Origin of the sequence: Aeromonas sp. s9 (assembly GCF_040907765.1) — a bacterium.
Classification (GTDB): Bacteria; Pseudomonadota; Gammaproteobacteria; order Enterobacterales; family Aeromonadaceae; genus Aeromonas; species Aeromonas caviae.
The window spans coordinates 54,618-216,168 of record NZ_JBFOCK010000072.1 but is presented as its reverse complement, the minus strand read 5'-3'; the positions used below and the strand labels follow the sequence as shown (position 1 = coordinate 216,168).

Annotated in this window: 183 protein-coding genes and 1 pseudogene; 85 read left to right on the top strand and 99 right to left on the bottom strand. The window is 60.5% G+C overall.

Going from position 1 to position 161,551, the window contains the following annotated elements; translation table 11 throughout:
* Positions 1-139: 139 nt before the first annotated feature.
* The 3 genes from AB5Y54_RS15790 (at position 140) to rluA (ending at position 4,267) form a co-directional block, all read left to right on the top strand.
* A complete protein-coding gene (locus tag AB5Y54_RS15790) occupies positions 140-538 on the top strand; it encodes a hypothetical protein (protein ID WP_368154003.1) in 399 nt (132 codons plus the stop codon).
* A gap of 73 nt (positions 539-611) precedes the next feature.
* Positions 612-3,479 (top strand): RNA polymerase-associated protein RapA, encoded by a 2,868-nt coding sequence (gene rapA / locus AB5Y54_RS15785; RefSeq protein WP_119196996.1) that lies wholly within the window; start codon positions 612-614, stop codon positions 3,477-3,479.
* Between the two features lie 131 nt (positions 3,480-3,610).
* Positions 3,611-4,267: a bifunctional tRNA pseudouridine(32) synthase/23S rRNA pseudouridine(746) synthase RluA gene (gene rluA, locus AB5Y54_RS15780; RefSeq protein WP_109112877.1), complete on the top strand. Its 657-nt coding sequence runs from the start codon at positions 3,611-3,613 to the stop codon at positions 4,265-4,267.
* 64 nt (positions 4,268-4,331) lie between these two features.
* On the opposite strand, the gene AB5Y54_RS15775 is transcribed toward rluA, so the two are convergent.
* The 5 genes from AB5Y54_RS15775 to AB5Y54_RS15755 form a co-directional block, all read right to left on the bottom strand.
* Positions 4,332-4,520, bottom strand: coding sequence for a hypothetical protein (locus AB5Y54_RS15775; RefSeq protein ID WP_010673139.1), 189 nt, complete (start codon positions 4,518-4,520; stop codon positions 4,332-4,334).
* 58 nt (positions 4,521-4,578) lie between these two features.
* Complete coding sequence (locus AB5Y54_RS15770) at positions 4,579-6,510, bottom strand: bifunctional diguanylate cyclase/phosphodiesterase (protein ID WP_029313817.1); 1,932 nt, start codon at positions 6,508-6,510, stop codon at positions 4,579-4,581.
* Positions 6,511-6,535: 25 nt separating this feature from the next.
* A complete protein-coding gene (locus AB5Y54_RS15765; protein ID WP_162726575.1) occupies positions 6,536-7,033 on the bottom strand; it encodes a molybdopterin-binding oxidoreductase in 498 nt (165 codons plus the stop codon).
* Positions 7,034-7,127: 94 nt separating this feature from the next.
* Positions 7,128-8,762 carry a chaperonin GroEL gene (gene groL / locus AB5Y54_RS15760; protein ID WP_010673136.1) on the bottom strand — a complete coding sequence of 545 codons (1,635 nt, stop codon included), beginning with the start codon at positions 8,760-8,762 and terminating at the stop codon, positions 7,128-7,130.
* Positions 8,763-8,805: 43 nt separating this feature from the next.
* On the bottom strand, positions 8,806-9,099 hold the full coding sequence (locus tag AB5Y54_RS15755; RefSeq protein ID WP_005309514.1) for a co-chaperone GroES: 294 nt from the start codon (positions 9,097-9,099) through the stop codon (positions 8,806-8,808).
* Positions 9,100-9,341: 242 nt separating this feature from the next.
* Here AB5Y54_RS15755 and AB5Y54_RS15750 point away from each other — a divergent pair, with 242 nt between their 5' ends.
* Positions 9,342-10,676, top strand: a complete 1,335-nt coding sequence (locus tag AB5Y54_RS15750; protein WP_232091065.1) for an MATE family efflux transporter — start codon at positions 9,342-9,344, stop codon at positions 10,674-10,676.
* Positions 10,677-10,698: 22 nt separating this feature from the next.
* Here the strand turns inward: AB5Y54_RS15750 and AB5Y54_RS15745 are convergent, their stop codons facing one another.
* Positions 10,699-11,178 (bottom strand): FxsA family protein, encoded by a 480-nt coding sequence (locus tag AB5Y54_RS15745; RefSeq protein ID WP_039040009.1) that lies wholly within the window; start codon positions 11,176-11,178, stop codon positions 10,699-10,701.
* A gap of 449 nt (positions 11,179-11,627) precedes the next feature.
* On the opposite strand from AB5Y54_RS15745, the gene aspA reads away from it, so the two are divergent.
* Together aspA and AB5Y54_RS15735 are read left to right on the top strand one after the other, a co-directional pair.
* Entirely contained in the window at positions 11,628-13,070 is a 1,443-nt protein-coding gene (aspA, locus tag AB5Y54_RS15740; protein WP_010673133.1) for an aspartate ammonia-lyase, read from the top strand.
* 130 nt (positions 13,071-13,200) lie between these two features.
* On the top strand, positions 13,201-14,520 hold the full coding sequence (locus AB5Y54_RS15735) for an anaerobic C4-dicarboxylate transporter (RefSeq protein WP_114522723.1): 1,320 nt from the start codon (positions 13,201-13,203) through the stop codon (positions 14,518-14,520).
* 118 nt (positions 14,521-14,638) lie between these two features.
* Here AB5Y54_RS15735 and gshA read toward each other — a convergent pair whose 3' ends face one another.
* From gshA to AB5Y54_RS15715, 4 genes are read right to left on the bottom strand one after another with little or no spacing between them, the layout of a single operon-like run.
* Positions 14,639-16,237 (bottom strand): glutamate--cysteine ligase, encoded by a 1,599-nt coding sequence (gene gshA / locus AB5Y54_RS15730; protein ID WP_041210977.1) that lies wholly within the window; start codon positions 16,235-16,237, stop codon positions 14,639-14,641.
* Positions 16,238-16,295: 58 nt separating this feature from the next.
* Complete coding sequence (locus AB5Y54_RS15725; protein WP_368154002.1) at positions 16,296-19,109, bottom strand: M16 family metallopeptidase; 2,814 nt, start codon at positions 19,107-19,109, stop codon at positions 16,296-16,298.
* Positions 19,110-19,134: 25 nt separating this feature from the next.
* Positions 19,135-19,572 carry a YqaA family protein gene (locus tag AB5Y54_RS15720; RefSeq protein ID WP_029313803.1) on the bottom strand — a complete coding sequence of 146 codons (438 nt, stop codon included), beginning with the start codon at positions 19,570-19,572 and terminating at the stop codon, positions 19,135-19,137.
* Entirely contained in the window at positions 19,569-20,543 is a 975-nt protein-coding gene (locus AB5Y54_RS15715; protein ID WP_181824806.1) for an NADP-dependent oxidoreductase, read from the bottom strand. Before AB5Y54_RS15715 ends, AB5Y54_RS15720 begins: the two co-directional genes overlap by 4 nt.
* A 56-nt stretch (positions 20,544-20,599) precedes the next feature.
* Here AB5Y54_RS15715 and AB5Y54_RS15710 point away from each other — a divergent pair, with 56 nt between their 5' ends.
* Positions 20,600-20,767, top strand: a complete 168-nt coding sequence (locus tag AB5Y54_RS15710; RefSeq protein ID WP_005308905.1) for a hypothetical protein — start codon at positions 20,600-20,602, stop codon at positions 20,765-20,767.
* Positions 20,768-20,796: 29 nt separating this feature from the next.
* Entirely contained in the window at positions 20,797-21,198 is a 402-nt protein-coding gene (gene fos, locus AB5Y54_RS15705; protein ID WP_039040005.1) for a fosfomycin resistance glutathione transferase, read from the top strand.
* A gap of 7 nt (positions 21,199-21,205) precedes the next feature.
* Here the strand turns inward: fos and AB5Y54_RS15700 are convergent, their stop codons facing one another.
* Complete coding sequence (locus AB5Y54_RS15700) at positions 21,206-22,201, bottom strand: Preprotein translocase subunit SecY (protein WP_114522720.1); 996 nt, start codon at positions 22,199-22,201, stop codon at positions 21,206-21,208.
* Between the two features lie 246 nt (positions 22,202-22,447).
* Here AB5Y54_RS15700 and AB5Y54_RS15695 point away from each other — a divergent pair, with 246 nt between their 5' ends.
* Positions 22,448-22,726: a hypothetical protein gene (locus AB5Y54_RS15695; protein WP_050485177.1), complete on the top strand. Its 279-nt coding sequence runs from the start codon at positions 22,448-22,450 to the stop codon at positions 22,724-22,726.
* 25 nt (positions 22,727-22,751) lie between these two features.
* On the top strand, positions 22,752-23,096 hold the full coding sequence (locus AB5Y54_RS15690; RefSeq protein WP_010673122.1) for a hypothetical protein: 345 nt from the start codon (positions 22,752-22,754) through the stop codon (positions 23,094-23,096).
* Positions 23,097-23,150: 54 nt separating this feature from the next.
* On the opposite strand, the gene AB5Y54_RS15685 is transcribed toward AB5Y54_RS15690, so the two are convergent.
* The 4 genes from AB5Y54_RS15685 to rpsF form a co-directional block, all read right to left on the bottom strand.
* Positions 23,151-23,894 carry a ferredoxin--NADP reductase gene (locus AB5Y54_RS15685; RefSeq protein ID WP_052814586.1) on the bottom strand — a complete coding sequence of 248 codons (744 nt, stop codon included), beginning with the start codon at positions 23,892-23,894 and terminating at the stop codon, positions 23,151-23,153.
* Positions 23,895-23,995: 101 nt separating this feature from the next.
* Positions 23,996-24,442: a 50S ribosomal protein L9 gene (gene rplI / locus AB5Y54_RS15680; protein ID WP_010673120.1), complete on the bottom strand. Its 447-nt coding sequence runs from the start codon at positions 24,440-24,442 to the stop codon at positions 23,996-23,998.
* Between the two features lie 52 nt (positions 24,443-24,494).
* Positions 24,495-24,725 (bottom strand): 30S ribosomal protein S18, encoded by a 231-nt coding sequence (rpsR, locus tag AB5Y54_RS15675; RefSeq protein ID WP_005313392.1) that lies wholly within the window; start codon positions 24,723-24,725, stop codon positions 24,495-24,497.
* Positions 24,726-24,757: 32 nt separating this feature from the next.
* Entirely contained in the window at positions 24,758-25,144 is a 387-nt protein-coding gene (gene rpsF / locus AB5Y54_RS15670) for a 30S ribosomal protein S6 (RefSeq protein ID WP_005331771.1), read from the bottom strand.
* Between the two features lie 236 nt (positions 25,145-25,380).
* On the opposite strand from rpsF, the gene AB5Y54_RS15665 reads away from it, so the two are divergent.
* Both AB5Y54_RS15665 and AB5Y54_RS15660 read left to right on the top strand, forming a co-directional pair.
* Positions 25,381-26,604, top strand: coding sequence for an Nramp family divalent metal transporter (locus AB5Y54_RS15665; RefSeq protein WP_119196997.1), 1,224 nt, complete (start codon positions 25,381-25,383; stop codon positions 26,602-26,604).
* 100 nt (positions 26,605-26,704) lie between these two features.
* Complete coding sequence (locus AB5Y54_RS15660) at positions 26,705-27,553, top strand: hypothetical protein (protein WP_102983751.1); 849 nt, start codon at positions 26,705-26,707, stop codon at positions 27,551-27,553.
* A 188-nt stretch (positions 27,554-27,741) separates the two neighbouring features.
* On the opposite strand, the gene AB5Y54_RS15655 is transcribed toward AB5Y54_RS15660, so the two are convergent.
* From AB5Y54_RS15655 to rnr, 4 genes and pseudogenes are all read right to left on the bottom strand, one after another.
* Positions 27,742-28,197 (bottom strand): GNAT family N-acetyltransferase, encoded by a 456-nt coding sequence (locus AB5Y54_RS15655; protein WP_049636452.1) that lies wholly within the window; start codon positions 28,195-28,197, stop codon positions 27,742-27,744.
* Positions 28,198-28,348: 151 nt separating this feature from the next.
* A pseudogene (locus AB5Y54_RS15650) lies at positions 28,349-28,915 on the bottom strand (Crp/Fnr family transcriptional regulator); the annotation flags it as partial.
* A gap of 9 nt (positions 28,916-28,924) precedes the next feature.
* Positions 28,925-29,674 (bottom strand): 23S rRNA (guanosine(2251)-2'-O)-methyltransferase RlmB, encoded by a 750-nt coding sequence (gene rlmB, locus AB5Y54_RS15645; RefSeq protein ID WP_010673115.1) that lies wholly within the window; start codon positions 29,672-29,674, stop codon positions 28,925-28,927.
* Positions 29,671-32,064 (bottom strand): ribonuclease R, encoded by a 2,394-nt coding sequence (rnr, locus tag AB5Y54_RS15640; RefSeq protein ID WP_010673114.1) that lies wholly within the window; start codon positions 32,062-32,064, stop codon positions 29,671-29,673. The genes rlmB and rnr overlap by 4 nt, the downstream gene beginning before the upstream one ends.
* Before the next feature lie 133 nt (positions 32,065-32,197).
* On the opposite strand from rnr, the gene AB5Y54_RS15635 reads away from it, so the two are divergent.
* Positions 32,198-33,220 (top strand): GGDEF domain-containing protein, encoded by a 1,023-nt coding sequence (locus tag AB5Y54_RS15635; RefSeq protein ID WP_041214487.1) that lies wholly within the window; start codon positions 32,198-32,200, stop codon positions 33,218-33,220.
* Between the two features lie 61 nt (positions 33,221-33,281).
* Here AB5Y54_RS15635 and luxS read toward each other — a convergent pair whose 3' ends face one another.
* Genes luxS through AB5Y54_RS15615 form a run of 4 tightly spaced genes read right to left on the bottom strand, consistent with a single transcriptional unit; the run spans position 33,282 to position 36,429 of the window.
* On the bottom strand, positions 33,282-33,791 hold the full coding sequence (luxS, locus tag AB5Y54_RS15630; protein ID WP_010673112.1) for an S-ribosylhomocysteine lyase: 510 nt from the start codon (positions 33,789-33,791) through the stop codon (positions 33,282-33,284).
* Between the two features lie 18 nt (positions 33,792-33,809).
* Complete coding sequence (locus tag AB5Y54_RS15625) at positions 33,810-34,412, bottom strand: transglycosylase SLT domain-containing protein (RefSeq protein WP_368154000.1); 603 nt, start codon at positions 34,410-34,412, stop codon at positions 33,810-33,812.
* Between the two features lie 46 nt (positions 34,413-34,458).
* On the bottom strand, positions 34,459-34,797 hold the full coding sequence (glnB, locus tag AB5Y54_RS15620; protein WP_005308848.1) for a nitrogen regulatory protein P-II: 339 nt from the start codon (positions 34,795-34,797) through the stop codon (positions 34,459-34,461).
* A gap of 9 nt (positions 34,798-34,806) precedes the next feature.
* Complete coding sequence (locus AB5Y54_RS15615) at positions 34,807-36,429, bottom strand: NAD+ synthase (protein WP_324034273.1); 1,623 nt, start codon at positions 36,427-36,429, stop codon at positions 34,807-34,809.
* Positions 36,430-36,566: 137 nt separating this feature from the next.
* Between AB5Y54_RS15615 and AB5Y54_RS15610 the strand changes: the two genes are divergently transcribed.
* Positions 36,567-37,070: a GspH/FimT family pseudopilin gene (locus AB5Y54_RS15610; RefSeq protein ID WP_010673109.1), complete on the top strand. Its 504-nt coding sequence runs from the start codon at positions 36,567-36,569 to the stop codon at positions 37,068-37,070.
* A gap of 13 nt (positions 37,071-37,083) precedes the next feature.
* Here AB5Y54_RS15610 and AB5Y54_RS15605 read toward each other — a convergent pair whose 3' ends face one another.
* The 12 genes from AB5Y54_RS15605 to murJ all read right to left on the bottom strand — a co-directional run bounded on the left by AB5Y54_RS15605 (position 37,084) and on the right by murJ (position 51,021).
* Positions 37,084-37,368 (bottom strand): TapY2 family type IVa secretion system protein, encoded by a 285-nt coding sequence (locus tag AB5Y54_RS15605; protein WP_041210962.1) that lies wholly within the window; start codon positions 37,366-37,368, stop codon positions 37,084-37,086.
* Positions 37,365-40,937 (bottom strand): PilC/PilY family type IV pilus protein, encoded by a 3,573-nt coding sequence (locus tag AB5Y54_RS15600; protein ID WP_324034279.1) that lies wholly within the window; start codon positions 40,935-40,937, stop codon positions 37,365-37,367. Before AB5Y54_RS15600 ends, AB5Y54_RS15605 begins: the two co-directional genes overlap by 4 nt.
* Before the next feature lie 65 nt (positions 40,938-41,002).
* Positions 41,003-41,446, bottom strand: a complete 444-nt coding sequence (gene tppD / locus AB5Y54_RS15595; protein ID WP_049636457.1) for a type IVa pilus pseudopilin TppD — start codon at positions 41,444-41,446, stop codon at positions 41,003-41,005.
* Positions 41,443-42,444 carry a PilW family protein gene (locus AB5Y54_RS15590; RefSeq protein ID WP_284488399.1) on the bottom strand — a complete coding sequence of 334 codons (1,002 nt, stop codon included), beginning with the start codon at positions 42,442-42,444 and terminating at the stop codon, positions 41,443-41,445. The genes tppD and AB5Y54_RS15590 overlap by 4 nt, the downstream gene beginning before the upstream one ends.
* On the bottom strand, positions 42,441-43,004 hold the full coding sequence (gene pilV, locus AB5Y54_RS15585; RefSeq protein ID WP_039039992.1) for a type IV pilus modification protein PilV: 564 nt from the start codon (positions 43,002-43,004) through the stop codon (positions 42,441-42,443). Before pilV ends, AB5Y54_RS15590 begins: the two co-directional genes overlap by 4 nt.
* Positions 43,005-43,007: 3 nt before the next feature.
* The gene (tppA, locus tag AB5Y54_RS15580; protein ID WP_039039991.1) at positions 43,008-43,415 is read right to left on the bottom strand and encodes a type IVa pilus pseudopilin TppA; all 408 of its coding nucleotides are present in this window, start codon (positions 43,413-43,415) and stop codon (positions 43,008-43,010) included.
* 110 nt (positions 43,416-43,525) lie between these two features.
* A complete protein-coding gene (ispH, locus tag AB5Y54_RS15575; RefSeq protein WP_042878840.1) occupies positions 43,526-44,461 on the bottom strand; it encodes a 4-hydroxy-3-methylbut-2-enyl diphosphate reductase in 936 nt (311 codons plus the stop codon).
* Positions 44,461-44,913: an FKBP-type peptidyl-prolyl cis-trans isomerase gene (fkpB, locus tag AB5Y54_RS15570; RefSeq protein ID WP_113979005.1), complete on the bottom strand. Its 453-nt coding sequence runs from the start codon at positions 44,911-44,913 to the stop codon at positions 44,461-44,463. Before fkpB ends, ispH begins: the two co-directional genes overlap by 1 nt.
* Positions 44,910-45,413 carry a signal peptidase II gene (gene lspA / locus AB5Y54_RS15565; protein ID WP_039039988.1) on the bottom strand — a complete coding sequence of 168 codons (504 nt, stop codon included), beginning with the start codon at positions 45,411-45,413 and terminating at the stop codon, positions 44,910-44,912. The genes fkpB and lspA overlap by 4 nt, the downstream gene beginning before the upstream one ends.
* Positions 45,413-48,274 carry an isoleucine--tRNA ligase gene (gene ileS / locus AB5Y54_RS15560; RefSeq protein WP_324034274.1) on the bottom strand — a complete coding sequence of 954 codons (2,862 nt, stop codon included), beginning with the start codon at positions 48,272-48,274 and terminating at the stop codon, positions 45,413-45,415. Before ileS ends, lspA begins: the two co-directional genes overlap by 1 nt.
* Positions 48,274-49,248, bottom strand: a complete 975-nt coding sequence (gene ribF / locus AB5Y54_RS15555; protein WP_010673098.1) for a bifunctional riboflavin kinase/FAD synthetase — start codon at positions 49,246-49,248, stop codon at positions 48,274-48,276. The genes ileS and ribF overlap by 1 nt, the downstream gene beginning before the upstream one ends.
* Before the next feature lie 210 nt (positions 49,249-49,458).
* A complete protein-coding gene (murJ, locus tag AB5Y54_RS15550) occupies positions 49,459-51,021 on the bottom strand; it encodes a murein biosynthesis integral membrane protein MurJ (RefSeq protein WP_368153999.1) in 1,563 nt (520 codons plus the stop codon).
* A gap of 191 nt (positions 51,022-51,212) precedes the next feature.
* On the opposite strand from murJ, the gene rpsT reads away from it, so the two are divergent.
* Positions 51,213-51,476, top strand: coding sequence for a 30S ribosomal protein S20 (gene rpsT, locus AB5Y54_RS15545; RefSeq protein ID WP_005308808.1), 264 nt, complete (start codon positions 51,213-51,215; stop codon positions 51,474-51,476).
* A gap of 48 nt (positions 51,477-51,524) precedes the next feature.
* Here rpsT and AB5Y54_RS15540 read toward each other — a convergent pair whose 3' ends face one another.
* The 5 genes from AB5Y54_RS15540 to AB5Y54_RS15520 are packed head-to-tail and all read right to left on the bottom strand — an operon-like array spanning position 51,525 to position 55,094.
* A complete protein-coding gene (locus tag AB5Y54_RS15540) occupies positions 51,525-51,827 on the bottom strand; it encodes a metalloregulator ArsR/SmtB family transcription factor (protein ID WP_042878863.1) in 303 nt (100 codons plus the stop codon).
* A gap of 48 nt (positions 51,828-51,875) precedes the next feature.
* Positions 51,876-52,808: a transcriptional activator NhaR gene (gene nhaR / locus AB5Y54_RS15535; protein ID WP_010673095.1), complete on the bottom strand. Its 933-nt coding sequence runs from the start codon at positions 52,806-52,808 to the stop codon at positions 51,876-51,878.
* A gap of 51 nt (positions 52,809-52,859) precedes the next feature.
* Positions 52,860-53,930, bottom strand: a complete 1,071-nt coding sequence (locus tag AB5Y54_RS15530; protein WP_368153997.1) for a tyrosine-type recombinase/integrase — start codon at positions 53,928-53,930, stop codon at positions 52,860-52,862.
* On the bottom strand, positions 53,930-54,298 hold the full coding sequence (locus AB5Y54_RS15525) for a hypothetical protein (RefSeq protein WP_368153996.1): 369 nt from the start codon (positions 54,296-54,298) through the stop codon (positions 53,930-53,932). The genes AB5Y54_RS15530 and AB5Y54_RS15525 overlap by 1 nt, the downstream gene beginning before the upstream one ends.
* Before the next feature lie 16 nt (positions 54,299-54,314).
* The gene (locus tag AB5Y54_RS15520) at positions 54,315-55,094 is read right to left on the bottom strand and encodes an XRE family transcriptional regulator (RefSeq protein WP_368153994.1); all 780 of its coding nucleotides are present in this window, start codon (positions 55,092-55,094) and stop codon (positions 54,315-54,317) included.
* Between the two features lie 182 nt (positions 55,095-55,276).
* Here AB5Y54_RS15520 and AB5Y54_RS15515 point away from each other — a divergent pair, with 182 nt between their 5' ends.
* The 16 genes from AB5Y54_RS15515 (at position 55,277) to AB5Y54_RS15440 (ending at position 63,953) form a co-directional block, all read left to right on the top strand.
* Positions 55,277-55,486: a regulator for prophage gene (locus AB5Y54_RS15515; RefSeq protein ID WP_048209136.1), complete on the top strand. Its 210-nt coding sequence runs from the start codon at positions 55,277-55,279 to the stop codon at positions 55,484-55,486.
* A gap of 27 nt (positions 55,487-55,513) precedes the next feature.
* Entirely contained in the window at positions 55,514-56,026 is a 513-nt protein-coding gene (locus tag AB5Y54_RS15510) for a phage regulatory CII family protein (protein ID WP_368153993.1), read from the top strand.
* Positions 56,027-56,037: 11 nt separating this feature from the next.
* The gene (locus AB5Y54_RS15505; protein ID WP_139738068.1) at positions 56,038-56,295 is read left to right on the top strand and encodes an ogr/Delta-like zinc finger family protein; all 258 of its coding nucleotides are present in this window, start codon (positions 56,038-56,040) and stop codon (positions 56,293-56,295) included.
* A complete protein-coding gene (locus AB5Y54_RS15500) occupies positions 56,292-56,510 on the top strand; it encodes a hypothetical protein (RefSeq protein ID WP_139744007.1) in 219 nt (72 codons plus the stop codon). Before AB5Y54_RS15505 ends, AB5Y54_RS15500 begins: the two co-directional genes overlap by 4 nt.
* Before the next feature lie 15 nt (positions 56,511-56,525).
* Positions 56,526-56,969: a hypothetical protein gene (locus tag AB5Y54_RS15495; protein ID WP_268453387.1), complete on the top strand. Its 444-nt coding sequence runs from the start codon at positions 56,526-56,528 to the stop codon at positions 56,967-56,969.
* Between the two features lie 63 nt (positions 56,970-57,032).
* Entirely contained in the window at positions 57,033-57,566 is a 534-nt protein-coding gene (locus AB5Y54_RS15490; RefSeq protein WP_336575577.1) for a hypothetical protein, read from the top strand.
* On the top strand, positions 57,563-57,739 hold the full coding sequence (locus AB5Y54_RS15485; protein ID WP_368153992.1) for a hypothetical protein: 177 nt from the start codon (positions 57,563-57,565) through the stop codon (positions 57,737-57,739). Before AB5Y54_RS15490 ends, AB5Y54_RS15485 begins: the two co-directional genes overlap by 4 nt.
* The gene (locus tag AB5Y54_RS15480) at positions 57,736-58,164 is read left to right on the top strand and encodes a hypothetical protein (protein ID WP_342018497.1); all 429 of its coding nucleotides are present in this window, start codon (positions 57,736-57,738) and stop codon (positions 58,162-58,164) included. Before AB5Y54_RS15485 ends, AB5Y54_RS15480 begins: the two co-directional genes overlap by 4 nt.
* On the top strand, positions 58,161-58,451 hold the full coding sequence (locus tag AB5Y54_RS15475; protein WP_368153991.1) for a hypothetical protein: 291 nt from the start codon (positions 58,161-58,163) through the stop codon (positions 58,449-58,451). Before AB5Y54_RS15480 ends, AB5Y54_RS15475 begins: the two co-directional genes overlap by 4 nt.
* Positions 58,448-58,984, top strand: a complete 537-nt coding sequence (locus AB5Y54_RS15470) for a DNA methyltransferase (protein WP_279981120.1) — start codon at positions 58,448-58,450, stop codon at positions 58,982-58,984. Before AB5Y54_RS15475 ends, AB5Y54_RS15470 begins: the two co-directional genes overlap by 4 nt.
* Positions 58,981-59,187 carry a hypothetical protein gene (locus tag AB5Y54_RS15465; RefSeq protein ID WP_139736260.1) on the top strand — a complete coding sequence of 69 codons (207 nt, stop codon included), beginning with the start codon at positions 58,981-58,983 and terminating at the stop codon, positions 59,185-59,187. The genes AB5Y54_RS15470 and AB5Y54_RS15465 overlap by 4 nt, the downstream gene beginning before the upstream one ends.
* A gap of 89 nt (positions 59,188-59,276) precedes the next feature.
* The gene (locus AB5Y54_RS15460; protein WP_368153990.1) at positions 59,277-59,765 is read left to right on the top strand and encodes a hypothetical protein; all 489 of its coding nucleotides are present in this window, start codon (positions 59,277-59,279) and stop codon (positions 59,763-59,765) included.
* Positions 59,762-62,149 (top strand): replication endonuclease, encoded by a 2,388-nt coding sequence (locus tag AB5Y54_RS15455; RefSeq protein ID WP_368153989.1) that lies wholly within the window; start codon positions 59,762-59,764, stop codon positions 62,147-62,149. Before AB5Y54_RS15460 ends, AB5Y54_RS15455 begins: the two co-directional genes overlap by 4 nt.
* 12 nt (positions 62,150-62,161) lie before the next feature.
* Positions 62,162-62,512 (top strand): hypothetical protein, encoded by a 351-nt coding sequence (locus AB5Y54_RS15450; RefSeq protein WP_368153988.1) that lies wholly within the window; start codon positions 62,162-62,164, stop codon positions 62,510-62,512.
* Positions 62,513-62,979: 467 nt separating this feature from the next.
* Positions 62,980-63,171, top strand: coding sequence for a DUF3283 family protein (locus tag AB5Y54_RS15445; RefSeq protein WP_048209119.1), 192 nt, complete (start codon positions 62,980-62,982; stop codon positions 63,169-63,171).
* Between the two features lie 608 nt (positions 63,172-63,779).
* A complete protein-coding gene (locus AB5Y54_RS15440; protein ID WP_223956206.1) occupies positions 63,780-63,953 on the top strand; it encodes a hypothetical protein in 174 nt (57 codons plus the stop codon).
* A gap of 10 nt (positions 63,954-63,963) precedes the next feature.
* Here AB5Y54_RS15440 and umuC read toward each other — a convergent pair whose 3' ends face one another.
* Complete coding sequence (umuC, locus tag AB5Y54_RS15435; protein WP_368153987.1) at positions 63,964-65,244, bottom strand: translesion error-prone DNA polymerase V subunit UmuC; 1,281 nt, start codon at positions 65,242-65,244, stop codon at positions 63,964-63,966.
* Positions 65,241-65,663 (bottom strand): translesion error-prone DNA polymerase V autoproteolytic subunit, encoded by a 423-nt coding sequence (umuD, locus tag AB5Y54_RS15430; RefSeq protein WP_368153986.1) that lies wholly within the window; start codon positions 65,661-65,663, stop codon positions 65,241-65,243. The genes umuC and umuD overlap by 4 nt, the downstream gene beginning before the upstream one ends.
* A 329-nt stretch (positions 65,664-65,992) precedes the next feature.
* Here umuD and AB5Y54_RS15425 point away from each other — a divergent pair, with 329 nt between their 5' ends.
* Positions 65,993-66,889, top strand: coding sequence for a hypothetical protein (locus AB5Y54_RS15425; RefSeq protein WP_368153985.1), 897 nt, complete (start codon positions 65,993-65,995; stop codon positions 66,887-66,889).
* A gap of 366 nt (positions 66,890-67,255) precedes the next feature.
* Here the strand turns inward: AB5Y54_RS15425 and AB5Y54_RS15420 are convergent, their stop codons facing one another.
* Positions 67,256-68,317: a phage portal protein gene (locus tag AB5Y54_RS15420; RefSeq protein ID WP_323957467.1), complete on the bottom strand. Its 1,062-nt coding sequence runs from the start codon at positions 68,315-68,317 to the stop codon at positions 67,256-67,258.
* A complete protein-coding gene (locus tag AB5Y54_RS15415; protein WP_368153984.1) occupies positions 68,314-70,080 on the bottom strand; it encodes a terminase ATPase subunit family protein in 1,767 nt (588 codons plus the stop codon). The genes AB5Y54_RS15420 and AB5Y54_RS15415 overlap by 4 nt, the downstream gene beginning before the upstream one ends.
* Positions 70,081-70,229: 149 nt before the next feature.
* Between AB5Y54_RS15415 and AB5Y54_RS15410 the strand changes: the two genes are divergently transcribed.
* From AB5Y54_RS15410 to AB5Y54_RS15270, 29 genes are all read left to right on the top strand, one after another.
* On the top strand, positions 70,230-71,051 hold the full coding sequence (locus tag AB5Y54_RS15410) for a GPO family capsid scaffolding protein (protein WP_368153983.1): 822 nt from the start codon (positions 70,230-70,232) through the stop codon (positions 71,049-71,051).
* Positions 71,052-71,063: 12 nt separating this feature from the next.
* The gene (locus tag AB5Y54_RS15405) at positions 71,064-72,116 is read left to right on the top strand and encodes a phage major capsid protein, P2 family (RefSeq protein WP_161646715.1); all 1,053 of its coding nucleotides are present in this window, start codon (positions 71,064-71,066) and stop codon (positions 72,114-72,116) included.
* A gap of 9 nt (positions 72,117-72,125) precedes the next feature.
* A complete protein-coding gene (gene gpM, locus AB5Y54_RS15400; protein WP_258118641.1) occupies positions 72,126-72,806 on the top strand; it encodes a phage terminase small subunit in 681 nt (226 codons plus the stop codon).
* Between the two features lie 97 nt (positions 72,807-72,903).
* Positions 72,904-73,374 carry a head completion/stabilization protein gene (locus AB5Y54_RS15395; protein WP_128313119.1) on the top strand — a complete coding sequence of 157 codons (471 nt, stop codon included), beginning with the start codon at positions 72,904-72,906 and terminating at the stop codon, positions 73,372-73,374.
* Entirely contained in the window at positions 73,374-73,577 is a 204-nt protein-coding gene (locus AB5Y54_RS15390) for a tail protein X (protein ID WP_025327452.1), read from the top strand. The genes AB5Y54_RS15395 and AB5Y54_RS15390 overlap by 1 nt, the downstream gene beginning before the upstream one ends.
* A 2-nt stretch (positions 73,578-73,579) precedes the next feature.
* The gene (locus AB5Y54_RS15385) at positions 73,580-73,810 is read left to right on the top strand and encodes a TraR/DksA C4-type zinc finger protein (RefSeq protein ID WP_319858997.1); all 231 of its coding nucleotides are present in this window, start codon (positions 73,580-73,582) and stop codon (positions 73,808-73,810) included.
* Between the two features lie 9 nt (positions 73,811-73,819).
* Positions 73,820-74,182, top strand: coding sequence for a putative holin (locus tag AB5Y54_RS15380; RefSeq protein ID WP_041214915.1), 363 nt, complete (start codon positions 73,820-73,822; stop codon positions 74,180-74,182).
* A 1-nt stretch (position 74,183) separates the two neighbouring features.
* The gene (locus tag AB5Y54_RS15375) at positions 74,184-74,492 is read left to right on the top strand and encodes a phage holin family protein (protein WP_368153982.1); all 309 of its coding nucleotides are present in this window, start codon (positions 74,184-74,186) and stop codon (positions 74,490-74,492) included.
* On the top strand, positions 74,489-75,313 hold the full coding sequence (locus tag AB5Y54_RS15370) for an N-acetylmuramidase domain-containing protein (RefSeq protein WP_368153980.1): 825 nt from the start codon (positions 74,489-74,491) through the stop codon (positions 75,311-75,313). The genes AB5Y54_RS15375 and AB5Y54_RS15370 overlap by 4 nt, the downstream gene beginning before the upstream one ends.
* A 144-nt stretch (positions 75,314-75,457) precedes the next feature.
* Positions 75,458-75,925 (top strand): Rz-like lysis system protein LysB, encoded by a 468-nt coding sequence (lysB, locus tag AB5Y54_RS15365; protein ID WP_368153978.1) that lies wholly within the window; start codon positions 75,458-75,460, stop codon positions 75,923-75,925.
* A complete protein-coding gene (lysC, locus tag AB5Y54_RS15360) occupies positions 75,819-76,061 on the top strand; it encodes an Rz1-like lysis system protein LysC (RefSeq protein ID WP_368153977.1) in 243 nt (80 codons plus the stop codon). Before lysB ends, lysC begins: the two co-directional genes overlap by 107 nt.
* Positions 76,036-76,506, top strand: coding sequence for a phage tail protein (locus AB5Y54_RS15355; protein WP_319887655.1), 471 nt, complete (start codon positions 76,036-76,038; stop codon positions 76,504-76,506). The genes lysC and AB5Y54_RS15355 overlap by 26 nt, the downstream gene beginning before the upstream one ends.
* On the top strand, positions 76,488-76,946 hold the full coding sequence (locus tag AB5Y54_RS15350) for a phage virion morphogenesis protein (protein ID WP_336592263.1): 459 nt from the start codon (positions 76,488-76,490) through the stop codon (positions 76,944-76,946). Before AB5Y54_RS15355 ends, AB5Y54_RS15350 begins: the two co-directional genes overlap by 19 nt.
* 78 nt (positions 76,947-77,024) lie before the next feature.
* On the top strand, positions 77,025-77,597 hold the full coding sequence (locus tag AB5Y54_RS15345) for a phage baseplate assembly protein V (protein ID WP_368153976.1): 573 nt from the start codon (positions 77,025-77,027) through the stop codon (positions 77,595-77,597).
* Complete coding sequence (locus AB5Y54_RS15340; protein ID WP_368153975.1) at positions 77,594-77,953, top strand: GPW/gp25 family protein; 360 nt, start codon at positions 77,594-77,596, stop codon at positions 77,951-77,953. Before AB5Y54_RS15345 ends, AB5Y54_RS15340 begins: the two co-directional genes overlap by 4 nt.
* Positions 77,950-78,792 carry a baseplate J/gp47 family protein gene (locus tag AB5Y54_RS15335; RefSeq protein WP_368153974.1) on the top strand — a complete coding sequence of 281 codons (843 nt, stop codon included), beginning with the start codon at positions 77,950-77,952 and terminating at the stop codon, positions 78,790-78,792. The genes AB5Y54_RS15340 and AB5Y54_RS15335 overlap by 4 nt, the downstream gene beginning before the upstream one ends.
* Entirely contained in the window at positions 78,785-79,789 is a 1,005-nt protein-coding gene (locus AB5Y54_RS15330; protein WP_368153973.1) for a phage tail protein I, read from the top strand. The genes AB5Y54_RS15335 and AB5Y54_RS15330 overlap by 8 nt, the downstream gene beginning before the upstream one ends.
* A complete protein-coding gene (locus AB5Y54_RS15325; protein ID WP_368153972.1) occupies positions 79,786-80,223 on the top strand; it encodes a hypothetical protein in 438 nt (145 codons plus the stop codon). The genes AB5Y54_RS15330 and AB5Y54_RS15325 overlap by 4 nt, the downstream gene beginning before the upstream one ends.
* A 9-nt stretch (positions 80,224-80,232) precedes the next feature.
* A complete protein-coding gene (locus AB5Y54_RS15320) occupies positions 80,233-81,126 on the top strand; it encodes a hypothetical protein (protein WP_368153971.1) in 894 nt (297 codons plus the stop codon).
* 2 nt (positions 81,127-81,128) lie between these two features.
* Positions 81,129-81,434 carry a hypothetical protein gene (locus tag AB5Y54_RS15315; protein WP_182787818.1) on the top strand — a complete coding sequence of 102 codons (306 nt, stop codon included), beginning with the start codon at positions 81,129-81,131 and terminating at the stop codon, positions 81,432-81,434.
* Between the two features lie 10 nt (positions 81,435-81,444).
* Entirely contained in the window at positions 81,445-82,548 is a 1,104-nt protein-coding gene (locus AB5Y54_RS15310) for a hypothetical protein (protein WP_368153969.1), read from the top strand.
* Positions 82,549-82,600: 52 nt separating this feature from the next.
* Positions 82,601-83,074, top strand: coding sequence for a hypothetical protein (locus AB5Y54_RS15305; RefSeq protein WP_368153968.1), 474 nt, complete (start codon positions 82,601-82,603; stop codon positions 83,072-83,074).
* A gap of 79 nt (positions 83,075-83,153) precedes the next feature.
* Positions 83,154-84,326: a phage tail sheath protein gene (locus AB5Y54_RS15300; RefSeq protein ID WP_368154004.1), complete on the top strand. Its 1,173-nt coding sequence runs from the start codon at positions 83,154-83,156 to the stop codon at positions 84,324-84,326.
* A 9-nt stretch (positions 84,327-84,335) separates the two neighbouring features.
* Positions 84,336-84,851, top strand: a complete 516-nt coding sequence (locus AB5Y54_RS15295) for a phage major tail tube protein (protein WP_128313105.1) — start codon at positions 84,336-84,338, stop codon at positions 84,849-84,851.
* Between the two features lie 77 nt (positions 84,852-84,928).
* Entirely contained in the window at positions 84,929-85,213 is a 285-nt protein-coding gene (locus AB5Y54_RS15290; RefSeq protein WP_368153967.1) for a phage tail assembly protein, read from the top strand.
* 8 nt (positions 85,214-85,221) lie between these two features.
* Entirely contained in the window at positions 85,222-85,353 is a 132-nt protein-coding gene (locus AB5Y54_RS15285) for a GpE family phage tail protein (protein WP_368153965.1), read from the top strand.
* A complete protein-coding gene (locus tag AB5Y54_RS15280) occupies positions 85,350-88,358 on the top strand; it encodes a phage tail tape measure protein (protein ID WP_368153964.1) in 3,009 nt (1,002 codons plus the stop codon). Before AB5Y54_RS15285 ends, AB5Y54_RS15280 begins: the two co-directional genes overlap by 4 nt.
* A gap of 12 nt (positions 88,359-88,370) precedes the next feature.
* Positions 88,371-88,862 (top strand): phage tail protein, encoded by a 492-nt coding sequence (locus tag AB5Y54_RS15275; RefSeq protein ID WP_104452358.1) that lies wholly within the window; start codon positions 88,371-88,373, stop codon positions 88,860-88,862.
* Entirely contained in the window at positions 88,862-90,022 is a 1,161-nt protein-coding gene (locus AB5Y54_RS15270; RefSeq protein ID WP_368153963.1) for a phage late control D family protein, read from the top strand. The genes AB5Y54_RS15275 and AB5Y54_RS15270 overlap by 1 nt, the downstream gene beginning before the upstream one ends.
* A 48-nt stretch (positions 90,023-90,070) precedes the next feature.
* Here AB5Y54_RS15270 and AB5Y54_RS15265 read toward each other — a convergent pair whose 3' ends face one another.
* From AB5Y54_RS15265 to rppH, 8 genes are all read right to left on the bottom strand, one after another.
* On the bottom strand, positions 90,071-90,421 hold the full coding sequence (locus AB5Y54_RS15265) for a hypothetical protein (RefSeq protein ID WP_210538223.1): 351 nt from the start codon (positions 90,419-90,421) through the stop codon (positions 90,071-90,073).
* Between the two features lie 83 nt (positions 90,422-90,504).
* On the bottom strand, positions 90,505-90,789 hold the full coding sequence (locus AB5Y54_RS15260; RefSeq protein ID WP_246876652.1) for a hypothetical protein: 285 nt from the start codon (positions 90,787-90,789) through the stop codon (positions 90,505-90,507).
* A 196-nt stretch (positions 90,790-90,985) separates the two neighbouring features.
* The gene (locus AB5Y54_RS15255) at positions 90,986-91,366 is read right to left on the bottom strand and encodes a hypothetical protein (protein ID WP_175429470.1); all 381 of its coding nucleotides are present in this window, start codon (positions 91,364-91,366) and stop codon (positions 90,986-90,988) included.
* A gap of 20 nt (positions 91,367-91,386) precedes the next feature.
* Complete coding sequence (nhaA, locus tag AB5Y54_RS15250) at positions 91,387-92,577, bottom strand: Na+/H+ antiporter NhaA (RefSeq protein WP_223933441.1); 1,191 nt, start codon at positions 92,575-92,577, stop codon at positions 91,387-91,389.
* A 277-nt stretch (positions 92,578-92,854) separates the two neighbouring features.
* Positions 92,855-93,649 (bottom strand): thymidylate synthase, encoded by a 795-nt coding sequence (gene thyA, locus AB5Y54_RS15245; protein WP_201890516.1) that lies wholly within the window; start codon positions 93,647-93,649, stop codon positions 92,855-92,857.
* Positions 93,649-94,473, bottom strand: a complete 825-nt coding sequence (lgt, locus tag AB5Y54_RS15240; RefSeq protein ID WP_043757665.1) for a prolipoprotein diacylglyceryl transferase — start codon at positions 94,471-94,473, stop codon at positions 93,649-93,651. The genes thyA and lgt overlap by 1 nt, the downstream gene beginning before the upstream one ends.
* 66 nt (positions 94,474-94,539) lie before the next feature.
* Positions 94,540-96,819, bottom strand: a complete 2,280-nt coding sequence (gene ptsP, locus AB5Y54_RS15235) for a phosphoenolpyruvate--protein phosphotransferase (protein WP_010673090.1) — start codon at positions 96,817-96,819, stop codon at positions 94,540-94,542.
* A gap of 13 nt (positions 96,820-96,832) precedes the next feature.
* Complete coding sequence (gene rppH, locus AB5Y54_RS15230) at positions 96,833-97,360, bottom strand: RNA pyrophosphohydrolase (RefSeq protein WP_010673089.1); 528 nt, start codon at positions 97,358-97,360, stop codon at positions 96,833-96,835.
* Between the two features lie 731 nt (positions 97,361-98,091).
* On the opposite strand from rppH, the gene mutH reads away from it, so the two are divergent.
* Positions 98,092-98,766 carry a DNA mismatch repair endonuclease MutH gene (mutH, locus tag AB5Y54_RS15225; protein ID WP_201985215.1) on the top strand — a complete coding sequence of 225 codons (675 nt, stop codon included), beginning with the start codon at positions 98,092-98,094 and terminating at the stop codon, positions 98,764-98,766.
* 83 nt (positions 98,767-98,849) lie between these two features.
* Positions 98,850-99,179 (top strand): isoamylase early set domain-containing protein, encoded by a 330-nt coding sequence (locus AB5Y54_RS15220; RefSeq protein WP_109111807.1) that lies wholly within the window; start codon positions 98,850-98,852, stop codon positions 99,177-99,179.
* 103 nt (positions 99,180-99,282) lie between these two features.
* On the opposite strand, the gene rplS is transcribed toward AB5Y54_RS15220, so the two are convergent.
* The 5 genes from rplS to ffh form a co-directional block, all read right to left on the bottom strand.
* Positions 99,283-99,630 carry a 50S ribosomal protein L19 gene (gene rplS / locus AB5Y54_RS15215; RefSeq protein ID WP_005313505.1) on the bottom strand — a complete coding sequence of 116 codons (348 nt, stop codon included), beginning with the start codon at positions 99,628-99,630 and terminating at the stop codon, positions 99,283-99,285.
* 32 nt (positions 99,631-99,662) lie between these two features.
* The gene (trmD, locus tag AB5Y54_RS15210) at positions 99,663-100,412 is read right to left on the bottom strand and encodes a tRNA (guanosine(37)-N1)-methyltransferase TrmD (protein ID WP_010673086.1); all 750 of its coding nucleotides are present in this window, start codon (positions 100,410-100,412) and stop codon (positions 99,663-99,665) included.
* Between the two features lie 34 nt (positions 100,413-100,446).
* A complete protein-coding gene (gene rimM, locus AB5Y54_RS15205) occupies positions 100,447-100,968 on the bottom strand; it encodes a ribosome maturation factor RimM (protein WP_039039979.1) in 522 nt (173 codons plus the stop codon).
* 24 nt (positions 100,969-100,992) lie between these two features.
* A complete protein-coding gene (gene rpsP, locus AB5Y54_RS15200) occupies positions 100,993-101,241 on the bottom strand; it encodes a 30S ribosomal protein S16 (RefSeq protein WP_010673084.1) in 249 nt (82 codons plus the stop codon).
* Between the two features lie 179 nt (positions 101,242-101,420).
* Complete coding sequence (gene ffh / locus AB5Y54_RS15195) at positions 101,421-102,800, bottom strand: signal recognition particle protein (RefSeq protein ID WP_104455239.1); 1,380 nt, start codon at positions 102,798-102,800, stop codon at positions 101,421-101,423.
* A gap of 285 nt (positions 102,801-103,085) precedes the next feature.
* On the opposite strand from ffh, the gene ccsA reads away from it, so the two are divergent.
* Both ccsA and AB5Y54_RS15185 read left to right on the top strand, forming a co-directional pair.
* Complete coding sequence (gene ccsA / locus AB5Y54_RS15190; protein WP_039040017.1) at positions 103,086-103,877, top strand: inner membrane protein YpjD; 792 nt, start codon at positions 103,086-103,088, stop codon at positions 103,875-103,877.
* Positions 103,878-103,916: 39 nt separating this feature from the next.
* The gene (locus tag AB5Y54_RS15185) at positions 103,917-105,197 is read left to right on the top strand and encodes an HlyC/CorC family transporter (protein ID WP_109111808.1); all 1,281 of its coding nucleotides are present in this window, start codon (positions 103,917-103,919) and stop codon (positions 105,195-105,197) included.
* Positions 105,198-105,227: 30 nt separating this feature from the next.
* Here the strand turns inward: AB5Y54_RS15185 and AB5Y54_RS15180 are convergent, their stop codons facing one another.
* Positions 105,228-105,695 (bottom strand): Rrf2 family transcriptional regulator, encoded by a 468-nt coding sequence (locus AB5Y54_RS15180; protein WP_039039978.1) that lies wholly within the window; start codon positions 105,693-105,695, stop codon positions 105,228-105,230.
* A 111-nt stretch (positions 105,696-105,806) separates the two neighbouring features.
* Between AB5Y54_RS15180 and hmpA the strand changes: the two genes are divergently transcribed.
* Entirely contained in the window at positions 105,807-107,000 is a 1,194-nt protein-coding gene (gene hmpA, locus AB5Y54_RS15175; RefSeq protein ID WP_010673079.1) for an NO-inducible flavohemoprotein, read from the top strand.
* A gap of 82 nt (positions 107,001-107,082) precedes the next feature.
* On the opposite strand, the gene AB5Y54_RS15170 is transcribed toward hmpA, so the two are convergent.
* From AB5Y54_RS15170 to AB5Y54_RS15145, 6 genes are all read right to left on the bottom strand, one after another.
* Entirely contained in the window at positions 107,083-107,736 is a 654-nt protein-coding gene (locus tag AB5Y54_RS15170; RefSeq protein ID WP_368153962.1) for a tetratricopeptide repeat protein, read from the bottom strand.
* A 402-nt stretch (positions 107,737-108,138) separates the two neighbouring features.
* Complete coding sequence (mdh, locus tag AB5Y54_RS15165) at positions 108,139-109,074, bottom strand: malate dehydrogenase (protein ID WP_010673076.1); 936 nt, start codon at positions 109,072-109,074, stop codon at positions 108,139-108,141.
* A gap of 242 nt (positions 109,075-109,316) precedes the next feature.
* A complete protein-coding gene (artM, locus tag AB5Y54_RS15160; RefSeq protein WP_010673075.1) occupies positions 109,317-109,979 on the bottom strand; it encodes an arginine ABC transporter permease ArtM in 663 nt (220 codons plus the stop codon).
* Positions 109,980-109,981: 2 nt separating this feature from the next.
* A complete protein-coding gene (gene artQ / locus AB5Y54_RS15155; protein WP_010673074.1) occupies positions 109,982-110,632 on the bottom strand; it encodes an arginine ABC transporter permease ArtQ in 651 nt (216 codons plus the stop codon).
* Between the two features lie 3 nt (positions 110,633-110,635).
* Positions 110,636-111,373 carry an arginine ABC transporter substrate-binding protein gene (locus AB5Y54_RS15150; RefSeq protein WP_010673073.1) on the bottom strand — a complete coding sequence of 246 codons (738 nt, stop codon included), beginning with the start codon at positions 111,371-111,373 and terminating at the stop codon, positions 110,636-110,638.
* Between the two features lie 24 nt (positions 111,374-111,397).
* Positions 111,398-112,138, bottom strand: a complete 741-nt coding sequence (locus AB5Y54_RS15145; protein ID WP_041210949.1) for an ATP-binding cassette domain-containing protein — start codon at positions 112,136-112,138, stop codon at positions 111,398-111,400.
* 200 nt (positions 112,139-112,338) lie between these two features.
* Between AB5Y54_RS15145 and argR the strand changes: the two genes are divergently transcribed.
* The gene (gene argR / locus AB5Y54_RS15140; protein ID WP_005308670.1) at positions 112,339-112,809 is read left to right on the top strand and encodes a transcriptional regulator ArgR; all 471 of its coding nucleotides are present in this window, start codon (positions 112,339-112,341) and stop codon (positions 112,807-112,809) included.
* A 79-nt stretch (positions 112,810-112,888) separates the two neighbouring features.
* Here argR and AB5Y54_RS15135 read toward each other — a convergent pair whose 3' ends face one another.
* The 5 genes from AB5Y54_RS15135 to glnK form a co-directional block, all read right to left on the bottom strand.
* Positions 112,889-113,794 carry a Dyp-type peroxidase gene (locus AB5Y54_RS15135; protein ID WP_039039974.1) on the bottom strand — a complete coding sequence of 302 codons (906 nt, stop codon included), beginning with the start codon at positions 113,792-113,794 and terminating at the stop codon, positions 112,889-112,891.
* A gap of 89 nt (positions 113,795-113,883) precedes the next feature.
* On the bottom strand, positions 113,884-114,918 hold the full coding sequence (locus AB5Y54_RS15130; protein ID WP_368153961.1) for an ABC transporter ATP-binding protein: 1,035 nt from the start codon (positions 114,916-114,918) through the stop codon (positions 113,884-113,886).
* A 40-nt stretch (positions 114,919-114,958) separates the two neighbouring features.
* Positions 114,959-116,584, bottom strand: coding sequence for an ABC transporter permease (locus tag AB5Y54_RS15125; RefSeq protein ID WP_368153960.1), 1,626 nt, complete (start codon positions 116,582-116,584; stop codon positions 114,959-114,961).
* A 39-nt stretch (positions 116,585-116,623) separates the two neighbouring features.
* Complete coding sequence (locus AB5Y54_RS15120; protein ID WP_010673068.1) at positions 116,624-117,631, bottom strand: Fe(3+) ABC transporter substrate-binding protein; 1,008 nt, start codon at positions 117,629-117,631, stop codon at positions 116,624-116,626.
* Between the two features lie 228 nt (positions 117,632-117,859).
* A complete protein-coding gene (glnK, locus tag AB5Y54_RS15115; RefSeq protein ID WP_005332325.1) occupies positions 117,860-118,198 on the bottom strand; it encodes a P-II family nitrogen regulator in 339 nt (112 codons plus the stop codon).
* A gap of 201 nt (positions 118,199-118,399) precedes the next feature.
* On the opposite strand from glnK, the gene arfB reads away from it, so the two are divergent.
* On the top strand, positions 118,400-118,816 hold the full coding sequence (arfB, locus tag AB5Y54_RS15110) for an alternative ribosome rescue aminoacyl-tRNA hydrolase ArfB (protein WP_368153958.1): 417 nt from the start codon (positions 118,400-118,402) through the stop codon (positions 118,814-118,816).
* A gap of 26 nt (positions 118,817-118,842) precedes the next feature.
* Positions 118,843-119,337: a methylated-DNA--[protein]-cysteine S-methyltransferase gene (locus AB5Y54_RS15105; RefSeq protein ID WP_103857996.1), complete on the top strand. Its 495-nt coding sequence runs from the start codon at positions 118,843-118,845 to the stop codon at positions 119,335-119,337.
* 600 nt (positions 119,338-119,937) lie between these two features.
* Here AB5Y54_RS15105 and AB5Y54_RS15100 read toward each other — a convergent pair.
* The 7 genes from AB5Y54_RS15100 to AB5Y54_RS15070 form a co-directional block, all read right to left on the bottom strand.
* Positions 119,938-121,134 (bottom strand): NupC/NupG family nucleoside CNT transporter, encoded by a 1,197-nt coding sequence (locus tag AB5Y54_RS15100; protein WP_219596194.1) that lies wholly within the window; start codon positions 121,132-121,134, stop codon positions 119,938-119,940.
* Between the two features lie 182 nt (positions 121,135-121,316).
* Positions 121,317-122,252, bottom strand: coding sequence for a LysR family transcriptional regulator (locus AB5Y54_RS15095; protein WP_039039969.1), 936 nt, complete (start codon positions 122,250-122,252; stop codon positions 121,317-121,319).
* Positions 122,253-122,334: 82 nt separating this feature from the next.
* Complete coding sequence (locus AB5Y54_RS15090) at positions 122,335-122,871, bottom strand: glutathione peroxidase (RefSeq protein WP_010673063.1); 537 nt, start codon at positions 122,869-122,871, stop codon at positions 122,335-122,337.
* 59 nt (positions 122,872-122,930) lie between these two features.
* On the bottom strand, positions 122,931-123,494 hold the full coding sequence (locus tag AB5Y54_RS15085) for an NnrU family protein (RefSeq protein ID WP_219596195.1): 564 nt from the start codon (positions 123,492-123,494) through the stop codon (positions 122,931-122,933).
* A 262-nt stretch (positions 123,495-123,756) separates the two neighbouring features.
* On the bottom strand, positions 123,757-124,890 hold the full coding sequence (locus AB5Y54_RS15080) for a glycerate kinase (protein WP_219596196.1): 1,134 nt from the start codon (positions 124,888-124,890) through the stop codon (positions 123,757-123,759).
* Between the two features lie 9 nt (positions 124,891-124,899).
* Complete coding sequence (locus AB5Y54_RS15075) at positions 124,900-126,162, bottom strand: GntP family permease (protein ID WP_039039966.1); 1,263 nt, start codon at positions 126,160-126,162, stop codon at positions 124,900-124,902.
* Between the two features lie 119 nt (positions 126,163-126,281).
* Positions 126,282-127,397 carry a sugar diacid recognition domain-containing protein gene (locus tag AB5Y54_RS15070; protein ID WP_183149277.1) on the bottom strand — a complete coding sequence of 372 codons (1,116 nt, stop codon included), beginning with the start codon at positions 127,395-127,397 and terminating at the stop codon, positions 126,282-126,284.
* Positions 127,398-127,603: 206 nt separating this feature from the next.
* Here AB5Y54_RS15070 and AB5Y54_RS15065 point away from each other — a divergent pair, with 206 nt between their 5' ends.
* The 3 genes from AB5Y54_RS15065 (at position 127,604) to AB5Y54_RS15055 (ending at position 129,320) form a co-directional block, all read left to right on the top strand.
* On the top strand, positions 127,604-127,978 hold the full coding sequence (locus AB5Y54_RS15065) for a YacL family protein (protein WP_039039964.1): 375 nt from the start codon (positions 127,604-127,606) through the stop codon (positions 127,976-127,978).
* A 49-nt stretch (positions 127,979-128,027) separates the two neighbouring features.
* Positions 128,028-128,318, top strand: coding sequence for a hypothetical protein (locus AB5Y54_RS15060; RefSeq protein WP_039039963.1), 291 nt, complete (start codon positions 128,028-128,030; stop codon positions 128,316-128,318).
* Positions 128,319-128,489: 171 nt separating this feature from the next.
* Positions 128,490-129,320: a lysostaphin resistance A-like protein gene (locus AB5Y54_RS15055; RefSeq protein WP_368153956.1), complete on the top strand. Its 831-nt coding sequence runs from the start codon at positions 128,490-128,492 to the stop codon at positions 129,318-129,320.
* A gap of 75 nt (positions 129,321-129,395) precedes the next feature.
* Here the strand turns inward: AB5Y54_RS15055 and AB5Y54_RS15050 are convergent, their stop codons facing one another.
* The 5 genes from AB5Y54_RS15050 to AB5Y54_RS15030 form a co-directional block, all read right to left on the bottom strand.
* The gene (locus AB5Y54_RS15050; protein WP_029313762.1) at positions 129,396-129,815 is read right to left on the bottom strand and encodes a DUF4426 domain-containing protein; all 420 of its coding nucleotides are present in this window, start codon (positions 129,813-129,815) and stop codon (positions 129,396-129,398) included.
* An 18-nt stretch (positions 129,816-129,833) separates the two neighbouring features.
* The gene (yggU, locus tag AB5Y54_RS15045; RefSeq protein WP_010673054.1) at positions 129,834-130,133 is read right to left on the bottom strand and encodes a DUF167 family protein YggU; all 300 of its coding nucleotides are present in this window, start codon (positions 130,131-130,133) and stop codon (positions 129,834-129,836) included.
* On the bottom strand, positions 130,133-130,684 hold the full coding sequence (locus AB5Y54_RS15040; RefSeq protein ID WP_010673053.1) for a YggT family protein: 552 nt from the start codon (positions 130,682-130,684) through the stop codon (positions 130,133-130,135). The genes yggU and AB5Y54_RS15040 overlap by 1 nt, the downstream gene beginning before the upstream one ends.
* Before the next feature lie 23 nt (positions 130,685-130,707).
* The gene (gene proC / locus AB5Y54_RS15035; RefSeq protein WP_104455227.1) at positions 130,708-131,532 is read right to left on the bottom strand and encodes a pyrroline-5-carboxylate reductase; all 825 of its coding nucleotides are present in this window, start codon (positions 131,530-131,532) and stop codon (positions 130,708-130,710) included.
* Positions 131,533-131,654: 122 nt separating this feature from the next.
* The gene (locus tag AB5Y54_RS15030) at positions 131,655-132,356 is read right to left on the bottom strand and encodes a YggS family pyridoxal phosphate-dependent enzyme (RefSeq protein ID WP_039039960.1); all 702 of its coding nucleotides are present in this window, start codon (positions 132,354-132,356) and stop codon (positions 131,655-131,657) included.
* Between the two features lie 39 nt (positions 132,357-132,395).
* Here AB5Y54_RS15030 and tapT point away from each other — a divergent pair, with 39 nt between their 5' ends.
* Genes tapT through yaaA form a run of 3 tightly spaced genes read left to right on the top strand, consistent with a single transcriptional unit; the run spans position 132,396 to position 135,369 of the window.
* On the top strand, positions 132,396-133,430 hold the full coding sequence (gene tapT / locus AB5Y54_RS15025) for a type IVa pilus ATPase TapT (protein WP_010673050.1): 1,035 nt from the start codon (positions 132,396-132,398) through the stop codon (positions 133,428-133,430).
* A 23-nt stretch (positions 133,431-133,453) separates the two neighbouring features.
* Positions 133,454-134,563, top strand: coding sequence for a PilT/PilU family type 4a pilus ATPase (locus AB5Y54_RS15020; RefSeq protein WP_104455226.1), 1,110 nt, complete (start codon positions 133,454-133,456; stop codon positions 134,561-134,563).
* Between the two features lie 32 nt (positions 134,564-134,595).
* Positions 134,596-135,369, top strand: coding sequence for a peroxide stress protein YaaA (yaaA, locus tag AB5Y54_RS15015; protein WP_104455225.1), 774 nt, complete (start codon positions 134,596-134,598; stop codon positions 135,367-135,369).
* Positions 135,370-135,556: 187 nt separating this feature from the next.
* Here yaaA and srmB read toward each other — a convergent pair whose 3' ends face one another.
* Positions 135,557-136,777 (bottom strand): ATP-dependent RNA helicase SrmB, encoded by a 1,221-nt coding sequence (gene srmB / locus AB5Y54_RS15010; RefSeq protein WP_041210934.1) that lies wholly within the window; start codon positions 136,775-136,777, stop codon positions 135,557-135,559.
* A 127-nt stretch (positions 136,778-136,904) separates the two neighbouring features.
* On the opposite strand from srmB, the gene AB5Y54_RS15005 reads away from it, so the two are divergent.
* Positions 136,905-137,615, top strand: coding sequence for a tRNA1(Val) (adenine(37)-N6)-methyltransferase (locus tag AB5Y54_RS15005; RefSeq protein WP_201972383.1), 711 nt, complete (start codon positions 136,905-136,907; stop codon positions 137,613-137,615).
* A gap of 190 nt (positions 137,616-137,805) precedes the next feature.
* Positions 137,806-139,113: a branched-chain amino acid transport system II carrier protein gene (brnQ, locus tag AB5Y54_RS15000; RefSeq protein ID WP_223933202.1), complete on the top strand. Its 1,308-nt coding sequence runs from the start codon at positions 137,806-137,808 to the stop codon at positions 139,111-139,113.
* 89 nt (positions 139,114-139,202) lie between these two features.
* Here the strand turns inward: brnQ and AB5Y54_RS14995 are convergent, their stop codons facing one another.
* From AB5Y54_RS14995 to zur, 3 genes are read right to left on the bottom strand one after another with little or no spacing between them, the layout of a single operon-like run.
* Positions 139,203-139,430, bottom strand: a complete 228-nt coding sequence (locus tag AB5Y54_RS14995; RefSeq protein ID WP_109112049.1) for a hypothetical protein — start codon at positions 139,428-139,430, stop codon at positions 139,203-139,205.
* A 5-nt stretch (positions 139,431-139,435) separates the two neighbouring features.
* Complete coding sequence (locus AB5Y54_RS14990) at positions 139,436-139,897, bottom strand: chemotaxis protein CheX (protein WP_010673043.1); 462 nt, start codon at positions 139,895-139,897, stop codon at positions 139,436-139,438.
* The gene (gene zur / locus AB5Y54_RS14985) at positions 139,887-140,345 is read right to left on the bottom strand and encodes a zinc uptake transcriptional repressor Zur (RefSeq protein ID WP_042882157.1); all 459 of its coding nucleotides are present in this window, start codon (positions 140,343-140,345) and stop codon (positions 139,887-139,889) included. Before zur ends, AB5Y54_RS14990 begins: the two co-directional genes overlap by 11 nt.
* A 136-nt stretch (positions 140,346-140,481) precedes the next feature.
* On the opposite strand from zur, the gene dusA reads away from it, so the two are divergent.
* Positions 140,482-141,468, top strand: a complete 987-nt coding sequence (dusA, locus tag AB5Y54_RS14980) for a tRNA dihydrouridine(20/20a) synthase DusA (RefSeq protein ID WP_368153955.1) — start codon at positions 140,482-140,484, stop codon at positions 141,466-141,468.
* Positions 141,469-141,470: 2 nt separating this feature from the next.
* Complete coding sequence (locus AB5Y54_RS14975) at positions 141,471-141,620, top strand: hypothetical protein (protein WP_080769988.1); 150 nt, start codon at positions 141,471-141,473, stop codon at positions 141,618-141,620.
* A gap of 82 nt (positions 141,621-141,702) precedes the next feature.
* Here the strand turns inward: AB5Y54_RS14975 and AB5Y54_RS14970 are convergent, their stop codons facing one another.
* Both AB5Y54_RS14970 and hupA read right to left on the bottom strand, forming a co-directional pair.
* A complete protein-coding gene (locus tag AB5Y54_RS14970) occupies positions 141,703-142,128 on the bottom strand; it encodes a hypothetical protein (RefSeq protein ID WP_029313758.1) in 426 nt (141 codons plus the stop codon).
* Positions 142,129-142,241: 113 nt separating this feature from the next.
* Positions 142,242-142,514, bottom strand: a complete 273-nt coding sequence (gene hupA / locus AB5Y54_RS14965) for a nucleoid-associated protein HU-alpha (RefSeq protein WP_005305063.1) — start codon at positions 142,512-142,514, stop codon at positions 142,242-142,244.
* Positions 142,515-142,852: 338 nt separating this feature from the next.
* Here hupA and AB5Y54_RS14960 point away from each other — a divergent pair, with 338 nt between their 5' ends.
* Together AB5Y54_RS14960 and AB5Y54_RS14955 are read left to right on the top strand one after the other, a co-directional pair.
* Positions 142,853-143,335, top strand: a complete 483-nt coding sequence (locus AB5Y54_RS14960; protein WP_029313757.1) for an Rsd/AlgQ family anti-sigma factor — start codon at positions 142,853-142,855, stop codon at positions 143,333-143,335.
* A gap of 102 nt (positions 143,336-143,437) precedes the next feature.
* Positions 143,438-143,824 carry a PilZ domain-containing protein gene (locus AB5Y54_RS14955; protein ID WP_029313755.1) on the top strand — a complete coding sequence of 129 codons (387 nt, stop codon included), beginning with the start codon at positions 143,438-143,440 and terminating at the stop codon, positions 143,822-143,824.
* Positions 143,825-143,877: 53 nt separating this feature from the next.
* Here AB5Y54_RS14955 and radA read toward each other — a convergent pair whose 3' ends face one another.
* On the bottom strand, positions 143,878-145,242 hold the full coding sequence (radA, locus tag AB5Y54_RS14950; protein ID WP_010673036.1) for a DNA repair protein RadA: 1,365 nt from the start codon (positions 145,240-145,242) through the stop codon (positions 143,878-143,880).
* A 100-nt stretch (positions 145,243-145,342) separates the two neighbouring features.
* On the opposite strand from radA, the gene AB5Y54_RS14945 reads away from it, so the two are divergent.
* Entirely contained in the window at positions 145,343-147,718 is a 2,376-nt protein-coding gene (locus AB5Y54_RS14945) for a PilZ domain-containing protein (protein WP_202043097.1), read from the top strand.
* Between the two features lie 56 nt (positions 147,719-147,774).
* Here AB5Y54_RS14945 and AB5Y54_RS14940 read toward each other — a convergent pair whose 3' ends face one another.
* Complete coding sequence (locus AB5Y54_RS14940) at positions 147,775-148,680, bottom strand: alpha/beta fold hydrolase (RefSeq protein ID WP_103857989.1); 906 nt, start codon at positions 148,678-148,680, stop codon at positions 147,775-147,777.
* Between the two features lie 28 nt (positions 148,681-148,708).
* Positions 148,709-149,713: a phosphoserine phosphatase SerB gene (serB, locus tag AB5Y54_RS14935; protein WP_042864465.1), complete on the bottom strand. Its 1,005-nt coding sequence runs from the start codon at positions 149,711-149,713 to the stop codon at positions 148,709-148,711.
* 193 nt (positions 149,714-149,906) lie between these two features.
* On the opposite strand from serB, the gene AB5Y54_RS14930 reads away from it, so the two are divergent.
* Both AB5Y54_RS14930 and AB5Y54_RS14925 read left to right on the top strand, forming a co-directional pair.
* Complete coding sequence (locus AB5Y54_RS14930; protein ID WP_010673032.1) at positions 149,907-150,515, top strand: AhpA/YtjB family protein; 609 nt, start codon at positions 149,907-149,909, stop codon at positions 150,513-150,515.
* 70 nt (positions 150,516-150,585) lie between these two features.
* A complete protein-coding gene (locus AB5Y54_RS14925) occupies positions 150,586-152,829 on the top strand; it encodes a PAS domain S-box protein (protein ID WP_368153954.1) in 2,244 nt (747 codons plus the stop codon).
* A 64-nt stretch (positions 152,830-152,893) separates the two neighbouring features.
* On the opposite strand, the gene deoD is transcribed toward AB5Y54_RS14925, so the two are convergent.
* The 7 genes from deoD to AB5Y54_RS14890 all read right to left on the bottom strand — a co-directional run bounded on the left by deoD (position 152,894) and on the right by AB5Y54_RS14890 (position 160,112).
* Entirely contained in the window at positions 152,894-153,610 is a 717-nt protein-coding gene (gene deoD, locus AB5Y54_RS14920; RefSeq protein ID WP_005341325.1) for a purine-nucleoside phosphorylase, read from the bottom strand.
* 133 nt (positions 153,611-153,743) lie between these two features.
* The gene (locus tag AB5Y54_RS14915; protein ID WP_201985205.1) at positions 153,744-154,952 is read right to left on the bottom strand and encodes a phosphopentomutase; all 1,209 of its coding nucleotides are present in this window, start codon (positions 154,950-154,952) and stop codon (positions 153,744-153,746) included.
* A gap of 14 nt (positions 154,953-154,966) precedes the next feature.
* Complete coding sequence (deoA, locus tag AB5Y54_RS14910) at positions 154,967-156,298, bottom strand: thymidine phosphorylase (protein ID WP_039039947.1); 1,332 nt, start codon at positions 156,296-156,298, stop codon at positions 154,967-154,969.
* An 82-nt stretch (positions 156,299-156,380) separates the two neighbouring features.
* Positions 156,381-157,154, bottom strand: coding sequence for a deoxyribose-phosphate aldolase (deoC, locus tag AB5Y54_RS14905; protein WP_039039946.1), 774 nt, complete (start codon positions 157,152-157,154; stop codon positions 156,381-156,383).
* Between the two features lie 387 nt (positions 157,155-157,541).
* A complete protein-coding gene (locus AB5Y54_RS14900; protein ID WP_010673027.1) occupies positions 157,542-157,712 on the bottom strand; it encodes a XapX domain-containing protein in 171 nt (56 codons plus the stop codon).
* Positions 157,713-157,835: 123 nt separating this feature from the next.
* The gene (locus tag AB5Y54_RS14895) at positions 157,836-159,110 is read right to left on the bottom strand and encodes a NupC/NupG family nucleoside CNT transporter (RefSeq protein WP_010673026.1); all 1,275 of its coding nucleotides are present in this window, start codon (positions 159,108-159,110) and stop codon (positions 157,836-157,838) included.
* 213 nt (positions 159,111-159,323) lie between these two features.
* Positions 159,324-160,112, bottom strand: coding sequence for a TatD family hydrolase (locus AB5Y54_RS14890; RefSeq protein ID WP_113978584.1), 789 nt, complete (start codon positions 160,110-160,112; stop codon positions 159,324-159,326).
* A 40-nt stretch (positions 160,113-160,152) separates the two neighbouring features.
* Here AB5Y54_RS14890 and tppF point away from each other — a divergent pair, with 40 nt between their 5' ends.
* The gene (gene tppF / locus AB5Y54_RS14885) at positions 160,153-160,767 is read left to right on the top strand and encodes a type IVa pilus pseudopilin TppF (protein ID WP_029313748.1); all 615 of its coding nucleotides are present in this window, start codon (positions 160,153-160,155) and stop codon (positions 160,765-160,767) included.
* Here the strand turns inward: tppF and AB5Y54_RS14880 are convergent.
* A complete protein-coding gene (locus tag AB5Y54_RS14880) occupies positions 160,736-160,906 on the bottom strand; it encodes a hypothetical protein (RefSeq protein ID WP_202043092.1) in 171 nt (56 codons plus the stop codon). The genes tppF and AB5Y54_RS14880 overlap by 32 nt on opposite strands.
* Before the next feature lie 81 nt (positions 160,907-160,987).
* Complete coding sequence (locus AB5Y54_RS14875) at positions 160,988-161,497, bottom strand: GNAT family N-acetyltransferase (RefSeq protein WP_180321021.1); 510 nt, start codon at positions 161,495-161,497, stop codon at positions 160,988-160,990.
* Positions 161,498-161,551: the final 54 nt, after the last annotated feature.

Sequence of the window (161,551 nt, the reverse complement as noted above, 5' to 3'; positions counted from 1 at the left end):
CCAGCGTTCAATCTGAGCCATGATCAAACTCTTCAATTTAAGTTTGGTTGCTTCGAAAAGCGGCTCAATGAATTGCTGAATTAACTGCTGCAACTTAAAAGTTGCTTTGGTCACTTCATCAGACATTGAAAATCAAAAATTGTTTTTGATGCTCGATGCTGTGAGTGCCCACACAGATTGCTTGATTCAAATTGTTAAAGAGCGACGCAGCTTTTGGCTACTGCGGGAGTGGCATTCTACTCAACCGCCTTCTCGAGTCAAGCCTTATTTTTACAGGCTTTTCGAGGCTATCGACTCAGGCTTTGTGTTGCCGCTTGCCCTGTCGATGGAGGCGCATTATAGGGAGCGAATTCGTTCTGGCAAGAGGATAATTGCAAAAAGATGGCTTTCATCGCCCAACCGCTTACAAAGCGACCAACATGATGAATTAATGCACGAGAAGGGTCTGCAGATTGGTATTCCGGATGCTGTATTGAGGCTTGCAGGTTGGCAGATCAAGCTTGTGTCGATTTGGCTTTCCCCTGCTGCACAACCATGATGATCGGCTTTCCGCCTTCGGGTAACATAGCGCCCCTTTGCGATTCTCACACTCTTGGGCTTTGGAGAGTTTAATGCCTTTTGCACTTGGCCAGCGTTGGATTAGTGATACAGAGACGGATCTGGGTTTGGGGACTGTCGTTGCTGTTGAAGGACGCATGGTTACCCTGTTGTTTCCGGCTACCGGTGAAAACCGCATGTATGCCAAAGAAGAGGCGCCGGTGACCCGGGTCAGCTTCAATGTGGGCGATCAAATAGCCAGTCACGAAGACTGGACCATGACGGTCGAAGAAGTGCAGGAGAAAGACGGCCTGCTTATATATGTGGGTGTGCGCACCGACAATGATGAGCCCGTTGCTCTCAAGGAAGTGTTTCTCAACAACTTCATCAAGTTCAACAAGCCGCAGGATCGCCTGTTCGCCGGCCAGATTGACCGGATGTCCCGCTTTACCCTGCGCTACGAGGCGTTGATCAACCAGCACCAGCGTCGTCGCAACCCGACTCGCGGTCTGGCCGGTGGCCGGGTCAGCCTGATCCCGCACCAGCTCTATATCGCCCATGAAGTGGGTCACCGCTACGCCCCGCGTGTATTGCTGGCGGACGAGGTGGGTCTGGGCAAAACCATCGAAGCGGGCATGATCATTCATCAGCAGCTGCTCTCCGGCCGCGCCCATCGGGTGCTGATCCTGCTGCCCGAAACGCTCCAGCACCAGTGGCTGGTCGAGATGTTGCGCCGCTTCAACCTGCACTTCTCCCTGTTTGACGAGGAGCGCTGCATCGAGGCGTTCGCCGATGCAGAGAACCCCTTCGAGACCGAACAGCTGGTGATCTGCAGCCTCGATTTCCTGCGCAAGAAGCGTCGTCGCTTCGAGCAGGTGCTGGAAGCCGAGTGGGATCTGCTGGTTGTCGACGAAGCTCACCATCTGGAGTGGAGTGAAGAGGCGCCGAGCCGTGCCTATGAAATGGTGGAAGCACTGGCCGAACAGGTGCCGGGCGTGCTGCTGCTGACCGCCACCCCGGATCAGCTGGGCCACCAGAGCCACTTTGCCCGTCTGCGCCTGCTCGACCCCGAGCGTTTCTACGACTACGACGCCTTCCTCGCCGAGGAGCAGGCCTACGGTCAGGTTGCCAGCGCCGCGCAAGAGCTGCTGGATGGCGAGACCCTGAGCGAAAACGCCAAAGCCATCCTGGCCGATCAACTGACCGGTCTGGATCTCGGCGATGCCGCCGCCCGTCAACAGGCGGTCGCCAAGCTGCTGGATCAACACGGCACCGGCCGCGTCCTGTTCCGCAACAGCCGCGCCAATATTCAAGGCTTCCCCGAGCGTCATCTCAACGTCTACCCCATGCCGCTGCCGGAGCAGTACAAGACCGCCATCAAGGTGATGGGTATGATGGGTGGCAATGGCGGCGATCTGCAGACCCGTGCCCTGCGCTACCTCTATCCCGAGAAGATCTTCCAGCAGTTCGAAGGCGACAACGCTACCTGGACCCAGTTCGACCCGCGCGTCGAATGGTTGCTGGAACTGCTCCTCTCAGCCCGTCAGCAGAAGGTGCTGGTGATCTGCTCCGAAGCAGCCACCGCCATCGCGCTGGAGGAGGCGCTGCGCACCCGTGAAGGGATCCGTGGCGCCGTGTTCCACGAAGGGATGTCGATCCTCGAGCGGGACAAGGCCTCCGCCTATTTCGCCCAGCAAGAGGGGGGAGCTCAGGTGCTGCTCTGCTCCGAGATCGGCTCAGAAGGTCGCAACTTCCAGTTTGCCAGCCATCTGGTGCTGTTCGATCTGCCACTCAACCCGGATTTGCTGGAACAGCGTATCGGCCGACTGGACCGTATCGGTCAGCAGAATACCGTCGAGATCCACGTCCCCTATCTGGAAGGGACTGCCCAGCGCGCCCTGCAGCTCTGGTATCACGATGGTCTGGATGCATTCGAGCAGACCTGCCCGACGGCCCGCCCGGTGTTCGAAGCGGTGCGTGACGAGCTGTTCGAGCTGCTGGCCGCCAACACCGGCGAGCAGGGCACCCTCGACGCCCTGCTGGTCAAGACCCGCGAACTGCACGAACCGCTCAAGGCCCGGCTGGAACAGGGTCGCGATCGCCTGCTGGAGATCCACTCCAGCGGTAGCACAGCCGCCCAGCAACTGGTCGACAAGCTCGCCGCCGAAGATGACGACACCGGCATGATCTCCTTCGCCCTCAAGATGTTCGACGAGATCGGCGTCAACCAGGATGATCGTGGTGAAAATGCGCTGGTGCTGACTCCCGGGGATCACATGCTGGTGCCGAGCTTCCCGGGCCTGCCGCAAGACGGCATGACCATCACCTTCGATCGCAACACCGCCCTGTCGCGGGATGACATGGCGCTGCTCTCCTGGGATCACCCCATGATGCGCGGCGGTATCGACCTGATCCTGGGTTCCGAGATCGGTGCCACCTCGGTCGCACTGCTCAAGAACAAGGCGCTGCCGGTCGGCTCCATCCTGCTTGAGCTGATCTTCGTTGCCGAGTCCGCGGCTCATCCCCAGCTCTACCGCTTCATGCCGCCGACGCCGATCCGTCTGCTGATGGACAAGAACGGCCAGAATCTGGGCGAGAAAGTGGCGTTTGATGCCTTCAACCGCCAGCTGACACCGGTCAACCGCCACCTTGGCAGCAAGCTGGTGACTGCATCCCAGCCGGTGATCCACGGCCTGATTGGCAAGGGCGAGGTCATTGCCAACGAACTGAAAGCCGGGATTGTCGACAAGGCCCGTGCCCAGATGGCGCAGACCCTGCAACAGGATCTGGACAGGCTGGAGGCACTCAAGGCGGTCAACCCGAATGTGCGCGACAGCGAACTGGATTATCTGCGCAATTTGCAGGCAGAATTGCACCACCTGATCGACCAGACCCAACTCAAGCTGGATGCCATCCGCTTTATTGTGGTTACCCATAACTGATAAAACGGTGCAGGCATCATCTGGTTGCTAACGACCAGACCCAACTCAGGCTGGATGCCATGCACTTTTTATCGTGGTTACCCATAACTGATGGGGGCTTGCCCCCGCTTTGACCCAAGATGCGAGACGCTATGTTTGTATACTCCCCGCCCCTGGAACCCTGGCTCGATATCCTGTTCAAGGACAAGGACATCATGGTAGTCAACAAGCCCACTGGCCTGCTGAGCGTCCCCGGGCGCGGCCCCGAGAATGAAGACAGCGTGCTCCATCGGGTCAAGCAGCAGCACCCCAAAGCGGCGGCTGCCCATCGCCTCGACATGGCGACTACCGGCGTGCTGGTGATCCCGCTCACCCCCAACTCCCACCGGGAGCTGAGCCGGCAATTCCGAGAGCGTGAGACCGAGAAGCACTACCTCGCCTGGGTGTGGGGTGAACCGGTGCTGGATGCGGGTGAAGTGGATCTGCCGCTCTGCGTCGACTGGCCCAACCGGCCGAAGCAGAAGGTGGATTTTGAGGAGGGGCGTCATGCCCTCACCCTGTGGCAGAAACTGAAGGTGGAGAACGGCAACAGCCTGATCAAGCTGACCCCGATTACCGGTCGCTCCCATCAGTTGCGGGTACACATGCTGGAGCTGGGTCACCCCATCCTCGGCGACAACCTCTACGCCAACCCGGATGCGCTGGCGGCTGCACCGCACCTTTATCTTCATGCGGCCAGCCTGACCATCAGCCACCCCCGCAGCGGCGAGCGGATGACCTTCGAGGCACCGGCCCCTTTCCCGGTCTGAGCCTGACAGGTAACAGCCCAATAAAAAGAAAGCCCCCATCGAGAGATGGGGGCTTTTTTATCGCTCAGACGCGGATATCGATCTTGCTTCCGAGGGAAGCGCTGGCCGATGTCGGCGCAGCCGGAGCGGATTGCGCTGCTGTTTCCAGCAGTTTCAGTGCGGATTCGCCTTCCTGGGTCTGCTGCTTTTTGGCCAGGCTGGCCACCATCAGTGCAGAACCGAACGACGCATTTGCAGAACTAGAAATATCCATTGTGTACCTCCTGCCAAGAGACTATCGGCCGGGCCCGGTGAGACATGAGCCATATCGTTCAACGCAGATATGCCTTGTCCGGCGAGCGCCGGGCCAACCAGCGCTCTTCCATCTCCAGCAATGTCTGATAGGCCTTTTCAGCATGCTCCGGGCGACTGAACAGATATCCCTGCCCATACAGATGTATGTCGGTCAATGAGCGCAGCACATCGAGCTGCCCCTGGGTCTCGATCCCTTCACATACCAGTTTCTTGCCAAGCATGGAGCCCATACGGCAGATGTTGGCGACCAGTTCGGCCGCCTCGATAGAGGTGTCGATACCCTGAATGAAGGACCTGTCTATCTTCACCTTGCTCACCGGCAGCTTCTGCAGATAGCTGAGGGAGGAGTAGCCGGTGCCGAAGTCGTCAAGGGCCAGATGTACCCCCTGCTGGCTGAGATCCTGCATCAACTGCAGCGAGTTCTTGACCTCGCGCATGGTGGTGTCTTCCGTCACCTCCAGCACCAGGCTGGACGCGGGAATATGGTGCTCCATCAGCGCTCTGGCCACCAGCTTCAGCAGGTTGCGCTGGTACATGCCCGGGGAGATGTTCACGCACATCTGCAAGTCCACCAAACCCAGGTGCTGCCACTGATGCAGTTGCTCACATGCGGTATTCAATACCCAACCACCCAGTTTCTCAGCCAGCTGAAACTCTTCCGCCACCTGGATCACCTCGTTGGGCGGGATAAAGCCAAGCTCGGGATGGCGCCAGCGCAGCAGCGCCTCCACGGCTTCACAGCGGCCACTTTCCAGATTGACGATGGGCTGGTAATAGAGCTCGAGCGCATTGTGCTCCAGTGCCATCACCATGTCGGAAGCAAGATGCTTGCGCCTGGCCGTCTCGTTGAGCAGGGAACTGTCATAGATGACATAGGGAACATGGGTCTTGCGGCTGTGAGAGAGGGCCTGCTCCGCCCGGCTGAGCAACTCCTGGGTCTGGTTGCTGTCGGTCGGGAAGAAGGCGATACCGATACCAACCTCAAGCCGAAAAGGGTAGTTGTCGATGATGATGTCTTGCTTGATGGAGTGGAGTACTCTGGCCACGAGCTCCCTGACCTGGCGAAGATCGCTCCCCTCCCGTTGCAGCATGGCAAGCTGATCTCCCCCCAAACGCGCCACCCACTCCCCGTTTTCGCACAGGGCGCGCAACCGCTTTGCCACCTCTTGCAACAGGAGGTCCCCTGTGTTGTAGCCAAACTTGCTGTTGATATCACGAAAGTCGTTGATGTCGACCAGCACCAGTCCGAAGGAGGTGTCACGGGTGACATAGGCATCCATCTTTTCCAGCAGCGCCAGCCGGTTGGCGAGCCCGGTGAGGGGATCGATCCTAGCGGTCCTGAAATGGCGCCTGGCTTCTCGCACCAGCAGGCCGCTGAGCAGAATGACGGACACCACCAGCCCCGACACCATGAACAGCAGGGCATTGCGCAACTGGCCAAAACGCGCGTCGTTGCCCGTATAGACGTTGATATTGTTCTGCATGACGGAAGCAAGAGAGTAAGAGAGGGGTTCCTGCAAGGGCGCCAGTGTCATCATGACTTGCTGGTAATCCGGCGTCCCCGGTTTGAGCCTGACCAAATCAGGCTCCAGCTTGCGGATACTGCTTTCGGTCAGTTTCACCAGCCGCAGCGTCTTCGGATTGTCCGCGAGGCTTTTTCTCAATTGGCCGCTCAGGAGGATGGGGGTACGACTCCAGAGAATGTCATAGCGGAGCAGCAGGGCTTCCTGGTCTATGCCGCCATAGTGGTAAATCTCGACGGCATTGAGAAAGCGGCCCAGCTCGAGCTGCAACTGCATCAATGCCCAGGAGACGTCATAGGTGTACTTCTCCATCACCCGGGTCGCATTTTGTATCTGCACCAGGCAATAGAGGGTGCTACCCGTGAACAACAGAATGGATAGATAAAGAACGCCGAGTAAGGGCCAGGCCCTGGTCTTCGCTTTCACCCAGTACTCCCGTAAACCACCGTTTTTACTGCTGAATGTCGATCGCACTCAGTTGCCAGATCATCATGTCGGTGAACTCGGAACGCCTGAGTTCGGGATGCTGATCCAGTGGCAGGATAAACCAGAGCGGCCCCTTGTCACGTACCCGCATGGTCATCCCGTCATCCTGCCAGGCCAGGATAGGATCGTATTGCTTGACCTTATCCCAGTTGATCCGGATCTGGAAACTGTTCAGGGCGGTGAGCGTGATGCTCTTGCCGTTGGCCTTTACCTCAGTCAGCACGTCCGCCAGTTTCGGCCCCACGTATTTGTGCGGTTTGTCCACCCAGGGATTGCTCGTCACCACCTCATGCTGCGGCAGCGCCTGGATCATGGCCATATCGAACAGCACCTCTCCATCTGCCGGATCGGCAGGGTCCAGATTCCCCGTCACCCTGAGAATGACCGGCCCCTGCGGTGTCGCCAGCGCCATGCCCGGCAAGGCCAGGAAAAGGAGTAACGGGAGAAGCCCTAAGTATCGCATGTTCACCTCAGATCATTTCACTATCAACAACTTCAGCTTAGTAGCACTAAAAAAAACGGCCCGCAAAAGCGAGCCGTTTGATGACTTGACGGGATTACATCATACCCATACCGCCCATGCCACCCATATCAGGCATGGCAGGTGCATCTTTCTTCGGCAGCTCGGAGATCATGCACTCTGTGGTGATCATCAGGCCGGCGACGGACGAGGCGAACTGCAGGGCAGAACGGGTTACCTTGGTCGGATCCAGGATACCCATGGCCAGCATGTCGCCGTACTGTTCGGTGTAGGCGTTGTAACCGTAGTTGCCTTCACCGTTCTTCACGGCATTGGCGATGACGGAGGCTTCTTCGCCGGCGTTGATGACGATTTGACGCAGCGGGGCTTCCATGGCGCGCAGGGCAACCTTGATACCGACGTTCTGGTCTTCGTTGTCACCACGCAGGGAGGCCAGCTTGGCAGCAACGCGCACCAGCGCTACACCACCACCGGCAACCACGCCTTCTTCCACGGCTGCGCGAGTGGCGTGCAGGGCATCGTCAACACGGGCTTTCTTCTCTTTCATTTCAACTTCAGTGGCAGCACCCACCTTGATCACGGCAACACCGCCGGCCAGCTTGGCCACGCGCTCTTGCAGCTTCTCACGGTCGTAATCGGAAGAGGTCTCTTCGATCTGCTGACGGATCTGGGCCACGCGGCTTTCGATCAGGGCAGCATCACCCACGCCATCGATGATGGTGGTGTTCTCTTTGGTGATGACGATGCGCTTGGCACGGCCCAGATCTTCCAGGGTCGCTTTTTCCAGCTCCATGCCCACTTCTTCGGAGATCACGGTACCACCGGTCAGGATGGCGATATCCTGCAGCATGGCCTTGCGGCGATCACCGAAGCCCGGCGCCTTGACGGCGGCCACTTTCACGATGCCACGCATGGTGTTGACCACCAGAGTCGCCAGCGCTTCGCCTTCCACGTCTTCGGCCACGATGATCAGCGGTTTGCCCGCCTTGGCCACACCTTCCAGCACCGGCAGCATTTCGCGGATGTTGGAGACTTTCTTGTCCACCAGCAGGATGAAGGGGTCATCCAGTTCGACGGAGCCGGTTTCCGGTTTGTTCACGAAGTAAGGGGAGAGGTAGCCGCGGTCGAACTGCATGCCTTCTACCACCGCCAGCTCGTCGTCCAGGCCCTGACCGTCTTCCACGGTGATGACGCCGTCACGACCGACCTTGTCCATGGCTTCGGCAATCAGCTTGCCGACCTTCTCGTCGGAGTTGGCGGAGATGGTGCCTACCTGGGCGATGGCATTGTTGTCGGCACAAGGGGTGGACAGAGCTTGCAGCTCGGCAACGGCAGCCACAACGGCCTTGTCGATACCACGCTTCAGATCCATGGGATTCATGCCGGCGGCAACGGCCTTCAGGCCTTCGTTGACGATGGCTTGAGCCAGTACGGTGGCAGTGGTGGTACCGTCACCGGCGGCATCATTGGCCTTGGAAGCGACTTCCTTGACCATCTGGGCACCCATGTTCTGGAACTTGTCTTCCAGTTCGATTTCACGGGCAACGGAGACGCCATCCTTGGTGATGGTCGGGGCGCCGAAGGACTTGTCCAGCACCACGTTGCGGCCTTTCGGGCCCAGGGTCACCTTGACGGCATCGGCCAGGATGTTGACGCCTTCCAGCATTTTGATGCGAGCTTCGTTGCCAAACTTAACTTCTTTAGCTGCCATGTTCTTCAATCCTTAAATCAATTCGGGAAAAGAGGGAGGGTGATTACTCTTCGACAATCGCCAGGATGTCGGTCTCGGACAGGATCAGTACGTCCTGGCCATCCAGCTTTTCGGTCTTCACGCCGTAGCCTTCGTTGAAGATCACCTTGTCACCCACCTTGACGGCCAGTGCTTTGACATCCCCATTGTCCAGAATTCGACCAGTCCCCACGGCAAGAACTTCACCACGGGTGGACTTCTGGGCCGCAGTGCCAGTCAAGACGATGCCGCCAGCGGATTTGGCTTCAGCTTCGATGCGCTTGATGATGACGCGGTCGTGCAGTGGACGAATTTTCATCGATAACTCTCCCAAAATGAGTCTCTGTGTTGCTTGAGGAATGGCCGCAATCGGCCAAATTTGTCATGTCCCTGATCTGGGGCAACAGGGCTAGCCCTTCAAGGGCAAATACAAAAAAAATATTTTCACGTACTATGAATACCTTCGATGGATCACCCATCCCCAATCAGGAAGGCGGATGGAGACGGCCAGCATTCAGGCCCAAAGCACCTAGAGACTCTGCCTTGAGCCGACCCAATCCCATGCTGACCGCCCCCATGACACCCATGCTGCTGCGCATGACGGGCCCCATGATCCTGGGCATCATCGCCATCCTGGCCTTCAACCTGGTCGATACCTTCTTTATCGGCATGCTGGGTACCCAGGCGCTGGCCGCCATCAGTTTCACCTTCCCGGTCACCTTTGTCGTCACCTCCCTGACCATGGGGCTGGGGGCGGGCCTGTGCGCCCTGCTCGGTCATGCCCTGGGGCAGGGTCGCCATGACGAGGCAGCCCGCATCACCACAGACTGTCTGTTCCTTGCCGTCATCCTGGTGAGTCTGCTCGCCGGGCTGGGGGCATTGACCATTACCCCTCTGTTCACCCTGCTGGGGGCCAGCGCCGAGCTCATCTCCCTCATCCACGACTACATGCTCATCTGGTATCTGACCGTCCCCATGCTGGTCGTGCCCATGGTCGGCAATGCGGCCATCCGGACGACGGGGGATACCAAGACCCCCAGTCTGGTGATGGGGGTCGCCGGTCTGGTCAACGGCGTGCTGGATCCTCTGCTCATCTTCGGGCCGGGCCCCTTCCCCGAGTGGGGCATTCGGGGAGCCGCCATCGCCACTTCCCTCTCCTGGCTGATGGCCATGCTGGTCAGCCTCTATATATTGCGCCACCGCGAGGGCCTGCTGCGCTGGCGCCTCTCCCCGCGCCCGCAGTTGCTGGCCCACTGGCGCGCCCTGCTCCATGTGGCGGTGCCCGCATCGTTTACCAACATGCTCAACCCACTGGCCAACGCCGTGTTGATGATCATTTTCGCCGGGCTGGGAACCGAGGTGGTCGCCGCCTACGGCGCGGCATCCCGGGTCGAGGCCTTGCTGCTCATCGTGATGATGGCGCTCTCCTCCGTGCTGGCTCCCTTCATCTCGCAGAACTGCGGCGCCGGGAATCCGGCCCGAGCCAAGGCCGCCCTGCTGCTCTGCATGCGCTTCGCCCTGCTGTTTCAGCTTGGGGTCTACGCGCTGACCTGGCTTCTCGCCCCCTTCATCGCCGATCTGTTCAGCGATCATCCGCAAGTGGTGCGACTCATCGTGCTCTATCTGCATCTGGTCCCCATTGGCTACGGTTTTCAGGGCATGGTGATGCTGCTGGCATCGGCGCTCAACGGCGTCAGGGCATCGGCGGTGTCACTGCTGATAAACGGCATCAGACTGTTTGTCTTCTTGCTGCCGGGGGCCTGGCTGGGGGCAAAACTGGGGGGAGAACAGGGGATCTATCTGGGGATGCTGCTGGCGAACCTGGCCGCCGGATTGCTGGCATGGGGGTATGCCCGCCACAGATTCGAGCGGCTGTGCCATCAGGGGAGATCCTGACGGCACAGCCCGAGGCTCGCGATTACTCTTTGCGTTCGAACTCCCCTTCGATGGTGTTGCCACCCCCTCGCGGGGATTGTCCGGGCCTGTCATCGCCGGGACCCGGCTCGAACGGCTGCTGGCGAGCCTGGAAGCCCCCCATCTGCATCCTGAACTGATTGCTGCCAATCAGCTTGTCGGCCAGCATGTTGCGCAGCCAGGGCTGCAGCAGCAGGATGCCGACAATATCGCTCACAAATCCCGGGATAATCAGCAGCAAGCCCGCCAGCGCCAGCATCATGCCCCCCATCACCTCGCGGCCGGGCATCTCCCCCAGCTGCATCTTCTGCTGGGCAGTGAGCAGGGTCTTGATCCCCTCGCTGCGCACCAGCGACGATCCCAGCACGGCGGTCAGCACCAGCAAGCCAACGGTCGGCAAGGCCCCGATCACGGAGCCCACCTTGATCATGACGGTGAGCTCCAGCAATACCAGCCCGACCAACAACAGTAACAACTTGCCCATAGCAACCTCGGAGCGATGAATGAATGGACCCGGGGTGTCCGGTCGGCAGCCGCACATCGCTGATGCTGGCGCGCCGGGTTCAGGTCTTCTGACATTAACATGGGGCTGGTTGATCATTTTTCAAGCCTCTCCTGCCGCAGGCCCCGGAATACGGATAAATATTTGTCCGCCCAACTGGGATTGAGGTGGTTGTTCTGTCAAAGTTAATCGCCCGATTGCAATATCTGTTTAATGACCACAAGAAATTTGAGGTTGCCTCAAATTTAGTGATCCAGGTCTAATACCGGATACCTCAATTGGGGTAACATCAACACCAGTCATTGCACAGGGAGCAACTGGCTCCCAACTGCCCCACCCGATGTGTGGTGCTTCAGGATGAAATGTGCGTAGGGAAATCGCGACCACTCGGTGAGGATCGTTTCCATTTATTTGATTTCTGAGGCATAACAATGAGCGACATCAAGAACGTCCGCATTGAAGAAGACCTGCTGGGCACCAAAGAAGTTTCCAACGACCTCTACTACGGCGTGCACACCCTGCGCGCTGTTGAAAACTTCAAGATCAGCACTCAGAAGATTTCTGACGTTCCCGAGTTTGTTCGTGGCATGGTCCTGACCAAGAAGGCGGCTGCACTGGCCAACGGTGAGCTGGGCACCATCCGTCCCGAGATCGCAGACAAGATTGTCGAAGCCTGCGACCTGATGCTGAACACCGGCAAGTGCTTCGACCAGTTCCCGGTCGATGTCTATCAGGGCGGCGCCGGTACCTCCGTCAACATGAACACCAACGAAGTGCTGGCCAACATCGCCCTCGAGCTGATGGGACTTGAAAAGGGTCGCTACGACGTCATCAACCCCAACGATCACGTCAACAAGTGCCAGTCCACCAACGATGCCTACCCCACCGGTTTCCGCGTGGCCGTGGTCAACAGCACCGACACCACCCTGCACGCTCTGGAAGCCCTCATCGCGGCCTTCGATGTCAAAGCCAAGGAATTCAAACATATCCTGAAAATGGGCCGTACCCAGTTGCAGGACGCCGTGCCCATGACCCTGGGTCAGGAGTTCCACGCCTTCGCCGTCACCCTGCGTGAAGAGATCAAATCCATCAAGCGTTGCCAGGAGCTGCTGCTGGAAGTGAACCTGGGCGCCACCGCCATCGGTACCGGTCTGAACACCCCGCCCGAGTACTCCGGTCTTGCCATCAAGCGTCTGGCCGAGATCACCGGTCGTGCCTACGTGCCGGCAGAGGACCTCATCGAAGCGACCTCCGACTGCGGCGCCTATGTGATGCTGCACGGTGCGGTCAAGCGTCTGGCCATGAAGCTCTCCAAGATCTGTAATGACCTGCGTCTGCTCTCCTCCGGCCCGCGCACCGCGCTCAAAGAGATCAACCTGCCGGAAATGCAGGCTGGCTCCTCCATCATGCCGGCCAAGGTCAACCCGGTCATTCCGGAAGTGGTCAACCAGTCCTGCTTCAAGGTATTCGGCAACGACGTCACCATCACCTTCGCCGCCGAGGCCGGTCAGCTGCAGCTGAACGTCATGGAGCCGGTGATTGGTCAGGCCATGTTCGAATCCCTGAGCCTGATGGAAAAAGCCTGCATCTCCCTGCGCGAGAAGTGCGTGGAAGGCATCACCGCCAACCCGGACATCTGCATGAACCACGTGCTGAACTCCATCGGCATCGTGACCTACCTGAACCCCTTCATCGGTCACCATGAAGGCGACATCGTCGGCAAGATCTGTGCCCAAACCGGCAAGAACGTCCGCGAAGTCGTGCTGGAACGCGGCCTGCTGACCGCCGAACAGCTGGACGAGATCCTCTCCATCGAGAACCTGATGAACCCGCAATACAAAGCCAAGCGTTACACCCGCGAAGCCACCGTATAAGCGAGCAGATGGGCCGGGGTGATCCCGGCCCATTTAAAGTCAATTCCCGAGCGGTCTCCCCACAGCCCCATCGGGAATTGGCTTTTCAGCCTAATAAAACCTAAAAAAACTGGAAAATGGAGTGTTCGCTATGATTGGAATCGAGTTACTTGTGGTGCTCGCCGCTATCTATCTGGGGGCCCGGATAGGCAGCATAGGTATCGGCTTTGCCGGTGGTCTGGGGGTACTGGTGCTGACCTGGGGGCTGGGCATGCCCATCCCGAGCGATCAGCTGGTGACCTATCTCCCGTGGGACGTGATCATGATCATCGCGTCCGTCATCTGCGCCATCGCCTGTATGCAGCTGGCCGGCGGGATGGATTATCTGGTGCACCTGGCAGAAAAAGCCCTGCGCAAGAATCCCAAGCACATCACCTTCGCCGCGCCGGTCGTCACCTACCTGATGACCATGCTGGCCGGTACCGGTCACACCGCCTTCTCCACCCTGCCGGTGATCGCCGAAGTGGCCAAGGAGCAGGGCATTCGCCCCTCTCGTCCGCTCTCCATCGCGGTCGTTGCCTCCCAGATTGCCATCACCGCCTCCCCCATCTCGGCAGCCGTGGTCGCTTTCTCCGGCATGCTGGAGCCGCTTGGCGTCGACTACCTGACCCTGCTGGCCATCTGCATCCCGTCCAGCTTCATCGCCTGTCTGCTGGGGGCCTTCATCGCCAACCTGCTGGGCAAGCCGCTGGATCAGGACGAAGTCTATCTGGAGCGCAAAGCCAAGGGACTCATCAAGCTGCGCGGTACCAGCCAGGTTGAGATCAAGCCTTATGCCAAGCTCTCCGTCGGCATCTTCGTCGCTTCCATCGTGGCCGTGATGGCCTATGCCACCGCCATCTCCGGCAACGTCGGCCTCATCAGCAGCCCGCCGATCCCCCGCGATGGCGCCATCATGGGCATCATGCTCTCCGCCGCTACCCTGATGGTACTGTTCTGCAAACTGGACGCGGCCCAGATCACCAACATGCCGACCTTCAAGTCCGGTATGTCCGCCTGTATCTGCGTGCTGGGCGTAGCCTGGCTGGGCAACGTCTTCGTGAAGGGCAACATGGTCGAGATCCAGGCGTTCGCCGGCGATCTGCTGAGCCAATACAGCTGGCTGCTGGCCGTGGTGCTGTTCTTCTCCTCCATGCTGCTCTACTCGCAAGGTGCCACCACCAAGGCCCTGATGCCTGCCGCCCTGGCACTGGGTGTCAGCCCGCTGGCGGCCATCGCCTCCTTCGCCGCCGTGAGCGCCCTGTTCGTACTGCCGACCTACCCGACCCTGCTGGCCGCGGTCGAGATGGACGACACCGGCTCCACCCGCATCGGCAAGGCCGTGTTCAACCACCCCTTCTTCATCCCGGGTGTGGCCACCATCGCCATAGCAGTGGCGCTCGGCTTCTTCTTCGGTGGTCTCATCCTCTGACCGATGAACCACCCCATGCAAAACGGCCCGAACGGGCCGTTTTTTTATGCCCGGCCACCGCCGGGCTCCCATGAAAAAGCCGCTCCTGGGAGCGGCTTTCGTCATCCTGGCGGCATCCTCAGGCCGTGGTCTGGCGGGTACCGAAATAGTCAGCCAGGAAGTCGTCGAACGACAGGCTGTCACTGCGTTCCCGCTCCCGCTGCTTGGCCAGGGAATCCCGTGCCTCGCCGGCAAAGTAGGCCTCGTCCCAGTACTGCAGATCGCCGGCCAGCATCTCTTCCCGGTAGCGGTTCGCCAGCGCATCACCGAAGCAGCCGTTGTCCTGGCCGCTTGAAAGCAACTGCTTGAGCAGGCGGGCGGAGTAGGTCTGCTCGGGGTCGAGCAGCTTCTCACGGTGCATCGCCAGCGTCTCGCGATAGCGGTTGCGACCACAGCAGCGATCCAGCAGCGCTGCGACCTCGGCCAACTCGTCGAACAGCTTGAGGCCGTACTCCTTGAGGCCGATGGCATTGCCCTGCTCATCTTCAAGCGTCAGGCCGGGGCGGCGCCCCTCCAGCACCACCTTGTTCTGGTTGCGGCGGTTGCGGGCAACCTCGTCATCCGAGAGCACGGGGGACGGGCGCAACAGGCACCAGACCAGGAAGAGATCGAAGAAGCGGATCTGATCCACCTCGATACCGAACGGGGTGAAAGGATTGACGTCCACCGTGCGCAGTTCGATGTATTCGATACCGCGCTGCTCCAGCGCATCCGAGGGCTTCTCGCCGCTGCGGGGGGTGCGCTTGGGGCGGATCGGCGCGTAGAGCTCGTTCTCCAGCTGCAGCACGTTGTCGTTGAGCTGGCGGTACTCGCCGTTCACCTTGACCCCTATCCTGGCGAAGTCGGGATCATGGGTGTTGATGGCCCGGCGCAGACTGCTCACATAGGCGGGCAGGCTGTCATGACTGATCTTGAGCCCCGCCTGGGCGCTGTTGGTGTAACCGAGATCGGACAGGCGCAGAGCCGTGGCATAGGGCAGGTAAAGAGTGCCCTTGCCGGTCTTCTGGAACGGCAGGCTGCTCTTGCGCCCCTTGAGGAAGGAGTCGCAGATGGCAGGAGACGCGCCGAACAGATAGGGCACCAGCCAGCCGAAGCGGTAGACGTTGCGAATAAGCCCCATGTACTTGTCGGAGATGAAGCGCTGGCTGCAGCAGCCCTCTCCCACCAGATCCTGCCACTCGCACCAGAAGCTGTCCGGCATGGAGAAGTTGAAGTGCACCCCGGCGATCACCTGCATCAGGCTGCCGTAGCGGTTCTTCAGCCCCTGGCGATAGAGGGTCTTCATCCGCCCGATGTTGGAGCTGCCGTACTGGGCCAGGCGGATGCTCTCCTCGTCACCGACGAAGCAGGGCATGGAGAGGGGCCAGATCCGTTCCTCTCCCAGATGATGAATGGTGTGGCGGTGAATGTCGCCGAGCTGCTCGATCAGGCTCTCGATGGAGTCGGTGGCCGGCGTGATGAACTCCAGCAGGCTCTCGGAGTAATCGGTGGTGATGTTGGCATGGGTCAGGGCCGACCCCAGGCTTCTGGGGTGATCGGTCTGGGCCAGGGTCCCTTCGGGGGTGATGCGCAGACATTCGCGCTCGATCCCGCGCCGGATCCCCTTGAGGGCGGTCACCCGTTCCGGGGTGCCCAGCGCAGCCAGCAACTCGGTGAGCGACAAGCTAGTAGTAGTCATATTCACGGCTCATGTGTGGCCGCCCCACCCGGGGCGGCACTTATTGTTGCAACGCCCCTCAGGGCAGTTGCAGTGGATAGATGGGAAGATGAAGCTCGCTCAGGGGTTTTTCAAGCTTTTGCTTGTCTCCCACCACCACAATCACCATCTCGGCCGGATCCAGCCAGCGGGCTGCACTGGCCTTCAGCGTCTCGGGTGACACCGTTTTGATCAGGTTGTTCTGGGCCTGCACATAGTCCGGCTTCAGGTCGTACATGATCATCTGCAGCAGGAAGCCAGCCTTCTGCCCCAGGGTCTCGTAGGAGAGCGCATCCTGCTGGGAGACGGCGCTGCGCATATAGGCCAGCTCCACCGGGGTCGGCCCGCTCTTGCGGTAGCCGTCCATCTCCTTGAGGAACTGGCGGATGGCATCCACGGTCGCATCGGTGCGCACATTGGCGCCGGTCGCGAAGACACCCGCCTCGCGGTTGGCCTGGAAGCCCGAGCTGGCACCATAGGTGTAGCCCTTGTCTTCCCGCAGGTTGAGGTTGATGCGGCTGTTGAAGTTGCCACCCAGGTTGAAGTTCATCAGGTTGGCGATGAAATAGTCTCCCGTGGTGTCAAACGGCATGGCGCGACGGCCGATACGGATCACCGACTGGGGGGCCCCCGGCTTGTCCACCAGATAGATGCCTGGCTTGGCCTGCTCTCCCCCGGGCTTGAGATCCCCCAGGGTCGGGGCGGCTCCCTGCCACTGGGTCAGGAAGGCGAGACCGGATTCCACCTGCTGGGCGGTCACATCACCTGTCACCACCACCTTGGCATTGGTCGGATTGTAATAGGCCTCATAGAAGCGCTTCACATCCGCCAGGGTCAGCTTCTCCACGTCCGCCAGCACCCCGTCAGAGGGTTGGCCGAGGCGATTCTGCTTGCCATAGACCAGTTCGCGGAACGCCTGACCCGCCAGCCACTCCGGCTGCTGCTCGCTCTGTTTCATGCCTTGCAGCATCTGGGTCTTGAGCCGCTCGAAGTCCGCTTCCCGCAGGCCGGGTTGCAGCAGCACTTCCCGCACCAGCGCCAGGGTTTCGGGCAGCTTGTCCGCCAGACTGCTGATGGTGATGAGGTTGTTGTACTGGGCGCTGGAGACGCTGATGCTGGCGCCGAGTTTTTGCAGCTCGTCGCTCAGCTCGGCCTCGGAGAGGCGCGTCGTCCCCTGCTCCAGCATGGCGGCGGTGAGGCTGGCCAGCCCCAGTTCTCCCTTGCCTTCGGCCCGGATGCCACCCGGCAGGGCGATCATGATGGAGACGGCCGGGATCTCGTCGCTGTGGGTGCCGATGATCTCGATCCCCTTGTCGAGCTTGCCACGCCAGATGGCGGGCACCTTGACGCTCACCGCATCGGCCGCCTTGGGCTGCACGCTGCGATCGAAGTCATCTTTCACCGGCCGCTCGGCCAGCACCTTGTCATGCTTGCTGTAATCCGGCAGCTCCCGCTTGGCGGGAGTGAAATTGGGCTTGGCGGCCTGCCAGTCGCTCTTGCCCTTGGGCACCACGCTCAGCACCACGGCAGGCTTGTTCTGGATGAACTTGTCGTAGGCAGCCTTGACGTCAGACCCCTTGACCCGGGCGATGGCATCCAGATTCTTGAACACGTAGTCGGGATCCCGGGCCAGCACCTGCCCCATGGCAAGCTGGCTGACCTTGCCCTCGATGCTGTCGAGTCCCCAGATGGCGGACGCGCGATAGCTGCTGATGGCCTTCTCCAGATCCGCGGGCTTGATGCCGCGCTGGGCGAACTCGCCGATCACCTTGTCCACCTCGCCCTTGAGGGTCTTGAGGCTGCCATCCGCCGCCGGATTGGGGTAGGCATAGACCGTCAGGGTGCAGGCCAGCTCTTCGCAGGCGTGGGAGGCACCCGCCTCGATGGCCTTGCCGGTTTTCACCAGGGACTGGTAGAGCATGGAGCTGGCAGAGCCCCCCAGCACATCGGCAAAGATGTCCAGCGCCGGCTCCTGCGGATCACCCAGGGAGACGGTCGGGTAGCTGATATACAGGAGCGGCAGATGCACCTTGTCTTCCAGCGTCACGTAGCGGGTTGCCGGCAGGGTGGCAGGCTGGGGCGTCGGTTCGGCCACGTCCGGACCGCGCGGGATGGAACCAAAGTACTGCTCAATCCAGGCCAGCGCCTGCTTGGTATCAAAGTCGCCGCCCAGGGTCAGAGTCGCATTGTTGGGGCCGTACCAGCGCAGGAAGAACTGCTTGAGGTCGTTGACGTCGACCCGGTCGAGATCCTCCACATAACCGATGGGTTGCCAGGAGTAGGGGTGGGTGCGCGGATAGAGTGCCTCCCCCACCCGCTCGCCCACCAGGCCATAAGGCTGGTTGTCGATGCGCTGGGCCCGTTCGTTCTTGACGGTGGCGCGCTGGATCTCGAACTTCTTCTGGCTCACCGCATCGAGCAGGAAGCCCATGCGATCCGCCTCCAGCCAGAGCACCTTCTCCAGCTGATTGGCCGGCACGGTTTCGTAGTAGTTGGTGCGGTCCTTGTTGGTGGTGCCGTTCATGTCACCGCCCGCCTCGTTGATGATCCGCATGTGCTCCTGATCCCCCACATGCTTGGAGCCCTGGAACATCATGTGCTCGAAGAAGTGGGCGAAACCGGACTTGCCTACCTGCTCGCGGGCCGAGCCCACGTGATAGGTGACGTCCAGATGCACCAGGGGATCGGAGTGGTCGGGGGCCAGGATCACGGTCAAACCGTTGTCCAGCTTGTACATCTGGTAGGGGATGCCGAGCTTGCCCTCTTGTTTGACCTGCTCGGACACCAGGGTCGGGGCCGCCAGCGCGGGAAGGGAGAAGCCCAGCAGCATGCTTAATGGAATGAGTTTGTTCACGGGTACCTCGTGAGTGACAAAAGGGCTAGAAGATCTGACTGGCCAGCAGAAACACCAGGGCATAACGAAGCAATTTGCCGAGCCCGATCAAGATGAGGGAGCGCCAGAAGGAGAGGCGCAGCCAACCAGCCAGCAGACAGAGACCATCGCCGACCACAGGCGTCCAGGCAAGCAGCAGACACCAGTGGCCATGACGTTTGAGCCAACCAAGGGCTTTTTGTTCCCCACGGCCTTGAAAATCTTCCGGTTTTTTCTTGTGGGTGGCGAGCCAGCCGAGCCACCAGGTGGTCATGGAGCCGAGGGTATTGCCCAACGTCGCCCAGAAAAGCAGGCTGGTCATGCTCCACTCCCCCTTGACCGCCATGGCACCCAGCAGCACTTCCGAGCTGCCGGGCAACAGGGTGGCGGAGGTGAAGGCGCTCAGAAACAGCCCTCCCAGCCCCATCCCGGTGAAGTCTATCATCCGGGCTGGCCGTCTGCGGCGGACATGCGCAGCAACAGCTTGCCGCGCACATGGCCCTGCTCGATGGCCTGATGGGCCAGCGCCCCTTCTGCCAGCGTGTATTCACCGGAGACGGTGATCTTCACCTCCCCCTGGCGAAGCAGCGTCAGCATCTGGGTCAGCTGCGTTCGATCGGGATGGACCAGCATGCCGACAACCTCGACGCCGAGCTCGGCCCCCGCGTCCTTGATCTGCTGGGCCGTGATGGTGGGGACCGTCACCAGACGGCCGCCCGGCTTGACGCAGGCCAGCACCGCCTTGCCGCTCTCGCCCCCCACCAGATCCAGCACCAGATCGAACGGACCATCGGTGATCGCTTCGGTGCACCACCCGGCCTGGTGGTAATCCACCATCCGGCTCGCCCCGAGACTATGAAGGAAGCTGTGATTGTCACCGCTTGCCGTGGCAACCACGTGGGCACCATAGGCGGCGGCAAACTGCACCGCCAGGTGGCCGACGCCACCGGCACCGGCCAGGATCAGTACCCGTTGCCCCGACTGCAGGCCACCGTGCTCCAGCAGCCCCTGCCAGGCCGTGAGACCCGCCAGCGGTAGGGCCGCTCCCTGCCTGAGGCTCACCCCATCGAGCTTGACCAGCTCCTCCTCGCGGGCCACCACGGATTCGGCATATGCACCGGCGGCGAGGGGGAAACCCACCATGCCGCACACCTGATCCCCCTCGGCCAGGGAGGTCACGCCGGACCCCACCTTTTCCACCACGCCGGAGACGTCATAACCCGGCGTCCAGGGCAGGTTGTCCTTGTTCTGGGCGGCCGCCCAGCCGAGACCGGCCCGGGTCTTGGCATCGATGGGGTTGACCCCCGCAAAGCAGATGCGCACCCGGACCTCTCCCTCCGCGGGCACCTTGTCCAGGGAAGGGTTGAGCCTGAGTACCGAGGGGTCGCCGAATGCGGTAATCTGTAGCTGCGTCATTGCACAATCCATCCTGTTGATTGATCAAGGGTCAACAGAATAACAGCGAGGACACCATGGCTCGAATGTTTCTTATTCCTCTGTTGCTGGCCCTGGGGTGGTGGGCGTTTCTGCTCTACTTCCGCATTCCGCTCAAACAGGGGGCCAAGGGCTTTTACTGGATCATCGGCATCGGCGGCGGGCTTGCCGCCTTCCTCAGCCTGATGATGGTGCTCACTCACTAGGGTTCGGGGACAAGGGGGAAGAAGAGAAGATGCTGCATGGACTGAACCATCTCACGCTGGCAACCGGCGATCTCGACAGCAGCGTTGCCTTTTATGTCGACTTGCTGGGATGTCGCCCCAGGGTGAGATGGGCACGGGGAGCCTATCTCACCCTCGGCGATCTCTGGCTCTGTCTCTCCTGCGATCCTCCCCAACCGGCCAGAGATTACAGCCATGTCGCGTTTGGCATCTCGCCTGAACAGTTTCCAGCCTTCTGCGCCCGTCTGCGCGCGGCGGGCGTCGTGGAGTGGAAGAAGAACAGCAGCGAAGGGGATTCACTCTATCTGCTGGATCCCGACGGGCACCGACTGGAAATCCATGCAGGCAACCTGGATAGCCGCCTCGCCTCTCTCAGACAGCAACCCTATGAGGGTCTTATCTGGTTCGACTGAGCCGGATTCACCCCTGCTCGGCACGAAGATGGTAGTGACGATTGCTGCCCTGCCCCAGCACGCCCAGCGCCAGCAGATGCTGGAACACCCGGTCCACCTCCTCCAGAGACAGTGACAATGCCTCTGCCACCTTGCGTTTGCTGCATTTGAGCTCGCCGCTCTCCAGCGCGCCGCGCACCTGGGCGACCACGGCTGGCTCGGGCATGGGTCTGCTGATGGCTGGCGGCTCCGGGGTCGGCGCTGCGACCCGGGCCTCGGCTTGCGCCTTCTCCCGTTGCCACATCCATTGACGGCGGAAGCGGTTCTCCTCACCGATCAGGCTGACGAAAAAGGCACCAAATGCATCGAGCAGGATAGACAGGAAGCAGACCAGCAGGAACTGCACCTGACCGATGCTCATGCCGACCCCGTCCGCCAGACTGCTCATCAGTCCCAGCATGGAGGACTGCTCCCCCAGCGGCTTGGCGTCCCGCTCCTGGCGCAGCTCGTCCTGACGCAGCCTGAGCTTGGTGTTGGCCTGCTGCAGACCGCTGACGCCGCTCGAGATACGCGCCATCTCGATGTATTTGCGGGCCGCCTCTTCGTTGAGCTGGATCTGCCGCTCTATGCTGGCTATCTGTTCGTCGAAACGGGCTATCTCCCGCTCGTGACGCGCCTGCTGGCTCAGGATGGTGTTGGTGGCGCTGTTGATGCCGCCGATACTGCCCCCGATGGAGATGGCGGCCAGCACGCTGTAGAACAGCAGCGACCAGAAGGCGCCGCCCAGATCCCGCCTCGCCTTGCACTCGCCGTACTCGTACCAGACGTAGAACTTGCCCAGCTCGAAGATGATGGCCAGCCCGCCGAACAGCCACTTCATCAGGGGGTTTTCGTCGATGGAGAGAAACAGCAGCAGGGAGAAGACGATGGAAGCCAGAATGGCCAGCCCGGTAAAACTGTAGACAGTCGTGAGGGCGAACCATCCCTTGGGGTAACGCAATGCGGCGCAAGCCTGAGTAGTCATGATGAAACGGGAAACATCTGCAGGAAAAGTTGGCTGCCGATTATAGTCGCCACTCCCCCGGAGAGAAGGGCAAATCCCCGAATTCCCGCCGATGGACGATCAGCTGCCCAGAGTGCGACCAAAACGTGCAAATCCGCAGCAGAAAAACACTACAATCGACCCCGTACCTGAAGAACATCTGCGGTTATGCTCGGGTTAAGCCCGCCGCATTACACTCATTTCCACCGAACACGACTCGAGGACATCATGAACAGAACGACGGCTTTGTTGCTCTCTCTTTTTCTGATCACTGGTAGCGCCCTGGCACAGGACGAAGGGAGCCAGACCTTCTCCGTGGATGCGCTGACCTTCAATCTGGACTGGAATGACACGCAGTTTGACTGGTCCCAGAGCAACTGCTTCGATCTCGGGAGCGGTGACACGGCCGCCGCCGACTGCAAGAGGATCAACCTCAATCTGGAGGATGAGACGCAGCGCAACCAGCCCCCCAGCACCAATCAGATCAGCACGCAACCGGATCAATGATCCCCCTGACAGGAGCCTTGATGCGATGACCCACATGACCATGACTTCCCGCGGCGCACTGCTGCTCTCCCTGCTTCTGGTTCAGGGAATGGCCTTTGCTGCCCCCCCTTCCAAACACGATGACGACATCCGGATCTCCACCGACCAGGGCCGGGTAAGCCTGGATTGGGACGACAAGGAGTACGAGTGGTGGCAGCACAACTGCCTGGATGTCAGCACCCGGACCAGCCGCATCCAGCTCAACTGCGACAACATGGATGGCAAATACCGCGACCATTACAACCGCAGCATTCACAGTGGCAACAACCCGGGTCAGGGCCATGACAAGCCCAGGAACAAGCACGGCGGCAACGGCCACCAAAAACACTGACCAGCATGCCCATGGACATGGTTGAGGGGCCTGTGGCCCCTGGAGTCATGTCCCCTACCAGTAGTTTTCCATGCTGATATTGCCGGGAGCGCGACGCAGGTTCTTGGCAAGCCCCAGCCCGAGCAGGGTCTGCTGAGTCTCTTTCACCATGGCGGGGTTGCCGCAGATCATCACTTGGCTCAACTCGGGGGAGAAGTTCAGCCCCACCCTCGCCTGCAAGCTGCCATCGACGATGGCTGCCGGGATGCGCCCTGCCATCGCCTCCGGCCAGGTCTCACGACTGACGAAGGGAACATAGCGAAAACGCTCGCCATGCTGCTCGGCAAAACTGGCGATAAGCGGCTGATAGCTGAGCTCTTCCCCTTTTCTAACCCCATGTACCAGCACCAGATGCTCGAATCGGTCGAAGACCTGTCCTTCTGCCAGCATGGCGAGGAAGGGGCCGATGGCGGTGCCGGTTGAGAGCAGCCAGAGATCCCGTCCCGGGGGAATCTCATCCAAGGTCAGAAAACCGGTGGCCTGGGACTGCACCAGCAGGCCGTCGCCCACCTGCAGGGAACCGAGAGAGGGGCTCAGTTCACCGCCGGGGATCTCCACCAGATAGAATTCGTGATAGGGCGTGCCGGGAGGATTGACGAAGGAATAGGCACGCTGGACTCGACGCTCGCCCTGCTCCAGGGCCAGCTTGGTGAATTGACCCGCCTTGTAGGGGGCAAGTTCCGCCTCCACACGCAGGGAGAGCAGGGTGGGTGTCCACTCGATGCGCTCGATGACCCGACCTTCAACCCAGGCAGCCATAAAGGTTCTCCTCCAGAGGAACAGACCTTCACTTTACCCCTTGATCTGAAAATAAAAAACCCGCGCATGTGCGCGGGTTTTTCTGCAAGAGCGGAACGCTATTACAGAGCAACAACCTGGATTTGTACGGTTGCTTTGACGTCAGCGTGCAGCTGAACAACAACTTCGTACTCACCGGTGTTACGCAGAACGTTGCCCATGCGGACTTCGCTCTTGGCAACGGCTACGCCGGCAGCAGTGATGGCTTCAGCCACGTCACGGGTACCGATGGAACCGAACAGCTTGCCTTCGTCGCCAGACTTGGAGGCGATGACAACGGCAGCCAGCTCACCCAGCTTGGCAGCGCGCTCTTCGGCAGCAGCCTTGTTGGCAGCCAGTTTGGCTTCCAGCTCAGCGCGACGAGCACCGAAGGCTTCGATGTTGGCCTTGGTGGCCATAACAGCTTTGCCTTGCGGGATCAGGTAGTTACGGGCATAACCAGCTTTTACGGAAACTTGGTCACCCAGACCGCCCAGTTTGGCGATCTTATCGAGCAGGATAACTTGCATTACCTTTCCTCTATAAATTTCGTTGAGTTAGGCGTAAGCGCCGGGCCGATTCTTACTTGTTGTGCAGATCGGTGTACGGCAGCAGAGCCAGGTAACGAGCACGCTTGATGGCGCGTGCCAGCTGACGCTGATACTTGGCGCGGGTACCGGTGATACGGCTCGGTACGATCTTGCCAGATTCAGTGACGTAGTTTTTCAGAGTAACGATATCTTTGTAGTCGATCTCGGTAACGTTCTCGGCGGTGAAGCGGCAGAACTTACGACGACGGAAATAACGTGCCATGGCCTTTATCCTCTAATGCGGTGATCTAAGAATTACTCTTCAGAAGACGCTTCAACAGCATCTTCGCGACGCTCGTCGTCACGACGGGTGAAGCGCTCTTCCTTGGCCTTGGCCATCGGAGAAACTTCAGTCACGGCGTGCTTGGTGCGCATGATCATGTTGCGGATAACGGCATCGTTGAAGCGGAAGTTGGTTTCCAGCTCATCGATAACGGCCTGTTCAGCTTCTACGTTCATCAGAACGTAGTGAGCCTTGTGCAGCTTGTCGATCGGGTAAGCCAGTTGACGACGGCCCCAATCTTCCAGGCGATGAATGGTACCACCAGCGGTGGTGATAGCGCCGGTGTAACGCTCGATCATGCCAGGTACTTGCTCGCTCTGGTCCGGATGAACCATGAAGACGATTTCGTAATGACGCATTTTAGCTCCTTACGGATTAATTCAGCCTCCGCCCAGGTGCAGCCAGACCTCGGAGGCAAGGAACATAGTGATGTTTAGACGCTGCTTTCTAGGGCGGCGTATTGTACGAAATCACCTCTCCCACTGCAACTGGCGAAGCAAGATGTTTTTCTCGATGAGCCCGATACAAAACTTTAATTGATAACAATTATCATTTAGATCCATACTCTCCTCATATCCCCACGGAGGATGACAGTATGCAACCTGCGCTCACCACGGCCATCCCGGCCCGCAAATTCAAGCTGACCCTGCTCGGCCCCGCCTTCATCGCCGCCATCGGTTATATCGACCCGGGCAATTTTGCGACCAACATCCAGGCCGGCTCCACCTTCGGCTATCAACTGCTGTGGGTAGTGGTGTGGGCCAATCTGATGGCCATGCTGGTGCAGACCCTCTCGGCCAAGCTCGGTATCGTCACTGGCAAGAACCTGGCGGAACACATTCGTGATCGTCTGCCCAGGCCCGCAGTCTGGGCCTATTGGGTGCAGGCCGAGATCATCGCCATGGCCACCGATCTCGCCGAGTTCATCGGCGCTGCGGTCGGCTTCAAACTGCTGCTCGGCATCACCCTGTTGGAAGGGGCCTGCATCACCGCCGTGGTCACCTGGGGGATCCTGATGCTTCAATCCCGCGGCCAGAAGCCGCTGGAGTTCGTGGTGGGGGGCCTGCTGCTGTTCGTGGCCGCCGCCTACATCGTCGAGCTGATCTTCTCGCGCCCCCACCTGCCGAGTCTGCTGGAAGGGGCACTCTTCCCCGGCCTCCCCAATGGTGATGCTATCTATCTTGCCGCCGGCGTGCTTGGTGCCACCGTGATGCCCCATGTCATCTATCTCCACTCGGCCCTGACCCAGCACACCCAGGAGCAGGGCACGGTGACCCAGCGACTGCACAGCACCCGGGTCGACGTGGCCATCGCCATGACCATCGCCGGCTTCGTCAACCTGGCCATGATGGCCATGGCGGCTGCCGCCTTCCACAGCTCCGGCAATCAGCAGGTGGCCGAGCTGGAAACGGCCTACCAGACCCTCACGCCCCTGCTGGGCCCGGCAGCCGCCACCCTGTTCGGCCTCTCCCTGGTCGCCTCCGGCATCTCCTCCACCGTGGTGGGAACGCTGGCGGGGCAAGTGGTGATGCAGGGCTTCGTGCGCTTCACCATTTCGCTCTGGCTGCGCCGAGCCATCACCATGGCTCCCGCCTTCGTGGTGATCGCCATGGGCCTCAACACCACGGAAATTCTGGTACTGAGCCAGGTAGTGCTGAGCTTCGGCATCGCCCTCGCTCTTATTCCGCTGCTGATCCTGACCGGTGATCGCGCCCTGATGGGGGCACATCGCAATCACCCCGTCACCCAAGCCGTGGGGCGCCTCATCGTCGCCCTGGTGATCGGCCTCAATGCCTATCTGCTGGTCACCACCCTCTAACGCCATCTTGAGGCTCATTGACCCGGGTTGATGAGCCTCTTCGCACTTTCGCGTATGCTGCCCCTTTCCCTTCTCATCATCTCGTTGCGGGAGCCCTGCCATGGAACATACCCGAGCCAGCTTCGTTCTGGGCCACCATCAGGAACAGGCCAGCGTCGTCTGTTGCAAACAGGGGGATCCGACCCTGCTGGTCACCGACCTCACCCCCTTTCATCCCCAGAGCCACCTCTGGCCCGATCAACCCGGTGACGTGGGCACAGTGCGCTGGGAAGGGGGGGAAGCGGCCGTGGGCCCCTGCCGCATGGGCGCCATCAGTCCCGAGGGCGAGCTGTTCGTGGATACGGAGATTCCGGTCAAGCGGGGGGCGGATGGGTGGGCTTTCGTGGTGGTGCATCCCCTCGCCGGTTCCCATCACCTTGCCATTGGCTCGCCTGTGGAACTGACAGTGGATGCCGAGGCTCGCCATGCCCTGAGCCTGGGCCACAGCGCCTGCCACCTGGTGGCACTGGCCCTCAATCGGGCGCTCACGCCCTATTGGCGAAAGGAGACAAGCGAGCTGGACGCTCTCGGGCAGCCGGATTTCGACCGCCTCGCCATCCAGCACTCCCGGGTCGAGCCCAGAGGATCAAAGGAGCAGTACCGGATCGGCAAGAGCCTTCGAAAAAAGGGAATCAACAGCGAGGCACTGCTGGCCGACCTCGACAGGATAGCGCTCCAGGTCAACGAGCAGCTGATGCGCTGGCTCAAAGAGGGAGGCGAGATCCGCCGCAGCCGGGCCGGTGAGGCCATCATCGATTCCCGCTACTGGCATGGCATGCTGGAGGGTCGGGAGATCACCATTCCCTGTGGCGGCACCCATGTGGGCAGTCTGACCGAGTTGGGCCAGGTTCAGGTGACGCTGGCCTCCAGTGAAGAGGGATTTACCCTCACCACCCGGGTCACTCCCTGAACCACCCCAGCCCTCCTGATGCCGCACCGCCCTGACCGGGGCGGTGCCCCGACAGAGAGGCCCGCAGGCAGATCAGCGCGGCGGTATCTCACCCCGGACTGACGACCACATGACCACGGGGTAGCAAAAAACCATGAGATGCACCACGGATGAGGGGCCACTTGCCCCTTTCCTGGCGCCTGACGATGTCAGGCAGGCTCCCTTCGCATCCCCATGTGAGGGATGTCATCTTCCAGATACCCTTCCCCTTCGGCCACGAAACCATGCTGGCCGTAAAAACCTTGCAGGTGGGCCTGTGCACCGAGCCAGATGCTGTGTGCAGGCCAGCGTGCCTCGCACTCTCTGACCGCTTGCGCCAGCAGGCGGTGACCCAGTCCGCCCCCCCGCGACGTGGGAGAGGTGACCACGCGGCCGATGGCGGCGCCGCTGTCATCACCAATGCCGGGTGCCATGATGCGGGCATAGGCCGCCAGGTGATCCCCCTCACGACCGAGCAGATGCAGCACACCGTCACGGCGATCCAGCCCGTCCAGATCCTGGAAGGGACAGGTCTGCTCCACCACGAACACCTCGGCGCGCAGGGCAAGCAGCTCATACAATTCATCCGTGGTCAGCTCGGACCAGGATTTCATACTCCAGTTCATGAATGACTCCTGTTTAATGGGGTCTGACAGCATAATCTTGCTCCCGACGAGGGGCATTAACCTTGGTTAAGTTGCCCCCCTTCTCATCCAATGCGGACATGGCCGGCAAAGAGCCGATCTCTGCCCAGGTTCATCGGCAACCCCTTCTGGCTCAACCCTGATCGCGCGTTTTCAGCCGCCTGCGGATGCGGCTCAGGCTGATGGGGGTGATCCCCAGATAGGCGGCAATCTGGTGATCCGGAACCCTGGCATCCAGCGCGGGGAAGCTTCGCAGAAAATGCTGATAGCACGCCTCTGGGCCCCCGGTCAGCAGCAACAGCTCTTTCTCCTCCTTGATGCGCAGTTGCACTTCAAGGAGATGGTGATACCAGGCGGGCCAGCAAGGGAGTCGGCGCAGATCCGCCAGCGGAAGAAGCTGCAGCCGGCAAGGCTCCAGCGCCTCCACGCTGTAGCGTGCGGGCTCACCACTGAGCAGGTGGTGGAAGTCGATAAACTCGTCCCCCTCCCAATAGAACTCCTTGATGTACTCGCGGCCATCCGCCAGCACCACCTTGGCCCGCAGCAACCCCTCCTCCACCCTGACCAGCAGCGCCGGACTGTCACCGGCATGCCAGAGGCAGGTGCGAGGGGGCAAGGTCAGGGAGCGGACAAAAGAGAGGAGGCGCTCGGCCTCCTGCTCATCTGCAACCCGTTCCCAGACAAAGGGGGTCTGTCGGTCATCGTCTTGTCAGACGCGGCGCTGGCGCACGGCTTCGAACAGGCAGACACCGCTCGCCACCGAGACGTTGAGGCTGGATACCGCCCCCGCCATGGGGATGCTCACCAGCTCGTCGCAGTGCTCGCGGGTCAGACGGCGCATCCCCTTGCCTTCGGCCCCCATCACCAGCGCCATGGGGCCGGTGAGTTTGGCCTGATAAAGATCGTGATCCGCCTCGCCGGCGGTGCCGACGATCCAGACGCCGCGCTCCTGCAGCTCGCGCAGGCTGCGGGCCAGGTTGGTGACCTGGATGAGCGGCACCACTTCGGCGGCGCCACAGGCGACCTTGCGCACCACGGACGTGAGGCCTGTGGCCTTGTCCCGCGGCACGATCACCGCATGCACCCCGGCCGCATCGGCACTGCGCAGACAGGCGCCGAGATTGTGCGGATCGGTCACCCCGTCCAGTACCAGCAGGAAAGGCGCTGTCTCTTGCGCCGCCAGATCGTCCAGCAGGCTGGCCAGGTCGTGCTCGGCCAGCTTGGGCGCTTCAATCACCTTGGCCATGATGCCCTGGTGATTGTTGCCTTCCGCCTTGTCATCCAGCGTCTTGCGGTTCACGCTCTGCACCCTGATACCGAGGGACTCCAGCTCGGCCAGCAGGGGATGCAGCCGCTCGTCATCGCGGCCCTTGAGAGCCCACACCTCGATGAAGCGCTCGGGGGTGCGCTCCAGCAGCGCGGAGACGGCGTGAATGCCGTAGATCAGTTCAGTACTCATTTAGTGCTCTTGGCCTTGTCGCGAGCCTTTTTGCTCGGTCGTCTGTTGCTGGGCTTGGCACGGCCACCCTTGTCGGATTTACCGCTCTCCTTGCCCTCTTTGCGTTTCTCGTGGCGCTGGGCGCTCTTGGCCTTCTCTTTCTTGATCTCGGCCTGCTTGCGCGCCATCTCCTTGGCGTTCTTGCCGGTGGCCTTGAGGGGCTCTTCCACCATCACGAAGTCGATCTTGCGATCGTCCAGGTTCACGCCCATCACCTTGACCCGCACCTTGTCACCTAAACGGTAGCGACGGCGGAAGTTCTCGCCGATCAGCTGCTGGTGCAGGGGGTCGAACTGGTAGTAGTCGTTGGTGAGGGTGCTGACGTGCACCAGACCGTCGATGTGGATCTCCGCCAGACGCACGAAGAAGCCAAAACCGGTGACGCTGGCGATGACGCCGTCAAACTCGTCACCCACGTGATCCAGCATGTACTCGCACTTGAGCCAGTCTGCCACGTCGCGGGTGGCGTCATCGGCACGGCGCTCCGTCATGGAGCAGTGCTCGCCCATGGGGTCCACTTCTTCCAGCTGGTAGTGGTAGCCACCGCTCGGGGTCCACTTGTGGCGCAGGTTGCCCTGCTGCTCCTTGGCGGTCTGGTACTTGATCGCCCGGTGCAGGATGAGATCCGGGTAGCGACGGATCGGCGAGGTGAAGTGCGCGTAGGACTTCAGGGCCAAGCCGAAGTGACCGATGTTGTCGGCCTGATAGATGGCCTGACGCATGGAGCGCAGCAGCATGGTGGAGAGCAATTCCGCATCCGGGCGCCCTTCGAATTTGGCGGCCAGGTCGGCAAAGTCCTTCGGCTCGGGCTCCAGGCCCCCCTTGAGCTCCAGACCCAGTTCGGCCAGGAAGTCACGGAAACCGGTGAGACGCTCCTCGCCCGGGCGGTCGTGCACCCGGAACAGGGCGGCGGCCTCGTTCTTCTCGATGTAGCGGGCGGCCGCCACGTTCGCCTGGATCATGCACTCTTCGATGATCTTGTGGGCGTCATTGCGCACCAGCGGTACGATACGGTCGATCTTGCGCTGGGCGTTGAAGATGAAGCGGGTCTCCTCGCTCTCGAACTCCACCGCACCGCGTTGATGACGGGCATGCTTGAGCGCCTTGTAGAGGTTGCTCAGCTCCTCGATGTGGCCCACCAGCGGATCATACTGCTGACGCAGCTTGGGATCCCCGTCCAGGATCGCCGCTACCTTGGTGTAGGTCAGGCGAGCGTGGGAGTTCATTACCGCTTCGTAGAACTTGTAGCCGGACATGCGGCCGGCGGCGGAGATGGTCATCTCGCACACCATGCAGAGCCGGTCGACCTGCGGGTTCAGGGAACACAGACCGTTGGAGAGCACCTCCGGCAGCATGGGCACCACGAACTCGGGGAAGTAGACCGAGTTGCCGCGCTGATAGGCTTCGGTGTCGAGGGCCGTGCCCGGTTTCACATAAGCCGAAACGTCCGCGATGGCGACCCACAGGCGCCAGCCACCACCGCGCTTGGCTTCACAGAAGACGGCGTCATCAAAGTCGCGGGCGTCTTCCCCGTCGATGGTCACCAGCGGCAGGGCGCGCAGATCGATGCGACCCTCTTTGGCCTTCTCAGGCACCTGCTCACCGAGACCGGCGACCTCCTTGGTCACCTCTTCCGGCCAGGTGTGCGGAATGCCGTGGGTACGCAGGGCGATCTCGATCTCCATGCCGGGAGCCATGTTCTCACCCAGGACTTCCAAGACGGTACCGACCGCATTGAAGCGGGCAGTGGCGCGCTGGTTGATGCGCACGACTACGACCTGGCTCTGGCGAGCCCCCTTGTTCTCCCCTTCCGGGATGATGATGTCCTGGCCGATGCGGCTGTCATCGGGTACCACGAAACCGACGCCGTTCTCGACGAAGTAACGACCGACGATGTCCGCCTCGCGGGATTTGAGCAGGCGCACCAGACGCGCTTCTTGACGACCCTTGCGATCGATCTCGGTCGGCTGCACCAGGGCATAGTCGCCATGCATCAGACGCTGCATCTCACGGTTGTTCAGGAAGAGATCCGCTCCACCACCCTCGGGGCGCAGAAAACCGAATCCATCTTTGTGGCCAAGCACATAGCCTTTGACCAGATTCAGGCGATCCGGCAGGGCGTAACATTGGTTGCGGGTGAACACGAGCTGCCCGTCGCGCTCCATGGCGCGCAGGCGACGTCGCAAGGCTTCCAACGGCTCTTCATCGGTCAGCTTGAGGACCTTGGCCAGCTCTTCCCGGGACATGGGTTTCTCATGGCCCTTGATGAGCTCCAGCAGCATCTCGCGACTGGCGATGGGGTTTTCGTATTTTTCGGCCTCGCGTTGGAGGAAAGGATCTTTTTGAGACATAAGCAGGCCTTAGGGTAGGTAATAACGCAGACATTATATCGGAGGGGGGAGCTAATGGCATCCATCGACTGCCTTTTGGCCATTCTCTCTGTCATACTGGACACAGTTTGCAGGTATGTGAGACTCGGAACTCATGAGCAAGGACTCGTTCGCCCAATCTGCCGCCTATTTGAAACAGGCGGTTCCCCTGATGATCAAGTATCAAATTCCCACCACGCCGAACAACTATCACCTTTGGTACAGCTACGTCTCCGGCGACATGCCCGAACTCAACCATGCCGTCGATCAGGCGATAAAGCAGCAGGGAACCTTCTCCCTGACCACCTGCGAGCGTCTCTACCACCAGCACCTTGCGGCCCAGGACGAGCAGCAGATGGAGGCGATGAAACTCAACCTGGCGGCCATGGCCAGCGAGCTGAGTCACTCGATGCAGGATGCCATCTCCGATACCGGGCTGTTTCAGGAGATGCTCGACAAGAGTTTCGACAAGCTGAGCAAGATAGACGACGAGGGGCTCAGCCTGGAAGACACCATGGGGATCCTGCGGGATCTCGTGCGCGAGTCACGTGACGTACGCATGTCCACCCTCCACTTTCGCAACCAGCTCAGCAGCGCCGAGAAAGAGATAAAGGAGCTGAAACAGGCCCTGAACGAGACGAGAAAGCTGGCCACCGAGGACCCGCTCACGTCTCTGCTCAATCGACGCGCCTTCGATCTCGAGATGGACAGCCTCATTCGCAGCAAGCAGCCCTTCTCGCTGATCCTGACCGATATCGATCGCTTCAAGAACTTCAACGACGAATACGGACATCTGCTGGGGGACCAGGTGCTGCGCATCGTCGGCAAGCGGCTGCGAGAGGCCAGCAAGGAGGGCATAACCGCCTATCGCCTGGGGGGTGAGGAGTTTGCCCTCTTGGTGCCAAACCGCGCCCTGGCGCTGACCCGCCAGATGGCCGAGAGCCTGCGTCGCGTCATCGAGCGGATGTCGATTCTGGATCGCAAATCCGGGCGACGCATCGATCACATCACCGCCTCGTTCGGCGTGGGGGAATACATCCCCCAGGAGACGGCAGACACCCTGATCGAGCGTACCGACAAGCTGCTCTACAAGGCCAAGGAGCTGGGACGCAATCGGGTGATGCCACTGCCCTCATGATCCCACCAGATGCAAAAAGGCCGGTCATTGACCGGCCTTTTTCATGCTTCCCTTCTCGGGATCAGAGGCTTTTCAGCTTCTCTTCCGGCAGGGCCAGCTCGTCATTGTGGTTGACACCGATACCGCGCTCCAGCACATGTCGGGCGATGGCATGGGCCTCTTCCAGCGAATGCATGCTGTAAGTACCGCACTGGTATTCGTTCAGCTCGGGGATCTTGCCCTGATCCTGCACGGTCAGCACGTCGCTCATGGCGGCCTGCCAGGCAGCGCCAACACGGGCTTCATCCGGCGCACCGATCAGGCTCATGTAGAAGCCGGTGCGGCAACCCATGGGAGAGATGTCGATGATCTCCACCCCATTCCCATTGAGATGGTCACGCATGAAGCCGGCAAACAGATGCTCCAGGGTATGGATGCCGCGCTCGGAGAGGATCTCCTCGTTCGGCACGCAGAAACGCAGGTCGAACACGGTGATGGTGTCCTTGTTCGGGGTCTGCATGGTCTTCGCCACTCGCACTGCCGGGGCGGCCATGCGGGTATGGTCGACGGTAAAACTGTCCAATAACGGCATTTCTGACTCCTGATTTGGTTACCAGAACCAGCCCCCGCTGGAGAGCTGATCCTTGCATTGTCGATACTGGGCACCGTAGCGCTGGGCACGGGCCTCCACCTTGCGGGAGACCTTCAGCAGCCATCCCTTGCTGCGGTAGCTGCCACGTCGGTAGCCCCCCCAGCCTTCGTGATAATTGAGATACTGGCCATAGGCATCCCACTTGGATGTGCCGTTGAGCCGCTGTGCCTTGTGAGTGTACCAGCCCATGAAATCGATGGCGTCGGCAAAGTCGTCGCGATCGCTCCAGCCGTTGCCGGTTTCCCGCTGATAGTCGGCCCAGGTTTCGTCTTTCACCTGGGCATAGCCGTAGGCTGAACTGGCCCGCCCGGTGGGGATGAAGAGGAAATACTGCATCGGCGGCTGGGCATCATGCACGAAGGAGGACTCCTGGTACATCATGGCCATCACTACCTGGACAGGTGTCCCCCACTTCTCGTTCATCTTGAGCGCCGCCTCGTGCCACTCGGGTTTCTCCCGAAAGATCTGGCACAGGTTTTCCGGCTGGGCCGGCGGCCGGGTACTGCACGCGGTGAGCGCCATCAGGCACGCCGCCACGACCCCGATACGGTACAACGACATCAGAACGACAGACTCTTGCTGTTCATCACAGGGCACATCCACCACATCAGATCGCGTCTTCGTTCTCTTCACCAGTACGAATACGAATGACGCGCTCCACCTCGCAGACGAAGATCTTGCCATCACCGATCTTGCCGGTACGCGCTGTGTTCTGGATGGCTTCCAGGCAGGCATCGAGATCCTCGTCCTGCACAACCAGCTCCACCTTGACCTTGGGCAGGAAGTCGACCATGTACTCGGCACCGCGATAGAGCTCGGTATGGCCCTTCTGGCGGCCGAACCCCTTGACCTCGGACACTGTCATGCCGTTGATGCCGATCTCGGCCAGGGCCTCGCGTACATCGTCCAGCTTGAACGGTTTGATGATGGCTTCAATCTTCTTCATGGTGACTCCTTACCAGTTCTGTTTGCCGAACCCGGACGTGATGGGATAGCGGCGGTCCTTACCAAAGTTGCGAGCCGTGATGCGGGGGCCGACGGCGGCCTGACGGCGCTTGTATTCGTTGAGATCCACCAGGCGGATCACCTTGCGTACCACCGCCTCTTCGAAACCTTCCGCCACCATGTCGGCGACAGACGCATCCTCTTCCACGTAGCGCTTGAGGATGGCATCCAGGATGTCATAGGGGGGCAGGCTGTCCTGGTCCACCTGATCCGGTGCCAGCTCTGCCGACGGGGGACGATCGATGACCCGCTGCGGGATCACGTACTCCACGCTGTTGCGATATTCGCACAGCTTGAAGACCAGGGTCTTGGGGACATCCTTGAGCACATCAAAGCCACCCGCCATGTCGCCATACAGCGTGGCGTATCCCACAGCCATCTCGCTCTTGTTGCCAGTGGTCAGCACGATACGGCGGCGCTTGTTGGACAGCGCCATCAAGAGCACACCGCGGCAGCGGGCCTGCAGGTTCTCTTCGGTGGTGTCGCGGGCGGTGCCTTCAAACAGAGGTGCCAGCTGGGTCATGAAGCCTTCGAACATGGGTTCGATGGAGATGATGTTGAACTCCACCCCCATCCGCTCGGCCTGCTCCTTGGCATCCTCCACGCTCATCTGGGCGGTGTAGCGGAACGGCATCATCACCGCCTGCACCTTGTCCGCCCCGATGGCGTCGGCCGCAATGGCCAGGGTCAGCGCCGAGTCGATACCGCCGGAGAGGCCCAGCACGGCGCCCTGAAAACCGTTCTTGGTGACATAGTCGCGCACCGCCAGCACCAGGGCCTGATAGGTCTCGGCCAACGGCTCCAGCGGCGCGGCGGGTTCCCGCTCCTTCACCGGCTGACCATCGGCAAAGCGCACCAGCGCCAGCTCTTCGGCAAAGGGGGCAAGCTTGTGGGTCAGCTCGCCCTGGCTGTTGAACACTTTGGAGCAGCCGTCGAAGATCAGCTCGTCCTGGCCGCATACCTGGTTGAGGTAGATGAGCGGTAGGCCGGTCTGATCGCAGCGTTCCGCCATCAGTTCGCGGCGGATCCAGGGTTTTTCCTGATCATAAGGAGAGGCATTGATGGTGAGCAGCAGCTCGGCCCCCGCCGCCTTGGCGGCCAGCGCCGGACCCGGCTGCCAGAGATCTTCGCAGATGAGCAAACCCAGCTGATGGCCACGGAACGGCACCACACAGGTATCGGTCGCCGCAGTGAAGTAGCGCTTCTCGTCGAACACCCCGTAGTTGGGCAAGTCCTGTTTGAAATAACGTGCCCGCAGTTGACCGCGCTCATAGAGAGAGGCCGTATTGTAAAGCGCCCCCTCTTCGCGCCAGGGATGGCCCACCAGAATGGCACATTGTCCCTGCCATGCCGCGATGCGGGACAGAGCGGCCTCGACCCGGATCATCAGGTCGGCGCGCAACAGCAGATCCTCAGGCGGGTATCCTGTCAAGGCCAGCTCGGAGCAAACCAGCAGATCGGCCCCTTGCTGATCGGCCAGGGCTGCTGCTGCCAGTAACTTGTCACAGTTATCTTCGATGGCGCCTACCGTCAGATTTAACTGGGCAAGCATCAGATAGAGGGCTTTTGCCATGGCGATGCATCTTGAATTCGAAAATGATGGGGAATGATAAAGAAAAGGCGCTGGCTGTGCCAGCTCAACACTTGGGCTTTGCGCTGGTGTTCTGGCTGTCTGGAGATAAGATGTAACTAATCGAGGGAGATATTGCCATGATCAAGGACGAGAAAGGATTCACCCTGCTGGAACTGATGATCGCCGTCAGTCTGGGGGTCATCTTGCTTGGTATTGGTGCACCGGCCATGTCGAGCCTGCTCAATGAGAATGCCTTGAAATTTGAATCTCGCACACTCTTGAAATATCTGCGTTTTGCTCGTAGCCAAGCCATCGACAACCAGCAATCTGTCACTGTGTGCCTTGCCAATGCCAGTGACAATTGTGTCACCGCCAATCCGACCCAATTCCTCGTGTTCGTCGACGGTAATGGCAATGACATTTTCAATAACGGTGAGCAGATTCTGGCAAGAAGCCCTCAGCTATCTGACTCGCTGACTGCTGCAAACAATCGAACTTCCACTACCTTCAGCCCTGATGGCACCAGCTTGGGTACCAATGCCACCATCACGCTGTGTCGTTCAGGAAATGCCCAGATAAATCTGGTCATCTCTCCCTCCGGCCGCACCACCCAATCTACCCAGGCAAATATCTGCCTCTGAATGAAGTCCTTCGCTATCGCAGTTGACGGGCATCCTGTTGCTGACCCTCTTTTGACTGGAAATTTTCCTCCGCAGTGCGGCATTCCAGGATTTTCTTCACAGGCTGTACCGCACCATCCACCTCGTATCCTCTTTGTTTGAATTTATCCTGCACCGCCTTTGGCGTGTTGTCTGCCACAGTACCGTGCAGGACAACCTTCTGGCCGTTAACCAGCTCGACGTAACATTTTATGTCATCTGCCAAGACGGACCCGGATAACAAGAGGCACAAACCCAACACCCCGCTACGTGTTTTCATTGTGCCTCTCCTTCGTAGAGGTAAATTTTCTTGGGCGACATATCCATCTCAGCCTCCTCTGCCCCCTGGTTGCACTCTCCCGCTCCGGTACAACGCTCAGGCTCACCATCCCCTTCATCTTTCAGGATGACCTCTTCCCCGACACCGCCTCCAATAATGCGGATCTTGGCATCGTCTCCTGCATGCACCACCAAATCGTCGGCAACCTTGTTCTGTACTTCGACATAACGCTCAGGTGTCTGGTTGCCTTCAAGATCAACCACATAACGGAAGGAACTGCCATAATGCATGTCTACCATGTATTGGCGTGCAGCCCCGATGGATTGAATGGTGCATTGCTGGAACGACTGCACTTGCGGCAGGAACGAGGTGAAGTAAAGCTTGCCCTGAAGTACGACCCCGGCCCCCATGGATTTCTCACCCGGTTCGTTCAACCAATTGACCCACCCTTTGGCAGTGGTAATTCCCGCCTTGGTCGCCAATATTCCATCCGTGTTTGTCTGGGCAGACAAAGGATCAGAGGTCACATCATAAAGATCAGTAATCAAGATGGGGCTTCTCGCCTGCGCATTGGCGGCACGCGGCACGACATCATAATCACGCAACATGAAATAGCCATTGCGGACGGTCGCTTCCGATGAGGGGCGATTGCGGTCTCCACTCCCAATCAGCACTGCATCAAAGGGACGATCCTGATAGGAATAGACCACATTCCCTCCCACAACGGTGCGGGTGACCTGCTTGTTGATGGTACGCACCACGATAGGCTGGGTGAAGAAACGGCGATCGGCGGTCTCACTCACATCAGAACCAAGACTTGCCAACTTAAACACGCTTATTCTGGAAAGAGACAATGGCTCATTAGCATTCTCCGGATCCGTATAAATGTCCATACGCCAGATATTGCCACCGGTATCCCCCGCATAGATTCGATCAACCTTGTTATCCCCATCACTATCCAATGTAGCTACCGACCCGGGCATACTGTCGGCCATCCCCGTCACCTCGAGATTGGTGATTGAGGTGGCAGATGGGGTCGCACTGAACAGCAGGGCGCCAGTCTCTGCGTCGACGATATAGATTCCCCGCCCAGAACTGTCCCCACTTCCTAATCCTTGCCCGCTTTTATTGGTGTCATAACCGCCAGCAAATATTAGAACAGGAAGCGGGATCTGCTTGTCATTAACAATTTTGAAATAGCCAGGAATAAAGGCAAGCTCAGGCACCGACCAGGTCAACCCCAGTTCACCAAAACCAGTCGTCTGATTGTTCAGACGCCACTTCAGTGACGGCGTATCCGGGCTGGAAACGTTGAAGGCATAATAGGCTTTACCGCCCCCCCGCAAGCCGGTGAATACCCAGACAAAATCGCTCTCGGAGGATTTCAGCACCCCGTTGCTATTGGCATCCTTGATAAGGGCAACCGGAGAAGAGTCAACACCGTAGATATGTTCGGCTGATTCCGCATTGAGACGCAGCGCCTTCTGATTGACCATGAACTCATAAGGTATCGCCGCCCAGCTTTCGTCTATGGTGCTCCCCATGTCCTTGAACATATGCAGAAAACCAGCGTTGGTCCCAAACAGAATGCGCAAGTCCGGCGCATCCGTCGGGCTGCCGGATTGTGGGCCATAGTTCAGCACCAACGGACGGGAGTGCAGGGGATCCCCCATGATATGGCGGCGGATCAGGGTTGATGTATCAAAGTCCTCGTCGTCGACATCCAACCCCTTGGTCCAGTTGATCAGGGAATCGAGTTCGGTCGTCGTATCTGCCTGCATGAAGGTCATGAGCGCGGCTTCACTGCCAGCCTGCGTCACCAGATTAGCCTTGGTCAGCTGATCGAGACGATTCTGAGCATTGTTGATGACATAGAGGCTGCGATTGCTTTTCCCCGCCAGCATCTCTTGCGCCCCACCTTCAGCCACCTTGTTGCCATCACGGCCGGATGACCAGAACGTCTGGGCACTGTCAATGATGGTGCCATCAAACTTGATAGCAGGCAGCCCCCGGCTGTCAGCCACATAACCGTCAGGAGAAAAGATCAGTTTTTTCAGATTACCTCGCCATCTGGGACCATCATCCGGCTCAAACATGGCGTAATAGATGTTGTTGAGACTGCGAGTCCGGTCAAAGTTGTTGCTGGCAATGGCGGGGGACACCAGCGAGGTATTGATTCGCAGGATCGCCAGCAGCGATGCCTTCAACGCATCACTCAAGGCAGAGGCGTTGGTTGCCGGATAATAAACGCCGCCACCACGACGGGCTGTTTCAGCAAGCAAATTACCGGCCCCGCTGATCGCCTCGTCACCAAACCCGACGGTAAAGGTCGTGACTGTCTGGGTACCAGGGGAAACGGCATTCACATCCTTGTGTTTCATATAACCCGCCAATGCGGCCAAATAGCTGCTGGACCTGTTCCCCGAACCATAAGAAACGGTAGTGCCATAAGCAGCTTTTTCATCGCTGGACAATGTATTTATCAATCCCTGGACAAAGGTATTGGCATCACCGTCCTGAGTCGGCTCTCCATCAGTGATGTATATGACGTAACCGTTGTTTGAGCAGTTGTCATAGGGGGCTTGATAGGTACCTGTCGGGCTTTCGGCGGTCGTGTCTCTCGTGCCTCCTTGCAAGCCATAAACAACGCTTCGTCCCCCAAAGAAGCGATACGCCTCACTCAACGTCTCGCATAATGGTGTGTTGGTACTGGCTGTCAAGGCTTCGACCCGCTCCAACAGATCCTGCTCTCCCGTCTTGCCATTTGCCAGTGTGATCTCACTGCCTAATATGTCTCTGACAATACGTCCGCCATTATTATCAGTGTCATCATTTCTATTAAATACTGCTAGGCCAAAGTCCACCCCAGGCGTGGATGAAATCAGGCCTTTCACCGCATCCTTGGCAATACGAAGTCTAGACTCCACTGAATATCCTGTTGGACCATAATACCAACGTATATAGTTGGCAGAATAAATGGTCACAGCCGTATTACTGGCATTGACGGCATTATTTTTGTTTGCCGTATAAAACCACTCGCCGTTTCTAGTACTGTCTTTATCTACTGGATAACCAGCCCCGACCGTCCAGCTGCCACTGTAGGGGTTAGCCGGGTTACTTGACGTAATATCCTGCTTGCAATCTACCAGATGGATATCGCTCTCTTGATCACCACTAAGTGAATTCCATTCCCCCCGACCACGATTTGGTGGGCTACCATTCGTAACTTCATAGCTCCACATTTGTGACTGAAAATAGCCAATGTTCGACAATGGTGCTTTTGAAGTCGCACAGGCATTCAGCCTATCAGAAAATCGCCTGCTGGTGTTGATCGCAGGAACGCTTCCATCTGTTGAAAAATAGATATAATTTTTGCTATTACCGGAATCCGGGTCATTACTCAGAGCGGTATATACCGTGGCAGGATTATAAGCCTCTTTGATCTGCTCCATGGTATCTCTCATACTGCCGGAATTATCAAATACCAGCAGCACTTTAGGTCTGAAATCACCAGCCTTATTAAAGTCGTATATAAAAAGCTCGGTGTCATCGGCTCGTGTTGACGTCATGCCAAAAACAAGACTGCACCAGCATAAAATTGAACCGAATCGTTGTAACCACATATCCTTCGCTCCTATTTTGTGAGCAGTGGCTGTTCCACACCCGCAGTCCAGGTCAGCGGGCGAGAATATTTTCCATAATTGACACCGGCCTGTAGCTCGACATATTTGCATACAGGAATCACATTGCTGCTGCTGGCATCCACCTTGCGTTTGCAGACAGTTTCCGTGCGATTGGTGAGGGCCACACTGGCTGAATTATTGCTGCTATTGACACTGATGGCAGCACTCGCCCCCAGCGCAGACCCCATGCCTGCAATCACCGTCGATATGTTATTGCTCTGTACCGCCGCTTCGATGATGCCTTCCAGTCTGTGTTCTGCCTGCCTGAAATTGGCCGCAGAGCCTGCCATCTTGAGATCCTGCCCGGAGGACTGCATCACCACCACGGCGATCAGCGTCAGAGGTACCAGGATGATCAGAGCGACGATCAGGGCAACGCCATGCTGAGACCTCATGAACCACCTCCAGTCATGACCACCGGGTTGCGCAGCGACACGCTGCTCTCCAGCAGCAAACGACGAAATCCATCCCCATTGCCTGATACGCTAGTACTGCCTACCTGATAGATGTTGTTGTTCACATAGCTGCTGGATGCTTGCGACGACCGCACCAGAATAAAAACACGGGCAGCAACGACACGCCCTTCGCTCCATTCCTGCTCGGTCACGTTTGTAGACGCGACATAGCGATCAATGACCCCATCGGCAACAGGAGTGTCGTCAACACCAAACAACACCGTCATGCGCTCAATCCCTTCCGCCATGGGGCCTCCGATCAGAACCGAGCCCCCATTGGAAGTCAGGTAACGCTTTCTCAGCTCCGGGTTGCCTGCGGCATTGGGAGCGAGATAATAGATAAAGTGCTGATATTCCCAGAGCTGACGAGCCGGCATATCTGTCATCGTGGGCACTGTTTCTCCCCCTTTGAACATCAGCGCCGCTTGCGTCGTAGTAGCAAGATAGAAGCGGTTGCCAGTAGCTGCGGCATCGGCCAGGGGCTGCCCAATCAATCGCTTGATGCTGATGACATCCGTATTGGGAATACGTGACGTCACGGGAATACAGGCAAAAGCCCCCCCGTTAATCGCCCTGTTGTTGTCCACCCGCGCGACCCAGACCCCCCGATTTGTTCCCACGCTGGGCGGCAAGCTGCCACGCCCCAAATTGTCCAGACAATCGTTCGCCGAAAGCACCGTAGACCCGATGCTGAGAGTCACGCCTTGCCCCGTTGCCATGGGGGAACCGGTGTAGTCCCCCCAGAAGCCCGCCCATTTCAGGTCCTGGGTCACCAGGCGCATCGCGATACGACCGTTCTCCTGCAACTCGCTCTGATCGAAAGCATCTTCCGTTGTGGCACGGGAAGCCACGAAGATGCTCAAGCCGCCACCGACCAGAAATACGCCGATCAACATGGCAATCAGCCATTCAATCAGGGTGAAGCCACGGGCATTCATAGTGTGGTCGTCAGTACGAACTGACGCCTCTGTCTGTCTGCCGCATTGCCCAACCCACAACTGTTGCGCACCGCGGCCACTGCAACGGCACCATCGGACAAAGACTCCCGCCCCTGCCAGAAGATCCCTATGGTCAAACTGTTGTTGGCGCCACGAATCACGCAGCCGACCGGAGATTGCAGAGGTGACGCGGCACCGGATACTGCGGTTCCCAGCAGGGACTGCTGCCAGTAGAAGAGGTCCAGTGCCTGCCGCTCAGTCCTGCTGCAATCCGACATGGTGCCATTGTTGTTGGCACAGCTCGGCATATCCAGGATCGCGTTGCCGGATACCACTGTCGTTCCCTGACCAGCCCAGCTGTCTTTGTTGATCCTGGCGCGTTCGACCAGATCATTGGCCAGCCAGTTGGCGATGGTGCGCTGACGCGCTTCGTAGCTGGAAAACTTGGCGGTGACCTGCATGGCAACCAATCCCAGCAAGCCGAAGGAGAGCACCACGGCCGCAATCATCACCTCCAGCAGGCTGAATCCCCTCGTGTGTCGATGGTGCAGTGGTTTCATCGCCTAGTCCCAGCAAGCATTGTTGACGGTATCCCCGAGCCGGGTGGCACTCCGGGTGCCATCCTGGTCGATGGAGAAAATGATGCAGTCGCTGTCTGACCCCTGCGCACCAGAGGCTGTGGCAAACAGGATGTATGTATTGACCCCGGCTGAGATGACCAGGTGATAGAAGCCGGATTCGGAGTTCTCCGAGATATTCAAATCGGCTGCGGATGAGGTATACCGATTGAAGTCCATAAAATAGGTTTCTTGTCTGTTGGCGGCGTCCAACAGCATTTTTTTGGCATCAATTCGGTGGCTGGACAGCAGGTAACGCTGATAGGAGGGATAGGCAATAGTGCCAAGAATCGCCACGATTGCGACGACAATCATCAATTCAATGAGAGAAAAGCCTCGATAGAACCCAATCATAACCCATCCTTGGTGACTGGCGGTTCATATAGTCTAATGCCGGATAGGTCGCAACGACAAATCCGGCATCAGGAACATAACTCTTTATTCTCAGGCCATCCTGGCCACATTCAAATAATTCTAAGCTCGGGCGGCACTTCAAACACCACATTCTCTTCTCGGCCAGGATGCTCGGTCACTATCTTGCCTCCCAGCTCGCGCAGACGAGCAATGACATTCTGAACCAGCACATCGGGGGCTGACGCACCCGCCGTGACCCCGATACGGACAACCCCGTCCAGCCATTGCGGCTCAATCATGGAGGCATCGTCGATGAGGTAGGCCTTGGCACCCACCTTCTCGGCCAGCTCCCGCAGTCGGTTGGAGTTGGAAGAGTTGCGCGATCCCACCACCAGCATGGCGTCCACCAGTCCGGCCATCTCCCGCACCGCATCCTGGCGGTTCTGGGTGGCGTAGCAGATGTCATCCTTGCGCGGCCCCTGGATCTTGGGGAAGTGCGCACGCAAGGCATCGATGACATCTGACGTCTCATCCACGCTGAGTGTCGTCTGGGTGACGAAACAGAGATCGTCCGGGTTCTTCACTTTGAGTTTGGCCACATCTTCCGGCGTCTCCACCAGATACATGCCACCCTCACTGTTCTCGTACTGTCCCATGGTGCCGATCACCTCGGGGTGGCCGGCATGGCCGATGAGCACGGCTTCGGAACCCTTGCGGCTGGCGCGATGGACCTCCATGTGCACCTTGGTCACCAGCGGACAGGTGGCATCGAACACCTTGAGGGCGCGGGATTTGGCCATCTCGCGCACGACCTTGGCGACACCGTGAGCGGAGAAGATGACGATGCTGTCATCCGGCACCTCGTCCAGCTCTTCGACGAAAACGGCACCCGCCTCCTTGAGCTTGTTCACCACGTAGCGGTTGTGCACCACTTCGTGACGGACATAGATCGGGGCACCGAACTTCTCCAGCGCGCTCTCGACGATGCTGATGGCCCGGTCGACACCGGCACAGAAGCCACGGGGGTTAGCCAGCAGAATATCCATCAGTGCACCTTCTCCTCGTCATCAATCCCCAGGATCTCCACCTCGAAGGTGACGGTGTGACCGGCCAGGGGGTGGTTGAAATCGACCGTGACCGACATCCCTTCCACCGCCCGGATGATCCCGGGCAGTTCGCTGCCGTTGGGCTGGTCGAACAGAATGATGGTACCCACCTTGGGCTCAACTTCGTTACCGAACTTGGCGCGATCGAGATGGTAGATGTTGTCGGGATTGGAAAGGCCAAACGCCTCTTCCGGCGCCAGGGTAAAGCTCTTGCTCTCCCCTTCGCGCAGCCCCAGCAGGCATTGCTCGAAGCTCGGCGTCAGACTGCCGTCTCCCATCCGCAGACGGGCAGGCTTGCCGTGCAGCGCCGTGCTGTCCGCCACCGAGCCATCTTCCAGTTTGATAGAGAAATGGAACAGCACGCTGCTGTCCGCAGCAATCAGCTGGCTCATAAGGTCGCGTCCTGTTTTTTCTCACCACGGAAGCCATCCAGCACGATCATGGCGGCACCGATGAAGATGAAGCTGTCAGCCAGATTGAACGCCGGCCAGTGGGCGCGCTGCCAGTAAAAGTCGAGGAAGTCGACCACATGGCCCAGCACCAGCCGGTCAAACACGTTGCCGAGCGCCCCGCCGATGATCAGGCTGTAGGCGATACCGCTCCAGCGCTGGGTGACCGACTGCTTGCGCAGCCAGTGGATCAGCAGGCCACAGATGGCGAACGCCAGCACAGCGAAGAACCAGCGCTGCCAGCCTCCCTGATCTGCCAGGAAGCTGAAAGCAGCGCCCTTGTTGTAGACATGGACCAGGTTGAAGAAGGGGGTGATCTCCACCCCCGGGTAGCCAAACGGCAGCAGCTTGACCACGGCGAGCTTGCTCGCCTGGTCCAGTACGAAGGCCAGCACCGCCAGCCACAGCCAACGCAGGCCGCTTTTATGTTGAGTCATGTTCATCAGGCAAATTGACGCGTTTCGCCGTCACCCTCGACGTTGGTGACGCAGCGGCCACAGATCTCTTCGTGCCCCGCGATGGTGCCCACGTCTTCCACATGGTGCCAGCAGCGATCGCACTTGGCGGCGGCAGACTGGGCCACGCAGAGCCACAGGTCATCGCGCTCGGTTGCCACGGCCTCTGCCGGTGCGGCATCGACGCTGACTACCTTGGCCTTGGAGGTGAGCAGCACGAAGCGCAGCTCATCGGCCAATGCGTTCAGACGCGCGGCCAGCTCAGGCTTGGCGAACAGGGTCAGTTCGGCCTGCAGAGAACCGCCGATGCGCTTCTCGCCACGGGCCACTTCCAGCGCCTTGTTCACTTCACCGCGCACGGTGAGGATCTCGGCCCAGAACTCGTCGTTCAGCACTTCGCCCGCTTCCAGCCCGAACAGGCCGTCGTACCACTCCTCGGTGAACACGAACTCGCCGCGCTCGCCCGGCAGCAGGGCCCAGATCTCGTCGGCAGTGAAGCTCATGATCGGCGCCATCCAACGCACCATGGCTTCGGCGATGTGATAGAGGGCGGTCTGGCAGGAGCGACGGGCCAGGCTGTCAGCCTTGGCTGTGTACTGACGATCCTTGATGACGTCCAGATAGAAGGAACCCATCTCGATGGAACAGAACTGCATCAGCTTCTGGGTCACGCCGTGGAAGTTGTACTCGTCGAACGCGGCCACGATCTCGGCCTGTACCGCTTTGGCACGGCCCACTGCCCAGCGATCCACCACCACCATGTCGGCAGGCGCCACCATGTCGGTCGCCGGATTGAAGCCGTTCAGGTTGGCCAAGAGGAAACGGGCAGTGTTGCGGATACGACGATAGGCGTCGGCGGAGCGCTTGAGGATCTCGTCGGAGACGGTCATCTCACCGGTGTAGTCAGTGCTCGCTACCCACAGACGCAGGATGTCGGCACCCAGCTTGTTCATTACATCTTGCGGGCTCACCACGTTGCCGATGGACTTGGACATCTTGCGGCCCTGACCATCCACGGTGAAGCCGTGAGTCAGCACCTGGTTGTAGGGAGCCTTGTCTTTCATCGCCACGCCGATCATGAGCGATGACATGAACCAGCCACGGTGCTGGTCAGAGCCTTCCAGATACATGTCGGCCGGCTTGCCGTTGAACTCGGGACGGGCGTCGACCACGGAGGCGTGGGTAGAACCGGAGTCAAACCAGACGTCCAGGGTGTCGGGCACCTTCTCGTAGTTGTCGGCATCGGCGCCCAGCAGTTCGGCCTTGTCCAGATCCCACCAGGCCTGGATGCCGGACTGCTCGACCCGCTTGGCCACCTCTTCCATCAGGCGCACGGATTCCGGGTGCAGCGCCTGGGTATCCTTGTGAACGAACAGGGAGATGGGCACGCCCCAGGTACGCTGACGGGAGATACACCAGTCGGGACGGTTCTCGACCATCGCCTGGATGCGATTCTTGCCCCAGGCCGGGACCCAGCCGCTCTGGCCGTGTTCGGCAATGCCCTGAGTCTCGATACGCTCGATCTCTTCCAGGGCACGCTTGCGCAGACCCTTCTGCTCCATGCTGATGAACCACTGGGGGGTGGCACGGAAGATGATCGGGGTCTTGTGACGCCAGCAGTGCGGGTAGGAGTGGTTGAATACCTTGTGATGCAGCAGGGCACCGCGCTCGGTCAGCACCTCGACCACGGAGGCGTTGGCCTTGAACACGTGCTGGCCGGCAAACAGTTCGGTATCCGGCAGATAGACGCCGTTGCTGCCAACCGGGTTGGCCACTTCCAGACCGTACTTCTGACCGACCACGAAGTCTTCCTGACCGTGACCAGGGGCGGTGTGCACCGCGCCGGTACCGGCGTCCAGGGTAACGTGGTCACCCAGCACCACAGGTACGTCGAAGCTGTAGAAGGGGTGGTTGAAGCGCAGCAGCTCGAGTGCGGCACCCTTGGCGTAACCCAGGTTGTGGAAGTGCTCGATGCCTGCGCGATCCATCACGTCCTTGACCAGCTCGGCGGCCAGGATCAGACGCTCGGGATTGTCGCCCTCAACCTGCACCAGTGCGTAGTCGAGATCGGCGTGCATGGCGATGGCGCGGTTGGCCGGCAGGGTCCACGGGGTAGTGGTCCAGATCACGGCAGAGAGCGCGCCCTTGCCGGTGTGGCCTTCGGCGCAATCAAACTTGGCGGCAACGGCAGCCTCGTCGACGGCCTTGAAGCGCACGTCGATGGAGGGGGAGTTCTTGTCGTAGTACTCCACTTCCGCTTCAGCCAGCGCGGAGCCGCAATCGGTACACCAGTGCACCGGCTTGGAGCCTTTGTGCAGGTGGCCGTTTTCAACGATCTTGGCCATGGAACGGATGATGTTGGCTTCGGTCCCAAAATCCATGGTCAGGTAGGGGTGTTCCCAGTCACCCAGCACGCCCAGACGGATGAAGTCGGTCTTCTGCGCTTCGATCTGGGTTTTGGCGTATTTGCGGCACTCGGCGCGGAACTCGGCGGCGGAAACCTTCTCGCCCGGCTTGCCGACCATGCCTTCCACTTTCAGCTCGATGGGCAGACCGTGGCAATCCCAGCCCGGCACATAGGGGGAATCGAAGCCAGAGAGGCCCTTGGACTTGATGATGATGTCTTTGAGGATCTTGTTGACCGAATGACCGATGTGAATGCTGCCGTTCGCATAGGGGGGGCCATCGTGCAGAATGAAAGAAGGCTTACCCGCTTTGGCGCGGCGAATGGCGCCGTAAAGATCCTGATCGTACCAACGTTTCAACATGTTGGGTTCGCGTTTGGCCAGATCGCCACGCATCGGAAACTCGGTTTCCGGCAGATTCAGGGTGTGTTTATAGTCGCTCATCAGTCCTGGGTTCCCTTCTTTTCTAAAAGAGTGCTGGGTAAATGAAATTGTGGCAGCCCGAACCAGGCTCGGGCCGCCAGGGCATCTCGTTCGATCTGCTCTTTCAAGGCGGTGAAAGAGTCAAATTTCTGCTCTTCGCGCAGCTTGTGGCGAAGCAGCACCTTGACCTGCTGACCATATAGATCACCAGAAAAATCAAATAGATGTACTTCCAATCTGGCTTGTGTACCGCTCAAGGTCGGACGTACACCCACATTGGCGACACCGGGGAAAGTCTTGCCGGAACATATCACTTCCACCGCAAACACGCCACCGACCGGGACAACCTGGCGTTTGAGGGCCAGATTCGCGGTGGGAAAACCTATGGTGCGCCCCAGCTTGTCACCATGGGCCACCCGGCCGCTGATGGCATAGGGGCGACCGAGCATCAGCTCCACCTCCGCCATGCGACCCGCTTTCAGGGCCTCGCGCACCAGGGTGCTGCTGACCCGCTGGCGGGAAAGCTGGAAACTCTGGGTGCTGATCACCTCGAACCCGAAGCGCCGACCGGCCTCCTCCAGCAGGTGGAAGTCCCCTTCCCGCCCCTTGCCGAAGCGAAAATCGTCGCCGACCACCAGATAGTGCACGCCGAGTTTCTCCACCAGCAGTTGCTCGATGAAGGTGCTGGCCGCCTGCTCGGCAAAACGATGGGTGAAACGCACGCAGAGCATGCGATCGATCTGCATTCCCTTGAGGGCTTCGTACTTCTCCCGCCAGCGGCTGAGGCGGGCGGGCGCGGCACTGCCCGCAAACAGCTCCAGCGGCTGGGGTTCGAACAACATGACGCAGGCCGGCAGGCCAAGTTGGGCGGCCTTCTCCTGCAAACGGGCCAACACCGCGTGATGCCCCTGATGAACCCCATCGAAGTTGCCTATGGTCAATACACAGCCCCGGTGACGGGGCTTGATATTGTGAATGCCGCGAATAAGCTCCATCAGTGCCTTGTGCGTTGCTGCCATGGAAATCGGCGGATTATATATCAGGCAGCAGGCAGGGTCAGCCCTGCCGTTGACCCGATTTAGCCATCCCGCTCGCTTCTCGGACTCGGCCAGGAGCATCGCACCTCGTTGGCGGGCCAACTCGACAGCCCCTGAGACCGCTCCCCCATCTCCCCTGTACTGTCCCCCTCCCTTGCAGCTGGCTCCTTATTGCTGACCGGCTCTCAGGTGCCGTGGCCGGATCCCCAATGCCAAGAGGACAATGCCATACAACGCTCCGCCCAGGCAGAGCAGCAGGGTCAACTCCAGGCTGGCCTTGCCCATGCTCCAGGCACCCCATTGGGCGAGATCCGGTGACAGATAGGCCAGAAGCCCCCCCATCAAGACCGTTGCCGCCAAGAGCTTGAGGCAGAACAGCCCGGTGTTGCGGGAAGGGCGATAGACATCCTGCTGATAGAGCCCCTTGAACAGCAGTACGGCGTTCAGCGTGCCGGAGCAGGCGGTCGCCAGCGCCAGCCCGACGTAGCCGAGCGGATAGATGAAAATAAGGTTGCACACCATGTTGGCTACCATGGCCATGATGCCGATACGCACCGGCGTCCTGGTGTCCTGGCGGGCGTAATAACCGGGGGCCAGCACCTTGATGAGCATCAAGGAGAGCAGCCCCGTGGTGGAGGCCAGCAGGCTGGCACTGGACATGCTCACCTCGTGCAGACCGAACTCACCGCGCATGAAAAGCACCCGCAGTATGGGCTCGCGCAGCACGGCGATACCGACCATGGCTGGCAAGCCGAGCAGCATCACCATGCGCACCCCCCAATCCATGGTGCGAGAGAAATCCGCCGGATCCGCATCCACGTGTTTTCTGGCCAGGGCAGGCAGGATCACCGTGCTGATGGCCACCGCAAAGAGACCGAGGGGAAACTCCAGCAACCTGTCCGAGTAATAGAGATAGCTGATGGCACCGGTAGCCAGGAACGACGCCAGCATGGTGTTGATCAGCAGGTTGATCTGGCTGACCGACACGCCGAACAGGGCCGGGATCATCAGGGTACGGATCTTCACGACCCCGGGATGGTGCCAACCCCACTTGGGCCAGACCAGCATGTTGAGCTGGCGCAGAAAAGGATACTGGAACAAAAACTGGACCAGACCGCCGAGGAAGACACCGATCGCCAGGGAGAGCTCGGGGCGCTCCATCAAGGGCGCTATCCACCAGGCCGCCGCAATCATGGTGATGTTGAGGAACACCGGCGTGAAGGAGGACACGGCAAAACGGCCAAAGGTATTGAGAATGGCCCCCGCCATGGCGGTGAAGGTGATGAACCAGAGATAGGGGAAGGTGATCTTGAGCATCAGACTGGCCAACTCGAACTTCTCCGCCGCCGGTCCGCCATGCAGCCAATCCCAGAACCAGCCCCAGCCAAAGAGAGCCGTCAGGACACCGGAACCCAGCACCCCGAGCAAGGTGACCACGGTGACGATACCACCCAGGGTGCCCGCCACCGCCGCCAGCAACTCGCGAACCGCCTGCTCGTCACCGTTTTTCTTGTACTCCGTCATCACGGGCACGAAGGCCTGGTTGAATGCCCCTTCGGCAAAGAGACGGCGCAAGAAGTTGGGAATGCGATTGGCGAAGAAGAAGACGTCTGCGGCCACCCCGGCACCGAGCAAATTGGCGATGACCACATCGCGCACCAAGCCCATCACACGGGATGCCAGCGTCATTCCGGACACTATCATGCCGGATTTGATCAATTTCTTACTCAAGACGAGGCCTCTGGAACTGTCGGAAAGAAAAGAATGCTGTTAGAATCGGCCGACAGTTTAACCGTCTCCCATCTGACACACCACCGGGGGGCGGTGTTTATTTGCACAAATCATTTGACAATATGTGGTTGGGAAGGCATATTTCCGGGCCTTTTCAATACACTCGCTAAGACAGTTTTAGGAGTTTTACCTTGGCTAACATCAAATCTGCTAAGAAGCGTGCTCTTCAGTCAGAGAAACGTCGTCAGCACAACGCCAGCCGTCGTTCCATGACCCGTACCTACCTGAAGAAAGTGATCGCTGCCATCGCCTCTGGTGACAAGGCTGCTGCCACTGCCGCTTTCGCTGTTGCTCAGCCGATCATGGATCGTATGGCGACCAAAGGCCTGATCCACAAGAACAAAGCTGCTCGTCACAAGAGCCGCCTGTCTGCCCAGATCAAAGCCATGGCTTAATCAGCATCCGCTGATGAAAGCTGAAAAAACCGGCCTAGTGCCGGTTTTTTATTTGGGGTCGCTACAGTACAGTCTGTGCAACAGTCCGATCATCTCACGCACTTCATGGCTGCGCAGGGAATAATAGACCGTCTGGGCTTCCTTCCTCGTCGCCACCAGCTCATCCCGGCGCAACACCGCCAGATGCTGCGACATGGCTGACTGGCTCAATCCCAAGACTTCGTTCAGCTCGCCGACCGACAGCTCCCTATCCAGCAACTGGCACAAGATAAACAGCCGCCGTTCATTGGCCAATGCCTTGAGCAGGGTAACGGCACGCCCGGCATTCGCTTCCATCTCTTCCAATCGCATCTCACCCTCCTCTTCCAAGACTGGCATCATAGCGCCGTCACCCTCGATTTAAAACGAGAGGCTTGCCGGCTGAATGGCCGTGAAATCCTCCTGCCCCGCAAAGAGGAAGGAGAAATCACTCTCGCATACCCGCTTGACCGCAGGATGCTGGATCATCCGCTCGGCAAAGATGACGTAATACTCCTCCATCAGATCTTGGGTTTCACCCAGCAGCATCACCTCCTCCCCCTCCAGGATCTCCTCCCGATAAATGGTCGGTGCCATGAAGATGCCCTGGTTGAAGAAGCCGAACGCCTTCATCAGCGCCGCATCGTCGAATTCTCCCAGAATGCTGGGGGAAATTCCCTGCTGCTCGAACCACTGGGTCAGTTGACGACCCATGGCGGTGCGACGGCCCGGGATGAGCAGCTTGCGCTCTTCCAGGCAGGCAGGGAAAGGCTGGGAGGGCAGAGGCGCCTTGCAGAAGAAACTGACGCCGCATCCCCCCAGACGCTTGGACAGCAACCCGGCATGCTGGCTGGAGTCCACCGGGCAATCAGAGAGGATCATGTCGAGCTTGTGCTCGCTCAACTGCTCCAGGAGCAGTTCATGGGTCGACTCGAAGCAGCGCAGGTGAATGGAACCATCATTGGGGATCACGGAGAGCAGCACCCGGCTGGCAAGACGCTTGGAGAGTGCATCGGCGATGCCGACGTCGAACAGGATCTGGCTCTCCTTGCGGTAATTGACGATATCCAGCATCTCGTAGGAGAGGCTGAACATCTTGTCCGCATAGCGAAACACCAGTTGGCCAAGCTCGGTGGCCTCAAGGGAGCGCCCCTTTCTGATCAGCAACTTGCCGCCAAGACGCTGCTCAAGCAGTTTGATCTGACCGGTCACGGTCTGTGGAGTCAAAAAGAGGGCTTCCGCCGCCTGCGTGACGGAGCCCTTCTTCTGAGTCATCCAAAAATAGTAGAGATGGTTGTAGTTAAGGTGTGACATAGCACCGCAATCCCATGATATTCAATGAATCGTAAGGGTTATAAAGTGGCACTAGAGGCCATAATCAGATGTTGCGCCGCCATTTTGCCGCCATTGCTCCAGCGGATTAAGCCGGGCAGCCTCTTCCAGATGGTCGGGGGCGAAGTGGGCATAGCGCATCGTGTCACGGATGTTCGCATGACCCAGGATTTTCTGGAGAACCAGAATGTTGCCGCCGTTCATCATGAAGTGACTGGCAAAGGTATGCCGCAAAACATGGGTGAGCTGCCCATCCGGTAACTCGATCCCGGTCGTCTTCAACGCCCGCCCAAAATCCAGATAGCAGGGAGTAAACAAGCACCCACCTTTCACGCCAGCCATCAATTCATCGTAAAGCACCGGGCTGATCGGCACCGTCCGGTTTTTATTGCCCTTGGTGTTGGTATAGGTGATCCGGTACGGGGTCACCTGCGAGGTGGTCAGCGCCTCCGCCTCTCGCCAACGTGCGCCAGTCGCCAAGCAGATCTTGATGATGAGAGCCAAGTCTGGGTTGGGGTACTGCTGGGCAGCATGGAGGAGTTCAGCAATCTGCCCCGGCAGTAAGAAGGTCATCTCAGAGTCGGGCGTCTTGATGCTTGTCGTCATTTGCAACGGGTGGGCATGTTGCCACTCCCCCAACCGGATTAGCTCACCAAACACGGCTTTGAGAAATGCCAGCTCCTGATTGACCGTTCGGGCGGTGATCGCCTTTTTGGCTCCCACATTCCAGCCGTTATCTATCTCGCCAGCCATTCGCTTGGCCCGATAGTGCGCCCACATCGAGGGAGTAATGTCGATCGCCTTGGGGTTGCCCATGCCATTACAGATGATCTGCAGCTTGGCCAAGCGAACCTCACTGCGTTTTAGGGTCTGGCCGTGCAACTTATACCAGAGATCGATTAGCTCCTGCAGGGTACGATGCTCCTTCGCATCCTTCCCTAGCCAGGGCTTGGCCTGATGCTCATCCAGAATGAATCGTTCCCACGCCAACGCCTCGCCCTTGGTGACAAAGCGCTTGCGCTTGCGGGGGCCGGTGCGCCCCTGAGGGTAGATTTCAGCCAACCAAGGATTGGTTGAACCGTCAGTGAGTTTGCGGACGGTCATCAGTACAAACGAGTTTTACCGAGCAAGTGGGTGTCACTTTCTGCACCGGTGAGTTTCCCCATTTCGGTACAAGTCGAGGCAACCTCCTCAACCACATAGCCCTGCTTGCCAAATTGGTTGAGCAAAGCCACCTCGGCAACGCCTTTCAGATCATCTGCTTTCCCTTCCCACACGACTGGGCAGAGCCCCATTTTTACGACTGACTTGTAAATGACATCAGTAACCTTGGCTTGTGGCAGTACGATGCGCAGCACATCACCATTACGCTCAATTTGTGTTGGGGACCAGAGCTTCAATGCTGAGTCCAGTGCAGTGCCTGCATGACTAAAGAACGATACGAAAAGCAGGCTCATCAGATACTTCTTCATGATTGCTCCTAATGTTTTAAAACTTCTTCCCAGCCCAGACCACCCGACCAACCACATGCAGGTCTGCCCGTTGCTCTTTGGTGAAATCCCATGACTGATAGGTAGGGTTATCGCTGACCACCTTCACGTCACCCAGGGGGGAGAACTGCAGGCGTTTCACGAACAACCCGCCCTCCATCCGAATTACATGTAAGCCATCCCTCGGCGCATCGCCGTTGGCCAGGTGCAGCAGGATGATGTCGTTATCAGAGATGGTGGGCTCCATGCTGTCGCCCTTCGCCCGGATCACCGCCAGTCGGTCCGCCTTCAACCCTTCCTTTTTCAGCCACTCGGTACGGAACGCCATCGGCTCAGACTTCTGCTCGTCGCTGACAAACTGGCCATGGCCGGCCGATGCAAACACCTGGTAACTGTCGATAAAGGTGAAATCGTCATTGGCCCCCATCAATGGGCTTGGGGCCACTTCCACTTTCGGGGTATGAGCCAGGTAGTCTGCCGCCGCTTCTTTGGCTTCTTTGGCTGATTCGCCGGATGAGGGGATAGCCGTCGCGCCAGCCAAAATTCGCTCCCAGTCATCACCGCAGGCCAACCACCGGAGATCCACTCCAGAAGCCACTGCCATGGCGATAAATCGCTCTACGTTGGGTAAAGCCTCCAGCCGCTCGTACTTCAAAATCGAAGTGTCAGACATCCCTGACCTGATTGCGAATGAGCGTCGGGACTCACTGCCACGAATCTGGACGAGCCTTTCTGCAAACGCCTTTGCATCAAATGAATGCTGGTTAAGCTCTTCCATTCGTTACCACCTCTTTGGGTAATGATGGGAAATAACCCATATTCATTGTTGACATACGATAGCGCTCCGTTCATAGTCCACCTACAAATGTTGGCATCAGTCGAAGATCTCCAACCATTGTTAGCAAGGACAAGGGCTAATTAGGGCCAATAATCATCAATAGTAAGCGATGAGGCGTCATCATGACACAAATGCAACCAGCATTCACCTTTCCGGTCTGCTCCAAGGAGAAGTTCGCCGAGATGACCGGTTTCACCGAGGACTACGTCCAATCCATGATCGAGGCGGGGCGCCTTCCTATCCTGCCGAAAACCGGTCTGCGGCAAAAAGTGGTCATCAACCTCGAAGCGCTTCGGATGGAATGCCATCAAGCAGCACTTGTCTCTCGTTGAGTCTCTGTCATTCAAGGAAAGGCAACCATGTTTGAACAGACTGCATCCAAACAGCATAGCTATGAGGCTGCGTGCGCACTTTTCGCAGCAAGGTACAACCTAGCCGAGGTGGCCAGGTCAGCAGAGATTGGGGAGCAGATGCTGCGCAACAAGCTGAACCCTGACCAGCCGCATCAGCTGACGGCAAGGGATCTGGTTGCCCTCTACCACGCCACCGGCGACGACACCCTGTTTGATGGCCTGCTGTTTGACTGCGGCCTGACCGCCGTTCGTCTGCCGGATGCCGCCCAGGTTGCCCCAGATGCCCGCGCCCAGCAGGCGCTTAATGCGGGGGCCCAGATCCTGGGCGTCACGGCCCAGGCGACCACCCTCCTCGCCGGTGACCGCGTCACCAAATCACACCGAAACACCGTCGTCACCGGCATCTGGGCAGGCATCGAGCACCTTGTGCTGCTGGCTACCGAGGTCGAGGACCGCTTTCACGCCATCCCCAGCCTCGCGTGCGCCGCCGATATGGCCCGCGCCGCCATCGGCGCATAGGAGACCAGACCATGAGATTGATTTGCCCCCACTGCGGTTACCACGCGAATACCCGAAACTCCACCAAAATGAGCCCGCTGACAGGCCACGCCTATTACGCCTGTAGCAATGTCGACTGCGGCCACACCTTCAAGGCGGCATTTGAAATCGTCGGCACCATCAGCCCATCCGCCATGCCCAATCCGGCCATCGTGCTGCCGACCTGCAAGGGCGTGGGCAAAAACTGCAAAACCATGTCGAAGAGCGTCCCGCTCAAGGAGCCAGCATGAAACTTCGCGCCGAGCAGCCGGGGCTGATCCCGCTGCCGTTTTTGCTGTTCAACCGCGCCACCGTCGTCACCAGCGGCGACGAGCCGGTGATGCGCAACACCACCCGTTTCGACGGCAGTTATCTGGAAGACAGCGAGGGCCGCCGTGGCGCGCTTCGCTTCCAGCCGTGCCATCAACCTCGCCCGCACTGGCTGACCAAGCTGCTGCAGGCATAACCGGAGGGCCACCCCATGAACACCGCACAGATTTTTGAGCTCGTTCAACAACCCAGCGCCGCAGAAGTGGCGCTGGCAGAGATGCGCGCCCAGTTCGGCCGCAATGGGGCGTCCAGCCGCTGGTCACGCCTGCCGACCCGGGCCCGCGCCGTCATCTGTTACGCCGCCGGGGTGTCGACCACCCAAGCCGGGCGCGAGCTGGACCAGTTCGACTTTGACCAACAAGAGGCGATCCGCCTCGCCCTGGGTGAGCTGATGGCAACCCTGCATGAGTTTGATGGCGGCGTGCTGCACCGCCGCGAGTGGCACCGCACCACCCGCCGTATTGAGGGGCCGACCCGCAGCGAGCAGGAACAGGCAGAACACGAGAACAAGCGCCGGGCCGAGCTCAACAAGCAGGCCGGCATGTTGGAAAGCCGCAGAGCGGTTTTGCAGAAGGTGGCCGGAAGCGGCCAATAAAAAACCCCGCTATCGGTGTTGGCGCACCAGCGGGGCTTTCAATCAATCAGCGAGGTAAACCTCATGAACAATCTTACAGCAGAACAGGCGATCCGCAAAGTCGCGAACAGCCTCATTAATACCCATCGCCCACAGCTCGGGGCATGTCACAGCCTCGCCATCGAGGCGAGCCTTGAGGCGCTGGCCGAACTGGCCGACGAGCTGGCCCTGCTCGACATCTACGCCGAGCTGACCAAGCGCCTCGAGATCCTGCAGGGTGGCCAGCGGCCGCCGGTGATGTCCCTGTATTCCTCCATCACCAAATACGTCGGCGGAATGCCGTTCCTTCGAATGTTCATTACCTATGCCGAGGCCAATCCGCAGGAAGCGGAAGAATGGCTGGTCACCGATGCCAAGGCTTGCTTTAGGTGGCAGGACGATGAGCAGGGACTGGTATTCATGCCGCCAGAGGTTGAAGTCGAGCAGTTGGCTGATGGTGACCTGCCATTTATGGACGGCCCGCACATCATCGGCGTGGACATGGCGGCCCCAGTCCATGACGTCACCGTGATATTCCAGCCGCCTTTTGCCCATGAGCTGCAAGGGGGTGCCCAATGATCGCCATCACCGCCAAGCACATCGCCCCCTCTCCCGCCGATGCCGTCGCCTACCTGGTGCGCCACGGCTACATCAAGGTGCGCGGCCACTGGCTCAGAGGCCAGTGCCACGCCGCCCGTATCGAAACCCTGGCCTCTGGCCGCGCCTGTGTACTGGAAGGAGTAGCAGCATGAGCAAGGTCTATGTGAACCCCATGGCAATGCGGGCCCGTCTGGGTGCCGAGTTGGCGGTGCTGGATTTGTCAGGGGTGGCCACTGACACAGCCTGCGGTTTGGGAAATTGGTTCGACGATCTCGGCGAAGCGCTTTCTGGCGAGTTCGTCGGTGAAGTGAATACCAGCATGGTCGCCATGTCGCTTGCAGTTGGACGCATGAACGAAATGTCAGCAGTCGAGCTGAGCCAGCGTATGGATGCCTTCGAAGACACCGGAGAGCTGGTCGCGCAGTTACTGGCGGAGGTGAATAAGGTTGTTGGCCTGCGCCGAGAGGATTTGGCTGTCACTCGGTCAGCGGTGTTGCTGCTGGCGATGTATGGGGCGCTGGCATTGGCTAGCCGAGAAGCCAATGCAGACAGCGAAGATGAGGAGTATCAGGCATGAGCAACATGAAATGTGAACAGTGCGGGCGCTACCGCCTGCCGGATCCGGCCGCCTTTGGCTGCGGTGACAAGGTGACCTTCAAGCGGGTGATCCAGCGCGCCAGAACCACCCAGCTCAAAGCGGTCGATGGCGTCATCGTCGAGGCTGGCGTGGCCACTGTGACAATCCGGGTTCGGGGTGGTGACAGGGTTCAAGTCGCGCGCACCGGCATCACCATGCAGGGCGCGCCGGGTCCGCTGACCTATGAACTGTTTGGCGTCTGCCACTGTGAAGGAGGCCAATCATGAGCAGCACCACCGGCAATGTCATCGAGCGCGAGCTCTACCCTACGCCCGCCAGCGCAGTGGCTGCCCTGATGCGCTGCATCAGCTTCCGTCCAGGTGATCACTTCATGGAACCATGCCGCGCAGAAGGGAACATCTTCGATCCAGTTCCGCTGCCGGCCGAGCAAAAGGAGTGGGCCGAGATCCGCCATGGTCGCGACTACCTGACATGGGACTTTGGCCGCCAGTTCGACGTCATCATCACCAACCCGCCGTTCTCGCTGACGGAGGAGTTTCTGAGAAAGAGCCTGTACGAGCTCGAACCAGATGGCACCCTGATTTACCTGCAGCGGGTGAACTTCTTGGGCAGCAAAAAGCGCGTGCCGTTCTGGGCAGAGGTCGGCTTTCCGAACAAGACCCCGATCCTGGTTCCACGCCCACGCTTTGTGAATGGCGGGTCTGACTCCTGCGAATACAGCTGGTTTATCTGGGACAACGGCAATCGCGTGAACCTGCCGAACGGCCTGAGTCATCTGATTGCGGAGGATGCAGCATGATCCACGACTTCTGGCTCGATGCCATGTTGAGCGACGCCGCGCGCCGCCGGGAATACCAACTCGAGTTACTGGATGCCCGTCGTCGTCCCTGCCGCCCCCACCGATACATCAAAACCCTGCTGGTCATGGTGCGCGCGGCCCGCCGCTGCGAGCACCAATCTGCCGCCCGTCTGCGCCAGTCATACAACGGAGGCGCCATCTAATGACTCACCAAAAACCAGCCGGGCTTGCCCCGGCTTTAGGCGTCGTGCGCCCTGCAAACAGCCAAGCAGCATCGCAACAAGTCTACGACTTGGCGAATGTGGACCAGCAGAGCCTTGAAAAACTGGAATGGATGGCCGACGAGTGGGTAAACCGGCTGCAGGACGTCAAGGTGCGCCCTGCATTCCGAATCAACACCGCCGCCCAAGTCACGCTTGAACCCTGCACCAAGTGCCGCCAGATGGCGGTTTGCCTGCCGGTTGCGGGCCGACACGGTCGCCGCTCTTACCCCTACTGCGTCGAAACCTGCTGGCCGCTGGCCCGCGCCGCCAGTGAAACCGTGGTGAAAACCGTCCCGGCCAATGCCCGCCCCTCGATGCGCTGCAGTTGCTGCGGCGAGTTCGGCCATGTGCGTCCGGTCATCCTGGTCGGCAACCGGCTCACCAGCCTGTTTTTCTGCGAGGCCACCTGCTGGTCTGATCGGCTCGCCACCCTGGACATGGTACCGACCTGCAGCGACTGCGGCCGGTACCTGCAACCCAACGAGTATGTGAACGAAAAGTGCGGGGTGTGCCAATGATGGACTCCATCACCAACCTGCACGGGATACAGCTGCCCCAGCACTACCTGGTCGGGCACCACGCCATCAACATGGCCGGGGCGGCCGAGCAACTTGCCCGCATTGAGTGGCACGTTGCCAAGCCGCTGGCCGCGACCTTCCTGCGCCGCTACCCGGCCAATCCCAAGACCGCCAACATCTGGCTGCGCCGCATGGTCGATGCCTGCGCCGCCGCACAGAGCCGGTTCCCGGTACCGGTGATCGACCTGCGCAACGATGTGCGCCGCGAGCTGGTCGCCGCCGAGTGGGCCCGTCGCTGCCAGCAACTGCTGGCGGCGGCGGGCCATGAGCGCACCGCCACGGAGCTGTTGGCCGATATCGGGGCCCAGGCCAAGGCGTGGCACTTCTGCCCCACCCTGCCGGTTCACCCACGCACCAAGGTAGAACGCCTGCTGGGCCGCCCCCTAAGCCAGGAAGAGCGGGATGATCTGGCTGACGAGGTGGACAAGTTCGAGGGAGCCGCCGCCAGCCTGCTGGTGCGCCTGCTCGACGAGTCGTGGTGGCTGCGCAAGATCAACCGCGCCTGGGCCATCTACTGCGAGCTGATTGCCATCCTCACCGGCCAGGTGCGCAAGGGGGTCAGCCCCTACGCCAGTGCGCACGCAGTGCGTGAGTTCACCCAACGCAAGGCGGCTCAGCAGGCGTGGATGGCAGGCATGAGCGCCGTCAACGAAGAGCTGGGGCAAGAGATTGACCTGGTCGATGCGGTGATGGGCTCGGTCGCCAACCCCGAGATCCGCCGTCATGAGCTCATGGTGCGCATGCGGGGCTTTGAAGACATGGCACAGGAGCAGGGCAAACTGGGCCTGTTCCTCACACTGACCGCCCCCTCCAGCTATCACGCCTGGCGCCAGGGCAGCAAAGACAAGGCGAAGACCTACCAGAACGAGAAGTTCAACGGCGCCTGCCCGACCGAGACCAACCGCTTGCTGTGCAAGCAGTGGGCCCGCTTTCGGGCGGCACTGGCCCGCGAGGGGATCATGGCCTTCGGTTTTCGGGTGGTGGAGCCGCACCACGACGGTACCCCGCACTGGCATTGCCTGCTGTTTATCAACCCCGAGCACCAACGCGACTTTCTGACCCTGCTTGCCTACCACTTCACCGCCGCCGAACGGGCCGAGCTCAAAATGCCCAACGGCGACCAGCTCGATGCGCTGGCCGAACTGAAAATTCGCAACAAGATGCCGCGCATCAAGTGGCTGCTCGATGTGAGCAGCCCGGCGGTGGTCAAGGCCATCAACCCACGGGTGAATTGGAAGGAGATCGACCCAACCCAAGGCAGTGCCACCGGTTATATCGCCAAGTACATCGCCAAGAACATCGACGGCCACAAAGTCGGGATGGACTACGAAGCAGAGGCCCCGGTCGACCACACCACCATCGCGGTCGCGGCCTGGGCGAGCTGCTGGCGTATACGCCAGTTTCAGCAGATAGGCGGCCCGGCCGTGAGCGTATGGCGCGAACTGCGCCGCCTGGGTGACGAGGTAATCGAGTGGGATTGCATCCTGGAAGCCGCTCGCACCGCCGCCGACAACAACCGCTGGGGCGACTTTATCGACGCCATGGGCGGCATTGACCTGCCCCGCAAAGAGCACCTGATCCGCCTCTCCAAGCGCCTTGATGAAGCCGCCAACAAGTATGGCGAGGATGTGCTGCGCCTGATGGGGGTGATCACCGACATCGGCATGACCACCGCCATCACCCGCACCGAGGGCTGGCAGATAGTGCGCAAGGGGGTCAACGGGTCGGGTTTGGGCGAGCAGCGCGAGCCTGCAGTGAGCGAGCGCAGCGAGTTGCCCTCAGGCGGCGGCAGCCGCCCCCCTCGGAGTTCTGTCAATAACTGTACGGAAGGATCCAAATCAGGGGTGAAAGGATCCGCTCTGGCTAAAGAGCTGGGCCGAATGGGTCTTGATGAAAGCAACGCCGCCCTGCTGCTGCACGGCAGCATCATCCACGCCGACGGCCAATATGTGCGACTGGTCGGCGATCGACTGATTGTGACCCGCAACTGGCCGGGTGCTGGCGATGCGGTGGCCGACCAGCTGACCGCCGAGGTCGAGGCAGAGCAGGCCAGCAACCGTGCCGCCAGCAGCGACACGCTGAAACAGCAGGCCCGCGAGCTGATGCACTCCGGCGGCAACGTCACGGAATGGCTGGCAGCTCTGCCGCTGGCGCAGGCCGAAGAGGCGATCGCCATCTTCACCCGTCTGCTGGATGACGAAGAGGACCGGGCCAGTTACCAGCCCACCGAACAGGAGCAGGCCCGCGTCGCGAGCATGCAAGCCGACAACGACCGCCATCAGGCGGATATTGCCAAGGCGCGGGCGCGCCTGGGCGTGGACTAAGGAGCAGCAGTCATGACTAACACCATCACTCGCGCCGACGTGGATCGCCTGCTGCCGCTCTGCCAGCGGCTCTGGCCCATCCTCCAGCAACACCCGCCGGGATCGGCGGGTGTTGCCGCCATCACCAGCACGCTCGACAGCATGCCGGCCACTGACCGCCATCTCTGCGATCTGCTGCTCGACCGCATGGAGCGGGTCATCCGGTTCAAGGATGCCTGGTTCCCCTTCTACCAGGGCGAGCTGGACACCATCACCCCACCCAAGAAGGCAAAGCGGGTGCTGCCTGTCGGCCCAGCTCCCAAGCAAGTATGGAAGGCCACCCGGGCGCGACAGGGAGCGTTTGCCAGAAGGAGGGCTGTATGAGCAAACCAAAGGAGGCGAGGGAGCGAAAGCAGGCCCAGCGTGCGAGACAGTCAGCCCTAGACATCACTCGCGTTGAGGTTAGGATGTCAGAACGGGAGCGCCAACAACTCAACCACCTACGCATAGTTCGGGCTGGTAGCGGTCAGCCTTATTCTGCCGACGAGTACATCAGTACCCTGATCCGGCGGGACTGGGAAAGGTGGGTGTCGCAGGCGGACAATCTGAAAATGCAGGTATGTAAGCATTGCAACCACCCTTTACCTGTCGGGTGCAATGGGGCGTTTAAAGGGGAAAGCGCATGCTGGAAGACAGCAGGAGATAAAACCCTTGCACTGTAGCCAACGGGTTTTAAGAAAGGCACCAATGTGACCGGTCTTAAAATCCTTGGTGGGCCCCCCTTAAAACCAAAATCGTGACCGGACACGTTTCAACGATTACCATAACTGTCCAACGAAGAGAGGTGCCAAGTGAGTTTTAACCTATGTGACCTCCCCCGGGAGGAAAAGGCCCTGATCGAGGTCGACAAAGCGGCTGCCTATGCGGTGTGGAAGGAACGCAACGGCAAGCTGGCCACGGCAGAGCTGGACAGTTCAGCCTTCACCGGCCATCAGCTTGAGGTCTTCACCAAGGCCTTGGCAAAGTACCGGACCAGACCATAACACCATCTACCAATCAGTTTAAAAGCTCCCTCATGCAGGGGGCTTTTTAATATATTCGATGTTGTGTACCTATTATGTACATAGGAGGTACACAATAGGTATATAACTGGGGAAAAACATATGAAATACGTATGCGACACATATACAAAAGATGTGCTTTTAATATGAAATACATATCCTTTTAATATTAAGATAATATCATTTTGGTGATGGTGAATTGCTTACATGCCACCATTTAAACATTGCCCACCACACCATTGGATGGGTTATTAAAATCCAAACCGCCACTTCCATCTCATCTGGGGTGAATGTCCACGCAAGACACGGTTTCACTGACTTGTTAGGATGTTGTCCAGCTCGGACACTGAGGCATAACTATGGTTTGCCTATGGCGATGATGTTTAGGCGACCCAAGGGATTATTTAATATTTTATTTCACTAAGGCCATTGACCAATAATATTTTTGGCGCATAAGATTCGGTCCAAGCAACCAAGAAACCGCGCTCCCTTCGCTGAGGGTGGCATCGTTTTATCTGCGTGAAAATTCTTTCGATGGTCACTATCCAGTGGTCAGCGATTTTTAATGAACCTCTGTCGGGAGTACATGAATGCAAGAGCCATCCATCGAAGCTATTTTGGAAGACCTGTATTTTATCGCTGGGAAAATCACTGACGATCACCGCCCAATGCCGCTTGGGAGAGTCGAGTCAAGCATACGACACCTGGTGGTGCTTGCCATGAAGGCCCTGGATGCCCAGCGCAAGTCCCACACCATTCACTGAGTGAGGCTGGCTATGCCTTCACCACCGGCAGCTCGCCGATCGCGGTGGTATAGCGGGGGCTTAACTGCTCCCGCTTCATCATCCACTCCCGGGTGTCGCGGCCGCGGGCTGCGAAGTAGACCTTCCCCAACCGCCCCTGATTGATCTTGTCGATGACCTGCATCAGCGCCTCGCTGCGCGGGGATTGCTGCTGTGCGGCGAACAGGTCGCCCTGCTGCATGCTGGCGGGGGTGAAGTCGGCCAGCATGACGCCCCCTTTCTGGTATCGTTGCTCATCGCGCCAGATGCGGGGGAGGAGTTCCGGGATCAGGGCCAGCAGCGCCCGGGTGTCATGGGTGGGCATCGCCAGCTTGGTGCTCACCTGGTTGCCATAATAGGGCTCCCGGTCGCTGAACGGGCTGGTGCGAATGAACAGGGTCACGTGCCGGCAGCACATCCCCTCCACCCGCAGCTTCTCGGCGGCCCGCTCCATGTAACCGGCCAGCGCCTGGTGCATGGGGCCGATCTGGGTGATACGCTCCCCAAACGAGCGCGAGCAGATGATCTGCTGTTTGGCCTGGGCCTCTTGCTCCAGCTCGGCGCAGGGGATCCCTCGCAGTTCCTGCACCGTGCGCTCGACCACCACGCCATAGCGGCGCCGCAGCGCCTTGGGATCAGCGGCGACCAGGTCGGCCACGGTCTTGATGCCCTGGGCCTCCAGCTTGGCGGTGAGCCGCCGGCCAATGCCCCATATCTCGTCCACCGAGGTGATCGCCATCAGCCGGGCGCGCCGCCCTTCATCCCGCAGATCCACCACGCCGCCGGTGGCGGGCCACTTCTTGGCGGCGTAGTTGGCGAGCTTGGCGAGCGTCTTGGTGGGGCCGATCCCGACCCCAACCACAAGCCCCGTCCACTGCTGCACTCGCTCGCGAATCTGGCGGCCATAGGCCACCAGGTCGCCCGCCCAGGACTCGCTCAGTTCGATAAAGGCCTCGTCGATGCTGTAGACCTCCACTGCCGGGGCCATCCCCTCCAGAATGGTCATCACTCGGTTCGACATGTCGCCATAGAGGGCGTAGTTGCTGGAGAACCAGACCCCGCCCATGGCCTCGAAGAATTGACGGATCTGGAAATACGGCACCCCCATCTTGATGCCGAGGGCCTTGGCCTCTGCCGAACGGGCCACCACGCAGCCATCGTTGTTGGAGAGCACCACGATGGGCCGCCCCTTCAAGTCTGGGCGAAACAGCCGCTCGCAACTGGCGTAGAAGTTGTTCACATCGACCAGGGCAACAGCACAACGCTTGTTCATGGGCTGTCCACCTGGTGCACGACAAAGGCCACCACTCCGAAGATTTCCAGCTCCTGCCCATCGTTGAAATGAATGGGGCGATAGGCCCGGTTGCCAGGGAGCAAGGCGACGGTGGGCTCAAGCTGCAGTTTCTTCACCGTGAACTCGCCATCCACCGCAGCGACCACCACGCTGCCGTGACGCGCCTTGCGACTACGGTCGACGACCAGCAGGTCGCCATCGCGGATCCCGTGGTCGACCATGCTGTCACCGGCTGCCCGCACAAAGTAGGTGGCCGCCGGGTGCACCACGCACAGCTGATTGAGGTCGATGGTCTGCTCGGTGTAGTCCTGCGCCGGCGACGGAAAGCCGCAGGCCACCGGGGAGAGGAACAGGGGGAGTTCCAACAGGGGAGCATCTGGGGTGGGTTGAGCAAACATGCGAGGTATCTCGATTGGCTGTATAAAAATACAGTATAGCAAGCAGCCCAGAGAGGATCACCGTTAGACGTTTGGGTCCAGTCATTCTGAATACATGCAGCAGTGTGCTGGAGATCAAAATCGAAGCTAAATGTCGTGGAAGAAAGACTCATAAGAGAGCACTGTTGATACTTGTCGCAACAATGCCCGCAATATAACTGGAGCAAAAACTGATGATAATTGCCAGGGTGACATATTTTGTACATTGCACTAATGCTGATGATTAAGGCTGTTCGTAGCTACTTCAATGTTTTCCAATAAACCGGAAGGTTTCATCAAAGGAGGTATTAATGGCCGTAGTTGTTTTGTTAGGAGCTGGAGCTAGCTTCGGCAGTATCGGTGTAGACCCATATCCACCACCATTGGGTAAACAACTGTTCTCTGATTTGGTAGAAAAAAATGGTGCAGCAGCAGCCTTGCCAGACTACATCAAAGAAATATTCAACAATAATTTTGAAGAGGGCATGGCTGAATATTACAAACATTCAAATGGAAATATAATGTCATTTCAACGTGAATTGGCAGAGTATTTAGCCTCTTTTATTCCTACGGAATCAAATGTATATGTTAACCTAATTAATAGCTTAGGCCGTAATCGGGTAATCTATAGCAGTCTTAATTATGACTTGCTTTTTGAGATGTCAGCAGCAAGCCTAGGTTTACATACATATTATTCATCAACATGCCAAAGAGATGGTGTTAGGCTGTTAAAAATTCATGGTTCAAGTAACTTTTGGCCAGACATCCCGACAGGAATGTTTAGAAATTGCCAAATATATGGAAGTGGACGTGCTGATATACAAGCCCCTATAAAGCCTTTAGGTAGATTGGATACACTCAAAAAATGTGCGCTAGAGGATAGTGTGGCACCTGCTATCGCTATGTTTGCTGTTGGTAAGAAAGTAACTATTAGCCCTGACTACGTTGATAATCAGTACAACATGTGGAAGCAGCAGGTGCTCGGTTCTTCAAAGATATTTATTATCGGTGTTCGGGTACACGAAGTGGATGAGCATATATGGTCATTGCTAGGTAAGATGAAAGGCAGTGTTACCTACTTTGGTTTAGATGGAGATAAACCGGAGTTTGAAACATGGAAAAAAAGATGGAATAAGAAAAATGCATATTTCTATAAAAGCAACTTTGAACAATCAGTGCAGATTATCAAGCGAATACACCGAACTTAAATGCAAGAATGCATTTGCATTGACAAGAGTGAAAGGATCTGACGGAAAGTGAAGGATCGTAAAAAGGATCTAATGGGACGTGCGCGCCCAGTGCTGGCGCAGGGAGTAGCCACCCGGCCACAGTCTTTCACCCGCATGATTTCCCACACATGAAGCGCGCAGGCGAGGCGGGGTCCCGATTGCGCGCCAGCGGTGCTGGCAGGGGGCAGCAGGCTGCGCCAGCCGCTCAGGATGCGCGTGAAAGGATCTGCGAGGGTGCAAGGATAGCCAGCATCGGTGATGCAGCAGCGGGCCGCTGATGCGGCCATGTGAGGGGCAAAAGAAAACCCCGCCAGGTGGCGGGGTGGTCGGGATGCACAGGCCGGGTCAGCGCAGCATGTCGCCTTGGCTGGCCTGCTCGATGCCGGCGGCCAGCTTGTAGGGGTTGAACCGGATCACCTCCTCCCCTGCCCAGTCATTGAGCGCCAGCAGGCTGGCCTTGATGCTGTCGATCTCGTTGATGTCGAACACCTGGGCGGCCTTGGTCACATCGCCGAACCCGCCCGTGCTGTTCGGCATCACTCCCATCAGCTGGGGCGGTACCCGGTGGGTGGCCAACTGGTCGTCGCGGCTGACGTTCTTGATGGAGAGAAAATCATCCTTGGCCGCCACCTCGGCCACCGGGATCAGCTTCACCCCGTCCTTGCTGCCGTTCGGGGTGTAGAGCAAGAGGTTGCGGAAGTTGCCGGGCCCCTTGCTCTGGCGCAGCGCCTCACGCAGGGCCGCAATGTCGCCCTCGTTCTGCACTGCGTCGGTGATGTGCATGATGAACCCAGCGTGGGATCCATTCTCGTAATACTTGCGGCGGAACAGGGTGGCCGACTCGTTGAGCAGGGTAGAGTTTAGCCCGCCGACATAGTCGGGGATGCCGTAGATCTCCTGGTTGATGTCGCTCTCCATCACATGGCCCACCCGCCCGGCCGGCAGCGCCTGCTCCTGCCCGGGCTGGGCAATCCACCAATAGGTGTCCAAGTCCAGAGCCCGCCGGGTGTATTTAGCCCGCAGGTGGTCATAGCGCAGCACCCCGCCGAGCCGGTTCTGCACAGCCTGCAGATAGCCGTTGCCGAAGATCAGATAGTCCAGCGCCAACCCGGTGAAGGCGGCCAAACTCAGTTTCGGATGCGGGATGAAACAGGAACGCAGGATGTTGCGCTTCACCTGGATGGCCGAGGCGTGATGCACCCCGGCCCGATAGACCCGAGACAGCCCATTGAGGGAGAGGGGCGGCTCGTACCAGCGGCCGTTGTGCATGGCCTCCAGGTAGTCGAACACCTCCCGTTGCGATAAGACGGGCACCGGCTCGCCAAAGCTGAACGCCTCGATGGCCGCGCCGGGTTTCTGGGTCGCCGTCATCGGCGAGGTATGGCGCTGTGGGCGGCGCTTTCTCATGCGAAAATCTCCATCATGCTGGTATTGGCACCGGTGGCACCTGCCAGCGGTTCGTGTAACAGGGCCTGCATCGTGGCCCAGGCAATATCGGCGTGGCTGGTTTCCTCTGACCGGCTGGCCTCAAAGGTCGGCAGCTTGCCGCCCGCGGTCACGGCGCGGCGGATGCTCATGAACGCCTGGGCGAGGTCGGTCCAACCGCTGTCAAACTCCAGCCGCCCCTTGTTCATCACATCCTGCGCCTTCATCACCATCTGGATTTTCACGCTCGGGTTGTACTGGATAGGGGTCGCCGCCGGGTAGAACTGCTTCACCAACTGGTAGACCCCCTCCCCGATCCCGGTCGTATCGATGCCGATGTAGCACACGTTGTAGCGCTCGCACATGGCCTTGATGGCTCGCGCCTGGGCGTCGAAGTCCATCCCGCTCCAGCGGTGGCGCTCCAGCACCCGGAACTTGCCGCCGGGCACCGCCGGCGGAGCCAGCACGGCGCAACCTGCGCTATCCCCCTGCCCACCCTTGGCCGGGTCATAGCCGATCCACACCGGCCGGCTACCCAGCGGACGCAGGGCAAAGGGCTTGTAGTCGTCCCACAGTTCCCAGCTGTCGACCATGCAGCGCTGCAGGGTGACGAGCGGGAACACGCTCGAGGTGTCATCCATGAAGATGCACATCAGCAGGTTGAGGTATTCCTCCTCGGAGTACTCGCTGCGCAGCTGATCCAGGTCGAACAGGTCGCAGCCACCGCGCACCGCATCTTCGACCGTGACAATCTGCCGCCACTGACCATCGGCGCACAGCTTACCGCTGGCAAGATTGGCGTGGCTCAGGTCAATCTCGACCCGGTCTGCCTTCGCCTTGCCACGGTTGAAGTTGGCGCCGGACCAGAACGCATAGGCGGGATGGGAAAGGCTGGATGGGGTGGAAATGTAGGTCTGGCGCCACTTCTTGTGCATCGCCATGCCGGAAGCCACCTTGCGGAACTCCAGGAAGCCATGGATCCAGAAGTACTCATCCATGTAGATGTTGCCGTGGTAGCTCTGGGCGGTGCGGGCGTTGGTGCCGAGGAAGTAGAGGTGCGCTCCGTTCGGTAGCACCATGGGGTCGCCCTTGAGCTCCACCCCCTCCTCCTTGGCAAACTGGATGATGTACTGCTTGAACACATGAGCCTGCGCCTTGCTGGCCGACAGGAAAATCTGGTTGCGCCCGGTGACCAGGGCATCGATGAAGGCCTCGAAGGCAAAGAAGTAGGTCGCCCCAATCTGGCGAGACTTGAGCAGGTTGCGGATCCTGTGCTGGTTGCCAGCCTCGTACCAGGTGCGCTGGTAGCCAAACATGGTGGACTCGAAGCGCTCGATCAGCCGCTCTTGCTGTTCGGGCTCCACCACATTGCGCTCGGGTGCCTTCTTCGGCCCCTTGTTGCGGTTCGCCACCTTGGGGTTGAGGTCGGCCTCGTTGCCGCCCTTGCTGTATTTGTTGACCCGGGCGATGCGCTCCAACTGCCTGCCCAGCAGGTCAATCTCCTTGAAATCGCCGCCGGTTTTCACCTCCTTGGCGATTAGCTGGCACATCCGCGCCTCGATGGCGAAGTCGACCCGGTCAATGGGTTTGATGTCATCCCAACCATCGCGGGATTTCCAGGTGCCGACCGTCCCCTCGGGGGTCGCCAGCAGCTCCGCAATGGCTCGGATCTTGTACCCCTGAAAGTACAGGTGCATGGCCTGCCTGCGGGGTTCGATATGGGGGAAGAGTAAGGGTGCTGTCATGGCGCCAGTCTACCCAGCCACAACCCATCCAAACGCCACCCCGCCAGTGTGCCAGCGCCGTACACACTGGCCGCCGATTGCACGAGCCAGCCTGTCACCCAGACCATAACCGCGACAACACCACCCAATCACCAAAGGGATCCCAGCTCATGCCTAAGTCCAAATTTTTCCGCGTCGCCGTCGAGGGGGGCACGACCGACGGGCGCACCATCACCCGCGAGTGGATTGAACAGATGGCCAAGCGCTACAACCAGTCCACCTACGGCGCGCGGGTCAATATGGAGCACATCCGGGGCTATGACCCGAACGGTCAGTTCAAGATGTACGGCGACATCACCGCAGCCAAGACCGAAGAGGTCGACATGGAAGGTGAAAAGCGCCTGGCCCTGTACGTGCAGATCGACCCCACCCCCGAGCTGGTCGAACTGAACAAGAAACGCCAGAAGGTTTACACCTCCGTCGAAATCCACCCCAACCTGAACGAAAAGGGCGCCTACCTGATGGGGCTGGCCGTCACCGACAGCCCGGCCAGCCTTGGCACTGAAATGTTGGAGTTCTGCAGCAAGGCGAAGGTCAACCCGCTGGCCGAGCGCAAGTATCACCATGACTGCCTGTTCACAGAAGCGCTGGAAACCGTCATCGAATTTGAAGACGACAGCGACAAAGGTCCCGGCCTGCTGGAGCGGGTTACCGCCCTGTTTTCCACCCACAAGAAACAATCCACCGCCGATTTCAGCGACGTGCACCAGGCCGTCGAAACGGTGGCAAAAGAGGTCACCAGCCTCGATGCCGGCATGCAGAAGAAGTTCACCGAGCAGGCCCAGACCATCACCAAGCTGACCGGCAAGCTGGACGCCACCGCCAAGGCACTGGCCGATCTCACCGCCACCCTGGAAGACCAGGAAGATTTCAGCCACAAGCGCCAGCCGGCCACCGGTAGCGATGGCGCCACCATTCAAACCGACTGCTAAGGACCATGCCCAATGCGTAACGAAACCCGCCAGAAGTTCAACGAGTTCACCGGCCAGGTGGCCAAACTCAACGCCATCTCCAACGCCATGGTGCAGTTCAACGTGCAGCCCAGCGTCCAGCAGACCCTGGAAACCAAGATGCAGGAGTCGGTCGAATTCCTGCAAATGATCAACGTCATCCCGGTACCGGATATGAAGGGGCAAAAGGTGGGTATCGGTATCGGCAGCACCATCGCAGGCCGCACCAATACCAGCGACAAAGACCGCGAGCCCAATGACCCGAGCGCCCTCTATCCGCATGACTACGAGTGCGCAAAGACCAACTACGACACAAGCCTGGGTTACAACAAGTTGGATATCTGGGCCAAGTTCCCCGACTTCCAGACCCGTATCCGCGACGCCATCCTCAAACGCCAGGGGCTGGACCGCATCATGATCGGCTGGCACGGCACCAGCGTGGCGCCGGACACCAACCGCACCAACCACCCCATGCTGGAAGACGTCAACATCGGCTGGCTGCAGCACATCCGTGTGGATGCACCGGCCAAAGTGATGGATGAAGGTACCGCAGGCTCCGGCAAGATCTACATCTACCAACCGAAGAACGACGCAGACACCAAAGAAGGCGACTATCACAACCTCGACGCCCTGGTGTTCGATGCCGTCAACGAGGCAATCGCCCCATGGTATCAGGACGATACCGACTTGGTGGTCATCTGCGGTCGCAAGCTGTTGGCCGACAAATACTTCCCCATCATCAACAACGCTGACAACAACCAGGACAAGCTGGCCGGTCAGGTGCTGGTGAGCCAGAAGCAGATCGGCGGCCTCAAAGCCGTGCGCGTCCCCTTCTTCCCGGATGATGCCATGCTCATCACCACGCTGGAAAACCTGTCCATCTACTGGCAGGAAGGCGCCCGCCGCCGTCACATTGAGGAAGAGCCAAAGCGCGACCGCATCGTCAACTACGAAAGCTCCAACGATGCCTACGTGGTCGAGGATTACGACTGCGTCGCCCTGATCGAAAACATCGTCATCGGGCCGAAACCGGCCGCCGGCGGTTAAGGGGGCGATATGACACCTGCCCGTCGCAACCGCGAACGCAAACTGGCCGCCCTGCAAGGGGCGGCCAATCCTCAGTTCGACCAACAACGCGCCAACGCCTACGAGCTGCAGCTGATGCAGCTGGCCGAACACCGCCGCACCCTCAAAGGCATCCAGAGCATCGAACGCAAGATCGACGCAAAGCGCCCCATGCTGGCCGTCTATCAGCCGTGGATTGATGGCGTGCTGGCCGCCGACCGGGGCGGACAAGATGACGTCCTGGTCACCGTCATGCTCTGGCACCTCGACACCGGCGATCTCGAAGGGGCCCTACCCATGGCCTCCTACGTGATCCGCCATGGCCTGAGCACCCCCGATCGCTACGAGCGCACCGCCGCCACCATGATTGCCGAAGAGGTCGCCGACACCGCCATCAAGCAGCAAGAAGCCAGCGCGGGCCCATCCCTGCCACTGCTCAATCGCTATCTGGCCCTGTTGGCCGACTGCGACATCTTCGACCAGGTGCGCGCCAAGCTGCACAAGGCGGTGGGCCGTGCCTGCCTCGCCGATGGGCTCAAACAGCAGGCCGCCGAGCACTACCGGCGCGCCATCGAGCTGCATGACAAGGTCGGCATCAAAAAAGAGCTCGAAGTGCTCGAGCGCGAACTGAAAAAAGAACAGCAGCCCGACGCCACTGGCGGCGGCAGCTAACCGAGCGAACCCCGCACCCTGGGCGGCTCGGGCCTGACGAATGCGTTTCGCATACCAGACGGCCCGACCACCGCCCAACAAGCGGAAAAGGAACACCATGAGCACCGGATTCATTGCCAATGCAACCACGTCGCCAGCCGAAGGGGAGATAGACTCCATCCCCTTCTGGCCGGCGATCTCGCTGCCTGACCTGCGCGACACCGTCCGGCTCGATGGCACCGTCACCACGGCCCGCCTCAAGCATGCCGTGATCGACGCCATCACCAGCGTCAACCGGGATCTGGCTGACTGGCGCCGCGCCCGTGAGGCAGAAGGGGTCGCCACCCTGGCCGCCGTACCGGGCGAGGTCATCAATGGCGAATCGGCGTACCTGCACAGCTACCGGCGCGCCGTCTATGCCATGACCCGCGCCAACCTGCTGGAGCGTTACACCGACTACAGCGCCACCGGTGATGGCGTCAAAGGGGCCGATGCCAAAATCATCAGCTCTGACGACCTCTACCGCGACGCCCGCTTTGCCATTCGCGACATCCTCGGTACCACCCACATCACAGTGGCTCTCATCTGATGGAGCTGCGCAGCCAACAGGGTGACACCCTCGACCTCATCCTGTTCCGGCACTACGGCTACACCGCAGGCATCACCGAGCAGGTGCTCGCACTCAACCCCGGTTTGGCCGCGCTCGGCCCCATCCTCCCGACCGGAACCCTCATCACAATGCCAGCGGCCCCCACCCAGGCCGAGCAGCCGCTGATCCAGCTATGGGACTGACCATGAGCCGCCTCGACGACGAACTCGAACGATTGGCCGACATCAGCGAGCAGCAACTCGCTGCCCGCATCCACGCCGCCCGCATCAGTGGCACCGGCCCGCACTACTGCATCGACTGCGAAAACACTATCCCGCAGGCGCGCCGTGAAGCGATCCGGGGCTGCGAACGCTGCGCCGAGTGCCAGACCATCCACGAATTTCAAACCGCTCGCCACTACGGCGGCAAACGATAGGAGAGCACGATGCCAGAACCCATTTCATCCAGTGCAGCAACCAGCACCCTGAGCGCCTTGGCGTTGCTGTCCCTCTTCCCGGGCGTTGACCCCGGCGTCCTGCTCGGTGCATTCGCCGGGGCGCTGGTGTTCATCGCCACCACCGCCGAGCTGGGCAACCTGCGCAAGGCGGGCCTGTTCGTTGCCGCCTTCGTGGCGGGGGCACTGGCGGCGCCGCTGGTTGCCGCCATGTTGGCCAGCGTGCTGCCACTCAGTGTCGAAGTCCCCAGGGCTGTAGGCGCAATGCTGGCCTCGGCGCTGGCCGTCCACCTGTTGCAGTGGATCCTGCGCAAAACGCCGGAAGACCTACTCAAACTCCGCAAAGGGGGCTGACATGCTGACCATCCTCTACGCCATGATCTGCGCCGCCATCGCCCTGCGACTGGCTACCTTCAACCGCAACGGGGGCGACTACCGCCCCCTGCCTGCCCTGCTGGCTTGGGTCATCACCGTCGCCGCCGGGTCCGTGCCGCTGCGCGCCCTGCTCGGTGTAATGCCAGCACCAGATCCAGCCGCCGTGCTGCTGGCCGTCGTACTGCTCACCGCCCTGATCGGCTCTCGCGGATCCGTCATGCGCCTGCTGCCACGCCGTCGCCAGCAACCGACCACCGCCAGCCACCTGAACGGGAGGTTTCAACCATGAGCCTGAAAAAAGGGGATACCGGCGCCGCCGTCGCCGACCTGCAGCGTCGCCTGGCCAAAGCCGGTTATCCGCTCGATCCGGATGGCTGGTTTGGCGATGCCACCGAGCGCGCCCTGCTCGCCTTTCAGCGGGACCATATGATCACCGCCATCGGCCAGGCTGGACCCCGCACCATGGCCGCCCTGCTCGGCAGAGAGCGGGGCAACCAGTTACGCATCGGCGACATGCAGGCTGGCGCTGACCTGCTGGGCATGCCGCTGGCCACCATGGCCACCGTCGCCCAGGTCGAGAGCATCGGCGAGGGGTTCACCACCGACATGCGCCCGGTGGTGCTGTTCGAGCGGCATGTGTTCTACAAGCAGCTCACCCAGCACCTGGGCAAGGCCGCCGCCGACCAGATGGCCGCCCATTACCCCAACCTGGTCAACCCCAAGCGCGGCGGCTATGCGGGCGGGGCGGCCGAGTGGGAGCGGCTGCAACTCGCCATCAGCCTGCACCGGGATGCCGCCATCGAGTCGGCCAGTTGGGGGATGTTCCAGATCATGGGCTTTCACTGGCAGGCGCTGGGCTTTGCCTCGGCCAGCGACTGGCAGACCGCCATGCAGCGCAGCGAGGTGGACCACCTCACCGCCCTGTGCCGCTTCATCCAGCAAGATCCCGCCATGCACAAGGCCCTGCAGGGCCGCAAGTGGGCCGACTTCGCCCGCCGCTACAACGGCCCGGCCTACAAGGACAATGACTACGACACCAAGCTGGCCAAGGCATACGACCATTTTGCCAAGGTCTATCCGGTGAAGGAGGTGGCAGATGCCTCGGCCTAAGTGCGGTCACTTGGTAGGGAAAACCTGCACCAAGCTGGATGCGAAGTGTCTGGAATTGCGCTGGCTTGGTGGCTGCGTGGTCTGCCCGTTCAGAGGATGTAACCAGAATAATCCGCAGCCCACCCCACCACCGAGGAAACCGTAATGGCATTAGTACGCTCCCCCCTTACCTGGTTGCTGCTGGCACTAGCCATCGCCTTGGCTGGCTGGGGCTGGTCGGCCCGTTCTGCCGCCAAGGCTGAGGGCCAAGTCTCCACCCTGCAAAGCGACCTCAAGGCCGCCAACGACAAGGCCAAAGAGGCCGAGCAGCGGGAGAAACTCAAAGACGGGGTCATCGATACCCTCACCGGCGAGCTGGACGCCCAGGCAAACGCCGCCGCCACGCTGCAACGCCAGCTTGGCGATCTGACCATCACGGCCGCCACCCGGGCCGACACCATCAAGAGGCTCAAACGTGAAAATGCTGAACTCAAGGAGTGGGCTGATCGCCCTCTGCCTGATCCTGTTGTCAGGCTGCTCCAGCGCCCCACCCTCACCGGCGCCGCAGATTATCAGGCTCACCTGTCCAGCCCCGGCGCCCTGCCAACTGCCGGCAGCCAGCCCGGTCAATAACGGCGACCTGCTCGACCAACTGACCCAGACCGAGGCCGCCTGGGCCGCCTGCGCCGCCCAAGTAGACAGCCTCATCGCCTGCCAGCAACGCCACCAGTACAGGAGGGAAAATGGAAAAGCCAAAACAGATCCGTGAGGTACTGACCCGCTGCGTGCCCCACCTCAAGACCAACCCCGACAAGCTGCACATCTTCATCGCCCCGGGCAATGTCGAAAGCACCGGCGCCCGCTCGCTCTCGTTCGAGTGGCAATACCCCCTCACCATCGGCATCGAGGACTTTGCCGGCCACCCGGACCAGATCATGGTGCCGCTGCTGGCCTGGCTGCGCCAACACCAGCCCGAGCTGATGACCAACGACGAGCAGCGCAAAGAGGGCATCACCTTCGAGGCGGAATACCTCGCCAATGACCTGATGGACCTCATCATCACCGTCAAGCTGACCGAGCGGGTCAAGGTGTGGCAGAACGAACAGGGGATTGGCTGGGAGCATCTGCCAGAGCCGCCAGAAGACCCCTATGACGGCATCACTTGGGAACTCTTTATCAACGGGGAGCATCAGCCATGGCCGCCGACGACCTGAACCGCCTGACCCATTGGGCCGATGGCCTGCTTGCCAGCATGGAACCCGCCGCCCGCCGTCAGTTGGCGGGCGAGATAGCCCGCACCTTGCGCGCCAGCCAGGCCCAGCGGATCCGCGCCAACCGCCAGCCAGATGGCAGCCCCATGGCCCCGCGCAAGCCTCAGCCCAAGCTGAAAAAAAATCGGGGGCGCCTGCGCCGCAAGATGTTCTTCAAGATAAGCAACCCCGCCTGGCTCAAGGCCCGCGCCAATGAACATCAAGCCGTGGTCGAGTTTGTCGGCACCGCCAACCGGCTCGCCACCATTCACCAACATGGCCTCAAAGACCGCATCAAGGGCCGCGAGATCTCATACCCGGCGCGGGAACTGATCGGCATCACAGAACAAGAGCGGGACCAGCTAGAAACCACCCTGCTCGCCCACCTCACCAAAGGGCTGTAACCAACGCCGCCAGTGTGCCAGCGTCGTACACACTGGCCGCCCCTCGCCTTACTCGCCATTGCCCAAAACAATGGCCCCATGCAACCGACCCCGACCGAACTCCAACGCCTGATCGACAACCTGATCCGCATCGGCACCGTCACCGCCGTGCGATCAGGGGAATGTCGCGTCAAAACCGGCGACCTCATCACCAACTGGCGGCCCTACGCAGCAGCGCGGGCCGGGAAGAACCGCACCCGCCATCGCCTCTCCATCGGCGAACAGGTGCTGATGCTCTCGGTCAGCGGCGATTTGCGCAATGCCTACATCGTCGGCCCCATCAATTGCGCTGCCTTCCCAGAACCCTTGGCAGGCGATGACAATCCGGATCTCGACCGCACTGAATACGCTGATGGCGCCGTCATCGAGTACAACCCGGCCACCGGGGCGCTCAATGCGATCGGCATCAAGCGCGCCACCCTCTCGGCCTCGGTGACCGTCAAGCTCATTACCCCCATGGTGGAATGCACCCAGGCGCTCAAGGTCGGTTCAACCATCGAGGCGGGCGGCAAGATCACCGCCCCCAGTGCCAAGATTGGCGGCATCGAGGTGACCACCCACAATCACGGCAACGTCAGCACCGGCAGCGGCACTTCCGGGGGCCCGCAATGAACTGGCTCGGCATGAACGCCGCGAGCGGGCGCGCCATCAGCGCCACCGACCACATCATCCAGTCGGTGCGCGACATCCTGATCACCCCGGTGGGATCCCGCGTCATGCGCCGCGACTACGGCAGCGAGCTGTTTTACCTCATCGACCAGCCACAGCATCAGGCCACCCGCCTGCGCCTGATGGCCGCCACCGTGCAGGCCCTCATCAACTGGGAACCCCGCATCACCATCACCCGGGTCGATGTGCTGGGCGGCGGCATGGATGGCGCCCTCACCGTCGAGCTCACCTGGCAGCGCAAGGACGGCGGCACCCCTGAATCAGCCAGCATCCCAATCACCACAGGCACCCCATCATGACCATCAATATGTCAGCCCTGCCGGCGCCGCAAGCGGTGGAAGAACTCGACTTCGAAACCATCTTTGCCGAGCAAAAAGCGTGGGTGATTAACCAGTGGCCGCACCTCGCCCCTGCGCTCGAACTCGAATCCGAACCGCTGACAGTACTGCTGCAAGCCTGGTCATATCGCGAACTGATATGGCGCGCCCGCCTCAACGACGCCCTGAAAGCCAGCATGCTGGCATGGGCACAAGGGGATGATCTCCTTAACCTCGCCGCCTTCTTTGACCTTGAAAAAGCAGAAGGTGAAACGGATGACCAGTTGCGTGCACGTTGCACCCTCTCTCTGCGTGCACTATCCACAGCGGGGCCTGAGGATTCATACCGCTATCACGCCATCGCCACCGATCCGGCTGCCATCAAAGATGCCGACGCCCACAACGGTGGGGCGGGAGTCGTGAATGTCGCCGTGCTGGCCCGTGCCGGTAATGGCACCCCATCGGCAGCGCTGTTGGCCAAAGTGCGGACCAGACTCAACCACAAAACAATCCGCCCGCTAAACGACACCGTCAGCGTTATCCCGGCGCACATTGTGCCAGTGGTTATCGACTATCAAATCATCCTGCCGGGTCTACCTGACGACGAACACAGCCTGAACGTCGCCCGCCAGCGGCTGGCAGACTACTGCACAACCACCAATATCATTGGCGGCACCATCACCATCGCAGACATCTACGCCAGCCTGAAAAACGCCGGGATCAGCAACGTCATCCTGCGCAGCCCGACCGCCGACATCACCACCAACCGCGAATCGGCCCCCTATGTCAGCAACATCCGCGAAGAGGTGACCTATGCCTAACCTGCTGCCACCCTCTGCGACCGCGCTATCGCGCACCCTCGACCAACTGGCAGAGCTGCGACTGGATCAGCCGCTGCCGCATCGCCATAGCTGGAACCCGTGGCACTGCCGTGCCGATCTGCTCGGCCCGCTGGCATGGGGATTGGGTGTCGATAACTGGGACAACCTGATGACCGAGCAGGCGCGCCGCCAAGCCTGCGCTGATGCCATCCATATCCATCGCCTGCGCGGTACCGTTGACAGCGTCGAGCGCGCCATTCGCACCGCTGGCTATGAAAATATCGAGCTCGAAGAGGGGCTGCCGCCGGTCACGCACAACGGCCAGCAGTTGCGCAACGGCCACGAACTCTATGGCTCTGGCGGTCGCTGGGCCATGTACCGCGCCAACGTCAACGTGGGCGACCACGGCACCATCAGCGCGGCAGGCAACCGCCGCTTGCGCCGCATCCTGGAAAAAACCGCCCCCGCCCGCTGCCAACTGGTCGGCCTGCGCTTTAGCGATGACACCAGCGATCGTATCACCACCGTAGAACGGGTCACCGAACAGGCCGCCATCACCAGCGGCGAAGTGCTGCCGTGGGGTCGCCGCCGTGACGGCGCCATCAATCGCGATCAAGCCATCGTATTGCGCCATCAGGGTTCTATCACCCGCGCTGGCGCCCAGCGCCGCAATGGTGGCCTCATCACCGGTGAAACCCGCGCCAACCAGTGGGATTCCCTCAGCCTGACCATGGACGTCAGCCATCAAGACACCTGCCGGGTCTCCCCGCTGCGCACCGGCACCCATCACCGCTACGGCCTGCACCGTGGCGCAGGGAGCCAAGTGGCTGATGATGGCCTGCTGGCACTCACCTTTACCCGCACCTTGCGCCGTAATGGCAGGGCGCACCACCGCTGCACTACCCACAGTGGCCAACTGCTGCGCGCTGGCGCTCATCGCCATCACCCGGGCATCACCCGCAGCGGCCCATCCATCACCACCGAGGTCACACCATGAATATCGCCGAACAGATCGCCCTGCGTGGTGAACTGTCCATCACCTTGCACCGTACCGGGCAGCCGCCGCAAACCATCACCGATCACAACATGATCATGACTGCCGCCAAAAGCGCGCTGGCGCGCCTGATTGCGGGCCAGGGCAGCGGCAAAAACATCAACCGCATTGCCTTTGGCACCAATGGCGTGAGCCCAACGCCCAACGACCAAACCATCAGCGGTGCATACACCAAAGCAGTCACCGCCATCACCTTTCCGGCAGAGGGGCAAGTGCGCTTCGCCTTCACCCTGGGCGAGAGCGAAGCCAACGGCCTCAATATCCGTGAGCTGGGGCTGCTCTGCGCGGACGAAACCCTATTCGCCCGCAAAGTGCGCGGGCTGATTGAAAAAACCAGTGATCTATCCATCACCGGGTCGTGGACCATCATTTTTTAAGGAGCCACCATGGCAAATCTGCAAGAGAGCGAAGTGTGGGTAGAGGGCATCTACCAACTCGAAACCACCGACCCCGTGATGGGCGGCCCTGACGGCGTCGACAACGTCCAGGCCAAACAGCTGGGCAGCCGCACCAAGTTTCTGAAAAAGCGCCAGGATTCTCTGATCCAGCGCGTCGATGATCTGGAAGAGACCACCGATCAAGAGCTGATGGCCACGATGGGGCAAGAGATTGTGCGCGGCATGGAACAAGCTGCACTTGCCTTCTCGGAAATTGAGAAAACCAAGAAGTTTCGCAACCAGACCGGTAAGGTTCGCTTCGTCAACCGTGGCACCCGCCGTGGCTGCACCGTCACCAAATCGACCACCGCCACCCGCAACCTCACCTTTGAAGAAGGTGAACTGTTCGCCAACGGTCGGGTTTACTTCCTGCCGCTGCGCATCAACGGCGCCGCTGTGCCCAGCAACAACACCGCAGCACCAGCCACCTGCGTCGCCTTTGCTCGCATCACCGCCAACGGCATAGAGCTGGATGTGTCCAACCTCGGCGCCGATGCCCCGGCAGATGCAATTCCGCTATATCGCATCAGCGTACCAGCGGGCAACAACTCGGGCAGCGATCAGTACCTCGCCAACGTCACCCTCACCGACGTGCGCCGTATCGAACCAGATTACCCGCTGATACTGGCAAGCCCACCCGCTGCCTTGGTGCTCTGGCCATTCCCGTTCCCGGTCGGTGATCTGGGCTGGCAGCTCGCCATCGACATGGTCAGTAGCTCAGGCGATGCCGCCGCGCACCATGTGCTGGTCAGCGAGCGGGCCAGCAATGGCGCCCGCCTGACGCTGGCCCACTACGCCGACGATGTCATCGTCAAATACAGCCTCACCAATAACGGAGTATGACCATGCAAATTCTTCTGCTGGGCGCTGGCCCGCACCACGATATCGCCGTCAGCGGCAACCTCATTACCATCGGCGGGCTGACGGTCGACTGTCAGGCGCAGCAACGCCAGGAACAGACCACCATCAGCCTCTATCAAACCGACAGCGGCATCAGCACATCAGGCCCGGGCGCCTTCGTGGCAACCGTGGTGATCCCACCGCAGCAGTGGCCTGCCGCCAATGAACAACCGAACGAAGACCAGCCAGCCGCCAGCCAGCCGCTCCCTCTCAACCCTGACACCGTCACCCTGACCCTCTGGCCAAAATAAGGAGCCAACCATGATTTTTGTAAAAGACAGCCTGCGCGCCGCAGTAGAAGCCGCCAGCGGCGGCACCGTCACAGTGCTTTACACCGCCAAGGGCCAACCGACCTACATGCACATCATCCCGCGCTTTAATTTGCAGGATATCGATCCCAGCTTGGGCACAGGCACACACCCCGCCTTTATCGTCAACGGTGTTGAAAAATCCGAACTGTTTATCGGCCAGCATGCCGGCAGCCTACGCGATGGCGAATTGCTGTCACTGCCGGGGGTAGACTGCGCGACCGGCATCGACTTCGATCAGTCGCTGAACTATGCCGCCGCATGCGGCCAGGGTCACCATCTGATGACCCACGCGGAACAGGCCGCCGTCAGTCTCTGGTGCTGGAAGAACGGATTTGTGCCGCGCGGCAATACCGCCTACGGCCGCAGCTCTGATGCCACCTTCGAAACGGGTCGGCGCGCAGATAAGAAAAGCCCTGGCGATGCATCAGGATCGGCCCGGACCCTTACAGGCTCGGGTCCGGTCAGTTGGCGTCATAACAACAACCCCAACGGTATCGCCGACCTGTGCGGCAACGTGTGGGAATGGCGCGGTGGCCTGCGCTTGATGGACGGCGAAATCCAGGTGCTGGCTAACAACAACGCAGCAGATAGCAAGAACAGCCAGGCAAAAGCATCATCCGCGTGGCGAGCCATCTCTGCCGCCACCGGTGAACTGGTGGCACCGGGTACTGCGGGCACCTTGAAATACGACGCCAGCGCAGCAGGCACCACCGGAGCTCACGGCTCCCCGGTCCTCTCTAATGAAGTCAGTAACCGCAACGGCGAAGCCGGCAGTGATGAGAACGCCCCAGGCAACACATCAGGACCGCTTGAGGCAATCACCACCAAAGCAGGCTTGGTGGTGCCCTCTATCGCAAAAGCGCTTTCTCTTTTCCCGCTGGCCGCAAACTTGGGTGGCGACCTGATCTACCTGCGCAACTACGGTGAGCGCCTCGCCGTCTCCGGCGGCAGCTGGAGCTACGGCGCCAGTGCTGGCGTGTTCGCGCTCAACCTGAGCGACGCTCGGTCGACTCGGGGCACGAGCCTTGGGGCTCGCCCGGCCTTTGTGCTGTAAGCACCGTGACTTTGCAACGCCCCGCGAGAGCGGGGCACATAAGGAGGCGCAATTGGCGAACCCGCTAAAAGTTCGCCAATATTGCCGCTACGTGGATGACTTCATTCTGTTCGACCTGAGCCGTGAGCAAGCTGTAAGCCACAAAGCAGCCATCGAGGAGTTTATTGCCAGAGAGCTGGGCATGACCTATTCAAAGTGGACCATCGCGCCCGTTCGTCGTGGCGTGAACTTCGTTGGCTATCGCACTTGGCGTGGCAGGCGATTTATCCGCAAGCACTCAATGATCAAATTCAATCGCGCCATCCGCCGAGCCAACTGGCCTGCAGCAATATCGATACTGGCCCACGCCCGCAGAACGTCTTCATGCGCAAGGATGCAGGGCGCTATAAAACAGCGCCGCCAGGAGAGGGAGGTGGCCATCGTGCCGAGCGTCGCGATTAGCGAGCCTTGTCACCGCTTCGCCAGTGTGTACGGCCCTCACACACTGGCCGCCGCTCGCCTGTCATCCCCCGCCCCTGCATCCTGACCCTGCTCACATCACATGCATTACCCATGCGAAAAATTGCAAAGAATGCTCCGTCCGGACAACAGGAGAACCTATGGCACTGGACCAATTTCACCACGGCGTGCGCGTCGTGGAAGTCAACGAGGGCACTCGCTCTATCAGCACCGTCGCCACGGCGGTGATCGGCATCATCTGCACCGGCAGCGATGCGGATGCCGCTTACTTCCCCCTCAACAAACCCGTGCTGATTGCCAACCTGCCGGCGGCCATCGCCAAGGCGGGCAGCACCGGCAACCTCAAGCGCTCGCTGCAAACCATCTATGACACCGTCAACACCATCGTCATCGCCGTGCGCGTGGCCGATGGCGCCGACGCCGCCGAGCTGACCAGCAACATCATCGGCACCATCCTGCCGGATGGCAGCTATACCGGCCTCAAGGCGCTGGAGCGGGCCGCCCCGGTCACGGGCGTCAAGCCGCGCATCCTCTGCGTGCCGGACAACTGCACCTTAGCCGTAGCCACCGCCCTGGCGGGCGCAGCCAAGAAGCTGCGCGCCTTCGCCTATGTGCCGACCATTGCCGACACCGTCGAGGCGGCGCTCGCCTACCGCGAGAACTTCTCCAGCCGCGAACTGATGCCGATCCACGGCGACTGGACCGCCTGGGACACCGCCGCCAATGCCAGCATCAAGCTCGATGCCTGCCTCAAGGCTGCCGCTATGCGGGCATTCATCGACAAGGAAATTGGCTGGCACAAGACCCTGTCGAACGTCGGCGTGACCGGGGTCGACGGCATGACCAAGACCCTGTTCTGGGATCTGCAAGACCCCGACACCGAGGTCGGCCTGCTCAACGCCAACGAAATCACTGCCCTCATCCGGGCGGACGGCTTCCGCTACTGGGGCAATCGCACCTGTTCCGATGACCCGCTGTTCGCCTTCGAGAACTACACCCGCACCGCCCAGATCCTGGCCGACACCATGGCAGAGGCGCACATGTGGGCCAACGACAAGCCGCTCACCCCAACTCTGGTAAAGGACATCGTCGAGGGCATCAAGGCCAAGGGCCGCGAACTGGTGGCGGGCGGTTACCTGCTCGGCTTTGACTGTTGGTACAACGAGGAGCTCAACGACAAAGACACCCTCAAGGCCGGCAAGCTGCGCATCGATTACAACTACACCCCGGTGCCGCCGCTCGAAGACCTCGGCTTCATCCAGCGCATCACCGACACCTACCTCATCGACTTCGGCGCCCGCGTCGCGGCCGCCGCATAAGGAGCCACCATGGCACTGCCACGCAAACTCAAACACCTCAACATTTTTCAAGATGGTGAGAACTGGATCGGCGTCGCTGAAGACTACACCCCGGCCAAGCTGAGTCAGAAATTCGAAGCCTATCGCGGCGGCGGCATGATGGGCGCCGCCAACATCCACATGGGGCTGGAGGATGGTGCCCTCGACACCTCCTTCACCTTTGGCGGACTGGAGGCCGATCTGCTCAAGCGTATGGGGCTCGCCAAAATTGACGGCGTCGCCCTACGCTTTGCCGGCTCCCTCCAGCGTGACGACACCGGCGAAGTGGTCGCCGTCGAAATCGTGCAGCGCGGCCGCTTCAAAGAGCTGGACCGGGGCACCCTCAAGACCGGCGACAACTCCCAGAGCAAAATCAGCATGGTCAACACCTACTACAAGGAGACCATGAACGGCGTCGAGCTGTGCGAAATCGACCTGCTCAACATGATCTGGAAGGTCGACGGCGTAGACCTGATGGCCGAACACCGCAAAGCCATCGGCCTCTAATCCACCCAACAACCCAACGGGCGGCCCTTATCCCAACAGAAAGTGCCGCCCTCACCACATCACCAGGACGCAACACCATGGAACACAAGACAGTGACTCTCGACCAAGCCATCCAACGCGGCGACACCACCATCATCGAGGTCCAACTGCGCAAGCCCAAGGCGGGCGAAATGCGCGGACTCAACATGGCCGATGTGCTGCAGATGGACGTCAACGCCCTCACCAAACTGCTGCCCCGCATCACCACCCCGATCCTGACCGAGCTCGAAATTGGCAACATGGACCCGGCTGACCTGCTGCAACTGGGTAGCGAGGTGGCCAGTTTTTTGATGCCGAAGAAAATGAGCTACCTGGCTGCGTAGATGACCTGATGGCCGACATCGCCATCATCGCCCACTGGCCGCCCTCCGAGATGGCGGCCATGGACATCAGCGAGCTGATGGGCTGGCACCAACGCCTCGTTGAAACCCACAACCGCATCAACGGGGCAGACGAACAATGAACCCTCTCAAACTGCAAATCCTCCTCGGGGCGGTCGACAAGCTCACCGCCCCCCTCAAGGCCGCCAGCGGCCAGAGCAGAACCACGGCCAAAGACCTCGCCGAGACGAAAAAGCGCATCAAGGAGCTCGAGACCCAGAGTGGCCAGATTGACGGCTATCGCACCCTGGGAAGCCAAATTGGCGCTACCCGCGCCCAGCTCACAGCAGCCCAACGCGATGCCCAGCAGATGGCCCAGCAACTTGCCAAGGTCGAGCAACCAACCAAGGCCATGACCCGCGCCATGGAGCAGGCCAAACAGAAGGTGCGCGACCTCTCCCAACAGGAGCGGGAAATGGTCGCCCGTCACGGCAGCCTGAAACGGGCCCTGGGCGAGGCAGGCATCAACACCAAGCAGCTCGGCGAACACCAGCGCCGCCTCAAGACCGATCTGGCTTCCGCTAATACCCAGCTCGACCAGCAGCGCGCCAAGCTGGGCCAACTGGCCGACCAGCAAAAGCGCCTCAACCAGGTCAAGGCGAACTATGACAAGACCATGTCCATGCGCGGCACCATGGCGGGCTATGGCGCCGCAGGCATGGCAACCGGTGCTGCGGCCATCTACAAGGGCACCAACATCGCCAGCAAGGCCATGGGCTTTGATGTCGACATGTCCAAGGTGCAGGCGATCACCAGGCTGGACAAAGGCAGCAGCGAACTGGCCGCCTTGCGGGCTCAGGCCCGGGAGCTCGGCGCCAATACCGCCTTCACGGCGGGCGAAGCGGCGCAGGGCCAGGGCTTCCTCGCCATGGCTGGCTTTACACCCAAGGCGATCCGTGACGCCATGCCTGGGGTGCTCGACATCGCCAAGGCCGGGGGCGTCGAAATTGCCGCCGCAGCGGATATCGGCTCCAACATCCTGACCGGCTTCAAGCTGCCGGCAAACCAGATGACCCGACTCGGGGATGTGATGGTCGGCACCTTCACCCGCGCCAACGTCGACTTGCAGATGCTGGGGGAAACCATGAAGTACGTGGGCCCGGTAGCGGCGGGCCTTGGCGTGGATCTTGAAACTGCCTCCGCCATGGCGGGCAAGCTGGGGGATGCCGGTATCCAGGGCAGCATGGGCGGTACCGCCATGCGCGCAATTCTAGGCCGCCTCGCGGCGCCCCCCAAGGCCGCACACGACGCGCTCGCCGATCTGAACGTGAAGACCGCCGATGCCGCCGGTAACCTGCGTGCCCTACCCGATATTCTCGACGAGCTCTACAAGAAGACCAGCAAGATGGGGGACACCACCCGCTCGGGCTACTTCAAGGCCATCGCCGGTGAGGAAGCCTTCGCCGCCCTGGCCGTACTGACCGAACAGGCGGGATCCGGCAAGCTGCAGGAGCTCATCGCCACCTTGAAGCAATCCCAGGGCGAGGCGGGCAAGGTCGCCAAGGTCATGGCTGATAACGCCATCGGTGATCTGGATAACCTCACCTCCGCGTGGGATGACGTGGGCATCCAGATGATGGAGACCGAGAACGGCCCGATGCGCGGGATCATCCAGCGCATCACCGAGATTATCCAGGTCACCGGCAACTGGATGCGGGCCAACCCTGAACTCACGTCCACCCTGACCCGCATCGCGGCCGTGACAGCCGTGGCCGCCGCCGCTGGCGGTTCACTGCTACTTGTCGTGGCTGGCCTGCTGGGCCCGCTGGCGGCCATCAAGATGGGGATGTCGATGCTGCTGGTCTATGGAAGCCCGCTGCTGACCTTCATCAAGGCACTGACCATGGGCATGGTCAGGCTCGGCATTACCATGCTCACCACCCCGATCGGCTGGATTATCGGGCTGCTGGCAGCCCTCGCCTATGCGGTTTACTACGTCTACAAAAACTGGGATGAGCTGGGGCCGAAATTTAAAGCCGTCTGGGAAACCTGCAAGACTGCCACCATGGAATTCTGGGACTATATCGGCACATTACCAGCCAAGGCGCTGGAGATGGGGAAGGCGCTAATCAGTTCACTGGTTGATGGCATCAGCGCCAAGTGGGAGAGCCTGAAAGCCAAGATAAAAGGCATCACAGACCTGCTACCGGACTGGATGAAAGGCGGTTCGTCAATGGAGGTTGCCGTTCAGCATGCGTCAACTGCCCCGGCAGCACTGGATAAAAAAGAGGGAAGATTCGCAGGCTTCTACGATAAAGGCGGCCTGATACCGGCAGGTAAATGGGGCATTGCGGGGGAGAACGGGCCAGAAGTGGTTGAAGGGCCCGCCAGGGTCATCAGCCGTCGTCATACCGCAGCCATGGCGTCAGCGGCCATGCTGGCAAGCATGCCACTGGCTGCTATGCAGCCGCAACTGGACACCGTCCGCACCATCCGAGAGCAGGTCATGCCTGCCGCGCTGCGCCAGCCGGCCGACACCGCCAGAACCATCCGTGAGCAGGTCATGCCTGCCGCGCTACGCCAGCCAGCCGAGGTCGCCCGCACCATCCGCGAGCAGGTCGTGCCTGCCGCGCTGCGCCAGCCAGCCGACACCGCCCGCACCATCCGCGAGCAGGTCATGCCTGCCGCGCTGCGCCAGCCGGCCGACACCGCCAGTACCATCCGCGAGCAGGTCGTGCCTGCCGCGCTGCGCCAGCCAGCCGAGGTCGCCCGCACCATCCGCGAGCAGGTCGTGCCTGCCGCGCTGCGCCAGCCAGCCGAGGTCGCCCGCACCATCCGCGAGCAGGTCATGCCTGCCGCGCTGCGCCAGCCAGCCGACACCGCCCGCACCATCCGCGAGCAGATTGTGCCTGCCGCGCTACGCCAGTCAGCAGATGCATTCAACAGGTCTGGCCCGCGCATAGTAGAGACGCCAAAGCTGGCACCGACAAGAGGCAACAGCACCACCCAGATCCACGCCCCTATCCACATCGTCCAGCAACCGGGGCAATCCGGCGCGGATGTGGCGCAAGAGGTGCGCCGCGAACTGGACAGACGCGAACGGCAGGCCGCTGCCAATGGCCGCGCCTCCCTGACCGACCGCAACTAAGGAGCAACAGCCATGATGATGACCCTGGGCTGGTTCGTGTTTATGCGCTCGACCCTCGCCCCCCTCTCTCAACAAGACGAACGGGCATGGCGCCATCCGGGCAATAACCGGATCGGTGCTCGTCCTGCCTATCAGTTCCTCGGCCCAGATGATGAAACCACCACCCTGAGCGGGGTGCTGCTGCCCGAAGTGACCGGCGGCCCCGTCTCCCTCGACTTGCTCAACAATATGGCTGACAGTGGTCAGGCTTTCCCCCTGATCCAGGGGGATGGCGTCATGCGTGGGTCATTCGTGATCGAGGGCATCAGCACCACCCGCAGCGAGTTTTTCAGCGATGGCACCGCCCGTAAAATCGAGTTCACCATCAAGCTCAAGCGGGTCGATGACAACGACAGATCCCTTGTCCAAACCCTGCTGGGCCGCACTGCGGGCAACCTCTTTGGCCGCCTGGGCTTGGGCAAGCTGGTCGGCAGTATCGGCAACAAGCTCGGGGGGCTTCTCTGATGGGGGCATTCGACCAGTTCGGCACGCGATTGGCCGAAAACTTGGGGCTGACCAATCCGCTCGACGCCTTGCGCCAAGGCCACCCGGTACCGGCTTACCAGGTACTGGTCGACGGCAAAGACATCTCTGCCGCCATCAGGCCGCGCCTGATGTCGATGACCATCACCGACAACCGGGGCTTCACCGCCGACACCATCGAGATCACCCTCGATGACAGCGACGGCCAGCTCGATATGCCACGCCGGGGCGCTACCCTGCGCGCCCTCATTGGCTGGCAAGGCCAGGCCTTAGTCGACAAGGGCACCTACAAAATCGACGAGGTGGAGCACGGCGGGGCCCCGGATGTGCTCACCATACGGGGCAAGTCAGCCGACCTGCGCGGCGGCATGAACAAGCTGCGTGAGCAAAGTTGGCACCAGACAACCGTCAGCGGCATCGTCAGCCAGGTCGCCGCCCGCTACCAGCTCACTCCCTGCGTGGGTGACTCACTCAAGGGCCAGCTGATCGACCACATCGACCAGGCCAACGAGAGCGATCTCGCCTTCCTCACCCGCCTGGCTGGTCAGTGCGATGGCATTGCCACCGTCAAGAATGGCCGCCTGCTGTTTATCAAAGCAGGCCAGGGAACCACCGTCAGCGGTCAGCCTCTGCCGGCCATCACCATCACCCGTCGGGATGGCGATCAACACCGCTTCTCGGTTGCCGACCGGGATGCCTACACCGGCGTGACCGCCTACTGGCAAGACAACAAGGAGGCGGAAAAGAAGAAAGTCGAGGTGAAGCGCAAGAAGAAGACCAAGCCGAAACAGGAACGGCCCTTGCCTCCGGGTGTCATGGTCAACAAGCAAGAGAACGAACTGCTGGTCGGTAGCAGCGAGAACGTCAAAGAGCTACGGCATGTCTATGCCAGCCAGGCTAATGCCATGCGGGCCGCCCGGGCTGAATGGGAGAAGCTGCAACGCGGCGTGGCCGACTTCCAGATCACCCTGGCGATGGGTCGCCCTGAACTCTACCCGGAGCAACCCACCACCGTCAGAGGGTTCAAGCCCCAGATTGACGAGGCCGACTGGCTGCTCACCCAGGTAGTGCACGACCTCACCAATCAGGGATACACCAACCGCCTGCAGCTCGAGGTGAAACTCGACGAGCTGCCAGAATGAAAAATGGGGGCAACTTGCTGCCCCCATTTACTTGTATTACCTGTGCAATCAAGCCGTTTTCAGCTGATTGGCAGATTCACTTTCCTTTGCCCACTGCTCTTCTTTGCGTTTCATAGCCAATGCTTCCGTTGCAATTCTCTTCATCTCACAGTCAACAAACCGTGTGAGAGCTTGCCGAACCAGTGGCTGATAGCCAATACCATTCAACTCCGCAATGGTTTTCAGATTATCGATAAGCCCTTTCTGCAATCTGATCGAAATCGGCTGTAAAGAGAGGGCTTCGTTTATCAAATCATCTGTGGAATGGTGGGATACTGCTACATAACTCTCATCGGTGCCCAGAACCCCAGAATCCCACGCATCTTCAGTGCCAAGGATTGCTTTTTCATGGGTGCTCATTGAATTAATCCCTCGATGGTTGAGCGGAACGTCTATGACGATCACGTGATAATTAACGGCTTGCTAAAAAGGTACAAGCCAAATCAGACGGCGAATTTATTATATATTTCAATCTCTTTTTGATTTGCCGCGTATGCGGTTTTTATGTATATGTCACCGTCACGGAGCATAAAACAGACCTTCAGCTTTCTGCCTCGGTCTGTTTCTGCAATAAACCATTCTGTAGGGGGGTTAGTCTGGTGGTCTTCTCTAGTGTCGGTCAGGAAGCCCTTGCTCCTGTTAGCAAACGCCTCTATGACCTCATCAACTTCGACACCGTGCTTGACCTTCAGTTTGGCCCTAACTGCCGGCGATATGTTTAGTGCCAACTCGACCCCCTGCATTTACGTTGTATATACATCGTATATCGTATGGGATCGATGGTCAATTATCGATGAGAGATTTAAATAGTAGCGGCGAGGTAAAACCTCGCCGCCACCTTATCGCCACCACCATCACGAAACGAAAATATGTGATTGTTTTAAATAGATAAAATTCAATTCAAAGTATATGAGATGGTTGTAGTTAAGGTGTGACATCCGATGGGGTTCCCGCGCCAGGCGGGCTCCGGTAGCAGCTGAGTTCAACCGCCAGAATGTCATACATGTCGCTGATCGAGTCAACCTTGTTCGCGTCGAACTGTGCCTGCAGATGGGCCTTGAGACGACCGGCATCCGGCATTCGCTCGGTGCAATAGCGCTTGTTGGACAGCTTGACTCGCTCGCCGGCACGACTGCTCAGTGCCCGTTCGGCGAAGGTCTCTCCGAACCGGGCTTTTACCTGAGAGTCCCCCAGCATGAGTGCGCTGTCGACCACCCCGTTGAGATAGGCAGAACAACTTGCCGAGGTGGCATCCCGCTGACAATCGGCCAGACTATCTGCCCAGAGTGCAGGGCTCGCCAGCATGACTAACCATCCTAGTTTTCTCATAACCCCTCCGTACTTTGATTCGCCTCCCGATTGGGCAGCGATATCCGCAGGGCGATGTAACCGATCACGGCCGCGAGTGTGGAACCTGCCAGGATCCCGAGGCGCGAGTAGCTGCCGTAGTCCAGTCCGCCATGCTCGAATGCCAGCGATGCGATAAACATCGACATGGTAAAGCCGATGCCACACAGAATGCTGACGGCAAAGATCTGTCTGAAGTTCACTCCTTGCGGCAGTTGGGCAATGCCTGATTTCACTGCCAGCCAGCTGATGGTGAAAATCCCGAGCGGCTTGCCGACGAAGAGCCCCAGGATGATCCCCATGGGGAGCGGATTGAGCAGAGCCGAGAAGTAGACCCCCTCCAGCGATACCCCGGCGTTGGCGAAAGCGAACAGTGGCAGGATCAGGAAGGCGCTCCAGGGGTGCAGCACATGCTCCAGATGCTTGAGTGGCGATGCGTAACGCTTGCCGTTGAGGGGGATCATGAAGCCCACGATGACCCCCGCCAGGGTCGCATGGACACCGGACTTGAGCACGGCAACCCAGAGCACCAGGCCGACCAGCATATAGAGTCCAATCCTGTCCTCACCACGGCGATTCATCCAGAGCAAGGCCAGGGTGGCCACCACACCTATCGCCAGCGCAGTCAGCGACAGTTGCTGGGTGTAGAAGAGGGCAATGATGATGATGACCCCCAGATCGTCCATGATAGCCAGCGCCAGCAAGAAGACCTTGAGGCTGGTCGGTACCCGCTTGCCCAGCAGCGCCATGACTCCGAGAGCGAAGGCGATGTCGGTGGCGGCCGGAATCGCCCAGCCAGCACGGGTAGCCTCGTCTCCGTAGTTGAAGAAGCTATAGATGAGGGCCGGTGCCAACATACCCCCCACGGCAGCAATGGCCGGGAAGGTTGCCTGCACCCGGGAGGAAAGCGCCCCCTCCAGCATCTCTCGCTTCACCTCGAGACCCACCAGAAGGAAGAAGATCGCCATGAAGCCATCGTTGATCCAGAGCAGCAGCGGCTTGTTGATGTCGAGGGCCGCGATGCGAACCTGCACCTCGGTATTGAGGAAGCTCTGATAGTGTTGCGCCAGGGCGGAGTTGGCCAGACCGATGGCCACGAGGGCGGCCAGGATCAGAATTATTCCGGAAGCCGACTCCAGTTTGAGAAAACGCTTGAATACATCGCTCATATCTAACTACCCATAAGATTCCATTTTTTCAGTCTAGGGCCCGAGTAGCTCAATGAAAAATCGTTTCTTACGGCTAATAACAACGAAAAAACCGAAAGCAAAACGGATATTGCCTGCTATAAGCAGGTTTTTTCCCCTTTTCAAGAGCCGTCTCCCAGCCAGAAAATTGCATATTAATTCACAAAAATGCAAAAAGGCGCCCGCAGGCGCCTCTAATAGCTGAGTGTAGATTCATCGTCACCTGAGAGACGGGGCTCGCCCCGTACTCATAACCTACTCAAATGGCGACAGGCGCCTTGATCCCTGGATGGGGATCATAGCCCTGGATTTCGAAATCGTCGAACTGGTAGTCGAAGATGGAGTCAGGCTTGCGCTTGATCACCAGTCGCGGCAGCGGTCGTGGCTCGCGAGAAAGCTGCAGCGCCGTCTGCTCCATGTGGTTAGAGTAGAGGTGTACGTCACCACCGGTCCAGACGAAGTCCCCCACTTCGAGATCGCTCTGCTGGGCCATCATGTGGGTCAGCAGGGCGTAGCTCGCGATGTTGAACGGCAGTCCCAGGAATACGTCGCAACTGCGCTGGTAGAGCTGGCAGGAGAGCTTGCCGTCCGCCACATAGAACTGGAAGAAGGCGTGACAGGGGGCAAGCGCCATCTTGTCCAGCTCACCCACGTTCCAGGCGGAGACGATGATGCGGCGGGAATCCGGATTGTGCTTGATGTCGTCCACCGCCTTCTGGATCTGATCCACTACGCCACCATCAGCAGTCGGCCAGGAGCGCCACTGGGCGCCGTAGACCGGGCCCAGATCGCCGTTCTCGTCGGCCCACTCGTCCCAGATGCTGACGCCGTTCTCTTTGAGGTAGGCGATGTTGGTATCGCCGTCGAGGAACCAGAGCAGCTCGTGAATGATGGAGCGCAGGTGACACTTCTTGGTGGTCACCAGCGGAAATCCTTCTGCCAGATTGAAGCGCATCTGATGACCGAACAGGGAGACGGTCCCGGTCCCGGTACGATCGGATTTGACTGTCCCCTCGTCCAGGATCTTCTGCATCAGGTCGAGATAGGCGCGCATTACTTGGCCTCCTTGGTGGCATTGCCGAACAGACGCGGCTGCTTGTAGGCGGCCCAGATCATGAGTGCCCCGGCTACTATCATCGGGGTAGAGAGGATCTGGCCCATGCTGATCTCGTTGAAATAGAGGCCCAGCTGGCTGTCAGGCTGACGAACAAACTCCACCAGGAAGCGGAACAGGCCGTAGAACAGCAGGAACATGCCGGAGATGGCACCGCGGGGCGGGTGCTTGCGCCAGAACAGGTTCAGGATGATGAAGAGCACCACCCCTTCCAGGGCGAACTGGTAGAGCTGGGAGGGGTGACGCGGCTCTGGGCCCGCCTCGGGGAAGATGATGGCCCAGGGCACATCGGTGACCCGGCCCCACAGCTCGCCGTTCATGAAGTTGCCGATACGGCCGACGCCAAGGCCAAACGGAATGAGTGGCGCCACGAAATCAGCCACGGTGAAGAAGTGGCGCTGGGTCTTGTGGGCGAACCAGATCATGGCGGTGATGACCCCGATCAGGCCACCGTGGAACGACATGCCCCCGGTCCAGATCTTGAACAGGTAGGTCGGGTCGGCGAGGAAGAGATCGAAGTTATAGAACAGCACGTAACCGATGCGCCCTCCCAGGATCACCCCGAGGAAGCCATAAAACAGCAGGTCGGATACCTCGTTGCGGGTCCAGCCGCTGTTGGGTGCATCGGCACGGCGACCTGCCAGCCACATGGCGAAGGCAAAACCGAACAGGTACATGAGACCATACCAGCGTACCGATAATGGTCCCAAACTGAATGCTACGGGATCAATCTGCGAGAAAACCCAATATCCGTCGTGCTGCATAGGCGGCCCCAATCATAAGAAAAGCCGCATTCTCCGATCATTCTTACGCAGTAACAAGACGGAATATCAATCGGGCAGCCTGACCTTGTGCCCAGCCCGCAGTAAGCCTCCCAGACCGTGCTCTTCCAGATAGCGGGCAAACAGGCCGCGCAGAACGTGAGGATTGTCATGCTTGAGACCATCCGCCATCAGCGCCTTCAACTCACCAAGGTCGGATTGCCGCAGCACGTATTTGATACGGGAGATGTTGTGGGTATTCATGCTGAAACGACGATAGCCCATGGCCAGCAGCAGCAGCACTCCGACCGGATCGCCAGCCAGCTCGCCACAAACAGAGACCGGCTTGTGATAGCGCTGAGAGGCATCGACCAACAGTTGCAAAGCACGGATCACCGCGGGATGGAAGGCATCGTAGATGCTGGCGACACGGGCATTGTTGCGATCCACCGCCAGCAGGTACTGAGTCAGGTCGTTGCTGCCCACCGACCAGAAGTCGATGAGCGGCGCCATCTCCGGCAGGATGTACAGCGCGGAGGGGACTTCGATCATCACTCCGAGACTGGGGTAGCGGATCACCGCATCGCGGCTGGCCGCTTCTTCCGACACCTCGCGCCACGCCTGATCCAGCAGACGACGGGAGGCCTTGATTTCACTGACGCTGCTGATCATCGGCAGCATGATGGCCAGATTGTCCAGCCCTTCGCTGGCCCGCAACATGGCCTTGAGCTGAACCAGGAAGAGCTCGGGGTGATCCAGGGTGAGCCGGATCCCCCGCCAACCAAGGAAGGGATTTTCCTCCACGATGGGGAAATAGGGCAGTTGCTTGTCCCCCCCCACATCCAGAGTCCGCATGCAAACCGGGCGATCCCGATAGGTTTCCAGGATCCCGCGATAGCGGGCAGTCTGCTCCCACTCCGAAGGGAAGCTGTCCTGCAGCATGAAGGGGATCTCGGTGCGATAGAGCCCGACCCCGTCCGCCAGATGATTGAGGGAGATCTCGGTATCCGCACTCAGCCCTGCGTTGAGCAGCAGGGAGACCTTGGTGCCGTCGGCAGTCTCGGAGGGCTGGTTGTCGACGCTGCGCACCAGGGTGTCGAGTGCCCGCTCCTCGCTCAGCAGTTGCCGGTACTCGGTCAGGATCACCTGGTTGGGTTCGATGAAGAGATCGCCGCTGTAGCCATCGATGACCAGAGTGCGCCCGCCGATGTCACCGAGGGGCAAATCCACCCCCATGATGGCCGCCACCCCCATGGCACGGGCCAGGATGGCGGCATGGGAGTTGGTCCCGCCCTTGAGCGACACCACACCGCTCAGAAATTCCCTCGGGATCTCCGCAAGGATGGTGGCTGTCACTTCATCGGCGACCAGCACCACGGGTTCGCCGATGGTGAGCTGCTCGGGTTCGTCCTGCACCAGCCGGCTGATGAGCCGCTGGGCGATGTCTTTCACATCGGTGGAGCGCTCCCGCAGATAGGGATCTTTCATCCCCTTGAACTGCTCTATCAGCCGATCGCTGATGAGTTTGACCGCCGAGATCGCCGTCCAGTGTTCCTTGCTGACCTTGTTGCGGATGGGCTTGATGTAGCCGGGATCGTTCAACAGGTGCAGATAGATGTCGAAGATGGCGACCGAGTCCTGGCTGTAGCTCTCGCGAAAACGCAGTGCCAGGCTCTCCAGATCGTGGCGCACTTCCTCCACCGCCAGCTCGAGACGGGCAAGCTGCTTGGCATGATCCTCGTCCTTGCGCGGCGTGATGGTATTGAGCGCCTTGCGCGGACGCCACACCCAGGCCTTGGCAATGGCGATGCCACTCGCCCCGGCAATACCGCGCAGCGGCTTGCTCCAGTCGGTCTTCTGCAGCCACCCCTTGGCCTGGGCCTGGGCGATGCGGGCAGCCAGCTGAGCCGCCAGGGTGACCATGAAGGATTCCTCCCCCTCATCGAAGAGGCGGCTCTCCTTCTGCTGCACGACCAGAATCCCCACCACCTGACGCTGATGCATGATGGGAGCGCCGAGGAAGGAGCGAAACGCCTCTTCCGCCACATCGGGCAGGAACTTGAAACTGGGGTGAGAGGGGGCATCGGCCAGGTTGATCAGCTCTTCACGCTGACCCACCAAACCGACGATACCCTGCTCGAACGGCAGGGTGGCCTTGCCCACGGCCGATTCGGCCAGACCATCGGTCGCAGCCAGTCGATAGCGGCGCATGTCCGGCTCGGCCACATAGACGGAGCAGCAGTCCACCGTCATGGCGAGCCGGGTCTGGCTCACCAATGCTTGCAAGGCCTGTTCGAGGGTGTTGGCCTCGGCCATGCTTTCCACGATGCGTCTGAGTTCCGTCAGCAACTAGTTGTGCTCCTTAACGCGAGCGGTTGCGCCGCCCATCTTTTCGGTTAGCCTGCACCACGGGGACTGGCATGGCCAGCGGGGCAAACTCCTTCATCACCCGGCGGTAAACCTCCCGCTTGAAGGAGACGACCTGACGAACCGGGTACCAGAAGCTGACCCAACGCCAATCATCAAATTCCGGGTGACCATGACAGCCAAACTGGATCCTGGACTCTTTGCCAGGATCGAGCTGCAACAAAAACCATTTCTGCTTCTGGCCAATACAGACCGGTGAACTGTCCCAGCGGACGAGTCGTTTGGGTAAGCGATACTTCAGCCAGTTGCGACTGGTCGCCAGTATGGTCACATCGTCCTGCTTGAGGCCTATCTCCTCATACAGCTCACGATACATGGCCTGTTCCGGCGATTCACCATCATCAACCCCCCCCTGCGGAAACTGCCAGGAGTGCTGCCCATAGCGCTTAGCCCACAATACTTGTCCGTCACGGTTACAGATCACGATGCCGACATTGGGACGAAATCCGTCACCATCTATCACGTGATCACCTTATAAAGGCTGAATCTATAACGAGATTGTTCCACATTCACCCCGTGGCGGCAAACAGGGACTGTCATCTTCCATTCATGAATAACTTGGCATTTCAAGCAAAGTTATAAACAAATTGAAGGTTCATGCTAGGCAAGTTGCCCACCCAGACTGTGCATAAACCTGTGATCAAGCAGGTATATACAGTAGTTTTATACTGTGGCATTGCACGGAAGCATATCATATCCGATTCACTTAAAAACAAAATATACATTTAAATACATAAGGTTATATTTTGATTGCTGGATCAAGATCCATGTCTTTTGCCTAAGAGGATCCAGCCTGTCAATTGTGAACAAGTTCGACTGCTCAAAGATCCACCAAGACGGATTTATCCACAGATATGGCGCATTATCTGCACCGAAATGGCGCTGAAAATCGGCGTACTCTCACATTTATTTCTGGTGCCACGCTTCCTTTCACCACTTTACGCCAGTTATCCAAGATTTCTGTGGATAACTGTGTGCAACAGCTCGCACAAACCCTTGGACAACTCGTTTTTGCGGGGATCCGGCGTGCCGATATACTGGATAAAGAAAGTAAATCCCTTTAAAATCATTTGGATATGTTGAATTTGGCCATCCATGTCTCCCTGTGTATAGTCGGGCGAGGATCGGTTATAAAATCAGCGACACCATGCAAGGATCCGTATTGCGATGTCTATTATCTCCAGAGGAGCCCTCATGCCTGCCAATCCCCAGTCAGAACAAGAGCTGCTAAGTCGAGCCTACGCCATGGCTGGCTTCACTCTGGCCCAGCTTGCCGCAACGGCAGGCATCCCCGTACCGCGGGATCTCAGACGTGACAAGGGCTGGACAGGGCAGTTGATCGAGTGGCAGCTGGGGGCCAGCGCGGGCAGCCGACCGGAGCAGGATTTTCCGGATCTCGGTATCGAGCTCAAGACGATCCCCGTCGATCCTCAAGGGCGCCCGCTGGAAACCACCTTTGTCTGCGTGGCCCCCCTCATCGGGGTCAGCGGCCAGCGCTGGGAGGAGTCGAACGTGCGCAACAAGCTGTCGCGGGTGCTCTGGATCCCGGTGGAAGGCAGCCGCGACATCCCTGTCGGCGACCGTCGCGTCGGCATGCCGCTGCTATGGAGCCCGCATGAAGAGGAAGAAGGACTGCTGCGCCAGGACTGGGAAGAGCTGATGGACATGATAGTGCTGGGGGAAGTGGAGCAGATCAGCGCCCGCCACGGCCAGGTATTGCAGCTGCGCCCCAAGGCGGCCAACAGCAAGGCGCTGACCCGCGCCATCGGCCGCAATGGCCAACCCATCATGACGCTACCACGGGGCTTCTACCTCAAGATCGAGTTCACCCATCAGCTCCTGCAGCGCCATTTTGCCCTCCCCCTTTGATCCTGCTTATCAACATCCTTGTCATAAAGTGACATAAAAATAACCAGCGCTACTTTCTTCGCAACCAGTGACAAGGAGTCCATATGCCGATCAACAAGCAATTCCTCAAATCGCGTCCCGAGGTCAAGGTGACCTTTGCCGTCGAAAAGGAGGCCGCCGGTGATGCCGAGCAGGTCTTGCTGCTGGGTGAATTCAGCCAGTGGCAGCCCATTGAACTGAAGAGGATGAAAAACGGGGAGTTCAAGGCGACACTCAACCTGCCGACCGATGGCCCCAGCCATTTCGAGTATTGCTATCAGCTAGTGCAACCCGATGGTAAAACCCTTTATGACAACGACTGGGAGGCGGACGACTACGTGCCTGGCCCCTTCGGGCGTGACAACTCGGTGGTGCGGGTCAGCCAGCCAGGTTGAGCTGGAACACCCGAAAGCGGATACAAAAAAGGCTCGCCAATGGCGAGCCTTTTCACTACCTGTCGAGCTTTTCGCCGACATACCGACACCAATTCGAATCGAATTAGTTGAGCTTCTCTTTGATACGAGCAGCTTTGCCGGACAGGTTGCGCAGGTAGTACAGTTTGGCGCGGCGAACATCACCACGACGCTTCAGTTCTACACTGTGGATCAGCGGAGAGTGAGTCTGGAATACACGCTCAACACCTTCGCCGTTGGAGATCTTGCGAACGGTGAAAGCAGAGTGCAGACCGCGGTTACGCTTGGCAATCACGATGCCTTCGAAAGCCTGCAGACGCTCTTTACCACCTTCTTTAACACGAACTTGAACACGTACGGTGTCGCCCTGGGCAAAAGCCGGGATGTCGGTACGCAGTTGCTCTTGTTCAAGCTGCTGAATAATCTTGCTCATTGTCTTTCCTTACCTAGGATAAACTGAAAACTCTACTTAACGCTGTCACGCACTTCGCGGACATACTCGGCAAGAAGTGATTCTTGCTCGTCAGTCAGAGCTAGGTTGTTAATAAGTTCCGGCCTTCTCTGCCAGGTTCGTCCGAGCGATTGCTTGAGTCGCCAGCGCCGAATCACTTCGTGATTGCCGCTTGTCAGCGCCTCGGGCACCGTCAGCCCATCCAACACCTCCGGCCGAGTATAGTGGGGATGATCCAGCAGCCCATCCGTGAAGGAGTCCTGCTCGGCACTGGCCTGATCACCCAAGACCCCCGGGACCAGACGCGAAACCGCATCGATCAGGGTCATGGCAGGCAACTCGCCACCACTTAACACGTAATCTCCGATAGACCACTCTTCGTCGACTTCGGTTTGTATCACGCGCTCATCGATACCTTCGTATCGACCGGCGACCAGAATCAGTTTCTGATTCGTCGCCAACTCGGTCACGCCCGCTTGAGTCAGCTTGCGTCCCTGAGGAGAGAGATAGATGACTTTCGCCCCGTCTCCCGCCGCTTGCTTGGCTGCATGAATGGCATCACGCAGCGGCTGAACCATCATCAACATGCCGGGCCCACCACCATAAGGACGATCATCGACCGTACGGTGTTTGTCGTGGGTGAAGTCCCGAGGGTTCCAGCACTCAATCTGCAGCAGGCCACTCTTGACGGCCCGACCCGTTACCCCGTGCTCGGTAATGGCTCGGAACATTTCCGGGAAGAGGCTAATGACCCCAATCCACATAAGAAACCTCCGGCACCCGTGTTAGCGCGGGAAACTAGAAACCAGGATCCCAATCAACTTCGATTGTTCGAGCAGTCAGATCAATATTCTTGATCACCTGCTCTTCCAGGAACGGTATCAACCGCTCCTTTGCACCAAAGGCATCTTTTACATTGGCCTCAACCACCAACACATCGTTGGAGCCGGTTTCCATCAATTCGGTCACCTTGCCCAGGTCGTATCCCTTGGTGGTTACCACGGTGCAACCAATGAGGTCACGCCAGTAGAACTCCCCTTCGGGCAACGCAGGCAACAGATCGGCGGGGACGCCAATCTCGACGTTGGTCAATGCCAGGGCATCCTCACGCACATCGATACCATCGAGTTTGCAGATCAGACCCTTGTTGTGACGCTTCCAGGATGACACCCGGATTTCACGCCACGCCCCGTTCTGATTGATCAGCCAGGGGTTGTAATCGAAAATCGCTTCGGCAACATCGGTGAAGGAGTTCACTTTAAGCCAGCCCTTGATTCCGTAAACGGTCCCCAGGGTGCCCAGAACTACAGGTTTTTCCACCTTAACTCCCTACCGTTTGGCTGATTAAGCAGCTTTGGCAGCGTCTTTGATCAGCTTGGCAACGCGGTCAGAAACAGCGGCACCAGTAGCAACCCAATGCTCGATACGAGCCAGGTCCAGGTTCAGCTTTTCAGCGTTACCAGCAGCAACCGGGTTGAAGAAACCGACGCGCTCGATGAAACGACCGTCACGGGCGTTACGGCTGTCAGCAACTACTACCTGGTAGAACGGACGCTTTTTCGCGCCACCACGTTGTAAACGAATGGTTACCATATCGTCCTCATAAACATCTAATGAACAAGGCCTGCAAATACGCAGACCCTAGCTTAAAATAAGCCGCATAATTCTACTTGGATTCGTAATAATTGCAACCAAGCCAGCTATTTTTTGCGCAGGGATTGGCATGAAAAAGGCTCACCAGGGTGAGCCTTTCTGCCTGACCAGCAGGAAAATCAGAACGGACCGCGACTGCCACCACCGAATCCGGGGGGCAGCATGTTCTTCATCTGGCCCATCATCTTGCGCATGCCGCCCTTGCCGGACATCTTCTTCATCATGCGCTGCATCTCGGTGAACTGCTTGAGCAGCTTGTTCACATCCTGGACCTGCATGCCGGAGCCCGCAGCGATGCGGCGCTTGCGGGAGCCCTTGATGAGATCGGGATGGGCACGCTCTTTCGGCGTCATGGAGCTGATAATGGCCTCCATCCGCACGGTGAGCTTGTCATCCATCTGATCCTTGATGTTGTCCGGCAGGCCGGACATGCCGGGCAGCTTGTCGAGCATCCCCATCATGCCACCCATGTTGCGCATCTGGGCCAGCTGCTCACGGAAGTCTTCCAGGTCGAAGCCCTTGCCGCTCTTGACCTTGCTGGCCAGCTTGGCCGCCTTCTCTTTATCGACGTTGCGCTCCACCTCTTCGATGAGAGAGAGCACATCCCCCATGCCGAGGATGCGGGAGGCGAGACGATCCGGGTGGAACGGCTCCAGCGCGTCGGTCTTCTCGCCCATACCGATGAACTTGACCGGTTTACCGGTGATGTGACGCACCGACAGTGCGGCACCACCGCGGGCATCACCGTCTGCCTTGGTAAGGATCACACCGGTGAGCGGCAGCGCTTCGTTGAAGGCCTTGGCGGTATTGGCAGCATCCTGGCCTGTCATGGCATCCACCACGAACAGGGTTTCGACCGGCTTGATGGTGGCGTGCAGATCCTGGATCTCCGCCATCATTTCGCCATCGACGTGCAGACGACCGGCAGTATCGACGATCACCACGTCATAGAACTTCTTGCGCGCTTGATCGATGGCGGCAGTGGCAATGGCGATCGGTTTCTGGCTGGCATCACTCGGGAAGAAGTCGACACCGATGTCGCCCGCAAGGGTCTCAAGCTGCTTGATCGCCGCCGGACGGTAGACGTCCGCACTGACCACCAGCACCTTTTTCTTGCTGCGCTCCTTGAGCAGTTTGGCCAGTTTGCCGACCGTAGTGGTCTTACCGGCCCCCTGAAGACCTGCCATCAGGATGATGGCCGGCGGCTGGGCAGCCAGGTTGAGCTGTTCGTTGGCCTCCCCCATCACGGTGACCAGTTCGCCATGGACTATCTTGATGAAGGCCTGGCCCGGACTCAGGGATTTGGCCACTTCCTGGCCCACGGCACGTTCCTTGACGCGCGCCACGAAATCGCGCACCACCGGCAGGGCGACGTCCGCCTCGAGCAACGCCATGCGGACTTCGCGCAGGGTATCCTTGATGTTCTCTTCGGTCAGACGGCCGCGGCCGCTGACGTTGCGCAGGGTGCGCGAGAGTCGTTCAGTCAAATTCTCAAACATGACGCTTTCCGGTTTTTGGCGTGACACTGGGGGCATTATACCCCGGTCAGCACTCTAGGGACGATTACTCGCCGCTTGCCGCGGCGGCCTGCCATCGAACGGGCAGGTCAACAAATGGAGGGCAGTATACCCCAGTCAACGCCGGAGGACGATTATTCGCCGCACGGTGACCATCAACGCCTACTTATATGTGGGCAGTTAGCCTCTGGCACAACTGGCGAGCATATCTTGTGCAAGGTATACTGCCCCTCTTATCCATAAAGCTTGTTTGACAACGACCTGGTTATGATCGTGATCTCTGTTCTGGCCCTGGCGTTTTACCTGCTGGCCATCATCGCCTCACTGCACCTGCTGCTCAGCGCCAAGCCCGTCGGGCAAGTATCGCTGTTCGCCTGTGTCGGCCTGGCCCTGACCGCCCATGGCATGGCGGTGGGCAGCGAAGTGCTGGCCACCCATTCCGGCCAGAATCTCAGCATGTTGAACGTGGCGTCCCTGGTCAGCCTTATCATCAGTTGCTTCATGACCTGCGTCACCCGACGCTTCAACGGCTGGATCCTGCTGCCCGTCGTCTATAGTTTTTCAGCCCTGCTGCTGGCAGCCAGCGCGCTCATTCCCGGGCGCTACATCACCCATCTGGAAGCGCACCCCCAGTTACTGCTGCACATAGGCCTCGCGCTGATGGCCTATTCGGTACTGATGATCGCCTGCTTGTTTGCCCTCCAGCTTGCCTGCCTGGACAGGCAACTGAAATCCAGAAAGATCAGCCACCTGCCAGCCATGCCACCCCTGATGACGGTGGAGAAACGCCTGTTTCAGCTCATTTCCGCAGGTCTGCTGCTGCTGACTCTCTCCATCGCATCCGGCCTGTTCTTCCTGGAAGACATGTTTGCCCAGGGCAAGTCCCACAAGGCCATCCTCTCTATCCTGGCCTGGTGCGTCTACGCTCTGCTGCTCTGGGGTCACCATACCCGTGGCTGGCGCGGCCGCAAGGTCATCATGCTGAGCCTCATCGGCAGCTTCATCCTGACACTGGCCTATTTTGGCAGCCGCTTCGTCAAGGAAGTGCTGCTTAGCTGACGCACGAACATTCCCCAACCATCCTTACAGGAGCCCTTCTTGGACAGTATCTCAACGAGTACATTGCTGATTGTTCTCGTTATCTTGATCCTTTTGTCAGCCTTCTTCTCCAGTTCCGAAACCGGTCTGATGTCGCTCAACCGCTACAAGCTGCGGCATCTGGCCCAGACCAAGCACAAAGCTGCCCGCCGGGTCGAGAAGCTGCTGGCTAGGCCGGACCGCCTGCTTGGCCTCATTCTCATCGGCAACAATCTGGTCAACATCCTGGCCTCCGCCATCGCGACCATCGTCTGCATCCGGCTGTTCGGGGATCTCGGCGTCGCCATTGCCACCTTCGGGCTGACCCTGGTGGTACTGGTATTCGGGGAAGTCACCCCCAAGACACTGGCGGCCATGTTCCCCGAGCGGATAGCCTACCCTGCCTCCTGGATCCTCAAGGGGCTGATGGTGCCGTTCGCCCCCCTTGTCTGGCTCATCAACAGCATCACGAACCTGCTGCTGAAACTCTTGCGTCTCGAGCACAACAAGGATGATTCCCTCAATTCCGAAGAGCTGCGCACCATAGTCAACGAGGCGGGCAATCTCATTCCCAAGCACCACCAGGAGATGCTGATAAGCATCCTGGATCTCGACAAGATGACGGTGGAGAACATCATGGTCCCGCGCAGCGAGATCTCCGCCATCGACATCAATGACGACTGGAAGATCATACTGCGCCAGCTGGCCCACTGCGCCCACACCAAGATCCTGCTCTATCGCGACAACATCGATGACGTCGTCGGCTTCCTGCACTCACGGGACGCCCTGAGACTGGTCGCCCGGGATCAGTTCAGCAAGTCCAGCCTGCTGCGGGAAGTCGACCCCATCTATTTCATCCCCCAAGGGACCCCCCTCAACGTGCAGTTGGCCAAGTTCCAGCGCAACAAGGAGCGAATTGGCCTTATCGTCGACGAATATGGCGATATTCAGGGGCTGATCACCCTGGACGACATCCTGGAAGAGATTGTCGGTGACTTCACCACCTCCATGACACCGACCCCGAGTGACGAGATCCATCCCCAGCCGGACGGCTCCTTCCTGGTCGAAGGCTCCGCCAGCATCCGCGAGCTGAACAAGGAGATGGACTGGCACCTGCCCATGGACGGCCCACGGACCCTCAATGGCGCCATCCTGGAGTACCTTGAGGAGATCCCCCAACCCAACATCAGTGTCAGGCTGGCGGGCTACCCTATCGAGATTCTCGAAGTGGAGAACAACATGGTGAAGATGGCGAGGATCATGCCGCACCTGTACCGGGACGATTCAGAGTACGAGGATTGAAAAAAGGCTGCCGATGGCAGCCTTTTTGTTTCACTCGCTCTCGTCATCCGGCTCCAGCACCAGAGTGGGGATGAGCTCACCGAACACCTGCTGCAACTCGTCACGGTTTGCCAGCAAATCCTGCAGCGTATAGCCATCCATCACCGCGAGGAAGGCGTTCATCGCCTCCTTCAAGGCACTCTTGAGCAGACAGACGGAGACGATATGGCAGACCGGGGAGCTGCAGTCGATCCCGTCCAGATTGCCTTCCAATGCCCGGATCACTTGCCCGATATTGATCTCGTCGGGGGAGCGCGCCATGCGGATGCCACCATTCTTGCCACGCTGGGACTGCAGATAGCCCAGTTTTACCAACTGGTTCACCACCTTCACCATGTGGTTGCGGGATACGTCGTACAAGGCGGATACCTTGGCCACGCTCGACAGTTCCCCCTCCGGCAGGGTGGCCAGATAGAGCAGGGCTCTCAATCCAAAATCGGTATAGCTCGTTAGTCTCATAGTGCCTGTAGCGCCTAGCGCGAAGAATTGATGATTGATCCAGATCAATTAAACATTTAGGATGCAACTTAATAAGTGACATTCCAGATGTTCAATTAGAAAGGACCTCCTATGTTAGACCAAGCCACCATCGCCGTCATCAAGAGCACCATTCCTTTGCTCGAATCGGCGGGCCCTGACCTCACACGGCACTTTTATCAGCGCATGTTCAGCCACAATCCCGAGTTGAAAGATCTCTTCAACCTGGCTCACCAGCGTAGCGGGGGACAGCCCTTGGCACTGTTCAGTGCGGTGGCGGCCTATGCCAGGAACATCGACAATCTGGGGGCCCTGGCCGGAGCCGTTGAACGCATCGCCCACAAACACACGGGTTTCCTGATCCAGCCGGAACAATATCACATTGTGGGTAGTCATCTCTTGGCCACGCTCAAAGAAATGGGTGGCAACGCTGTCACGGAGGAGGTACTTACCGCCTGGGGCAAGGCGTACGGTGTGCTGGCCGACATCTTTATCGGCCGGGAGAGCGAGCTCTATCGGGAGAAGGCAAGCCAGGACGGTGGTTGGCAGGGAACCCGTCCTTTCATCATCAAGGAGAAGCGTCAGGAGAGTGAACTCATCACCTCTTTCGTCCTGGCCCCCCTCGATGGCAACCCCGTGTTGCGTTTCAAGCCGGGGCAATATCTCAGTATCAAGCTGGTTCATCCCGCCCTCGAGCATCAGGAGATCCGCCAGTATTCCCTCTCGGACGCCCCCAATGGCCGCGACTACCGCATCAGCGTCAAGCGCGAACCCAGGGGTCAGGCCTCCAACCTGTTGCATGATCATCTTCACATCGGTGACACGGTCGACATCATGCCGCCGGCCGGCGACTTCTTCCTGCAAGAGGAGACAGACACGCCTGTGGTGCTGATCTCCGCCGGGGTCGGCCTCACCCCCATGCTGAGCATGCTCAACCACTTGCTGGCCGAGGGCCCGGATGTGGATATTCGCTGGCTTCACGCCTGCGAACACGGCGCCCACCACGCGTTCAGGGACGAGATCCGGGCAAAGAGCAGGCAACACGGGAAACTGGAGAGCCGGATCTGGTATCGGGAGCCGGGGGAGCAGGATGTCAAAGGAGAGGATTACGACTTCAGCGGCACTCTGGCACTGGAGCAGGTCACCGACCTCATTCCGGCCGACGCCCACTACTATTTCTGCGGCCCTGTCCCGTTCATGAAGGCAGTCAAAGCTCAGTTGGAGAATGTGGGCGTGCCTGCCGAGCGGATGCACTACGAGGTCTTCGGCCCCCATCAGGGCCTCTGATCCCTCCCCTGACCGGGAAAATGCACAAGGCCCACAAGCACAGCTTCGTGGGCCTTGTAATATCAAAGCGGGCTACCAGAACTCAGTGCATCGCCTTGGCTCGGGCGATGGCATTGGCGGGCATCCGGTTGCCGAGCCGGCTGAGCAGGCTCGCCGCCTTCTGGTGCATGGCCTTGTCGCCGATGACGGCGCCGTGCAGCCAGTGATACGCCTCCTCATAATCCAGGGGACTCCCCATGTCCTGCAGCAACATCTCCACCCACTCCATCTGTGCCCGCAAGAAGCCGAGGCTCGCGGCTTCCCGCATCAGGGTCTCGGCCCGCACCAGATCCTTCTGGACCAGGATCCCCTTCCAGTAATAGCGGCCAAGCTGTTCCAGCGCCGGCGCCAGCCCCTGGTTGGCGGCCTCCCACATGTACTGCACCCCGATCTGGGCATCCGGCTTGGTGCAAACTCCCCAGGCCAGCATGTCTCCCCAGAGGAACTGATAGGCAGGGATCTTCATCACCGAGGCCCTCGCCTCGATATCTTGGGTGAGCTGGCACCTGTCCTGCTTCACCCGGGCCAGATGGCGCCCCTGCTCTATCCAGTTGAGCAGTTCGTCCTGGCGATAGAGCGGCACGGCCTGCAACTCTCCCGCAGCAGCGGATGCCTGCGTCGTCGCCCTGGGCAGCGGCGCCGGGGCCGGGGCAGATGCCACGGGGGCGGCAGCGGCCGGCATCGCGGTTGACGGCATGGGAGCTGTGGCCACACTGGCCGAGGACTCCGCAACCGGTGCTGGGACCGGGGCGGTCGATGGCAAGGCCGCCGAGGGCGTCGGTGCTGTGGCCGGACTGGCCGAGGGCTCCGCAACCGGTGTTGGGACCGGGGCGGTCGATGGCAAGGCCGCCGAGGGCGTCGGGACGGGAGCGGCCGTGACCGCCGCCGACTGGGGTTGCGCAGCGGCCGAGGTGGGCTCCGCACCCTGCAAAGGGAAGCTGCACACACCGATAATGGCGATGAGGGTTCTTGGTTTTATCATAGGGATCTCCTGCTGCCTTCTGTTATCGGCAGCCAGGGCCATCTCCTTAGCCCGCTACACCCAACCCCGAAAATGACAAAGGGGAGCCTGGGCTCCCCTTGCGGTCGACGTATAGACTTACTTGACGAAGTCGACGCCCAGCTGGATGTCAGCCTTCAGGGTGGCCAGCATGCTGTCCATCGCTTCCTGCTCGAAGGCGCTCAGCTTGCCGTAGTCCAGCACGGTTTCGACACCGTTCTTGCCGAGCAGCACCGGCTGCGCGAAGAAGGTGGCGTGCTCACCGTTGCCTTCCACATAGGCACACTCGATGACGTTGGCTTCCCCTTGCAGACCCTTGATGAGCGACAGACCGAAACGGCAGGCTGCCTGACCCATGGAGAGAGTGGCGGAACCGCCACCGGCCTTGGCTTCCACCACTTCGGTACCGGCATTCTGAATGCGCTTGGTCATGGCAGCCACTTCCTCAGCGGTGAAGCTGGCGCCTTCAACCTGGGAGAGCAGCGGCAGAATGGTCACGCCACTGTGACCGCCGATGACGTTGACACGTACCTTGTCAACGTTCAGGCCCTTGGCTTCGGCCACGAAGGTCTCGCCACGGATCACATCCAGGGTGGTCACGCCGAACAGGCGACGCTTGTCATAGACACCGGCTTTCTTCAGCACTTCGGCGGCGATGGCGACCGTGGTGTTGACCGGGTTGGTGATGATGCCGATCAGTGCTTTCGGGCAGGAAGCAGCACACTTTTCCACCAGGTTCTTGACGATACCGGCGTTGATGTTAAACAGGTCGGAACGGTCCATGCCGGGCTTGCGCGCCACGCCGGCAGAGATCAGCACGACATCGGCGCCGACCAGAGCCGGGCTCGGATCTTCACCGCAGAAACCTTTTACTTTCACGTCAGTCGGGATGTGGCTCAGGTCCGCCGCCACGCCCGGAGTGACCGGGGCAATGTCATACAGGCTCAGTTCGGAACCGGCAGGCAGGCGGTTTTTCAACAGCAGAGCGAGGGCTTGGCCGATGCCACCGGCGGCACCCAGAACGGCAACTTTCATGATCAACTCCATGTCTAAGCGTAGGTTTAAGGTTGTTTCTAGTTGGGTTAACGCTGATTCTTATTGTGCGCCTCACCTTAAAGGATCCCCTCCTAAAAAACAATCTGATAACAGTTGTAATCACGGGTTCTGTGAGCCAGGGAACAAGCGGCGATGAAAGCGGAGAGGAATATGCGATAAATGGGAGGAAAGACACAGATTTCCTGTGCTTCCCTAATCATTAAGAGGTAAATGTGACTGCTTCAGGACTGGAAAGCCAGTGCCCGACGCTCACACCAGCGGAAACCAATTGTTAACAATCCATTCATGGTCAGATAGAGCGCTCCGGCCACGGTGAACACCGCCAGGGTGTCATAGGTCTGGGCGTTGAGACGCTGGGCCAGCCCCATGATGTCCATGATGGTGATGGTACTGGCGAGCGAACTCCCCTTGAGCACCAGGATCACCTCGTTGGAATAGGCGGGGACCAGCCGACGGGCGGCATGGCGGGTCTTCATCCACAGGGTCTGTCCGGCCGAGAAGCCGAGCGCACGGCAGGCCTCCACTTCACCGGCGGGGATGGCGTCGAGCGCCCCTTTGAACAGCCGGGTGGAGTAGGCTGCGGTATTGAAACCGAGCGCCAGCACGGCGCAGAACCAGGGTTGCTTGAGCAGCGGCCAGAGCGGCCCCGCCTTGAGCCATTCAAACTGGCCAGGCCCGTAGTAGATGAGGAAGATCTGGATGAGCAGCGGCGTACCGGTAAAGACCAGTACCCAGAGCTGCACCAGCTGGGTCGCCACCGGAATGCGACGCTCCAGCACCCAGGTCATGCCGGCCGCCATCAGCACGCCCAGCAACAAGCTGAACGCGGTGAGCTGCAGGGTGATCGCCAGCCCTCCCAGCAGGGTCATCAGGTAATCCTGCATGGTCAGCCTCCGTAACGGCGGGTATAGCGGGACGCCTGCTTCAAACCGAATTCACTCACCAGACTAATAGCCAGATAGATGAGGGCGGCAGCGGCGTACCAGGTGAAGGGTTGATAGGTGCTGGCCGAAGCCATCTGTGCCTGACGCATCATCTCGTTCACCCCGATGAGGGAGACCAGAGCGGTGTCTTTCAGCAGCACCAGCCACTGGTTGCCGAGCCCGGGCAGGGCGTGACGCCAGGCCTGGGGCAGCACGATGCGAAAGAAGGTGTGCCCCTTGCCCAGGCCGAGCGCCTGCGCCGCCAGCCGCTGCCCAGGGGGCACCGCATTGAGGGCGGCACGCAGGGTCTGGGTGGCGTAGCTCGCAAACAGCAGGGAGAGCGCCAGCACACCGCAGGCGAACGGGCTGAACTCCACGTACTCCCCGGTGATGAGGAACAGCACCTGGGTCGAGCCGAAGTAGATGAAGAGCACCACCAGCAACTCGGGCAGACCACGAATCAAGGTGGTCAGGGTGGCCACGGGCCACACCAGCCAACGCTGCTTGCTCAACTCAGCCGCACTGAATGCCAGTGCCAGCACCATGCCACCGACCAGGGATGCCAGGGCCAGCCCGAGGGTCATCCAGGCTGCATCCAACAACAGGCTCAACATGGCTTACTGCGCGAAGTACTTGTCATAGATCTTCTGATAGGTGCCGTTGGCCTTGATCTCGGCCAGCCCCTTGTTCAGCTGGGTCAGCAGTTCCTGGTTGCCCTTGGCCACCGCGATGCCAAAACCGGTACCGAAGTACTTGGCGTCGGTCACCGGGGTACCGACCACGGCGTATTCCTTGTGCTGCTTGAGCCAGTCGGCGGCCACCGCCGTATCGGCAAACACGCCGTCAGTACGGCCATTCATCATGTCCAGGAAGGCGCTCTGGTAGCTGGCGTAGGGCACGGTCAGCAGACCCTTGCTCACCCAGTTGTCCACCAGATAGGACTGGTGAGAAGTGCCGTTCTGCACGCCGACTGTCTTGTCCACCAGATCGTCCGGCCCCTTGAAGGTCTCTTTCTTGGCGACGAACACCGCGGAGTTCTCGTAATAGATGTCGGAGAAGTCGACCTGGGCGGCCCGCTCCGGCGTCACGTCCATGGCGGCGATGACGGCATCATAGCGACGGAACTTGAGGCTGGGGATCAGGCTGTCGAAGGCCTGGTTGTGGAAGCTGCACTCCAGCTTGGCCTGCTCGCAGACAGCGCGGGCCAGATCGATGTCAAAGCCCTGGAACTCGTTCTTGTCATCCAGGTATTCGAACGGCGCATAGGTTGCCTCGGTGGCGAACTTGATCTCTTTGGCCAGCACAGAAGTGCTCAGCAGACCCATGGCGGCGATCAGCAACAGACTCTTTTTCATGACAGCTTCCTTATCGACTCAATATCAATGCATCAAGAATTCGGCAAACCGGCTGGTTTGCGGGGACTGGAAGATGGCGGCGGTGCCGGATTCGATGATCCGCCCCTTCTCCAGATAGATCACCTGACTGGCCACCTTGCGGGCGAACTCCACCTCGTGGGTCACCACCACCTGGGTGATGCCGGTCTGGCTCAGAGTGCGGATGATCTCCGCCACCTCTTTGGTAATTTCGGGATCCAGGGCAGCCGTCGGTTCGTCAAACAGCAGCACCTGGGGATCCATCATCAGGGTCCGGGCAATGGCGACCCGCTGCTGCTGGCCACCGGAAAGCCGTGCGGGCCAGGCGTCCCGTTTGTCGGCCAGTTGCAGCTGGGCCAGCAAATAGGCCCCTTTCTCGATGGCCGCGTCGCGGCTCATGCCGAGCACCTTGACGGGCGCTTCAATCAGATTCTCCATCACGGTGAGGTGCGGCCACAGATTGTACTGCTGGAACACCATGCCCACCTTGCGGCGCAGCGCCTGTGCCTGACGGTTGAATTCGGCAGTTGAGAGGCTGGACGGGAAAGAAAATTCACAGTCTGCGATGCGCAACACACCGGCATCCGGCGTGTCCAGCAAGTTCATCATGCGCAGCAGAGAGCTCTTGCCTGCCCCGCTCGGGCCCAGCAATACCAAGGTCTCGCCGGGAGCAGTCCGAAAGCTCACCTGCTGCAGTACCGGCACCTTGTGCCAGGATTTTTCGATGCCGATTAATTCGATACCCATACAGCCCAATTGAATAAGTTTTCAAAATTTCGTCCTGATTCTAGCGCCAGCATAAGTTGATGCAAGCTATATTTGAATCAATATGCAGAACAAGCGCCGCTTCCTTGCCAAAACAGGCATATGAATGCAAAATAGCAGCGCTGTTCGTATCTGCCGCCTGAGCGTGACAGGCGGTCACTCCCCTCATTCGTGAGTCCAAGATGAAACATAACGACAAGCAAGAAAAACTGGCCAAGGCCTTTAAAGCCTTGCTGAAAGAGGAGCGTTTCGGCTCCCAGGCAGAGATAGTGACTGCCCTGCAAGAGATGGGCTTCGAGAACATCAACCAATCCAAGGTCTCGCGCATGCTGAGCCGCTTCGGCGCCGTTCGCACCCGCAATGCCAAGATGGAGATGGTCTACTGTCTGCCGGTGGAGCTGGGCGTGCCCACCACCTCCAGCCCCCTCAAGAACCTGGTGCTGGATGTCGACCACAACGGCGCTCTGGTGGTGATCCACACCAGCCCCGGCGCAGCCCAGCTGATCGCCCGCCTGCTTGACTCCCTCGGCAAGGCCGAAGGGATCCTCGGCACCATCGCCGGTGATGACACCATCTTCATCACCCCGACCAGCGATACCGACATCGAGGAGCTCTACCTCTCCGCCCTCGAGCTGTTCGAGCAGACGCCCTGATCCGGTCGCCTTGGGCGATCCGCACAAAAATCCCGGCCTTGGCCGGGATTTTTTGTTTTGAGCGGTCGGCAGGCCGGGCTTATTTGCCCTCGGCCACCAGAAAATCGACGGAAGGGGCGAAGAAGGCCGCGCCGGTCACCGCCCGGGTGAAGCGCAGCAGGTGATCGAAGTGGCTGCCTTCCCCTTTGTACATGCTGGCCAGCATGGCGTTGAAGTGCAGCGGCGTGCGGCAGCAGGAGATGAAGTAGAGCCCCTGCTCGCTCATGGTGCCCCAGGGCATGCTCTGGCGCAGGATCTCCATGGACTCCCCCTTCGGGGTCTTGAGGTTGACCCGCTTGATGTGGGAAGTGAGCGGCTTGTCGGCGGACTCGTATTCGATGTTGTCGACTTTGGTGCGGCCTATGATGTCTTCCTGCTCCTTCAGGGCCAGCTTCTCCCAGTCGCTCATGGCGTGGACCCAGCGCTGCACGTGGATGTAGGAGCCACCGGCGAACTCGCCGCCGTCCAGCAACGCCACCACGGCGCGGTGCTCATCCTGCGGGTTCTCGGTGCCGTCGACGAAACCGGTCAGATCCCGGCAATCCTGGTTGCGAAAACCGCGGACTTCCTCGGCCAATTCAACAAGCCCGGCCAGCAGGGCCATGACGCGATGACCGGCATGATGCAGCACGTCCACCCGATCAGCACGCAACTGCACGAACAGATCGAACGGGGTATTGGGGGCCTCCTGACCGTTGGCGGATTGCGCCATGAAACCGCGGAACTGGGGCGGCCGGGCGGCAGGATAGAGATCATCCCAGGCGTCGGCCCCGACGGCGACCAGACCGCTGAAGGCCGCATCGGGGAAGTCGGCGCTCACCGCCTCCCAGAGTGCTGGCAGGCTGGCCAGGCGGGAGGTCAGGGCAGCGGCGTCACCGGTGCGATTGAACATCAGATAGAGGGCGTGCAGATTCGGCTCTGCGCAGATCCCGGCTTGGGCTTTCATGTCTCTCTCCAAGTGCGTTGGCTATGGGCGTGGCGCGATTATAAACCAGCGCGCTTCCAGTTCATTGATTTCACGACAATACCACGCACTCATGGCAAGGGGTCAAACAACACCAGGGCATGAGGAGCCACGGTCACCCGCGCGCGCTCCCCTTCCAGGGGCTCACCGATGCTGGCTTCCAGTTGCTGGCCGCCACACTCCACCAGTACCCGGCAGTGATGGCCCAGGAACTGTTGCTCACGCACCCGGATCTCACCGTCATCCGCCGCCGTCAGCGCCAACTGCTGGGGTCTGAGCATGAGCTGCAACCGCTCCCCCACCGCGCGGCCATGGGGCTCCTGACCGCAGATGGTTCCAAGGAGGGTCTGCACGCAGTGGCTGTCCACCACCTCGGCCGCCAGATAGTTGACCCCGCCGAGAAACTCCGCCACGAAGCGGTTCCCGGGGCGGCGATAGAGCTGCTCCGGCTCCCCCACCTGTTCGATGCGACCGGCGCGAAACAGAGCCAGCCGGTCGGCGAAGGCGAAGGCCTCTTCCTTGCTGTGGCTGACGAAGATGGCACCAATGCCTTGCTGTTTGAGCAGGGCGCGGATCTCGAGGATCAGTTTCATCCGCACCTGGGTGTCGATGTTGGAGAAGGGCTCGTCCAGCAGTATCAGGCGCGGCTTGCACACCAGGGCGCGGGCGATGGCCACCCGCTGCTGCTGGCCGCCGGAGAGCTGGTGGGGATAGCGCTCCCCCAATCCCTGCAGGTTGACCAGCGCCAGCGCCTCTTCCACCTGCTGCTGGCGGCTGCCGCGATCCTGCCCGGTCAGGCCGAAGCCGACGTTCTCGGCCACCGTCAGGTGAGGAAAGAGAGCGTAATCCTGGAAGATCATGCCGATATGGCGGGCCTCCGGCGGCACACTCACTCCGGGGGCATCGAGCAGGGTCTCTCCCAGCCGGATCTCCCCCTGGGCCAGGGGCAGCAGACCGGCCACCGCCTTGAGCAGCGTGGTCTTGCCACAGCCGCTGGCCCCCAGCAGACAGACGATCTCGTTGTCGGCCACCTGCAGGGAGAGCTGCTCCAGCACGGGGCGGCCATTGTAGTGACAGCTGACCTTCTCGATATTCAGGCAGGACAAGGTTCTTTTCCTCTCGCGTAGTGATGCCGGACGGGGCCGCTCAATGGCCTGGACCATCCAGGGTACGGTTGATCCACAGCAGGGGAATCAGCCCCACCAGCACGATGACGATGGCACCGAGCGCCCCCCGCTCCAGCATCTCGTCCGAGACGAACTGATAGACGTGGGTCGCCAGGGTTTCGAAGTTGAACGGCCGCAGCAGCAGGGCGGCGGGCAGCTCCTTCATGGATTCGATGAACACCAGCATGGCGCCGGCAAAGAGGCCGCGCCGTACCAGCGGCAGGTGAATGCGACGCAGCATGCCGCCCGCCCCCTGCCCCAGAGAGCGGGCCGCCATGTCGAGGCTGGGGGAGATCTTGCTCATGCTGCTCTCCACCGACCCGATGGCGATGGCCACGAAGCGCACCAGATAACCGAACACGATGGCGGTGAGGGTGCCGGTCAGGAGCAGACCGGGGCCCGGCATCCCGAGCCACTCGGCCAGATCGTTGATGCCAAAATCAAGGGCCGTGAGCGGCACCAGCACGCCGATGGCCAGCACGGTCCCCGGCATGGCATAGCCCATGGCGGCGAGGCGCAGGGGCAGCAGGCTGCGAGTCCCCCCATCGAGGCGACGGAAGAAGCCGAGCAGCAGGGCAATGGCCATGGCCAGCAGGGCGGTCAGGGCCGAGATGGCAAGGCTGTTGCCCGCAAAGCGCACGAATTCGGGCGTCCACGACAGCGCGAAGTAACGCACCCCGTAATCGAACAGGATGACGAACGGCAGGGCGAACCCCGCCAGCACCAGGCCCCAGCACCAGAGCCCGGCCAGCACGCCCCTCAGGCCCCCGAGGGGGTAACGCAGGGGCTGCTCGAAGCCCATGGACTTCTGGAACACCTGCTGGCGCTGGCGGGAGCGGCGCTCCAGCGCGATGAGCAGCACCACCGCCAGCAGCATCAGACAGGAGAGCTTGGCGGCGGTCGCCAGGCTGCCGTAGCCTAGCCAGGTGTCGTAGATGGCGGTGGTCAGGGTGTTGATGGCAAAGAAGTGGACGGTGGCAAAGTCCGCCAGAGTTTCCATCGCGACCAGAGATGCCCCCACCATGATGGCCGGGCGGGCCAGGGGGAGGCTCAGGCGGCGAAAGCTCTGCCAGGGGGTGCAGCCGAGCAGACGGCTGGAGTGAATGAGGCTGACCGACTGCTCCAGGAAGGAGGCCCGTGCCAGCAGATAGACATAGGGGAAGAGCACCAGCGCCAGCACCCAGGCGGCGCCCCCGAGGGAGCGAATGCCCGGGAACCAGTAGTCGGTCGGTCCCTGCCAGCCAAACAGGGCACGCAGCCCCGCCTGCAGCGGGCCCGAGTAGTCGAGCAGGTCGGTATAGACGTAGGCAACGATATAGGAGGGCATCGCCATGGGCAGCATCAGCGCCCATTGCAGGGCGCGGCGCCCCGGCACCTCGCACATGGCCACCAGCCAGGCGGTGGGCACTCCGAACAGCAGGCTGAAGCAGACCACCCCCAGCACCAGGCCGGACGTGTTTCGCAGATAGTCCGGCAGTACGGTATCGGCGAGGTGGGCAAACAGTTCCCCATCAGCCGAGAAGGCGGAGAAGACCAGGGCGAGTACCGGCAAACCCAGCAGCAGGGCGGTGGCCCAGCTGCCGGCAATCCATCCAAAATGTTTCATGAGTCCACAGAAGTTGATGGGGCCGTTGGCCCCATCTGATTACAAGTCGAATTTCACTTCATCCAGCAGTTGCAAGGCGTCCTTGCGGTGCTTGGCATAATCGCTGACCGGCATGGGGTCAGACTTGAACGTGCCCCAGGACTTGACCATGGCAGAAGGCTCGACCCCCGCCTTGACCGGGTACTCGGCATTCACATCCGCATACATGTGCTGGGCGGTATCCCCGGAGAGGAACTCCATCAGCTTCTGTGCTGCGTCCTTGTTCTTGGCATACTTGGTCATGGCCACGCCGCTCACGTTGACGTGGGCACCGCGATCACCCTGGTTCGGGAAGTTGATTTCCACCGCGTCGGCCCAGGACTTCTGCGCCGGGTCCTTCAACATGGCACCCAGGTAGTAGCTGTTGCCCAGGGAGACATCACAGATGCCGTCCTTGATCGCCTTGACCTGATCACGGTCGTTGCCCTGGGGCTTGCGCGCCAGGTTGGCCTTGACCCCTTCCAGCCAGGTCTTGGTGTCCGCCATGCCGTGATGGGCAATCATGGACGAAACCAGCGCCACATTGTACTCGTGCTTGCCGCTACGGGTACAAATTTTTCCTTTGAATTCAGGCTTGACCAGATCTTCGTAGCGGATGGTGTCGAGCTTGCCAAGACGCTCCTTGCTGGAGTAGATGGCACGCACCCGGGTGGTCAAGGCGAACCAGCGGTTGTCCGGATCGCGATAGATGGCGGGGATGTTCTCCTGCAGCGTCTTGCTGTCCACCGGCTGCACCAGGTCCTTGTCCACCAGCTCGGTCAGACGGCTGATGTCCACGGTCAGCATCAGATCGGCCGGAGAGAGCTTGCCTTCCCGTTCCAGACGCTCGTTCAGCCCCTCTTTGGCAAACACCACATTGACCTTGATCCCAGTCTCCTTCTCGAACTGCTGGATGATGGGCTTGATCAGCTCATCCTGACGGTTCGAATAGACGTTTACCTCCTGGGCGGCGAACGCCGACTGGGCGACAAGCGTGGAGAAAGCCAGTGCCAACATCTTCATTTTCATCATCCGTTCCTTGTCTGCGTAAAGAGTGATAACCATTTTCGTTTGCATTCTGCATGAATCGGGAGGAGAGGATCAAGGCTGTTTGCTGGGTTGGAACGATCTATTTAATCAGCGGCCAAACAAAAAGACCGGATGGAATCCCATCCGGTCTTTCGACGACCACCCCTTCACACTGTCGGCAGAACCTGCCCGGACCTTTGCCCGACCCGGCCGGGCAAAGGAGCGTATTCAGAGCGCCTCGTCGTCGCTCTCACCAGTACGAATACGCACCGCTTGCAGCAGGTCATAGACGAAAATCTTGCCGTCACCGATTTTGCCGGTATAGGCAGCCTTGCAGATGGCCTCGATCACCCCTTCGACGTTCTCGTCTGCGGTGGCGATCTCCAGCTTTACCTTCGGCAGAAAGTCGACCTGGTACTCGGCCCCCCGGTATAATTCGGTGTGCCCCTTCTGGCGACCAAAACCCTTCACTTCGGAGACGGTCAGGCCTTCCACCCCCAGGTTGGCGATGGCCTCGCGCACGTCGTCCAACTTGAAAGGTTTGATAATCGCAGTAATCAGCTTCATCTGGTTGCTCCCAATCCATGGTATGTCACGAATGGGTCATCAATTCTTGTGCCAAGTATTTTTATCGTTTATTTTCATATAGATAGATATGACACTCTGAGCCAGAAAGGCTCAGGATCACCAAGGAAGCGCATCTCGCCCCATAATGAGGCACCAAGCTGCACCAGACTCCCTTGATGCACCAAATGAGAGCATCACCCCATGTTAGTCATCTCCAACAGCGTGATCATCCCCTGGCATGAACTGCAATTCCAGACCATGCGGGCCCAGGGCAATGGCGGGCAGCACGTCAACAAGACCGACTCCGCCGTCTGGCTGCGCTTCGATTATCGCGACTCCCCCAGCCTGCCGCCGCTCTACAAGGAGGGACTGGAGCGGCTCAGCGACAGCCGGGTTCACGACGGCTTCATCCAGATCAGGGCCGAGACCCATCGCAGCCAGGACATGAATCGCAAGGAGGCCATGAGCCGCCTGGCCGAGCTGCTGAAAAAAGCCGCCTGGCGCCCCAAGGCCCGCCACGCCACCAAGCCGACCCGCAGCTCCCAACGCAAGCGGGTCGATGCCAAGAAACGCAAGGGAGAGATCAAATCCACCCGCGGCAAGCCCGTGCTGGAGTGACCTGCCACAAGCCCGAGGACAAGAGAATGCAGTACAGCTTTTGTGAGTGCGCCAAGGGGCCCCTGCTCATCGCCATCGATGGGGCCGGGCTGCGCCACGTGGAATTCATGCAAGGGGAGCGCCCCGTCCTGCCGCAACCGGAGTGGCAGCGGGATGATGCCGCCCTGGCCCCCTTTGTCGAGCAGTTTTCCGCCTACTTTGCCGGCCGCCTGCGGCGCTTCGATCTCCCCCTGGCCGCCACGGGCACACCATTCCAGCAGGCCGTGTGGCAGGCGTTGTGCGACATTCCCTACGGCGAGACCGTCAGCTACCTCCAGATTGCAGAGGCCATCGGCAACCCCAGGGCGGTGCGGGCGGTGGGCGCCGCCAACGGCCGCAATCCCCTCAGCATCATAGTGCCCTGCCACAGGGTCATAGGGCGCAGCGGTGAACTGACCGGCTACGGGGGAGGCATCCCCATCAAGCGCTGGTTGCTGGCACTGGAGCAAGAGACCGCAGACCACTTCGCGCTGACCCCATGAAAGGGCGCGCCTCCCTGTCAAATGCGGGTTGCGGGTGCTGGCACCACAGACCGCAGGCCACTCGCGCGGATCCTCTGACGAGCGGCATCTCCATCACATGCGAGTTGCTGGTCCCAACAGCATACCGCGTTGCACTGCTCATGACGGACAGCATCCCCATCACATGCTGGTTTCTTGCCATCTTGCAGCATGGTTGCGTGATGCGTTGAGCAGGCATCGGGATAATATTCCGACGAAACCGCCCCATGGCAGGAGCGTGCCCACCGCCCCGATTCATCTTTCCTTTGAGCAGCACAACAAAATAAATCGCTGATTATTTATTTTATTTCAGCATCAAACATTTAAAAATCACATTACGGCAGCATTTTGAAAATGAACACAGTATGAAGAATCGCCTCAGAAGCGCTTCAGAGAGTATCAGGCATCATGGCTTCACACTTGGATGGGACGGCTCATCCCTCATTCAGGTGGCACCCATGTGACGCTTCCAATCTGTCTTTTCCCCGCGCCTCCCCAGAGGCGCTTTTTTTGCCTGCAAGCGGGTGCAAAAAAGCCCGCCGAAGCGGGCAATGACCGGAAGGTGCTGACTTCCAGGGTCTATCAGAGGGCGAGGAACAAGCCTGCCAGGGAGGCGCTCATCAGGTTTGCCAGCCCCCCCGCCAGGATGGCGCGCATGCCGTAGCGGGCAATGAAGGACTTTCGCTCCGGCACCATGGCCCCCAGGCCGCCGATGAGGATCGCCATGGAAGAGATGTTGGCGAAACCACACAGGGCGAAGGTGACGATGGCCTTGCTCGACTCGTTCAGGGTCTGATCCTGCACCAGGGCAATGAAGGCGACGAACTCGTTGATGACGATCTTGGTGCCGATCAGGGCACCGGCCGCCTGGGCCTGATCCCAGGGGACGCCGATGAGCCAGGAGACGGGGGCAAACAGCCAGCCCAGGATGATCTGGAAGCTCAGCTCCAGCCCCACCAGGTCGCCGGCCCAGCCCAGCAGGCCGTTGAGCAGGGCGATCACACCGACGAAGGCCAGCAGGGTCGCCCCCACGGCGACGGCGATGTTGAGACCCGCCATGGCGCCATCGGCGGCCGCTTCAATGACGTTGGTGGCGCGGGGGATCTCCACGTCTTCGTGGTGATCTTCCTCTTGCGCGGCGGGCGGCACCAGGATCTTGGCCATGGCAAGCCCGGCAGGGGCGGACATGAAAGCCGCCGCAATCAGGTATTTCAGCTCGACCCCGATGCTGGCGTAGCCCACCAGGGTGCCGCCGGCTACCGAGGCCAGCCCGCAGCTCATCACCGCAAAGAACTGGGAATCGGACATCCTGGAGAGATAGGGTTTGACCACCAGCGGCGCTTCCACCATGCCGACGAAGATGTTGGCGGTGGCAGAGAGGCTCTCGGCGCGGCCGGTGCCCAGCAATTTCTGCAGGCCGCCGCCGAGCAGGGCGATCACTTTGGGCATCAGGCCGATGTGATAGAGGATGGCGATCAGCGCGGAGAAGAAGATGATCACCGGCAGCACGTTGAAGGCGAAGATGAAACCGAGTTTGAACTTGGCCAGATCCCCGAACAGGAAGGCAATCCCCTCCTGGCCGTAGCCGATGACGCTGCTGACGCTCTCGCTGACACCGTTCAAGACCTGCTGACCGGCGGGCAGCCAGAGCACCAGGGCGGCGAAGAGCACTTGCAGGCAGAGGGCAAAGCCCACTGTTCGCAACGGGATACGACGACGATTATCAGAGCAGAGTGCGGCCAGGGCCAGGATGCTCAGGATACCAAGCAGGGCAATCATGGGGATTCCATCCAGTGAGGCTGAAGATGGGCGCGGATTCTGCTCCCCTCCCCTCACCGCCGCAACCCTGCCGGGTTACAACCCTGTTAGCAAAAACGTTTGCACGATATCGGTTGCGCCAACTGACTGATTTGACACAACTTTGAAACCGCACTCACGCCAGTGTTCTTGTATGGAAACGATTATTCCTCGGTGCCGGACAATTTCCCCCCGAGCCAGGGTGCGAGTCGCTGCGCCCAGTAGGGCCCGGGTCCGAAGCTCTCCTTGAGGAAGTCGATGAAGAGGCGGATCTTGGGATCCAGATGCTCTCGCCTGGCATAGACGGCGTGCACCGCCATCTTCTGGTTCGGTTGCCACTGGGGCAGCAGAGGGATGAGCTGACCAGATTGCAGCTCCTTGTCCAGCAGGTAGTTGGCCACATAGGCGATGCCAAGCCCGGCCAGGGCGGCGTCACGCACCGCTTCCGCCAGATCCACCCGATAGTTGCCCGCCACCTGCACCGTCTGGCGCTCCTTGCCCTGGCGAAATGACCACTCGTGGTAGCGCCGCTCCCGGCTCTGGTAGGTGATGCAATTGTGATGGGCCAGATCCCTGGGGTGCAGTGGCGTGCCGTGACTCAGCAGATAATCCGGCGAGGCCACCAGCACGAAACCGATGTCTGCCAGTCGCTGCCCTACCAGGGACTCGGGTTTGTCCTCGTAGGTGGTGATCCAGAGATCCAGCCCCTCATCCACCAGATTGGTGCGGTGATCGAACAGGGACACCTCCAGCTCCAGATCCGGATAACGTGCCTGAAACGCCTTGAGGCGCGGGATCACGTGCAACCGCCCGAAGGATTGACCAACCCCCAGATGGAGCACGCCGCTCACCTTGCCACGGCGCTCCGCCACCATGGATTCCGCCTCCAACGCCACCGCCACCAGAGCGCGGCAGTGGCGGGCATACTCCAGACCCAGTTCGGTGAGCCCGAAACGGCGGGTAGTGCGCTGTACCAGCTGGGCGCCGAGCGCGGTTTCCAGCAGGGCGAGCTGCTTGCTGATGTGGGATTTGGAGACCCCGAGGCGGCGCGCAGCCGCCGAGATGCCCTGTTCACGAACCAGGGCATCGAAGATCACCATTTGGGGAAGACGTTGCAGCACGGAGTCACCGGAGTGGATGGCGGGGCCGCATTTTTCCAGAGCGGCCCGCCATGGGGTAGGGTCAGTGCCCCAGGGCATCGATGATCTGCTGTTTGAGAGGATCATCCGACGGATTCTGGTTGGCGCCATAGCTCGCAATCAGCTTGCCGTCCCGCCCGACCAGGTACTTGTGGAAGTTCCAGTTGGGCGCATCACCGTCGGCAGCCGCGGCCAGCCCCTTGAACAGCGGCACCGCATCCGAACCCCGCACCGCCACCCGGTTGAACATGGGGAAGGTCACCCCGTAGTCCCGGCGGCATACCTCGGCGGTTTTGTTCTCGTTGCCCGCCTCCTGCCAGAAATCGTTGGAGGGGAAGCCCAGCACCATCAGTCCCTTCTCCTTGTAGCCCTGATAGAGGGCTTCCAGATCCCGGAACTGACCGCTGTAACCGCAGTAGGAGGCGGTGTTGACCACCAGCACCACCTTGCCTTCGGTCAACTGGCAGAGGTTGTGGCGCTGGGTGCTGTTGAGCTCCCGCATCTCCACGTTGAAGTAATCGGGGCAGGCGGCAGAGACCGCGCCCGAGCCGAGCATCAGCAGCAGGGTGAACCATTTCATCGACATGACTCCCATTGTTTTGTCCATCATACGCAAGACCCCGGAATCTGGTTCAGGGATCAGTGCAGGGGGATCCCGGTCAGCCAGCCGTGTCCCCAGAAGATAAGCAGAGCCGCGAGGGCCAGCCCCGCCCCCAGACTGATCCCCGTCCCCTGCCAGGTGGCGGCGGCACGAGGGTGACGACCCCACTCCCGCATCGAAATCCAGACGATGCTGATGAGAGCCCAGAGACCGAGCCCGCCAAACAGCACCAGAGAACGCGCCTCGCTGTTCACCGCCAGATGGGCCCCCGACCAGAGCAGCACCCCGAGCAGCTGGGGATGCACCAGCCAACGGCGGAAATGGTTGGCCCCCTGCCCCGCGCACAGCAGGACGAGGGCGATCGGCATGACCCCCATCACCAGGGTGGGCCCCCAGACAGGCAGAAAATAGAGGGGCATGGGGCTGGCACTGCGCCAGCCTGCGAGGATGCAGCCGATGGCGACGAACACCAGCAGCGAGAAGAGCCCCTTGTAGCGGTTCTCCCCCAGCCGCTCCCGCAGACGGGCGCGGTGTTGTGCCGCGAAACAGGGGTAAAGATGAGTCAGGGTGAACAACACCACCCCCAGGGTCAGCAGGATCATGGCTCGCTCCTCGCATATTGCCCCCCGGAATGGGAAGCCCTTCCTCAGGCGGGCCTTGTTTCTCGTGGCTCCCTCACTGTCGGGAGATCACTATGCCGCAAAGCCCCTTGTCAGAATACAAAAACCATATGAAAGACAGCAGGATAATAAAAAAAAGCCGACCCAAGGATCGGCAAGTGCGTCAGAGGTGCCACGCCGGGCCGCTCACTCTGCTGCACGGGGCAAGGTCAGGCCGATGCACCGCATCGGCCAGGAGAGAGGGTCATTTGCGCAGCAGGTAGAGAGCCGCCACGTTGCGGGCCGTGAGCTGCAGGTTGGTGGTGGCGGTGGCCAGCGCCTCCGGCAGGGACATGGCCCGATTGACCACGGCGAACACCGCATCCAGTCCGTGCTCGTGCACCACGCCGCAGTCATCGGTGAGGCATCCGGCGATGCCGATCACCGGCTTGCCGAACTGCTTGGCACAACGAGCTACCCCGATGGGCGTCTTGCCATGGATGGTCTGGCTGTCGATGCGGCCCTCGCCGGTGATGACCAGATCCGCATCGGTCACCGCCTCGGCCAGGTTCAGCGCCTCGATGACAATCCGGATGCCGGGTTTGAGCTCGGCGCCGAGCAGCCCCACCAGGGCTGCCCCCATGCCGCCTGCGGCCCCCGTTCCCGGGATCTCCTTCACCTGCTTGCCAAGCGCCTGCTCGATGCAGTCCGCGTAACGGGCCAGATTGGCATCCAGCTCGGCCACCATCTCGGGAGTTGCCCCCTTCTGCGGACCGAACACGGCGGACGCCCCTTTCGGGCCGCACAGCGGATTGTCCACGTCGCAGGCCACCTCGATGGTGAGTCCGGTCAGACGGGGATCCAGCCCGCTCAGGTCGATGGTGGCCAGCTCGGCCAGACCGGCACCGCCCGGCGCGATAGGGGTACCATCTGCTTTCAGGAGCTTGCCGCCGAGTGCCTGGATCATGCCGGCACCGCCGTCATTGGTGGCGCTGCCCCCGATGCCGAGGATGAGGTGGTCCACCCCCATCTCCAGCGCGGCCAGGATCAGCTCCCCGGTGCCGACACTGGAGGTGAACCGCGGATTGCGCAGCTCGGGCGCCACCAGATGAAGGCCGGAGGCCGCCGCCATCTCGATGACGGCGCGCTTGCCATCCCCCAGCAGGCCCACGAAGCCCTGTACCCTGTTGCCAAGGGGAGCGGTCACCTCGACCGGCAGGATGCGACCACCGGTGGCATCCACCAGAGACTGCACCGTCCCCTCGCCGCCATCGGCCATGGGCAGCTTGACGTAGGTGGCATCCGGCAGCACCTGCTTGAAACCGGCCTCGATGGCATCGGCCACCGCCATGGCGCTCAGGCTCTCCTTGAATGAATCGGGGGCGATCACAATTTTCATATCAGTTCCTTAGGCGAGGCCAAACACGCCAAACATCAGGGTGGAGACAACGGCGATGGTCAGACCGACCGCAGTTTCGTAGGGGATGAGCTTGAGTCGCTCGCCGACGCCCATGTGGACGCTGCCGCCGGTGGCATGGAAGAAGGAGCCGTGGGGCATGTGGTCAAACACGGTGGCGCCGGCGTGGATCATGGCGGCCCCTGCCAGGCTGCTGATCCCCAGTTCAATCAGAGTGGCGCTGAACACGTTGGAGGCCACCACGGTCCCGGCCGTAGTCGAGGCGGTCGCCAGCGACATCAGGGCACCGGAAATGGGGGCCAGCAGATAGGAGGGCAGACCGGAAGCTGTCAGGCCGCTGATGAGCACATCTTTCAGGCCGGAGTTGGCGATGATGCCCGCCAGGGTCCCCGTCCCCAGCAGCATGATGGCCACCGGCGCCATGCGGGCCAGGCCCGAGACGGCAAACTGGTTCACCTTGGTGAACTTGCCCATCATCAGAGCCCCCACCAGGCCGCCGAGGGGCAGCGCAATGAGCGGGTCCACCACGATGCCGGCGATGGGACGCAGGGCCAGCAGCAGGATGGCGACCAGGGGCGCACTGATGGCGGCGGCAAAGCCGGGCAACTTGGCACCGTCAAAGCTCACCACCTCGTCGGCGGCCACCTTGCTGCCCCGGTTGTTGAGGCGCTTGGCGAGCCAGTAGGCCATCACCAGACCGAACAGGCCGGGAATGATGCCAGCCGCCATCACCGAGGTGAGAGGCAGGTGGAAGGCATCGGCTGCCGCGATGGCGTTGGGATTGGGAGACATGACGTTGCCCGCCTTGCCACCGCCTATCATCGCCAGCAGGATGGCCGCCTTGGAGAGATCGGCGCGGCGGGCGATGGCCAGCGCAATGGGGGCGACCGTGATGACGGCCACGTCCACGAAGACGCCGACCGCGGTCAGGATCAGGGTGGCCAGCGCCAGGGCCAGCAGGGCGCGGGTTTCGCCGAGTTTCTTGACGATGGTCTCGGCGATGGTGGTGGCGGCGCCCGATTCGATGAGCACCCCGGCCAGCACACCCGCCGCCAGGATCCGCATCACTGCCGTGGTGATCCCCTGGGCGCCGCCGATCATCAGGGCGACGGTCTGGGTCAGGTCGGCGCCACCGATCAGGCCACCGGCCAGGGCACCGACAATCATGCCGTAAGCGGGCGGCACCTTCTTCAGGATGAGGAAGATGGCGATGGAAAGCGCGGCGAGCGCGCCGAGCGCGGAGACTGGGATCATGACGGGCACCTTGTTGTTGTAATGAGTGGCGCCATTATGGGGATCCCCGCCTGGAATGCTTTGGCCATAAAACCAAAAAAAGCATTTACCGGCCTTGTATTTTTGTTGGAAAAGACAAATCAACTATCGAGACTGAGCCCGAGATAGAGCAGAAATTTGTCATCTAACTTATTGAAATTCAAGCCGGTTATCTGCTCTATCCGGGTCAGTCGATAACGCAGGGTGTTGGGGTGAATGAACAGGGCTTCGGCACAGGGATGCAGATCACAATCCTGCAAGAAATATTGGCGCAGCGTCTTTTGCAGCGTTCCCTTTGTGTCCTCCTGCGCCAGCTTTTGCAGCGGAGCCCGCAGCTGATCCGCCTGCCAGGAGTCCGCCAGGGTGCCGAGCAGCACTGAGAGCCGGTAATCCTCGAAGAAATAGACCTGCTTGCGGGGCGATTGGCGCATGCCACGGCGCAAGGTGTCTCGCGCCGTCTGGTAGGAGAGCGCCAGCCCGGGGATGCCGGCGAAGTAATCACCCACCCCGATACGAACCTTGAAATGGGGAATACGGGAGAGCAGTTGCCGGATCCGACTGCGCTCCTGCGTCGACTGCCAGACGCCGTCGCTGAGCTGGGCGGGTTTGAGCACCACTATCTCGTCCAGGCCGTTGATGGCCACCAGGTTGTCCCGCTCCGGGTTTTCCAGCAGGTGAACCAGCTCCCTCACCTGGGCGGGCTCGGCCTCCTCCAGCGCCAGCACGGCCACCACCCGGGGCTGGGCGAGATCCAGCTCGAGGAAGCGGGCCACCTGTTGCAGTTGATCGGCCCGCCCTTCGCCGCGAATGAGCTGCAACACCAGCTCCTCCTTGTGGCGCTTGTCCCACTGCAACTGCTCGGTGAGTGCCGCCTGTTCCAGGATGAGCTCGGCGGTCATGCGCACCAGCTCGGCGTAAGCACGCACGATGTCCGGATCCCCCGAGATGCCGATGACGCCGAGCAGCTCCCCCTGATAGGCGATGGGCAGGTTGATGCCGGGCCTCACCCCCTTGAGCTCCCGGGCGGTGGCCTCGCTTATCTCCACCACCCGGTTCTCGGTCAGGGCCAGCACGGCCCCCTCGTGGCGCTGGTGCAGCCGCTCCGGATTGCCGGACGCAATGATGAGTCCCCGTTCATCCATGACGTTGACCGAGAACGAGAGGATCTTCATCGCCCGGCTGACTATCTGATGCGCGAGCGCGTCGTTGAGCTGCATTGCCTCTCCATACCATTCGTTGACAGGGTCCCCGGCGTGCGCCATCACCGGGATCACCCGTTAAAGATCCCACATCATCAAGACAAGCGCGGGGGGGATCGCTAGAATAGGCCACTTTACGCTATCAGTGCCCCACCATGGATCAAGGATCCGGCATCATGCCGCTTTGCGCCGTGGTGGTTTCACCCTCCGATATGGACTCCGCTATGGATTATGAATTTCGCCGCGACCCGTTCGGTGGCTATCGCGCCCGGTTCTCCATGGGCCATGAAGCCATCGGCCAGTGGTTGATCGACGAGGTGGGCAAGGACGAGGAGAAGCTCGACGAGCTGTTCGCCATCATCGACCAGCTCTCCAGCCGGGCCCGCACCGAATACCGGCTGCTGGGGGGCGACTACTCCCTGCTGCTGACCCACGAGGAAGCCGAGGTGAAGGCCAATGTCCTCAATATCGAGCAGGACGAGGATCTCGACGATCTCGCCTACTACGATGATGAACAGCTGGCCATGTGCGGGCTGGAAGATTTTGCCCAGGTACTCGGCTCCTGGCGCGCCTTTATCCGCAACGAGGATATGGGCTGATTACCCCCATTCGGGCGAGCATGCCCCTTGCAACCCAACAGGATTGACTATGTCCATTTACGATTTTGATGACGAACTGCCGGAAGACGAGCTGGATCAACCGAAGAAACCCGCCCAGCCCAAGAAGAAGGGCAAGCAGGTGCTGAACACCCAGGTCAACCTGAGCCCGCGCGATGCCAGCCGCCTGAACGGCATGCACGTCGAGGCCATCACCACTCTGGATGACGTCAGTCTGCCGAAGAACGTCATCTTCAAGGCCGGTCTCATCGCCCTGGGCGAGCTGGAAGCCAGCAAACGCGCCGACATCATCGCCCGGGTCATCGCCGAGTCCGGTCGCTGATACGGGAAGGCCATCGCCTCTCTCGGTGGCATCTTGCCGCCGTCCAAGCCGGAGCCCAGCTCCGGCTTTTCATTGCGCGTCTTCTGCCGGCCAGTCTCGGCCACCCCCTTTTCCTTGAACCAGACCATGGGGATCGTTAAGGTGCGCCCTTCATTCATACAAGGAGACTCGATGTTACCACTCCCCGATATCCTCATCTGGCTCGTCCTGGGGCTGGCCGTACTCTGCTGCCTCGCCCGCCGGACCAGGCCCGGCATGCTCCTGTTGGGACTTGCCCTGCTTACCGCCCTCTGGCTTGAGCGACTCGCGCCCCTCGCCGCTCTTGTCAGCCTCGCCGGTCTGCTGCTGGCCTGGCGCACTCCCACCCTGCCCCCACCCTGGCGCGGCGTCGCACTGACGCTGGTCCTACTGTGGTCCCTCGCCCTGACGCTGCATCTGGTGCCCGGCTTTGACAATCTCAGGGTGCTCGACAAGGTACAGGCGGGCCCGGCCAGCGTGCCCTTCACCCTTTACCTCAATCTGGACAAGCCGCTCATTTTCTTCGCCCTGCTGCTGGGCATCCCCGGCCTGCTCGGCCCGGGTGGAACGATGCGCTGGCGGCCGCTGGCCCTGCTCATCCTGCCGCTCACGGCCCTGCTCATCACCGCCTGGCAACTGGGCGCCCTCAAACCCGAAGCGGGACTGCCCCACTGGTGGTGGCTGTTCGCGTTCAACAACCTGCTGTTCACCTGTGTGGCGGAAGAAGCGCTGTTCCGGGGATGCATCCAGCAAGGGGTGGCAAGCCGAAGCACGCCCTGGGCAGGCCTCCTGGTCGCCAGCCTGCTGTTCGGCGCAGCCCATCTTGCCGGTGGCCCGTTGCTGGTGTTGTTCGCCGCGCTGGCGGGGGCCTGCTATGGCCTGGCGTTCCAGCTGAGCGGGCGCCTCAGTATCGCCATCCTGCTCCACTTCCTGTTCAACTTCGCCCACCTGGCCCTGTTTACCTATCCCCTGGCCAGCCACTGACGTCGAGCACAGGTTCACCGGGCAAAAAAATGCCCCGCCCCCGTGGGGGCAGGGCATCTGCATTCACCCTGCAATCTAGTCGACGTAGAAGGTCTGCTGGAAGGTCAGCGTCTGCTGCTGCCCCTCCCCCATGATCTTCAGGGTGAACTGGTAGGTGTCCTCATTGCGATAGGGCAGCACTGCCAGGTAATAGATGGCATTCCCCTCTTTCACCTCCTGAAAATTCAGGGTGCGAAGGGTGCCGGTCAGATTGCGGGCTTCGCCGCTGATCCCCACCGCCTGTGCCACCCCCTGCTTGTTCTGCACCGCGATATTGACGATGCCGTTATAGCGGCTGCGCTCCAGGCCATAGGTCCTGGCTACCTCGGGGGTGAGGAAGCTGGAGTTGAACGCGCTGTAGTGCACTTTCCAGGGGCCCAGCTCCTGCATCTGCTCAGCCCGCAGCGGCAGCGTCATCAGGAGTGCCAGCAGGCAACTCATCCAGGCAGTTTTCATGATGTCATCCCTCTCGTATCAACCCTGATTATCGAGCAGAGCGGCAATCTCGGCGGGGATCTGCTTTGGCGCGTCGATGGCGACCGTCTTGTGCCGACCCAGCTCCCCCCGCAGGATGCGAACCTGCCCCTTGGCCACCTTGCACTGCTTGGCCAGGTACTTGATCAGGTGACTGTTGGCCTGACCATCCACCGGCGGTGCCGTGATGGCCACTTTCAACTCGTCACCGTGCAATCCGATGATCTGATCCCGGCTCGCCTTGGGCTGGATCATCAGATGCAACACCAGCTCGTCCCCTTCCAGCAGGACGGCGGGCATCAGATCATCCACCACAACTGGCCGAACAGATCCCCCATCAGGTAGTTGATGGCCTGCAGCGCGATGAAGGCGACCAGCACGGAGAGATCCAGCCCGCCCAATGCAGGCAGGATGCGGCGAATGGGGGCCAGGAAGGGTTCAGTGAGCTGGTGCATCACGTATTCAATGGGGTTGCGACCCTGGCTGACCCAGCTCAGGATGGCGCGGATCAGCAGGATCCAGAAGATCATGGAACCCGCCTTCTTCAACACGGTGAGCGTCGCAAACAGACAGAGAGTGAGCCAGTCCGCCTGCAGCACATTCATGCTCTTGAGCAGGACCAATTTGCCAAAGGCGATCAGCAGCGCCAGCAGCACAGAGGCCATGTCCAGCCCGCCAAAACCCGGGATGACGCGGCGCAGGGGCACCACCAGCGGGTTGGTCAGCTTGACCACCATCTGGCTCATGGGGTTGTAGAAGTCGGCCCGCGCCCACTGCAGCCAGACCCGCAGCAGCACCACCATAAGGTAGAGATCAAAGACAGTGTTAATCAAAAAGTAAGCCGTGTTCATCCGGGCTCCTTGCTAAAAGGGATTCAGAAAAGGGTTTCCATTTCGCCGGCCCGGGTAACGGCCGCCTGCATGGCTCTTGCGGTCAGCGGCATCAGCCCCTGCTCCTGGAATGTCTTGACGGCCTCGGCCGTGGTCCCGCCCTTGCTGGTCACCTGCTCGCGCAGGGTCTGCAGCGACAGCTCGGGATTCTGCTCCACCATGGCGGCCGCTCCCAGGGCGGTTTGCTGCACCAGCAGGCGGGCCTGCTCCGGCGTAAAGCCCATGGCCTCGGCCTCCTCGGCAATCGCCTGCATGAACAGGAAGAAGTAGGCCGGGGCACTGCCCGCCGCCGCAATGACGCCGTTGATGCCGGCCTCCTCATCCACCCAGAGGGTCTTGCCCACGGATTGCATCATCTGTTCGGCCACCGCCCGATCGGCCTGCCCGATGGCGGGCGGTGCATAGAGCCCGGTCATCCCCAGCCCCAGCAAGGAGGGGGTGTTGGGCATGGTACGAATAATGCGATCGTGACCACCCGCCATCTCCTGCAAGCGCACGACGCGAATGCCGGCAGCGATGGAGATGAGCAACTTGCCATCCAGCGAGCCAAGCTCGGCCACCAGCGCCGTCAGCATGCCCGCCATCAGCTGGGGCTTGACCGCCAGCACGATCACCTCGGCCTCACGGGCCGCCTCGGCGTTGTCCTGGGTGATACGGATGCCGAACTGGCTGGCCAGTTCGTCCAGCTTGGGGCGGCTGGGATTGGCGGCGATGATACGCTCTGCCGGGTAACCCGCCTGGATGAGGCCGGCAATGATACTGCGGCTCATGTTGCCTGCCCCGATGAAGGCGAGGGTTCTCTGCTGCATCAAACACTCCTGTTACTGACATCGCAGCGGATGCCGACCCAGCCTGTGCGGGCTGACAGCATCACACGCGCCTGTTTACCTGAAAAAAGCACGACCGGGGTGTTTCTCGCCCCGGCTCTTGCTCATGAATAGTCACGGGCCCCGAAGATGGCGGTCCCGACCCGCACCATGGTGCTGCCATGGGCAATGGCAGGCTCAAGATCCTCGGTCATCCCCATCGAAAGGGTGTCGACGCTCGGGTATTGTTGCGCAAGCTCGGTGAACAGAGCCTGCATGCGCGCCATCTGGGCCGCCAGCACCCCCTCGTCGCGGGTATGCTCGGGGATGGCCATCAGACCGCGCAACCGCAGCCGCTCGCTTTGGGCCACCAGGGAGGCCAGGTGGAAAATCTCTTGCTCCGACGTACCGGATTTGCTGCTCTCTCCGCTAATATTGATTTGCAGACAGATATTTAGCGGCGCGAGCCCACTCGGTCTCTGGTTGTTGAGGCGTTCGATGAGCTTGTCGCGATCGACACTTTGAACCCAGTCGAACCGCTCCGCCACCAGCTTGGACTTGTTCGATTGCAGCGGGCCGATAAAGTGCCACTCTATGTCTGTACAGGCGTTCTGCTCGCGCAAGGCATCAATCTTGAGCGCGGCCTCCTGGGCGTAGGATTCGCCAAAGCGCCGCTGACCGGCGGCATAGGCAGCCTGAATGTCCCCCAGCGGCTTGGTTTTGCTGACAGCAAGCAACTGGATGTGATCTGGGCTGCGGCCAACACGCCGGGCAGCCTCTACAATACGTTCCTTTACCTGAAGCAGGTGCTGGGCAATCTGGCTCATATTTCGTTCGTAATCTTGTGATGGGAGAATAACAAATCTATGGATATCACAGAGTTATTGGCATTCAGTGTAAAGCATAAGGCCTCGGATCTACACCTCTCGGCCGGGGTCCCCCCGATGATCAGGGTTGATGGGGAGGTTCGCAAGATCAATTTGCCCGCCCTGGATCACCGGGAAGTCCATGCTCTCATTTACGACATCATGAATGACCACCAGCGCAAGGAGCTGGAGGAGAACTTCGAGGTGGACTTCTCCTTCGAAGTACCCGGCATGGCACGCTTTCGGGTCAACGCCTTCCAGCAGGCGCGCGGCTCGGGCGCCGTGTTTCGTACCATCCCGAGCACCGTTCTGACCCTGGACGATCTGGGGGCGCCAGAGATATTTCGCAAGATAGCGGAGTACCCTCGCGGCCTGGTGCTGGTGACTGGGCCCACCGGCTCGGGCAAATCCACCACCCTGGCCGCCATGGTCGATTACATCAATGACAACTTCCACCACCACATCCTCACCATCGAGGACCCCATCGAATTCGTGCACGAGAACAAGCGCTGCTTGGTGAACCAGCGGGAAGTACACCGCGACACCAAGAGCTTCAGCAACGCCCTGCGCTCGGCCCTGCGGGAAGACCCGGATATCATCCTGGTAGGTGAAATGCGGGACCTCGAAACCATCCGTCTCGCCATGACCGCCGCTGAAACCGGTCACCTGGTGTTTGGCACCCTGCACACCTCCTCGGCCGCCAAGACTATCGACCGTATCATCGACGTCTTCCCCGGCTCGGAGAAGGACATGGTGCGCTCCATGCTCTCCGAATCCCTGCGGGCGGTCATCTCCCAGACCCTGCTCAAGCGTATCGGTGGCGGCCGGGTGGCGGCCCACGAGATCATGCTGGGGATCCCGGCGGTGCGAAACCTCATCCGGGAAGACAAGGTGGCCCAGCTCTATTCCGTCATCCAGACCGGGATGACCCACGGCATGCAGACCATGGACCAGAGCCTCAAGCAGCTGGTCAACCGGGGGGTCGTCGCCTCCCTCGATGCCAAGGCCAAGGCGGTCGATCCCAATACCATTTAAGCTCGCACACCCAAGGAGTCGCCATGAACATAGATGTTCTGCTCGCCGCACTGGTTGAACAAAAGGGCTCGGATCTCTTCATCACGGTCGATGCTCCCCCGACCCTCAAGGTCAACGGGCGTCTGGTGTCGCTCGGGCCGGCTCCCCTCGACAAGACGACGGCGCTGGCGTTGATCAGAGAAAGCCTGGACGAGACCCACTTCGAGCGCTTCCTGCACACCCGCGAGGCCAACTACGCCATCCAGCGAGGCTCGCTGGGGCGCTTTCGGGTCAGCGCCTTCTGGCAACAGGATATGCCGGGCATGGTACTGCGCCGCATCGAGACCCGCATCCCCACCTTTGACGAGCTGGTGCTGCCTCCCATCCTGCAGGAGGTCGCCATGGCCAAACGCGGGCTGGTGCTCTTCGTCGGCGCCACTGGCGCCGGCAAGTCCACCACCCAGGCGGCCATGATAGGCTTTCGCAACCAGCACGGTGACGGCCACATCCTGACGGTGGAGGATCCGGTGGAGTTCGTCCATCAGCACGATCGCTGTCTGGTGACCCAGCGGGAGGTGGGGATCGACACCGCATCCTTCGATGTCGCCCTCAAAAACTCCCTGCGCCAGGCCCCGGATGTCATCCTCATCGGTGAAATCCGCTCCCAGGAGACCATGGAGTTCGCCATCCAGTTCGCCGAGACGGGGCACCTCTGCCTCGCCACCTTGCACGCCAACAATGCCAACCAGGCGCTGGATCGCATCCTGCATCTGGTCCCCCAGGAGAAGCACCGCCAGTTCCTGTTCGATCTCTCCTTCAACCTGCGCGCCATCGTCGCCCAGCAGCTGCTCCCCTCCGCTCACGGGCAGCGCCGGGTCGCCGCCTTCGAGATCCTGCTCAACACCCCGCTCGTCACCGACATCATTCGCAAGGGAGAGATGCACAGACTCAAGGAGGTGATGACCAAATCCGGCGAGCTTGGCATGCAGACCTTCGATCAGGCGCTGTTCACCCTGTTCTGCACCGGCCAAATTGGCTACAGTGAGGCCCTTGCCCATGCCGACTCCGCCAACGACCTGCGACTGCTCATCAAGCTGTCGGGTCGCGAGCAGCTGGGCGCAGGCACTCTCGACAACGTGACCCTGGATGAATGAGGGGCGTGCGTCATCGCTAGTAAAGGACAGTTATGCTGATTGTGGTTTCCCCGGCCAAGACGCTGGATTACGAGTCACCCCTGGTGACCCCCCGTTTCACCCAACCCGAACTGCTGGACCACTCCGCAGCACTGATCACCCGGGCTCGTCAACTGAGCCCGGACCAGATCGCCAGCCTGATGAAGATCAGCGACAAGCTCGCCGGCCTCAACGCCGCCCGCTTTGCCGAGTGGCAGCCTGACTTCACGCCGGCCAACGCCCGCCAGGCGCTGCTGGCCTTCAAGGGGGACGTCTACACCGGTCTGGCCGTAGAAGATTTCAGCGAGGCCGACCTCGACTTCGCCCAGACCCACCTGCGTATGCTCTCCGGCCTTTATGGCGTGCTGCGGCCGCTTGACCTCATGATGCCCTACCGCCTGGAGATGGGGATCCGCCTCGACAACCCGCGCGGCAAGGACCTCTACCAGTTCTGGGGCGACATCATCACTGCGCACCTGAACAAGGCGCTGGCGGCCCAGGGGGACGACGTGCTGATCAACCTCGCCTCCGACGAGTATTTCAAGTCGGTGCGCCCGAAAGCCCTGCAGGGGCGCATCATCACACCGGTGTTCAAGGACGAGAAGAACGGCCAGTTCAAGATCATCAGCTTCTACGCCAAGAAGGCCCGCGGCATGATGGCACGCCATATCATCAAGCATCGGCTCACCCGGGTGGAACAGCTGACCGGTTTCAATGCCGACGGCTACTACTTTGTACCGGAAGAGTCCGACGCCAATACCCTGATGTTCAAGCGCGCTGAAAATTAATTACACATTCAAGGGAACCAAGTCGGAGATCCTCGGGTCTGACTCTGTGAATCCTCTGTTGTAAGCACTTTTTGTTGGCCGACGTCCTTGCGTCGGCTTTTTTCTGCGCCTCTCTCAGGCCACTCCCCAGGCAGCAGACAGCAAAACGGCCATCCTGGGATGGCCGTTTCAACTGTGCTCGGGGGCATTACTTCTTTTTCTTCTTTGCCGACTTCTTGGCATCCTTCGGCTTTTTCTTCTTCACCGGCACCCGCGCTTCCTTGTGTCTGGGGCGCAGCTCATCGATCACCCGGCGCTTGAGGCGCTCCTCGGTGTAGCGTTCGATCTTGGCGACCATGGCCATGTCGTGAGCTTCCACCAGGCTGATGGCGCAGCCACGGTTGCCGGCACGACCGGTACGACCGATGCGGTGCACATAGACATCCGCGCCGTAGGGCATGTCGTAGTTGATGACATGGCTGACGTTCGGCAGGTCGATGCCGCGGGCGGCCACGTCGGTGGCGATGAGGAAGGGCACCTCCCCTTCGTGGAACTTGCGGATAGACTCGATGCGCTTGGCCTGCTCCATCTCGCCACGGATCCAGGCGCAGGGCACGCCTGCCGCCTGCAACTGGCCGGAAAGCTCCGCCAGCCGCTCACGGGTCTTGACGAAGATGATGGCCTTCTGGGTTTCCGGGTTTTTCAGGATGTGCACCAGCAGAGCCAGCTTGTGGGCGGCATCATCGGCCAGGTGGATCCACTGGGTGATGGGGCGGCGCTCGCTGCGGGGCGGCTCGGCGTGCAGCTCAACCGGGTCTTTGAGGATCTCGCTCGCAAACTTCTCGAGGCCGGCCCCTTCCAGCGTGGCGGAGAAGAGCATGGTGTGCTTGCGGTAGCGCGCCTCTTCCACGATGCGGTTCACGTCCTTGATGAAGCCCATGTCCAGCATCCGGTCCGCTTCATCCAGCACCAGTACCTCGATGTCGTGGCTCTCGAACTCCTCTTTCTCGATGTACTCGAGCAGACGGCCCGGGGTGGCCACCACGATGTCGGTGGTCTTGGTCAGGGCAGGCAGCTGCTCTTCATGGCTGACACCACCGATGATGGTCTCGATGCTGAGATGGGTGTGCACCGCCAGGGCCTTGGCGTGAGCACTCACCTGCAGCGCGAGCTCGCGGGTCGGAGTCAGGATCAGCATGCGGCACGGACCCGGCTTGCGACGCGGGAAGTCCAGCAGGTGCTGCATCGCGGGCAGCAGGAAGGCGGCGGTCTTGCCGGTTCCGGTCGGCGCAGAAGCCAGAATATCGCGGCCGTCCAGGGCTGGCTCCAGCACCATCTGCTGGATGGTGGTGGGGCGGGTGAATCCCATCTCGGCCAAGGCCCGACTGAGGGCTGGATTCAGGTCGAAATCATCAAAGGACTGGCTCATGGCAATACTCGGTCATTAAGGAAGCGGCAGATTATAGGCGATTATGCCGCCGGCTCCTATGGTGACTGTGGCTTAGCCGCTATAATCGCCGGCCATTTTCCGCGGGCAGGCACAGGAGGAGGGCCGAATGGGGCGCAACAACGGTTTCACGTTCAAGCAATTTCACATCGATCACGACCGCTGCGCCATGAAGGTCGGTACGGACGGCATTCTGCTGGGAGCCTGGGCGCCGGTCGACAGCGCCCGCCGGGTGCTGGACATCGGCACCGGCAGCGGCCTCATCGCCCTGATGCTGGCCCAGCGCAGCACGAACGGCTGCCACATAGACGGGGTGGAGCTGGATAAGGATGCAGCCATGCAGGCCCAGGAGAATGCGGCGGCCTCCCCCTGGCGTGAGCGGGTCACCATCATAGAGAGCGCCATTCAGGATCACCTCGCCCCCCCTTACGATCTCATCGTCTCCAACCCGCCCTATTTCCCGGCAGGCCAGACACTTCGCGATCCGGCCAGGGCTCTGGCCCGTCATACCGGGGGGCTCGACCCAAGGGGATTGCTGGCCGCCAGCGATCGCCTGCTGAACCGTACCGGGCAACTGGCCCTGGTGCTGCCCACGGCGATGGCGGATGAAATTTTATGCATTTCGTCGAGTTATGATCTGTATGAGCGTTGTTATCTGGCTGTTACTACCAGAGAGGGGAAAGAGGCAAATCGTGTTTTATTGCTGCTTGGCAGAGGATTAAACAAGTGTGAGAGGGGTGAAATTGTGATCCATTCTGCCACGGGAGGCTATTCCGACAGATATATCCAACTAACCAGCCCCTTCTATTTGAAGATGTAAATTTTGCCTTGAACTATTTTTTCACATCATTATGCTGACTGCTAAATGAGCGCCCGCTCAAGACCAGTTCAAACCACTGGTCGCGATGAAAAAACCAGCGGGGCTCTTTTTTTTACCCCCGGAAAGTGCCGGTCACTGACAAATAAAAAACTATAACAAGCAATAGTTTACAAGACAGACGAGGTTGAACTTGACGAAATCACTCACATTGTCCGATGTACTCGGATTGGGCTTCATGACCTTTGCGTTCTATCTGGGCGCAGGCAACATCATCTTCCCGCCCCTGGCCGGCTTCATGGCGGGTGAGCACCTCTCCCTGGCCATGCTGGGCTTCCTGGTCACCGCCGTGGGCCTGCCCCTCATCACCATCATCGCCGTCGCCAAGGCTGGCAACGGCTGGGCCGGCATGACCAAGCTGCTGCCGGCCGGCGTGGCCACCGCACTGGCCGTCGCCATCTACATCATCATCGGCCCGGCCTTCGCCGCCCCCCGTACCGGCCTGGTGGCCTACGAGATGGGCCTCAAGCCCTTCCTTGGCGACATGGGACCATCCGGTCTGGCTGCCTACACAGTACTGTTCTTCGGCGTGGCCATCCTGGTCTCCCTCAACCAGGGCAAGCTGATGGATGCCATCGGCAAGTACCTGACCCCGCTGCTGATGCTGCTGCTGCTGACCCTGGCCATCGGTGTCTTCGTCGCACCGCAAGGAAGCATGCCTACCGCATCCGGTGACTACCAGAGCACCCCCTTCGTGAAAGGCATTCTGGAAGGCTACAACACCATGGACACCCTGGCGTCCCTGATGTTCGGCGCCCTGATCGTCGACCTGCTGCGCCAGAAAGGCATCCATGACTACCAGAGCCAGTTCAAGTACCTAGCCATCGCGGGCATCATCTCCGCCATCGGTCTCTCCGTGGTCTATGTCTCCCTGTTCCAGCTGGGCAACACCGCTGCCGGCGTCGCCACAGATGTGAGCAACGGCGGTGCCATCGTCAACGCCTACGTGCTGAGTCTGTTCGGCCAACCGGGTCAGTTCATCCTGGCTGCCATCATCACCCTGGCCTGCTTCACCACGGCCGTCGGCCTCATCTCCGCCTGCTCCGACTTCTTCCACAACCTGACCGGCATGAGCTACAAGAAGCTGGTCGTGCTGCTGGGTGTCATCTGCGGCATCGTGGCCAACGTGGGCCTGAGCCAGCTCATCAGCCTCTCCATTCCGGTGCTGGTCGCCATCTACCCGGTTGCCGTGGCGCTGGTACTGGTCACCTTCCTGAAGGGTTACTTCGGTCACCCCCGTCTGGTGTTCCGCTCCGTGCTGCTGGTCGCCTTCCTGTTCGGCTGCCTGGACGGCCTGGGCGCCGCCGGCATGAAGATGGATGCGTTCGCCTTCCTGCCGCTGTTTGACAAGGGCCTGGCCTGGTTGCTGCCGACCCTGCTGGCCTGTGGCCTCGGTGTCATGGTGCGTGGCAATGGCAAGCTGGCAGCAGAAGCGGCCTGATAACAGATCTTGACCCAATAAAGAGGCCAGCATTCGCTGGCCTCTTTTTTGTTGGTGCAATCTGGTTCATCCGTTGTGGAGAGCGCTCCTCAGAGTACGGTTGCTGGCTTGGGTTTGCCTGCAAGACCGTACCAGTGATGCTCAAACCGGCCCGCATGCCAACTCAGGGTGCCCCAGGGCTGGTCAGCCTGCCAGCGCGGGAAGTTGATCTCCACGCGGTTGTCTTCGTACTTGTAGAGAGAGGTGCTGATCTCGATATCCGACAGGATAAGCAGCACCACCCCACCGATGACACTCCATTTCAGCATCTTCCACATGGCGATTACTCGAAGCAGATCTCGATGGTGGCACGGCCATACTCCGATTCGAACGGCATCATGATCTTGGCGCCGTCGGCCCGGTGAGTGATGGTGTGATTGGGACCGGAGACGATGACCGGGGTTGCCATGTCGAACTCATAGCCCTTCTCCCCCAGCATGCGTTTGGCGCCGCCCGTCACCATGTTGGTGATCTCGCCCACCATGTCGGTCACTTCCTCGTTGATGGTGGCCGGCGCCTCCCCCAGCATGCGACGCATGATCTCCAATGCCAGCCCCTTCTCGAAGCTGATGGAGAGGGAACCCCGGGTCTGCGGACCCACCATGCCAATCAGGCCGGAGACATCTCCCCGAGCCAGCTCGTCCGTCTTGCGCTTGGGCGCGCCCGGTTTGAGTTCCAGCTGTGCCATGGTGGAGAGCACGTTGAGCAGGGAGAGCAGGAACGGGTTTACAAAATCAGCCTTCATCTTGACTTCCTACGGTAACGGAACAGCGGGCACATTGACCATGGGCTTCTATGGTCTTGTTGGTAATAGTAAAACCATGCTGATGAGCCTGCTCGGAAAAGGCGCCGTCGATGGCGGGATCGTGCAGCTCCACTACCTCACCGCAACGATCGCAGATCAGCAGTTGCATCGGGTGGGCATGGTCGAAGTGGCAGCAGAAGATGAAGGCGTTGAGCGACTCCACCTTGTGGGCAAAGCCCTGTTCGAGCAGGAAGTCGAGCGCCCGATAGACGGTAGGCGGTTTGGCATGAGCCTCGGTCTGCTGCAACTGGGCCAGCAAATCATAGGCACTGATGGCATTGCCGTGGGCGGCAAGCAGCCGGAGCACCTGGCGCCGTGTCGGGGTGAAACGGATCCCGCGCTGCTCGCAGAGGCGTTCCGCTCGTTGTAGAAGTTGGTCTTGATTCATGTTCACGCAGATACCCTGTCAATTAGCCGGATACTATCACAGGGCCCCCAGTGCGCGGCGACAAAATTCATTTTCTGGGGCTGTCTCACGTTGTGATAGAATCCCGCCCCTTGTTTGGCCAACCCGGATGATTTTTATGCAGGCGCAGCGCTTTTCCATCGCCCCCATGCTGGACTGGACCGATCGGCATTGCCGTTATTTCCACCGTCTGATGACCCGCCAGACCCTGCTCTATACCGAGATGGTGACCACGGGCGCCATCATCCACGGCAAGGGCGACTATCTGGGCTACAGCGAGCAGGAACACCCTCTCGCCCTGCAACTGGGTGGCAGCAACCCGGCAGACCTGGCCCGCTGCGCCAGGCTCGCCGAGGTGCGCGGCTATGACGAGATCAACCTCAACGTCGGCTGCCCCTCCGATCGGGTGCAAAACGGCCGCTTCGGCGCATGCCTCATGGGTGAACCCGCACTGGTGGCCGATTGCGTCAAGGCGATGCGCGACGTGGTCAACATTCCGGTCACCGTGAAGACCCGTATCGGCATCGACGATCAAGACTCCTACGAGTTCTTGCAGGCCTTCATCGAGCAGGTAAGGGACGCCGGTTGCGATACCTTCATCGTCCATGCCCGCAAGGCCTGGCTGAGCGGCCTGAGCCCGAAAGAGAACCGCGAGATCCCGCCCCTCGATTATCCTCGCGTCTACCGGGTCAAGCAGGATTACCCGGATCTGACCATTGCCATCAACGGCGGGGTGACCAGTCTGGAGCAGACTCTTGAACATCTGCAGCACCTCGACGGGGTCATGATGGGCCGCGAAGCCTACCAGAACCCCTACATTCTGGCCCAGGTGGACAATCTGGTGTTCGGCGAGAACCATGCCGTGCCAAGCCGCCACGAGGTGGTGCGGATGATGCTGCCTTACATCGAACAGGAGCTGGCCAAGGGCAACTACCTCTCCCACATGACCCGCCACATGCTGGGGTTGTTCCAGAACATGCAGGGGGCGCGCGCCTGGCGTCGCCATCTGAGCGAGAATGCCTGCAAACCGGGGGCCGACATTCAAGTGGTGCTGGACGCCATGGCCAAGGTGCCGGAGTTCGCGCCAGCCGACGCGGTGGAGTGATCATGTACCGCTTCACCGGATCCTGGCTGCACAAGGCCCTGGTGCGTCTGTGCGCCGGCCTGCTCACCATTCTCGGCATCAAGCTCAGCACCTTCTATTTCATCGGGCTGCTGATCGTGCTGGGGCTGCACCGGGACCAGATCCTGGGCTGAACGCCACCTCTCCCGAACAAGAAAAAGCCGGCGCCCCTGCGCCGGCTTTTTTGTCACCACGGAGGCGACCCGACAGTCTGGCTTACTCCTCCTGAACCATGAACTGGAGTTCAGGGGGAGAAGAGGTCAGCACATCGGCGCAGTAATCCCAGGTCGAGATGCGGTAGTGCTGCAAATCTTCATCCAGGTGCAGTCCATCGGATTCCTGATGGAACCAGCTGGCGAAACGGGACGGGGTGATGAGCTGGATCTGCTCCTCGATGACGTGGCTGTCACGCCCCTCCGCCAGATCGCAGTCCTCCATCACCCGCACCGCGAAGATGTGGCGAAAACTCACCCGACACAGGGGCAACGGAGGCAGATCGATGCTGCGAGCACGCCCCAGCATGACGGTCAGGGTGTCGCTCCAGATATCCTGATGCAGTTCGGCCACGACCAGGCCGGGAGGGAGTTGACGAGAGGGAGCCCAGGGGACGGCTACCTGCCGAATGGCATTTTTCTGTTCCATATCCACCTCGCTACAGCGCATGCCATATCCTGAGTGTATCTGAAACAAATTTTGACGAAGATGGCAAGAAAAAACCCGGCACAAGCCGGGTTTCATTTGATTACAAGACGACCTTATTTGACGGCGTCTTTCAGCGCCTTGCCAGCCACGAAGGACGGCACATTGGCAGCTGCAATCTGGATCTCTTTACCGGTTTGCGGGTTGCGACCGGTACGGCCCGCGCGATGGTTGACCTTGAAGGTACCAAAACCCACCAACTGAACGGCATCGCCCTCTTTCAGGCTCTGGGTAATACCATTGATGATCTCTTCCAGAGCGACTTTGGCCTGAGCTTTGCTCAGGTCTGCTTTGGCGGCAATTGCATCGACAAGTTGAGCTTTGTTCATAACATTTCCTTTATGATCGGGCATTTAGCACCGGGCCACTCTATTCAAAAAAAAACACTCAGGCAAAGGCTTTATCAGCCGGATTGGCTTGAATGCTGGGGTTTTCATCAAGATCTGCGGAAATAGTCACATATATCGCCCCCATGTCCCCTGGATGGGCGACAGGATGCGAAGTACCGGTGGGGAGAGGCATGCAAATCCCCGCCTGATGTAACAATATCCCTACACTCCTATTGACGGTCAACTGGATTTTCCCTAGTTATAGGAGTGTCGTCAGTCGATGAGAATGACCGAAGGCATGCGACCCGAGAGCCGCATGCCATGCCCATGGAGGGACTATGTTAACTGAACTGGAAAAAACCAAGCGCGCACTGGCAGGCAAGCACAGAGCAATAGATGACTGGCTGGATGCCAGACAGGCGTTGCTGGTCGAGTATATGCGACTGGCAGGCCTCATGCCCGCCAAGTGCAAGCAACGCACCCTCCCAGGCCACGTCGAACTGCAACGTTTTTGCGAACAACTGGTCGATTACGTCAGCGCAGGCCATTTCGAGATCTACAACCACGTCGTCACCGCCTTTGAGCAAGCCAGCGGCGACAAACTGGAGCTGGCCAAGCGCATCTACCCCCATATCCGTGCCTGTACCGAATTCGCGCTGGAGTTCAACGACAAGTACAGCAACGCCGACGAAGCCCAGTTGCTACAACTGGACGAGGATCTGAACCAACTCGGCCCCGTGCTGGAAGACAGGTTCAAACAGGAGGATCGGCTGGTCAAGGCGCTGCAGGTGGTGGAATCCCTCAGCCATCAGCAGGTCTGATATTCAATATCGGAGCCAGTTCAATATCCTGGCGTGCCAGCTGGATTACACTCTGCAACATGAAGGATGAGCATCTTGCTCGCACGCAGACCGGAGACGACCATGGCCGAGCGCCGCCACTTTACTCGGATTTTCTATTTGACCGCCGCCAAGCTCACCCAGGGTGAACACCAGTGGCGCACCCAGCTGGTCGATGTCTCCCTGCAGGGAGCCCTGCTGCTCAGACCCGAGGATTGGGTCGCCAGCGAGGACAAGGAGTACGAAATCTGCTTCGTGCTCGGGGGCAGCGACATCGAGATCAAGATGCAGGTCGAGCTGACCCACGAAGCCAGCAAGAAGCTGGGGTTTTACTGCCACCACATCGACATCGACAGCGCCACGCACCTCAAGCGGATGATCGAGCTGAACATCGGAGAGGAGCAACTGCTCCATCGCGAGCTGGAGCAGTTGCTGCAAGAACACCGAGACCACGTCCCCCCCGAATCCTGAGCGGGCAGGCAGAAAAACAAAGGAGCGTCCATACGCTCCTTTTTCATGGTCGGTTACAGGGCCTCGAGGGCATCGGAGAGTTTCTTCACCGGCACCACCTCCATCCCCTCGATAGGATGTTTGGGCGCATTGGCATGCGGGACGATGGCTCGGCGGAAACCGTGCTTGGCCGCCTCCTGCAGTCGCTCCTGACCCGAGGGCACGGGCCGTATCTCGCCGGAGAGCCCCACTTCGCCAAAGACCACCAGATCCTTGGGCAGGGCCTGATCCCGGAAGCTCGACACCATGGCCAGCAGCAGCGCCAGATCCGCGCTGGTCTCCTCGACTTTGACGCCACCCACCACGTTGATGAACACATCCTGATCCGCCATCTGCAACCCGCCGTGACGATGCAGCACCGCCAGCAGCATGGCGAGACGGTTGTGGTCCATCCCCACCGCCACCCGGCGCGGATTGGAGAGCTGGGAGTAATCCACCAGCGCCTGCAACTCCACCAGCAGGGGGCGCGTGCCTTCCCAGATCACCATGACGATGGAGCCCGGAGCCTGCTCCTCCCCGCGGCTGAGGAAAATCGCGGAAGGGTTGCTCACCTCCTTCATTCCCTGCCCGGTCATGGCGAAGACCCCCAGTTCGTTGACCGCACCGAAGCGGTTCTTGTGGGAGCGCAGGGTGCGAAAACGAGAGTCGTGCCCGCCATCCAGCAGCACGGAGCAGTCGATGCAGTGCTCCAGCACCTTGGGGCCAGCCAGGGTGCCGTCCTTGGTGACGTGGCCCACCATGAAGATGGCCACATGATTCTGCTTGGCATAGCGTGTCAGCAGCGCCGCCGACTCCCGCACCTGGGAGACGGACCCCGGCGCAGACTGCACATCCGCCACGTGCATCACCTGGATGGAGTCGATGACCATGATCTGAGGTTGCTCCTGCTGGGCGATGAGGCAGATCTGCTCGACACTGGTCTCGGACAACATGCGTAGCTTGTCCGTGGGCAGACCCAGCCGACCGGCCCGCATCGCCACCTGTTGCAGTGACTCCTCACCGGTTACATAGAGGGTCTTCATGCGCTGCGCCAGGCCGCACATGGTCTGCAGCAACAGGGTCGACTTGCCGGCCCCGGGGTTGCCGCCGATGAGAATGGCCGAACCGGGGACCACGCCGCCACCGAGTACGCGGTCCAGCTCCTTGAAGCCCGAGCTGAAACGGGGGATCTCCGTGGTGGCGATCTCCGCCAGGGTCTGCACCTGGCTGCCGACGGCGCCCGCATAGCCGGTATAGCGAGCACTCTTGCCGGGTGTCGTCACCCCCAGTCGCACCTCGGTGATGGTGTTCCACTCCTTGCACTCGCTGCACTGACCTTGCCAGCGGGTGAAGTCGGCTCCACATTCGGAACAAACATAGGCGGTTTTGTTTTTGGCCATGGATAACTCGGGGACAGGATGAATTCCTGCTTGATATACTTGTTTGCGACCGGCAGATCAAACCCAGAATCGGAAAAGTGACTTTCCGCGGCAGGAATACATGGATTCAGAACAACCACTACATCTGATAGAACAACTTGTCCCCCTGCTCCGGGAAAAGGACTTCGACGAAATCTTCAACCGTCTGACCCAGAACGAAAATACCAACAGTCGGTTCCTGCTGAAGATGGAACTCAAACGCAAGTGCACCCCCTGTCGGCGCGTCATCGACATGCGCAACGAGCTGGGCGCCCTCTGTCAGGTGCATGAGTTCGACGGGGTGACCCACTTCATGCCCGCCGAGGCCATCGAGCTGTTTCAATCCCAGTGCTACCTCTACCGGGACAGCTACACCCTGGGGGTCTACGAGGCGCTGCAAGCCTGGTACAAACTCAACCAGGGGCGCAGCGACAATCTGGCGCTGCCCATCAGCCCGTTTCGTCCGTTCGATGTCAGCGCCATCCCCTTCGCCAGCCATTACGGGCGGCAGGAAGAGCGCATGCACTTCAGCTCGCCCATGGTGCTCCAGCTCGCCAACGGCGAGAAGATCCTCGCCAAGAGCTCCGACATCTCCCTCGGCGGCATCCGGGTATCCGTGCCCTATCTGCCCGACTACCAGACAGGCGACCTGATAGCCGTCTTCTTCACCGGACTGGAACGCGATCATCCCCATCCCCTGCTGCGTGACCCGGTCAGCTACCAGATCCTAGGGGAGGAGAGAAAAGAGGACAAATTCTGGCTCAGGCTGCTCAAGAACGGCGAGCATCCGGTGTTCGACGAGTTCCTGCGCGACTTCATCGAGCGCAACCGCAGCCGCTATCGTGTCAGCGTCGACTACCTGCTCTCCGCCGCCGTCATCAAGGGGTATGAGCAGTTCTATCTGCCACGCATGACCGGCATGCCCCTCTATTTCGGCAAGGGCAGCGTCCCCGCCCTCGAGATCGCCCTGCGCACCGAGAACAACCAGCACATTCTCGAATACTGGCGCGACGCCAAGAACCGCGACATGCTCGCCAGCCTCTTCACCGCTGCCCGCATGCCCTCGTTGCTCCCAGGCAAAGAGGGGCTGCGCGAGACGCTGATCTACAGCTTTACCCATGCGGTACGCAGCCACCTCTACTTCTTCTCCGCGACCCGGGAGGAGCTGGAACAGAGCGGACTGACCGCGCTCTTCTTCCAGATCGGCGCCCGCCGCCCCAGTTGGCGGGTGTACAAGTTCAGCATGGAAGCCTGCACCCTGCGGGAGGCCGACCTCGACAACCCCCAGGGCGGGGCGAGCCAGTTGCAGGACAGGCTGCTGCGCGAGCGCCTGGCCCAGCTCGGATACGTGGGCATGCTGCAGGAGATAAACCTGGACAACCAGCGCGACGAGTTCCAGCGAGAGACGGGTCAGGATCCGCTCAACGCCAACGCCTTGCAGCGCTTTGGCCATGACATCCATGCCGCCCCCTTCGAGATAGAGACGCTGCACTATGTGCAACTGCGCAAGGAGGCGCGCTACATGCACAAGACGGCCATCGTCTTGCATCACAAGGAGCGATCCTGGGTCGGCTGGACCCGAGACATCTCTGCCCACGGCATGCAAATCGAGCTGGAGGAACCGTTCGACGGGGAGAAGGGAGACATCATCACGGTGGCTCTGCCCCGTTTGCAAGAGCTCGCCAGAAACATGGACCTGCAACGCCTGCCCTATCGGCTGGTCAGCCTCAACCTGAGCAGAACCGTGCTGCATCTGTGCATCGAGGGGACGGCTGAGCGCCATACCGGCCACCAGTTCTTCAGCCTGCTGATCGAAAGCAACCAGAACAAGCTCAAGACCACCCGGGAGTTCAATCGCTATCGCGGCATGGCCAGGGCGCTGCGCAACCTCTACACCCACCACCTGTTCAACACCCCCGTCTATGTGAACAAGCTCAAGGCCGCCCCGAAACTGGCCGCGGCCGGCCTCTCGCCACAGCCACGCAGCCTTTCCCGTCTTCTGCGCATCTGTGCCGAGCAGGATCAGCAGTTGAACCTGTATCCCCTGTTCCAGGGGGCTCTGCTCAAGGCCCTGCTGCTCAATCCCCTGCGCGCCATCGAGCGGGAAGACAAGCCGGAAGAGGAGGAGGTCTACATCGCCGCCCTCCACTCCCAGGGGGGAACCCCCCTGTTTCGCAGCCACCTGGCCAGCAGCTTCAGCTCACCGGATCAAAAGCGCCGCTTCATCGAGCTGGCCCGGCAACAGGGCGAGTTCTATTCGGTACTGGTGGGTATTTCGCGCACCGGCCGCCCGGACACCAGCTTCATCGCGGGTGAACTGGACTACATCGCCAAGTTCGCCATTCACAAGGCCAAGAAGCTGGAAGAGGAGCTCTGGAGTGTCGTGGGCGTGGGTGAACTGACCGATACCACCGAGGCGACCCTGTTCCGCCTTGGCATACCATCCGGGCCCCGCTAGCCAGCAGGGCAGGGAGACAACAAAAAACGGGCACGCAAGTGCCCGTTTTTTGTCTATCAGGCAGCCTGGGGGTTGCGCAGCCAGGCGAGGATGTCGGGGAAGTGATCCTCCTGTGCCTGGGGCGCCGTCAGCATGTTGATGTGGTCGTAATCGAGCCGGTTGCCGTTGTCCCGCCCAAGGCGGGTGTGGCGGGCGGCCGAGCCCATCTCGTCGCTGAAGCGGCGCACGTCGACGGGGTGGCCAAGTACCTTGTCCGCCTTGGCGGAAATCATCCAGAGCGGGGGCCAGTTGACCCGGCTCGCCGCCTCGTCATAGGTGAAACCGTCAAAGGGATCCTGCCAGGGCCCGCACTTGACCCAGGGAATGGTCTCCTGCAGGTAGCGCAGGGGCTCATCATCGGCCCCTATCTTCAACCGGCGGGCGGCCAGAAATCCCCGGCGGCGCGCCAACCAGGGGGCGAGCCGGTTCCAGATCAGATCCACCTTCAACCAGCGCTCCGGGTTCTGCACCGAGACCCCCCGCTTGGTGCCGAAGAACACCAGGCTGGCAACCTGCTCCGCCAGCTCGGGGAAGCGCACCAGGGTCGAGGCCATGATGACGCCGCCCCAGGAGTGGGCCATCCAGTGCACCCGGGCACCGGCATGGCGGGCCGATACCCAGCGCTGCAGAGCGGGCAGATCCTCGGTGATCAGCTCATGCTGACCGTGGCCGGCCCGCTCGGCGATGGTCGGTGTGCTCAGACCCCGACCACGCAGATCCGCCACATAGACCTGATACCCGTGGCGAGCCAGAAAGCAGGCCAGCCCCTTGCCCGATTCGGTGTAGAAGATGCGGCCGTTCTCGATGGCCCCGTGCACCATCAGGATGGGGTCGGCATGCACCGCGACACCGGGCTGGATATGGCGCACATGGAGTCGATGCTCACCGCAGGGGACAAACAGGGATTGCTGTAACAGTTCCATCTCGTGATCGGCTCCTCCTTGAGCGGGATCAGCACCAGCGCCGGTCGCGACAAGCCAGGGCGCCGAGCAGGCAGAGCACCCCTTCCAGATCGTGGTGATTGAGGGTCGCCGCCGCCTGGGCACGTACCAGGGGTTTGGCATGAATGGCAATGCCAAGCCCCGCCACCCCCATCATCTTGAGATCGTTGGCACCATCGCCGACCGCGACCGTCTGGGATGCAGCCACCCCGTACTCCGAGGCCAGCTGTTGCAGTGCCTCGGCCTTGGCGGCGGCATCGACGATGGGGCCGCTCACCTTGCCGGTCAGCAAGCCCCCTTCCATCGCCAGCTCGTTGGCGAAAATGGCATCCAGACCCAGGGCACGCTGCAACTCGCCGGCAAAGCGGGTGAAGCCACCGGAGGCGATCGCCACCTTCCAGCCAGCCTGCTTGAGGGTTTCGACCATGAGTGGCAGGCCCGGCATCCAGGGCATGTCGGCCGCCACCTCGTCGAGGATGGTGACCGGCGCCCCTTCCAGCAGCGCCACCCGGGCACGCAGACTGTCGGCAAACTCCAGCTTGCCCTGCATGGCCGCCGCGGTAACGGCCGCCACCTGCTCACCGACCCCGGCCAGCCGCGCGATTTCGTCGATGCACTCTATCCTGATCGCGGTGGAATCCATGTCCATCACCAGCAGACCGGGCTCACTCAGGGTAGGCAGGGCGGCCAGATGACACAGGTCGATGTCCCACTCCTGGGCTTTGAGCACCTGCACCAGCTCGGGGGAGAAGCGGTTGGTGCCAAGCAGCAGCAGCGGAATATCGGCCTGCTCCCCTGCGGGATAGAGGCTTGACTCAAGCCCCAGGGCATCCAGCTGCTGGGCCAGGCGGGCCAGATGACCGGCCTCCAGCCCCTTGCCAAACAGGACAATCCAGGCGCTGTCGTGGGCGTTGGCCGCGGGCAGCAGGGCTTCGTTGGTAAGCTGCCAGCAGGGGGCACAGCTCAGGGCCCCGGACCAGTCGTGCAGGGAGCGGGGAAGTTGGGACAACAACATAAGAGAGACGCCTTCCTTGGAAATCATGGGGTTCATCATGCGGGCCCAGAGTAGCGTATTGCTTTTTGTACAGGCAAGCGCCAAGATCCCGCCTGCGGTGCGGGCAGACATAGAAACAGACCACCCTGTTTCCCGCTTCGCGGCACCGGGGCACCAGCCAGCCCCGCTCATCCATTACCAGAGGCCCGGTTCTGTGCGTCATCTTCCCATCAAACGTGTTGTCAGTCTGGCGGCGGGAGTCCTGCTCGGTCTCTGGGTGCTGGTGCTGCTCATCCACATGCAGGGAGAGAGCCAGGCCGCCCTGCACGCGGCGGCACGGGACAGGGCACAGGCGCTGGTCGCCTATGCCGCCCGGGACATGCGCCGCTGGATCAAGGAGGACAAGGAGAGCGAGCTGGAGAGACTGGCGCAGGATCTGGCCGCCGAGCCTGACATTCTGGATGTCACCCTCTATGACGCCCGCGGCATTCCCCTCGCCCAGTCGGACAACGCCCTGCCGCTGGACAGCCTGCTACCCATCGGCAGCGACAACAAATCCCTGCCGGAGCAGGGCAAGGGGCGCATCCAGTTTGTCCAGGAGATCCAGGACGGAAACCTGACCCTGGGCTATCTGAGGATCACCCTGGAAGAGCAGAAACTGCTGGCCGCACAAGATACCCATCTCAAGGTCAACCAGGAGAAACAGCGCCTGATGCTGCTGGTGATGCTGCTGGCCGGCCTGCTCATCTCCTACGGGGTGCGTCGCAACTACATGCGGGTGCGCAAGCACAAGAAACAGAGCAAACCCGCCGCTCCGCAATAAGCGGGGGGTGGATCCCATCCTCCGGCTTGTATATAACACTGGCAAGATCACTGGCAGGAGAGCCACATGATTGCCCCCCCCCTTGCCGCTGGATGAACACAGTCGACTGGAACGACTGCGCATCCTCGGCCTGCTCGACCACGAGCCCATCGATCAGCTTGATCGCCTCACCCGGCTCATCACCCGGCATTTCGCACTCCCCATCGCCATGGTCTCCCTGACCGACGTGAACAGGCAGTGGTTTCTCGCCCGCACCGGGGTCGATATGTGCGAGATCAACCGGGAACACTCCTTCTGCGGTCATGCCATTTTGCGCCCCGACATCATGCAGGTACCGGATGCCAGACGGGATCTCCGCTTTGCCGACAATCCGCTGGTGACCGATGATCCCGGCGTGGTCTTCTACGCCGGCCGCCCCCTGCGCGCCCTCGATGGCGTGGTGCTCGGCACCCTCTGCCTGGTGGACCATGTGCCGCGCCATCTCGACGAAGATGCCTGCCGGGATCTCGACGACTTCGGCCGCCTGGTGGAGAACACCCTGCACGATCTGGAGCGACGCCACCAGGTGCGCACCCTCAACCAGGTGCTGGAAGACAAGGAGCATCTCTTCACCCTTACCTTCAACCAGTCGTCGGTGGGCATGGCTCTCTCCTCCCTCGAGGGGAAATGGCTGAGAGCCAACCCGGGGCTGGAGCGGCTGCTCGGTTACAGCGAGCACGAGATGCTGAGCCGGACCTGGCTCGCCATGACCCATCCCGAAGATCTGCAGCGGGAGCAGCCCCTGTTCGATGCCCTGATCGCGGGGCAACGGCAGGATTACCGGCTGGAGAAGCGGATGATCCGGGCCGATGGCACCCAGTGCTGGGTCCAGCTCAGCGTGACCCTCTGCCAGAGCCGCACCATGGCCCCCCACATGATCGCCGTGTTTGCCGACCTCACCGAGCGCAAACAGGCCGAAGCCGAACTCGTGCGGCTGCAGCAAGGGCTCGAGCAGCAGGTGCAGTCACGGACCCGGGAGCTCTCCCGCACGGTGGAGCAGTTGCATCAGGAGATGCGCGAGCGCGGCGCCATGCAGCAGCTGCTGTGGCAGGAGCAGCGCCGCTTGCAGCACATGCTGGAGCACACCAGCAACGCCTTCCTCGAGCTCGATGCCGATCTCATCATCACAGGCTGGAACCCGGCCTCCACCACCCTGCTCGGCTGGCACGCCGACGAGATGCTGGGCCGCTCCCTCTCAGGGCTGCTTGGCGCCGATCACCCCCTGCTGAGTCTGTCAGGCAACCCGCAGAGTCCGCCACGGCGGCTGGAATGCGACATCATCACCCGCACAGGCTGGCACATCCCGGTCGAGGTGATCGCAGAGCGCTACCAGTTCGACGGCAAGGTGCGCATCGCCCTGTTTTTGCACGACATCACGGCCCGCCGCCAGGTGCTCGCGGAGATCGAGCGTGGCCGGGCCCGGCTGCGGGCCATCACCGATGGCCTGCCGGTCACCATCAGCATGGTGTCACCCGAGGGGCGTTACCTGTTCGCCAACCAGGCCTATTGCCGCTACTTCGGGCTCGATACCGAACAGATGCGGGAGATGAGCGTACGGGACGTCATCGGCGAGGAGGCCCACGACAGGGCCATGGCCTATGTGGCAAAGGCCCTCGCCGGTGAACAGGTGAGTTTCGAGCGCCGCTTCGATCTGCCCATAGGTCAGCGTGACCTCAGGATCACCATGATCCCGAGCCGGGGCGACGAGCCCGGGGTCTACATCCTTGGCAGCGACATCACCGAGTTCAAGGCGCTGCAAAGCCAGCTGGAACACGAGGCGGCTCACGACCCCCTCACCGGCCTGCCCAACCGGCGCGCCTTCACCCTGCGCCTTTCCCGGGAGCTGGAGCGGGTGCGCCAGAATGCCGACCCCCTGGGCCTGCTGTTCCTCGATCTCGACGGCTTCAAGGGGATCAACGACAGGCTGGGCCACCATGTCGGCGATGCCCTGTTGCAACGCTTCGCCCAGGTGCTGAGTGCCGAGGTGCGCCCGGGGGACATGGTGGCGCGCCTGGCCGGTGACGAGTTCACCATCATACTGCCTGCCCTGCGCCAACCCGCGCAGGAGCTGCCTGCCCTGTGCGAGCGGCTGCTGGCGGCCATGGCGGTTCCTGGAGACGTGGCCGGTCATCGGCTGCCCCTTGCCGACAGCATAGGGGGCGCCCTCTGCCACTCGGGCCAGTATTGTCACATCGACGATCTGCTGCACCGGGCCGATGCCGCCATGTACCAGGCCAAGCAGTCGGGCAAGGGGCGCTTCGCCCTCGATCTCTGACCGTGCTTCGCAAAAATGCAAAACGGCGGCCCGAGGGCCGCCGTTTTTTTATGCGCGAGGGGGATCAGTTGTCACCCAGCAGGACGGAGTCCAGCGCGATTTCGATCATGTCGTTGAAGGTCAGCTGACGCTCTTCGGAGGTGGTCTGCTCACCAGTACGGATATGGTCGGAGACGGTGCAGATGGTCAGCGCCTTGGCACCGTACTCGGCGGCCACGCCATAGATACCGGCGGCTTCCATCTCGACACCCAGGATGCCGTATTTTTCCATGACGTCGAACATGGAGGGGTCCGGGGTGTAGAACAGATCGGCTGAGAAGATGTTGCCCACGCGCACGGCCACGCCCTTGTTCTTGGCGGCCTGAACGGCATTGGCCACCAGGTCGAAGTCGGCGATGGCGGCGAAGTCGTGGTCCTTGAAGCGCAGACGGTTCACTTTGGAGTCGGTGCAGGCACCCATGCCGATCACCACGTCACGCAGTTTCACGTCTTCACGCACGGCACCGCAGGAGCCCACGCGGATCAGGGTCTTCACGCCGTAGTCGGTGATCAGCTCTTTTGCGTAGATGGAGCAGGACGGGATGCCCATGCCGTGACCCATGACGGAGATGCGACGACCCTTGTAGGTGCCGGTGAAACCGAACATGTTGCGCACGTCGCACACCTGCTCGACGTTCTCCAGGAAGGTTTCGGCGATGTACTTGGCACGCAGGGGGTCGCCCGGCATCAGCACGGTATCAGCAAAGGCGCCATCTTTCGCATTGATATGAGGAGTTGCCATTCTCTTTATTCCTTCACACTAGGTTGAGTTTTATTGTCTTTATGGATTGTCCGCTGCCTGCGCGGCGGCGGTACATTATAGGAAACCGGGGCCCTGTGGCACCCCGGGCAGGCGAACCGGCCCGGGGTCACCATCACAGGAAGCTGGTACCGTATTGCAGCTTGGGCAGGCCGTGGTAGGCCGCGATGCTCTGGCCGATGTCGGCGAAGGTCTCGCGACGACCGACGGAGCCCGCCTTGACCGGCTTGCCGTAGAACAGTACCGGAATGTATTCGCGGGTGTGGTCGGTACCGCTCCAGGTCGGGTCACAGCCGTGGTCGGCGGTCAGCACCACCACGTCGCCATCCTGCAGCAGGTCGAACAGCTCCGGCAGGCGGGAGTCGAAGTACTCCAGCGCATCGGCGTAGCCCTTCACGTCGCGACGGTGACCGTAGGAGGAGTCGAAGTCCACGAAGTTGGTGAAGACGATGGTCTGGTCACCGGCCGCTTTCACCTCTTCCAGAGTCCTGTCCCACAGCTCGGTCAGACCGGTCCCCTTCACCTGCTTGGTGATGCCCTGCTGGGCATAGATGTCGGCGATCTTGCCGATGGAGACCACTTGGCCACCCGCTTCCTTCATGTAGTCCAGCACGGTCGGCGCCGGCGGCAGCACGGAGTAGTCGTGGCGGTTGCCGGTGCGCTTAAAGTTGCCCTTGCCGCTGCCCACGAACGGACGCGCGATGACGCGGCCGATGTTGTAGGGCTCCAGCAGCTCGCGCACGATGTGGCACAGCTCATAGAGCTTCTCGAGGCCATAGGTCTCTTCGTGGCAGGCGATCTGGAACACGGAGTCAGCAGAGGTGTAGAGGATCGGCTTGCCGGTTCGCATGTGCTCTTCGCCCAGATCGTCCAGCACCTGGGTACCGGAGGCGTGGCAGTTGCCCAGATACCCGGGCAGACCGGCCTTCTCGACGATGGCATCCAGCAGCTCCTGCGGGAAGCTGTTGTGATGGTCGTGGAAATAACCCCACTCGAACAAGACGGGCACGCCGGCAATCTCCCAGTGACCGGACGGGGTGTCCTTGCCGGAGGAGAGCTCCTGGGCAAAGCCGTAGGCGCCGACCACTTCGATGTCCTTGTTCAGTCCGGCCGGGAAGGTGCCGCTGGCGAGTTCGCCCGCGTGGCCCAGACCCAGCTTGCTGAGGTTTGGCAGGTTGAGAGCGCCACGGCCCTCGATCTCACCGACGGCGCACGCCTTGGCGATATGGCCAAGGGTATTGGCCCCCACGTCGCCGAACTTGTCGGCATCGGCGGCAGCACCAATACCGAAAGAGTCCATCATCAGAATAAAGGTACGTTTCATGGGACTTCCCCTTGTTACAAATCAGCCAGACCGATGCGACGGTAAACCTCGGGCAGCGCCTCTGGTCGGGTGTCGCCGATCTTCACGGCAGCCTGCACCATGCGGGCAGCCTCGGCAAATTGAGCTTCTGTCTGAGCGTGGATCAGGGCGAGCGGCTTGTCAGCATCGACGCTCTGACCCAGGCGGATAAAGTCGGTCAGACCGACCGCATAATCGAGTTTGTCGGCGGCGGCGCGGCGACCGCCCCCCATGGCGACCACCGCCAGGCCCAGTTCACGGGTATCCATCGCGGTGACGAATCCGCTGTGGGCCGCGTAGACGGGGCGCACGATGGCGGCTTTGGGCAGGTAGGCGTCGTAGCGCTCCATGAAGTCGGCGGGACCGCCGAGGCCGGTCACCATGCGCCCGAAGATCTCGGCTGCCTTGCCGTTGTCGAGCACCGCCTGCAGCTTGGTGCGGGCATCGCCGTCATCGCTGGCAAGCCCCGCGGAGATCAGCATCTCGGCACACAGGGCCATGGTCACTTCGTGGATGCGCGGGTTGCGATACTCACCGGTCAGGTAGCGCACCGCTTCGCGCACTTCCACGGCGTTGCCGGCGCTGGAGGCCAGCACCTGGTTCATGTCGGTCAGGAGTGCAGAGGTGCGGCAGCCGGCACCGTTGGCCACGGCGACGATGCTCCTGGCAAGCTCTTCAGAGGCTTCAAAGGTCGGCATGAAGGCGCCGGAGCCCACCTTCACGTCCATCACCAGCGCTTCCAGCCCGGAGGCAAGCTTCTTGGAGAGGATGGAGCCGGTGATCATGGCAATGGACTCGACGGTGGCGGTGATATCCCGTACCGCGTAGATACGCTTGTCCGCCGGGGCGAGATCGCCGGTCTGGCCGATGATGGCGACACCCGCCTCTTTCACCACTTTCAGGAAGCGGTCGTTGTCGACCGAGGTCTGGTAGCCGGGGATGGCATCCAGCTTGTCGAGGGTACCGCCGGTGTGGCCGAGACCACGGCCGGAGATCATGGGCACGAAACCGCCGCACGCAGCGACCATGGGGCCCAGCATCAGGGAGACGACGTCACCCACGCCGCCGGTGGAGTGCTTGTCGACGATGGGGCCGCCCAGATTGAGGTGGTCCCAGGTCAGCACCATGCCGGAGTCGCGCATGGCGCAGGTCAGGGCGACCCGCTCATCCATGGTCATGTCCTTGAAGTAGACCGCCATGGCCAGGGCCGCTATCTGCCCCTCGCCGATGGTGTTGTTGGTAATGCCCTGAACGAAGAATTGAATCTCTTGGGTACTGAGCGCTTCACCGTTGCGCTTCTTGCGAATAATTTCTTGAGGCAAAAACATCTTTCATTCCCTCCGTGCACCGTGCACGAACACAGACCGAACCAGATCCGAAAGGGGGCGGCGCACCGCCCCCTGCCGCCGCTTAGTAACCGCTGGTATTGGCAGGCTTGTCGCCATGCCCCAGGGTCGCCAGCAGGCTGGCCAGCAGGCTGGAGGCGCCGAAGCGGAAGGTGCGGGCGGATACCCAGTCCTTGCCCAGGATCTCTTCGGCCATGGCCAGGTACTGACCCGCCACGGCGGCGTCTTTCACGCCACCGGCCGGCTTGAAGCCCACTTTCGGGTTCTTGGCCTTGATCACTTCCATCATGATACGGGCCGCTTCAGGGGTCGCGTTCACCGGCACCTTGCCGGTGGAGGTCTTGATGAAATCGGCACCGGCGTCGATGGAGATCTCGGAGGCGCGACGGATCAGCGCCTCTTCCTTCAACTCGCCGGTCTCGATGATCACTTTCAGCAGTACCTTGGCGCCGCAGGCTTCCTTACATGCTTTGACCAGATCGAAGCCGACCTGTTCATTGCCGGCCATGAAGGCACGGTACGGGAAGACCACGTCCACCTCGTCGGCACCGTAGGCCACGGCGGCGCGGGTCTCGGCCACGGCGATCTCGATGTCGTCGTTGCCGTGGGGGAAGTTGGTCACGGTCGCGATGCGCACGTCGGCGGCACCGATGTCACGCAGGGTCTTGCGCGCGATGGGGATAAAACGGGGGTAGATGCAGACGGCGGCGGTCAGGCCGGCCGGAGACTTGGCCTTGTGGCACAGGTCGATCACCTTCTGATCGGTGTCGTCATCGTTCAGGGTGGTCAGGTCCATCAGGTTCAGGGCGCGTTGGGCGGCCACTTTCAGATCAGTCATGCTATGTCTCCAAAGTCTTGTTAAGCCCCATCACCCGCGATCGGCTTCACCGAACACCAAGGGTCGGCAGAGACGTTCCCGGAGCAACGGGATATGGAATTGCAGCGCAAATGCACAGGCAATACGGCTGCAAATAAGGCAAGAGCCCTGTCACTTTCTTACAAAAGTGCGGACTTGGTTCCATGAAGACTTGAGAAAGGCCGACTACGCAGACCCGACTTCCCAATCAATTCCATTTGACCGCCAACACCCGGATTAACCGGGCATTAGTCAATGCCAGCACCCTGCTGGCATCGCCTATTTCAGCCGAGATACCCCGTGTTTGCAAGCCGGATTTGCCAATTTCAGAGGTACCTCACACCCGGCAAATCCAGCGCTGGAAGGCGCTTAAGAGAAGAAGCGGGTCAGGATCCAGGAGTAGGCAATGCCCCCCAGATAGACCCCCACGATCCCCATGACGCCGGAGAGGACGGGCGGCGCCGGTATCGGCAACTTGAGGAAAGAAAACAACACCCCAACGATAAAGCCGGCCGCCATTGCCAGTAGCACTTCATTCATAGAACCTCCGATTTGACTCACTTTATTATTAGTCTTGACAGGAAAACGGTTGTCACCACCCCAAACGAGAACGCCACAGCAAATCGCTGTGGCGTTCGTCTTTATCCTGTCAGTCAGGCGATGTTACATGCCGGACAGCGCCAGGAAGAAGCCTGCGATGGTCGCAGACATCAGGTTGGACAGGGAACCTGCCAGCACGGCCTTCAGACCGAACTTGGCGATGGTGCCGCGACGGTTCGGTGCCATGGAGCCCAGACCACCCAGCAGGATGGCGACGGAGGACAGGTTGGCGAAGCCGCACAGGGCGAAGGAGATGATCGCCTTGGTGTGCTCGGACATGGCCACACCGTTGATCAGCACTTCATCCTTCAGGTAGGGAGCGAAGTTCAGGTAGGCCACGAACTCGTTGACCACCAGCTTCTGACCGATGAAGGAACCGGCCACGACCGCTTCGCTCCAGGGCACGCCGATCAGGAAGGCCAGCGGGGAGAACAGCCAGCCCAGCAGCAGCTCCAGGGAGAGTTGCGGGTAACCGAACCAGCCGCCCACACCGGAGAAGATGCCGTTGATCATGGCGATGAGGCCGATGAAGGCCAGCAGCATGGCACCCACGTTCAGGGCCAGTTGCAGACCGGCGGAGGCACCGGCAGCAGCGGCGTCGATCACGTTGGCCGGCTTGTCGTCCAGCTCACCTTCTGCGGTGTTCTCGTCGTAGCTCGGGGTCTCGGTTTCCGGTACCAGCAGCTTGGCGAACAGCAGACCACCCGGGGCAGCCATGAAGGAGGCGGCGATCAGGTATTCCATCTTGACACCCATGGAGGCGTAACCGGCCAGCACGGAGCCGGCAACGGAAGCCAGACCACCACACATGACGGCAAACAGCTCGGAGTCGGTCATCTTGGAGATGAAGGGACGTACCACCAGCGGGGCTTCGGTCTGACCGACGAAGATGTTGGCAGTGGCGGAGAGGGATTCGGTACGGGAGGTGCCCAGCACCTTCTGCAGCCCGCCGCCCAGCAGCTTGATCACCCACTGCATGATGCCGAGGTAGTAGAGTACCGCGATCAGGGAAGAGAAGAAGATGATGACGGGCAGGACGCGGAAGGCGAAGACGAAGCCACCGCCACCGAACACTTCGAACATCTTGTTGCCAACCAGACCACCGAACAGGAATTCGATGCCGTTCTGGCCATAACCGATGACGCTGGAGACGGCGTCGGACACGCCCACCAGGATGTCACGACCGACCGGCACGTAGAGCACGAAGGCCCCCAGACCGGCCTGGATGGCAAAGGCGCCACCTACGGTACGAATTTTGATTGCCTTGCGGTTGCTGGAGAACAGCACCGCAATAAGGATGAGCGTCGCCATCCCTACCAGACCCATTATCAGATTCATTATTAACACTTCCTCTTTAGTAGCACCTGCCAGCTTGTTAACGATTTGTGTATTGAAGCCGCTAATCAAGGGTGCGCATTATACTAATTACGGTGCGACAAAATAGAATACTGGTCACATTTTATAAGCCACAAACGGCCTGAACATCGTTTAATTAGACCGCAAACGATTTTTATGGGCCCTGTTTTTTATCACTCGGTCATCATTTGATAATCAAATGTTAATTTCATGATTTCCTGGGGGGAACAGCCGCCGGGTGGAGTCATGTAACACCGAAATAACATCCTCCAGCGGTTGCTGCCGCAATTGTGCCAACAAGCGGGCTATGGTCGGCAGGCTGGCCGGCGTGTTCACCTCCCCCTGCTGGCCCTGCAGCGGCATGTCGGGAGCGTCGGTTTCCAGCAGCAAGGCCTCCAGCGGCATCTGGCGTATCGCCTCCCGGGTCTTGTTGGCCCGCTCATAGCTGATGACCCCCCCGAGCCCCAGCCTGAAACCCAGTTGCCAGAACACCTCCGCCTGATGCAGGGAACCGCTGAAGGCGTGAATGACCCCCCCTTGTGGCGGTGTGAAGCGCCGCAGGATCTTGGCGACCGTGTCGTTGGCACGCACCGAGTGGACGATGAGGGGCAGCGCATGCGCCATGGCCAGCCGCACCTGCGCCTCGAACATCTCGACCTGCCCCTCCTGCGACACATGGGAGCGCAGATCCAGCCCGCACTCCCCCACGGCCACCAGCCCACGGGGCCGACTCGCCAGCAGGGTCTCCAGCCGGGTCAGTGCATCCCGGGGCTGCTTGCCCACATACCAGGGATGGATCCCCAGGCCATAGCGGATGTCGTCGTGGCGCCCGGCCAGCGCCATCACCCGCCCCCAGTTTTCCTCTCCCACGGCGGGGATGATATACTCGCCCACCCCCAGCTGGCGCCACCGGGTCAGCAGCGCCTCCCTATCGGCGTCAAAGACCGGAAAATCGAGGTGGCAGTGGGTGTCTATCAATTCCATGTCGCGCTTACCTGTCTGTCGTACTCAATGGGTTCATTCCATGCCAACACACGTTTCCCGAGGCTTTACCCTGATAGAACTGGTGCTGGTCATCATCGTGCTGGGGATCCTGGCCGTGACCGCCCTGCCCCGCTTCATCAACATCCAGGACGACGGGCTCAAGAGCAGCGTCTCGGCCACGGCGGGCAGCTTTGCCAGTGCCGCCCGGCTCGCTCACGCCGGCTGGGCGGTCAAGGTAAAGGGGGAGCCCCTGGCACTCTACAACTTTAGCGGCATGGGCAGGCAGGATCTCGACATCAACAGCCATGGCTGGCCGGTGGGCACCAAGGAGGATCAGGGAGGTCAGGGGCCCGATACCGTCTTCCCCGGTGGCGACAGCGATCAGATCTCCGTCAGCAGCCGGGACGACTGCGAGAGCCTGTTTGGCGCCCTGCTCGATACCGATCTGACGGTGGCCGATGAGTTGCACCAGGATTCAGACAGTGACTACATCTCCCGGCTCATCCCGGCAGACGCTCAGGCTGACGGCGCCCTTCGTCACGACAACTGCCGCTATACCCTGCGCAGCTCCGTTGGCCGCTTCCCGGCATACCCCGACGGGCTATCGTTCGACTACAACAGCGTCACTGGCGCCGTGACCCGCCAGTTCCAGTGAGGTCGTCGCCCTTCTCCGGGCACTTCTCCTCTTCATCATGGCGTACCGGCGCGCAGCAGCGCCGGTTCTCCGGTGTGAGTCCCCACTCCTGGCACCAGGCATCGTAGCGAGCCAGCCAACGCAGCAATATCCCCTTCATGGGCGCCTCCTTGTCTTGATGGTTTCCCCACAAGCCTGCCCCAATCCAACTCCCCAGACCAGCATCTCGGGGCCAGCGGCGTCATGGCCTGTCCAGCGGCAGCAGCAGCCCCATGGAAATCTCGTCCACATAGCCCTCGTCCAGCCGATAGGCCTGCCGTCTCACCCCTTCCTCCACGAACCCGCACTTGCGATACAAGGCGTGGGCCACCTCGTTGTGGGCCATCACTCCCAGCTCCAGCCGGTGGATACCGAGATCCCTCGCGGTCGCGATCAGGGTACGCAGCAACCGTTCCCCCCATCCCTGCCCGCGCGCCCCCGAACGCAGCCCCATCACCACCAGGGCGCAGTGGCGGTTGCGTGCCAGGCCGCCACCAAGGAGCGCGGCAAACCCTTGCACCTCCCCCGCCAGCTCCAGCAACCACATGGCCTGATTGGGGGCCGCGGCCATGGCCTCGAGCCGCCTGCGCTGCCCCGCGATGTCCGAGGGGCGCTCTCCCGCTTCATACAGCATGAAGCGGGTCTCCCTGTCCAGTTGCCCGAAGAAGCTGTCCAGCGCCGCCGCATCCTCCACCCCTGCCATACGAATCATCACGCCGACCTCCCTGCCTGGTGGTTCTGCCGACCACGACCATAAAAAAACGAC

Coding starts and splice junctions, on each gene's coding strand:
- AB5Y54_RS15695 (WP_050485177.1), top strand. CDS start 22,448: ATGAACAGAACGACGGCTTTGTTGCTCTCTCTTTTTCTGATCACTGGT.
- ccsA (WP_039040017.1), top strand. CDS start 103,086: ATGATCGTGATCTCTGTTCTGGCCCTGGCGTTTTACCTGCTGGCCATC.
- umuC (WP_368153987.1), bottom strand. CDS start 65,244: ATGAACAAGCGTTGTGCTGTTGCCCTGGTCGATGTGAACAACTTCTAC.
- glnB (WP_005308848.1), bottom strand. CDS start 34,797: ATGAAGAAGATTGAAGCCATCATCAAACCGTTCAAGCTGGACGATGTA.
- AB5Y54_RS15655 (WP_049636452.1), bottom strand. CDS start 28,197: ATGAACTGGAGTATGAAATCCTGGTCCGAGCTGACCACGGATGAATTG.
- AB5Y54_RS15320 (WP_368153971.1), top strand. CDS start 80,233: ATGGCAAATCTGCAAGAGAGCGAAGTGTGGGTAGAGGGCATCTACCAA.
- AB5Y54_RS15455 (WP_368153989.1), top strand. CDS start 59,762: ATGATGGACTCCATCACCAACCTGCACGGGATACAGCTGCCCCAGCAC.
- AB5Y54_RS14880 (WP_202043092.1), bottom strand. CDS start 160,906: ATGAAGGGGATATTGCTGCGTTGGCTGGCTCGCTACGATGCCTGGTGC.
- AB5Y54_RS15335 (WP_368153974.1), top strand. CDS start 77,950: ATGACCATCAATATGTCAGCCCTGCCGGCGCCGCAAGCGGTGGAAGAA.
- AB5Y54_RS15635 (WP_041214487.1), top strand. CDS start 32,198: ATGAGCAAGGACTCGTTCGCCCAATCTGCCGCCTATTTGAAACAGGCG.
- ffh (WP_104455239.1), bottom strand. CDS start 102,800: ATGTTTGAGAATTTGACTGAACGACTCTCGCGCACCCTGCGCAACGTC.
- rplI (WP_010673120.1), bottom strand. CDS start 24,442: ATGCAAGTTATCCTGCTCGATAAGATCGCCAAACTGGGCGGTCTGGGT.
- AB5Y54_RS15340 (WP_368153975.1), top strand. CDS start 77,594: ATGAACTGGCTCGGCATGAACGCCGCGAGCGGGCGCGCCATCAGCGCC.
- AB5Y54_RS14995 (WP_109112049.1), bottom strand. CDS start 139,430: ATGTGGAAGATGCTGAAATGGAGTGTCATCGGTGGGGTGGTGCTGCTT.
- AB5Y54_RS15380 (WP_041214915.1), top strand. CDS start 73,820: ATGCCAGAACCCATTTCATCCAGTGCAGCAACCAGCACCCTGAGCGCC.
- AB5Y54_RS15600 (WP_324034279.1), bottom strand. CDS start 40,937: ATGACGTCAACACGAGCCGATGACACCGAGCTTTTTATATACGACTTT.
- dusA (WP_368153955.1), top strand. CDS start 140,482: ATGCAGGCGCAGCGCTTTTCCATCGCCCCCATGCTGGACTGGACCGAT.
- AB5Y54_RS15150 (WP_010673073.1), bottom strand. CDS start 111,373: ATGAAAAAGAGTCTGTTGCTGATCGCCGCCATGGGTCTGCTGAGCACT.
- arfB (WP_368153958.1), top strand. CDS start 118,400: ATGTTAGTCATCTCCAACAGCGTGATCATCCCCTGGCATGAACTGCAA.
- gpM (WP_258118641.1), top strand. CDS start 72,126: ATGACACCTGCCCGTCGCAACCGCGAACGCAAACTGGCCGCCCTGCAA.
- AB5Y54_RS14895 (WP_010673026.1), bottom strand. CDS start 159,110: ATGAATCTGATAATGGGTCTGGTAGGGATGGCGACGCTCATCCTTATT.
- AB5Y54_RS15080 (WP_219596196.1), bottom strand. CDS start 124,890: ATGAAAATTGTGATCGCCCCCGATTCATTCAAGGAGAGCCTGAGCGCC.
- AB5Y54_RS15275 (WP_104452358.1), top strand. CDS start 88,371: ATGATGATGACCCTGGGCTGGTTCGTGTTTATGCGCTCGACCCTCGCC.
- mutH (WP_201985215.1), top strand. CDS start 98,092: ATGCCTGCCAATCCCCAGTCAGAACAAGAGCTGCTAAGTCGAGCCTAC.
- rnr (WP_010673114.1), bottom strand. CDS start 32,064: ATGTCTCAAAAAGATCCTTTCCTCCAACGCGAGGCCGAAAAATACGAA.
- lysB (WP_368153978.1), top strand. CDS start 75,458: ATGGCATTAGTACGCTCCCCCCTTACCTGGTTGCTGCTGGCACTAGCC.
- AB5Y54_RS15530 (WP_368153997.1), bottom strand. CDS start 53,930: ATGACCGTCCGCAAACTCACTGACGGTTCAACCAATCCTTGGTTGGCT.
- AB5Y54_RS15745 (WP_039040009.1), bottom strand. CDS start 11,178: ATGGGCAAGTTGTTACTGTTGTTGGTCGGGCTGGTATTGCTGGAGCTC.
- AB5Y54_RS15065 (WP_039039964.1), top strand. CDS start 127,604: ATGGATTATGAATTTCGCCGCGACCCGTTCGGTGGCTATCGCGCCCGG.
- AB5Y54_RS15475 (WP_368153991.1), top strand. CDS start 58,161: ATGAGCAACATGAAATGTGAACAGTGCGGGCGCTACCGCCTGCCGGAT.
- AB5Y54_RS15660 (WP_102983751.1), top strand. CDS start 26,705: ATGGAACATACCCGAGCCAGCTTCGTTCTGGGCCACCATCAGGAACAG.
- AB5Y54_RS15370 (WP_368153980.1), top strand. CDS start 74,489: ATGAGCCTGAAAAAAGGGGATACCGGCGCCGCCGTCGCCGACCTGCAG.
- yggU (WP_010673054.1), bottom strand. CDS start 130,133: ATGCCCGCCGTCCTGCTGGAAGGGGACGAGCTGGTGTTGCATCTGATG.
- AB5Y54_RS15145 (WP_041210949.1), bottom strand. CDS start 112,138: ATGGGTATCGAATTAATCGGCATCGAAAAATCCTGGCACAAGGTGCCG.
- AB5Y54_RS15540 (WP_042878863.1), bottom strand. CDS start 51,827: ATGCGATTGGAAGAGATGGAAGCGAATGCCGGGCGTGCCGTTACCCTG.
- AB5Y54_RS15510 (WP_368153993.1), top strand. CDS start 55,514: ATGTTTGAACAGACTGCATCCAAACAGCATAGCTATGAGGCTGCGTGC.
- AB5Y54_RS15625 (WP_368154000.1), bottom strand. CDS start 34,412: ATGTCGTTGTACCGTATCGGGGTCGTGGCGGCGTGCCTGATGGCGCTC.
- AB5Y54_RS15750 (WP_232091065.1), top strand. CDS start 9,342: ATGCTGACCGCCCCCATGACACCCATGCTGCTGCGCATGACGGGCCCC.
- AB5Y54_RS15385 (WP_319858997.1), top strand. CDS start 73,580: ATGAGCCGCCTCGACGACGAACTCGAACGATTGGCCGACATCAGCGAG.
- rapA (WP_119196996.1), top strand. CDS start 612: ATGCCTTTTGCACTTGGCCAGCGTTGGATTAGTGATACAGAGACGGAT.
- AB5Y54_RS14990 (WP_010673043.1), bottom strand. CDS start 139,897: ATGAAGGCTGATTTTGTAAACCCGTTCCTGCTCTCCCTGCTCAACGTG.
- fkpB (WP_113979005.1), bottom strand. CDS start 44,913: ATGAGCCAGCTGATTGCTGCGGACAGCAGCGTGCTGTTCCATTTCTCT.
- AB5Y54_RS14890 (WP_113978584.1), bottom strand. CDS start 160,112: ATGGAATTGATAGACACCCACTGCCACCTCGATTTTCCGGTCTTTGAC.
- AB5Y54_RS15520 (WP_368153994.1), bottom strand. CDS start 55,094: ATGGAAGAGCTTAACCAGCATTCATTTGATGCAAAGGCGTTTGCAGAA.
- AB5Y54_RS15615 (WP_324034273.1), bottom strand. CDS start 36,429: ATGGCAAAAGCCCTCTATCTGATGCTTGCCCAGTTAAATCTGACGGTA.
- AB5Y54_RS15220 (WP_109111807.1), top strand. CDS start 98,850: ATGCCGATCAACAAGCAATTCCTCAAATCGCGTCCCGAGGTCAAGGTG.
- AB5Y54_RS15005 (WP_201972383.1), top strand. CDS start 136,905: ATGGGGCGCAACAACGGTTTCACGTTCAAGCAATTTCACATCGATCAC.
- AB5Y54_RS15420 (WP_323957467.1), bottom strand. CDS start 68,317: ATGAGAAAGCGCCGCCCACAGCGCCATACCTCGCCGATGACGGCGACC.
- AB5Y54_RS15690 (WP_010673122.1), top strand. CDS start 22,752: ATGACCCACATGACCATGACTTCCCGCGGCGCACTGCTGCTCTCCCTG.
- trmD (WP_010673086.1), bottom strand. CDS start 100,412: ATGTGGATTGGGGTCATTAGCCTCTTCCCGGAAATGTTCCGAGCCATT.
- AB5Y54_RS15470 (WP_279981120.1), top strand. CDS start 58,448: ATGAGCAGCACCACCGGCAATGTCATCGAGCGCGAGCTCTACCCTACG.
- AB5Y54_RS15325 (WP_368153972.1), top strand. CDS start 79,786: ATGAATATCGCCGAACAGATCGCCCTGCGTGGTGAACTGTCCATCACC.
- AB5Y54_RS15605 (WP_041210962.1), bottom strand. CDS start 37,368: ATGAAAACACGTAGCGGGGTGTTGGGTTTGTGCCTCTTGTTATCCGGG.
- AB5Y54_RS15105 (WP_103857996.1), top strand. CDS start 118,843: ATGCAGTACAGCTTTTGTGAGTGCGCCAAGGGGCCCCTGCTCATCGCC.
- AB5Y54_RS15085 (WP_219596195.1), bottom strand. CDS start 123,494: ATGATCCTGCTGACCCTGGGGGTGGTGTTGTTCACCCTGACTCATCTT.
- AB5Y54_RS15710 (WP_005308905.1), top strand. CDS start 20,600: ATGGCTCGAATGTTTCTTATTCCTCTGTTGCTGGCCCTGGGGTGGTGG.
- AB5Y54_RS15265 (WP_210538223.1), bottom strand. CDS start 90,421: ATGAGCACCCATGAAAAAGCAATCCTTGGCACTGAAGATGCGTGGGAT.
- pilV (WP_039039992.1), bottom strand. CDS start 43,004: ATGAAACCACTGCACCATCGACACACGAGGGGATTCAGCCTGCTGGAG.
- yaaA (WP_104455225.1), top strand. CDS start 134,596: ATGCTGATTGTGGTTTCCCCGGCCAAGACGCTGGATTACGAGTCACCC.
- groL (WP_010673136.1), bottom strand. CDS start 8,762: ATGGCAGCTAAAGAAGTTAAGTTTGGCAACGAAGCTCGCATCAAAATG.
- AB5Y54_RS15405 (WP_161646715.1), top strand. CDS start 71,064: ATGCGTAACGAAACCCGCCAGAAGTTCAACGAGTTCACCGGCCAGGTG.
- AB5Y54_RS15290 (WP_368153967.1), top strand. CDS start 84,929: ATGGAACACAAGACAGTGACTCTCGACCAAGCCATCCAACGCGGCGAC.
- AB5Y54_RS15700 (WP_114522720.1), bottom strand. CDS start 22,201: ATGACTACTCAGGCTTGCGCCGCATTGCGTTACCCCAAGGGATGGTTC.
- AB5Y54_RS15465 (WP_139736260.1), top strand. CDS start 58,981: ATGATCCACGACTTCTGGCTCGATGCCATGTTGAGCGACGCCGCGCGC.
- AB5Y54_RS14955 (WP_029313755.1), top strand. CDS start 143,438: ATGGCCGAGCGCCGCCACTTTACTCGGATTTTCTATTTGACCGCCGCC.
- AB5Y54_RS15345 (WP_368153976.1), top strand. CDS start 77,025: ATGCAACCGACCCCGACCGAACTCCAACGCCTGATCGACAACCTGATC.
- AB5Y54_RS15425 (WP_368153985.1), top strand. CDS start 65,993: ATGGCCGTAGTTGTTTTGTTAGGAGCTGGAGCTAGCTTCGGCAGTATC.
- AB5Y54_RS15070 (WP_183149277.1), bottom strand. CDS start 127,397: ATGCAGCTCAACGACGCGCTCGCGCATCAGATAGTCAGCCGGGCGATG.
- AB5Y54_RS15755 (WP_005309514.1), bottom strand. CDS start 9,099: ATGAAAATTCGTCCACTGCACGACCGCGTCATCATCAAGCGCATCGAA.
- AB5Y54_RS15170 (WP_368153962.1), bottom strand. CDS start 107,736: ATGCCGTCAACCGCGATGCCGGCCGCTGCCGCCCCCGTGGCATCTGCC.
- nhaR (WP_010673095.1), bottom strand. CDS start 52,808: ATGTCACACCTTAACTACAACCATCTCTACTATTTTTGGATGACTCAG.
- AB5Y54_RS14915 (WP_201985205.1), bottom strand. CDS start 154,952: ATGAAACGTACCTTTATTCTGATGATGGACTCTTTCGGTATTGGTGCT.
- ileS (WP_324034274.1), bottom strand. CDS start 48,274: ATGAGCGACTATAAACACACCCTGAATCTGCCGGAAACCGAGTTTCCG.
- zur (WP_042882157.1), bottom strand. CDS start 140,345: ATGAATCAAGACCAACTTCTACAACGAGCGGAACGCCTCTGCGAGCAG.
- rluA (WP_109112877.1), top strand. CDS start 3,611: ATGTTTGTATACTCCCCGCCCCTGGAACCCTGGCTCGATATCCTGTTC.
- AB5Y54_RS14940 (WP_103857989.1), bottom strand. CDS start 148,680: ATGGAACTGTTACAGCAATCCCTGTTTGTCCCCTGCGGTGAGCATCGA.
- AB5Y54_RS15315 (WP_182787818.1), top strand. CDS start 81,129: ATGCAAATTCTTCTGCTGGGCGCTGGCCCGCACCACGATATCGCCGTC.
- AB5Y54_RS15020 (WP_104455226.1), top strand. CDS start 133,454: ATGAACATAGATGTTCTGCTCGCCGCACTGGTTGAACAAAAGGGCTCG.
- AB5Y54_RS14875 (WP_180321021.1), bottom strand. CDS start 161,497: ATGATTCGTATGGCAGGGGTGGAGGATGCGGCGGCGCTGGACAGCTTC.
- AB5Y54_RS15525 (WP_368153996.1), bottom strand. CDS start 54,298: ATGAAGAAGTATCTGATGAGCCTGCTTTTCGTATCGTTCTTTAGTCAT.
- AB5Y54_RS15410 (WP_368153983.1), top strand. CDS start 70,230: ATGCCTAAGTCCAAATTTTTCCGCGTCGCCGTCGAGGGGGGCACGACC.
- AB5Y54_RS15735 (WP_114522723.1), top strand. CDS start 13,201: ATGATTGGAATCGAGTTACTTGTGGTGCTCGCCGCTATCTATCTGGGG.
- AB5Y54_RS15125 (WP_368153960.1), bottom strand. CDS start 116,584: ATGAAACATTTTGGATGGATTGCCGGCAGCTGGGCCACCGCCCTGCTG.
- AB5Y54_RS15295 (WP_128313105.1), top strand. CDS start 84,336: ATGGCACTGCCACGCAAACTCAAACACCTCAACATTTTTCAAGATGGT.
- fos (WP_039040005.1), top strand. CDS start 20,797: ATGCTGCATGGACTGAACCATCTCACGCTGGCAACCGGCGATCTCGAC.
- AB5Y54_RS15090 (WP_010673063.1), bottom strand. CDS start 122,871: ATGAAATGGTTCACCCTGCTGCTGATGCTCGGCTCGGGCGCGGTCTCT.
- AB5Y54_RS15120 (WP_010673068.1), bottom strand. CDS start 117,631: ATGAAAATGAAGATGTTGGCACTGGCTTTCTCCACGCTTGTCGCCCAG.
- radA (WP_010673036.1), bottom strand. CDS start 145,242: ATGGCCAAAAACAAAACCGCCTATGTTTGTTCCGAATGTGGAGCCGAC.
- AB5Y54_RS15280 (WP_368153964.1), top strand. CDS start 85,350: ATGAACCCTCTCAAACTGCAAATCCTCCTCGGGGCGGTCGACAAGCTC.
- hupA (WP_005305063.1), bottom strand. CDS start 142,514: ATGAACAAAGCTCAACTTGTCGATGCAATTGCCGCCAAAGCAGACCTG.
- AB5Y54_RS15610 (WP_010673109.1), top strand. CDS start 36,567: ATGATCAAGGACGAGAAAGGATTCACCCTGCTGGAACTGATGATCGCC.
- AB5Y54_RS15590 (WP_284488399.1), bottom strand. CDS start 42,444: ATGAATGCCCGTGGCTTCACCCTGATTGAATGGCTGATTGCCATGTTG.
- thyA (WP_201890516.1), bottom strand. CDS start 93,649: ATGCGCGCCTATCTCGACCTGATGCAGAAGATCCTGGACGAGGGGACA.
- AB5Y54_RS14960 (WP_029313757.1), top strand. CDS start 142,853: ATGTTAACTGAACTGGAAAAAACCAAGCGCGCACTGGCAGGCAAGCAC.
- AB5Y54_RS15505 (WP_139738068.1), top strand. CDS start 56,038: ATGAGATTGATTTGCCCCCACTGCGGTTACCACGCGAATACCCGAAAC.
- AB5Y54_RS15330 (WP_368153973.1), top strand. CDS start 78,785: ATGCCTAACCTGCTGCCACCCTCTGCGACCGCGCTATCGCGCACCCTC.
- argR (WP_005308670.1), top strand. CDS start 112,339: ATGAAACATAACGACAAGCAAGAAAAACTGGCCAAGGCCTTTAAAGCC.
- rlmB (WP_010673115.1), bottom strand. CDS start 29,674: ATGAGTACTGAACTGATCTACGGCATTCACGCCGTCTCCGCGCTGCTG.
- nhaA (WP_223933441.1), bottom strand. CDS start 92,577: ATGAGCGATGTATTCAAGCGTTTTCTCAAACTGGAGTCGGCTTCCGGA.
- AB5Y54_RS15415 (WP_368153984.1), bottom strand. CDS start 70,080: ATGACAGCACCCTTACTCTTCCCCCATATCGAACCCCGCAGGCAGGCC.
- AB5Y54_RS15685 (WP_052814586.1), bottom strand. CDS start 23,894: ATGGCTGCCTGGGTTGAAGGTCGGGTCATCGAGCGCATCGAGTGGACA.
- AB5Y54_RS15390 (WP_025327452.1), top strand. CDS start 73,374: ATGGAGCTGCGCAGCCAACAGGGTGACACCCTCGACCTCATCCTGTTC.
- AB5Y54_RS15495 (WP_268453387.1), top strand. CDS start 56,526: ATGAACACCGCACAGATTTTTGAGCTCGTTCAACAACCCAGCGCCGCA.
- hmpA (WP_010673079.1), top strand. CDS start 105,807: ATGTTAGACCAAGCCACCATCGCCGTCATCAAGAGCACCATTCCTTTG.
- AB5Y54_RS15440 (WP_223956206.1), top strand. CDS start 63,780: ATGCAAGAGCCATCCATCGAAGCTATTTTGGAAGACCTGTATTTTATC.
- tapT (WP_010673050.1), top strand. CDS start 132,396: ATGGATATCACAGAGTTATTGGCATTCAGTGTAAAGCATAAGGCCTCG.
- umuD (WP_368153986.1), bottom strand. CDS start 65,663: ATGTTTGCTCAACCCACCCCAGATGCTCCCCTGTTGGAACTCCCCCTG.
- AB5Y54_RS15060 (WP_039039963.1), top strand. CDS start 128,028: ATGTCCATTTACGATTTTGATGACGAACTGCCGGAAGACGAGCTGGAT.
- lspA (WP_039039988.1), bottom strand. CDS start 45,413: ATGAACATGACTCAACATAAAAGCGGCCTGCGTTGGCTGTGGCTGGCG.
- AB5Y54_RS15270 (WP_368153963.1), top strand. CDS start 88,862: ATGGGGGCATTCGACCAGTTCGGCACGCGATTGGCCGAAAACTTGGGG.
- ribF (WP_010673098.1), bottom strand. CDS start 49,248: ATGGAGCTTATTCGCGGCATTCACAATATCAAGCCCCGTCACCGGGGC.
- luxS (WP_010673112.1), bottom strand. CDS start 33,791: ATGCCGTTATTGGACAGTTTTACCGTCGACCATACCCGCATGGCCGCC.
- AB5Y54_RS15030 (WP_039039960.1), bottom strand. CDS start 132,356: ATGAGCCAGATTGCCCAGCACCTGCTTCAGGTAAAGGAACGTATTGTA.
- AB5Y54_RS15500 (WP_139744007.1), top strand. CDS start 56,292: ATGAAACTTCGCGCCGAGCAGCCGGGGCTGATCCCGCTGCCGTTTTTG.
- AB5Y54_RS14970 (WP_029313758.1), bottom strand. CDS start 142,128: ATGGAACAGAAAAATGCCATTCGGCAGGTAGCCGTCCCCTGGGCTCCC.
- AB5Y54_RS15490 (WP_336575577.1), top strand. CDS start 57,033: ATGAACAATCTTACAGCAGAACAGGCGATCCGCAAAGTCGCGAACAGC.
- AB5Y54_RS15285 (WP_368153965.1), top strand. CDS start 85,222: ATGGCCGACATCGCCATCATCGCCCACTGGCCGCCCTCCGAGATGGCG.
- AB5Y54_RS15095 (WP_039039969.1), bottom strand. CDS start 122,252: ATGGTGATCTTCGATGCCCTGGTTCGTGAACAGGGCATCTCGGCGGCT.
- AB5Y54_RS15715 (WP_181824806.1), bottom strand. CDS start 20,543: ATGACGCAGCTACAGATTACCGCATTCGGCGACCCCTCGGTACTCAGG.
- serB (WP_042864465.1), bottom strand. CDS start 149,713: ATGTTGTTGTCCCAACTTCCCCGCTCCCTGCACGACTGGTCCGGGGCC.
- AB5Y54_RS15040 (WP_010673053.1), bottom strand. CDS start 130,684: ATGAACACGGCTTACTTTTTGATTAACACTGTCTTTGATCTCTACCTT.
- proC (WP_104455227.1), bottom strand. CDS start 131,532: ATGCAGCAGAGAACCCTCGCCTTCATCGGGGCAGGCAACATGAGCCGC.
- tppA (WP_039039991.1), bottom strand. CDS start 43,415: ATGATTGGGTTCTATCGAGGCTTTTCTCTCATTGAATTGATGATTGTC.
- AB5Y54_RS15485 (WP_368153992.1), top strand. CDS start 57,563: ATGATCGCCATCACCGCCAAGCACATCGCCCCCTCTCCCGCCGATGCC.
- tppD (WP_049636457.1), bottom strand. CDS start 41,446: ATGAGGTCTCAGCATGGCGTTGCCCTGATCGTCGCTCTGATCATCCTG.
- rpsF (WP_005331771.1), bottom strand. CDS start 25,144: ATGCGTCATTACGAAATCGTCTTCATGGTTCATCCGGACCAGAGCGAG.
- tppF (WP_029313748.1), top strand. CDS start 160,153: ATGCCAACACACGTTTCCCGAGGCTTTACCCTGATAGAACTGGTGCTG.
- AB5Y54_RS15720 (WP_029313803.1), bottom strand. CDS start 19,572: ATGATAGACTTCACCGGGATGGGGCTGGGAGGGCTGTTTCTGAGCGCC.
- AB5Y54_RS14900 (WP_010673027.1), bottom strand. CDS start 157,712: ATGAATGAAGTGCTACTGGCAATGGCGGCCGGCTTTATCGTTGGGGTG.
- AB5Y54_RS15450 (WP_368153988.1), top strand. CDS start 62,162: ATGACTAACACCATCACTCGCGCCGACGTGGATCGCCTGCTGCCGCTC.
- artM (WP_010673075.1), bottom strand. CDS start 109,979: ATGCAGGATTACCTGATGACCCTGCTGGGAGGGCTGGCGATCACCCTG.
- AB5Y54_RS14975 (WP_080769988.1), top strand. CDS start 141,471: ATGTACCGCTTCACCGGATCCTGGCTGCACAAGGCCCTGGTGCGTCTG.
- AB5Y54_RS15350 (WP_336592263.1), top strand. CDS start 76,488: ATGGCCGCCGACGACCTGAACCGCCTGACCCATTGGGCCGATGGCCTG.
- AB5Y54_RS15375 (WP_368153982.1), top strand. CDS start 74,184: ATGCTGACCATCCTCTACGCCATGATCTGCGCCGCCATCGCCCTGCGA.
- AB5Y54_RS15765 (WP_162726575.1), bottom strand. CDS start 7,033: ATGCGATACTTAGGGCTTCTCCCGTTACTCCTTTTCCTGGCCTTGCCG.
- lgt (WP_043757665.1), bottom strand. CDS start 94,473: ATGCAGCACGACGGATATTGGGTTTTCTCGCAGATTGATCCCGTAGCA.
- AB5Y54_RS15135 (WP_039039974.1), bottom strand. CDS start 113,794: ATGAAAGCCCAAGCCGGGATCTGCGCAGAGCCGAATCTGCACGCCCTC.
- AB5Y54_RS15355 (WP_319887655.1), top strand. CDS start 76,036: ATGGAAAAGCCAAAACAGATCCGTGAGGTACTGACCCGCTGCGTGCCC.
- rplS (WP_005313505.1), bottom strand. CDS start 99,630: ATGAGCAAGATTATTCAGCAGCTTGAACAAGAGCAACTGCGTACCGAC.
- AB5Y54_RS15775 (WP_010673139.1), bottom strand. CDS start 4,520: ATGGATATTTCTAGTTCTGCAAATGCGTCGTTCGGTTCTGCACTGATG.
- deoC (WP_039039946.1), bottom strand. CDS start 157,154: ATGACTGATCTGAAAGTGGCCGCCCAACGCGCCCTGAACCTGATGGAC.
- artQ (WP_010673074.1), bottom strand. CDS start 110,632: ATGTTGAGCCTGTTGTTGGATGCAGCCTGGATGACCCTCGGGCTGGCC.
- srmB (WP_041210934.1), bottom strand. CDS start 136,777: ATGAGCCAGTCCTTTGATGATTTCGACCTGAATCCAGCCCTCAGTCGG.
- AB5Y54_RS15255 (WP_175429470.1), bottom strand. CDS start 91,366: ATGCTGGCGAGCCCTGCACTCTGGGCAGATAGTCTGGCCGATTGTCAG.
- mdh (WP_010673076.1), bottom strand. CDS start 109,074: ATGAAAGTTGCCGTTCTGGGTGCCGCCGGTGGCATCGGCCAAGCCCTC.
- glnK (WP_005332325.1), bottom strand. CDS start 118,198: ATGAAGCTGATTACTGCGATTATCAAACCTTTCAAGTTGGACGACGTG.
- AB5Y54_RS15055 (WP_368153956.1), top strand. CDS start 128,490: ATGTTACCACTCCCCGATATCCTCATCTGGCTCGTCCTGGGGCTGGCC.
- rpsP (WP_010673084.1), bottom strand. CDS start 101,241: ATGGTAACCATTCGTTTACAACGTGGTGGCGCGAAAAAGCGTCCGTTC.
- deoA (WP_039039947.1), bottom strand. CDS start 156,298: ATGTTTTTGCCTCAAGAAATTATTCGCAAGAAGCGCAACGGTGAAGCG.
- AB5Y54_RS15515 (WP_048209136.1), top strand. CDS start 55,277: ATGACACAAATGCAACCAGCATTCACCTTTCCGGTCTGCTCCAAGGAG.
- rpsR (WP_005313392.1), bottom strand. CDS start 24,725: ATGGCACGTTATTTCCGTCGTCGTAAGTTCTGCCGCTTCACCGCCGAG.
- AB5Y54_RS15395 (WP_128313119.1), top strand. CDS start 72,904: ATGAGCACCGGATTCATTGCCAATGCAACCACGTCGCCAGCCGAAGGG.
- AB5Y54_RS15075 (WP_039039966.1), bottom strand. CDS start 126,162: ATGATCCCAGTCTCCGCGCTCGGCGCGCTCGCCGCGCTTTCCATCGCC.
- AB5Y54_RS15310 (WP_368153969.1), top strand. CDS start 81,445: ATGATTTTTGTAAAAGACAGCCTGCGCGCCGCAGTAGAAGCCGCCAGC.
- AB5Y54_RS15180 (WP_039039978.1), bottom strand. CDS start 105,695: ATGAGACTAACGAGCTATACCGATTTTGGATTGAGAGCCCTGCTCTAT.
- AB5Y54_RS15665 (WP_119196997.1), top strand. CDS start 25,381: ATGCAACCTGCGCTCACCACGGCCATCCCGGCCCGCAAATTCAAGCTG.
- aspA (WP_010673133.1), top strand. CDS start 11,628: ATGAGCGACATCAAGAACGTCCGCATTGAAGAAGACCTGCTGGGCACC.
- AB5Y54_RS14945 (WP_202043097.1), top strand. CDS start 145,343: ATGGATTCAGAACAACCACTACATCTGATAGAACAACTTGTCCCCCTG.
- AB5Y54_RS15100 (WP_219596194.1), bottom strand. CDS start 121,134: ATGATTGCCCTGCTTGGTATCCTGAGCATCCTGGCCCTGGCCGCACTC.
- ispH (WP_042878840.1), bottom strand. CDS start 44,461: ATGGATATTCTGCTGGCTAACCCCCGTGGCTTCTGTGCCGGTGTCGAC.
- AB5Y54_RS15050 (WP_029313762.1), bottom strand. CDS start 129,815: ATGAAAACTGCCTGGATGAGTTGCCTGCTGGCACTCCTGATGACGCTG.
- gshA (WP_041210977.1), bottom strand. CDS start 16,237: ATGACTACTACTAGCTTGTCGCTCACCGAGTTGCTGGCTGCGCTGGGC.
- deoD (WP_005341325.1), bottom strand. CDS start 153,610: ATGGCAACTCCTCATATCAATGCGAAAGATGGCGCCTTTGCTGATACC.
- AB5Y54_RS15480 (WP_342018497.1), top strand. CDS start 57,736: ATGAGCAAGGTCTATGTGAACCCCATGGCAATGCGGGCCCGTCTGGGT.